Origin of the sequence: Micromonospora sp. NBC_01699 (assembly GCF_036250065.1) — a bacterium.
Classification (GTDB): Bacteria; Actinomycetota; Actinomycetes; order Mycobacteriales; family Micromonosporaceae; genus Micromonospora_G.
This window is the reverse complement of the sequence record NZ_CP109199.1, coordinates 1035753-1266438: the sequence shown is the minus strand read 5'-3', so window position 1 is coordinate 1266438 and position 230686 is coordinate 1035753. Positions and strand designations below refer to the sequence as shown.

Sequence of the window (230686 nt, the reverse complement as noted above, 5' to 3'; positions counted from 1 at the left end):
GATCAGGGCCTCGGCGGCGTCGAGGTACTTCAGTTCGACCGTGTTGGCCCGGCTGCTCAAGTCCTCGCCCGCGGTGTCGTAGAACGACAGGTAGGTGGTCCGGAGGTGGGTGCCGGCGAGCCGGCGGCGGCGGGCCTGGCGCCACTCGAAGACCAGCGCGTCCCGCCGGCCGTCGTTCTCCGCGGCCGACCTGGTGAAGTCCAACAGCGTACGTTTGTGGTAGAGCAGCTCGATCTGCTTGTCCAGCCGCTGGAGTGACGACTCCTGGTCGTCCTGGAGGTCGGCGGTGAGCCGGACGTCGGCCTGGAACCGCCGACGCAGACTGGTCCGCAGCTCGTTGGCGAGCACGGTGAGATAGACCGTCTTGCCGGTGTTCTTCGCCCCGATCATGGCGATCAGCGGGCTGCGCGAGTCCTCGAAGCCCGGTGGCAGCGGCGTGTGGCAGTTCGGGCAGACCCGGATCCCGCTGACGCCGCCGCAGTCCGGGCAGGTCCCCTGCCGGGGCGCCCTGGTGGGGCGGAACCTCGGCGGACCGTACGACGGGCGCAGCTTGGCGGTGTACTTGAACTCCCTCGCCCGCGCCTCGTCGGACGACTCGGCCCGGCAACCCTCCCGTTTGTTCGATCCTCGTCCGTTGCACTGGTACCACAGCTTCCGCAGCGGAATCCGGTGGTAGCAGTAGGGGCAGAAACTCTTTCCGCGCATCGGTCACACCCTCAAGTGGTCGACCGGCGGATCCACCAGGGTCACACCGGTTGGCGGTTCGACAAAACAACGGATCCAGTACGGGCGGGGCAGGTCCGGCGGGAGTTCGAACTCGATCTGCCGGCTCTGCCCCGCGCTGAAGTCCAGCCCGGAGGCGCGGACGATCTCCGTACCCTGGGCCGGGCGCACCGGCATGACCGGTCCGGGCCGGGCCACCACGATCAGCTCCTCGACGCTGCACTGGGCCTCCGCCGTGACCGTGACGACCCGGCGGCGGGACAGGCGGTTGCGCAGCCCGGCCGGCCGGGCGATGGTGTAGCGCAGGCGCGCGGCCCGCCCCGGCACGTCGACCACCACCGCGGGCGAGCGGGCCTCGCCGTTCGCACCCGCGGTGATGCCCACCACCGTGACCCGACCGGGCCGGGCGTCCGCGCTCAGCCGGCAGCCGTTCTCCTGGACGTACTGGTTGCGGGTCACCCGGGTCACCGACGACGAGCGGCCGTCCCGCTCCCAGCTCACCTCCGCGATGCTCACCTGCTCCGGCCAGACCCAGGAGACCGCCACCCGGTCGCCGACCCGTTCGACCCGGAGCTGGTCGACCGGGTTGGCGAGCCCCTGGGCGACGGACCGGCCGGCGAGCACGCCCTCACCGCCGACGGCGAACGGCACGTAGATGTGGAAGCCGAGCGGGACGTCCGCCTCCATCGAGGAGCGCTCGCCGACGTCGACGACCGGCCCGGTCACCTCGGTGCCGTACCCGTCGATCGCCGAGATCGACAGCCGGCTGCCCGGCTGCCAGGTCGGCCTGGTCGCCGCGCGCCGGACGCGTACCTCGATCGCGGGCTGACGGACCCAGCTGAGCCGTACCCGGGCCCGGTTTCCGTCCACCCGGACCGGCTCGACGGTGAGCGTCTCCACCGCGCTCGCCGTCGGTCGCGGCGCCGCCGAGACGGTGACCATGGTCGAGGCGACCTCGCGGGAATCCTCGTCCCGGTACACCGCGACCAGGCTGTAGAAGTACTCGACCCCCTCCCGGACGTCGTCGTCGGTCAACCCGTCCGGTGCGGCCTCGACGACGACACCGTCCGTCGCCGACGTGGGACGCCGGCCCTCGGTACGCCGCACCCGAACCGCCACCACCGCCGGATGCGTACGCCAGGCCGCGCTCACCCGCTGGCGGGTGGCCCGGATGGTCACCTCCCCCACCGGTGGCGCGACCGTGACCGTCGCCGCCACCGGGCGGGACCAGGTCCCGGTGCCGCTGGCGACGAAGACCGCGTACCCGGACGGCCGGGCCACCAACGGGTCGGTGTCGACGGCCGTGACCTCGGCGGTCTCCGCCACGAGCGTGCCGTCGCCGGGGGTGGCCGGTGGACCGCCCGCGCCCCGGACCACCCGGTACCGCAGGTCCGGCAGCCCCGTGGTCGGTCCGGTCCAGCGCAGCGCCGTCCGGGCCGCCGGCTCGATCCGCAGGTCCTCGGGCGGCGGCGGACGTAGCCGGCGCAGCCGCCCGGCCGTCTGCTCGTCGTCGGAGGCCGTCGCCGCGGCCCGGCGCAGCAACTGCTCGGCCAGTTCCTCCCGGTCGTCCGCCGCCGCCCGGTCCGCCTCGGCCAGCAGCTCGGTCAGCCGGCGCTCGGCGTCGGCGATCTCCTGCCGGATCGCCTCCCGGTCCGGATCGCCGGCCGGCACCGCCGTCAGCCGCTGCGCCGCCGTCCGCAGCTCGCCCCGGCCCAGCAGCTCCCGCACCTGGCCGGCGGCGCTGACCGGGGTGCCGCTGACCGCCGGCAGGCTCAGCACCAGCAGTTCGGCGTCCTCGGCGGCCAGGCCGAGTTCGACCGCGCCGCGCACCAGCATCCGGTCGGCCAGGCCGTTCGCCCTGCCCTGCCGCAGCTGCTCGACCACCTGGTAGAGCGCGAGCGTGGTCAGGTCCCGCCCCTGCTTCGCCGCGGTACGCAGCGCCACCAGGGCGTTCTTGCGGGCCTGGACGGTGGAGGAGAAGGCGGCGGTGTTCGACGCCGTCGTCTGCTGGTCGACGGTGGCCGCGTCCAGCCTCAGTTCGGTCCGCCCCGGCACGGCAAAGCCGTGGGCGAGGCGGAACGGCTGGCGCAGGTCAGGGTGGAGCAGTTGGACGATGGTCGGCACCCCGGCGATGGCCAGGTTCTCGCTCAGACTGCGGTACGCGGTCCGGTCGATCCCGCTCTCCTGCGGCAGTTCGACCGGATCCACCACGGCGAGCCTGGCCTGCTGCACCGCGCTGTCGATCTGTCCCTGGCGCAGCGACGCCTGGTGGTGGGTGACGATGGCGGCGAGCTGTTGACGGGTGATCCGACCGGTGCCCCCGTACGAGTCACGCAGGTCGCGGACCAGGTCGGTCACGGCGGCCTTCGCCCGTTCGCCGTGCTCCGCGGCCTGCTGCTGCCACCACGTCGGGTCGAGCATCCGGGCACCGGCGCTCCGGACGATCTCCTCGTCGGCGGCGAGCAGCCGCTGACAGACCCGGGTGGCGGCCTGGGCGGCCGGGCCGGTCGCCTTCTGGTTCCAGTACATCCGTACCTTGCGCAGCCGCTCCTCGATCGCGGACCGGTCCATGCCCGGTTCGATCGCGTAGCGGACCCGCAGGTCGCCGGGAGGCAATCGGCCGTGCCGGCCGCGGAGCGGGCCGATGACCTCCCGGTCGTAGCGGGCGGTGTCGAAGGTGGACAAGTCAGGACCTGACCGCGATCGCCGACACCATCGCCCGCAACTGCGGGATCTCCTCCTCGGTGAGGGTGCTCACCCGGACCTCGATGGTCAGGTCCCGGCCGGAGCCGGGCTCGACCGCGTGCACGGTGAGCAGGCCGTCCTCGTTCACCGTCATGGTGATCAGCAGCGGCGAGTGCCTCGGTAGCCGAGGTAGCCCGCTGATCAGCCCGGCACCCTTGTCCACCGGCTTGTTCGCGAACAGGTCCGGGCTCTCCACCGTGCCCGCCTGCTCGTACACCACCACCTCGACGGCCTGCTGGTTGTCGACCAGGGTGAGCGCGTCCAGCCGGTGCGGGCCGCTGGGCAGCGGGTCGTCCGCGTGCACCATGTGCGCGATGTAGAAGGACGCCTCCGGGTTGGACTCGTCGTAGTCCGGCTTCGAGGCGTCGACCAGCCGTACCCCGAACGCCTTCGGCAGCACGGTGGTGATCCGCTTCTCCGACACCTGGGCGATCGCCTCCGGCGCCAGGCCGGTCAGGCCGGCGAGGGTGTTGATCCGCTCGGCGCGCTCGCTGGCGCTCGGCGGCGTACTGTCCGCCCCGGCGGTGTCGTCGGAACGCCAGACCGCGCGGCTGAGCGCGTACCTCGCCGCTCCCTTGGCGACCGCGAGGTCGGGGTCGTGCAGGTGCGGGCGCCAGCCGTACGTCTCGGTCAGCCGGGCGGACACCGCCGGCATCTTGGTCGATCCGCCGACGAGCAGGACCTCGTCGATCAGGTCCTTGGGGCTGCCGCTGCCGCTCTTGTCGCCCAGTTTCCCGAGGGTGCGGTCGGTGATCGCGATGGTGTTGTCGAGCAGGTCCCGGGTGATCTCCTCGAACGTCTCGCGGGTCACCGTGACCACGGCCGAGGCGCCGGCGAACCGGAGCGGGACCGGTCGCGACGACACCTGTGACAGGGCCCGCTTGACCTGCTCGGCGGTGATGATCAGTTCCTGCATGAACTGCGCGTCCTCGGCCGGGTCCTCGGTCGGGTTCGCGGCGGCGGTGAACTCCTGCAACAGGTGCTGTACCAGCCGGTCGTCCCAGTCCGTGCCGCCGAGTTCCTGGTCGCCGTCGGTGCACAGGACCTCGATCGCCCCGGCGGTGACCCGGATGACGGTGGTGTCGAACGTACCGCCGCCGAGGTCGTAGACGAGCACGGTCTTCTCGGTGGCGTCGCCGATCATCTCGTACTGCAAAGCGGCGGCGACCGGCTCCGGGACGATGCCGATCACGTCCAGGCCGGCGATCGTCCCGGCGTTGCGGGTCGCGTCCCGCTCCAGCATGCCGAAGTACGCCGGGACGGTGATGACCACCTGCTTGACCTCGCGCTGGGTGTACTCCTGCGCGTAGTCGGCGAGCCGGCGCAGGATCAGCGCCGAGATGGACGCCGGATTCTGCGTCGTACCGAAGAACTCCCACTGGCGTTCCCGGCCCATCTGCCGCTTCACCCGCTCGACCACGTTCTCCGGGTCGATCCGGGCCATGTTGCGGGCGTTGGCGCCGATGATGACGTTGTCGGCGCTCTCGAAATAGACGACGGACGGCATCGTGTCGCTCTCGGCGATCACGTCCCGCACGACCGTCGGCCGTCCGGTCTCGTCAATGTACGAGATGGCCGAGTAGGTGGTTCCGAGGTCGATTCCAAAATAGGTGACCTGTTCCTGGGACATCAGCTCTCCTCATCCGAGCGTGATTCGGCCGGCTCGGCCGGGGGTCCGGTGAAACGGTGTACGGTGACCGACGCCGGCACGAGCGGTCGGGCCGCCGCCACGTCCAGGTATCCGTCGCTGACCAGTGCGGCGACGGTGCCGTCCCGATCCGGGTCGAGGGTGGGGACCACGCCGACCGCCCGGTGCGTACCGGGCTCGAACGGAACACCCGGCTCGGCCCGCAGCACCTGCACGCCGACCCGTTCCAGGGTCAGCTCGACGCTGAAGGCGAAGCTGGCCAGCAGGTTCGCGGCGGCCCGGGGGCTGACCGGCTCGGCCAGTCCGGCGCCCTGCCGGAGCAGGTCGTTGCGCAGGCTCTGTAGATCGGTCACGAGTGGCCGAACCAGAGCGCGGTACTCGCCCGCCCGGAGCCGCTGGTTCTCCTCGTGCAGACGGTCGATCACCCTTTCGCGGGCGACCGCGCGTTCGTTCCCCCGGACCAGTTCACCGCGGATCTCGGCGAGTACGGCAACGAGCTCGGCGAACCGGTCGGCATCGTCGCGCGTTTCGTCCGGCGTGACCGTGTCGTCCGTACGGGGGATGGGGACATGAAGGTCCTGCGACGAATTATCGATTGTGTCGTCCACTGTGTTCCGCCGATCCTGATTCAGGATGTCCATATCCAGCTCGGATGTGCCTGTGCGTGGTACACGGATCACTCCTTCATGGGCGTCCGGCGCGCCTGCTGTATCTCCCTGACGGACCACCGTCGGGCCAGCGACATGCCGACCCAGGTCAGGGCGAAGGCGACCACGACCGCGGCACCGGTCCACCACCAGTCGGCGACGCCGGGCCAGACCCGGTGGCTGGCCCAGGACAGGGCGGTCCACACCACCGCCGCCACGAGCGAGGCCAGGCCCAGCCGTTCGAGCGACACGGTCGTGCCGCCGCGACGGGCGAACGTCAGCCGGACCACGACCAGCGGGAGGGAGAAGGTGACGGCCCCGAGGGTGGCGATCACGGCGGGCTGTACGGGACCGGGCAGCGGCACCCGGTACTGGAACGCCTGGGTCGCCGTCAGCACCATCACCACCGCCCCGAGGACGGCGGTCTGCACCAGCACCAGGCGTTCCCGCCGCCGCGCCTCCCAGCGCTGCACGCTCTGGTCGAGCAGCGCGCCGACCGTGCCGGCCCGGTGCAGCGCCGCCTCCAGGTACTCGACGTCGTCGTCGAGCTGTTGCTCGAACCACACCGCCAGGTCACGATCGTCGGCGAACGGATCGAAGCCGCCGTACGCCGAACCGGGCTCCTCGGTCCGGACGGCCTGGGCCATGTTCGCCGAGGCGATCTGCACCGTACGGCGCATGCCGCGCAACTGGGCGGCGGCACCGACCAGGCCCGCCTCGTCCGCGACCAGCAGGTCCAGCCGGCGGGCGTACCCGTTCCACCGGCCGGGCGACCCGTCGGGCTCGGCGGCGAGCGCCGGCAGCAGTTCGCCGAGGGTCGCGTCGGCCCGGTGCCGCAGCTGCCGGAAGTGCTGTCCGGCGAGCCACACCCGCAGCTCGTACCGCAGGATCGCGGCGTGCATCAGGTAGCGGGCGAACGGCGCGGGTTCGGGGCGCCCGGCCGCCCAGGCCCAGGAGCCGAGCCGGTCGCCGTCACCGGGCGGCGCGGTCACGACCAGCCGGCGCCGGCTCCGGTCGTCCCCGGCCGGTGACAGCTCACGGACCGCCAGTCCATCGCCGGTGACCACGGCCGTGGCAGCCCGCCGACCCGGTCGCCGGCGCGCCGGAACCCGCCGGCCGAGCGGAACCCGGGTGGGGCCGCGCAGCCAGCGTGCCCGACCGCGTCGCTGCCCGAGCAGCAACCTCGCCTCACCCAGCGGTAGGTCGTCCGGTGCCCCGACAACCCGCGCCCAGTCCCGCTCCAACTCGCTCCAGCCCTCGTCCGGGCCCCGGGCCACGAGCATCGCCGACAGGCAGAGCAGGTCGTGTTCCCGGTAGACGAACGCCTGGCGGACCTCGGCGCCGGGCCGCTGCGCCGCGGCCACCGGACCGCTGCCGGGCGGCAGCAGGTCGGGCGTGGTCGGCAGGACGGCGGGCAGCCCGAGCGCCTCGATCGGCGTACCGATCCCCAGGATCTCCGCGCACCGGCGCCAGACCTCGGTGAGGTGGTCGTACCCCGGGCTCCGCTCCGGCCCGGTCAGCGCGACGAACAGGTGCCCGGCGAATTCGAGGCCGGTCAGGTCAGCGCTTTCCGGGGCGCTTCTTTCCGCCATCGTCCTCACCCCACTTTTGGTCGACCCGGTGGATCAGCGTGGAGATCCGCTCCCGGAGGCTGGCCGACACCGGCTCGGGAGGGCTGTCCAGTGGCCTCGCCCGACTGGGAACGACGGATTCGAGTACGGCCGTCTCGGTGGATATCGCCGACCACTCGGAGGTCGACAAAGCTGTGTTGATCACCGTGATGGAACGTTCGACCCGATCCCACGCCGACGGTGGTAGTTCGCACCGGACAAGATCGACCAGAATTTCCCGTAGATTGCGGAGCAACTGGTCGTGATTGGTGGCTTTCATCCGTGACATCGCCCCTTTCACTCGCCAATGGCCGCACCCGCCGGACAGGGTCCAGCAGACCATCGGACGAGCTTCCGGAAAAAGCCCCGACCCGCATCCCGTCCGCTTCCGGTCTGCTTCCGGTTTGCTTACGAAACCGGGCCTCCGTACGCTCGAATCGCGGTATTCGGGCCGGACGTGGGAGGGGTGCCGATGCGTTGCCGGATAACGATGTTCGGCCGCACCGTCGTCGAAATCGACGGGCACACCACGAGACTCGCGCCGATCACGACCTCGGTGCTGATCCGGCTCGTACTCGCCGAGGGACAGATGGTCACGGTGGACGAGCTGTTCCGCGACATCTGGCCGCCGTCGGTGCGGCCGGACCGGCGCAGGGAGCGGATCAGCGTACAGAAACGCATAGTGGAGCTACGGAAGCTGCTCGACCCGGAACATCCCGGCGAGAGCTCGGAGATACTGCGCACCGACCGTGGACACACCTCGGCGTACCAGCTCGTGCTGGACCCGGAACAGGTCGACGTGCTCCGTTACCGGCGGATCGTCGAGCAGGCACACGGCTCCGACCCCGCCACCGCACTGGGGCTGCTGCACACCGCGCGTGAGCTGTGGCGCGGACGTCCCCTGCTCGACGCCGAGCAGTACGCGTTCGCCGAGGGCCCGATCCGCCGACTGAGGCTGCTCCGCGCCTCCGCCGAACGGGCCCTGCTGCGGGCGTACCGCGACGTCGGTCAGTTCGACCGGGCGCTGGAGACCGGTCGCGCGCTGCTGGCCGAGGACCCGGCCGACGAGGAGATCGCCGAACTGGTCGCGGAGCTGCGCCGGCAGAAGCAGAATCGGCCGCGCAGCCTGACCCAGCGCGCGTTCCCGTCGCTGCGTACCCGGATCGTGGTGCTCGACGGTGACCTGTTCGCGCAGGAGGACGCCCACCTCGTGGTGGGCTTCAGCGACACCTTCGACACGGCGACCAACCGGGATGTGGTGATCAACAGCGCCAGCATCCAGGGCCAGCTGCTGCGCCGCCGGTACGGCGGCGACCGGCTCTGGCTCGACCGCGACCTGCGTTCGGCACTCGCCCAGGTGCCCAAGTCGGGCAGCGAGAGCCGAGCCACGAAACGACGCGGCAAGCTCACCCGCTACCCGATCGGCACCGTGGCGGTGCTCAACCAGTCCGGCAAGCGGATCTTCGGGCTCGCCTACAGCCACATGGGCAACGACCTGGTCGCCCGGTCCAGCCTCGCCGATCTGCGGGAGAGCCTGGACCGCCTCTGGGAGGCGGTCCATCGGCACGGGCAGCTCGGCGCGGTGGCGATGCCCCTGGTCGGCTCCGGACTGGCGAGGATCGGCCCGGTCGGGCGCGAGGACCTACTCAAGGAGATCGTGGACTCGTTCCTCACCCACTCCCGCAGCCGGATGTTCTGTCCCGAACTGCGGATCGTGATCCCGCCGGGCGAGATCGGGAAGATCGACGTACTGGACGTCGCCGCGCACCTGAACAGTCGTTGACCGCTACGGCTGCGGCCGCCGCCGGTAGGCGTCCAGATCGGCGAACCGACCCGGGGCCAACCAGTCCGAGCCCTCGTCGTTGACCGGACATCCGGCCTGCCGCAACCGTCCCGCGATCTTCCGTCGGCAGTCGGGGCTGTCGTTGAGCCGGATGAAGTTGAGACCGTTCAGGTCCGCGATCGGGCGCAGCTCGCCGACCTGGATCAACACCGTACGCCGGGGATAGGTGGCCAACGCCATGCCCATCTCCAGCAGCACGTTCGGTCGGGCCTGCATGCCCGGCCCGGACTCCTGCTCGGAGTCGCTCGCACTGCGCAGGCTCGGGTGCAGGCTCACCTGGTCGTCCGGGGTGAGTAGGACCACCGCCGCCTGGGCCAGGGAAACCGCCCGAGCGACCACGTCACCGAGGTAGGGGGCGGTGCTGTCCGACGCCGCCACCAGCGTCTCCCACTCCAGGGGACGCAGTTCCAGCGTACGGAGAAAGTCGAACATGCGGTCGCGTACGTTGCCGTCACGGCCGTGTACGACGAACACGCCACGGGTCCGGTCGATGTCGTGCCGCCCCTCCACCGCTCTGCCCACGGGCGCCGCCTGCTGCATCGGCACCAGCGCGCCGCTCCTCGCCTCGCCGCTCCTCGCCTCGCTGACCCTCGCCTCGCTGATCACCTCGGCGCTGATTGTGCCGATCTGCCGGGCCCGGCGGACCGTCTGCTCCAGGTAGTCCGCGTCGTCGGTCAACTGGCTCATGAACCACGCCGCGAGCGACCGGTCGTCGTCGAACGGACCCCGCCCGTCCCGGCGGCAGCCGTGGATACCGGGCACCGCGTCCATGTTCGCCGCCGCGATCTCTACCGTCCGGCGCATCTCCAGCAGGGCGGTGCCGGTCCGCACCGCCTCGATCTCCCCGCTGCGGAGCGCGCCGAGCCCCGAGGCGGCGGCCACGAGATCGGTCGAGGTGCCGACCCGTACGCCTGCCGGCTCCACATGGGAACCGGGTGTCAGCAGGGGGCGCAGGCGCTCGACCATCTGCTCCGTACCGGTGTGGTGGTCGTCCTGCGGGCGGTCGCGCTGCCACACCCGGATCTGGTACCGCACCTTGGCCGCGTGCAGCAGATACCGGGCGAGCGGGGGGATCACCAGGTCGCCCCGCGACCACAGCCACGCGCTCAGCTCGGCGTCGCGGTGCTCGTCGGCCACCACCACCATCCGGCGCAGGGTCCGGGCATCCTCGCGCGGGGACGTCTCCCAGACCGCGAACCCGTCGTCGGTGTCGCTGCCCCCGGTCCACCACCCGTCGCCGTCCGGGCCCGGTGCCAGCAGCACGCCCAGCCGGCGGCCCAGCTCGGCACCGGCGCCCGGCGCCTCCGGCTGGCCGGTCGGCCCGTGATGGCCGGTCGGCCCGTGATGGCCGGTCGGCCCGTGATGGCCGGTCGGCTCCGCTGCGGTGAGTTGCTGTCCCGTCGTGCCCGAGGGGGCCAGTAGGCCGACGTGGAGTCTGACCTCGCCGAGCGCGTCGCCGGTCAGCCGGTCGGCAGTCCTGCGCCACCGCCGCTCCAGCTCACTCCACCAGCGTGACGGTTCGACTGCCATCGCGGCATCGACGGTGACAACCGGGGCGCCGGAATCAACCCGTGGTGCGAGCGCGACGGAGAGGTTCAACACGTCGTGGTGTCGACGCAGCACCGCCTGGTATCCCGTACCGGGTCGCTCCTGGCCGGCGATCGCCGCGCCGTCGACCGGCGTGCTCGGCGACGTCAGCAGGTCGGCGATCGTATCGGGAAGATGAGCGGGCAGACCGGTGCCCGGAATGGGATCGGTCATGCCGAAAACGTGCCGGCAGCCGGCCCACAACTCATCCAGATCGCGGTACGCCCGGTCCGCCCGCGCCCCGCCGACGGGCCAGAAGACATGGATCACCAGTTGCTGGTCAACGATGTCCGGCGTGTCCATCGTCATCTTTTTCGGTCGGCGCACCGGCATCGGTTCCGGTCAGGCTGTGGATCAGACGATTGACCCGTTCGCGGACCCGTTCGGGCGGCGGCACCCGTGGCACCGACCCGATCCTGGTTATCCGCACCGACTCGGCCAGTTCCAGATCGGCTCCGGCCCGGCGAAGTGTTTCCGTGTCACGGGCGGCGACGGCGTTCTCGATCACGACGAGCAATTGATCGACTTCCTGCCACTGGTCGGCCGTGAGGGTCCACTTCCGGGTATCGCCGAGGGTCCTGACCATCTCCGTGACCAGAGCCGTGTCTCCGAAACCGGAAGGGGCATCGTCCCTTCGGCGGAAGAGTCTCATGACCGGATCCTAGTAGTACATCGTCACGTCGTACTGCCCCGCCGACGACATGGCACCTCCGGGGGAACCAACGTTTTTGACTCGTACATCGTCTTTTATGTACCCACGCCAAAAACGATGTACGCGATTGACGCTTTGTGCCCGCCGGGGGCGTCCCGATGGCATCAGTGGCCGGACGCGGCGGCAGGACCGGCGACCCAACCCGCAACAAACACCGCGAACCCACGGATGACCTCGGCCACCGGCATGGGAACGCGGCGGCGCCCGGCCCTTGCCACACATTGACCATCCGGGCGACGATGCGTGGCCAAATGCGGATCACTCCCGAAAGAAACGAGGAGACCGACCATGGTCGATACCTGGATAGCTCGGACACTGCGCCGCCGACCCACGGACCAACCCGCGCCGGCCCCACGGCCGCACTTCACCCGCTATGTCATGTACGACCGGCTGAAATCGGTCGTCACGGACACCATCGACCGCCGTGGCGGCGCCGGCCTGAACGTGCTGGCCATCAGCGGCTCGGTGCCATTCGCGGGTCATATCGGCCTGGCGGACGCCAGCATCGTCGAGGCGAACTATCCCGAGTTCGACATGCTGGCGCTGTCATTTCCGGACGACCATTTCGACGTGGTGCTCAGCGACCAGGTGCTCGAACACGTCGAGGGTGATCCGTTCGTCGCGTTCCGGGAGAGCGTACGGGTCACCCGGCCCGGCGGCTACGTCATCCACACCACCTGCTTCTTCAACGAGATCCACTGCGCGCCCCAGGACTTCTGGAGGTTCACCCCGCAGGCCCTTCGTCTGCTCTGCCGTGGCGTCGCCGACCCGGTCGAGGTCGGCGGTTGGGGCAACCTGGCGTTGCTCCCGCTGACCAGGCTCGGGCTGCGCTTCCGGCCGGTTCCGTCGGCCCGCTGGCACCCGCTGCACCGGCTCGCCGTCCGCGACAATCCGAAGTGGCCGATCACCACCTGGCTGGTCGCCCGCAAACCGGGCCGGGACCACCACGGGTAGCCGGGACTCAGCCCGCCGAGCGCACCCCCGCCACGGCACGCACCCCCGCCGGCATGCCGTCCAGCACCGTACGCACGGCCTGCCCGGTCCACCCCACGCCGTCGCCCCGTACGTGCGCGACCAACGATCCGTCGGTGTCCCTGCGGAACCTGAGCCCGAGGAAGGAGGTCTCGCCGGAGTCCCGCTCTCCGGCGGCGGCCGCCACCACGGCCGACGCCGGCCCGAACGGGATCGTGTCCGGGCGCAGCTGCGGAATCAGCTCGACGAACGGCACGAACGTCGCGAAGTTGACGGACCCGCGGGTCACCCGATCCAGGGTCCACGTCGGGTATCGGGAATACCGCACCGCCGCGCTCAACGCCAGCGCCACCGCGTGCGGGTCGGCGGTCGCGGTCAACGGCACCGCCACGTACGAGGGGGCCAGGCACGGGCCGGCCATGGTTCGCCACCGGGGCCCGTCCCGACGCTCGAACAGCGTGTTGAACAGCAGATGGTCACCCGTGCCCGCGACGACGTGCGCCGCCATCCGCTCGGTCAACACCGCGAGCAGGCCCGCGAACAGCGTGCTCCGCCGAGCGCGGGCCCACGCCTCCAACCGGGCGAGGTCGTCGCCGGACAGCACCGGCCGACGCACCGCGAACGGCGCGTCCCTGGCCGTGGCCGACGCAGTGGCGAGGGCGACATCGGCCAACGCGTCCCGCCACCACCGCCCCGCCTCGGCCTCGTACGCGCCGGCCACCGCCGCCTCGTGCGCCGCGTACTCGCCGTACTGTCCGGTCGGCGGCGGTGGCGACGGCGCCCCGCAGCGGGCGGCGTACAGGTCGCCGAGGTCCCGCAGGATGCGCCACAGCGTCACCGGGTCGCCGAACAGGTGGTGCAGGTGCGCCGCGAGCAGGTGCTCGTGGGATGACCGCCGCACCACGCGCAGCACGAGCGGCGAACTCCCGGTCGCGACGGGCACCGGATGGTGCAGCAACTCTTCGGCGGCACCCGACCATCCGTCAAGCAGTTCGACCGACGCGGGCAGCGAGTCCTCGACCACCTGCGTGCCCGTGTCGAGGTCGACCCGGGCACGCAGCAGGTCGTGCCGGGCGACCAGGTCGTCGGCGGCGGCGGCGAGGATCCGCAGGTCCAGCGCGCCCTCCACCAGCAGTACGGCGTTGACGGTGAACCACGGGTCCGTCGCCCTGCCGGGTCGCCTGCGTTCCCCGTTCACCATGAAGCGCTGCCAGACGGACAGTGGCCAGGTGGTGTTCATCGATCGTCCTCCCCTGCTCGGTGGGTCGGCTCGGCGACGGCGGTGACCATCAGCGGCTCGCCAGCAGCAGTTCGGTGAGGTCCGGTGCCCGTCGTGCCGCGCCGGACAGGGCCGTGTGCGCCCGCGCCAGCGCGTCGGCGGGGAACCCCCGGTCGCGCCAGTCTTCGAAGGTGATGCCGAATCCGAGCCGCTGCCACAGCTCGCTGTTGCGTCGTTCGTGGTCGCCGAACGGCTTGAGCAGCACCAGCGGGGTCGCCGACCACAGCGAGTCGAGCAGCGTGCCACCGCCCGGCTTGCTGACCACCGCCATCGACGTACGCGTCAGATCGAACGACGGATGGTGACCGGTCCCACGGACGAAGACGGGCGGGTTGTCGGGGCGCAACCGACCGAGTGGCGGGTAGCCGTCGTCGGCCCACGGATGCCAGTCGGGATCGACGAGGTGGTAACGCACCGCCGGGTCGTCGACCGTCGCGTCGGCCGGCTCGTGCGCGACGACGTCCAGCGAGTAGCCGGCGCCGACCAGCTCGGCAAGATGCTCGCGGTAGGTGCCCATCCCCCAACCACCACCGTGCAGCAGCAGGGTCCGGTCCCGCTCCGGCCACGGTACGGGCGGCGCGTGCGACACCGGGATCGTGGTCGGGATCGTGCCACGGTCGGCGTCCGCGAGCCAGACCCGAGTGCCCGCGTACGTCGTGGTGTCCCGAAACGACGGCGAGGCGACCGAGTCGACGTGGCACACGATCACGTCGACATCGCCGCAACCGTCGGCGTATCGGGCGACGATGGGCAGCCAGTACCCGGAGAACACCACGAACCGGCGTGGTCGCCGGGTCGACCAGTCGGCGAAGAGCTCGTCGAGCCGATCGTCCGGCACCGCGTCGAACGGGTTGGTCGCGATCCGCTGCCCGGTCAACGCGACCCGGAAATCCCGGTGGAAGGCGACCTTCATCGCCCTGGTGGTGGCCAGCTTGGCCGGTGGCAGCAACCGTTCCAGCACCGTCACCCGCGCCGGCATGCCCCGCTCCCGAAGCCGGTCGGCCAGCAGCAGGCCGGGTACGTGCACGCCGAGGGCGACCCCGGAGGTGAGCACCTCGATCACGACCCGGCCCCCGCCAGCCGGTCTACCGCCGCCCGCAGGTGCGTGGCCACCAGCCTGGCCAGCGCACGATCCGACGGGCCGGTAGCGCCGCGCGGAACCGTCTCGACGGTCATGATCAGGTACAGGTAGACGCGGTACAGCTCCAGTCGTCGCCGGGCCGCCGCCGTGAGTTCCAGGATCCCGCCCGCCGCCCGGTAGCCGACGACCAGGTCCGGGTCCTCCTCGGCCAGCCCGAACAGGCCGAGCGACGGCAGCTCGGCCAGCGGGTCGCCCCAGAACGCGCGTTCCCCGTCAACCACCCCGGTGACGGTTACCGGGTCCGGGTCGACCAGCACGTTGCCCGGCCACAGGTCGAAGTGGACCAGGGTGGGCACGGTGACCTCGGCGAGCGCGGGGCGCCCGTGCACCAGCCGTGCCCGCAGCGCCTCGGCGGGCACCGGCAGCTCGACGCCGTACCGGACGGCGTCGGCGAGAACCGCGTCGATCATGCCGGTGAACGCGGTCGGCCAGTCGGCGGCCAGCCCGAGCTGGGGGTACCCGAAGCCGGTTCCGGTGACCCGGTGCAGCCCCGCGACCGCCGTACCGAGTTGCCGGCGCAGCGACGCGCCCTGCCGGTCGTCGAGCCGGTGCCGGCCGGCGAACCAGTTGACGCCGGGCAGCTCGGTCATCAGCAGCCAGTCGGTGGGCAGCAGGTCGCGCTCGGTGTCGAGGTGCACGACCTCCGGCACGGCGAGTGCGCCCGCCGCCGCGCGGTAGAAGGCGGCCTCGGTGGCCGGCAACCCCCGCTCGTACGTCAGCCCCGCCGCCGCCGGCGGTGGAGCGATCTTGAGCACCAGCCGCCGCTCCCCCGCGACCACCCGGTACGCGCTGTTGAACGTCCCCCCGGCCAGGGGCTCGACCAGCGCGCCCGACGGGTCGGCCACCCCGGCCCGAGCCAACATCTCGGTCAGCCGCGCCCGGTCCGGCCGGACCCGCCGCCCGGTCACGTCGATCGTCATCTCGCCGGTCACCCCACCCTCCCCGCCTCGTCCCGCACGCCGTCATGCCGCACGCCGTCATGCCGCCCCGCCTCATACCGCGCGCCGTCATGCCGCTCGGCGTCGTCTCGGATCGCGGCCATCGCGGCGATCCGCTCCGCCGTGGCGGCCAGCTCGGCGGTACGCGCCGGCCCGTTGTCACCGACGAGTTCGGCGAACCGCCGCAGTTGCCGGTCGTAGTAGGCGATCGGCGGGAACGACTCGATGGCGGTGCCACCGTCGGCGTGCCGTACCGCGATGTTCAGCGGCATGGCGCCGACGGTCGGCCGGAGGAAGGCCCGCACCCGGACCCGCGCGTCGGCGAACCGGAACTCGTGCTCGGCCACCGTCCGTTGGCCGAACCGGCACGCCAGCTCGGCCCGTACGCCGCCACGTTCGAGGTGGGCGGCGAACTCGATGTCGACCCCGCTCGGCGCGACCCGGATTCGCCGGCCCCGGCCCCGCGCCCCGGACAGGCCGATGGTCGCCTGCACCGCCTGTAGCCAGTAGCTCGCCGCGTCCAGAAAGATGCCGCCGCCGAGTTCGGGACGCAGCCGGTACCCGCCGGCGGCCGGTGCGGTGAACTCGATGGTGGTCGCCATCACCCGCAGCGGACCGAAGCGGCCGTCGGCGATCATCGCCCGTACCGAGTCCTGCCACGGATGTCCGGCGGTCGGCACCGCCTCGCTGACGTGCACACCGGCGGTGCCGGCCGCGGTCACCAGCGCGGTTGCCTCGGCCACGGTCAGGCACATCGGTTTTTCCACCAGCACGTGCTTGCCCGCACGCGCGGCCGCCTCCGCCCACCGGGCGTGCGCGGAGGTGTGCAGCGAGACGTACACCGCGTTCAGCGCGGGATCAGCGATCAACGCGGCGTAGTCGCGGTGCACCCGTACCAGATCGTGTCGCCGCGCGAACGTCCGGGCCCGGTCCGGGTCGCTCGCCGCGACCGCGACCGCCGCCACCTCGGGGATCGACCCGCTCGGCGCGATCACCGCCCGCGCGGCGATCCCGGTGGCTCCGATGAGTCCCAGCTCAAGCCGCATGCGCCAGCCCCGGCTGACGCAGCCCGACCGACGCCAGCGACGCGAGCACGCGTTCCCGCAACGTCGACACCTCGCCGGGCAGACAGCGCAGGACGCAGTGCCACCGGATCACCGGCGCCGCCTGCCGTTCGGGACCGCCCTGGCCGGCAGCGGCGGGCACGCCGCCGAGTGGGACGCAGCCGGCCCGGTTTCCCGCCCCGAGCCGGTACAGCAGCCCGTCCCGGCGCAGCGCGTGCAGCAGCCGGCCGGTGGTGATCTCCGGCGGTGCGGTCAACTCGATCTGCCAGAGGTGGCAGCGCGCCGGCTCGTCGGGCTCACCGGCACAGGTACGGTCCACGTCGAGGGTCAGTCGGCCGAGCGAGACCCTGGCGTTGACCTCCAGCACCGGGACGAGGGTGCCGTCGGCGAGCACCATCGAGTCGATCGACAACGGCCCCCAGTAGCCCGCCGCGTACGCGCGTCGCGCGACCTCGTCGGCCACCGCACGCAGCGCCGGCTCCAGCGGCGCCACGTCGTCGTCCGCCGGGCCGGCGCCGGTGAAGCGAAAACCCCTATTGCGTACGGAGCAGAGCCCGAGCCAGCGCCAACCGCCGTCGTACGTCAGCTCGCCGTGTCCGGACACGTCGTGCCGCCTGACGTAGTGCGGCTGTACGAGCAGCTCCACCCGTTTGCCGTCGGCCACCTGCCGGTCGAGGGTCCGCGTGATCGCCCGCAGGACACCCGGCGACGGCACGGCCAACGCCCCGCTGCCGCTGACCCCGAACGGGTCCTTGACCACGGCCGGGAACCCCGCGTCCGCCACCGCCACGGCCAGCTCCCCGGTGGAGAACACCGACACGCCCGCGCCGGGCAGTCCGAGTTCACCCACCAGTTCGTTGGACCAGGTCTTCGAGTTGACCCGGGCCACGTCCACCACCGCCGGCAACCGGTACGGCGACCCGCCCGGCACCGCGTCGGCGAGCGCGGCGACCGGCCCGGTGACCGCGTACGGCGTGAGGCGGTGGACCCGCAGCAGGCGCGGTGCGGCGGGATCGGTGGCGAACAGCTCGACCACGCTGTCCGCCACCGGGTCCGGGGCCGCCTGTTCCGGGACGGCCTGCCGAGGGGCCGCCACCGCGTGGTTGGCGAAGCGCAGGCCGGCGTCGGCGAGCACCGAGAGCAGTTCCGCGTCCATCGGCCGCCGGGTGACCAGGGTGTCGCCGGGTGCGCACATGCCGGCGAGCACCTCGTCCATCGCCGCGACCCGCGTCCGCGCCGACGACGCCAGCTCGGTCATCTCGGGCAGCCGGGCGAGGTCCGCCGGTCGCCACGAACGCTCGGCGTCGAAGGTCCCGAGCCGGAGCGCCGCCGTCACCGCACCGTCACGCCGTCCAGCGCGACGATCCAGGCGCCGAACGTACGCACCGAGCGCAGCAGGTCGAGGCTCAGCGACTCGTAGTCCAGCTCGATGTCGAAGGCGTCCTCCACCCCGAGCAGGAAGGAGATCGCCTGCAACGAGTCCAGCCCGTACTCCTCCACCAGGTCGGCGTCGGTGGGGATGTCGGCCGCCTCGGTGCCGTTCGCGAGTACGCCCGCGAGCACGTTCTTGATCTTCGCGTACACCTCGTCCACCGGTCACACCCCGTTCAGGTATAGAAGGATGCACTTCGAGCAGACCGGCATCATGCCGCCGGCCGAAAGAATCTTGCGTACCTCGCGGAACGCCTCCCCGCCCCACAGTTCGACCACGCCGGTGTCGTGCAGGTTGCCGACCACGAACTCGGGGAAGAACTTGCACGAGCTGACGTTGCCGTCGGCATGCACCTCCAGCCGGTTGGACACCGCGAGGCACTTGCTGCGGCCCTGCGCGGGCCGTGAGGTGCCGAGGATGAAATCCTCCAACTCGTCAGGTTCCAACTGTGGTTGGTAGCGCACCCGCACCCCCCACCGGCGGGCGGCGAGCCGCGCCATCGACTCGCGCAGGTCCGGTAGCAGCTCGGGTGGTAGCCGGTAGGTGTAGGAGTGCCAGGTCGGCTTGCTGGTGCCGGTGTCGTTGTCCAGCCAGGCGAACGATTTCTCGTACAGCTCGTCCATGGCTCGGGCGACCTCGGGGCTGATGTACCAGGGAAACTGGAAGTAGACGGTGTTGACGCCCAGTTCCTCGGCCCACTCCATGAACTCGTACATCGTGCCCACCGTGACGTGGGAGACCATGCAGGACAGCGAGACCTCTCCGTCGAACTCACCGGCGCGCTTGAGTTCGAGCATGCGCCGGATGTTCTCGGTGGTCCGGGCGAAGGTGCCCCGGCCACGGATCGCGTCGTGCTCCTCGCCCAGCCCGTCGAGGCTGACCAGGAGGTTCAGGTTCGCACCGATGCGCAGCAGGTCGTCGAGCCGACGCGGGAACAGCAGGCCGTTGGTGCACATGTTCACCGTGCGCGGGTAGCGCTCCAACAGCTCGGCCACCTCGGCGAACCTGGTGTACATCAGCGGCTCGCCGCCCCACAGGAACAGCTTGGACCGGCTGGGCGCGGTGACCCGCAGCACCTCCTCCACCACCCCGATCTCCAGCTCCGTACGTTGCTTGACCGAGCTGAAGTCGCGGAAGAAGCCCTGTTCGTTCCACTGGTAGCAGTGCACGCAGCGCAGGTTGCACCGGTAGGTGAGCTGGAGGCTGATCTCCTGCGGCAGCGACGCCGCGTAGCCGGGGTCCTCCCGCGAGTGCCTTCGTGCCGCCGACCGCAGCGACACCGTGTGCTTGATGTCGGCGAACTCCTTGGCGTTCAGTGTCCTGGTGGTTTCGGGATACATGACCCCTCCCAACTGTCGAGGCGGTACGGACGGCGGCGGTCGTTGTGGTCCGGCAGCCGCGCGGGGAGCAGCAGAACCGAGCCGGCGATGCACAGCCCCCCGGCGGCGATCACCACGGCGAGCCCCGCCGACGAGCCGAGTACGCCACCGGCCAGGCTCGTGGCCATCGCGCCGGTGAGCGCGCCGAGCGGAATCGCCGAGGAGGTCAGTACGCGGGCGGTGGCGTGTACCGTCGCCTGCCGGTCGGCCGGGGTCACCCGCTGCCGCACACTGGTGACCACCACCCCCCAGGTCGGCATCCACAGCGCGGAGAACGCCCTGAGCGCGAACAGCAGGACAACCGGCGCCGACACCAGCAGGCACAGCGGCAGCGCGCACCAGGCCAGCCCCTCGGCGCAGGTCGCCACCAGCGCGCCCCGGGCGCCGAGCAGCCGGGTCAACGGCCCGGCGCAGACCACCCCGACCAGCGCGGCCCCGGCACCGACCGCGAGCAGCAGTCCGGTTGTCGCGCTGGACATGCCGAGTGCGCGGTAGGCGAACAGCAGCAGGACCGCGTCGACGGCACCGATCCCGAACGCCCGGAAGGCGGCGCTCGCGACCAGTGGCGCAAGCACGGGATGGTGGCGGGTGAAGCGCAGTCCGTCCCGCACTCTCGCCAGCACCGACGTCCGGTCGGGCCGGGGCGGTCGGGCGAGGCGGATCCGTGCCCGGCACAGCGCGGAGAGCAGGAACGGGACGGCCCCGACGAGCAACGCGGCGACGGCGCCGAGCCCACCGATGATCACCCCGCCGAGGGCGGGACCGACGAGCTTCGACGCGCTGTCCGAGCCCTGCTGCCGGGAGTTCGCGCCGACCAACCGGGTCGGCGGCACGAGTGCCGGCACCATGATCTGGCCGGACAGGTCGCTGAACACCGTGGCGACACCGGCGGCGGCCACCAGGGCGACGACGGGGCCGACGGAGGTGATCCAGCCGGCGACCACGGCCGTCGCCAGCAGCGCGAACACCCCGCAGCGGACAAGTTCGGCGTACACCGAGATCCGTAGCACGTTGGCCCGGACCAGCAGGGCACCGGCGAACAGGCCGACAATCGGGTACGCCAGCCAGCCCGCCGCCGCCACCAGCCCCACCTCGGCGTTGGACGCGTCGAGCAACAGAATGGCCATGGTCGGAACGGTGAAGCCGGTGATCCGGTCGCCGACGGCGCTGGCCGTCTGGGCCGCCCAGAACAGTCCGAAGTCCCGACTCACCACCACCGGGCGTGCCGGCCCCCCGTCGGTGGGGGCGGCCGGTGACGACTCGCCGCCGGCAGTGTCCGGATCCGCCCGGATATCGGCACCAACAACCAAGAGTCACCCCCACACCACGAACCGCAAGGCACTCAGGAAATCACATCCGTCGATCAAATAGCCAGGGTGGACGACCCTGGGAAACGGCCTCCACGCCCCGCGACGGAACCCGAGTCCCGGCCCGGAGCCTCACCAGGCCGAGCCCTGACAGGCGATGCGGTGGGATGATGTGCGTCGTGAGCGACGCGCTGTTGTTCGTCAACATGCTGTGCAGCCGTTCGAGCCAACCGTCGGTCATCCGCTTCGTCCGCCAGGAGCAGGGGTACGTCGCTGTCGGCGCATCGCGCCAGCGCCCCGGCAGCGTCATCCCCGGAGAGGATGGGACCACCCATGCCTCGTTCGGCGTCGCCGAGGGCTACACCGGATGCCCGCACTGCGGGGCGGCGAGTTTCGTACGGTGCGGCCGGTGTCGGAAACTCGGCTGCTGGGACGAGTCGTGGGAGGCGTTCCACTGTCGACGGTGCGGCAACTCGGGTCCGGTCGACGGCGTCATCGACAGTCTCCCCGGCCCCGGATCGGACTGATCCGCCCCGCAGGTATCGCCGATCGGTAGGGAGAGACCGTGAGCACACCCGCCGAGCAGTTCCGGGTGTTCCCGGTATTCCTGCTCGTTGACGTGAGTGCCTCCATGGCCGGTGGTCCGATCGAGGCCCTCAACACGGCGCTACCGGATCTGAAACTCGAAATGGAATCGAACCCGACCGTCGGGGAGATCGCCCGGATCGCACTCGTCACGTTCTCCGACGAGGTGCGGACGCAGCTGCCCCTGTGTCACCTGGCGGAGGTGGCGATCCCCGACGTACTCGTGGAGGGCGGCACCGACCTCGCCGAGGCGTTCCGCGGTCTGCGTGCCGCCATCGACCGGGACCTGGCCGAGTTGGCGAGGGGCACCCCGATCTACCGCCCGGAGGTGGTCAGCTTCGGCTTCGGCGACGCCAATCGCGAGACCCTGCGACGGATCGCCACCCGGTTCGCGTTCGAGGCGAAGCACGACGACCCGGCAGTCCAGGTACGCGAGATCATGAACACTCTCATCGGCAGCATCCGGGCCAGTTCGGCCAGCCTCGCGGACCCGTCCCAAGTGCAGGGTCTGCACATCGAGGCGCCCACCGAGCACTTCACCGCGCTGCCGGCACTGAGCACCTGAGCGGCCACCCCCGAAGCGGTGGCCGGACCGGTGGTCCCGGACGCGACGGCCGTCGTGGTCTGGTGGCCGGAGAACCGGGTCGTCAGTCCGGATCCACCACCAGGTCCGGCACGAGGTGTTCGCGCAGCATCAACCGCAGGCGACCGCCGTCGACCACCTCGATGCGACCGTCGCCGAGCGCGCGGGCCCGATCGGCCGTGCCGATGGGCCCCGCGCTGACCAGTACGCCCGCTCCGGCCGACCAGTTGTCCAGCGTGTCGACCAGGTCCTGCACCCCGGCCGCCCCGACACCGTGCCGCCACGCCTGCACCACCCGCACCCCGCCGCCGACCGGGTCGATCGCGAGCGCGTCGACGTCGGCACCCGACGACTCCCGCACGGTCCAGTCCGACCAGCCGAGCGCCTCGAAGAGGCAACGGATGACCTGCGCGTACTCAGCCGAGGGCAGGGTCCGCAGGTCCGGGCGCCCGGACAGGTCGACCGTCGGCCCGGTCTGCTCGACGAACCGGCAGTCCGACAGGTCGACATCGGCGACGGGCTCGACGGGCAGCGACGCGTACGGCTGTGGCGACACCCGCGCCCCCAGCCCGAGCCGCAGGCAGGTCACCGGGTCAGGCGCCGGGGCGTCCAGGTCGAGCCGCTCGAAGCTGTCCCGGATGGCGTCCGTACTGACCAGCAGGGTCCTGGTCGGGCCGGTGGTCCGGTAGCCGTTGAGGACTATCCGGTCCACCAGGGAGGCCGGCGTGGCGTCGAACGCGCCGGCCAGGACCCGCAGGGTGATCCGGGCCAGGAGGTACGCGTACCGGGTGCCGATCTCGGTGGCGGGACGGGGCTCGGGGCGTACCGGATCGCCGTGGTACCCGGTCGCCGCCGGGATCACGTCGGGCGGTGGGTACTCGTACTCCAGCAGCAGCCGGCCGTCCGGCGGGCAGATCCTGGCGGCGCACGCGCCGTGGCGCGTACCCGGGCTGTTCGACCCGGCGAGTTCGCGCAGCAACGCCCGGTCGAACGCCGTGGTGCCGCGCAGGCCGAGGGTGTCGGTCAGCCGGCGACGCACCCGGCGCAGGCCACGGTCCCGGTCGAGCAGCACCCGGTCGAGCAGCCGTATCCGGACCCGCACCGCCTCGCTACGCAGCACCGCCTCGCTACGCGCGCCGTCCGCCCCGGGGGATGCTTCGGTGATCGGATCGTCGGTGGTGGGCGATGACCTTCCTGACGCCATCGCGATCCTCCGTGGGCGCGATCGGTTCGGGCCGTGGACCGGCGGTGTCGCCGGGCCGGACGCCGACGAGCCCGGTCAGTCGAACGAGCGGTCCAGCTTCTCGCCCAGTTCCGCGATCTCCTCCTCGGTGATGACCAGCGGCGGCAGCAGCCGAAGCACGGCGCCGTGCCGGCCCCCGCTCTCGATCAGCAGCCCGTTGTCGAGGCAGCGGCGCTTCAGCTCGCGGGCCCGGACACCGTCCGGCGGCCGGCTGCCGAGCGCGTCGACGGGTCCGTCGGGGTCGACGATCTCCAGGCCCCACATCAGGCCGCGACCGCGTACGTCGCCGATCTCCGGACGCCGGGCGGCGATGGCACGCAGCAGTGAGCCGAGCAGTTCGCCCTTGACCGCCGCCTGCTCGACCAGGCCGTTCGACTCGATGAACGCCATGGTCGCGGCGCCGGCCACCATGCCGAGCTGGTTGCCCCGGAAGGTGCCGGCGTGCGATCCGGGCCGCCAGCCGTCGTACCGCTCGTGGTACGCCACCAGGGAGAGCGGGTACCCACCGCCGACCGCCTTGGACAGGAGCACGGCGTCCGGTTCGATGCCGGCGTGTTCGAAGGCGAACATGTGCCCCGTCCGGCCGAAGCCGGTCTGGATCTCGTCCACTATCAACGGGACGTCCAGCCGGGCGGTGATCTCGCGCAGGCCCCGCAGCCACTCGGGCGGCGCCGGGATGACCCCGCCCTCGCCCTGCACCGCCTCGATGATGATCGCCGCCGGCTTGGTGATCCCGCTCTCCGGATCGGTCAGGACGCTCTCGATGTAACGCAGCCCGGCCCGCGTCGCCTGGGCACCGCCGAGGCCGAACGGGCAGCGGTAGTCGTAGGGGTACGGCAGGAAGTGCACGTCCGGCATGAGCGACGCCACGCGTTCCTTGGCCCGCAGGTTGCCGGTCAGGCTCAGCGCGCCGGCCGTCATGCCGTGGTAGGCGCCGTGGAAGGCGAGCACTGTACGGCGTCCGGTGGCGGACTTGAACAGCTTGACCGCCGCCTCGGTCGCGTCCGCGCCGCTGGGACCGCAGAACTGCACCTTCGCGGTGGCGGCGAAACCCGCCGGCAGCAGCCGGTAGAGCGTACGCAGGAAGCGGTACTTGGCCGGTGTGGTCAGGTCCAGTGCCTGCTGCAACCCGCCCGAGTCGAGATACTCGCGCACGGCGGTGTCGACCGCCGGATGGTTGTGCCCGAGGGCGAGGGTGCCGGCCGCCGAGAGGCAGTCCAGGTAGACCCGACCGTCGGTGTCCTGCACCCGGGCCAGCCGGCCGTAGCCGAGCACCCGGTCGACGTCGTTGGCGTACGTCCGGGCGCTGGACTCACGAGCCCGGACGAAGGCGTACGCATCGTCGCCGATCACCAAGCCGTCGGTCCGGATCGGACTGTCCATCGGCACGTCATGGGTGCTCGCCACGGCACCGCCGCGAGCCGCCGCCTCATCGCTGTGAACTGCCACCTCTGCGCTCACGGCTACCGGTTTCCTGTCTGGGTACGGGCGTCCGCGACCAGCACCTGGCCGAGGGCGATCCCTCCGTCGTTGGTCGGCACCTGCCGGTGGCAGTGCACGGTCAGACCCTGCCGGGCGAGGTCGATCATACAATTGACCAGCAGGAACTCGTTCAGGTAGACACCACCGGAGAGGACTATCCGGTCGACCCCGGTGGTGTCGCGTACCGCCAGGCACTGCCTGGTCACGGCATCGACCACGGCCGTGTGGAACCGGCGGCTGATCCGGGGCAGGTCGATCCCGGCGGCCAGGTCGGCGGCGACCGCGCGGACCACCGGCCGGGGGTCGAGCTGGGTGACCCCGCCGGTGACCTCGGCGTCGAAGTGGTAGGCCCGGTCCGGTTTCAGGTCGCGCTCCAGCAGCCCTTCGAGCTCGATCGGCCCCTGTGCCTCGTACTCGGCCCGGACGCAGACGTCGAGCAGCGCGGCGATGCCGTCGAAGAGGCGACCCATGCTCGACGTCATCGGCGAGTTGATGCCACGGGCCGCCATCCGGCCGTAGACGTGCCGGTGCTGCTCGGAGAGGGTGGCGAGCACCGGGAACGCCGCCGTGACCAGGTCGGGGTCGTCGAGGGCGTCGAGGGCGAGGGCGAGCCCGGTCCGGATGGGCTCGCGCACCGCCTGGTCGCCGCCGACCAGCGCGAGTGGTCGCAAATGCGCCACCCGCCGTACGGACGCGTAGTCGCCGAGCAGGAACTCCCCGCCCCAGATCGTCCCGTCCTCGCCGTAGCCGGCCCCGTCGAAGACAACACCGAGCGTCGGGCCGGTGAGCCGGTGCTCGGCCATGCACGACGCCATGTGCGCGTGGTGGTGCTGCACGAACTCGGTCGCCGGTTCCTCGGCGTCACCGGCCGACGCCGACCTGGTGGAACGGAACTGCGGGTGCAGGTCGTACGCCCGCAGTTGTGGCCGGATCTCGTAGAGACCGGCCAGGTGTTCGGCGGCCCGGCGGTGCGACGCGTAGGTCTCGTCGTTCTTCAGGTCGCCGATATGCTGGCTCAGATAGACCCGGTTACCGCTGCTCAGCGCCACTGTCGTCTTCAACTCCGCGCCGTAGGCCACCACCGTGGCCAACGGCCGCCCGACGTCGACCGGGTACGGCGCGTAGCCCCGGGCCCGGCGCAGGAAGGTGAGCAGCGACCGCTCCAGTTCGGGGTGGGTGGAGAGCCGGACCACCGAGTCGTCCACCCGGATCTCGATGTCCCGGTCGTGGTAGAGCATCACGTCGGCGATCTCGAAGAGCTGCTCCAGCGCCTCCTCGTTCCGGTACGCGATCGGATAACCGGAGATGTTGCCGCTGGTCATTACGAGGGTGCCGAGTCCCGGCTCGTCGAGCAGCAGGTGGTGGTGCGGCGCCGAGGGCAGCATCACGCCGAGGTTGGGGTTGCGGGGCGCGACACTCTCCGGCAGGGAACCGGCCCGCTTGCGGGCGAGCAGGATCGGGCGGGCCGGCGAGCAGATCAGGTCCACCTCGGCCGGTTCGAGGTGGACCAGCCGGTGGGCGGTCGCGAGGTCCCGCGCCATCACCGCGAACGGTTTCGAGTCCCGACGCTTGCGCCGCCGCAGCCGGGCCACGGCCTCGGCGTTGCTGGCGTCGACGGCCAGGTGGAACCCGCCGACGCTCTTGATCGCCGCGATCCGCCCCTGGGCCAGCGCCTCGGCGCAGCGCCGCAGCGCGTCATCGCCGACCGCGACCTCGGGCGAGTCCGGCCCGGTCGCGTAGAGCAGCCTCGGCCCGCAGGCCGGGCAGGCGTTCGGCTGGGCGTGGTAGCGCCGGTCGAGCGGGTCGCGATACTCGGTCTCGCAGCGTACGCACATCCGGAAGGTCGCCATCGTGGTCTGCGTCCGGTCGTACGGCAGGTCCCGCACGATCGAGTAGCGCGGGCCGCAGTTCGTGCAGTTGATGAACGGGTAGCGGTACCGGTGGTCGGCGGGATCGCGCAGCTCGGCGAGGCAGTCGACGCAGACGTGGGTGTCGGCCGGCACCAGTGCCGTACGGCTGCCCGCCTGGCGGCTGGTGACGATGACGAACCGGCCGTCCGCGTCGGGGTCGGGCGGCAGGCCCCGGGTCACCCGTACGTCGTCGACCCTTGCCAGTTCGGGCGCCCCGCTGCTCAGCTCGGCCGCGAACCGGGTCAGCAGGTCGACCGGGCCGGCCGCCTCGACCAGCACCCCCTCCGGATCGTTGTAGACCCAGCCGGAGAGTGCGTACCGGTGGGCCAGCCGGTAGACGAACGGGCGGTAGCCGACGCCCTGCACGACACCGGTGACCCGGACCCGCCACACCTCCCCGGTGCCCGGTCCGACGCTCCCGCCGCCCTCGATCGCACCGCCCCCGGTCCCGCCGCCCTCGATCGCACCGCCCCCGGTCCCACCGCCCTCGATCTCGACGCTCATTTCGCCCTCAGCACAGTCGCGGGAGTTCGGCGCCCCGCAGCTCCTCGACCACGGACTCGCGGCCGTCCGCGTCCCGCATCACCACCTCGGTGCCGACCCGGTCGGTGACCACGCCCACGGTGACCGCGTGCGTCCCGTACGGATGAGCGGTCAGGGCGGCCAGCACGTCCTGCTCGGCGGCCGGGTCGACGATCAGGGCGACGCAGCCCTCGTTGGCGCAGTGGATCGGGTTGATGCCGAGCATGTCGGCGGCCATCGCGGTCTCGGGTTGGATCGGCAGTGCCGGTGCGTCGAAGGCGATGACCCGGCCGACGCGCTCGGCGTACTCGTGCAGTACGGCCGAGAGGCCGCCCCGGGTGACGTCGCGGATGGAGCGGACGACGCCCGGTGCGGTCTTGGCGAAGACCCCGTCGAGCATGTTGTTGAGCGGCGCGCAGTCGCTGCTCACCCGGGCCTCGAAGCCCAGCCCCTCGCGGATGGAGAGCAGGTGGATGGTGTGGTTGCCGAGCTGCCCGCTGAGGATGACCAGGTCGCCGGGGCGTACGTCGGACATCCGCAGGGGTTCGCGGGAGAAGACGCCGACACCCGCGGTGTTCAGGTAGATCTGGTCGGCCTCGCCGGCCCGGACCACCTTGGTGTCGCCGCCGACGATCTGCACACCGGCCTCGCGGGCGGTCTCCCGGATCGAGGTGAGAACCTGGACCAGCCGGGCGATCGGCAGCCCGGTCTCCAGGATCATCCCCAGGGTCAGGTAACGCGGGGTCGCGCCGGAGACGGCGAGGTCGTTGACCGTACCGCAGACGGCGATCTTGCCGATGTCGCCGTTGCCGAAGAAGGGCGGGTCGACGACGAACGAGTCGGTGGTCATCGCGAGCCGGGTGCTCTCGACCGTGAGGACGGCACTGTCCTCCATGACCCCGACGTAGACGTCACCCAGCGTCTCGGTGATGAGATCCAGCAGCTCGTGGCTCAGTTGCGCGCCAGTGCCGTGGTCCAGGACGATCCGGTCACCTGGGTCGGTGCTCGCGGTCACGGGGAGGTTCCTTTCGCCGGGCGGTCGACTGGGTCAGGGGGTCTTGATCGCCTTGCGGGGAAGCTCTCCCTCGCTGTCCAGCACCCGCAGCACCTCGTCGGAGGGGACGACGGTGGCGCAGTAGCCGGCCAGCCACTCCAGTGCGCGGTCGCGATCCTCGGGCCGGGCGGAGACCACGCAGTCGGACGGGACCCACACGTTGTATCCGCGGAAGAAGGCGTCGGCGGCGGTCGTCTGCACGCAGATCTGGGTCTGCATGCCGGTGACCAGTACGGTGTCCACGCCGAGGGCCTGCAACCGGTCGTGCAGGTCGGTCTCGTAGAACCCGCTGTCCTTGTTCTTCTCCACCACGGCGTCCTCCGGGGCGAGGAACTCCTCGATGACCTGGGCACCCCGGGTGCCCCGCTGCACCGGTAGGTACCCGTCGTAGCGCTCGGCGTTCGGGTCGTCCGGGTCGTTGATCAGCTGAAGGTGGAAGACGTGGTGCCCACGGCGCCGGATGCCGTCGAGGAAGGCGGCGAAGTGCGAGGTCGCGGCGGCGACCGCGGCGACCCGCTCGGGGTTCTTCTCCACGAGTTCGTACTGGAGGTCGTTGGTGAGCACGGCGATCTTCGACATGGCGGGGCCCTAACGGGAGGTGGGAGTGGACGGGGCGAGGGACGCGCGTCAGGCGGGCACGGACTCGGGCGTGTGCAGCCAGCTACCGGTCAGGCGGAAGTGCTCTTCGAGCTCGACCCGGCTGGCGTACATGAAGTGCCCGGTCACGGGTTCGCCGTTCTTGCGGGCGTAGTCGGGGAGCCGGCCGTACTCCTGGAAGCCCAGGCGGTGCCAGAGCTGCTTCGGGCCGTCGTCGCGGACTTCGAGTGTGATGACGTCGCAGCCCATCTCGGCCATCCGGCGAACGGCCTGCCCGAACCCCTCCAGCAGCAACTGCCCCCGGTGGGACGGTTTGATCACGCATCGACGCAGGTCCACCACGTGCCGCCGAGCGGGCAGCGGAGCACGGGCGAGGGTGAGCATGCCGACGATCTCACCGTCGTCGGTCCGTACGGCGAGCAGTTCGAGGGCGCCCCGGCGCAGGTCGGCGTCGAAGGCGCGCATGAGCGCGAGCCCGTCCTCGTCGTTCAGCGGCTCGGTGAAGCCCAGCGTCATCTCCTTGAGCGCCACCTCGTTCATCAGGCCGATCATCTCGCGCATGTCCTTTAGCGACAGCTCGGTTGGCCAGTCGTACTTCATAGACAACCTCCGAAAAAACGCGTACGGCAGTTGCACTGCGGGGCACGCGGGCAGGCGGCCCCGCAGCGGGCGGAGCCGCTTCGGGGTCGGTCAGATCGGCGAGGGTCGGGTGACCAGGTTGGTGCCGAGCGCCGCAGGGGGAACGGATCGCGTCGATCTCCTGGTCGGTCATGCCGACACGATGTGTCGCTCGTGCAGTTCGCGATGTGTCGCTCGTGCAGTTCGCGATCGAACCGGTGCTCTTGCTGCATTCCTTCGGCACCCTTGTCCCGGTCGCGGAAACCCCGTTTCGAATTTGAGCAGCAAATCATCGACGCGCTTGCGGAACTTTGGTCATCGGAGGGGCATAAGTGCCATAAGACCAACTACGAGGCATTTCTCCCCCAGCCAAGGTCGGCGAGGCGACGAACGCCCGTCGCACCGAGGTTGACCATCGCCGAAGAACACGCCACGTGATGCATGATCAACTTACCCCAGTCATAGACGCTAGCGGATCGCTAAGGCGAGAATATGATCGCCCGGCGGCAGCGAGACAGGCTAGGCAAACAGAGGGCGCATGTTTTTGCTGGCGGAAACATGAGGGGGAGCGACCATGACAAACCAGACTGAATCTCTACCTGCCGTACCGCAACTTGATAAAGATGCCCGTCTTGTCTACATAGATGCCCTGACTCGGCACCAAACCGACCAAATGACAGCATCGACAAGTCTGTCGATGGCGCCGGAAAAAATGGTTGCCGCCATTAACCGGCTGGTAAGAATTGGTCTCCTCCAACCGCACGAAACGGACCCCACCCACTTCAGCCCCATCTCACCCGATATAGCCCGAGCACGCGTCCTGAGCCCCCTGCAACGCCAGATCAACACCGTTCAGGATTCGGTCAGCCAGTTGCGCGGCGAACTGGACGCCCTGACCGAGGCGTACGAGCACAGCCTCCACCAGCGCCGCAGTCGGTACCAGACCCAGACGGTGCCCGACCTCACCCAGGTACGCGAGCTGATAAGCGGCTTCGCCGCCGAGGCGGAGGAGGAGGTCCTCACCTCGCAACCCGGTGGCGCCCGCCCCGAGGAGGTGCTCGCCGAGAGCCTCAGCCGAACCGACAACCTGCTCCGACGCGGCGTACGGATGCACACGCTGTACCAGCACACGGCCAGGTTCAGCCCGCCGACGGTCGCCTACGTCGAACACGTGACGGCGCTCGGCGGCGAGGTACGGACCACCGCCGACGGCTTCGCCCGCTGCCTGCTCTTCGACCGCCGGGTAGCCGTGATCGGCCTGCCGGGATCGCTGGACGGCGCCAGCGTCGTACGCGATCCCAGCTTCCTCACCTTCATGGTCGACAGCTTCCAGCGCTGTTGGAACGGGGCCACACCGCTGCCGACCCGGAACCACCGGCGGGACACGCTGGCCGCCGTGACCGGTGTCCGCAAGGCCATCGCCGCACTACTGATCAGCGGCCAGACCGACCACAAGATCGCCCAGCGGGTGGGGTTGTCGCTGCGTACCTGCCAGCGGCACATCGCCGACATCATGGGCAGCCTGGGCGCACAGAATCGCCTACAACTCGGCTACCTCCTCGCCAACGCCAGCCTGGACGAGGAACGTCCGATCGGAGAGCCGGCACGGATGCGCTGAACGCTCCTTCGACGCGGTACGAATCGTCCAGCAACTACCGGTACCCCTCACCGTCCTGTCCTCCGACGCCAACCGGGAAGGCACCCCCTCCAAGTCCAACCCGTACACCAACGCCTGGACCTCCGACCACGCCGGCGTCCTCACCGTCATTCGGCTCAACTGACCCCCGGGCGCCGTCACCATGGACAATCGATCAAGGACGGCTCGGGTCCGGCGACGAACCACCCCCGCATCTCGCCGGACCTGATGACCTCGACGGCGGGCTGGTCGTTGGCGCCGTCGTCACCCAGCTCGGCGGCGCGCTATGCGTCGGTTGCCCGGCAATCGGTATAGCTTCGCGCGCCTCCAGTCGGCAGCGCATCTTACTCACGCCCGAGACACTGCAAAGCTGCCCTTTTCGGCGCATCGGACCGCCCGAAGGAGGGATTGATCGGTCTTCTTTCGGGGCTTCGCGCTACACGATCGATCGGTAGCATCCGGTCATTGCCCTGCATCTCCGACTCATCAACAAGGCATTGCAGGCAGCACATGGCGCCTTTTACCCCATTTACAAGGAGGAGTTCGCCTGATGGAGTTCGATGAACGGGTCGCCGCGCTCGCCACGAAGGTCCGGAATCAGCGGGACGCGATTCAGACGGAAGAAGCTGCCAAGAATGCTTTCGTCATGCCGTTCATCTCGATGATCCTCGGCTACGACGTCTTCGATCCCCTGGAGGTCATCCCGGAGTTCACCGCCGACGTCGGGACCAAAAAGGGCGAGAAGGTCGACTACGCGATCATGCATGCCGGCGAGGTGCAGATCCTCATCGAATGCAAGCAGCCGCGCGACTCCCTGAAAATTGAACACGCGACTCAGCTTTATCGATACTTCTCGGTTACGAATGCACGGATCGCTGTCCTCACCAACGGACAGGTCTACCATTTCTACACCGATCTCGACGCCCCCAACAAGATGGATGCCAAGCCGTTCCTCGTGCTGGACTTGGAAGACATCGACGACACCCTGCTGCCGGAACTACGTAAGCTCACAAAGGAAGTATTCGATCTCGACTCCATCATCAACGCGGCCGAAGAGTTGAAGTATCTCGGTCAGATCAAGCGTTTGATGGCGGCGCAGTTCAAGGAGCCCGAGGATGAGTGGGTCAGGTTCTTCGCGACAAGAGTGTACGAGGGTTCGTTCACTCAGAAGAGGCGTGAACAGTTCAGGTCACTCGTTGCCAAGGCTGCCTCGCAGTTCGTCAGAGATCAAGTGAACGAACGCCTGAAGGGCGCACTTTACACAAGCCTTCCCAAGCAGGTCGCCGAGACGTCCGCCGAAGTGTTCGAGAGCGAAGAGGTCGCACTGAACGATGTCGCCCGTGACACAGAGGTGGAAACCACGCTTGAAGAACTGACCGGCTACCAGATCATCAAGGCGATCGCATGTAGCGAGGTCAAGCCCCAACGTATTGTGGGTCGTGACGCAAAGTCATACTTCGCAGTCATACTCGACGACAACAACCGTAAGCCCATCGCGCGGCTACATTTCAACGGAAAGGCCCGCAAGTACGTTGGCACGTTCGACGCCGACAAGACGGAGACTCGCCATCTGATCGACTCTATTGACGATATTTATCTTCACGCTGACGCAATCCGGTCTGCGGTGAAGGCTTTCATGGGCGAGGGCCACAAGAACCGTTAGAAACCTTGATGTGCCCTTTGGAACCTGCTTCAGCGCGCCGATCAGGGCGCAGGCGACGGTCAGCTCGTCAACGGGGATGCCTTGGTACTCCACCACCTCCCCGAGTTGGCGGTGACGCCCTGGTCGGCGCGGCTCGGGACGGTCTCGCCGTTGTTCTGGCGGGTACGACGACCCTAGCGACTGAGCGCGGCCACCGTCGCGGAAACCGCCGCGTCGAACACCGCCTCGTCCAGCGGCTCCGCGATGGCGGTCAACTGCACCACCACCAGGTTGTGACCGACCCGGACCAGGCCGAACAGAGTCGTACCGGTGATTTTGCTCGAATCACTGCCGAGCGAGAGGTCGTACCGTACCCGCCAGGACTCCTCGCCCACCCGAGGAGCCGGGTGGGCGCTCACGGTGAACCGCACCGGTGAGCCGCCGGGGACGGTGGCGGTGAATTGGGGGCACGCGGCGCGGGCTGTCTCGGCCTCGTCGAGAAGGATGTCGGGCACGGGTTGGGCGTACGAGGTGACAATCACGATGACGGTCGATTGCCTGATGCTGCCCGGCGACTTCCCGGTGGCAAAGCCGCGAATCTCGTCAACGCGTTCGTCGGACTCGATCCGGCGCAGATAGTCGTCCCGGGCCAACTCCCGACAGACCGCCGGCGCTACGACGGTATCGGGGTCCTCGGTTTCCCGCTCCTGCGGCTCCGGCTTCCAGAACGCCGGCAGTGCCGCACCGACGGCGCTGGCGGCGGCTCCGGCTTCCACGCCGGTGAGCAACCGGCCGGGATCCGAGCCGGTCCGCGCACCCGGCGAGGCGCTGGCGCTCGGCTCGACGGTGGTCGGTGACGGCACCGCCACGACCGCCGGTCCGGTGGTCGCCGGTGCCAATGTCGGCAGCAGCACCGGCCCACCGGGCAGGCCGATGACCGCCGCCGCCCCGACCAGGAGCACCGCCGTCACCGGAGCCACCACCGGCCACACCTGTGGTCGCGTGCCGGCCCGACGGGGTGGCCGCTCGGTCGGGCCGGCACGTTGTCCGAGCCGTCCGGCAAGAGCGGAGAGCCCGACCAGGACGGGCATCGTGAGCACCGCGAGGTAGAGCCACCAGATCACCGGCACACCGACATAGAGCCGGAACAGGGTCGCATCCCAGATATCACCGGAGAGCAGCTGGTGCACGAGCTGCGCGATGCCGGTCAGCGCCGCGACACCCGTCCCGGCCACGAGGGCCCTTCCCATGCCGTGGTCACCGCGCCCGATGGCGAGCACGACGAACGCCGCCCACCCGGCCAGGGCACAGATCCACCATCGCTGCTGGGCAAGGGAAAGGGCGGCGTCCAGCGTGGCCGGTGGGTGCCGTAGCGCCTGTGCCGATGCGAGGCTCCCACCGATCAGCACGGTCACCGCCACGACGACCAGGACGGCGCCGGTGGCGACCCGACGCCAACCGACCAGGGCCACGACCGCCGCCGGCAGGGCCAGGCCCAGCCACGGCCACGGCGCGTCGGGCAGCGCGTAGACCAGCCAGGCACGTACCGGCACCGGCCATTCCAAGACGCGGACCAGGGTCAGCAACGGCCAGAAGATCGCCGTGACGGTCGCGGAGGCCGCCAGATAGGTGAGCCCTCGCCGGAGTCGGGTGAACCGGTCCGAGCCCCGGCGGGCCGCCAACCCGGCCAGCATGGTGCAGGCGCTGACGGCGACCACGCCGGCCAGTGCGACCACGATCGCGGACCGCAGGCTGACACTCAGACTGGACGTGCCGGCCGGGAACGACGCACCGCCACCGGTCGTCCCGGTGGGAAAGAGGAAGCCGCCCACGCCAAGACCGGCAGCCGCCGCGACCACCGGGAGCCAACGCCGGGACGGCACCCCGGTGAGCGCCCTGCGATACAGCGCGGGGGTCAGCCCGAACCCGAGCAGCACACCGACCAGAGCGGCCGGCAGCGCGGAGAGATCCCGGTCAAACGCCAACGGGCCCACCGCCTGGGCCGCCGCCCCCACGACGATCGCCGTCACCGCCCCGGTCACCGCGGCCTGCATCGGGCCACCAGTCGACACCGGCTGCCCGCTACGGAGCGCGGCGGCCCGCCGCTGCGGCGTCGGGTGCTGGGCGAACAGCCGGCGCAGTCGCCCGGAGCGGTGCGGTCGGGTCGCGGCGGCGTCCAGCAGCCGGACCAGCGCGGTCGGGTCACCGGTCCGGTTGACCTGCTGATCCGCCTCGTGTTCGCGCAGTCGCAGCACCAGCGCCCGCAGCAGGGCGCTCAGCAACACCAGCACCAGCGCCCGACCGACCGTGACGACCGGAATCTCGGTGAGCCCCTCCCTATGGATCCAGGAAGCACTGACCACCACCACCGCCGGTACGACCAGCCACAGCAGACCACGCACGGCGGAGACCCATCGGACATCCCGGCCCTGCACGTGCGCCAGCTCGTGCTGGACGACCGGGTCGAACCGCGCCGGATCCCGGTGACCCACCGCCACCGCGGCGGGCAGCACCACGAGTGGCCGGCCGCCGGGCCGGACGGTGGTGAACGCCTGCCGCACCGACGGTCCCGCCACGAACAGCCTGGGCCGGTGCCGACCGTGCAGCCCCTGCCGGTCGCAGAGCTCGGCAAACCGCTGCTCGGCACCGGCGATGGTGCCCGGAAGTCGGTGGCGACTCAGCCGCCAGTGATCGACCGCCGGGGTCAGCGCGACGATCAGGACGAGCCCGACCATCAGCAGGACGCCGCCGGTGAGCATCACCAACCCGCGCACCCGAGCCGGGTCGGACATGCAGGTCAGGAACTGCATGGTCCGGGTGGCATCGAACTCGGCGGGAATGGTCGGGTCGACGTCATACATACGGGAACACCGGACCATCGCCTGCGCGTGGGGCTGCACCAGTGGACCGTGACTATGGAAGAACATGGTGCCCAGCGCGACGCCGACGCCACCCACCACCCCGACGACCTGGAGGTAGAGCCAGAGCAGTGGGGAGGGCGGTCCGTCCGGTCTTCGGGTCGCCGGAACAGCCGGCGGCGGCCCGTCGGTGCGGGTCACTCCGGTGCGGACGAGCGGACGTGCAGGGCGCCCACCGCCGCGTCGGCCAGCACGGCCGCCTGTTCCTCGGTGAGCCCGAGGGTGACCCCGTGGCGCCGGCACGCCTCGCGCAGAGCCTGTGCCTGCGCATCGGTCAGAGCCAGGCGGTCCCCGTCGATGACCGGCTGGGGCGCATCGCCGCCCGGTTGGAGCGTATCGCCGCCCGACTCGACCTCTGCCGGTGCCGTCGACCGACGTGGCCGGCGCCTGCTGCGCCACCAACCGGCACCGGCCGCGGTCGCGCCGGCCGCGAGAATCTCGCCCAGACCCGACGTGACGGCTTGCAGGGCGATCTCGCTGACCAGGACCGCGTCGATGCCGAACCCGATCGACCCGCCGGGTGCCGGTCGGCCCCGCAGCGACGACCCGTCCCGCCGCCACGCCTCGGCGACCGGGGCGAAGACCGCCAGTTCCTCGGGGGCGAGCCGGGCCACCCCGGCACGGGCGGCGGCCTCGATGAGGCCCGGCAACTGTGTGTACGTGTCGGCCATGCCCACCCTCCACTGAGTAGGCATCAGAATACGTATTGTTCGCCAGCCTCATCGGTCATGAAAGTGACCGACGGCGCACGCTCAGGATCATCGTGCGGCTCGGCCTGCTCGACTGGAAGGTCGAATAGGCCGAAGAGCCAAGCCGGCGGACGCGAGGCGAGACTCGACGGAGTCACGTCCAAGGTTCTTCAGGTGTGTTGAGGCGGCTATGGGGACGAATGATCGTCCTTCGGTATCCCCTGACCCCGAATGACGAAACGCGTCCCCTCTGAGGCGAGGGAACGCGCAAGTCAATCGTGGTGCGCCGCCAGGGACTCGAACCCCGAACCCGCGGATTAAGAGTCCGCTGCTCTGCCAGTTGAGCTAGCGGCGCTCTCTGACAACGGGGGAAACCCTAGCACGCACCCGCGAGCGGACTCCAATCAGATGGCCGGCGCCACCCGTACGGGCGGCGGAGGCGGCAAAGCGGCTCAAACTCCCGCGCCCTTCACCGCCGGGGCACCGAACCTTGGTGCGGATGGTGCACGATGTGCCGCAGGATGCGACCGAACGGGGTGGGGATGGGCAACGTCACGCGGGGCTGGGCGACGATCGCGGCCCTGGTCATGGTCATGCCATTGGCCTTGACGGGGTGCGGCGACGGCGGGAAACCGCAGTTCGTGGGCTCCACCGGGCAGCCCCCCACCAGCGCTGCGGCACCGGCCGAACCGGTTGCGCTCGCGATCACCCCGGCGGCCGGGGCGGCCAAGCAGCCGGTGAGCACCGAGATCGGCACCACGGTCACCGGCGGGAAGGTCACCGACGTGACGCTGACCACCGACGGGGCGAAGGTTGCCGGCAGCCTGCGTGAGGATGGCTCCTCCTGGGTGCCGGCCAGCCCGCTGAAGTACAGCAAGAAGTACGACGCCACGGTGACCGCCACCGGCACGTCGGGCGAGGTGCAGACGAAGACCACCTCCTTCACCACGATGGCCAAGCCGGGTTCGCAGATCGGTTCCGGGCTGTACCTGTTCGACGACATGATCTACGGCGTGGCGATGCCGGTGGTGGTGGAGTTCTCTCCCGGCATTCCGAAGAAGGACCGGGCGGCGGTGCAGCGGCGGATGTTCGTCGACACCGCGCCGGCGCAGCCGGGTGCCTGGCACTGGGTGGACAACGGCACCCAGGCGTACTACCGGGCGCCCGAGTATTGGCAGCCGGAGACGAAGCTGACCGTACGGATCGCGCTGGAGGGAATCCCGCTGAGCAACGGCCGGTACGGCAACGTCGACCGGAAGGCCAGCGTCAAGATCGGCAATCGGTTCGAGATGAAGGTCGACAACGCGACCAAGCAGATGACGGTCTTCGAGAACGGCAACCTGGTCCGGACGATGCCGGTCAGCCTGGGGAAGAAGAGCACCCCGTCGTCCAGCGGGACGATGGTGGTGATGGAGAAGAAGGAAACCACCGTCTTCGACACCAGTGACGACCCGAACCCGGCGAACCGCTACGTGACCGACATCGACTTCGCCCAGCGTCTCACCTGGGGTGGCGAGTACATCCACGCCGCGCCCTGGTCGGTGGCCCAGCAGGGGCGTACGAACGTGTCGCACGGCTGTGTGAATCTTTCCACCCCGAACGCGCGGTGGCTGTTCGAGAAGACGAAGACCGGCGACCCGGTGACGGTGCAGGGCACCGAGCGCAAGCTCGCCGACGGCAACGGCTGGACCGCGTGGAACATGAGCTGGGCCGAGTTCGTCAAGGGCAGCGCGCTGCCCGTACCGGATCTGCCTGCCGCCGGGGGCACGTCGGCCGGGCCGACGGCCGAGGCCACCCCCGGCGCCACGCCCGGTCCGTGACCGGCTCCCGTTAGGGTCCGCGCCCATCGGCGGCCCACCCAGGACGAACCGGGCAATATACCGACAACTCGCCCCGCTCGCCTGCGTTTCTCGCCACCTGGTGAAACCAAAATTTGCCGGTGAGCGTCTTTGGGAGAGGATGGTCGCGGGGACCAGGACTGTGAGGGAACAATGCGCGCGAGTCGAGACCAGTTGATGGGGCAGACCGCGAGGCGGCGCCGGGCAACCGTGCGCACGCTCGTGACGGTCGTGCTCACCGGGGCGCTCGCGCTCACCGCCGGCTGTAGCAGTGGCGGCGACTCGCCCTCCTGGCAGGGCGGTAACGGCGGCCAGGGCTCCGATGGCCCGAAGGCCAGTGCGACGATCACCAGCCCGGCGGCCGACGCGAAGGACGTGCCCGCGTCGACCGAGGTCGCCTTCACCAGCAAGGACGCGACCACGACGACGGTCGACCTGAAGGACGGCACCGGCAAGGCCGTCGAGGGCAAGGTGAGTGCCGACGGTACGACCTTCCTGCCCAACGGCGCGCTCGAATACGGTACGACGTACACCGCGACCGTGACGGCGACCGGCGACGACGGCAAGCCGGCGACCTCGAACAGCACGTTCACCACGATGGCGAAGCCGGCGAACCAGGTCCGGGTGACCAGCTTCCTCGGCGACGGTTCCGTGGTCGGCGTGGGTATGCCCGTGATCGTCAAGTTCTCCCGCGCGATCCCGGAGGACTTCCGGGACGACGTCCAGCGGCGGATGACCGTGACGGCCACCCCGACCCAGGAAGGCGCCTGGCGCTGGATCAGCCCGACCGAGGTGCACTACCGGCCGAAGACGTACTGGCAGGCCAACACCGAGCTGGACTACAAGATCCAGGCGGGCGGGCTGCCGATGGGCGAGGGCTGGTACGGCCGGGCCGACCTGACCATCGACGCCAAGGTCGGTTCGGCGGTGGTGATGACGGTCGACAACAAGACCAAGAAGATGACCGTCACCAAGGACGGCACGGCGATCCGGACCATCCCGATCAGCCTCGGGGCCCCGGTCACCCCCTCCTCCAGCGGCACGATGATCGTGATCGAGAAGCTGAAGAAGACGGTCTTCGACACGATGGACGACCCGGTTCCGACCAACCGCTACCGTACCGACATCGAGTTCGCCCAGCGCCTGACCTGGGGTGGCGAGTTCATCCACGCCGCACCGTGGTCGGTTGCCCAGCAGGGGCGGACGAACGTCTCGCACGGCTGCGTGAACATGTCCACGGCCAACGCCCAGTGGCTCTTCGACCAGACGAAGATCGGTGACCCGATCACGGTCAAGGGCACCGAGCGCAAGCTGGAGAACGGCAACGGCTGGACCGACTGGAACATGAGCTGGGACGAGTTCATCAAGGGCAGCGCGATCCCGTACGAGGCACCGGCCGCGCCCGCTCCCAGCGACGGGCCCGCCGCCGACCCGAGCGTCACCCCGACCACCTGATCGACTCCGCGACGCGACGCGGGTCGGACCACGGGAAGTCTCCCCGGTCCGGCCCGCGTTCCGCGTTACCGCGCCAGCCCGCACGACAGGTGCAACCAGCCCGGAAACGAAGCAAGCCCCCTCCGAAGAGGGGGCTTGACGTGGGGTGACTGACGGGAATTGAACCCGCGACCCCCGGGACCACAACCCGGTGCTCTGCCAACTGAGCTACAGCCACCACGTCCACCACCCCCGGATCTTCAACCTCCGGGCGGGGCGCCGACCAATAATAGCCACACCCACCCACCCCGCGTCGAGCGGGTTGGCACCCGGCCGGGACGAAGCCGGCCGGGGCGGGCGGATGTCCGTCAGAGCTGGGCGGCGATCGACTTCGCGGTTTCGATGTCCGGGCCGGGCAGCGGTACGAAGACGGTCCGCCGGTAGTACTCCAGCTCGCGGATGCTCTCCCGGACGTCGGCCAGCGCCCGGTGGGCCAGCCCCTTCGCCGGTTGACCGAAGTAGACCCGTGGGTACCAGCGCCGGCACAGCTCCTTGATCGACGACACGTCGATCATGCGGTAGTGCAGGTGGGCATCGAGCCGGGGCATGTCACGGGCCAGGAAACCCCGGTCGGTCGCGATCGAGTTGCCGCACAGCGGGGCGCTGCGCGGGTCCTTGACCAGGCTGGTCACGTACTCCATGACCAGGTCCTCGGCCTCGGCGAGACTGACCGCGGAGCGGCGTACCTCCTCGGTCAGGCCGGAGCGTTCATGCATTGCCCGTACTATCTCCGGCATCCCCGCCAGCGCCTGTTCGTCGGCGTGGATCACCACGTCGACACCTTCACCCAGAACGTTGAGGTCCGGATCGGTAACGAGAGCAGCGACCTCGATCAGCGCATCCTTGCCCAGATCGAGGCCGGTCATCTCACAGTCGATCCAGACAAGAAGATCAGCCACCGACACAGACTACGCGCAGCCCAGCAGCCCGCGCCTCAACGCGGCAGCCACAACCGACCGCTAGGGTTTTCCCGTGCCAGCCGATCCCGCCGCCTCATCCTCCACCGCCGCAGACGACCCGGGTGGCCGTACTGCGCGGTGGCTCGTCGCGGCCGTGGCGCTCGCTGCCGTGGTCCCGGTCATCTACCTGCTCGGCACGCCGCACAACTTCTTCGACCTCAAGATCTACATGAGCGCGATGCGCTGGTGGGCGGAGGGCAACCCGCTCTACGACTACGCCCAGGCGGACCGGGTCCAGGGCGAGCTGTACTTCACGTACCCGCCGTTCACCGCCCTGCTGATGCGGCCGTTCGCCGGCCTCACGCTGGGCGCCACGGTCACCATCTTCACGATCTTCACCGTGCTCGCGGTCATCGTGACCACCTGGTGGCTGGTCGCGCCGATCGCCGACCGGCGCGGAGTCCCGCGCTGGCTTGCCGCCGCGCTGGCCATCCCGCTCGTGTTCGCGGCGGAGAGCACCCGGGAGACGATCACCTTCGGTCAGATCAACATGCTGCTGGTGCTGCTGATCCTGGGTGACCTGCTGTTCGCCGTACCCCGGAACTCGCGCTGGGCCGGCGTCGGCGTCGGGCTGGCGACGGCGCTCAAGCTGTATCCGGGCATTTTCATCGTCTATTTTCTGACCACCCGGCGCTGGCGCGAGGCGGCCGTGGCGAGCGCGAGTGCCGCGGTGGCGACGCTGCTCGCGGCGGCGATCGCGCCCGGCGACTCGTGGCGGTTCTGGACCCACGAGCTGTGGGCGACCGACCGGGTGGGCCGCACCGACTACACCGGCAACCAGTCCCTGTTCGGCCTGCTGAGCCGGTTCACCGTGCCGGACAAGCCCGACCAGTTGCTCTGGCTGGCCCTGGTCGCCGTGGTGGCCGGCTACGGCCTCTGGCGGGCCAGCCGGGCCGCCCGGGGCGGCGACGAGCTGACCGGGCTCGCCCTGACCGGCCTGGTCGGTGCGCTGGTCAGCCCGATCAGCTGGACCCACCACGTGTACTGGTTCATCCCGGCGGTGCTGGTGCTGGCCGACGCGGGCCTGGCGCAGCCGCCCGGCTGGGAGCCGAGCGGGGTCGGTCGACGTAGGCGGCGGACCCTGCTGGTGCTGGCCGTCGTGATCTACGCCAGCGTGGTCTACGGCGTGGTCTCGTTCCACGACTGGGGGGTCAAGCCCGTACCGACCGACTCGCCGGTCGAGTTCGTGCTGCGCAACATGTACGTGCTGCTTGCCGTCCTGCTGATCGTCGTGCTGCCGACCCGGCACCTGATCCGGGAGGCGCCCACCAACAGCGTTCCCCGCAGCGGTGTCCCGGTCACGCACTGACTGTCCGGTAACGGCAAAAGTTGCGCCAATTGGACAGATCTCCCCTAGTCATGCCTGTTGGGGTTAATCTACTACCACCACCTAAAACGTTTCTTCAGTACACCGTTCCCCCGGTGAGGGTGGCCCTTCGTGTCGGCAGCACGGAGGGCCACTCGCTGTGTTCACCTTGCCGGGGCGGCCTCGGCGGCGTCCGCCGTTCCGTCGGCGCCGGCCACCGGCCCCGCCGACGTGCTGTTCGCCGTCGGCGGCTGGGCGTCGGCGTCCGGCTCCGGCTTGCACTTGCGGGACCTGGCCGTCGCGGCCTTGTCCGCCGGAACGGCCGCCCTGCTCCGGCGGGTCGAGCTGGTCGGGGCCGCCGCCGGCTTGGCCGCCGGCCCAGCCCCGACCACGGGTACGCCGGACGCCTGCGGAACCGGTACCGGGGTCGCCGCCGACGACGTGGCGGCGGCCGAAGCGCTCTGCCCAGCCGAAGTCCTCTGCCCAGCCGAAATGCTCTGCCCAGCCGAAATGCTCTGCCCAGCCGCAGCCTCGGCGGGCGGGTCCTCCCCGGCCGGCGGGACCAGCGTCGGCTCGGGTCGGCTCTGCTGCCCCCGCAGGCCCTTCCCCGGGTACGCCGGCACCTGGTTGATCCCCTGTCCCGCCCCCGCGTGCACCGGATCCAGGCCCTGCTCGGGCCGCTGGGCGTACGCCGGAGCCGACTCGGGCTGGGTGTGTGTTGACTCGGCGCGTACGACCTCGGGGTCGACCGGCGCGGCATGGCTTGACGGAACGGACTCGGCGTCGCCCGGAATGGTCCGGCTCGACGGAATCGGCTCGGGCTCGGCCGCCGGAGGCTGGACGGCTTCGAGCTGGTGCGGTTCGGTGTGAACGGGCTCGGGTGCCTCGGGCTGGACGGGCTCGGGCCGGGCCGGTCGGAACTGGGCGGTACGTAGCGGTGCGGTTCTGGCCGGGTAGGCCGGGGCCGGGTTCGCGGGCTGCTTCGACAGCGGTGCGGTCGTACCGGCGGCGCGCGGCGGCCAGTTCAGCACCAGTTTGGCGGGCGGCGGGTTGCTCGCCGGCCAGACGTGATCGAGGCTCCGCCCACTCGCCGACCCACCGTTCGCGCTCACCCCGTCCGCGGTGACCCCGTGCGTGGCCACGACCGGCTGGTCCGCAGCCGACTGCTCGGCGGCCGGCTGGTTCGCGGCCGGACCGGGCGGGTCGACCGGGCCGTTTCCCGCAGCATCGGTTCCCGGTGACGTCGCGGTGCCGGTGCGGGTGGAGCGGCCGGCGGGGTCGGGATCCTGCTCGGTGAGGACGTCCGCCAGCGTCTCCGGGCGGGACGGCGCCGAACCGGACCGGCGGGGCGGGAGCCCGTTCTCCGACCGGGGGCCGGTGGTGTCGACCGGGCGAGACGGGGCCGGCAGGTGGGAGTGGACCGGCCAGGCCGCCGGAGCGGCGGTGGCCGGAGTGGGCTGGACGGGAGTGGGCTGGGCCGGAGCGGCGGTGGCCGGAGTGGGCTGGACGGGAGTGGGCTGGGCCGGAGCGGCGGTGGCCGGAGTGGGCTGGACGGGAGTGGGCTGGACGGGAGTGGGCTGGGCCGGAGCGGCGGTGGCCGGAGCGGGCTGGGCCGGAGGGGCGGGGGCCGGCGAGCGGGCCGGACGCCGCGAGCGGGCCTTCCCGACGGTCGGTCGGCCCAGGTCGTCGAGGGCCCGTACGCCGAGCCGGGCGGTGAGCACCGGCAGTTGACCGGGTTCGACCACGAAGACCACCTCACGGGGTCGGGTCGGCCAGACCAGGATGGCGACTCCGAGCAGCGCGAACAGGGTGCCGCCGGCGAGCAGTCCCCAGGTTGTCGGTTCGAGCCAACCCACCCGCAGTTCGGCGCGGAGGTCGACGGCCACACCGGGCCCGGCGTCGGGGTACATGACCACGAGGCTGAGCCGCTGCCCGCGTAGGTCGTCCGGGGCGAGGTCGAGGGTGCGGGCTGACTGACGTACCCAGAATGCCTGTTCGCCCGGGGTCGGCGCGGCGGCGTCGGTCGGCGTCGCGACCCGCGAGACCGGGGTGAGCGCGACCGGCAGCGGACCTCGGGTGATCGCGACCCGGTCGACCAGGGTGTACGGCATCGCGGCCAGGTAGCGGCCGACCTCGGCGGTCGGGGCGAGCCCGAGGAACGCGGGTCGGGCCTCGCTTCCGGCGGTGATCCGCAGCCGGGTCTGGGCGGTACGGGTGAACGGGGCGTCCCGGCGCAGCAGCGCGTCCAGGTCGGGTACGACAACGGCGCGACCGGGCGTGGAGATCCGTTGCAGTGAGGCGGTGAACGCGTCACCGCCGTCCCGCCGGTCCGCCACAGTCCACAATGCACTGCCGACGAGCAGCACCGTCAGCCCGACCGTGAGCAGCAGCACCCCGGCGATGGTGCGTACGACGCGCATGGTCTTTCCCCCTGATCGAAGTATCTTCAAGACGATACCGACCGAAAGGGTGTTAATGCTCCTTATTGCGCAAAACGCCGCTGGCCCGCCGGATCAGCGGCGGGCCAGCGGATCAATGTCTCAGGCGCCCGACGGGGTCGACGGACGGCGGGTACGGGCGAACGCCAGCCCGCCCAGCACCAGGCCGGCCAGACCGGCCACCAGACCGGCGATGCCCAGCCCCACCCCGGCCGAGCCGTCCTCGTCGTCCTCGTCGTCGTCGGCCTGCGCGACCGCGGCCACCGACGGCGTAGCCCCGCCGGACGCCGGATCGGCCGCCTTGGCCAGCTTCAACACCGGCGCCGGGTGCTCCGGCTCCTCGGCACCGGCCGCCGCCGGCTCGTCGATCCAGCGCGAGATGTTGCCGTCCGAGTAGGTCTGGAGCACCTTGAAGACCAACTGGTCGACCTGGGGCAGCGGGCCCAGCGAGACCCCGAACTCCTGGAACTGCTCCGGCTTGACCTCCGCGCCCGCGCCCGCAGTCCAGGTGATCTTCGACACCGCCTCGGTGATCTGGCTGCCGTGCACCTCCAGCGGCGGGTCCACCTTGCGCTTCTCCAGCACCACCGTCCAGCCCGGCAGCGGGATGGTCGAGACCGACGCGACCGGCGCGTTCTCCGGCAGGTTGACCTCGATCTTCGTGGTCGACGCGGTGTCGCTCTCGTTCGGCACCCGGAAGGCCACCCGGCCGTAGCCGCCCTGGGTCGCCTCCTTCGGGTTCACCGTGACGTGCGCGGACGCCGGCAGGGCGAGGCCGAACACGCCGACGAGCGCGGCGCCGAGCACGAAAGCGGCCGCGGACGCGGTACGCCGGGGACGGATCATGGAAGTGCCTTCCTAGTTGATCGGCACGGTGGCGGTCACCGTGGCCTGGTCGATGTCGGATATTCGGACGGTGAAGCGCAGTTGCCAGTCGCCCGGTGTGGGCAGGCTGATCTCGCCGGTGGCGTGGTTGTCGGTCAGCGGCAGCAACGGGATCTCGATCGCCTCGACCCCCTTGGCCGGCAACGCGGCGGTCCCGGTCCATTCGACCACCGGCTGCGGCTTGTTGTCCGGGGTGTACGCGTACAGGTGGATGGTGTTGCTGCCGGTGCCGGCCGGGTCCACCTCCACCTCCACCGAGAGCAGGTCACTGGTGAGCCTGGTGGAGAAGAAGCCCGCTCCGGCGGCGCCGTCGTTCGCCTCGGCGGTCCGCCCCGGCGGGGTCTGCACGAGTACGGCGGAGATGGCCAGGATCAGCGCGGTGACGCCCAGCTCGGTCCAGACCGCCCGCCGCATCCGCCCCGGCCGCTCGGTGGCGATCCGGCGCTGGACCAGCCGCCGCGAGTACGCCGCGACGCCGATCACCAGCCCGAACAGGACCACCTTCGCGATGATCAGGCGGCCGTAGGTGGTGTCGATCAGGGCGCTCGGGGTGGCGACCTCGATCAGTGCCTGCACGATGCCGGCGAGCAGCAGCGCGGAGACGGCCACCGCCGCCCAGCGGGACCAGATCGGCAGGATCGCCCCGAGTTCCCGCTCGTCGGCCCGGCGCAGCAGGAACACGACCAGCATCAGCAGGCCACCGAGCCAGACCGCCATGCTGCCCACGTGCACCGCGTCGACCAGCACCGACACCGCCGGTACGGGTGACGCCGCCCCGTGCCCGGCCAGCGGCCAGGTGAACAACCCCGCCACCCCGAGTACGCCCAGCAGCAGGTGGTCGGCCCGGCCGGCACTGCCCCGCAGCAGCGGCCGGAGCAGGATCGCGGCGGCCACCAGGATGCCGAGCCGGACCAGCAGCACCGCGCCGAACGTACTGGCGAGCACGTCGCTCAGGGCGCTGCCGCTGATCGAGAACAGGGCCCCGCCGGTGGTGTAGGGGACCTGGAGCCAGATGCCGATCAGGGTCGCGGCGGTGACCAGGCCGAACCCGGTCCAGACCAGTCGGGCCGGACCGCGCCGGTCGAGCCGCTGCGGCCAGAGCAGGCTGAGCACCAGCACCGGGCCGACCAGCAGGACCAGCCCGGCGTAGCCGAGGTACTTGCCCACCGCCACGGCGGCGGTGATGGCCGGGTCGACGCTGTCGTTCTCGGTGTCGGTCGGCGGGGTGGACGGCGCCCCGACCGAGTACGTGTAGGCGCCCGCCACCGGGTGGCTGTCGGCCGAGATCACCCGGTAGCTGACCAGGTAGGTGCCCTGCGGTCCACCCGGGTCGACCGGGATGGTGACCACGGCGCCGTCGAAGACCGGGTCGCCCCGGTCCACCCGCGCGCCGTCCGGGCCGAGAATCCGGATTTTGTCCGGTACGTTCCGGACGCCCTCGCTGAACGTGAGCACCACCTCGGCGGGCGCGCTGGGCAGCACCGCGTCCGTGGCCGGGCTGCTGCTGACCAGCACCGCGTGGGCGCTGGCCGGGCTGGCCGGCCCGAGCAGCAGGGCGAATGTCGCCAGCAGGAGGCCGAGCATCGCGCCGGCCCGCGACACCCATGATCTTTGTGCGGCAGTCATGCGAGACATGCTCGCCCAGAAACCCACCACGGCGCGACCTCGGATCACCCGCGTCCCGCCACCGCCGGCGCGCGCAGCGGCGGATCGGTACGCCGGCTGACCCGCCCGAGCGCCCAGAGCAGTCCGGCCTGCACCACCGTGGCGAGGTGGCCGATCTCGTGCACCACGGCCGTGGTCGAGTTCACTATGTCGACCGCGCTGGTGCCGGCGAGGCAGACCGCGAGGACGAAGGCGACCGGCACGAACGCCTGCGCCCGTTCCGGCCGGTACGCGGCGAGCGCGAACCCGACCGCGAGGGCCACGTCGAACGAGGCCATCTCCCGGGTGGTGTGCAGGTCGACCTCGACGCCGAAGCCGGCGAGCAGGATGGGCAGCGCGATGGCGAGCTGGGCGACGGCGGCCACCGCGACCGCTACCCGCAGGATCTGGCGCCGACCGTACGCGGCCGAGGTGCGGCGGCGGGCGGCTGCCGCGATGACCGGGTCGGCGGCCACCGCCGCGAGTACGGTGGCGGTCAGGTCGGGCACCTCGACCGCCTGCGCACGTTGCATGACCCGGCCGAGTTCCTCCGCCCGGACCAGCCAGAGCTGGCAGCCGGGGCAGGTCACGGTGTGCGCGTCGAGCGCCTCCATCGGCGCCCGCGGGTCTTCCCCGTCCAGCCGCGCGGACAGCGCGACCCGTACCTCGTCGCAGGTCATGGGGAGGTAGTCGATGTCCGGCACGGAAAAGTTCCCGGCCGTGCGCAAGCACACCCAAGCGGGCCAAGGCCACCCCCGTACTCCGACGGCGCGCGTAACCTCGGATGTCGTGATCCCCGTCCCGCGCGAGTCCGCCCAGGTCAGCGCCACCGTCGAGCCACCGGCCCGGACGGAGGCGCCGGCATCGGCGACGGCGCGGGCGTTGGCACCGGAAGCGGCAGCGGCACCGGAAGCGGGACCGGGACCGGAAGCGGTGGAGCGGACGCAGGCGCTGGACGACGCGACCCACTGGGCGCTGCGCGCCCGCGACGGGGACCCGGCGGCGCAGGCGGCGTTCGTCCGGGCCACCCAGACCGAGGTGTGGCGGTTCACCGCGGCCCTGGTCGACCGGGACAGCGCGGACGACCTGCTCCAGGACACGTACCTGCGCGCGTTCCGGGCGCTGCCGGCGTTCGAGGGGCGGTCGAGTGCGCGTACGTGGTTGCTGGGCATCGCCCGGCGGGCCTGTGCCGACCATCTCCGTACGGTGGTTCGGCGGCGCCGGCTGGACGAGCGGTTGACCGGTCAGGCGTACACCGACCACCCGTACCCGGATCCGGCCGGGCAGTTCGGCGCGAACGACCTGCTCCGGCGGCTGCCCGCCGAGCGGCGTGGGGCGTTCGTCCTCACCCAGCTGCTCGGGCTGTCGTACGCCGAGGCGGCGGCGGTGGAGGGGGTGCCGGTCGGCACCATCCGGTCCCGGGTGGCGCGGGCGCGTACGGAACTGGTCGAGGCGGTCGGCGATGCGCTGGCGAGCTGAGGCGGCCGACGGGAGGCACGGCGGCTGGGAGGTTCCCGGGGTCCGCTGGGACTTGCCTGGGAAGCGGAACCCGCCGACGCGGGCCCGCGACTAAGGAGCCATGACCTTGGTGACATCGGCACGCCCACGGTGGGACCCGGTACAACCGTGGCTCGGGCTGGCCGTACGACTCGGGCTGGCCGCGGTGTGGTTCTGGGCCGGCAGCACGAAAGTCGGTGACCTGGCCGCCGCCGGCCGGGCCGTCAACGCGTACCAGATTTTTCCCTTCGACGTGGCCAGGGTGATCGGGGCGGCGCAGCCGTTCGTCGAGATCGCCCTCGGCGTACTCCTGCTCCTCGGGCTGGCCACCCGACTGGCCGCCGGCGTCTCCGCGCTGCTGCTGGTGCTGTTCATCGCCGGGATCGCCTCGGCCTGGGCCCGTGGCCTGGCGATCGACTGCGGCTGCTTCAGCGAGGGCGGGCCGCTGGCCGTCGGCCAGACCCCGAGTTACCTGCCCGAGATCCTCCGGGACATCGGGTTCCTGATCATGGCGGCGTTCCTGCTGCGCTGGCCGCGCAGCCCATTGTCGATCGACCGGTGGATGGCCGGCGGGCAGCGTCTGGAGGACGAGAATGGGTAGTCCACGGGGGCCGGGTCGCGCACGTGGCGGTCCGGGACGGAGGCCGGACAAGCCTCAACAGGGACCGCAGAAGGCACAGCCTCAGCAGGGACCACAGAAGGCGCAGAAGGGGCAGAACGCGGCGCAGAAGAAGAGTTCGGCCCGGGTTGTCCGGGAGCAACTGGCCCGCGAGCGCCGCCGCCGACGCACCCTGTGGACCTCGCTGATCGCGGTCGCGGTGCTGGTGATCGCCGGCCTGATCGGCTGGAGCGTCACCGCCAGCCAGCGCTCGACCAGCGACTTCACCGCGCCGGCCGGGGCGACCGCCGACGGCAACGCGATAGCGATCGGCACCGGCCCGGTCACCGTCGACATCTACGAGGATTTCATCTGCCCGTTCTGCGGCCAGTTCGAGAAGTCCACCGGCGCCACCCTGGACCAGTTGGTCAGCGAGAACAAGGTGACGGTGCGGTTCCACCCGGTCGCGTACCTCGACCGGGCCTCCTCGACCAACTACTCGACCCGGTCGTCCGCCGCCTCCGGCTGCGCGGCCGACGAGGGCAAATACCGGGAGTACGCCGAGGCGCTGTTCAACCGGCAGCCGGCCGAGGGCAGCGCCGGGCTCAGCGACGACGAGCTGATCAGTATCGGCACCGGCGTCGGGCTGGACGGGGCCAGGTTCGGCTCCTGCGTACGCGACGGTACGTTCAAGCCGTGGACCGCGCATGTGACCGAGGCGGCGAGTCGGGCGAACATCAACAGCACGCCGACCGTACTGGTCAACGGCAAGGGCGTGAACCCGAACACGGACGCCCTCAACGCGGCCGTGGCGGCGGCCACCAAGTGATCCGTCGACTGCTCACCGCGTGCGCCGCCGGCCTGCTCGGCGCGCTCGCGGTGGGCGCCCCGGCGCTCGCCCACGGTGCCGACGCGCCCGACGGCACCGACTACCGGACCGAGGTCACCGTGCTCACCCCGGCCCTGCCCGGCCTCACCGTACGGGCGGTCGAGGCGGGCGCCCGGCTGGAGCTGACCAACCGGACCGGCCGGACGATCGAGGTGCTCGGCTACGCCGGTGAGCCCTACCTGGAGGTACGCCCCGACGGGGTGTACGAGAACCGGAACTCCCCGGCGACGTACCTGAACGAGACACTGGACGGCGACACCGAGCCGCCGGCCGGCACCGACCCGACCCTGGCGCCGTCCTGGCAGCGGATCGGCGCCGAACCGGTGGCCCGCTGGCACGACCGGCGTACCCACTGGACCGACGAAACCCCACCGGAGCAGGTGCGGGCCGACCCGGACCGGGCGCACCGGATCCGGGACTGGACGGTGCCGCTGCGCGACGGTGTCACCCCGATCGACCTGCGCGGCACCCTGGACTGGTTGCCGCCGCCGAGCCCCGGCCCGTGGTGGCTGGCCAGCCTGGTCGGCGCGCTCGTCCTCGGCGCGCTCGGCCTGCTGCCCGCCGGTAGGCGTGCCGGGCGGGCGGTGACGGTGGCGCTGGCCGGGGGCTTCGCCCTGGCCGGGGCGGGTGCGGTCGCCTTCGCGGTGGCCCGTGAACTGGACGCCGGGGCGGACGGCTTCGGCGGGGTGGTGCAGGGCCTGCTCGCCGGGCAGATCTGGCCGCTGCTCACCGGGCTGGGCGCGCTGGCCGCCGGGGCGTACGCGTTGGCCCGACGGCCGGCGGCCGACTTCGCCCTGGCCCTGTCCGGGGCCTGCCTGGCGCTGTTCGCCGGGGTGGCGAACGCGGCCGTCTTCGGCCGGTCGGTGGCCCCGGTGCCGTGGCCGGCGACGTCGGCGCGGCTGCTGGTCGCGGCCATGATCGTGATCGGTGTCGGCGGGACGCTGGCCGGTGTGCTGCGGCTGCGCGCGGTGACGCCCGATCCTCTTCCCGCTGCCGGCGGCTCGGCGGACCTGCCCGATGACCGGCCGAGGGGTCAGCGTCGGGCGGCGGCCGCCACCGGGTCGAACCCGTAGGGCAGCTCCAGCCGGTGCCGGGCCAGCAGGTCGGCGTCGGCGAGCAGCTCGGCCGTGCCGCCGTCGGCGACGATCCGGCCACCGTCGAGGATCACCGCCCGGTCGCAGAGCTCCAACGCGTACGGCAGGTCGTGGGTGACCATCAGCAGGGTCACCGGCAGCCCGCGCAGGATCTCGGCGAGTTCCCGCCGGGCGGCCGGGTCGAGGTTCGACGACGGCTCGTCCAGCACCAGGATCTCCGGATGCATGGCGAGCACGGTGGCGACCGCTACCCGGCGGCGCTGGCCGAACGACAGGTGGTGCGGCGCCCGGTCCCGGTGCTCGCTCATCCCGACCGAGGCCAGCGCCTCGTCCACCCGGTTGGCGAGTTCGGCGCCGCGCAGCCCGAGGTTGGCCGGGCCGAACGCCACGTCCTCGGCGACGGTGGGCAGGAAGAGCTGGTCGTCGGGGTCCTGGAAGACGATGCCGACCCGGCGGCGGATCTCGGCCAGGGTGGCCCGGTCCCGGTTCACGGCGAGCCCGCCCACGGTGACCGTGCCCGCCGCCGCGGCGAGGATCCCGTTCAGGTGCAGCACCAGGGTGGTCTTGCCGGCGCCGTTCGGCCCGAGCAGCGCCACCCTGTTCCCCTTCGGCACGGTCAGGTCGACCCCGTGCAGGGCGACGTGACCGTCCGGGTAGGCGTAGCTGACGCCGCGTACGTCCAGCGAGGGGGCGGTTTCCACAGCATCGATCATGACAGCACCGGGGCGGTCGCTGCTCATCCGAGCACCAGCGCCGTGACGGCGATGCCGGCGGCGGTCAGCGGTACGGTCGCGCCGGCGACCCAGTGACCGGCGGTGGCGGCTCCGGCGGACTGCCACACCGCCGGCATCCTGCCCTCGTAGCCACGGGAGAGCATCGCCAGGTAGACCCGCTCGCCGCGCTCGAACGCGCGCAGGAACAGCGCGCCGATACCGGCGGCGAAGCCGCGCAGTTGCCAGAGGAAGCGCGGGTCGTCGCCCCGGGAGAGTCGGGCGACCCGCATCCGTCGGGCCTCACCGGCCAGCACGTCGAGGTAGCGCAGCATGAAGGTGGCGATCTGGGTGAGGATCTGTGGGCAGCGCAGCCGGTCCAGGCCGAGGATCAGGTCCCGCATGGTGGTGGTCCCGGCCAGCAGCAGCGAGGCGAGTACGCCGAGGGTGCCCTTGGCGAGGATGTTCCAGCCGCCGTACAGCCCGTCGACGGAGAGGCTCAGGCCGAGCCAGTCGACCCGTTCACCGGCGCCGAGGAACGGCAGCACGAAGGCGAACAGGACGAACGGCAGCTCGATCAGCGAACGCCTGAGCAGCCAGCCGGGGCCGATCCGGGCCAGCGCCGCCACCACGACCACGAGCAGGGCATACCCGCCGTACGCCCAGAACGTCTCCCTCGGGGTGGCGACCACGGCGATGCTGAAGGCCACCATCGCCGTGATCTTCACCTCGGGGGGCAGCCGGTGCACGGGCGAGGTGCCGGCCCGGTAGAGCACGTGCGCGTGCCCGGCGCCCATCTACTTCACCGTTTCCGCGCCGGCCGGGGCGGCGGTCACCGGCTCGTCCCGCCCGGCCGGGGCGGATCCGCCCGCGCCGGTGCCCCGGCGGCGGGCCAGCCAGAACAGGCCACCGCCGAGCGCGAACGTGATCAGCACCCCGGCCACCCCGGACAACCCGGTCGACAGGTACGCGTTCTCCACGCCCTTCACGCCGTAGTCGGCCAGCGGGCTGTCGGCCAGCTCGTGGTCCCTGGTCTCCTGCGCCGGGCAGCTCCCGCCGGTGATGTTGTCCTCGGCGTCGAAGGTGCAGCCCTTGCGCAGCGAGGAGTCCAGCCCGTCCGGGTGGGACGAGGCGAAGTTGCTCACCACCCCGGCGAGCAGCAGGGCGACCAGCAGGCCGCCGACGAGGAAGGCCCATTTCCGCTGCTTCATCGCGCACCTCCGGCGATCGGGTTGCCCAGCGCCGGTACGGGCCGCAGGCCGCGCAGGGCGTAGACGAGGTCGGGTCGTACCTTGGCGACGGTGACCACGGTGGTGGCGGTGATCAACCCTTCGCCGATGCCGATCAGCAGGTGGGCGCCGGCCATCGTGGCGGAGAGCCCACCGAGCGAGCCGCCGAGGTCGGTGGTGCCGCCGAGCCAGTACTGGAGGATGAAGCCCTGCGAGGCGACGACGACGCTGATCATGGCGGAGACGAATCCGGTCACCGCCAGCCCGGCCGGCGTACGCGGCAGGACCCGGAGCAGGAGCGCGATCAGCAGGTAGCCGGCGGCGGTGCCGAGGATCGCCATGTTGGTGATGTTCAGCCCGAGCATGGCCACCCCGCCGTCGCCGAAGACCAGCGCCTGGACCACGAGCACCACCGCCACGCAGAGCGCGCCGACCCACGGGCCGACCAGGATCGCGGCGAGCGCGCCGCCGAGCAGGTGTCCGCTCACCGCACCGGTGAAGATCGGAAAGTTGATCATCTGTACGGCGAAGATGAACGCGGCCACCAGGCCGGCCATCGGCGCCAGCCGGTCGTCCAGGTCGCGCCGGCCGCGGATCACGCAGAACGCGAGCACGACCAGCGCGAACGCCGCGAAGATCGCGGCCACGGGACCGTCGACGATCCCGTTCGCGATGTGCATGGCAACTGACTGCACTAATCCTCCCCATCTGCGATGCGGCGTTCCGCGTCAGCGAGAACTCGGCGTACTTGCCCAGGCACCCTTATTGCCATCATCTTGCAACAACCAGGGAGACCGATCAAGATCGTGCCTGCTGAGCGGGGTAATGTCACGCCCCATGACGGGTTCTCGCCTCGCGCCGGGCGATTTGGCGCCAGAATTCACGCTGCCGACCGACGACGGCAAGACGCTCGCCCTCAAGGAGCTACGCGGCCGGAAGGTCGTGCTCTACGCGTACCCGGCCGCGATGACGCCGGGCTGCACCAAGCAGGCGTGCGACTTCCGTGACTCGCTCGCCTCGCTCCAGGCCGCCGGCTACGAGGTGATCGGCATCTCCCCCGACCAGCCGGCCAAGCTGGCCAAGTTCCGCGAACGCGACGCGATCACCTTCCCGCTGGTTTCCGACGCCGACAAGGAGGTGCTGATCGCGTACGGCGCCTACGGCGAGAAGCAGCTCTACGGCAAGACGGTCACCGGCGTGATCCGCTCCACCTTCATCATCGACGCCGACGGGCGGATCGAGCGGGCCCTCTACAACGTGAAGGCAACCGGTCACGTCGCCAAGCTCCGCCGCGACCTGGGCCTGGACTGAGGCAACCGCCACCCGGACCGTCGCCACCTTCACGCGACGGTCCGAGCGGCCGATCCCGACCGCCGGACGTACGTGCGCGCGGCTGCCGTCGAGGCTCTAGACTCGTACCCGCCAGCGGGAGTGGTGTAATGGCAGCCACGCAGGATTTAGGTTCCTGTGCCTTCGGGCGTGGGGGTTCGAGTCCCCCCTCCCGCACCAGAACGTCCCGGCGCTCGGGATCCCCGAGTCGGGACGTTTTGTATTCCCCCCCAGACGGCGCCGATCTTGCACTTGTGGTGGCGAACAATCCGGATGAGGGCTCCAATCCGGGCGCCACAAGTGCAAGATCGTCGACGAGATCGGTGGTGGAGGCATCGGCGGAGGTTACGAGCTTCCCAGCCGTGGCGGCGGGGAGCTGTCCGCTCGGCACCTCCCGGGTCGCCGGGCGATGTTGTCTTCGGTGGTGGCCACAATGTTGCCGAGGTGACGGATTCACGACTCCGTAGCGCGAACGAACTCCCGTGTGGGTGCATCGAACTGTACGACAACAACCCAGTTGAACCACCCAGGAGTTAATGATGCGCGCTATGCCCTTGGTCGGAACCCTCACCTGCCTGCTGCTCGTCGCGGCGTGCTCGTCACCCGTCGAGCACCAGGCCGGCGACGCGGCACCGGCCGGATCGCCGGCGCCCACGACCGGCGCGCCCACCGCAACGACGCCCGCGTCGCCCGCACCGTCCGTGCCGTCCGCACCGTCCGCACCGGCGTCCAGCGGCGACACCACCGCACCGCTCGTCCTCGGGCCGAATGGGATCGGCTCGCTGAAGCTCGGCATGACCCGTCAGCAGGCCACCGCGACGGGGCTGCTGATCGCGGACGAAGACAACTCGAACGGCGAGGGTTGCGTGCCCTATCACCTGCGCGCCAACTCGACCGGCAACGGTGTCGTCAGCCTCTCGCGGAATCTGGGAATCGCCGCCATCGACGCGTACGGCAGCATCAAGACGCCCGAGGGAGTGCGCATTGGCATGTCGAGCGCGGACATGCTCCGGATCTACCCGGGTTGGACGGCTGCCGACGGGGACGCCACCAACGGTCGCGGCCACGCGAAGGCGCCCGGCAACGACAGTGCCGTCTACCGCATCGCGACGCAGAACGGCACCGTCATCGAGCTGACCCTTCAGTACGCGAAGCAGGACTGCTACGAGTAAGCCCGCCCGAGACGACCGGCCTGCGGTGCCAGCGAGCTGGACAACCGCAGGCCGGTCAGGATCTCGTCGGTCAGGTCGACGTCGCCGACCTGTTTGATCTGCACGTAGACACCGAAGCCGCGCTGCGGCAGGTCGAGCACCACCTCGCTGAACGAGACCGAGGCACCGCACGACGTCCACCGCCGTACCAGTGCGGGGTTGCCGCCCACGGTCACGGTCCGGTCGGGTTGTTGGACGCACGAGTTGTGGCTGGGCAACGCGGGCGCCGGGCCGCCGGCGAGCAGGGCCCTGCTCGCACCGACGAACACGCCGGGTGTCCCGCTCGCCGGATCCGGCCACAGCGTCAGGTTCGGGGCGACCACGAGACCGGGTGCGGGGCCGGCGGGAAGTCGCAGCACCGAAGGGTTCCAGGCGGCGTTCCTCAGCTGACCGGCCCACTCCGGCGGCACCGCGACCGACAGGGCGCCGGAGGCGTCGTGTACGCGTACCCAGCCGGATCGGGGCGGCAGCGTGGAGCCGGAACCCGTCGTCGCGAGTACCGCGGCGAGTGCGACCAGGGCGCCGACGAGCCGCCCCAGCCGCCGCAGGACCCGGCCGTGGTTCGTGGTCCGTTCCATCGACACGATGACCTGGTTCAGCGCCTCGATCATGGCCGTGGCGGACGCCCAGCGTTGCCGTGGGTCGGGGTGCAGCGCACGTCGCACCAAATCGTCCACCATGGACGGTACGTCGGGCCGCACCTGGGACGGCCGGGGCAACGACCGCCCGGTTCGGTCCGCGCGGCCGGATCCCGACCAGGCCCGCTCGGGCGGGTTGCCGGTCAGCATGTGGTAGAGGGTCGCGCCGATCGCGTACACGTCAGCGCGGATGTCCAGTCCGCCACCGGGGGTGGCCTGCTCGGGCGGCATGTAGCCGGGTGTGCCGGCGGCGATCGTGAAGCCGGACGCGTTCGCGAGAGCCTTGGCTAGGCCGAGGTCGGCGACGAGTACCCGATCCCGGCCCGTGGCCGGTTGGAACAGCACATTGGACGGTTTGAGGTCACGGTGCAGCACGCCGGCCTCGTGCAGCACCGCGACGGCGCCGGCGATGTCGGCCGCGACGAGCAGGGCCTCACGCACCGGCATCGGCCCCGCGACGAGCCGATCCGCGAGGGTGCCACCGGCCGCGTACGGCATCACCAGGTACGGCCGCCCGTCGGGCAGCTCACCGACGTCGAGCACCCGTACGAGCAGGCTGGAATCGGTCCGCCGCATGATCCGCGCTTCCTGCTCGAACCGCTCCCGCAGATCGGAGTGGTACGACCAGTTGTCCGCCAGCACCTTGATCGCCACGGACGCGTCCAGAGCATCGTCGGCGCCGAGCCACACCGTCGCGAAAGCTCCGGAACCGATCCGCTCCATGACGCGGTATCGGCCGATCTTGTCCGGTACTGACACGCCCGTAGTATGGCGTACAAAATACGGGGGAACGGGGCGCGAGCATGCCGGTCGATCTTGACGTCGAGGAACTTGCCGGTCGCGCCGCAACGGGCGACGCCGCTGCCCTCGACGCGTTGCTCGTCCGGATCGGCCCCCAGGTTCTGCGGCAGTGCCTGCGCTTCCTCCCGTGCCGGCAGGATGCCGAAGAGGCGTGCCAGGATGCCCTCCTACAGGTCGCACGCAACATCGGCGGCTTCGGTGGACGGTCGCGGTTCTCCACCTGGTTGTACGTCGTCACGGCCAACTGCGCCCGGCAGACGTACCGGAGCCTCAAGCGCCGGGCCGACGAGCAGCCCGTACCGCTGCTCCCGATCGATGCCGCCGACCCGCGCACCACGAGCGTGATCGCGGGTTCCCGGCTCGACCTGCTGGATGCGCTGGAGCAGCTGGAGGCCCACCGGCCCGAGCTGGTCGCCCCGTTGGTACTGCGTGACCTGTGCCAGTTGACCTACGACGAGATCGCCGTACACCTCGCCGTTCCGGTCGGCACCCTGAAGTCGCGCATCCACGACGCGCGACGGCATGTACGCGCCTCACTACAGGCCACCTGACCCGCCGGGAGCGGCATCGGCTCTCTCAGGCCCGCGTACGCAGCCCGTCGAGAAGCAGGTCGCAGACGGCTTCCAGCGCCTCGGCGATCCCCGGCTCGCCCCACTCGGCCGCGTGCGCGGGATGGTGCCAGCGGGCGGTCGCCGCAAGCACCGCCCGCGCCGTACGGTCCACGTCGGCGACGGTGAAGTCGCCGTCGGCCACCCCGTCACCGATGATCACGGCGAGTTGCCGGACCAGGTCCTCCACGTGCGCGGCCACCACCGTCGAAGCCTCGCCGACCAGCACCATGTAGGTGGCGAACAGCTCCGGATCGTCCAGCGCCTTGCCCCGCTTCTCGGCGGCGAGGGTGGTGAGCCAGGCGCGCAGCCGTTGCGGGGCGGGCAGGTCGGCGGTGGTCAGCGCCGGCAGCGGCGCGTGTGCCCGGTCCAGCCACCGTTCGGCGACCGCCTCGCGCAGCGCCGCCTTGCTGGCGAAATGCCGGTAGACGCTGCCGTGACTGACGCCGAGGACGCGAGCGACGTCGACCACTGTCGTCTTGGCGGGGCCGAAGCGGCGGAGGACGTCCTCCGCCGCTTCGAGGATCTGCCCGGAGGTCAGAGAGGTGTCGGCCATGGGCACCATCTCACCGTTCGCTGTCGAGGTGCACCATGTCGGGGGCGGCATAGCGGGTTCCGGCCGCCGAGTCGGCCGGCACCGCCCGCTCGATGGCGGCCAGGTCGTCCGGGGTCAGCTCCAGTTCCAGCGCGCCGAGCGACTCGGTCAGCCGGTCCCGCTGGCGGGCGCCGACCAGCGGCACGATGTCCTGCCCCTGGGCGAGCACCCAGGCGATGGCGACCTGGGCGACGGTCGCGCCACGGGCGTCGGCGATCTCCCGCAGCGACTCGACCAGGCGCAGGTTGGCGGCCAGGTTGTCGCCGGTGAATCGGGGTACGTAGCTGCGGAAGTCGTCGGGCGCGAGTTGCCGGTCGGCGGTCCAGCGCCCGCTGAGCAGGCCACGGGAGAGCACACCGTACGCGGTGATGCCGATGCCGAGTTCGCGTACGGTCGGCAGGATCTGCGCCTCGATGCCCCGTGAGATCAGCGAGTATTCGATCTGGAGGTCGCTGATCGGGTGCACCGCGTGGGCCCGGCGGATGGTGTCGGCGCCGGCCTCGGAGAGGCCGATGTGGCGTACGTGGCCCTTCTTCACCTGCTCGGCGATCTCGCCGATGGTCTCCTCGATCGGCACGTTCGGGTCGACCCGGGCCAGCCGGTAGGTGTCGATGTGGTCGGTGCCCAGCCGCCGCAGCGAGTACGCGAGGAAGTTGCGCACCGCCTCGGGGCGCCCGTCGATGCCGCGCCAGCCGAGGTCGGGGTCGCGCAGCCCGCCGAACTTGACGCTGATGTTGACCTCGTCGCGGTTCCGGTCGCGCAGTGCCCGGCCGATCAGCATCTCGTTGTGGCCCATGCCGTAGAAGTCGCCGGTGTCGAGCAGCGAGATGCCGGCGTCGAGGGCGGCGTGGATGGTGGCGATGCCCTCGGTCTCGTCGGCCGGGCCGTAGAGGTCGGACATGCCCATGGTGCCGAGGCCGAGTGCGGAGACCTGCGGGCCGTTCTTGCCGAGGGTGCGGATTTCCATGATCGGTTTTCTCCTCCGGAGGGATCGGCTCGGTTCGAACTCAAGTATGGGACGACAACTGACAGATTTCAAATTCTGTCAGCCCACCGCGACTGTTACCGTCGTCACCATGGTCGAACGCCGGCCGGTGACCCGGCACCGAACCGGCGAAGATGGCCGGCGTGACCCACCGCTTCGTGCTCGATCCCGAGCTGACCGCAGCGCTCCGGCAACAGCTCGTCACGCTCTGGACGGAGGTGACGAACGCCGGAGGCGCGGTCGGTTTTGTCGCCCCGGTCAGCGAGGATCAGGTCCGGCCGGTGGCCGACGCCGCCTTCGCCGGCATCGAGCACGGTCCGGACCGGCTGCTGGTCGGCTACGCCGAGGACGGTGCACCGGCGGCCTTCCTGATCTTCGCGGACAACCGGTTCGCGCTCAAGGACCACTGGTGCGTACTCAAGCGGGTGATGGTGCACCCCGACCGGCAGGGCGGCGGGCACGGCGCGGCACTGCTGGCCGAGGCCGAGCGGATCGGTCGCAAGCTGGGCCTGGAGGCACTCCAGGTGACCGTCCGGGGTGGACTGCACCTGGAACGGTTCTACCAGCGCTGCGGCTACCGCGAGGTCGGCCGGCTGCCCGGCGCGCTGCGCCTCGCCCCCGGCGACGACCGGGACGAGATCCTGATGTGGCTACCGCTGCTCTGACCGGGGTTGGCGGGCCGGTTCAGTGCGTACGGCACCCGCTCGGAGCACCGCCGCGACCCGGTGGAACGCGACGTCCGATCACCGCCAGCGCCGACCGGCGCCGCGTCGCAGAGTGGAACCCGGTCCGCGTACGGCAATCGCGGGTCGGCTCGTTCCGCTCCCGCGAAAGGCAGAGGATGCACGTCGTACCCGGGCTCAAGGTGTTGTATTTCGGCACTCCGGTGGTGCTGATCAGTTCCCGCAACCCCGACGGCACCGCCAACCTCGCACCGATGTCGTCGGCCTGGTGGCTGAACCAGTCGTGCCTGCTCGGGCTCGGCAACAGTGGCCAGACCACGGCCAACCTGCTCCGCGAACGGGAGTGCGTGCTCAACCTGCCGTCGGCGTCGATGGTGGACGCGGTTGACCGGATAGCGCTCACCACCGGTCGGCCGGACGTGCCGGAGCACAAGATCACAAAGGGCTACCGGTACGAGCCGGACAAGTTCGCCCTCGGCGGACTGACCGAACAAGCGGCCGACCTGGTCCGGGCGCCCCGGGTCGCGCAGTGCCCGATCCAGCTCGAATGCCGGGTCGTCGCGGCCCACCCGTTCGGCGGTCCCGATGGTGACTGCACCGCGTTCGAGGTCGAGGTGCTGCGCACCCACGTGGAGGAAAGCCTGCTCATCCCCGGTACGCCGTACGTGGACCCGATCGGCTGGGATCCGCTGGTCATGAAGTTCTGCGAGTTCTTCGGCGGTGGGGAGAACGTGCACCCGTCCCGGCTCGCCGACGGCTGGAACATGCCGCACCGGCTCGCCCCCACCGGCGGCTGACCCACGAAGGGGACCGCAGAAGAGGACCGTCGAAGAGGACCACCGAACGGGCCGCCGAACGGGACAGTCGATGCTAGTCGCGGCAAAGAGTTGCAAAGTGGTACTACCGTCGTCCCCGATCGTCAATCCGGGGAGGAAACATGCGGAAAGCACCACCGAAACTGTCCATGATCTCGGCCGGAGTGCTGGCGGTGGCCGTACTGGTCGCGGGTGGCGCCGGGCCGGCGACGGCCCGGCCGGCGGCCGACGGTCGGGGCGGGTCCGGCGGCCTGCCGACCGAGGCACTCGACGCGGCGCTGAGCGGGATCACCACGGCCGGCATGATCGGCGCCTTCGCCGAGGTACGCGACGGCCGGGCCACCTGGCGCGGCGCCACCGGCCTGGCCGACATCACCACCGGCCGGGAGGTACGGCCGGGCTACCAGCACCGGGTCGGCAGCATCAGCAAGAGTTTCACCGCGACCACCGTGCTCCAGCTGGTCGGTGAGGGCCGGATCTCGCTCGACGCACCGGTCCGGCGCTACCTGCCCGGCCTCGCCCCCGACGGGGTGACGGTACGGATGCTGCTCAACCACCGCAGCGGCATCGGCAGCTACGACCGGGTCATCTTCGCCACGCCCGAACTTGTCGAACAGCACCGCACCACCACGTTCACCCCGCGCGAACTGGCCCGGATCGGGCTGGACATGCCGGCGACGAACCCGCCCGGCGCCGCGTTCGCGTACTCCAACACCAATTACATCCTGGCCGGGATGATCGTGGAACGGGTCACCGGACGCCCCGCCGCCGAGGAGATCCGGCGCCGGATCCTGCGCCCGCTCGACCTGGACAACACCTACCTCCCCGGCACCGCGCCCCGGATCACCGGGCCGCACAGCCTGGGCTACGTCCCCTGGTACGCGGGCGAACTGCGGGACTTCAGCGTCTACAACATGTCCTGGGGTTGGACGGCGGGCGAGCTGGTCTCCACCACCACGGACCTGGACCGGTTCTTCCGGGCACTGTTCAGCGGGCGGCTGCTGCGCCCGGCCGAGCAGGCGCAACTGCTCGGGTTCCTGCCGACCGACCCGACCGACCCGGACGGGGTGCGGTACGGGTTGGGTGTGCTGGCCCTGCCGCTGTCCTGCGGGCAGGCGTGGGGGCACGACGGGGTGGTGTTCGGGTACAGCACGATCTCGCTGCACTCGCCGGACGGCCGCCGGCAGGTGACCGTCGCGCTGAACGCCTCCCACTACCAGACGCCCGGCGCACCGGACCCGATCGGTGCGGCGACGGCTCAGTTCATCAGCACCGCGCTCTGCGGGCCGGAGAGCGCCGATTCGGCCACGGCGCGTACCTCGGTGGATCGTGAACTGCGGCTCACCCCGGCGCCGGGGCTGGCCGCGTACGCGCCGGGCGGGCTGGGGTAACCACTGGCCGGGTACGTCCGCACCGCGCCGCGTCCGGAAAGGTTCAACAGCCGGGCGCGGCGCCGGGCGGCTCAACCAGTGCTTCGACCGTGCTCGCCGGCTCGTTCGGCTCGCTGACCGCAGCGGTCGGGGCCGCGCTCGGGGTGGGGCGGGTCGACGGTGAGCGGGCGGGAGTCGGCGTACGGGCACCGGCGGCCGGGGCAGCCGCCCCGGACATCGTCACCGTGCTGCGCTGGACCTGTTCGGGGGCCAGCCGGATGTTGGTGGCGGTCGCCTGGCGCCCGTACACGTCGGTCACCCTGATGCTGTACGGCCCGGCGCCGAGTCCCCCGTCGACGATCCAGTAGTTGTAGTTCTGCCGGCCGGCGGTCCGGAAGCCACCGCCGGTCCCCTTCGCCTCGACCGAGCGCAACGGGTTGCCGTGGTTGCCCACCTGTACGGCGAACCACCACTGCGAGGTGCCGTCCTTCATCCGGAAGGTGAGCGGGCCGGATGACGGCGGGTTGACCACCGCCCGGTAGCTCACCGGCACCACGCCCTGAACCGGGTCGGCGATCCTCGCGAACGCCTCCCTGGACAGGTCGATGTGGCCGGGCGCGCATTCGGGGCACTGGTCCATGATCACCACCCGTACCCTGCCCTTCGGCCCGGTGACGTCGAGATATCCGCCGCAGGCGGCTGCCGACGCGTATTCGGACGGGCCGAGCGCGACGTAGAGCCGGTCGGCCGGGGCGCTCGGAAACGAGCAGTTGCCGCCGGCTCCGGCCGAGTCGTAGAAGGTGGCTTTTCCACTGTGGACCGTGTTGCCGGTCGGCGGCGCGGCAAGCGCGGCGGCACAGGCCGGTTCGGCTCCGGAACGTACGGCCAGCACGATGCCGAGTACGGCGGCCACGCCGGTGATCCCGGCCGCCGTCAGCCAGCGGATCGGCGCACGGGTGGCCCGCCGATGACCACCCCGACGTCCGGTGCCGTCGTCGCCGAGCGGGTTGCCGTGGTCGGGAGCCGCATCCGGGTCAGTCACGCCGACCGATGCTGCCGCAGCGCCGGCCAACACGCAACAGCCGGCCGAATTCAACCGAGCAACTCCACCTCGTCACCGATGGTGAGCGTGCCGCAGTCGACCGCCCGGCCGACGGGGTCGGCGTCCGGGGGCAGTTCGACGGCGAGTTGCAGGCCGAAAAGCAGGCGGCGGCCGATGTTGCGCCGGACGGCGAGCGTACGCAGTGGTTCCTGTCCGCGTACGCCGGTGTCCTGGTCGGTCGCGGAGACCACGCACCGGCCACACTGGGTCAGGCCACGAAACACCGTCGCGCCGATCCGGACCCGTCGGTCGACCCACTCCCCCTCGGCCCACGGCGACCCGCCGGCGATCACCAGGTTGGCGCGGAAGCGACTCATCGGCAGCGGCCCCTCCGGGCTGCCCGACTCCAGCAGCCAGGCGTTGAACTCGTCCAGCGAGGCGGTGCTGGTCAGCAGCAGCGGCGTACCGTCGGCGAAGTTCACCGAGGTGCCGGCACCGTCGGGGACCGGCTGCATGACCGGATTGGCGGCCGGGTCACCGAGCCAGGCCAGCCGGACCGGCTGCCCGAGCAGTCGGCTGAGCCAGTCGTCGGCGGTCGGCCCGGCGGCCAACGCCGGGGTGGTCGGCCGACTCTCGAACACCCGTACCTCGATCGGCTCGCCGCCGTGCGGTTCGGCCAGGTCGAGCGCGGGCCGGCCGGGCGCGGCCAGTTCCAGCCCACCGGGCCGGGGCACCGCCCGCAGGGTGACCAGTTCCGGATGTTGGCGCTGGGTGACACCGACCCCGCCGTCGTCCACGATCAGCCAGCGCCGGTCGCCGGCCAGGCCCCACGGTTCGACCCGGGCCGCGTCGTGGTCCAGCCGGCGACACCCCTTGATCGGGTACGTGTGGATGGCGGCCAGTCGCATTCCGTCAGGATCGCACGCGGCTACCGGGGCCGAAATCCCCGAACGACGGGGACCCGCGGTGCCCGAAATCCCGAACGACGGGGCCTACCAGGCCACTCCGATGCCGTCGCCGGGGAACCAGTGTCGGGCCGGGGTCTCCCGGTAGACAAGGAACCGGCGGCCGGTGTGTTCGGCGTACTCGGCGAGCACGTTGGTCACCGTGGCGTTGTCGGTGAGCAGGCGGGCGCCGGGCGCCAGCTTCGGCTCGACCGCCTCGAACTCGTTGCGCTCGTGGGCGGCGCTGTGGTCGCTGTCGTGCAGGAACAGGTCGACCGGCCGATCGAGGTCCCGGATCGAGGCGATCGAGTCGCCGATCACCAGGTCGACCACCCCGGACCAGGGCTCGGCTCGGGCCAGGTAGCCGGCTTCGGGGTTGATGTCCAGGGAGGTGACCCGGCCGGGGTGTCCCTCGGCGGCGTTACGCAACAGCGCCGAGGCGAGTACGCAGGTGCCGAGCCCCTTGTCAACGCCGGTCTCGACGATGTGTGCCGGTCGGGTCGCGCGGACGATCGCGTACCAGCCGATCCGGCGGGCGTAGCGCACGTGCCGGTCGGCCAGTCCACGGCGGGCGGAGGCGGCGGTGGTCCGCTCGATGTGCCGGCGCAGGTCCTGGTCCGACTCGATCTCCGCCAGGTAGTCCCGGACCTGCTTGACCGGGGTGTCGCAGAGGACGCTGACGAACCAGGCGAGGTGTTCACGGCTGAGCCGGGTCAGGTCGTACGTGTAGTTGTGGTGCTCGCGGGAGGTGAACAGCCAACGGGCGGAGACTCGGACCACACGGGCGTCGTACCGGGCCACCTGGAGCAACCGTTTCGGAAAGGCCGCGACGGGTGCGAGCGGGGTACGGGCGATCCTGCGCCGGAACCTGGTTCCATCCACGATGTTGGTTGTATCACGTCTCCCGCGACCATGCCGGCGCTCCGCGGAAGGTTCAGTCGAGTCGGCGGGCGATCAGAAATGCCGCCTGCCGCCTCGGCTCCTGACGGACCGGCTCGTGCACGGTTGTCACCAGGACGTGGAAACCGGCCTCGGTCAGCATCGCCGCGACCGCCTCCGGACGGCGGTAATACAGGACCAGGTCGACCTCGTGGCCCCACGCCTCGGCGAAGTGCTTCGGGGCCTCGCCGACCTGGAAGACCAGCATCAGCGGGGCCCCCAGGGTCAGCACCCGGTGGAACTCGGCCAGCACGCCCGGCAGCTCCCGATCGGGGATGTGGATGGTCGAGAACCAGGCGTTGAGGCCCGACAGGCTCCCGTCGGGATGGTCGAGGCCGGTCATCGTGCCGACCTCGAACTCCAGCTCCGGAAAGTTGGCTCGGGCCTGTTCGACCATCCCCGGTGACAGGTCGATCCCGAACACGTCGACCCCCCGGGCGCGCAGGAACGCCGTTATCTGCCCCGGACCGCACCCCACGTCGGCGGTCCGCCCGATTGCCAGCTCGGCGAAGAGCGTCAGCATGCTCCGCAGTACCGGCTGTCGGGGCAGTTCGTCGATGAAGAGGTCGGAGTAGCCGGCGGCCACGGAGTCGTACGAGGAACGGGTCGAGTCGAGGAGTCGAGGTCGGTCATGACCGGAAAACCTATCGGTCACCGGGAACCCGACCGGCGGCGCGTCCGGCGTACGTCATTGCTTCCTGAATGATTCTATGCATAGAGTGCTCCCGTGAATGACGATTCACTTGTCCGAGATGTGGTAATGGTCGCCACGCCCCCGACGGACCAGGTCCTCGACCTGTTCCACGGCATCCGGCTGACCCCGACCCAACGCCGGATCGCGCACAGCCTGGTCCAGCACGCGGCCTCGGCGGCGTACCTGTCGGCGGCCGAGATCGCCGAACTCGCCCAGGTCAGCCAGCCCTCGGTGACCCGGTTCGCGATAGCGCTCGGCTACGACGGCTACCCCGCGCTGCGCCGCCGGCTGCGCGAGATCACCGCCGGCGAACGGGGCCGCCCGGCGTCGGACGTACCGGCCGGGAACGAACTGCAACGGGCGGTCAGCGCCGAGGTGGAGAACCTGCACCGGCTCGCCGAACAGCTCGGCGACCCGGACAGGGTCACCACCGCCGGGGCGCTGCTCGCCAACAGCCGTCCGCTGCCGGTGCTCGGGCTGCGTGCCGCCGCCCCGCTGGCCTCGTACTTCGCCTACTTCGCGGCCAAGGTGCACCCGGACGTACGGGTGCTCGACACCGGTGGCAGCCTGCTCGCCGACCGCCTCGACCAGTCCCGTACGGCCGGCGCGACCGCGCTGCTCGCCATCGTGCTGCCGCGCTACCCGCGCGAGTCCCTCGACGCGCTCCGCGAGGCGCGGCACGCCGGACTGTCCATCGTCGTGATCACCGACTCGGCGGTCAGCCCGGCCGCCGAGTACGCCGACATCGTGCTGCCCGCCGCGGTCGGCGCCCAGCTCGTGTTCGACCTGCACACCGCCCCGATGACCCTGGCCATGGTGCTGCTCCAGGCGATCTGCGACGCCGCACCCAGCCACACCCAGCGCCGGTTGGAGGAGTTCGAACAGTCCGCCGCCCGCCGCCAGGTGTTCCTCAGCTGAATCCGTCACCCACCGTTGCGCCAGGAGACCCCGATGTACCAGCCCGTTCGCGCCGCACGCGGCAGCACCCGTACCGCAGTCGGTTGGGCCCAGGAGGCGGCCATGCGGATGCTGATGAACAACCTCGACCCGGAGGTGGCCGAGCGCCCCGAGGACCTGGTCGTGTACGGCGGCACCGGCCGGGCCGCCCGCGACTGGCCGTCGTACCACGCGCTGATCCGGACGCTGACCGAACTGCGTGACGACGAGACGATGCTGGTGCAGTCCGGCCGCCCGGTCGGGGTGCTGCGTACGCACGAGTGGGCGCCGAGGGTGCTGCTGGCCAACTCCAACCTGGTCGGCGACTGGGCCAACTGGCCCGAGTTCCGCCGCCTGGAACAGCTCGGTCTGACCATGTATGGCCAGATGACGGCTGGCTCGTGGATCTATATCGGTACACAAGGTATTTTGCAGGGCACCTACGAGACGTTCGCCGCCGTCGCCGCGAAGCGGTTCGGCGACACCCTCGCCGGCACCCTCACGCTCACCGCCGGCTGCGGCGGCATGGGTGGCGCCCAGCCGCTCGCGGTGACCATGAACGGCGGCGCCTGCCTGATCGTCGACGTCGACCCGGAGCGGCTCGCCCGCCGGGTGCGGGACCGCTACCTGGACCGGGTAGCGGACACCCTGGACGAGGCGGTCGAGGCGGTGCTGGCCGCGAAGCGGGAGCGTCGGGCGCTGTCGGTCGGCGTGGTCGGCAACGCGGCCGTGGTCTTCCCCGAGCTGCTGGTACGCGGCGTCGAGATCGACATCGTGACCGACCAGACCAGCGCGCACGACCCACTGTCGTACCTGCCGGTGGGGGTCGAACTCGCCGACGCCGCCGAGTACGCCGCCGCCAAGCCGGCCGAGTTCACCGACCGCGCCCGCGCCTCGATGGCCCGACACGTGGCGGCGATGGTCGGCTTCCTCGACGCCGGTGCCGAGGTCTTCGACTACGGCAACTCGATCCGGGGCGAGGCCCAACTCGCCGGGTACGAGCGCGCCTTCGACTTCCCCGGCTTCGTGCCGGCGTACATCCGGCCGCTGTTCACCGAGGGCCGGGGACCGTTCCGCTGGGCGGCGCTCTCCGGCGACCCGGCCGACATCGCCGCCACCGACCGGGCCGTACTGGAACTGTTCCCGGAGAACGAGTCGCTGGCCCGGTGGATCCGGCTGGCCGGTGAGCGGGTCGCCTTCCAGGGCCTGCCGGCCCGGATCTGCTGGCTCGGGTACGGCGAACGGGACCGGGCCGGGGTCCGGTTCAACGACATGGTCGCCTCCGGCGAGCTGTCCGCCCCGGTGGTGATCGGGCGCGACCACCTGGACGCCGGGTCGGTCGCCTCGCCGTACCGGGAGACCGAGGCGATGGCCGACGGGTCCGACGCGATCGCCGACTGGCCGCTACTGAACGCCCTGGTCAACACGGCCAGCGGAGCGTCCTGGGTGTCCATCCACCACGGCGGCGGGGTGGGCATCGGTCGCTCGATCCACGCCGGGCAGGTCTGCGTCGCCGACGGCACGGCGCTCGCCGGCCAGAAGATCGAACGGGTGCTCACCAACGACCCGGCGATGGGCGTGCTCCGCCACGTCGACGCCGGCTACCCGAGCGCCGCCGAGGTGGCCGGACGCACCGGCCTGCCGATCCCGATGGACCGGGCATGACAGGGAACAGCCGGTCGGCAGACGCGGGGGTGGCCGCGTTCCGGGCGTTGTGGGACGAGATCGCGCCGATCGGGCGTGATCCGGTCAGCGGCGGCTACCTGCGGTACGCCTTCGGTGAGCCGGAGCTGCGGCTGCGGGACTGGTTCCGGCGGCAGGCCGCCGACCGGGACATGCCGGTCGAGCAGGACGGCAACGGCAACCTCTTCGCCTGGTGCGGCGACCCGGCACAGGGTGACGCGGTCCTGGTCGGCAGCCACTTCGACTCGGTGCCGCACGGCGGCGGCTACGACGGGCCGCTCGGCATCGTCAGCGCCTTCCTGGCCGTGGACCGGCTGCGCGCGGGCGGGCGGGTGCCGTACCGGCCGGTCGGGGTGGTCGCGTTCGCCGAGGAGGAGGGGGCCAGGTTCGGCGTACCGTGCCTGGGGTCCCGGCTGCTCACCGGCGAACTGCCGGTGGAGCGGGCGGCGGCGCTCACCGACTCCGACGGCACCACCCTGGTCGAGGCGCTCGGCGCCCGGCCGGTCGGTGCCCGCCCCGACCTGCTCGGTCGGATCGGCACCTTCGTCGAGTTGCACATCGAACAGGGCCGGGCCCTGGTCGACCTGGCCGCACCCGTCGGCGTGGCCAGCGGCATCTGGCCGCACGGGCGCTGGCGGATGGACTTCACCGGCGAGGCCAACCACGCCGGCACCACCAGGATGAGCGACCGGCGCGACCCGATGCTGACGTACGCCTTCACCGTGCTCGCCGCGAACAAGGAGGCCCGACGGTACGGGGCGCAGGCCACCGTCGGCCGGGTCGAGGTGGAACCGAACGCTACCAACGCGGTGCCGTCGCGGGTCCGAGGCTGGCTCGACGCCCGCGCCGCCGAGGTCGCCACCCTGGACTCGCTGGTCGAGGCCGTCGGGCAGAAGGCGGCCGAGCGGGCGGTCCGGGACGGGACCGGCGTACGGCTGACCCGTGAGTCGGTGACCCCGCTGGTCGAGTTCGACGGCGGTCTGATCGAGCTGTTCCGGAAGGTGCTGGACGACGGCGTACCGGTGCTGCCGACGGCTGCCGGGCATGACGCCGGGGTGCTCGCCGCGTACCTGCCCACCGCGATGCTGTTCGTCCGCAACCCGACCGGGGTGTCGCACTCGCCGGCCGAGTACGCCGGTGACGACGACTGCGCCGCCGGGGTGAGCCGGCTCGCCGACGTACTGACCGCCCTGGCCTGCGGACCGGTTCCGGAGACAACCGGCGATCCGGCGGAGGAAGCATGAGCAACGACCGGTTCCACGCCGAGTACGCCTGGCTGCCCGGCCACGAGGAGCCGCTGCCGGACGTGCTGATCGAGGTCGTCGACGGGCGGTTCGGCGAGGTCACCGCCGGGGTGGAGGCGCCGCCAGGCGTGACCCGACTGCCGGGGGTCACCCTGCCGGGGCTGGCGAACGCCCACTCGCACGCGTTCCACCGGGCGCTGCGCGGGCACACCCACACCGGCGGCGGCACGTTCTGGACCTGGCGGGACCGGATGTACGAGGTCGCCGCCCGACTCGACCCGGACACCTACCTCGCGCTGGCCCGCGCCACGTACGCCGAGATGGCCCTGTCCGGCATCACCTGCGTGGGCGAGTTCCACTACCTGCACCACGAGGCCGACGGCAGCCCGTACGCCGACCCGAACGCGATGGGTACGGCGCTGGTTGAGGCCGCCGCCGAGGCCGGGATCCGGCTCACCCTGCTGGACACGCTCTACCTCACCTCCACCGTGGACGGTCAGCCGTTGGCGGGGGTGCAGCGCCGGTTCGGCGACCGGGACCTCGACGCCTGGTCGGACCGGCACGACCGGCTGCCGACCACACCGCACCTGCGGATCGGGGCGGCCCTGCACTCGGTCCGGGCGGTGCCGCCGGGCGCACTGTCCGCCTTCGCCTACCGCAACAGCGGTGGCCCGCTGCACTTCCACCTCTCCGAGCAGCGGGCCGAGAACGACGCCTGCCTGGCCACCCACGGCTGCACGCCGGTCCAGCTCCTCGCCGACATGGGCGTACTCGGCTCGAACGCGACCGCGGTGCACGCCACCCACCTGACCGGGAACGGCGTGGCCCTGCTCGGCGAGGCCGGCACCGGCGCCTGCCTCTGCCCGACCACCGAACGGGACCTCGCCGACGGGATCGGACCGGCCCGTGCCCTGGTCGACGCCGGTAGCCCGCTCAGCCTCGGCTCGGACAGCCATGCCGTGATCGACCTGTTCGAGGAGGCGCGCGCGGTGGAACTCGACGAACGGCTGCGTACCGAGCGGCGCGGGCACTTCACGCCGGCCGAACTCACCCACGCCGCCACCGCCGCCGGGCACGCCGCGCTGGGCTGGTCCGACGCCGGCACGATCGCCGCAGGCTTCCGCGCCGACCTGGTCACCGTCGCGCTGGACAGCGTACGGACGGCGGCGGTGCCGCCCGCCGGGGTGTTCTTCGCCGCCACCGCCGCCGACGTCACCGATGTGCTGGTCGACGGGCGGGTGGTGGTCCGGGACGGCCGACACGTCCGCCTCGACGTGGCGGCCGAGCTGGGCCGGTCGATCGGGCAGGTGTGGCGGTGAACGCCCACTCCGGACCGAGCCTGCTGGTCGACAACATCGGTGAGCTGGTCACCAACGAGCCCTACGGCGACGGCGGCCCGCTCGGCATCCGGCGCCGGGCGGCGCTGCTGGTCGAGAACGGCCGGATCGTCTGGCTCGGGCCGGCGAAGTACGCCCCGGCCGCCGACGGGCGGATCGACGCCGACGGCGCGGCGGTGCTGCCCGGTTTCGTGGACAGCCACTCCCACCTGGTCTTCGCCGGTGACCGGGCGACCGAGTTCGCCGCCCGGATGGCCGGGCAGCCGTACACCGGTGGCGGGATCCGGACCACGGTCGGCGCCACCCGCGCCGCGAGCGACGACACGCTGCGCGCGAACGTGTCCCGGCTGCGGATCGAGGCGCTGCGCCAGGGCACCACCACTATCGAGATCAAGAGCGGGTACGGACTCAGCGTCGCCGACGAGGCCCGTGCGCTGCGGATCGCCGGTGAGTTCACCACCGAAACCACCTTCCTCGGCGCCCACGTCGTCCCACCCGAGTACGCCGACCGCCCGGACGACTACGTCGGGCTGGTCTGCGGGCCGATGCTGCGCGCCGCCCTGCCGTACGCCCGCTGGATCGACGTCTTCTGCGAGCGCGGCGCGTTCGACGCCGACCACGCACGCGCGATCCTGACCGTCGGTCAGGCCGCCGGTCTGGGCGTACGGCTGCACGCCAACCAGCTCGGACCCGGCCCCGGCGTTCAACTCGCGGTGGAACTCGGCGCCGCCAGCGCGGACCACTGCACCCACCTGTCCGACGCCGACATCGACGCGCTCGCCTCCAGCAGCGGCGTGTGGCTCTCCGAGCCGGTGCCGAACACCGTCGCCACCCTGCTGCCCGGTGCCGAGTTCTCCACCCGGTCGCCGTACCCGGACGCCCGGCGGCTGCTCGACGCCGGAGCCGTGGTCGCGCTCGCCACCGACTGCAACCCCGGCTCGTCGTACACCTCCTCGATGCCGTTCTGCATAGCGCTCGCCGTACGCGAAATGGGGATGACCCCGGCGGAGGCGGTCTGGGCCGCGACCGCCGGTGGGGCGCGGGCGCTGCGCCGCGACGACGTCGGCGTGCTGCGCAGGGGCGCGCGGGCCGACCTGACCATCCTCGACGCGCCCTCGTATCTGCACCTGGCCTACCGGCCAGGGGTACCGCTGGTCCGCCAGGTCCTGCACAACGGAGTACCGCAATGTCAGTAGTCACCGTCACCCCCGCCGGCGTCACCCCCGCCGACGTGCTCGCCGTCGCCCGCGGCTCGGCCACGGTCGTGCTCGACCCGGCCACCATCGAGGCGATGAAGACCAGCCGGGCGATCGTGGACCGGATCGAACAGGACGGCCGCCCGGTATACGGCGTCTCGACCGGCTTCGGCGCGCTCGCCAACACGTTCATCGCACCCGAACGCCGGGCGGAACTGCAACACGCCCTGATCCGCTCGCACGCCGCCGGGATCGGCGCCCCGATGCCACGCGAGGTCGTCCGGGCGATGATGCTGCTGCGCGTACGCTCGCTCGCCCTCGGCCGGTCCGGGGTCCGCCCGCTGGTCGCGCAGTCCCTGGTCGACCTGCTCAACCACGACGTCACCCCGTGGGTGCCGGAGCACGGGTCGCTCGGCGCCTCCGGTGACCTGGCCCCGCTGGCGCACTGCGCGCTGGCCCTGCTCGGCGAGGGCTGGACCCTCGGCAAGGGCGGTGCCCGCGAGGACGCCTCGGTGGCGCTGCACCGGGCCGGGCTGACCCCGATCGAGCTGGCCGCCAAGGAGGGCCTGGCCCTGATCAACGGCACCGACGGCATGCTCGGCATGCTGCTGCTGGCGATCGACGACGCGGAACACCTGTTCGCGATGGCGGACGTCACCGCCGCCCTGGCGATCGAGGCGATGCTCGGCACCGACCGGCCGTTCCAGCCCGAGTTGCACAGCATCCGCCCGCATCCGGGGCAGGCGGTCTCGGCGGCGAACATCCACCGGCTGCTCCAGGGCTCCGACATCATGGACTCGCACCGCGACGACCTGGTGCACGCGGTCCAGGACGCCTACTCGATGCGCTGCGCCCCGCAGGTCGCCGGCGCCGCCCGGGACACCCTCGGTTTTGTCAGCTCGGTCGCCGGCCGGGAACTCGTCTCGGTGGTCGACAACCCGGTGGTGCTGCCGGACGGCCGGGTCGAGTCGACCGGCAACTTCCACGGCGCCCCGCTCGGCTTCGCCGCCGACTTCCTCGCCATCGCCGCCGCCGAGGTCGGCGCGATCTCCGAGCGCCGGGTGGACCGGCTGCTCGACGTCACCCGCAACCGGGACCTGCCGGCGTTCCTCACCCCGGACGCCGGGGTCAACTCCGGGCTGATGATCGCTCAGTACACGGCGGCCGGCATCGTGGCGGAGAATCGCCGGCTGGCCGCACCGGCGTCGGTCGACTCGCTACCCACCAGCGGCATGCAGGAGGACCATGTCTCGATGGGCTGGGCCGCCACCCGCAAACTCCGTACGGTGCTGGACAACCTGACCAGCCTGCTCGCGGTGGAACTGCTGGCCGCCGTACGCGGCCTGCAACTGCGCGCCCCCCTCGCCCCGTCCCCCGCCGGCCGAGCGGCGGTCACCGCGGTGGCCCGCTTCGCCGGCGAACCCGGCCCCGACATCTTCCTGGCCCCCGTCCTGGAGTCCGCCCGCACCACCATCATCACCCGCCCCCTACGCACCACCATCGAATCCCACATCGGCCCCCTAACCTAACCCGCCCCCACCCCGCCCTCCCCGCCCTCCCCTCCCCCCTCCCCCGCCCCCGCTTCCTCCGGCGATCTTGCAGTTGTGGCCGTATACATACCAGGCGAAACGGGCAATCCCTGGCACCACAAGTGCAAGATCGGCGGGAGAGGCGGGGGGACGGGGACGCGGGGGGGTGGGGGGTGGGGGGTCAGGTTGGGAGTAGGGACTTGGCTATGACTTTGGATAGGGCGCGGAGGGCTTTGCCTCGGTGGCTTATTGCGTCTTTTTCGGTGGGGGTGAGTTCGGCGTTGGTGCGGTCCTGGCCGTCGCCGAGGAAGATCGGGTCGTAGCCGAAGCCGCCCTCGCCGCGCGGAGCGCGCAGCAGCCGACCGGGCTGCCGGCCGTCGACCAGGTGCTCCTTGCCGCCGGGCAGCACCAGCGCCACCGCGCAGACGAAGGCCGCGCCCCGGTGCTGGTCCGGTACGTCGCCGATCTGGCCCAGAACCAGTTCGAGGTTGGCCCGGTCGTCGCCGTGCCGGCCCGACCAGCGGGCGCTGAACACCCCCGGCATGCCGCCCAGCGCGTCCACGGCCAGGCCGGAGTCGTCGGCCACCGTCGGCAGACCGGTGTGCTTCACACCCTCGCGCGCCTTCAGCAGGGCGTTCTCGCCGAAGGTGAGCCCGGTCTCCGGCACCTCCTGGTACGCGGGCAGATCGGCCAGCCCGACCAGTTCGATCCGCTGTGGACCGAGCGCACCGTCCAGGATGCGCTGCAACTCAACCAGCTTCTTGGCGTTGCGGGTCGCCAGCAGCACCCGGATCATCGACTCTCCTCGTCCCACTGTCAGCCGGCCAGGGCCTTGCGTTGGGCGTCGGCCAGCTCCGCGCAGCCGAGCACCCCGAGGTCGAGCAGGGCGTCGAGCTGGTCCCGGCCGAACACGTTCGCCTCACCGGTCCCCTGCACCTCGACAAAGTCGCTCGTGCCGGTGCAGACGATGTTCATGTCCACCTCGGCGGCCACGTCCTCCAGGTAGTTCAGGTCGAGCCGGGGCTCACCGTCGACAATGCCGACACTGACCGCCGCCACCGACCGGTGCATCACCGAGGCCGGCTTACCGGCCAACGCCTTGCGGGCGGCCAGCCAGCCGACCGCGTCGTGCAGGGCCACGTACGCGCCGGTGACCGAGGCCGTACGCGTCCCACCGTCGGCCTGCAACACGTCACAGTCGAGCACGATCGAGTTCTCGCCCAGCGCCTTCAGGTCGATGCAGGCCCGCAGGCTGCGCCCGATCAGCCGGGAGATCTCCTGGGTACGGCCGCCGACCCGGCCCTTGACGCTCTCCCGGTCCGACCGGGTGGTGGTCGCCCGCGGCAGCATCGAGTATTCGGCGGTGACCCAGCCGAGCCCGGAGCCCTTGCGCCAGCGGGGCACCCCCTCGGTGACGCTCGCCGTGCAGAGCACTCGGGTCTGGCCGAACTCGACGAGCACGGACCCTTCCGGGTGCACGCTCCACTGCCGGGTCAGTGTCACCGGCCGGAGTTCATCGGGCTGCCGCCCGTCAGGTCGCGCCATGGGGGCAGCCTATGTGTTACACCGCAGCCCGCCGCCCCAGGGGCACCCCCGTACGCCGCGCCACCGGCCCGAGGGGCACCGGCGGCCGCGCCACCGAAGCCGAGCAGCGGCGGGCTGACGCGGTGCCGGCGGTGCCGTTCAGGCGGAGACGGGAACACCCACCGGGACGTCGTGCGCGCGGAGGAACCCCTCGACCGAGGCGGCCCAGCCGAACCGCTCCGCACGGGCGCGGGCCGCCGCCCGGCGTTCCGCCTCCGGCCTGGCCAGCAGGGTGGCGATCGCCTCGGCGAAGCCCTCGCCGGTGCCGTCGGCGCCCAGACCGGCCGAACCGACCACCTCCGGCAACGCGCTGGCGGCGTTCACGACGACCGGCGTACCGCAGGCGAGCGCCTCCAGCCCGGCGAGCCCGAACGTCTCCACCGGCCCCGGCGCGACCACCACGTCGGCGCTGGCCAGCAGCGCCGCGACCCGGTCCCGGTCGGGCAGGAAGCCGAGGAAGTGCACCGGCAGCCCGGCGGCCCGCTGGCCGAGCGCGGCCCGGCGGGGTCCGTCGCCGACCACCACCAGCGTCGCCGGCACGCCCGCCGCCCGCAGCGCCACCAACGCGTCGATCGCCAGGTCGGGCCGCTTCTCCGGCGACAGCCGGCTGCAATGCACCAGCAGCACCTCGTCGGCGGCCGCGTACTCGGCGCGTACGGCCGGGTTGTGCGCGTCGGGGTGGAACGAGTCCAGGTCGACGCCGAGCGGCACCTGGGTCAGGTTCGGCGCGCCGATCCGGCGGAACTCGGCCGCGGCCCAGTCGGTGGTGCAGACCACCCGGTCGTACGTCGCCACCGTCCGCCCGTTGACCACGTCGGCCAGCCGTTGCCCGACCCGCGCCGGCGCACCCCAGACGCCGAGTAGCCCGGTCAGGCTCTCGTGCGACACCATCAGCGACGGCACCCCGTGTGCCTTCGCCCAGGCGCCGGTCCAGCGCAGGGTCGACCGGTCGGACACCTCCAGCCGGTCCGGCTCCAGTTCCTCCAGGAGTTTGCGCAGCCGTCGGCGGCCGGTCAGCACCCGGTAGCCGCCGGTGCCGGGCAGCGCCGGTCCGGGCAGGGTGATCACCCGGTCCGGGCCGACCAGTTCGTCCCCGGCGCGCTCGCCGGGAATCACCAGTACGGGTTCGTGTCCGGCCGCCCGGTAGCCGGCGCCGAGGCAGCGCAGCGCGGTGCGCAGCCCACCGGAGCGCGGGGTGACGAAGTTCGCCAGCCGGACGATGCGCAGCCCCGTCACGCCGCGATCCGCCGCCCGGCCGGGACTCCGGCACCGGCCAGCACCGCACGGTAGTGCCCGATCAGCTCGTCGCCGACCGCCGCCCAGGTACGGTTGGCCACCCAGGTCCGGGCCGCGAGGCCGTATGCGCGGCGGCGCTGCGCGTCACCGGCCAGCTCGGCGACGGCGTCGGCGAGTGCGGCACCGTCCTCGGGCGGCACCAGGGTTCCGGTCACTCCGGGCTCGACCAGGTCGAGCGGGCCACCGGCGGCCGGTGCCACCACGGGCAGGCCGCTGGCCAGCGCCTCCTGGACGGTCTGGCCGAAGGTCTCGTACGGGCCGCTGTGCACGAAGATGTCCAGGCTGGCGTAGAGCCGGGCGAGTTCGTCGCCCTGCCGGGCGCCGAGGAAGGTGGCCTCGGGCAGGGCTCGTTCCAGGTCTCGCCGGGCCGGCCCGTCGCCGATGATCACCAGCCGTACGCCGGGCAGCCGGGAGGTGGCGGCCAGCAGTTCGACCCGCTTCTCCACCGCCAGCCGACCGACGTAGCCGACCAGCAGTTCCCCGCTCGGGGCGAGGGTGGCCCGCGTCTCGGCACTACGCAGCGCCGGGTCGAACCGAACGCTGTCGACCCCCCGCCGCCACAGCCAGACCCGCTGCACCCCGTGGGTGACCAGGTCGGCGGCGGACCGGGTGGACGGCGCGAGGGTACGGTCGGCGGCGTTGTGGATGTTGCGCAGCCAGCGCCAGGCGGCGGCCTCGCCCCAGCCGAGCCGGTAGTGGCGCGCGTACGCGGCCAGGTCGGTCTGGTAGACCGCCAGGGTCGGCAGGTCGAGTTGGCCGGCGACGGCCATGCCCCGGGCACCGAGCACGAACGGGCTCGCCAGGTGGACCACGTCCGGGGCGTGCTCGTTCAGTGCGTCGGCGAGCCGGGCGGACGGCAGCCCGAGCCGGAAGCTGCGGTAGCGCGGCACGGCCACGCTCGGCACCCGGATCACCGGGTACGGGTGGTCACCGGGGAAGCCACGGGTGGCTGACGACGGCGCCGGAGCGATCACGATCGGGGTGTGCCCCCGGTGGACCAGGTGCTCGGCGACGCGGACGACGGAGTGCGCCACACCGTTGACATCCGGCGGGAAGGACTCCGTGACGATCGCGATGCGCATGCGCTCACCGTGGAACCCGTGCTGGTGCGGCGGGCGACGGCTAGCTGACCGGTTGGCAAACAGTGCCGCACAAGATGTCGCCGTCGATGTCCGAACCGCGTCAGATGTCGTACCGGGCGCCGGGTCGGGCGATTTCCACCGGGCCGGCGAAGGCCGACGCGGCTGCCTCGTAGGTCAGTGCCTCGCTGCCCCAGGCGCTGACCAGGTGGGTCAGCACCAGCCGGCCGACCTCCGACTTGGTGGCGATCTCCCCGGCCTCGCGGCCGGTCAGGTGCAGGTCCGGGGGGTTGTCCACGCCGTCGAGGTAGCTCGCCTCGCAGAGGAAGACGTCGGCACCGTGAGCGAGTCGCAGCAGCGCCTCGCAGGGTGCGGTGTCCGAGGAGTACGCGAGCGACCGCCCGTTGTGCTCCAGCCGTACGCCGTAGGTTTCGACGGGGTGGTTGACCCGGTCGACGGTGACGGTGAACGGGCCGATCGGGAAGCTGCCCGGTTGGAGGCCGTAGAAGGTGTAGACATCGTCGACGCTCGTCTCGTCCTGGCTGTACGCACCGGCGAGCCGGTCCGGGGCGCCGGCCGGGGCGTACACCGGCAACGGCGGGTATGGCCCGTCGGGGGCGTACCGGCGCACCACGACGTAGGTGACGGCGTCGAGGATATGGTCACAGTGCAGGTGGGTGAGCAGAATCGCGTCGACCGCGTGCAGCCCGGCGTAGCGTTGCAGGGCGGTGAGTGAACCGGAGCCGAAGTCGACCAGCAGCCGGAATCCGTCAGCCTCGACCAGGTAGGCGGAACAGGCCGCCTCGGGACCGGGGAAGCTCCCGGCACAGCCCAGAACTGTCAGTCGCATCCGGTCGTCCTGAAGTTACCGATGGTCACGGACAGCCCGCCGACCAATGTATAGACGATCTCTGCCGGCGCCTCTGTCACGGTGCGCAGCCTACGCTTCGACACCGGGGGGCAAGAAAAAACTGCCGCTTGTTGTCGCCAAGGTGACACCGGCCCAACCACCGCCTCCCACTTGGGCCGAACGACTTCACCGGCCCCGCCGTTACGCCCTGTCACACCTGAGCGTTGCATCAGGTGACAAGGCCCGCCGGTGCCGGCGGGCGATGATCCGGACCAGGACGGTGCACCGTGCCCACCGAGGCTGATATGACGACCGGCGCCCCGCAGCGGGACACGGCCACGCCGACGGTCGTTCTCGGCACCGTACCGCTGGTGACGACCGGCGCGATCCGGCCGGCGACGCCCACCGGTCATCCGGTGGCCGCCGGCCCGCCGTGGACCGCGTACGCCACGGCGATCGCGACGGTGCGGCCCGCGTACGTCACGCCGGGCGACGGTTTCACCCCGTCACCACCGCCGGTGCCCTGGGCGGCGCCCACCGCGGACCACCCGATCTGCACCCGGCGCGCGGGTCCGCGTGGCACCAGCCGGCAGTTCCTCGGTGTGTGCGGCTGGGCGACCGCGCTGGGCCTGATCGGGCTCGCTACCGGGCTGCGGGGACTGGTGGCGATCGTCGCCGGGGTCGCTCCGGACTGGTACGAACCGATGATCGCCGGCGTCGGCCTGGGCGGCGTCGCGCTGACCATGGTCGCGTTCCTCTCCATCCGGCACCCTCGACTGCCCTGGATCATGCTGAGCCTGGCCACGCTACCGCTCGCCGTCAACCTGGCGGTGACCCTCGCCGCGCTGTAGGCGGCGCCGGTCGTCAGGCCCAGAGTTGCCCCTCCAGGGCCTCCTCCGCGTCGCCCAGGGTGCCGCCGTAGGCACCGGTCGAGAGGTACTTCCAGCCGCCGTCGGCGACCACGAACGCGACGTCGGCCCGGCGGCCGGCGCGTACCGCCTCGTGGGCGACGGCGAGCGCGGCGTGCAGGATGGCACCGGTGGAGAACCCGGCGAAGATGCCCTCGACCTCGACCAGTTGCCGGGTACGCAGCACCGCGTCCCGGGTCCCGACGGAGAACCGCCGGTTCAGTACGGTCGCGTCGTACAGCTCGGGCACGTAGCCCTCGTCGATGTTGCGCAGCCCGTAGACAAGCTCGCCGTACCTCGGCTCGGCGGCGACGATCTCGATGTCGTCGACCTTCTCCCGCAGGTAGCGGCCGGTGCCCATCAGGGTGCCGGTGGTGCCCAGCCCGGCGACGAAGTGGGTGATCGTCGGCAGGTCGTGCAGCAGTTCCGGCCCGGTGGTCTCGTAGTGCGCCCGCGCGTTGGCCTCGTTGCCGTACTGGAACAGCATCACCCAGTCCGGGTGCTCGGCCGCTATCTGCTTCGCGGTCGCCACCGCCTGGTTGGAGCCGCCCGCCGCCGGCGAGAAGATGATCTCGGCGCCGTACATCCGGAGCAGTTGGACCCGTTCGGCGGAGACGTTCTCCGGCATCACGCAGACCAGCCGGTAGCCGTGCAGCTTCGCCACCATGGCCAGCGCGATGCCGGTGTTTCCGCTGGTCGGTTCGAGGATGGTGTCACCGGGCCGAAGCCGACCGGCCGCCTCCGCCGCCCGGACCATGTACAGCGCCGGCCGGTCCTTGATGCTGCCGGTCGGGTTGCGGTCCTCAAGCTTGGCCCAGAGCCGCACCGGCGGTGCCCCTTCGGGCACCGTCGGCGAAAGACGCGGCAGACCCACCAGCGGCGTGCCGCCGGTGGCGTCGAGCAGGTTGTCGTACCGCGTCACGGCTGGTCGCCTCAGCGAGCGGTGACCGGTGCGCGGCGACCCGCTGCCGCGCTGTGCGGGCCGGTCGCCGCGGTGGCGGCGCCGTGCGACAGGATCGCCGCCGCCGCGGCGAAACCGAACGCGCCGCCGGCAACGGCCGGCAGGATGGTCACGGTGTCACCGTCGGCGACCTTCGCGTCCAGCGCGCCGAGGAAACGTACGTCCTCGTCGTTGACGTAGACGTTGACGAACCGGTGCAGCGCGCCCTCGTCGGTGACCAGCCGGCCGCGCAGGCCGGCGTGGTTGGAGTCCAGGTTGGACAGCAGCTCGGCCAGGGTGTCCCCGGCGCCTTCGACGATCTTCGCGCCGCCGGTGTAGCTGCGCAGGATGGTGGGGATGCGAACCTCGATGGCCATGGTGTTACTCCTAGAGATGCGACGGTTTCGGGGAAAGGAGGGACTACGGACAGGGCGCCACCCGCGAACGGGTCAGCGGCCGGAACACTCGTAGTCGACCGTCGTCGGGCTCTGCCCGAACATGTAGGACTGCACGGCGTGCGGGTCCACCCCGGCCTCGACGACCTGGACCGGCTCCTCGGTGACCACGCCGTCCACGATGCGGAACGAACGGATCTCCTCGGCGTCCGGGTCACGGGTGGAGACCAGCAGGTAGTGGGCACCCGGCTCACCGGCGAAGGAGACGTCGGTCCGGGACGGGTACGCCTCGGTCGCGGTGTGCGAGTGGTAGATCACCACCGGCTCCTCGTCCCGGTCGTCCATCTCCCGCCACACCCGCAGGTGCTCCATCGAGTCGAACTCGTAGAAGGTCATCGAGCGGGCGGCGTTGTCCATCGGGATGTGTCGGGTCGGCCGGTCGCTGCCGGCCGGGCCGGCGACCACACCGCAGGCCTCGTCGGGATGGTCCCGACGAGCATGCGCGACGATCGCGTCGCGGATCGCCCGGTCGATGCTCAGCACGGCACCAGCCTACCGCCTGTTTCCGCGCCCTCGCGGGGCCACCTCACCCGGTGGACCCCCCAACCGGGTTAACCCGGTCACTTGGAGGGAAGCTGTTGGTCGAGATGTGATCCAAGGAGGGCTCCGCACATGAAGAACCGCCGTATCGGTGCCGTCGAGGTGAGCGCGATCGGGCTCGGTGCCATGCCGATGTCGATCGAGGGCCGCCCGGAGGACGAGAGCCGGTCGATCCGGACCATCCACGCCGCGCTCGACGCCGGTGTCACCCTGATCGACACCGCGAACGCCTACCACCAGTACGCCGACGAGGTCGGCCACAACGAGTCGCTGATCGCCCGCGCGCTGTGCAGCTACGGTGGCGACACCTCGGACGTCCTCGTCGCCACGAAGGGCGGGATGTACCGGCCGGGCGACGGCAACTGGCTGACCAACGGCCGACCGGAGCACCTCCGGGCGGCCTGCGAGGCGTCGCTCAAGCGCCTCGGGGTCGACTCGATCGGCCTCTACCAGCACCACCGCCCCGACCCCTCGGTCCCGTACGCCGACTCGGTCGGTGCCGTACGCGACCTGCTGGACGAGGGCAAGATCCAGATGGCCGGCATCTCCAACGCCAACCCGGACCAGATCCGGCAGGCGCAGGAGATCCTCGGCGGCCGGCTGGTCTCGGTGCAGAACCAGTTCTCGCCCGCATTCCGCAGCTCCGAGCCGGAGCTGCTGCTCTGCGACGAGTTGGGCATCGCGTTCCTGCCCTGGTCGCCGCTGGGCGGAATCGCCCAGGCGGCCGAGCTGGGCAGCCGGTTCCAGCCGTTCGCCGACGTCGCCGCCTCGCGGGGCGTCAGCCCGCAGCAGATCTGCCTGGCCTGGCACCTGGCCCAGTCGCCGGTGGTCATCCCGATCCCCGGCGCGAGCCGGCCGGAGTCGATCCTCGACTCGGTGGCCGCCTCGGCGCTGACCCTGGACGACGACGAGCTGGCCGCTCTCACCTTCGGCTGAGCACGGTCACGCCGAAGGGCCCCGGGTTCCCGCCCGGAGCCCTTCGGCACGTGTCCCGCCTAGTCGACCAGGGCGTTGAGCAGGGACTCCTGGAGGTAGCCCAGGTAGGCGTAGACGGAGAGCTGGAACACCCGGCTCGATGTCGGGTCCTGGAGGATGGCCTGGTCGAGTTCGTCACCCAGGTCGGTGCCGTCCTTGATCTCCAGCCGTACGCCCATCGCCAGCCGGGCGTCGTTGAGGGCGCGCAGCCACGCCTCGGCCGCCTCGGCGTCCAGACGTACCTCACCGCCGGACTCCGGCGGCAGCCCGGCCAGGATTGCCCCGGCCTGGTCGATCTTGCCGGTCTTCAGGTCGCCCTCGGTGTAGCGGCGGAACTCGGCCGAGTTGGTCGGATCCTCGGGGTAGATGTCCGGGAAAAGCCGGCCGACCACCGGGTCGTCATGGTCGAAGCCGTCGGTGAGCAGGCCCACCACCTCGGCGGCGACCTTGCGCAGCACCCGTACCTCGTCTGCGGCGAACGTGGCCACGCAGTGTTCGCCGTACCGACGGAACATGCTCACTCCGATTCCCCGCTGCCCTCGTGCGCCCGGCCGACCCGATCCGCTCGTGCCCACTATTCACGATTGGTCGACCGTCGCCCACAGTCCGTACGCGTGCAACTGTGACGCGTCGTGCTCCATCCGCTCACGGGCGCCGCTGGACACCACCGCCCGGCCCTTGTGGTGTACGTCGAGCATGAGCTGCTCGGCCTTCTCGTGGCTGTAGCCGAAGAGTTTCTGCAACACCCAGGTGACGTACGACATCAGGTTCACCGGATCGTCCCAGACGATGGTGACCCAGGCCCGGTCGGCAACCGGCACCTCCTCGGTGGCCGGCGTCTCGACTGGTGCGATCTGGGGAGCCGCCATGCCCTCCATCGTGCCACTGCCCCACGGGAACTGTTGAACCGGAACGCCGCCGGTGTCCGGAAGTTGGCGCTCGGCCGGTCACGGGCCGACGACGGGACGCCGCTAGGCGAGCAGGATGCCGTGTTCGACGGCGTCGCCCAGCACCGTACCCAGGGACACCTGGACCGCCTCGAACCGCCGGGTCAGCTCGCGGGCCAGCTCCAGCTCGACCTCCCGCAGCGCCCGCTGGAGCCAGGACCGGGCCTTGGGCGTGTCGGCGTTCGCCGGGCCGCGCCAGTGCTGGTAGCAGCCGCCGGACAGGCCGGCGCCGATCGGCGGCAGGACCAGCCCACCGAGCTCACCGGGGTACACCGCCAGCGCCGACACCGCCTGTGCGCCGGTGACCGCGGCGACCCCGCCGGTGCTCGTGACGAGCAACACCCGGGCCAGTTCGCGCCCGCCGCGCTCCTCGGCGATACCCCACCGTACGGCGACCGCGACCCGCCGACGTACGGCCTCGTCCGGCTCCTCGCCGAAGACGCGGGTGAGGGTCTCGGTCAGGATCCGCTCCACGCCCCGGTCGGACTCGGCGACCGCGCGCAGCGACAGCGCGTGCAGTTCCCGGTCCAGCGCCGCCGGCAGGGCCCGGCAGCCGCCACCGAAGACGAGTTCCTGCACACACCGCAGGTGGATGTGGGCGAGTTCGAGCGCGAGGTGCTGGCGGAGCCGGTGGGCGCGGGTGTGCACCTCCCGGTCGAGCCAGTCGGCCCAGTCCGAGTCCGGCTCGGTCGGCGCGACCCGCACCGTACGGCCCGCGTTCGGGGGCACCGGCGGATTCGCCGCGATCCGTCGCATCGCCTCCCGCTCCGCCCAGACGGTCAGCGCGTCACGCAACTGTCCGGTGTACCCGCCCCGCGGGTCCAGGGCGAACCAGCCGGCGTCGGCCAGCACCGGCACGGCGGCCAGCAGGGCCGCCCGGTGGGCGTCGAGGATGATGCTCGTGGGGCTGGGACCGGCCGGGTCGAGCAGATAGCCGATCTCCGGCCCGAGGTCGTCGTCCGGGTGCGACGGGCCCGACCCGGCACCGCCGCCGACCTCCGGCCAGCCGTCCGCGCCGGGCGTCACCGCGAAGAAGACCCTCGCCTCGCCCTGTGCTACCTGGGTGAGCAGGTCCAGGTCGGCGACGCCCAGACACTGGTCGGCGGCGATCACGAAGAGCAGCGCACCGGCTCGTTCGACCACGTCGAGCAGGACCCGGTTGCCGGCCAGCCCGAGATCGCCGGTGTCCGGCACGTTGACCAGGTCGAAGCGGCGCAACAGTGGTTCGGGACGGGTCATTTCCACCCGGCGGGGCGGGCGAGCCAGGGCCGGACCGCCGTCGGTGGCGTAGCCGTGCGGGTCCCGGTAGCCGGGGACGTAGGCCGCGCCGGTGACCCGTCGGCCGTGGCGGACCACCAGGTAGCTGCCCTCCGGCACGCGCAGGTCGGTCTCGTCCGCGCCGAGCAGGGCGGCGATGACGGCGGCGCGACCGGCTCCGGCGGGACCGACGGCCACCACCGCCAGCGGTTCGTCGGGTGCGGCGTCGACCAGCGCCTCGTCGACCCGTGGCCGTCCGGGGCGGGTCGGCGCGGTGCCGGGCTCCGGGCGTACCGCTGCCGGGCCCGGCGTGTCCCGCGGCCGGTCCGGGCCGGTCGCGGAGCCGTCGAAGGTACGGACCGGGCGGCCGGAACCGGTGCTGCTGTACCGCGGGCCGGACTCCATGCGGCGGCCTCCCTGACCAATGGCGGGTCCGGCGGATCACGTCGGACAGGTACGAGTCCGGCATTCACACCGGCGGAGAGAACGCTACGTGTCGATACCCGCACGCTGCGAGGAACTTTGTTACTCATCGGTCAGCGTGGCCCTACTCAACTCCGGCGCGTCGCGGATCGCACCTGGAACGAGTCAGATCGATATGCTGCGTGGATGGCGATGCCTCTGTGGAACTTCGTCGGCCGCTCGGCTGAACTCGACCGCCTGACCGCCGCCGCCACCAATTCACGCGGTCGAGGGGTCATTCTCAGGGGCGACGCCGGGATCGGCAAGAGCAGACTCCTCCGGGAGGCCGTCAAACTCCTGCCGCAGGACCGGTACGCGGTCTGGCGGACCTCCGGCAACATCGCCACCAGCGGCCTGCCGTTCGGTGGGCTGGCCCAGGTGCTGCCCGCCGACCAACCGGCCGGACTCACCGGCGCGGGCGTACTGCGCTGGGCGCTCGACGCGCTGCACCAGCAGGCCGCCGGGCGGACCATTGTGCTCGCCATCGACGACGCCCACCTGCTCGACCAGTCCTCGGCCGCGCTGGTCTACCTGATCGCGCACGCGGAGAACGCCAAGGTGCTCTGCACGGTCCGCAGCGGCGAGGAGATCCCGTCGTCGATCCGGGCACTGTGGAGGGACGACCTGGTCGAGCACATCGACCTGCCCCCGATGGGGCTGCCCGAGGCGCACCGGCTGCTCAACGAGATGCTCGGCGGCCAACTCGACCGCATCTCCGCCGACCGGCTCTACCGGTACGCCCAGGGCAACGCGCTGATGCTGCGCGAACTGGTGCTCGCCGCGATGACCGGCAACGAGCTGGTGGAGAGCGAGTTCGGCACCTGGACCTGGACCCGGACCGCTCCGGTGGCGATGGCCCCGAGCCTGGAGCAGCTGATCGACACCCGGATCGGCGCGCTCAGTCCGGGCGTGGGCCGGGTCCTCGAACTGGTCGCCTTCGGCGAACCGATCGGGCTGAAGCTGCTCCAGAAGGCCACCGACGAGGCCGACGTGGACACGGCCATGGAGCGGGGCCTGATCCGCGAACGGCGCGACGACCGCCGCACCGACGTACGGCTGGCCCACCCGCTCTACGGCGACCTGGTCCGTAAGAAGTGCCCGGCGACGCGAGCCCGGCGACTCAAGGAAGAACTCGCCGACCTGTTCGAACAGGCCGGCAAGAAACGCCGCGACGACCTGCTGCGGCTGACCGTCTGGCGGCTCGACTCCGACACCCCGCAGGACGCCGTCCTGCTGATCCACGCGGCCGGGCAGGCGTTCGGCCGGTTCGACGTACCGCTCGCCTCCCGGCTGGCCCAGGCCGCGCTGGACAACGGCGGCGGGTTCGATGCCGCCGAACTGCTCGCCACCATCCTGATGTTCAACGACCAGCCGGACAAGGCGATCTCGATCCTCGACGTCGCCGCCGAGGAGATCGACTCCGACCAACGACGCGGCCGGTGGCTGACCGTACGCGGGATGGTGACCTACTGGGGGCTGAGCCAGCAGTCGACGGTGAAGGAGATATCGGCCGCCGCCGAGCAGCTCACCGACCCGCCGGCCCGCGCCCGGGTACGCGCATTCGAGGCGATCATGCGCCTGCACCAGCTCGACTTCGCCGAGGCGCTGCGGTTGAGCCGGGCCGTGCTGGACCGGCCGGCGGCCACCCTGGCCGCCCGTGGGCTGGCCCGGTGCACGATCGCGCACCTTCAGGCGGCCCGGGGTGAACTGCTGCACAGCGGTCGGGCGGTCGCCGGGGTGGAGGCGGAGGCCGCGCTGTGGCGTAACGACATGCCGTACCTGCAACTCGCGCTGGAACTGGCTCGGGGCACCCGGCTCGCGCTCGCCGGTGACCTGCACGGCATCGACGCGATAGTGGCCGCCGAGTTCGCCGACCTGGCGGTGGCCGGGGACTTCCGGCTCGGCTCCGGCTATCTGTCCATCCTGCGCGCCCAGGCGGCCCGACTGCGCGGCCGGACCGCGGAGGCGTTCCGGAGCAGCACGGACGCCTGCGCGGTGCTCGCCACCAGCCCGGTCTTCGCCGGTCTGGCGCACGCCGAACGGGCCCACGCGGCGGCCCTGTGCGGCGACACCGCCACGGCCATCGACGCGATGGGCGCGTCCGACCGGGCGCACACGCCCGGTATGGCGATCCTCTACCCGTGGCGGGAGCAGGCGCGGGCCGCGGTGCTGGCGGCGACCGGTGACCTCGACGGCGCCGCCGCCAACCTCGGCAAGCTGGTCGAGCAGCTGCGCGAGCACCGGCTCGGCGGGCACGAGGTGCTGGCCCTGCACGACCTGGTCCGGCTGGACCGGGCCGACCGGGAGATCGGTCGGGCCACCCGGGAGGGTCGACGGCAGACCGTGGCGAACCGGCTCACCGAGCTGACCGAGACTGTCGAGGGCGCGCTGCCGCCGCTGCTGGCCCGGCACGGCCGGGCGGTGGTGGCCCGCTCCGGCGACGACCTGCTCACGGTCGCGGCCAGCTTCGAGGAACTGGAGCTGACGCTGTTCGCCGCCGAGGCGACGGCGATGGCGGTGGCCCGGCTCCGCGAGGCCAAGTCGCCGCGCGCGCACGAGGCCACCGTACGGCTGAGCGCGCTGCTGGAGCGCTGCGAGGACGTACGCACTCCGGCGCTGACCGCCGAGCAGCCGGCGCTGACCGATCGGGAGCGGCAGATCGCCCGGCTGGCCGCCGGTGGCATACCGAGCCGCAACATCGCGGAGCAGCTCTACATCTCCACCCGCACGGTGGAGAACCATCTTCAGCGGGTCTACACCAAGCTCGGCGTCACCGGGCGCGGGGAACTGTGGCCGGCGTTGCGGGCCCTTCCGGACCACGACGGCAAGACCACTGGATGAACGCCTGTGGTCATGCCATCCCGCCCGAAACGGCACACCCTTAGTCTGGACCGGTGAGCAATCCCCATTCCTCGTTGCTGACCGACCACTACGAGCTGACCATGGTCAGTGCCGCTCTCAAGGACGGCACCGCCGACCGCCAGTGCGTCTTCGAGGTGTTCACCCGCCGGCTGCCCACCGGCCGTCGGTACGGCGTGGTCGCCGGCACGGCCCGCCTGGTGGAGCTGATCAGGGAGTTCCGCTTCGATGCCGCCGAGGTGGACTGGCTGCGTACGGCCGGGGTGGTGGACGAGCAGACCGCCGCCTGGCTGTCCCGGTTCCGCTTCACCGGCGACATCGAGGGGTACGCCGAGGGTGAGCTGTTCTTTCCCGGTTCGCCGATCCTGACCGTCTCGGGCACCTTCGCCGAGTGCGTGGTGCTGGAGACGCTGGCCCTGTCGGTGCTCAACCACGACTGTGCGATCGCCGCCGCGGCGGCCCGGATGGTGACCGCCGCCCGTGGCCGTACGGTGATCGAGATGGGTTCCCGGCGGGCGCACGAGGAGGCCGCGGTCGCCGCCGCCCGGTCGGCGTACCTGGCCGGTTTCGGCTTCACCTCCAACCTGGCCGCCGGCCGCCGTTACGGCATCCCGACGGCGGGCACCGCCGCGCACGCGTTCACACTGCTGCACGACGACGAGGCGGCGGCGTTCGCCTCCCAGGTGGCGGCCCAGGGCAAGGGCACGACGCTGCTGGTCGACACGTACGACATCGCGCAGGGCATCCGGAACGCGATAGCGGTCGCCGGGCCGGACCTGCGGGCGATCCGGATCGACTCGGGTGACCTGTCGGTGCTGGCGCACCACTCGCGGGAACTGCTCGACTCGCTCGGCGCCACCGAAACGAAGATCATCGTTTCCGGTGACCTGGACGAGTACGCCATCGCCGCGCTCGCCGCCGAACCGGTTGACATGTACGGCGCCGGGACCGCGGTGGTCACCGGCTCCGGCGCGCCCACCGCCGGGCTGGTCTACAAGCTGGTCGAGGTCGACGGTCGGCCGGTGGTGAAACGGTCGGAGAACAAGGCGACCGTCGGCGGCCGCAAGGTCGCTATCCGCCGGCACAAGCCGACCGGTACGGCGACCGAGGAGATAGTGGTCTCCCAGGGGGTGCCCGACCACCGGTCCAACGACCGGTTGCTTCAGCGCAGTTACGTGATCGCGGGCGATCCGGTGGACCTGCCCGGCCTGGTCGAGTCCCGCGAGCACCTGCGGCAGTGCCTCATCTCGATCCCCTGGGAGGGACTCAAGCTCTCCGCCGGCGACCCGACCATCCCGGTCACCGTGGTCCCCACGACCTGACCCGGAACCGACGCACAAGACCTGACCCGGAACCGACGCACAAGACGTGACCCGGAACCGACGCGAAGAGCGTGACCCGGAACCGACGCGAAGAGCGTGACCCGAAACCGACGCGAAAGGCGTAATCCAGACATGAGCAGAGCACTGATCGTCGTCGACGTGCAGAACGACTTCTGCGAGGGCGGGTCGCTCGCCGTCGGCGGCGGTGCCGGGGTGGCGGCGGGAATCTCCGATCTCCTCGCCGCCGAACCGGACCGGTGGCAGCACGTCGTGGCGACCAAGGACTACCACGTCGATCCCGGCGCCCACTTCGGCGATCCGGCGGACTACGTGGACTCCTGGCCGGAGCACTGCGTGGCCGGCACACCCGGTGCGGACTTCCACCCGAACCTGCGTACGGACCCGATCGAGGAGGTCTTCCGCAAGGGGGAACGGTCGGCGGCGTACTCCGGGTTCGAGGGGATGTCCGACGGCGGTGAGGGCCTGGCCGCCTGGTTGCGCGGGCGCGGGGTCGACGCGGTCGACGTGGTCGGCATCGCCACCGACCACTGCGTACGGGCGACCGCGCTGGACGCCGCCCGGGAGGGCTTCGACACCACGGTCCTGCTCGACCTGACCGCCGGGGTGGCCCCGCACACCACCCGGGAGACCGTCGCCGAGCTGGGCGAGGCGGGGATCACACTTCGGGGCGAACCGGTGCTCCGGGGCCGCTGAGCGGGGCCGCTCCGGCGAAACCCGGTGGCGCCGCGGTCCCACCCCTGGGCCAAGATGGTCCGGGAGGTACGGACCGTGTTGGATTTGAAGCCTTACCGCACTGTGCTCGCGCTGCCCGGACTCAGGCCGTTGCTGCTGGTGTCGATCCTGGCCAGGGTGCCGATCGCGGCCTCCGCCGTGGTGCTGACCCTGCACGTGGTCGGCCTGGGTTACGGCTATGCCGCCGCCGGGGCCGCCGGGGGTGTGATGACGATCGGCTCGGCCGTCGGCGCGCCCCTGCTGGGGCGGTTGGTCGACCGGCGCGGCCTGCGCCCGGTGCTGCTGCTGACCACCGTCGCGTCGGCGGTCTTCTGGGTCGCCGCACCGAGCCTGTCGTACCCGGTCCTGCTCGGCTCGGTGCTGTTCGGCGGCCTGCTCACGCTGCCGGTCTTCTCCGTGGTGAGGCAGTCGATCGCCGCGCTGGTCCCGCCGCCGCAGCGCCGGCAGGCGTACGCGCTGGACTCGATGTCGGTCGAGGTGTCCTTCATGACCGGGCCGGCGCTGGCCGTGCTGCTGGCCACCGCCGTCTCGCCGGAGATCACCATGTACGCCATCGGTGCCGGCATGGTCCTGTCCGGGGTGCTGCTGTTCCTGCTCGACCCGCCGACCCGGACCGAGGCGGAGGCGACCGCGCCACCCGTACGGATCGCCCGGCGGGAATGGCTCACCCCGCGCCTGATCGGGCTGCTGGCGCTCAGCGCGGCCGGCACACTGGTGCTCGGCGGTACGGATGTTTCCGTGGTGGCGATCCTGCGCGACTCCGACCAGGTCGGCTGGACCGGGGCGGTGCTCTCGGTGTGGGCCGCCTACTCACTGGTCGGCGGCTTCGCGTACGGTGCGCTGTCCCGCTCGGTGTCGCCGCTGCTGCTGACCGTTCTGCTCGGCCTGGCCACCATTCCGGTCGGCCTCGGCGGCAGCCACTGGTGGCTGCTCAGCCTCGTCCTGCTGCCGGCCGGTGCACTCTGCGCACCGACCCTGGCCGCCACCGCCGACGCGGTGAGCCGCCTCGCCCCGGCCGCCGTACGCGGCGAGGCGATGGGCCTGCACGGCTCGGCGATCACCGTCGGCGTAGCCCTCGGCGCCCCCCTGGCCGGTGCCGTGATCGACGCCTCCTCCCCCCTCTGGGGCTTCGCCGCCACCGGCCTCCTAGGCACCCTAACCGCCCTCCTGGTCCTCCCCCTCCACCGTTCCCCCCGCTCCCCCTCCCCCAAAGACGCGTTGATCATGAAGTTAGCGCGCTCTGAGCGCGAAAAATCGTCGCTAACTTCATGATCAACGCGAGAGGCGCCGGGGTGGGGGGATACGCGAAAGGCGCCGGTCCCGGTGGGGGCGGCGCCTTTCGGTGGGGTTGGGGTGTTAGGGGCGGTCTAGGTTGGTGGCGGTGTCTTCCTGGTAGCTGGCGCCGCCGTCGGACTCGCTGGTGAGGGGCTTGGCGCCGCCTTCGGGGGGGCCGGCCAGGGAGTGGCCGGCGGCCAGTTCCGGGAACTTGAGGTCGAATGCCGGGCGCTCGGAGCGGATCCGGGGCATCCGGTCGAAGTTACGCAGCGGCGGCGGCGAGCTGGTCGCCCACTCCAGCGAGTTGCCGTGACCCCACGGGTCGTCGACCTCGACCACCGGACCGGTCTTGTACGACTTCCAGACGTTGTAGATGAACGGCAACGTCGAGATACCGGTGATGAACGCGCCGATGGTGGAGATCGTGTTCAGCGTGGTGAAGCCGTCTCCGGGCAGGTAGTCGGCGTACCGCCGGGGCATGCCCTCGGCGCCGAGCCAGTGCTGCACCAGGAAGGTGGTGTGGAAGCCGACCATGGTGAGCCAGAAGTGCACCTTGCCCAGGCGCTCGTCCAGCATCCGGCCGAACATCTTCGGGAACCAGAAGTAGATGCCGGCGAAGACGGCGAACACGATGGTGCCGAACAGTACGTAGTGGAAGTGCGCCACCACGAAGTACGTGTCGGAGACGTGGAAGTCGACCGGCGGGCTGGCCAGCAGTACGCCGGAGAGGCCGCCGAAGAGGAACGTGACCAGGAAGCCGACCGCCCAGAGCATGGGCGCCTCGAAGCTGATCTGGCCCCGCCACATGGTGCCGATCCAGTTGAAGAACTTCATGCCGGTCGGTACGGCGATGAGGAAGCTCAGGAACGAGAAGAACGGCAGCAGCACCTGGCCGGTGGCGAACATGTGGTGCGCCCAGACGCTCATCGACAGCGCGGCGATAGCGATCATCGCGCCGACCATGCCCTTGTAGCCGAACATCGGCTTGCGGGAGAAGACCGGGATGACCTCGCTGATGATGCCGAAGAACGGTAGCGCGACGATGTAGACCTCGGGATGGCCGAAGAACCAGAAGAGGTGCTGCCAGAGCATCGGTCCGCCGGTGGCCGCGTCGAAGACGTGCGCGCCGAGGATGCGGTCCGCGGCGAGCGCGAACAGGGCCGCCGCGAGCAGCGGGAAGACCATGATCACCAGAAGGCTGGTGACCAGGATCGACCAACTGAAGATCGACATCCGGAACATCGTCATGCCGGGCGCACGCAGCGTGAGGATCGTAGTGATCATGTTCACGCCGCCGAGGATGGTGCCCAGACCGGAGATGGCCAGGCCGACGATCCACATGTTGGCGCCGACACCCGGCGAGTTCTCCACACTGCTCAGCGGCGCGTACGCGAACCAGCCGAAGTCGGCCGCGCCACCCGGGCTCGCGAAGCCGCCGAGCGCCATCGTCCCGCCGAACAGGTAGAGCCAGTAGGCGAAGCTGTTCAACCGGGGGAACGACACGTCCGGCGCGCCGATCTGCAACGGCACCACGTAGTTCGCGAACGCGAACACGATCGGCGTCGCGAAGAACAGCAGCATGATCGTGCCGTGCATGGTGAACAGCTGGTTGTACTGCTCGGCCGACAGGAACTGTAGGCCCGGTCGGGCCAGCTCGGCGCGCATGAGCAGCGCCATCAGGCCGCCGATCATGAAGAACGCGAAAGCCGTGATCATGTACATGATCCCGATCTGCTTCGCGTCCGTCGTACGCAGCAGCCGCGCGATGGCCGAACCCTTTACCGGCTGGCGGACCGGCCAGGGCCGGGTCACGATCGGCTTCGGTGCGACGGTGGTCACGAGTGGCCTCCGGTTCTCGTTAGTCCCACTGCGCCCACAGATCTGATCCGCACGCGCTGTTGATTCTCTGTTGGCCGTATCTCGGAGGCGAGAATAGTCCCCAGCAGCGGCGGCTCCGGCGCCGGGTGGCCGGACGCGCCGTCGGGGCGGTCCACCGGCCTGCACCGTTCGGCTGACGTCGCGGTGCGCGATTACGCGGGGTCGAGTAGTAACCGGTAGTGCTCGGCGAAGATCCGGGCGCCACGTCCGCGCAACAACGGATCGCGCAGCGGTGGCGGCACGTCCCTGGTCCGGTCCCGGTCGCGGGTCCGGTCCAGCACCCATTTCGTACGCGGGCGCCGACGACTCTCGTAGCGGTCCAGCGCCTCACCGACGGTGTCCGCCGCCACGAGTGCCCGAGCCAGCACCAGGGCGTCCTCCAGTGCCATCGCGGCCCCCTGGGCCAGGGTCGGCGCGGTGGCGTGAGCGGCGTCACCGACCAGCACGACCCGCCCGCGCGACCAGCGTCCCAACTCGACCTCGTCGCTCAACCCGACCCGAACCGAACGGATCGCGTCGAGTACCGCCGGCACCGGGCCGCCGTACTCGGCGAAGCGTTCCCGCAGCCGGGCGATCGGGTCGTCCGGCAGGTCGGCACAGGTCTCGTCGGCGTAGCAGTGCAGCCGACCGGCGCCCATCGGAACGACGACGAAGGCGCAGTGGTGGCCGAGCAGCACCGTCCAGTCGGTGACCCTGGGCCCACCGGTCACCACGCTGCGGTAGACAACCTGGCCGACCGGCCGGGCCGGACCGCCGAGGGCGGCCAGCGTCCGTACCGTCGAGTGCCGGCCGTCGGCCCCGATCACCAGGTCGTACTCGCACTGGCGGCCGTCGTCGAAGGTGACCGTGACGGCGTCGCGGATCAGCTCCAACGTGTTGATCGCGGTGCCGTACCGGACCTCGCCCCCGGCGGCGGTCAGCAGCACCTGGTGCAGTTCGGCCCGGGGCAGCGCCCGGCACTCCCCCACCCCGCCCCAGAGCAGCCCGAGGTCCACCTCACAGAGCCGCCGCCCGCGTACGTCAAGGAAGCGCTGCCGTGCGATCACCTGGCCCAGTGGTCGGACCGGGCTGTCCAGACCCAGCTCACGCAGGGCGCGGGCGGCATTACCCGGTAGGTAGATGCCGCCCGCGATGGCCATCGGCGTGGACTGCCACTCGGTCACCTCGGGCCGGAAACCGGCGAGCCGGAGGGCACGGGCGGTCGCCAGACCGGCAATGCCTCCGCCGACGATGAGGATGCGCAGGGTGGAACCGAGCATGTTGGTGACGCCTCCGGGAGGGGTCTCGGCACGCGTTGAAGCCAAGACGCTACTCCGCGCGATCGCTCACCGATAGCACCTCGTGCGGGTGGCGCCCCGCGTCCTACCGGTGGCGATCGTCAACGCTGTACGCGGGCCCCGGCACCCCGCATCAACGCCTCGACCTCCTTGCGACTGGCCATCGAGGTGTCGCCGGGGGTGGTCATGGCCAGAGCACCGTGGGCGGCACCGTACTCGACCGCGAGCGCGAGGTCACCGTGTTCCATCAGCCCGTACACCAGGCCGGAGGCGAAGCTGTCGCCGCCGCCGACCCGGTCCAGGATCTCCAGCCCCGCCCGGTGTGTCGCCTCGACGAATCCCGAGTCGGCGGACCAGGCCACCGCACCCCAGTCGTTGACCGTCGCGCTGCGTACGGTGCGCAGCGTGGTGGCGACCACCCGGAAGTTGTCGTACTCCTTGGTCACCGCCTCGATCATGCGGCGGAAGTTGGCCGCGTCCAGGTCGGCCAGGGACTCGTCGGTGCCGGGCACCTCGAAGCCGAGCGACGCGGTGAAGTCCTCCTCGTTGCCGATCATCACGTCGACGTACCGGGCCAGCCGGCGGTTGACCTCCTGCGCCCGCGCCTGCCCGCCGACCGCCTGCCAGAGGCTGGGCCGGTAGTTGAGGTCGTACGAGATGATCGTGCCGTGCCGGCGGGCGGCGGACATCGCCGCCTCGATGGTCTCCGGGGTGGTCTCGGACAGGGCGGCGTAGATGCCGCCGGTGTGCAGCCAACGCACGCCCAACGTGCCGAAGAGGTGGTCCCAGTCGACGTCGTCGGCGCGGAGCTGACTGGCGGCGGTGTGCCCCCGGTCCGAGGTGCCGATCGCGCCCCGTACGCCGAACCCCCGCTCGGTGAAGTTGAGTCCGTTGCGGACGGTGCGCCCGATCCCGTCGTACGGCATCCACTTGATCAACGCGGTGTCCACGCCGCCGGTCAGGACCAGGTCCTCCAGCAGCCGGCCGACCTCGTTGTCCGCGAACGCGGTGACCACCCCGGTACGCAGTCCGAAGCAGCGGCGCAGCCCACGGGCGACGTTGTACTCCCCGCCGCCCTCCCAGGCACGGAACCCCCGCGCGGTACGCACCCGGCCCTCACCCGGGTCGAGCCGCAGCATGATCTCGCCGAGCGACACCAGGTCGTAGCGGCACTGGTCGGCGGGACGAAGCTCGATCACGGTCACACCTGACTCCCGGTGGCGGCGTCGCCAGCAGCGGCGTTTGCGCTGGCAGCGGCTTGCGCGGCGGATACGGCGGCGGCGGTGAGCCGGGTGACCTCGTCCCACCGGCCGGCGGTGAGCAGGGCCGGGGCGACCATCCAGGTACCGCCGACCGCGAGCACCGCGGGATGAGCGAGGTAGTCGGACAGGTTGGCGGTGTTGACCCCGCCGGTCGGGATGAACCGGACCGAACGGAACGGCGCGGCTAGCGCCTTGATCATGTTGAGTCCACCGAGTTGCTCGGCCGGGAAGAACTTCACCGTGTCCAGCCCCGCGTCGAGGGCGAACTGGATCTCGGTCGCGGTGGCGGCACCGGGAAAGACCGGTACGCCCAGTTCCTGGCAGTGCCTGACCACGGCTGGCCCGAAGCCGGGGCTGACCACGAACCGGGCGCCCGCCTCCACCGCCCGGTCGACCTGCGCCGGAGTGAGTACGGTGCCGGCGCCGACCAGCAGGTCCGGCCGCTCGGACATGAGTGCGATGGCCTCGGCGGCGGCGGCGGTCCGGAAAGTCACCTCGACGGTGTGCAGTCCGCCGGCGGTCAGCGCGGCGGCGAGCGGAACGGCCGCCGCCGCGTCTTCGAGCACCACCACCGGCAGGATCCGCCCGGCCGCGATGGCCGACGGGACCGAGTGCCGCCCGTCAACGCCGGCCGTGGCCGTGGCTGTCGTCATGGCCGTGGCTCTCGTCGTGGCCGTGGCTCTCGTCGTGGCCGTGGCTCTCGTCGTGGCCGTGGCTCTCGTCGCCGTCAGATCCGATGATTGTTCAGAATGATGAACGCTAGTCACATACGTGACCCTACTGCGGCGGTCCGAGCTGTCAAGCGGGCTAGAGTGACCGCCATGACGAGCACCGCCGACGCAACCAGAAGCGAGGCGACCAGAAGCGACGTAACCAGAAGCGACGTAACCAGAAGCGACGTAACCAGGAGCGACGTAAGCAGGAGCGACGTAACCAGGAGCGACGCAACCGGGAGCAGCGCAATCGGGAGCAGCGCAATCGGGAGCGAGACGGCCAGGGACGACGCGGCAAAAACCAGGATGGCCAGGGACGACGTGGCAGAAACCGGGGTGGCCAGGGGCGAGGCGTTCCAGCCCGTGAAGTCCGCCGGGCGGACGCTGGACGTGCTGGAGGCGCTGGCCGACGGCGCCGGCCCCCGCTCCCTCGGCGAACTGGCCCGCGCGCTGTCCATCCCGAAGAGCAGCCTGCACGGCATCCTGCGCACCATGATCGGGCGCGGCTGGGTCGAGGCGGATCTCACCGGGACCCGCTTCGGGCTGGGCGTACGGTCCCTCCAGGTGGGTGCCGCGTACCTGGAGACGGACACCGTGACCGGGCTGCTCAGCGGGGTGCTCGACCAGCTTGCCGGCGAGTTCGGCGAGACGGTCCACCTCGGCCGGCTCGACGGTCCGTACGTCGTCTACCTGGCCAAACGCGAGTCGGTGCACCCGCTGCGGCTCTACAGCGCCATCGGTCGGCACCTACCGGCACACGCCACCGCACTGGGCAAGGTGCTGCTCGCCGAACGTACCGACGAGGCGGTCGACCGGCTGCTGCACTGGCCGCTCGCCGCCCTCACCCGGCAGACCATCACCGATCCGGGTGCCCTGCACGACGAGCTGGCCACCATCCGGTCCCGTGGATACGCCGTGGACCGGGAGGAGAACACCGACGGCATCGTCTGCTTCGCGATGGCCGTACCGCTTCAGGCCCCCGCCACCGACGCGATCAGCCTCTCCATCCCGGCCACCCGCCTGGACACCACCACCGAACCCCGAATCGTCACCGCCCTGACCACCGCCCTAACCCAAATCCGAGCCGCCCGCCCCCTCCTCCCCACCCTCTAACCCCCACCCCACCCCACCCCACCCACCCACCCCACCCCACCCCACCCCTCCCCCCGCGCCCCCTCTCTCCTCGTGGATCTAGGGCATATGGTGGCTTGTTGATCTCCAATCACCCCCATTTGCCCTAGATCGACGGGGAGAGGGGTGGCGCGGGGCGCGGGGCAGGGCAGGGGGAGGGAGAGGGGGAGGGAGAGGGGGAGGGAGGGGCGGGGAGGGGGTGGGGCTTTGACGGGGGTGAATGGGTTGGGGGATGATGGGAGCGCTCCCGGCGGAGTTGGCGGGGAGTGCGTTGGCAGTTGGGACACACTGCACGGCCACCCACCGTCCAAGGAGCATCCATGAGAACCGTCCGCGCCATCGCGGCGGCCGGCCTGCTCGTCGCGGGTTCGCTCGTCGCCATCGTGGCCGCCGGCCCCGCCCAGGCCGACACCCAGATCTGCGAGCAGTACGGCTCGACCACCATCCAGGGCCGCTACGTGGTCCAGAACAACCGCTGGGGCACCACCGCCCAGCAGTGCATCAACGTCACCTCGACCGGCTTCTCGGTGCTCAGCCAGCAGGGCTCGGCGCCGACCAACGGCGCTCCGGTGTCGTACCCGTCGGTGTATCTGGGGTGCCACTACGGCAACTGCTCGCCGGGCAGCAACCTGCCACTCCAGGTCAGCCGGATCAGCAGCGCCACCAGCAGCATCAACTACACGTACGTCGGCGGCGCGACGTACAACGCGTCCTATGACATCTGGTTGGATCCGGCGCCGAAGACCACCGGCGTGAACCAGATGGAGATCATGATCTGGTTCAACCGGCAGGGCTCGATCCAGCCGATCGGGTCGCGTACCGGCAGTGCGACCGTCGGCGGGCGCGGCTGGGAGGTGTGGACCGGCAACAACGGCGGCAACAACGTGATCTCCTACCTCGCGCCGTCGCCGATCACCGCCTGGAACTTCAGCGTGCTCGACTTCATCAACGACGTGCGCAACCGGGGCGCGATCACCAACTCCTGGTATCTGACCAGCATCCAGGCCGGTTTCGAGCCGTGGCAGGGCGGGGCCGGGCTCGGCGTCACCTCGTTCGCCGCGGCGGTCAACAGCGGCACGCCGCCGACGAACCCGCCGACCACGCCGCCGACCGCCGGGCCGCCGACCACACCGCCACCAAATCCGGGTACGGGCAGTTGCCGGGTCGGTTACACCTCGAACTCCTGGCAGAACGGGTTCACCGCCGACGTCAGCGTCACCAACACCGGCTCCGGACCGGTCAACGGCTGGACCCTGACCTACGACCTGCCCGCAGGGCAGCAGGTGACCAGCGCCTGGAACGCCACCGTGACGCAGAGCGGATCAGCGGTGACCGCCCGGAACATCGGTTGGAACGGCACCATCGCCCCCGGCGCCACGGTCACCTTCGGACACCAGGGCACCCACGGCGGTGGCTACACGACGCCGACCGCGTTCACCCTGAACGGCACCGCCTGCGCCCGGGGCTGACGAACGGCCACGGTTGACCGACGATCGACCCCTGGTCGCCCGGGACGCGTTCGCGGAACCCGGACGACCAGGGGCTCAGTAGTCGCGGCGGACCGGTGCGGCGCCGCCGTCGGGCGAGCCGAAGCCGGACCAGCCCTGCGGTGCCATCGCCTGCACCGGCTGCTGTAGCCGGGCGGGCGGCGGTGCGGTGATGTCCTTCGGCGGCAGGCCGGCACCGAGGTCCAGCGACCCGTACGGGTATCCGGCGTCGGCGAAGACGACCCGGCTCAGATCCTGGCCGGGCAGGTCGGCCGGCAGGTCGCGGGGTTGACCGGGCGGCAGCACCGGGGCCAGTGCCTGGAACACGGCCCGGACCCGGTCACCCCGGTAGTCGGCCGGCGAGTACGTGGCCCGCAGCAGCGCTCCGCCGTACGACAGCGGCACGACCTCGGCGAACGCGCCGGTGTCCCGCAGCGCGGCGACGCCACCCAGGCGGGCCAGCAGTTCCTCCGGGCAGAGCGTCACCCACTCGTAGCCGCGCAGGTAACCGCGGCTGGCCTGGGCCGACTCCTCCACCGGTCGGGCGAGCACCGAGTCGAGCAGGGTCGCCGGCGCGATGGTTCCGGCGTTGACGACGATCTCGCCGTACGAGGGGTTCGCCACGTCGCCGACCCGCCGGGTCAGTTCGAGCAGCGCCGGAACCACCTGTGCCAGCCGTCCGGGCCGTCCTTCGAAGCCCACCGACACCTGCAACTTCAGGTGCCGTCGGGGCGCGAACCGGAATACGTACAGTTCGAGTTCGGAGGCGACCGCCGCCGGGTCGACGTCGGCCCAGTGCGCCGAGAGCTGGTAAAGCCCCTCGGTCAGGCCGTCCACCCAGCGTTGCGGGCGGCGCCGCCGGGCCCGCCCGTCCGCGTGCTGTTCGTACGCGCTGAGCGACAGCCACGGTTCGGGTGCCCCCTCCGGCTGCACGAACGGCAGCAGCAGCCGGCATGCCTCGTCGTACCAGTGTTCGAGCAGTGCGAGGCTGCGGGACGGGTCGTCGCCGCAGTCCAGATAGAGCAGGCAGGTGGCGAAATCGGGCTCCGATTCGCTGTAGTGCCCCCACAGCGGCGGTACGGTGCCGCCGCGGTCCACGTCATTGTTCATCTGTGCGCCTCCCCATGGCTCCACCCCAGGTCCCTGTTCCCACCCTCCCGTTTCGCCCGGCCCGCTGTGCCACCGGTCAGGGCGCGGGTCGAGTGGTTCGGTCTGTGGGTGACGCCACTTTGCCCTAGAACGGCGAGAAAATCCACGGGCAACGCGGCGCGGCGTTACACATACTGGCTGTTAGTCACGGAATTGACAGTTCGGCCGTCCAGATTGGTAATACACCAGGTCAGGGCCGGGAGACAACATCGCTCAATGGGCCCGGTTACAACACTCTGCGTAGTCGAAGCGCCTCGTGGGCGACGATGGCGGGGCGGTACGGAGGCAGCGGCGGCGGTTGGTCCGGGATGTGCCCCGTGGTGGTCGGTTCCGGGGCGGTCGAGCCACTGTCCATTTCGGACTGGTCGGCGTACGGAATCGGTCCGGTCGGCGCGCGGACCGGTCAGGCCCGCTCCACCACGACGGTGGTCGACTTGATCACCGCGACCGCCGTCGACCCCACGTCGAGCCCGAGTTCGTCGACGGCCTCCCGGCTCATCAGCGACACCACCCGGAACGGCCCGGCCTGGATGTCGACCTGTGCCATCACCGAGTCCCGGCTCACCGCGGTCACGATCCCGCGCAGCCGGTTGCGCGCCGACGAGCGCCCGGTGCCGCCGTCGGGCGCCTCGGCCAGCGACTGGGCGAAAACGGCCAGGTCGGCACCGGCGATCGTCCGGTGGCCGTGCCCGTCCCGGGTAGCGGCGAGTCGGCCCGCGTCCACCCAGCGCCGGACCGTGTCCACGCTGACCCCGAGCAAGTCGGCCGCCTCACCAATCCGGTACGTCGCCACCCGCCCAGCCTAGAGCCGGGTGCCGGTCCAGGCCCCGGCACCGCCGGACGGGACCACCGGACGGAACCGGGCCCCGGAGGCGATTGCCCCGGGGCCCGGACCGGCCAGTCGTGGATCAGGTGGTGCGGTGGTGGATCAGGCGGTGAAGGAGAACCTCGCCCGGCGGCGGATCAGCGTCAGTGCGATCGCACCGGCCCCGATCAGTGCCACCGCGATGGCGAACAGGGTGCCCACCGGGGCACCGGTGATCGGCAGGCCGCCGTGGACGTACCGGAAGGTGATGCCGTTGGACGTACCGGCCGGGGTGGTCACGGTGACCGTGGTGTCACCCTTGCGGCAGGACGGGGTGACGAAGGTCAGCGACAGCCCGTTCGGCGCGACGGTGACCGCGCTGGCCTGGACCGTCCGGCCGCAGATCGTGACCGTGGTCTGGCCCGGCACGAAGCCGCTGCCGGTGACCGTCACCGTGGTACCGCCGGAGGTCGGCCCCTGGTTCGGGTTGATTCCGTTGACGGTCGGCGCGGCGATGACGTACGAGAAGCCGTTCGGCGCGGTGGCGTCCGGGCCGGGCAGCAGCACGACCACGTCGACCGGTCCGACCGGTCCGGGCGGGGTGGTGACGGTCAGCGAGGTGCCGTCCGGACTCACCACCACGTTGGTGCCGGGGATGCCGCCGAAGGTGACCCCGGTGGCGCCGCTGAAGCCGGTGCCGGTGATCGTCACGTTGGTGCCGCCCGAGGTCGGGCCCTGGTTCGGGTTGATGTTGGTGATCGTCGGCGCGAGGTAGGTGAAGTTCGGTGCCGTCGCGGTGCCGCCCGGGAAGACCAGGTTGACCGGGACCGCCCCGGCGGCGTGCTGCGGGGTCATCACGGTGATCGTGGTGCCCGCCGGGTTGACCGTGAAGCCGGTGCCCGGGGTGCCGTCGAAGGTCACCCCGGTGGCGCCCTGGAATCCGGTGCCGGTGATGGTGACCTGGGTGCCGCCGGCGGTCGGACCGGAGGTCGGGGTCAGGCTGGTGACGTTCGCGTCGCTGCCGTCGGCGAGATAGGTGTACGCCAGCGGTGCCGCCGATCCGCTCGGGGTGGTGACCACGACCGAGGCGGGTCCGACCGCACCGGCCGGGGTGGTCGCGACCAGCGTGTTGCCATCGGTCGCCACCACCACGGTGGTGGCCGGTACGCCGTCGAAGGTGACCGTGGTGTTGCCGGGGACGAAGTTCGTGCCGATGATGGTGATCTGCTGGCCGCCGGACTGCGGCCCGGAGTTCGGGTTGATCGACGCGGCGGTCGGTGCCGGCGGGGCCGCCGCCCGTTCGCAACTGGCCTCGGCGAGGATCACGCTACCGACGTTGACGTTGATCGGCAGGCCGAGCACCTGGCCGGTGATGGTCACGGCGGCGAGCAGGGCGGTCGCGGTGGCGCTGCCGGCGGCGACCGTCTCGACCCCGGTCAGGGTGACGTTGAGCGCGGCGCCGACCACGCCGGGGATGCCGACCGCGAGGCTGGCGTTGACTCCGGGGGTGTTGGGGACCACCACGACCGGCGTGCCGAACAGGTTCAGGCCGGCGATCGTGGTGTCGGCGGTCTGCGCACCGACGGCCGGGCAGGTCACCGCCGCGGTGATCGCGCTGGCGGTGACGACGCTGGCGCCGAGGATGCCCAGCGACAGGTTCTCGATCTCCGAGGTGGCGGACGAGATGCCCGGATCCCGGCTGGCGCTGACGTTCACGGTGCCGCTGGCGGTCACACCGAGCGCACCGGGCAGGCTGATCGCCAGTGCGGTGTCCGAGTCGGTGCCGCCGCCGGGCGGGGCGCTGACGTCGCCGATGGTGGCGTTCGCCGTGATGATCGGGATGCCGGCGACGGAGGCGTCGAGGTCGACCACCACCCCTCGGGCCCGCGCGTCGCCGGGCGCCGCGAGGGCGGGCGTGGCGGGACCCATGACCGCCGCTCCGGCGACCGCGAGGGTCAGTACCGCTGTGGACGTGTTTCGCCAGAAAGGACGCACCGTTGCCTCGTCTCAGATCACGCCAGAGTCTTCTCGCGGAACGAGAAGGAGCTACTCAAACCTGATCTCAGTAACGACGGCATTTAGTGGCAGTTACTACCAAAAGGGGCCTATCCCCCTCAAGGCGTACAAGCCTGGCAAAGTACACAAAAGGTCGAAGGCGATGGGCTAGCCGGCGAGGGCGTCGATGCGGCGCAGTTCGTCCTCGTCGAGCGAGAAGCCGAACACGTCGAAGTTGGCCCGGATCCGGTCCGCCGTCACCGACTTGGGGATCACCACCACGCCGTGGTCGACGTGCCAGCGGAGCACCACCTGGCTGGTGGTGACGTCGTGCGCGCGGGCGATGTCGACCAGCACCGGGTGGTTCAGGTCGGTGGTCTTGAACGGGCTGTACCCCTCCAGCGCCACCCCGCGCTGCCGGTTCTCGGCCAGCCGGTCCGGGTCGTACAGGGTCGGGCCCCAGCGGATCTGGTTCACCGCCGGCGGCTCCTCGGTGGCCTGGATCAGCACGTCGAGCTGGGTGGTGCCGTAGTTGCTCACGCCGACCGCACGGGCCAGCCCCTCGGTGCGTACGGCCAGGAACTCCCGCCAGACGTCGAGTCCGCCACCCCGCTGCGGCGGCCAGTGGATCAGCCACAGGTCGACGTAGTCGGTGCCGAGGGCGGCCAGGCTGGCGGCCAACGTACGCCGTTCGTGGCCGGCGTGTTCGGGCGGCAGTTTGGTGGTGAGGAAGACCTCCTCGCGCGGCACCCCGCTGTCCCGCAGGGCCCGCCCCACCTCGTCCTCGTTGCCGTACGCGGTGGCGGTGTCGATGTGCCGGTAGCCGGCCTCCAGTGCGGCCCGTACCGCCTCGTAACCGGCCCGACCGGTGGCCTGCCAGGTGCCGAACCCGACCAGTGGCATCGCCACCTCGCCGGGGAGGGCGACCGTCGGTTGGTCCACAGATGAGGTCATGGCGTCTCCTACCCGCAGTGGCCGGGACCATGCACGGGGTCGCCGGGTCGGGGGGACAATACGCGTGCCGGTGACGGCTCCGGACGTCTGCGCGGGATCGCCCAGCCGACCGGCGTACAGTTTCTGATCTTCGGACGGTGCCCCGGCGCGCGGACGCCCGCTCCGAGTCGTTCCGCCGCACGGACCCGAGGAGAACGGTGTACCTGACCCACCTGGAGTGCCCGCGCTGCGGCGAGACCGCCGAAGCCGACCGGCCGCAGAACCTCTGCTCCTGCGGCTCTCCCCTGCTGGCCCGGTACGACCTGGACGCGGTGGCCGCCGCGGTCAAGCCGACCGAGATCGCCGGCCGCCCGGCCGACCTGTGGCGCTACCGGGAGTTGCTGCCGGTGGCCGACGACGCGAACGTGACCACGCTGGGCGAGGGTTGGACGCCGATGGTGAAGGCGCCCCGCTACGGCGCCGGGATCGGCCTGCCCGGCCTGTTGATCAAGGATGAGGGGCTGATCCCCACCGGTTCGTTCAAGGCGCGCGGCGCGGCCGTCGGGGTCAGCCGGGCCAGGGAACTCGGGATCCGCCGGGTGGCGATGCCGACCAACGGCAACGCGGGCGCCGCCTGGGCCACCTACGCCGCCCGTGCCGGCATGGGCGCGACCATCGCGATGCCGGTCGCGGCGCCGACCATCACCCGGCGCGAGGTCATCGCCGCCGGTGGCGACCTGCACCTGATCGACGGCCTGATCAACGACGCCGGCCGCTACATCGCCGGTCTGATCGCCGCGTCGGCGGACTCGCCCGAGGGCCCGATCTTCGACGCGAGCACGCTCAAGGAGCCATACCGGCTCGAAGGCAAGAAGACCATGGGGTACGAGATCGTCGAGCAGCTCGGCTGGCAGGTGCCGGACGTCATCCTCTACCCGACCGGCGGCGGGGTCGGGCTGATCGGCATCCACAAGGCGCTGCACGAGATGCGCCAGCTCGGCTGGATCGGTGACCGCTTCCCCCGGCTGGTGGCGGTCCAGTCCACCGGCTGCGCGCCGATCGTGCGCGCCTTCGGCTCCGGCGCCCGACGGGCGCAGCCGTGGGCGGACGCGCAGACGGTGGCGTTCGGCATCACCGTGCCGGCGCCGCTGGGCGACGAGCTGATCCTGGACGCGCTGCGGGACACCGGCGGCACCGCGATCGCCGTACGGGACGAGGACATCCTGGCCGACCTGCGCGAGTTCGGGGCCCGTGAGGGGCTGCTGCTCTGCCCCGAGGGCGCGGCCTGCCTGACCGCCGCGAAGCAGTTGCGGGCCGGTGGCTGGATCCGGGGCGACGAGCGGGTGGTGGTGCTCAACACCGGTGCCGGCCTGAAGTACCCGGAGACGGTCGACGCCGACAACCTGCCGGTGCTGCCCCGACCGTAACAACGCCGAACCGCCCCGACCTCCACACCACTGAACTGCCCCGAAACCGCCCGAGCCGCGCCTGGTCAGCGCAGAATCGCGGTAAGCACGCAGTCTGGACCGATTCCGGACAGACTGCGCGTACCGCCTGCCTCGGGAGGATCCGCGATGACCACGCGACCGCACTCCGAACCCACCGCCAAGTCTCGGCAGCTGGCCGCCGCGCAGGTCGATCCGCTGACCGGGTACCTGACCACCGACCAGGGCATCCGGGTGTCGGACACGGACAACTCGCTGCGGGCCGGCGCCCGTGGGCCGAGCCTGCTCGAAGACTTCCACCTGCGCGAGAAGATCATGCGCTTCGACCACGAGCGGATCCCGGAGCGGGTGGTCCACGCACGCGGGTCGGGCGCGCACGGTTACTTCCAGGTGTACGAGTCGCTGGCCGACCGTACCGCCGCCAGCTTCCTGCACGACCCGTCGGCGCGTACGCCGGTGTTCGTCCGGTTCTCCACCGTGCAGGGATCCCGTGGCTCGGCGGACACCCCGCGCGACGTACGCGGTTTCGCCACGAAGTTCTACACCGAGCAGGGCAACTTCGACCTGGTCGGCAACAACATGCCGGTCTTCTTCATCCAGGACGGGATCAAGTTCCCGGACCTGGTGCACGCGCTCAAGCCGGAGCCGCAGCACGAGATGCCGCAGGCCGCCTCCGCGCACGACACGTTCTGGGACTTCGTGTCGCTGCAACCGGAGACGATGCACCACGTCATCTGGCTGATGTCCGACCGGGCGATCCCGCGCAGCTTCCGCACCATGCAGGGCTTCGGCGTACACACGTTCCGGCTGGTGAACGCGGCCGGTCGGGCGACGTTCGTGAAGTTCCACTGGACGCCGGTGCTCGGCACCCACTCGCTGGTCTGGGACGAGGCGCAGAAGATCGCCGGCAAGGACCCGGACTTCAACCGCCGGGACCTGTGGGAGGCGATCGACGCCGGCCACTTCCCGGAGTACGAACTCGGCATGCAGTTCATCCCGGAGGACCAGGAGTACGCCTTCGACGACATCGACCTGCTCGACCCGACGAAGATCATCCCGGAGGAGGTGGTGCCGGTGACGCCGGTCGGGCGGATGGTGCTCGACCGCAACCCGGAGAACTTCTTCGCCGAGACCGAACAGGTGGCGTTCTGCATCGGCAACGTGGTGCCGGGCATCGACTTCACCGACGACCCGCTGTTGCAGGCCCGGCTCTTCTCCTACCTCGACACCCAGCTCACCCGCCTCGGCGGCCCGAACTTCGCCCAGCTCCCGATCAACCAGCCGGTCGCACCGGTGGCCAACCACCAGCAGGACGGCTTCCACCAGCAGACGATCCGACGCGGACCGGCCAACTACCACCCGCACTCGATCGGCGACGACGGTCCGCTGATCGCCGGGCCGGACGCGCAGCCGTACGTCCACTACCCGGAACGGGTGGACGGGCCGAAGGAACGCCGCCGCAGCGCCACCTTCGCCGACCACTACGGCCAGGCCACCCTGTTCTGGAACAGCATGTCCGACTGGGAGCGGGAACACATAGTGGCCGCGTACCGGTTCGAGCTGGGCAAGGTCACCCGGCCCCGGATCCGCGCGCTGATGGTGTCGCACCTCAACCGGATCGACCACCGGCTGGCCACCGCCGTCGCGGCCGGGATCGGGGTGCCCGCACCGGAACCGGAGGGTGAGAACCACGGCCGCCGCTCCCCCGCGCTGAGCCAGGCCGACACGGCCCGGGAGACGATCCTCGGCCGGAAGATCGCGGTCCTGGTCACCGACGGGGTGGACCGGCAGAGCGTCACCGTGCTGGAGCAGGCGCTGACCCGGCTGGGCGCCACCGTCGAGTTGCTCGCCCCGGTCGACGGAAACGTGACCACCGCCGACGGCGGCGCCCTGCCGGTCACCAGGGCGATGACCACCGTCGCCTCGGTCCTCTACGACGCGGTGCTGCTGCCGGCCGGCGAGGACGCCGCGGTGGCGCTGGCCGGTGACGGGTACGCGGTCCACTTCGTCGCCGAGGCGTACAAGCACGCCAAGCCGATCGGCATCCTCGGCCACGGGCTGACGGTGTTCAACCAGGCCGGGCTGACCACCCCGGCACCGGACCGCAGCGGCGTGGGCCGGGCCGCCGGAGTGGTCGTCCAGTCAGCGGCCGGGGCGGCGGGTGACGACTTCGTCGCCAGCTTCGTCGAGGCAGTGGCCCGGCACCGACACTTCGACCGGGCACTGGACGTGGTCCCGGCCTGACCTTCGGGCAGGTCGGGCGGACTCAGCCCCGGAAGACCGGGTTTGGCTGGGTGAGTTGCCAGGCGGCGTTGATCAGGCCGACGTGGGAGAGTGCCTGCGGCGTGTTGCCGAGATGCTGGCCGCTGGCCGGGTCGATCTGCTCGGCGAAGAGTCCCAGGTCGTTGCTGCGGGCCAGGGTACGTTCGAACAGCGCCTCGGCGCGTTCCCGCTTACCGATCATGTCCAGGCACTCGACCAGCCAGAACGTGCAGAGTACGAACGCCGCCGGGTCACCCGACCAGCGCCGGATCAGCCCGTCGCTGCCCAGCCGGCTCTCGATCACCTCGATCGTCGACCGCATCCTCGGCTCGGCCGCCGGCAGGAACCCCGTCAGCGGCATGATCAGTGCCGAGGCGTCCAGTTCGTCGGTGCCGATCACCCCGACGTACGCGCCGAGGCGCTCGTTCCAGCCCTCCGCCAGCACCATCGCCCGGACCTCGTCCCGCGCCGAGGACCAGCGGCTCACCCGCGCCTGTCCGTGCGTACCGAGCTTGGGTGCCAACTGCACCGCGCGGTCCAGCGCCAACCAGGCCATCACCTTCGACGACAGGAACTGCCGCTCGGTGCCCCGCTCCTCCCACATGCCGCAGTCCGGCTCCCGCCAGCTGCCCGCCACCCCGTCGGCGAGGTCGATCAGCATCGCCCGCAACTCGTCGTCGAAGGCGCCGAGCTGGTCGCTGAGCCGCTTCGTGGCGGCGAAGATCTCGCCCGGTACGTCGAGCTGGCGCTGCCCCCAGGCGTCGTTGCCGACCCGGACCGGGCGGCTGTTCGCGTAGCCGCGCAGGTGCGCCAACGAGTGCTCGGTCAGGTCCCGTTCACCCTCCACGCCGTACATGATCTGGATCGGGTCGGAGCCGATCCGACCGGCCGAACGGGCCGCCCAGGCGAACAGGCGGGACGTCTCGTCCGGGCAGGCGGCCACCCAGAGCGCCTGCATGGTGAACGCGAAGTCGCGCAGCCAGGCGTACCGGTAGTCGTAGTTCCGGCTGCCGCCGGGGTCCTCCGGCAGCGAGGTCGTGGCGGCGGCCACCAGGGTCCCGCTCGGCACGTACGTCAGCCCCTGCAACACCAGTGCGCTGCGCCGCACCTGGGCGGCGTACCGCCCCCGGTAACTGTGCACCGACCCGAGCGAGCGCCACGCCTGCGCGGTGTCGGCGACACTCGCCCGCCGGGCGGGATCGTCGCCCGGCACCGCCGGGCCGTACGCCGGCGCGTACGCGAGCTCGAACTCGACCACCTGTCCGGCGGCGACGTCGAACTCGGCGGTGGCGTCGCCCCGCTCGCAGTGCAGCGACACCGGTGCGCTCAGGGTCAGCGTCGCCGGCCCGGCCGCCGCCACCACCCGGCCCCGCTCGTGGTGCACGTACGGCGCCAGCAGGCCGTACTCGGGGCGGGGTACGAACTCGGTCCGCATCCGTACGCTGCCCGTCAGCCCCTCGACGACGCGCAGCAGCACCGCCGGCGAACGCCGGCCCAGGTCGTGCCCGCGCGCCCCCGGTTCGATGGCGAGCGCGTCGGTGACCGCCACGCTCCCGCTGTCGGTGTGGTGCACGGTACGCAGCACCAGTGTGCCCGGCAGGTAGTCCCGTTCGGTCCGGTAACCGTGGTGCCCCTGCGCGGTCGGGGCCAGGCGCCAGTGCCCGGCGTCCGGGTCGAGCAGCCGGCCGAAGACCGACGGGCTGTCGAACCGGGCCGGGCACCACCAGTCGACCGAGCCGCCCCGGCCGACCAGCGCCGCCGATCGGCAGTCGGAGAGAAAGCCGTAGTCGGAGATCGGGGCGTCGGTGTTCACCGGTACGGACACCGCCCCCGGATACCCCGATCCCCACCGCTCAGCCTCGGGAGGTCGGCGCGATCGTCGGGCTCAGGAGGTCGGCGGCTCGTCCTGGCCGGCTTCCTCGGCGGCGTCGGCCTCGTCCTTGGTCTTGTGCACCGCCTGGTCGGCGTGCTCCGGCGGGCCGTAGACGGTGTAGAGCACCAGCGGGTTGGGGCCGGTGTTCACGAAGTTGTGCTTCGTCCCCGCCGGCACCACCACCAGGTCACCCTGGGCCACCGCCTTGGTCTTGCCGGCCACCCGGGCCTCGCCGGTGCCGCTGACGAAGGTGAGGATCTGGTCGGTGTCCTCGTGGACCTCCTCGCCGATCTCACCGTCGGCCGGAATGGTCATGATGACGAGTTGGGTGTGCTCGCCGGTCCAGAGCACCCGACGGAAATCCGGACTCTTCTCGGCGACGGTCGCGATAGTGAAATGCTCCATGTCCGCCTACTTACCCGGACGGCGACCGGATGACGCGCGACCGGGCGGATCAGGTGTCGGGTCCGGGCATCGACAATCGATGCGGCGGTGAAGGTTTGCCACCCACCGGGGCGGGAACGTCATTGACTGATCGGCGCTACGGGCACCCCGGGGCCGGTCGAGCCAGGTCCTCGCTGGCGTACTGCCGAAGGGCTGCGACGGTGGGAGACGGCCAGAGCGCGGCGACGCCCGGCACACGTCGGGCGGCGCCGCGCGCTCGTGTACCCACCGGGCACACTCCCCACCCGTTGCTGCGAGACGTGGCAGGTGACCCGTGACCCGTGACACCAGTGGTCCCCGGAACCTGAGCCGGTTCCGGGGACCGCTGGTCGGGGTGTCAGGAAAGCACAGCGAGGTGGAACGAACGGTCGGCGAGTACGCCGGTGGAGCTGAAGGTCTGGACGAAGACGCCGTTGACGACGCCGGTCCGGCCGACCACGGCGATCTCACCCGGGGGCGACTGGCCGTCGCTGCCGGTCAGCCCGATCGTGCCCAGGTAGGCCGAGCCGGTGAGGTCGTGGTTGAAGATCACCTGGTACATGCCGACGCTCAGGCGGGCGGCGGAGAGCACGCCGTATCCGCGTACGACCGCGCCGTTGCCGCCGTTGACGACGGCGAAGAGGGTCTGGGCGGTGGGCGGCAGCCCGGCGGTGGTGGACGGGACGAACTCGGCGTGGGCTCCGGCCGCTTCGGCGGTGGCGGACGGCTGGGCGGTTGGCTTGCTCTTGCTGGTGGCGGCTTCGGCCATGGCGGTGCTCCTTGGTGGGGCGGGCTGACGGCAGCCCGCGAGAATGGAGGAAACGGCATGGATAGTCTGATCAGGGAACAAAGGTGGAATTACGCCTGATCAATGCCAATTACCCCTCTAAGGCTAGGCGCGACTACCGCCAGTGACCAGCTCGTACACCTGTACAATCAACGACAGCCCCCCATATACGCGAGCAAGGTTCGCAAATCGCCGGGCGGCACCTCTCCACTGTGGACGACGGTTGAACCTCCAGGCTGCTCCGCACGGATGGAAGGCCACCCGGCTGGACCATCAGCCGACGGCCACCGGACGCAGCAGACGCCGAACCTCGCGTACGGCCGCTCGCCCGGCCCGGTTCGCGCCGATGGTGCTCGCCGACGGACCGTAACCAACCAGCTGGATCCGCGGATCGGCGACCACCCGGGTGCCGTCCATGACGATCCCGCCGCCCGGTGCCCGCAGCCGCAGCGGAGCGAGGTGGTCCAGGGCGGCCCGGAACCCGGTGCACCAGAGGATCACGTCGGCGCGGACCACACTGCCGTCGGCCCAGGCGACCCCGTCCGGGGTGATCCGGTCGAACATCGGCAACCGCCGCAGCACACCGCGTTCCCGCAGCTCGCGCACCCTGGGCGTGTCGACCAGCCCGGTCACGCCGACCACGCTGCCCGGTGGGCGACCGGCCCGTACCGCCTGGTCGACCAGGGCGACGGCGGCCCGGCCGTGCTCCTCACGGGTGAACTCACCCTGCCGGAACACCGGCGGCCGGCGGGTGACCCAGGTGGTCCGGGCCACCTCGGAGATCTCGCCGAGCAGTTGTACCGCCGAGGTGCCGCCACCGACCACGACCACGTGCCGCCCGGCAAAGTCGGCCGGATCCCGGTAGTCGGCGGTGTGCAACTGCCGGCCCCGGAACAGCTCCTGGCCGGGATAGTGCGGCCAGAACGGCCTGGTCCAGGTACCGGTCGCGTTGACCAACGCGCGGGCGGTCCAGGTGACGGTGGCGGCCTCCGAACCGGCACCGACCCGCGCACCGAACCGGCCGTCCCGCTGGTCATGGACCGCGTCGACCCGCGTGGCGACCACGTCGAGCCGGCCGTCGGGCCGATCGTGGACCGCGTCGACCCGGATCGGGCGGTGCACCGGCAACCCGAACTCGCGCTCGTACGCCCCGAAGTACTCGGCCACCACGTCGGCCGCGCGGCGGGTCGGGTCGGCCGGCCCGAGCGCCAGTCCGGGCAGATCATGGATCCCGTGTACGCCGTCCAGCCGCAGCGTCCGCCACCGGTGCCGCCACGCGCCGCCCGGCCCGTCGTCGCCGTCGAGCAGCACGAAACCGGTCTCGGGTGTGAACCCGGCCCGGTGCAGGAAGTATCCGACGGAGAGCCCGGCCTGACCGGCTCCGATCACCACCACGTCGACATCACGGCCGCCCACGGCTCGTACAACCGGTTCGGCGGCGGAATCCGTACCGCGAGCGGGCGTCGGTCGGCTCACATCGTCGGCACTGTCCGAGCACTCCGGTCCAGACCATGCGGGCCTATTCAGCATGAAATGTCGCCGTAATGGGCGAAAAGTTCCTATCCTGGCGACATGGACAACACCAAACGCTACGGCGCGGAGTTTCTCGGCACCCTGCTGCTGGTCTTCTTCGGCGTCGGCAGCGTCATCGCCGCCCGGGTCGAGGGCGGCGTGGTCGTGGTGGCCCTGACCTTCGGCTTCATCCTGCTCGTGCTGACCTACATGCTCCTGCCGCTCTCCGGCTGCCACGTCAACCCGGCCGTGACGCTCGGCGCCCTGCTCACCGGCCGGATCACCCTGGCCGGGGCGATCGGCTACTGGATCTCCCAACTGGTCGGCTCGGTGATCGGCGCACTCCTGCTCTGGATCCTGGTCAAGGGCGGCGACGTGGTCGACCAGAGCGGCGCGCTGGGCACCAACGGGTACGGCGCCAACATCAACCTCGGCGGTACGTTCCTGCTGGAGATCGTGCTCACCTTCCTGCTGGTCCTGGTCATCCTCACGGTGACCAGCAGGTACGAGCAGCGCGCGATCGCCGCGATCGCCATCGGCCTCGCCATCGCCGCCTGTCACCTGGTCGGCGTGGCGCTGGACGGTACCTCGGTCAACCCGGCGCGGTCGTTCGGCCCGGCCCTGTTCGAGGGCGGCGCGGCCCTGTCCCAACTCTGGGTCTTCATCGTGGCGCCGCTCATCGGCGGCATCCTCGCCGCGCTGGCCCTGCCACTCACCCTGGGGCCCGACTGGCGCAGCCCGGCCCAGGCGCCCAGCCCCGGCCCCGGCGGCCCCGTCCCCGCACCCGAATAACCGGCACCCCCGAGCCCACCTCGCCACAGGTGGAACACGGAGATCATCCTCGATACACTGACACCCGGTCGATGGCGCCCGGATCGCCATCACGGTCCACGACAGGGCGGTCGGGATGGCGTACGGACACCTGCGACGCGCACTCCCCCTCCTGTTGCTCGGCGCGCTGCTCGGGTTGACCGGCTGCACCGGGGTCGGTGTCGGTGACGCACCGGACTCCGGTTCCGCGACCTACCACGTCTGGGGGCTGAACGAGGCGTCCAGCGAACTCGCCGGGGCGAACCGGAGCGTGGTGCTCAACGGCGATCTCGACAATGACAGCAAGGCGTTCTTCGCCGTCGAGGGTAGCTGGGACGCGGACCGGTTCACCCTCGACGATGCCAGCAGCGGCAAGGTTCGCGAGCTGGCCGGCAGCGTGCCCGAACGTACCGGCGACCCGAACTGCGTACGGCTGGTCCTGGTCGACGGCGGACTGGTCACCGACCGCGCGGTCGCCGCCATCGCGGTCGCCGACCTGCCCGAAACCGGCCCGGTAACCGCCACCGCGCTCGACTGAGCAGGGAAATCCGTCCGCGTCGGCAGGGGTTAGAGTCGGGGCCGCGACCGTTGATCGACTCCGGGCGTACGGTCCGGAGCGCTGGGAGGAGTGCCGGATGAGTCTGCCCGACGGCGTCGAGATCAACGGCCCGCTGCACGACCGCTACGACGAGATCCTCACCCCGGAGGCGCTCGGCCTCCTGGCCGAACTGCACCGCACCTTCGAGCCCCGGCGCCGGGACCTGCTGGCCCGCCGGGCCACGCGGGAGGCGGCGCTGGCGCGGGGCGAGCTGTTCGACTTCCTGCCCGACACGGCGCACATCCGCGAGGGCGACTGGCGGGTCGCCGAGCCCGCACCCGGACTGGTCGACCGCCGGGTCGAGATCACCGGGCCGACCGACGCGAAGATGACCATCAACGCGCTGAACTCCGGGGCGAGGGTCTGGCTCGCCGACCTGGAGGACGCGAACACGCCGGCCTGGGAAAACGTCATCGGCGGTCAACTCAACCTGCGGGACGCGATCGACCGTACGCTCGAACTCACCGCACCCACCGGCAAGCGTTACACGCTGCACGACGGCGACCTGGCCACCATCGTCGTACGGCCACGCGGCTGGCACCTGACCGAGAAGCACCTGCTGGTCGACGGCGAACGGCTGGCCGGGGCACTGGTCGACTTCGGTCTCTACTTCTTCCACTGTGCCCGCCGGCAACTCGACCGCGGCGCCGGGCCGTACTTCTACCTGCCCAAACTGGAGAGTCACCACGAGGCGCGGCTGTGGAACGACGTCTTCGTCCTCGCCCAGCAGCGGCTCGGCATCCCGCACGGCACGATCCGGGCGACCGTCCTGATCGAGACCTTCCCGGCCGCGTTCGAGATGGAGGAGATCCTGCACGAGTTGCGCGATCACTGCGCCGGGCTCAACGCCGGCCGCTGGGACTACATGTTCAGCGTGGTCAAGAAGTTCCGGAGCCGGGGCGCGGACTTCCTGCTGCCCGACCGGAACACGGTGACGATGACCGCGCCGTTCATCCGGGCGTACACCGAACTGCTCGTCCGGACCTGCCACAAGCGCGGCGCCCACGCCATCGGCGGCATGGCCGCGTTCATCCCGAGCCGGCGCGACCCGCAGGTCAACGAAACCGCGCTGGCCAAGGTACGCGAGGACAAGACCCGCGAGGCGGGCGACGGCTTCGACGGCTCGTGGGTGGCACACCCGGATCTGGTGCAACTCTGCCGGGAAATCTTCGACGCCCAACTCGGCGACCGGCCGCACCAGGTGGACCGGGTCCGCGCCGACGTCACCGTCACCGCCGCGCAACTGCTGGACGTACGGCACACGCCCGGCTCGCGTACGGAGGCGGGGCTGCGCAACAACATCAGCGTCGGCATCCAGTACCTGGCGAGTTGGCTGGCCGGCACCGGTGCGGTGGCGATCAACAACCTGATGGAGGACGCCGCCACCGCCGAGATCTCCCGTTCGCAGGTGTGGCAGTGGCTGCACACCGGAGTGACCCTGGACGCCGGCAGCGACACCGCCGGCCCCGGCCCGTTGGTCACCCGGGAACTGGTCGAACGGATCGCCGACGAGGAGATCGCGAAACTGGGCGGCGATCCCGGCGACTACGACGCGGCCCGTTCACTCTTCCTCGACGTGGCCGTCTCGGACGAGTTCGTCGACTTCCTCACCGTGCCGGCGTACGAGCGGATGCCCTGACCGGGCCGGTGTTGCCGGTATGCCCTGACCGGGGACTGCTGCCGGTCAGGGCGCTGTGGTGGCGTCGCGCTCGGCGTACGCGGCCAGGCCCTCGGCGGTCTGCCGGATGAACCGACCGAGGAACCAGCGGTAGAACCAGCCGGTGCCGGGCAGCTTTGCGTGGAAGGTCGAGCGCCAGCGGATGATGGTGCCCTCGGGCGTCGGGGTCAGGTCGACGTCGGCCCGGTAGTCGCGCAACGGCAACCCGGACAGCAATATGTAACTGAGTCGCCGGTCCGGCACCAGATCCACGATCTGTTCCCGGCTGGTCATCGGCCCGGTACGGAACACCCGGATCGCCCCCACCCCCTCGTCCGCCCCCGCCCCGCTGTCCCCAGTGGCTACGGGTACGGCCCGCTCCAACTCGAACGAACCCAGCCCCGACCAGGTCGGCCAGGTAACGCCCGCCCGCAACAACTCGTACACCGCCCCCACCTGCGCCCCCGACCGAACCGTCACATCAATATCCCGCCGCCCCATCCCACTCCCCCGTCCCACCATCGCCCCGCCGCCCCGCCCCGCCCGCCCCGCGCCGCGCCGCCCGCCCGCCCCAGTCTCGTCGATCTAGGGTAAATGGTGGCTAGTTGATCTCCAATCACCACCATTTGCCCTAGATCGACGGGGGGGAGAGTGGGCGGGAGGGAGGAGGGGGGAGTTAGGAGCGGGTGGTGGGGAAGATGCGGCGGTTGTTGTGGGGGCGGTGTCGGGGTGCATTTCTCCTTTGGGGCCGGCGGACCAGGTGTCGGTGAGCCAGCGGGAGATGGTGCTGTCGTTGTTGTCCTCGGACGAGGGTGAGCTGACGCCGAGGCGGTAGACGCGGGACTCACCGGCGGCGAGGAAACCCTTGTCGCACTTTGAACCGGCCGGGTAGCCGTCCTGACGGGACCGGAGTGTGTCGCAGCCGGACCAGTCGCCGCCGTCGGCGGACACGCTCGCCGGCAGTTCGACGGTGAACATCAGCCGGGAAACTGGGAACCGTCCGTTGTTCCGGATGGTCAGCACCAGTTCGCCGTGGCGTACCCCGTTGACCGGGCGGCCGAGGGTGAGCCCGTCAGTCAGCGCTTCCAGGTCGGTGAGGTCCCGCGCCGGGTCGAACCCGGCCGGCGGTCGTGCGCCGGTGGCGGCCGGGCGGCTCGGGGCACGGGTCGCAGGCTTGGATGGCGAGACAGGCGAGACAGGCGAGACAGGCGGGATCGGCGGGACGAGCGGGCCGGTCGGGGCGGACGAAGCGAGCGCGCCGGAGGGGGCGGGCGGGGCGGCCACGGTGGTCGGCGCGCTTCCGTTGGCGTCGGTGCCGGCGGTTGTCGGTTCGGGCAGGCGCTCGCAGGCGGCTACGGCCAGCAGCAGTCCACCGCCCAGTACGGCCACCGCCATCGCGGCCCGTCCTCGGCCGCCAGTCCTCCGCGCTCCACACATCGCTACTCCTCGTCAGGGGCTGAAACCCGACTCGTCGGGGGCTGAAACCCAACCGCACCCCGTACGCCCGCGACCCCTTCCTTAGCCCAGTTAGTTACCACTATTAGCGCATTTAGTCGGATATTCGACTGCGGTCGGCGAGTACGGGGCGCACGGTGGAGGTGCACCGGTTGTCTCGGATATCGGCCCTGAGCTGGGCAAACGGGCTTCCGGAGCCGATCATCGGAGATGTTGCCATGCCGCTCGTGCGATTCGACACCGATCCGGTCCAGCGCCCCTCCGGGCTCGTCCCCCCGATCCCCGACCTCACCGGGGTCACCGAACTACGGCTGCACGGCGTCGGCGGAACCACCCCGCAGGACCTGCTCGGCGACGACGCCCCGTTGCAGGTCTCCGGTGACCGGATCGCCGGCTTCTACCGGACCGCCGACGTCGCCGGGCGGCACGTGGAGGCGTATTCGTGGGGTGGGATCACGTCGCGGGCCGGGTCACGGGTGCTGTGGCTGCTGCTGTTCCCGTTCGCGCTGGCGAACGTGGCCGGCTGGATGTGCTCGCCGCGCACCCTGGCGTCCCGGTGGCGGTTCCGGCTGCATCGGACGGCGGCCCGCTGGGCGGCGCTCTGTCTCACCGTCAACCTGCTGCTCATCGCCGTGATCACGGCGCTGGAACTGCTCGCGTACCAGTGTGGTGGGCAGGCCCGGTGTGCCGACGAGAGCTGGCTGCTGCGTCCGCTGCGCGACCCGCTGCTGGCCGGTTTTCCGGGTCGACGGCTGCTGCTCGGCGCGCTGGTGCCGCTCGCCCTGGTGGCCCTGCTCGCGGTGCTGACCCTGCGCTCGATCAGCAGGTACGAGGCGGTCAGCCCGCCGCTGCGGGTCAGCGCCCCGGAGTCGACGCGCAGCGCCGCCCAGCCCGGCGTGGGGCTGTCCGACCCGAGCTTCTGGGCGGGCCGGCGCAGCACTCTCGACCTGGGTTTCGTGCATCTCGGGGCGGGACTCGGGTTCGTCGCGCTCAGCCTCGCGCACACCGTGCACGCAACCGCGTCGGCGGTCGGGGCGCCGGTGAGCGCCGGTTGGCTGTACCTGGTTGTCGTGCTGGTCGGCGGCGCGCTGATGGTGGCCGTACTGGTCCTCACCGCGCTCGACGCGTGTCCGCCCGGCAGTGCGCGGGCGGCGCTCGCGGTGGGCGGGGTCGCGCTGGTCGGCGCCGGCTGGTTCGCCGCGATCCAACCCGGGTACGCCCAACCGTTCGGTTACCTGCCGGGCATCCCCCGGGTGGCCGACCTGACCCTCGGCAGTGTTTTCGTCAGCCTGCTGCTGGTGCTGGTGGCGGCCCTGGTCGGCGGCTGGCGGCGGGGGACGTTCGTCATCTTCGGTCCGTTCGTCGCGCTGGTGCTGGGTGTCTTCGCGCTCAACGTCGTCCTGCTCGGGGCGATGTCCCGGTTCGCCGACCTGGTGGCCGAGGTGTCGTCCCGGACCACGCTGCCACCGGCGCCGATCACCGGCTCCGAGGTGTACGTCTACCCGATCATCGGCAAGCTGGTGCACTACCTGACCCTGGTGCCGCTGGCATTGATCCTGCTCTTCGCCCTGTACGAGCTGGTCGCCTACTGGCGGGCGGGAACGGACCGGTTGACGGTGGCCCGGATCGTCGAGTGGTACCGGGGCAACGCGCCCGAGCCGACCGACGAGCGCCGCTGGCAGTACAACGCGGCCGGCAGCAATTCGTCCACGTCGGACGTACCGGGGTCGGTGGCGGGCTCGTGGGCCTGGGGCGCGCGGGTGGCGCGGGCCCGGCGGGTCGCCCGGATGGCGCACGACCTGGACAAGCTCATGACGACGATGGCGGTGGTCGGCACGGTGGTGCTGGTCGCGATCCAGGTACGTTTCTGGGTCTTCGGCAAGCTGCCCTGGGGCACCCAGTGGGCCTTCACGCTGGGCAGTTACCTGGCGGCCGGCATCCCGCTGGCGCTGATCCTGCTGCTGCGCCGGGGCTGGCGCAACCTGGAGAGTCGACGCCGGATCGGCGTGGTGTGGGACGTGATGACGTTCTGGCCGCGCGCGTACCATCCGCTGGCGCCGCCGTCGTACGCGGAACGGGCGGTGCCGGAGGTGCAGCGACGGCTGTGGCGGATCCACGACCGGGGCGGCCGGGTGGTCCTGACCGCGCACAGCCAGGGCACCATCATCGCGGCGGCGGCGCTGTTGCAGCCGGACAGCCGGCCGGACGACGACGTGGTGGCGTTCGTGACCTTCGGGTCGCCGTTGCGCACCCTCTACGGCTGGGCGTTCCCGGCCTACTTCGACGACGCGGTGCTGCATCGACTCGACCCGTCGGACGGCACGTCAACGGCGGCCGTACGCGAATGGCGCAACTTCTACTACCTGACCGACTACATAGGCGGCCCGGTCCTGGCCCCGACTCCCACCATCGGCACCGGCACCACCACCGGCAGCGCGCGGCCGGTGGACGTGGAGCTGCCGGACCCGCAGACGAGTTGGTACATCTACGGCCAGCCGGAGCCGGTCGCCGGGCGGCACTCCGGTTACTGGGCCGACCCGACGGTGTGGCTGACCGTGGACCGGCTGGCCGGCGAGGTGGCGACCGCGACCGCCGTACCCCGGCCCCGGATCGGCCCGGGTGACCCGCTCGGCGCCGACGGTCCGGGCGGCGGGACGGTCAGCGGCTCCGGGCGGCGGAGTTGACCAGTAGCCGGTCCCACTGCTGGTCGAGGCTGGCCAGGAAGGTGGGCAGGGCCCGGTAGCGGTGTACGGCGTCCGGGTCGGGACGGGTTCGCTGGTAGCGCAGGTAGCGGTGGAAGGCGACGCAGAGCCCGGCGTAGTGGGCGGCGGGGCGGAGGTGGGCGTACTCGCCGTCGGTCAGTTCCCTGGTCCGCCGGTAGCCGCCGAGTACGGCCGCCGCGCGGTCGGCGTCGAACCGGCCGTCGATGGCGCAGAGCCGGACCAGCGCCATACCGAGGTCGAGCAGCAGCAGGTCGTGGCTTGCCGTCTCCCAGTCCAGTACGGCCAGCCGCCCGTCCTCGCCGATCACCAGGTTCCGGGCCACGTACTCGCCGTGCACCAGCCCGTACGGGCCGGCCAGGGTCTCCACCCCGGCGGCGTCGACCCACCGTTCGCGCAGCCAGTCGGCGAACCGACGGTCGGCGAACGTGTCCACCTGGGCCAGCCAGCCGGTGGGCAGTCGGCGTACCCGGCGGGGTAGCCAGTTCGGTACCGGCACGGTGTGCACCCGGCCGAGCAGCGCCCCGGCGGCGGCGCAGGCGTGCCGGGGCAGCGGTGCCCGGCAGTCGCCGCGCAGGTACTGCTTGACCAGCACGGGCCGGCCCCGGAAGGTGGTCAGTTCGGCTCCGTCGCGGCCGCGCAGCGGGCGGCTGGTCGGCACCCCGTGCCGGATCAGGTGGTCGAGCAGGGCGGTGAGCCGGCGGGCGGAGGTCTCGTCGTGGTCCTCCAGCACCGTCAGCACGTACGAGGCGGTCCGGCCCCGGATCAGGTAGCTGCTGTTCGTTGTCCCGTCGGGCGACGGTACGACGTCGGGTGCGGCTATGTCGTACCGGGCGAGGAGGGTGGCCAACTGGGGTTGGTCGAGCCTGCTGTCCGGCATGTCGATCCGCCTTCCAACCCTCGGTGACTACCTATCGTCACCAACCAGATACTCGACGTTCATTTTGGGGACAATATCGACCTACGTCAGCATCCGTACGGAGAAGTGCGGTCATCTGGAAAAGACACGGAACGGACAAAAGCCGCCTCCGGTCGCCCCAATCGGCTCAGACCAGTTCCGCGTCGTGCACCAACAGAGCCACCTGCACCCGGTTGTTCAGATCGAGCTTCGCCAGCAACCGGGACACGTACGCCTTGACGGTGGCCACGCTCATGTAGAGCTCGGCCGAGATCTCCGCGTTCGAGCAGCCCCGGCCGAGCGCCAGCGCCACCTCGCGTTCCCGCTCGCTGAGTCCGGCGAGCTGCCGCAGCGCCCGGTCCCGCCGACCGTCCGCCCCGGACCGCCCACCACCGGCGGTACGGGCACCCTCGGCGACCGGGCCGGGTCCGGTCGCGTACGCGATCAGCCGGCGGGTGACGGCCGGCGACAGGGTGGCCTCGCCGGCCGCCACCCGGCGTACCGCCCGGACGATCTCGGCCGGCGGAGTGTCCTTGAGCAGGAAGCCGCTGGCACCGGCGCGCAACGCCCGGAGCACGTGCTCGTCGGCGTCGAAGGTGGTCAGCACCAGCACCTCGGGCGGCGCCGGTGCCTGCCGCAGCGCCTCGGTCGCGGCCAGCCCGTCGACCCGGGGCATCCGGATGTCCATCAGCACCACGTCCGGCGCGTACGCGGCCACCGCGGCGGCGACCTCAGCACCGTCGGCCACCTCACCGACCACCCGCAGGTCGTCGGCCCCGCCGAGGATCATCGACAACCCGGCCCGGACCAGCGCGTCGTCGTCGACCAGCAGCACCCGGATCGGCCCGCCCCCACCCGCACCGCTCTCTCCGGTCGCCCCGGCCGGAGCATCGTTCACGCCGACCACGGTAGCCAGGCCGCCAGGCGGAAGTCGCCGGTGTCGGTCCGGCCGTGCTCCAGCCGCCCGCCGGCCAGGCTGGTCCGCTCGGCGAGCCCGACCAGCCCGGTGCCGGTACCGGGGATCCGCTGCGCGGGCGGTTGCCCGACCGGCCACCGGTTGGAAACCTCGACGCTGAGCCCGGTGCCGGGGCCGCCGGCCACGGTGACCGTCACCGCCGCGCCGACGGCGTGCTTGCGGGCGTTGGTCAGCCCCTCCTGCACAATTCGGTACGCGCTGCGCCCGACCCCGGTCGGCACCGCCTCCGCGTGGTCGACCCGTTCCCGGACGCTGACCCGCATCCCGGCCCGGCGGGACTCCTCGGCCAGCACGGCCAGGTCCGCCAGGGTCGGCTGGGGCCGCTCGGGCCCCTCGCCGGCGCCCTCCTCGCGCAGCACCCCGATCACCTCGCGCAGGTCCTGTAGGGCCAGGTGGGCGTTGTCCCGGATCACCCCGGCGGCGCGGGCCACCTCGCCCGGGGCCGCGTCGGGGCGGAACTCCAGCGCCCCGGCGTGCAGGCTGAGCAGCGAGATCCGGTGGGCGAGCACATCGTGCATCTCCCGGGCGATCCGGGTCCGTTCCAGGTGCCGGGCCTGGGCGATGCGCAACTGCTGCTCCGCCTCGGCCCGGTGCGCCCGGTCCCGCAGCGACACGACGAGCTGCCGCCGGGCCCGTACGACCATCGCCCAGAGCACGATCGAGATCATGATCGCGACGGTCAGGACCATCGCCACCAGCATGCTCATGGACGGGTCGGGGCGCAGCCAGCAGAAGACGAGCGCGGCGAGGAGGTGCAGGCCGATCACCGGACCGGCGACCCGGAGCGGCCGGTGCAGCACCACCGTGAAGAGCAGGATCAGCACCACCATGCCGGACGGGGTGGAGATCAGGCTCAGTGGCAGTGCGGCCAGCGCGAGTTGGACCGGCCAGCGGCGGCGTACCCAGAGCACGCCGCAGAGCGCGACGCTGATCCAGCCGTCGAGGGTGAGCACCCACTCCGGGATGGTGCCCAGCGGACTCGGCTGGTCCCGCTGGTGCAGATCCCAGGAGACCAGGATCACGAAGCCGAACGCGATCAGGAAGCAGAGCGAGTCGACTATCCAGTCGCGGGTGGTCCGGCGCGGCTGGCGTCCGGCCCGGCCCGGCTCGGCGGTCAGGGCGGACGGCAGCAGCCAGGCGTTCTCCGAAGCCACGGTACCGGTCACGCACCCATGTTACGTACCGTCACCGCCCACCGACAGCGACCAAAGTCGAGGTCCAGCCGTAGACCAAGGTTGCGCGAACGCGACCGACGGCCGCAGCGGCGGGTGGCAACCGACCGTCACGCTGGTCACATGATTGCGGTCAACCATCTGAGCAAACGGTACGGGGCACACCCGGCCGTCGACGACGTGACGTTCCACTGCGAACCGGGCACCGTCACCGGGTTCCTCGGCCCGAACGGTGCCGGCAAGTCCACCACCATGCGGATGATCTGCGGGCTGACCCCGCCCTCGGCCGGCACCGCCACCATCAACGGGGTCCGTTACCGGGACCTGCCGAACCCGGGGCGGGAGATCGGCATCCTGCTGGACGCCTCCGCCCAGCACGCCGGGCGTACCGGCCGGGAGGCACTGGCCCTGGCCGCGATGACCATGGGCGTCGACCGGCGGCGGGTCGGCGAGACCCTGGAGCGGGTCGGGCTGAACGCGGTGGCGGCGAAGCGCCGGGTCGGGAAGTACTCGCTCGGCATGCGGCAGCGGCTCGGCCTGGCGCAGGCGCTGCTGGGCGAGCCACGGGTGCTGATCCTGGACGAGCCGGCCAACGGGCTGGACCCGGAGGGCATCTTCTGGATGCGCGGCCTGCTGCGCGACTTCGCCGACCGCGGCGGGACGGTGCTGCTCTCCTCGCACCTGCTGCGGGAGGTGGAGGCGGTGGCGGACCGGCTGGTGGTGATCGGGGGTGGCCGGGTCGTCGCCCAGGGCAGCAAGGACGAGTTGCTCGCCGGGACCGGCACCCTGGTCCGGGCGGTCGACCCGCAGACGCTGCGTACGGCGCTGCAACGGGCCGGACTGAGCGCCACCACCGGCACCGACGGTGGACTGCTGGTCCAGGCCGAGCCGGTGGCGGTGGGACGGGTCGCGGCCGACGTCGGCGCCGTACTGATCGAACTGCGGTCGGCCGAGAGCAACGGCCTGGAACAGATCTTCCTCACCCTGACCGCCGGCGACTCCGTACGGGAGGCAGTCAAATGACCACGACGACCATCAGCCCGACCACCTCGCCGGCCGGTCCGGCGGCCCATCCCACGCTGCGCCGCCCCGGCCTGGCCCGGCTCACCGGTGTCGAGTTGCGCAAGCTCACCGACACCCGCGCCGGCTACTGGCTGCTGATCGTGATCGCGCTGGCCGCGGCGGCGATCGTCACCGTCCAGCTCTTCGTCATGCCGGACGCGGACCAGACCTTCGAGAACTTCTTCGTCCCGTCGCTGCTGCCGGTCGGCATCCTGCTGCCGGTGCTCGGCATCCTGCTGGTGACCGGCGAGTGGTCGCAGCGCACCGCGATGACCACCTTCGCGCTGGTGCCGCAGCGATCGCGGGTGCTGGTGGCGAAGCTGCTCGCGGCGGCCATCGCCGCGCTCGCCTCGGTGCTGGCCAGCCTGGCGGTGGCCGCGATCGGCACCGCACTGGCCGGGGCGCTCGGCGGGGCCGGCACCTGGTCGGTCGAACCCCAGATCTTCGGGTACGCGGCCGTGTTCCAGGTGATCAACGTGGTGATGGGCGTGGCGTTCGGCATGCTGTTCCTGAACACGCCGCTGGCGATCGTGCTCTACCTGGTGCTGCCGACCGTCTGGTCGATCCTGAGCGAAATGATCAGCGGGCTGCGCCGGGCGGCCGAGTGGCTCGACCTCAGCGTCACCACCATGCCGCTGACCACGTCCGACGTGACCGCCGGACAGTGGGGCCGGATCGCTGTCTCGGTGGCGCTCTGGGTGCTGTTGCCGCTGGTAGCCGGCCTGGTACGGATCGTCCGCCGCGAGGTGTCGTAGATGCCCCCGGCCGAGCCCGAGCCGTCGCCCGAGCCCACACCCGCACCCGCGCCTGATCCCGCGCCCGCGCCGCCACCCGCAGTGTCACCGGACGAGCGGGTGGTGGCCGAGCCCGGCTGGGTGCGGCTGCTGATCTGGGTCCTCTTCCCGCTGCTGGGCGCGGGCGCGATCGGCGGGCTGTACGCGCTCACCGACTGGATGTTGAAGGTGCCGTGGGCGCCGGTGAAGCTCGCGGCCAAGTTCGTCGACGACCTGCCCGACCCGGCGGCCACCATCGGCGCCCTCGCGATCGGCGCGGTCGCCGGGCTGACGATCGCGTTCATCGCGGTGTACGAGCAGCTCGCGGTGACCGTCGCCGCCGACCGGGTCATCCTCGCCCGACGTGACGGCACGGTACGTCGACTCGACGGGCCGGCGGTGGCCGTGGTCTTCCTCGACGGCAAGCACCTGGTGCTGCTCGACGCGTACGGCGCCGAACTGGCCCGGGAAAAGTCGGACCTGCACGCCGACCACCTACGCGAGGCATTCGAAGCACACAACTACAACTGGCTACCCGAGGACCCGCACCAATCCACCTACCGCCTCTGGGTAGCCCCAACCCCCGACCTCCCCGACAACATCAACGTCCTACTAACCGCCCGCCAAAAAGCCCTGAAAGACGGCAAGTCCACCTACGCCGCCCGAATCCGCACAGAACTCACCACCCTAAACGTCATCCTCCGCGACGACAAAACCCACCAACACTGGCGCCGCCCCACCCCCCCACCCCCCACCCACCCCACCCACGCGCGTTGATCATGAAGTTAACGACACGATCCGAGCCGATCCAGGTAGTTAACTTCATGATCAACACGGGCCGGTCCAGGTGGACCGGGTGGCGGGGATGGGGTGGGGGGTGGGGGTGGGGGTGGGGGTGGGGGTTATGTGCCATGGGAGGGGGGTGCCGGAGAGGCGGGTGGCGGTGAGGGTGGAGGCTGTGCGGGTGACGGTGAAGCGGGCGGCTTCGGTGCCGTCGGGGGCGGGGATGCTCACGCTCACCTCCGCGCCGTCGGGGAGCTGGTAGACGGCCAGGGTCACACCATCGGCGTACGGGTAGTCGGGGCGATCCCGCACGGCGCCGAGCGGCAGTACCGTACCCGGGCGGACCAGGACCGGCACGCGGTCGAAGCCGACCGACTCCCGGACCCAGCGCGGACCGACGATCTCCGCCCCGGTGATCAGATCGGTCCAGGTGCCGGCCGGCACGTAATAGTCCACCGTGCCGTCCGGTGAGAACACCGGGGCGATCAGCAGACTGTCGCCGAGCAGGTACTGCCGGTCCAGGTACGCGACCGCCGGATCCTCCGGGAACTCCGCCACCATCGGCCGCAGCACCGGCATCCCCTCCCGGTGCGCCACCACGGCCTGCCCGAACAGGTACGGCATCAGCCGCGCCTTGAGCCGGGTGAAGATCCGCAGTACGTCAACCGCCTCCTCGTCGAACTCCCACGGCACCCGGTAGCTCTGGCTGCCGTGCAGCCGACTGTGCGTGGAGAGCAGTCCGAACGGCACCCAGCGCTTGAACAGGGCCGGATCGGGCTTTCCCTCGAAGCCGCCGATGTCATGGCTCCAGTAACCGAAACCGGACATGGCCAGCGACAACCCGCCGCGCAGCGTCTCCGCCATGGATTCGAACGTGGACTCGCTGTCGCCGCCCCAGTGCACCGGGAACTGCTGCCCACCGGCGGTGGCCGAACGGGCGAACAGGACCGCCTCCCCCTCGCCCCGGTGATCGCGCAGCAGGTCGAAGACCACCCGGTTGTAGAGCTGGGTGTAGTAGTTGTGCATCCGCTCCGGGTCGGAGCCGTCGTGCCAGACCACGTCGGTCGGGATCCGCTCGCCGAAGTCGGTCTTGAACGCGTCCACCCCCATGTCCAGCAGGACACGCAGCTTGTCGGCGTACCAGCGGCGGGCGTCGGGGTTGGTGAAGTCGACCAGGGCCATGCCGGCCTGCCACTGGTCCCACTGCCACACGTCCCCGTCGGCGGTCTTTACCAGATAGCCGTGTTCCATTCCCTCGGCGAACAGCGCCGAACGCTGGGCGATGTACGGATTCAGCCAGACGCAGATCCGCAGGTTGCGTTCACGCAGCCGCTTCAGCATGCCGACCGGATCCGGGAAGACCCGCGGATCCCACTCGAAGTCGGACCAGTGGAACTCGCGCATCCAGAAGCAGTCGAAGTGGAAGACCGACAGCGGCAGGTCCCGGTCGGCCATTGCGCTGACGAACCCGTTCACCGTCTCCTCGTCGTACGAGGTGGTGAAGGAGGTGCTCAGCCAGAGGCCGAAGGACCACGCCGGCGGCAGGGCCGGGCGGCCGGTGAGCGCGGTGTACCTGCGCAGGATGTCGCGCGGGGTGGGACCGTAGATGACCAGGTACTCCATCGACTGGCCGGCGACACTGAACGACACCTTCGAGACGACCTCGGCGGCCACCTCGAACGAGACCCGGCCGGGGTGGTTGACGAAGATGCCGTAGCCGCCGGTGGTCAGGTAGAACGGCACGTTCTTGTACGCGTGCTCGCTGCTGGTGCCGCCGTCCTCCTGCCAGATGTCGACCGTCTGGCCGTTCTTCACCAGTGGACCGAAGCGCTCGCCGAGGCCGTACACCGTTTCACCGACGCCGAGCAGGAGCTGTTCGCGGACGTACGAGCCGTCGGGGGTGTCGATCGCGGCCATGCTCTTGTAACCACTGCTGGTGAGCACGTGACCGGCAGCGACGAAGTCGAGGCGCCAGTCGTCGCCCCGGTGGAAGCGGGCGGTCAGCGCACCGGAGGTGATGGTGGCGAGGTCGGCACCGTCGTGCGTCCGTACCTCGGTCGACGGGTCGGTGGCGAGGTGGAACTCGGGGCGCACGGGACGTCCGCCGAGCAGATGCCCGACCCTCACCGCGATGACGTCGGGCGCCGGCGAGGTGCACCGTACGGTGATCAGCGGCTGGTTGAGCGTGTCGCCCCGGTTCAGGATCTTCTTTGTCGGGGCGTACACGGTGAGCGCGTCGGGTTCCACCGTGACGTCGCGCACCTGCATGGGGTAGAGCGGTTGTACGCCGTCGCGCATCCGCCAGTAGCCGTTGCTGAACTTCATCCCAGTCCTATCGGTCGATGCGTCGCCTGACCGCGCCGGCCACCACCGCCGGTTGTCGTCGTCGGAGATCGGGAAGAGCCGCCAGTCGAAGCGATTCGACTGACGGCCTCGACTGGAAGCTATGAGCGCGTAGGGGCCGTGTCAATGGCGTGACCGGGGTGAGATCGAAGCGCTCGAAACACGACGCGTGGGTCCGGTGGGGTGTCAGGCCCTACTCATCCGGGTTCCAGGCCAGGAGCAGGTCGAAGAGACGCCGGCCGCCGTCGACCTTCAGGGAGTCCACCGGAATACGGCCGTAGAGGACCAGAACCAGCTCACCGGCGGTGCCCCGAGCGAGGCGTCGGCCGGGTCCGGGTCTTCGCCGGCAGCGCTGGCGGGCGTGGGAAGGCGGGTGCTGCGTACGCCGTCGGCTGCGAGCCAAGAGGCGCCAGGATCGGCCCTCGGTGGCCTGGTAGTCGACGGCAGCGGGCTCGTGCGGCCAGGCGTACGCCCCCGCGCAGCAGGTGGACAGGAACTCCTCGACACCGTCGAGTGCCACCTCGTCCGGCAGATGTCCGTCGGGGTGTTGCGAGGGGTCGGTTGCCGGGTAAGGGGCCGCTCGGTCGGTGCCGGACCCCGGGCGTTGCTAGGGTCGGTGTAGTTGATCAGGACAGGCCGTGGTGACGCGGCCGCTTCGGACGCTGGAGGAGTCCAGGCGTGTTCACCCTCGTACCGGCCACGGTGCTCGACGAATGGAAACGTCTCGCGGCACAGGTACGTGACGTGCTGTCCGAGGCGGGCCTGTCGGTCGCCGCCGAGGGCGACGACGACTACTTCGCCGGGGTGACGGTGGACGTGGATCCGGGCGACGACGAGGCGGGCGGCGTCTTCGTGCTCTGGCGACCGCACCGGCGCCTGGGCAACGCGGTGGTGGCGTGCGTGGCCGAGCAACGAATGGACGACCCGGTGCTGCGGCATTTCGGTGCGGTCGCCGAGGCGATGCGCCAGGCGATCTGGTCCATTCTCGACTCGGCCGGCTTCACCGTGACCGACCCGCACACCGACTACCGGCCGCTGCAACTACAGGTGGTCAGCGGCCCGGCCGACCAGACCGCCGCAACCGACTCGCCACGGTAGCCCTCCGACCTGCCGGCGGGACCGGTCACGCGAGCAGGCGCAGGGACGCCTCCCAGAGCCGGTCGGCGTTGGCGAGGTCGAGCACGTACGGCGCCACGCCGCTCAGGTCCGGGCTGCGCCGGGTCAGCACCGGCGCCTCGTTGCAGTTCTCGAAGTAGCGGCCACCGATGCCGTCGAGCAGCGGCGAGGTGGCCAGCAGCACCGAGGTCGCGGCGCCCTGCTCGGGCGTCTTGATCAGGTTGGCCGGGGTGCTCATCCGGCCACCGACGTGGCGCTGGAGGTTGGTCTCGATCGCGCCGGGGTTCAGGGCGTTCGCGCTGATACCGGCCCCACCCCAGCGCCCGGTGACACCGACCGCGAACAGGACGTTCGCCGACTTGGACTGCCCGTACGCCAGCCAGGGGTCGTACGTGCGGAAGGCGAACTGGAGGTCGTCGAAGATCACCGGTGAGAGCATGTGCGCGCTGGACGACACCGAGACGATCCGCGCGCCACCGGCCGACGCCAACGCGTCGTGGAGCCCGGCGGCGAGGGCGAAGTGGCCCAGGTGGTTGGTGGCGAACTGGATCTCCCACCCCTCGGACGTGCGCTGCTCCGGGGAAGCCATCAGGCCGGCGTTGTTGACCAGCACGTGCAGCGGCCCGGTCCAGCCGTCGACGAAGGCGGCGATCGAGGCGCGGTCGGCCAGGTCGAGCACGGCCACCCGTACGGCCTTGTTGCCGGTCGTGCCGGTGATGTCGGCCGCGGTCCGCGCCCCCGCGTCGGTGTTGCGTACGGCCAGGGTGACCTCGGCGCCGATGCCGGCCAGTGCCCGCGCGGTCTCCACCCCGATGCCGGACGCACCGCCGGTGACGACCACCCTGCGGCCGGACAGGTCGATCCCCTCCGCCACCTCCGCGGCGGTGGACGAAAAGCCGAAGGGCGTCTCGACACGGGTCATCTCCGTATGCTGCCCCAGCCGCTCCGGGGCTGCGGCGGAACGGACGGATCAGTCGTCGGCGAGCCGGGGTGGGAAACCACCGGTGGCGAGCGGGCCCCAGCCCTCGACGGTCACCCGGATCAACGACTTGCCCTGCGTACGCATCGCCTGGCGGTACTCGTCCCAGTCCGGGTGCTCCCCGGAGATGCACCGGAAGTAGTCGACCAGCGGCTCCAGCGCCTCTGGCAGGTCGAGCACCTCGGCGGTGCCGTCGACCTGCACCCAGGGCCCGTTCCAGTCGTCGGAGAGGACGCAGACCGACACCCGGGGGTCACGACGGATGTTCGTCACCTTGGCCCGCTCGGGATAGGTGGAGACGACGATCCGGCCGGACGTGTCGACGCCGCAGGTCACCGGCGACGACTGCGGGCGGCCGTCGGCCCGGGTGGTGAGCAGGATGGCCCGGTGGCGGTCGGCGAGGAACTCGGTCAGGCGTTCGCGGTCGACCCGGGTGTTGGTCGCGATGCTGCGGGGCATGGCACCCACCATAGGTCGCCACCGGCGGCGGACCGCCGGCTGGCCCCCGTACCGGATCGGTGCGGGCCGGGACCGCCCGCCGTGGGATCACCGGCCCGGGAGGACGGCACCGGTGATCCACGGCGGGCTCGGCCAGGTACCCGGCTCTGCCGTGCCCCCCGTACGCGGGCATCGCCGGGCCTGACCGTCGCCGCCTGGAGAGCTGCCCCCCGTTGTGCAGCTCTCCCGGCTGGCGACACGTTGACAATGCGTCAGCCCGAGTCGGTCGAGCAAGAACGCCCCACCAATCCCTTGCATGATCGCGCAATGCCAGCCGGACCCACTTCCCGTCGCGTTGACGCGATGGTGTGCTGTGTACGGGGCGAGCGGGGGGCCGCTCCATGACGGTCAACGGGAGGATCGGGTGCCCGAAGCCACCGAGACGATTCCGCGCCTCACCCGATGGGGGGTGTCACCGGACGCGGATCTCATCTTTCGCGCGCTGACCATGATGGGGGGTCGCAAGGACACCGAGCTGAGCCGGGAACTCGGCCTACCCCGGTCACGCGTGGTCGCCGCGCTGGACGAACTGGCCGCTATGCGGGCGGCCCAACCGACCCGGTCACCCGAAATCCGATCCGGAACCCAGGTCGCCCGACGCTGGGACCCGTGCCCGGTGTCCCAGGTGCTGCGGCAGCTGCGCCGGCCGGTCGTGCCCGGCAGTCAGCGGGACCGCTGGCGAGAACACTTCGGCACGCTCGACGGGCTGGACCTGCCGGCCCTCGACGATTCCCGGATCCGGCACTGGGGCAGCCGCCCGCTCGCCCGCCGCCGGATCGCCCACCTCGCCGCCGCCGAACGGTACGAGCACCTGGCCATCAACACCGAGGAGGTCATCACCGCGGACGCGACCGCCGCCGCGCTCCCGGCCGACCGGGCCCTGGTCGACCGGGGCATCCAGATCCGCATCCTCGGCCGACCACCCGGTGACGGCGACCGCTCCACCGCGCACCTGGCCCAGCTGGGTAGCGGCGGCGGGATCTACCGGGAACTGCCCGATCTGCCCATCAAACTTCTCGTCTTCGACCGACGCGTCGCGCTCTTTCCGGCCGACCCGCTGAACTTCGAAACCGGCGTCGTGGAGATCGACGACGCACCGGTGGTACAGGCGCTCTGCGGACTCTTCGACCGGCTGTGGACGCAGGGGCGCGATCCACACCGACAGGGGGTTCCGCCCATCACACTCACGCCCCGGGAGCAGGCGCTCGTCGCACTCCTATCCGCCGGACACACCGACGTGTCCGCCGCGAAAGAGCTGAAACTGAGCGTACGGACGGTGGCGTACACCATGCGAGAGCTGATGGACCGGCTCGGTGTGGAGAACCGGTTCCAACTTGCCCTCCTGCTCGGCGCCGCCGGTGCCGCTCCCCTTCCGACGTACCGTACCGCCGAACCCGCCGAACCCTCAGATCGGAAAGAAGAATGATTCGTACGCCAGTCCGCCTCGTACCGACCCTGATCGCGCTCGTGGCCGGTGTCACACTCGCCGTCGCCGGTGCCGTGACCGCACCCGGTCCGGACCTCGACCTGGCCGGAACACCGATCGGTGCCTGCGCCACCTGTTTCACCGACCCCAACGAGCGTCCCCCGGTCCCGGGACCGGACCGGCCCGTAGCGCCCTGATCACATTCCCTTTCCGGGGAGACGCGGCCGGCGCAACACGCCGGTATCGGCGAACCGACTCCGGTCCCGGCCCGGCCACGTGTCGGGCCGGGATCAGCCGGCGCTCACCGGGCGCCACCGGGTGGCCGGTCGGACCGGGCGGGACACATCGCGGACCGAGGTGCCGGGAGTGCTGCCCGGTCCGCCGCCCGGCGGCAACAGGTGCGACGCCGCTCGGGCCCGCTCGGCCGCCGCGAACGCCTCGTCCCGCAGGCTCCGGGCGGCCACCGCGGCGGCCTCGGCCGTACGCCAGGTCGCCCGCTCGCGTTCCGCCGCTCTCCGTTGGGCGGCGAGCCGGCCGTCGCGTACGGCCCGGCGCAGGATGACCTCCTGCTCGACCGGGTGCCGTCGGGGGTCCCAACCGTTGCGGTGCGCCAGAGCGTCGCCCAGCTCCAGAACGGACAGTTCCCGTCGGCCGCAGGCGCTCAACGCGGCCCGGTGCAGGTAACGCTCCCGGTCGGCGTACTCGGCCGGGGTGCGCGGCGTACGCGGAACCGGCAGGTAGGTCGTCGCGGCCACCCGGCGGGCGTCGGCATCGGCCGACTCGTACGCCTGCCAGGCCGTTTCGGCGTCGTCCTGCGCGGCCAACCACTCCTCGCGGCGACGGCGGGCCGTCTCGGCCGCCCGGCCAGCGGCGACGGCCACCTCGTCGGCGTACCGGGCCAACTCCTCCGCCTCGGCGGTGAGCCGGGCCCGACCGGCGACCGCCGCCCGGATCGGACCGCCTTTCCGACCGGATTCCGGGACGGCGCCGTCGGTCAACTCGGGGCCGGGCCGGCGGGCGATCAGGACGGCCATGGCGACCAGTGCCACCACGATCAGGGCCGACCAGATCACCGCGGCCCGGGGAACGTCGAGCAGGAAAAAGTACATGAGATTATCCATAACCAGCACACCTCGCCGATAAACGATCGCGTTGGGGGTTCCGATCAGGGCCCACGCGATTCCGTCCGTCGTCGTTCCCGCATCGTCCCGCCGAGGACCTGGGAATACGCGTCGCGGATCGCGGGGACACGCTCGCCGGCCAGAGCGGCCGGCCGGGGTGTCACCGCAGCGGCGGAGCCCTCGGTCCGGCGGGAAGCCCGTATCCGGTGGCGACCGGCAGGCTCGATCGCGCCGGGGTGCGCGACACCGACCGCTGGTCCGGCCGACCCGGGCCGGCCGTAAGCGGGGCGGCGGCCGGGGCGCGGTCCGTGGCGTCGTCGGAGTCCGCCCGCTCGCCGGCATTGACGACCGACGTGCCGGTGGTCGCTGCCCGCATGGCGTCGGTCGTCGTCGGTGTGGCGGCCGGCGGGATCTCGATGAACGGCGGGTCCTGGTCCGGCGCGCCGGTGACCGCCTGCGTCGCGGCGGCGGCCGGTGCGGGCGGCGGTGCCGGGGCGGCCTCGGCGATGCCGGCGCTCAGGCCGAGCACGAGCGCCATCAGGATCAGACCGGTCAGCAACCGCAGTGACCGTCGGGCCACCCACCACAGGGGGCGGGAAAGCGTCACGGCGGTCACGGGGGCGAGCTTACCGTCCCCGCGTCCGGTTTGGGTTGATCATGAGCGCCATCACGCCGGTACGGTCAGGCCCGGTCGCGGTCGGGAATCAGCGGCTCGGCCGCCCCACGGGTCGGGGTCAGCGGCTCGGCCCCGTACAGCTCGTCGGTCAGCTCCGTCTCCCGGATGACCGGGTCGTCGGCCGGACCGGCGGCGGCCGTCCGTGGGGCGAACAGCGAGGCCGCCGCGCCGACCAGCGCCATCGCGATGGCGAGCCAGAACACGATCCCGAGTCCATGGTGGAACGGTCCGGCGATCAGGTGTGGAAAGAACTCCCGACCGGTCAACGTGTCCGCGTTCACGGTCGGCAGGGCACCCAGCACGTCCGGGCCGAGCAGCTGCTGGATCGGGTTGTAGCCGAGGAACGCGGCGAAGAGCGTACCGACCGGCGGTAGCTCGGCGACGGTGTGCGCGGCGGCGGCCGGTACGCCCTGCGCGGTCAGTCCGGAGTCGAGCGTCTGCGGCAGCGAGCCGGCCAGCCCGGCCACCATCAGCGAGAAGAAGACGCCGATGGAGAGCCGTTGAAGATCGCGGGCAGCGAGATCAGCACGACCGACGAGTTGATCGTGGCGAGCAGCATGCCCAGGGTGGTGTTGGACAGGGCGATCCACCGGTAGCGCGGGTGGTCGGCGCCGCCGCCGTTCGGGCCGCGCCGTCCGGTGCCCCCGTTCGATCCCGTCACGTCAGTCGTTCCCTGCTCGTAGTGGGGTTGTCCGGGCGGCGAGTCGGTCGAGCACCCGGAGGGAGGTGACCACCGCCGCGCGTTCGTCGGCCGAGAGGTCGGCGAGCAGTTCGGCGAGCTTCCCGGCCCGGGTCGCCCGGCGGCGCAGCACCAGTTCCCGTCCGGCCGGGGTGATGTCGACGACCACCACCCGGCGGTCGGCGGGGTCGCTGCGGCGCTCGGCCAGCCCGTCGCGTTGCAGCCGGGAGACGAGCTGGGTCATACCGGGCTGGGTGACCCCCTCGGCGATCGCCAGGTCGGAGAGGCGGTGGGCGCCGAACTCGTCCAGCCGGTAGAGCGTGGAGGCGGCGGTCAGGCTGAGCCCGTCCGGCGTGGTGAGCCGCCGGAGCAGCCGCACCACCCGGTCGAAGCTGTGCACCGTACGGAGCAGGTCGGGGTCGCCGTCGGCGGGTCCGTTCACCACGGCACACCCCATAAACCCGGGCTAGCCGGCGAGCACCCGGGAGCCCTCCAGCACGGACATCATCGACTGGTTGGCCTCCCAGCCGTCCGGGAACTTCACCGGCACGTTGAGATGCACCGGTTCGGTCGACGGGTGGGCGTCGAGCAGGTCGGCGATGCCGGCACGGGCCACCACCACGCAGGCGTGCCGGTGCCGGGAGGTGAGCACGCAGAGCCGCCCCGACTCCAGGTGGAACGCGGTGGCGTCGCGCCGACCGGACAGCGGGTGCAGCACCACGGTCAGGTCGTACTCGCGGCCCTGAAGGCGGTTGGCGGTGTCGACCGTGATGTCCGCGCCGGCCGGGCCGAGCATCGACCGGATCACCGCCACCTGGTCCCGGTGGGCGGCGCCGATCGCGATCCGGGACGCGTCGACCGGGGCACCCGACCCGGACCGCTCGGAGATCGCCACCGCACCCCGTTCCAGCACCCGGCGGGCCAGCCCGGCGCAGGCCGCCGCCGCCTCGGTGTCCGTACGCGGGGTGTGCCGGGCGGGTAGCTGGTAGAGCGCCCAGCCGGTGGCGGCGGCCAGGTCCACCGCCGCGTCGACCGGGTCACCGGGCCCCGGCCGGGTCAGCGACAGCGAGCGGTCCGGCGCGACGGTGCCGGCCCGGAACCCGGTGAACGGGTAGAACGCCGCCGCCACCACCGGCGCGGCGGAGGCCGGCAGCCGCCAGGAGACCGGCAGCCGGTGCACCGGCAACTCCGGGTTGTGCCGCAGCAGCACCGCCACCGCACTCTGCATCGGATCCCAGGTCAAGCCGGTCCAGCGGACGGTGTCCACGGTGGAGAAGGGATCGAGCTGACCGGGGTCGCCGACGAACAGCGCCCGCTCGAACCGGGCGGCGACGCGCAGCAGGGCGTCCGAGCGCATCTGGTACGCCTCGTCCACGATCGCCCACGGCCAGGAACCCTCGCCGATCATCGCCCACTTGGCGGCCGTACCGATGATGACGGCCGGACCACCGAGGTCGGCGACCTTGGCCGCGACCCGGACCCCGTCATGCCTGGCGACCCGCTCGGACGGCACGTAGTCGGCGGCCGAGAGGCGGCCGATCGACATCGCGGGTGCGGCCACCGCCAGCCGATCGGTCAGGTCGTCCACCTGCTCGTTCGTCTGGGCGATCACGATCAGTGGCTCCCCGGCGGCGGCCAGCTCGACCGCGGCCCGGACCACCAGCGTCGACTTGCCGGCACCGGGGGGCGAGTCGACCACCACCCCCCGGTGTCCGCCGGTACGCAGGTCGGCCAGGACCGCGTCGACCACCCGTCCCGCCTCGACCGACGGCGGCAACACCAACCCCGTGACCATGCGCCGCCCCACTCTCCACCCGAGGAGTGTCCGACACATTACCGGCCCGACGCGGTCGCGCCCCAGCCGCCGGGCCGACCCCGGACAGGGCATTGACGATCCCCGAGGACCCGACCAACGTCGGCTGACACGGCGCCGCCCATGCCGTCCGTCCGGCCGGTACCTTCGGAGGTTCCCTACGCCGGTCTTCGTCCATAGTGTGGCGTCCCGTGCTTCGACAGCAGAAAAGGTGACGTCAGGTGTACGCCGTCATTGACGTGGAAACCACCGGTTTCAACCCGGCCATGCACGATCGGATCTGCGAGATCGCGGTGGTGCACGTGGACGGTCGGGGACGGATCACCGATCGGTGGGCCAGCCTGGTCAACCCGGAGCGTGACCTCGGTCCGCAGCACATCCACGGCATCCGCGCGGCCGACGTACGACGCGCACCGACGTTCCGGCAACTCGCCGGTGAGATCGCGCACCGCCTGCGGCATCGTCTCGTCGTGGCGCACAACCTCACGTTCGACGCCCGGTTCGTGGCCGCGGAATACGCCCGGATCGGGGCGACCGTTCCCGTGCACCACGCGGACGGCCTGTGCACCATGCGCCTGGCACCGCGCTTCCTCCCGCTGGCCAGCCGCAGCCTCGCCGACTGCTGTCTCGCCGCCGCCATCCCCCAGCAGCAGGCCCACTCGGCGCTGGACGACGCGCTGGCGGCCGCCCGTCTGCTGCGCCACTACCTCGACGCGGCGGGGCAGCCGCCACCGTGGCAGGACTCGATCCGGCTCGCGGGCAAGCAGGTGTGGCCGGAGCTGACCACCGGTGGCGGGGTCGGGGCGCTGACCCGGAGCGCCGCCGCCGCGGCGAAACCGCAACACTTCCTGGCCCGACTGATCGACCGGTTGCCGCGCGTACCCGATCCGCCGCAGGCCGACGCGTACCTGGCCCTGCTCGACCGGGCCCTGCTCGACCGGTACCTGTCGGCGACCGAGACGGATTCGCTGGTGGAAACCGCTACCGCGCTCAACCTCAGCCGCCGCCACGTGGTCAGCCTGCACCGGCAGTACCTGCGCTCGCTGGCGACCGAGGCCGCCGACGACGGGATCGTCACGGCGGAGGAACTGCGGGACCTGCGGGCCGTGGCGGTACTGCTGGACCTGCCGGCGAGCGAGGTGCAGGACGCGATCGGCGCGGCGATGTCCGGCGCCCGGAGCACGCCGGTGGCACCGCTCGTCGCGCAGCGGTTCGCCCTGTCGGCCGGCGACATAGTGGTCTTCACCGGGCAGATGGACGAACCCCGCGACGTGTGGGAGGCCAGGGCGGTCGGCGCCGGCTACGGGGTGGGCCGGGCCGTGACGAAGAAAACGTCGCTGCTGGTGGCCGCCGATCCGGACAGCCTCTCCGGCAAGGCACGGCAGGCCCGGAAGTACGGCATACCCGTCGTACGGCCGGCGGCCTTCCTCACCATCGTGAACCGTGACTAGCCGGCGGTGGCGTACATCACTTTCTTGCGCAAACTAAAAGATTGCATGGACTGCAAGTTCGTTCGTACCGTTGCCGGGTGACCATCACCGAGGACGCCAGACCGGGGCGCCGGGACCGCAAGAAGCGGCAGACCCGGGACGCCCTGGTCGACGCGGCGTTGCGCCTGGTCGCCGAACGCGGACTCGACCACGTCACCGTCGAGGAGATCAGCGAGGCCGCCGACGTCTCCACGCGTACGTTCTTCAACTACTTCTCGTCCAAGGACGAGGCACTCGTCGCCGACCAGGCCGGCGACAGCGCACGGGTGCTGGCGGTGCTGGCGACCGTGCCGCCGGAGGTGCCCGCGCTGGAGGCCGTCCGGCGGGCACTCACCTCCCTGCTCGACGAGATGCAGGCCGACGCCGCGCTCTGGTTCCTCCGGATGCGGGTCGTGGCCCAGAATCCGGTACTGCTGCCCCGGCTGGTCGCCAGCGGCGCCGAAACCGAGCGGGCGATCACCGAGGCGCTCGCCGCGCGTACCGGGGTCGAACCGGACCACGGATATCCGGCCCTGGTCACGGCCGTGACCGGGGCGGCCTTCCGGGTTGCCATGGTCCGCTGGGCAGGCAGCGCCGGTAGCCTGCCGCTGGCCGACCTGGTGGACGAGGCGTTCGCCGGGGTCGCCGCCGGCCTGCCCGACCCCCGCTCCGCCGCCTGACCCGATAACCACCGACTCCCCTTGCCCCGGCCCATCGGCGCCGGGGCTACCACCCCTGCTCGCCAGAAGGAAGCCTCGATGACCACAACCGCCGCGCCACCCGAACCCACCGAGGTCGGCTCGGGGCGCATGTCCCGCCGGGAAGTCCTCCAGGCACTCTCCGGCCTGATGGTCGGTATGTTCGTGTCGATCCTGGCCTCCACGGTGGTGGCGAACGCGCTGCCACGCATCATCGCCGACCTGGATGGCAGCCAGACCGTCTACACCTGGATCGTCACCAGCGAACTGCTGGCCATGACCGCCACCGTCCCGCTCTGGGGCAAGATGGCCGACCTCTACAGCAAGAAACTGCTGATCCAGCTCTCCCTCGGGCTGTTCGTGGTCGGCTCGCTGATCGCCGGCTTCACCCCGAACGTCGAGGTGCTGCTGGTCAGCCGGGTCGTGCAGGGCATCGGCGCGGGCGGCATGAGCGCGCTCGCCCTGATCGTCATGGCGGCGATGATCCCGCCGCGCGAACTGGGCCGCTACGCCGGCATCTTCGGCGCGGTGTTCGGCGTCGGCACCATCGCCGGCCCGCTGATCGGCGGTGTCCTGGTCGACACCTCCTGGCTCGGCTGGCGCTGGTGCTTCCTGATCGGCGTACCGTTCACCCTGCTGTCGATCTTCCTGCTCCAGCGCACCCTGCACCTGCCGGTCGTACGCCGGAAGGTCAACATCGACTGGGTCGGCGCCGCGCTCATCACCGCGGGCGTCTCCACCCTGCTGGTCTGGTCCTCGCTCGCCGGGCACAGGTTCGCCTGGGGTTCCGGCTGGACCGCGCTGATGGTCGGCGGCGGCCTGGTGCTGCTGGCACTGGCGATCTGGGTCGAGTCGCGGGTAGCGGAACCGATCATCCCGCTCGGCATCTTCCGCAACCGCACCGTCTCACTGGCCACGGTGGCGAGCGTGCTGGTCGGCGTCGCCATGTTCGGCGGCACCGTGTTCCTGTCGCAGTACTTCCAGATCGCGTTGGGCAAGTCGCCGACCGTGGCCGGCCTGATGAGCCTGCCGATGATCTTCGGTCTGCTGGTGTCGTCCACCGTCGCCGGCCAGCTCATCACGAAGTACGGCCGGTGGAAAATCTACCTGGTCGCCGGCGGCGCCATCATGACCGCCGGGATGGTGCTGCTCGGCACCATCGACGCCCAAACCAGCGTGCCGGTGCTCTCGATCTACATGGCGGTGCTCGGCGTCGGCGTCGGCATGCTGATGCAGAACCTTGTCCTCGCCGCGCAGAACGACGTACCCGCGCACGAACTCGGCGCCACCACCTCGGTGCTCACCTTCTTCCGCAGTATGGGCGGTGCCATCGGCGTCAGCGCCCTCGGCGCGGTGCTGGCCAACCGGGTCACCTCGCTGCTGACCGAGAACCTCGGGGCGGCGGCCGGCGGCGGCAGCGGCACCGCGGCCGTACCCGACCTCGCCACCCTGCCCGCACCGGTGCTGCGGATCGTGCAGGACGCGTACGGCACCGCCACCGCCGACCTGTTCCTGGTCGGCGCACCGATCGCGCTGCTCGCGTTCATCGCGGTGATCTTCATCAGGGAGAAGCCGCTGAGCACCCTCAGCGGCACCGAGCGGCTCGAACAGGAAGAACAGGCGGCGGCCGGCGGCACGCCCGTACCGCCGATGCACTGAGCCATCCAACCGCGAGCCCGTACCCCGATCCCGGGGTGCGGGCTCGCGGCGCTCACGGCGTTGGTTTTCTCGCGGGCGGGAGGCTCAGCGGCTGAGGGTGCCGATCAGGTCGGCGGCGTCGAGCAGGTCGACCGTGCCGGCATCGAGCCCGGACCGGTACAGGGCGTACGCGCCCGCGCCGTCGGCCAGCGGCACATCGCCACGGACCAGCGCCGCGAAGTTGGCCGGCGGCACGTCGTCCCCGGTCACGTCCCGGTCGGGCGGGCCGAGGGCGGCCAGGCGGGCGGCGTACGTCGGGACCGGTTCGCCGTCGTCCCGCCGGTAGCCGACAACCGTGCCGTCGCGGTGCCGTACCAGCACGGTGGCCGCGCGGGCCGCCGCGTGCCAGCAGGCCACCTCCCAGAGGCTGACCCGCCGGCCGGCGGCGAAGTGGCGGTCCGCCGCCACGGTGAGCCGGCCGAGCGTGGACGAGTAACGGGCCACCGAATGCTCACCGCCGGTGCCACCCATCGCGGCGTCGACCCAGCGCAGCCGGTGCTCCTCCAGGTCGACCAGGAGCGGGGTGGCGACCTTGACCGAACCGGTCAGGTCGAACCGCTGCTCGACCGCCTTCGACTGGAACGGCGAACCGCCCTGGCCGGGGTCGCCCATGAACCCGGCGAACGCGTCCGTCATCGCGTCGAACGGCACGTCGTTGTAGCTGAACACCACCATCGTCAGGTAACGGATCCCCTGCCGGCGCAACGCGGCGACGTTCAGGTCGACGAACTCGCTCGCGCCGAGCGGCGCCGGTGCCGAGGTCAGGTCGCCGGAGTGCAGGGCCAGGCGGTCGCCGTACCGCAGCCGGGTGTAGTCGCACCAGCCGACAAAACCACCGTCACCGTTGTACATGGCCACCGACAGGTCCAGATCGACCCGGGTGCCGGCCGGCTCGGTCCAGTGCAGGAACAGCCGTACGACCCGCCCGTCCGGCAGCGGCTGGCTGCTGCCGCGCGGCAGGCGTACCAGGGCTGCCGACGCGGTCCGCTCGGTGAACGGCGCGACCAGGTCGGCCAGGCCGGCGTCCAGCAGGGCGACCTCGACCGGCGGCAGCCCGGCGGCGCGGTCCAGCAGTTCCCCGCTGAGTATCGCGTCGAGCGCGGCACCGAGGTTCGCGTCGAGTCGCGGCCGGTGATCCGGTTGCGCCCACAGCCGGGCGCTGCCGCCGCGCGGGAAGAACAGCCGGGTGCCGGCCGGCCAGGTGGCCGCCCGGACCGCGCCCAGCGCGGCGAGCAGCACCCCGGGCGACACCGTACGCAGCGCGGTGCCGGCCGTCGCGACCAGCGCCTCCGGCTCGTCCGTACGCGAGGCGAGCTCCACCAGCCGCCGGGCCAGTACGCCCGGACGCCGGGCGAGCAGGTCGAGCGCGGTGCCGATGTCCCAGGCTTCGAGGGCCTGCTCGACCCGCGCCGCCCAGCCCGAGGTGCGCAGCCGACCCCGGTCGTGTTCCAGAATCGTCGGGTGTGCGGCGGCCACCCCGGCGAGCAGCCGGCCGAACCCGGTGGCGAGGTCGACCGGGGTGCCGCGCAGCACGGCGAACGCCGCCGCGGCGTTGGGGTGGTGGTCGGCCCGCTCGAACGGGTGCAGGTTCTCCGCCATCCGCTGCCAGGCCGGACCGTGCCGGTGCAGGTCCTCGACCAGCGCGGCGAGCGGCAGCGCGGCCAGCCGGGCGAGCAGCAGCCGGCGCAGCCGGCGGGGCAGCGAGCGGCGCCGCGTCGGCGCGGTGACCAGTCCGGCGTCGCCGCCGTGCAGCACGTAGAGCAGGCGCAACGCGTCGGTGGCCGTACCGATGTGGGTGGTGAACAGGTCGGGGAGCCGGTCGGCGAGCGCCGGATCGGCGACCAGCCGGGCCAGCACCAGCGCGCGGGTCTCCCGGATCGGGATCTCGTCCGGCAGCCAGCCCAGGTCGCCGGGTCCGACCCGGTCGAGCAGCGCGCCGAGGTCGCCCTTGTCCTGCGGGGTGAGCGGCGTACGCCGGGCCAGCATCACCTCCACCGTCCGGTACACCGAGCGGTTCAGGTCGTCGACGAGTTCGAGCGCCGCGACCCGCCGGGGCAGCGGGAGCTGACCGGTGGGACCCGCCGCACGGGTCGGGTGCAGGAACGGTCCGGCCGGATCGATCCGCTGGTGGCAGATCGGGCAGCCGGCGTAGTCGCCCATGTCCCAGCAGCCGGTGCAGACCAGGTGCGCGCACGGCGCCACCGCAGACACCGTCTCGACCTGTCCACACAGCACGCACGGCTGGTACGGATCCTGGAGCAGCAGCGTGAACACCCGCCGCACCCACAGCGCGTACGTGTCGTCGGGCACGCTGCGCGGGAAGTTGCGGAACAGGGGCACGTGCGGCTTGTTGGCGCCGACGATCGACTCCAGCGCGCCGATGAGGCCGAGGCCGATCGCGGCGAGCCGCTCGGTCTCCTGCTCCGCGAGGTGGGCGCGCAGCCGTGGTCCGATCAGGTAGCCCAGCGCCAGCACGTCGGCTTCCAGTGCGAGCAGACCGGGTCCGACCGGCACCGATTGGCGCCCCGGCCGCTTGACCTTCCGGCCGCCGGCGAGCAGTCCCGGCACGACCAGCCCGGACCGGCGCAGCAGCACGATCGCGACCGGGTCCGGGGTGGCCCGCTTCGTGCCCGTACCGAGTGCGATCGCCACGGCCGACACCGCCCTCTCCACAGTGGATGGACGGCGAGGGCGGAGATCGGGCGCGCTAGTGCCTTTTTCAGAAGAAGATAGAAGGAAGCACGCCCAGGAGCCGCCCTCGCCGCAGACCGGAACGTTACCGCCGCCGACGCGCCGACCGCACGCGGGTTTGCGCCGCCCGGTCCGGTGGGCGTGGAGATGATCGCGCTGCCCTACGAGTCGGCGCCGGAGAGATGGGCGAGCGGGCTTCGGGGTGGACGCCATTCGAGGAACATCGCCGTCGCGTCGTCCTGGAGTTCGTCGTCCTGGTGCGCGACGACGGCGCGTACCAGGCGGCGCATCGTCTCGGGCGTCGGCAATTGGTCGTTGAGTGCCCGGTTGACGAAGTCGACGAGCCGGTCAACCCCGAACCGCTCGCCGTCGAGACTGCGCGCGTCGGTAACACCGTCGGTGTACGCGAGCACCCGGTCACCCGGATGCAGGTCCTCCTCGTGCACCTGCGGCCGTCGTGCGGACATGTGGCCGAGGCCGAGTGGCAGCGCGGTCGGGCCGGGCAGTTCCCTGATGGCCTTGCCGTCGCGCAGCAGCAGTGCACCGGGATGCCCGGCGTTGATCATGCGTAGCCGACCGGTGTCGCGTTGGAGTTCGGCGAGCAGCGCGGTGGAGAAGAGGTTCGGGTGCTCGGAGCGGATCCACTTGTCGATACTGAGCGCGGTGTCTACAAGATCCAGGCCGCAGCGGCGCGCGTTGCGGTAGACGTTGACCACGAGCGAGGCCAGCGTGCTCGCCTTGATGCCGTGCCCGCACGTGTCGAACAGTCCGACGCTGAGTACGTTGTCGTTGAGCGCGTAGTCGAAGACGTCACCACCGACGTCGTAACACGGTTCGAGGATGGCGGTGACCATCATGTCGTCGGTGGCGAACGTCAGCGGCGGCAGCAGCCCCCAGACGATCTCGGCGGCGACCTGCATCGGGAAGCGTCGCCGCATCCGCTCGACCACGTCGCCGTACGGCCGACGGTTGACCAGGACCTGGGCGACGCTGACGGCGAGTTCCCGCGCGGCGCCCTCCATGCCCGGGTCCCCGGCGGCCGGCGTGACAACCTCCAGTACGCCCATCCGCTCGCACCCGACCAGTAGCGGCACCCACATCCGGTCTCCGCCGTCGACCGTCACCTGCACGTCGAGCCCGCTGAACGCGCGCCCGGCGAGCGTCGCCTCGATCGACAGGACCTCCCGGTCCTTCAGGCCGTTGGCGAGCAGCGGAACGAGCTGGGTCTGGCCGTAGTCGGCCAGGTAGACGACGATCTCACTGGCACCGATCGTCTGCGCCGCCCGTGCGATCAGACCAGACAGGTCGTCCGGCCCGCCACGGGGAGCGTTCAGTTGCAACCAGCGCACGGCCTCGCCCGCGTCGACCACGCGCATCCTCCAAGTGTCGCCCCCACCGTAGGAGCCCGCCGCCGATCCCGCCACCTGGGGGTGACCCGACCACGGGTAGCCGGCGGGGCGGTGGCGTGCCGCCGCCAACGGCACGCCACCGCTCTCGATCAGGACCGGGTCGCTCCCCTCGATCGGGATCGGCTCGGGATCAGCCGAGTTCCTTGAGTGCGGCGGCGACGGCGTCGGCGAGCGACGTGGTCGGCCGGCCGAGCAGGCGCGACAGGTCACCGCTGTCGGTGAACAGCTCACCCCGGAGTACGCCGACCCGCGTGTCCGCCAACACCTCCGCCATCGGGCGCGGCACACCGACACCGGCCAGGAACTCGGTGTACTCGGCCGGGGTGAGATCGTTGTAGACCACCGTACGGCCGGTCTGGCGACTCAGTTCGGCGGCCAGGGCGGGCACCGTGAAGGCCCAGTCGCTACCCAGCTCGTACGCCTTGTTCTCGTGTCCCTCGGTGGTGAGCACGGCGGCAGCCGCGGCGGCAAAATCGGCCCGGGTGGCGACGGACATCTTGCCGTCGCCGGAGGCGTCGACGATCGCGCCGTGTTCGAGATTCTGGGCGAAGCCCTCGGTGTAGAGGTCGAGGTAGAAGCCGTTGCGCAGGAGCACGAACGGCACACCCGACTCGCGGATGATCGCCTCGGTCGCCTGGTGGTCGGCGGCGAGCACGAGCTTGGTCGTGTCGGCGTTCAGAATGCTGGTGTAGGCGAGCAGCTTGACACCGGCCGCGCGGGCGGCCTCGACCGCGTTGCGGTGCTGGGGAACCCGCTGCCCGACATCGGTGCCGGAGACGAGCAGCACCCTGTCTGCACCGGCGAACGCGCTGGCCAGGCTCTCCGGGTCGTCGTAGTCGGCCCGGCGCACCCGCACGCCGCGCTCGGCGAGCCCGGCCGCCTTCTCCGGGGTGCGTACGGCGGCAACGATCTCCTCGGCGGGCACACCGCGCGCCAGCAGTTCCTCGATGACAATGGGGCCGAGATGCCCGGTGGCCCCGGTGACGACGATCATGTCCAGCTCCTTCGGCGGCTCAACTGACGGCTTGCCTCCCAGAAGGATGTACTAACTTTTCGAAAGCGCCGAGGAAAAGTGAGCACCTTCACTAACCTCAGTGCCCAGCTCACGGCTACCGTAGGGACCATGGTTGACTCCACCCCCGCCGCAGACGGGTACGACGGCGACGACGCGATGGTCGCCGACGTCTTCGCCCGCGACTGCGGCTCCCGGCGGATAGTGGAGAACCTGGCCGGCAAGTGGGGCCTGCTCGCCCTCGCCGCGTTACACGAGGGGTCGTACCGCTTCAACGCACTGCGCCGCCGGGTCGACGGGGTCAGCGAGAAGATGCTCGCCCAGACCCTTCAGGGACTCGAACGCGACGGCCTGGTGCTGCGCGACGTACAGGCCACCATCCCGCCACACGTCGAATACAGCCTCACCCCGTTCGGCGTACGCGTCGCCGCCAAGATCGTGGACCTGGTGGAACTGGTCCAGACCGAGGTGAACGGCACCAACGCGAGCCGCTAGGTTCCGGGGGGGGCATCGCGCCCCGGTTCAGTCGTCGATCGAACCGGAGAGCTGTAGTTAGGTTCCCGTCACGCCGGTCGTCGCACCCGCGCGATGACAACACCCGGTGGAAAGCTGTCGGAGGAACCACGATGAGCGCCGAAGCGGCCCTACCAGCGGCAACGGATGACACCACCCACCAGGACGACTCCCCCCGCCAGCACTGACCGGCAGGACATGTCCTGGCGGGAGGTCAAGCAGCAACGTTGGGAAGATCGCTGGCCGGAGTACAGCGCCGGCTACGGCATCGAGGCCGGCGAGCTCGGCCCCGACGCCGACGGTTACCTCTCCTTCACGGCCATGTCCCACTGGGACACCGATGACGAGCGGTCGACCAGCATCCTGATCGATCTGCACCAGTCCGACGCGACCCGGACGGACCCGGCTGGGGCCAGGTCATGCTTCCCCTACAGCAGGCCCACCTGCTGCATCAGCGCCTGGGGCGACTGCTCTACCAGGCTACGTACGGCGGGGAGCTCGAATGACGCGGACGGCGAGCATGCTTTGCCGAGCCGCCGTCGGCGGTGTAAATGGGTTCCGGTTGTCGAAGCGAGGGTGGTAGACACCCCTCGTGGCAAAGACCCTGGAGTTCCCCGCGCTGCTGCGGCTGATCGACGAACGCGCGACCGCCTTCCGCGCCGCGATTCTGTCCGCACCCAGCCTGGATCTACCGGTGCCGACCTGCCCCGACTGGACGCTGCTGGATCTGGTGGAACACCTGGGCAAGGGCCAGCGCAAATGGACCGCCGTTGTCCACGCCGGTCCGGCCGCCACTCCCCCGGCGGAGTTCGCGCCGGACGGCCTCGATCCCGCGCCTCGGGAGCGCGAAGCCCTGCTGACCTGGTGGGACGACTCCACCGCGCGGCTACTGAACGCGCTGCGCGAGGCCGGTCCGGATCGCGGCTGCTGGACGTGGTGGGGCGGGTCGGAGTCGCCGCAGACCGCCGGTGCCGTCGCCCGGCACCGGGTCCAGGAGGTCGCGGTCCACACCTACGACGCCCAGATCACCCAGGACGCCCCGCACCCGCTGCCGGAAGACGTGGCGCTCGACGGTGTGGACGAGTTCCTGACCACCTGCTGCGCGACCACGATCGCCTGGCCGCACAAGCCCGCCGACCTCGACTTCCACGCCATCGAGGGCCACTCCTGGCGACTCTCGCTCGACGCAGAGGGTGCACGGACCACCCGCCTCCCCAGCGCCACCGCCGCCGGCGAGGGCCCGGACGCGCCCACCGCCTCCGCTCGGGCCACGGCCAGTGACGTGGTCCTCTGGCTCTACAACCGCATCCCGCTCGACTCCCTGAGGCTGCACGGCGACGGACGCGTCTTCGACCTGCTCCGCGACTGGAACCCGGACGAGTAGGACGCCCGTTCAGCGCGACAGGCGGCGGGCGCAGGGGCCGTCGTGGTCGGCGCGGAGCAGGCAGCGCCGGCCCGCACCCAGCAACCGGTCACAGAAAACCCGATGATGTACGCGCTGCTCGTCCTCGTACGACACGGTGATCTCGCCCGGGTCGACGTACGGCAGGATCCGCATCGTCCGGCCCATGACCCGGGCGAGGCGCTGGGCGCCAGCAAGGTCACGGGCAAGCACCGGTAGGCGTACGACAAAACGCTCCCGGTCGGCCATCAGTAGCGCTCCGAGACGTTCGCCGTACGGGATTGGCGCGACTGCCACTGACGCAGCGCCGCCTTGACCCGGATTGTCTCGTCCCGACTCTTTGCCAGCTCGTCGTAGAGGCTGGTCAGGTCGGTGGCGACCCGGTCCAGGAACTCCTGCACCTCGTCCGGGTCGAGCCCGCGCCGCCCGAACCAGCCGACCCTGCGGAACCGCCGCCCGCGCACCTGCCACGGCCGCAACGGCGCGTACGCCCTGGACCGGTAGTGGGCTCCCCTGCTCTCCCGTTCGCCCCTGCGGAACCGTGCCAAGAAGTTGCGCATCCTGTGCCTGCCTTCCGGTTCGGATCGGGTCTGGAAGGGGTGGCCCACCCGTCCGCCGCGAACGGGCGGACCACCCCGCCCCACCACCGCAGCCTCGGTCCAGCAGTACGGCAGCGGGGCTGCTCAGTGGCCATGCCAATCGAGCCCGAGCGCAGGGGCAGTAATCCGAATTCGCCCATGAGCGGGGTTCGATCCTGCGACTATACGGACAGGGGCTCAGGGGCACAACCAGCCCGGCCCACGGGGGAACAAGACTTGTGCGGTATGAGCATCGATCCGCGCTCGCACACGCCGGTCTATGTGCAGCTCGCTGACCTGATCCGCGAGCGCATCGAGTCCGGCGAACTGGCGCCCGGCACAACGCTGGCGAGCGAGGCGCGACTGACCCAGGAGTACGGCATCGGCCGCGAAGCCGTACGGATGGCCGTCTCCCTGCTCCGCTCCGAGGGCCTGGTCAGCACCATCCGAGGCCACGGCACCCGCGTACGCGAGTCTCCGGAGCGTACGAAGGCGGAGTTGCCAGCCGGCGGGTCGGTAATCGCGCGGATGCCAACCGGTAGCGAGCGACGGGACATGCAACTCGACGAGGGTGTGCCAGTGCTCGAGATCCGCCACCCGAAGGGCGAGGTGGAGGTCCAGCCAGGTGATCAGGTCGAACTAACCCGCCCGAAGCCGGTTTGAACCAAACCGCCAGCTCCCTATCGCCCTAACACAATACGGCGACAGCAACCACGTCGCATGGATCGGGCCGCAATTGCAGCACCGGGCCCACCCGCCCACGCGCCGCCAAGGCCGGCTCCGTTCAGACGCTACCGGCGGGCCATCTAGCGTGGTACTACGGGTGATGCCACTCGCTGCCCACGCGTATCTCAACGTGGTTGCCGAAACGTTCGTGGCCCTGGATCTCCGCCGAGAGGCCGTCCAGCCCCGGCCAACACCCTCTAGATCGACAGACACAATGCGCCTACCGCCACAGACGGACGCAGAAGGACTTAGCTGCGAACCGTCGATGAGGGACAAGCGGAGTGCCGGACGAACCGGCTCGTTGGGGTCGCACTATGACCGAGCGTCACAGGCTCACGTCAGAGCGCGCAACGGCAACACCTGCATGGAGTGTTGCCACCAACCGCCGGGACGTAGTGGCCATAGGTGGCAGCAAGGATGCATGCAATCCCCTTGCATCCACAGGAACCGCTGGACCAGCAATAACCGCTCCATCGAGATCAATAACACAGGCCGGACATTTCCGACCCAAGAGATGCTGCGCCGCACATCGTAGGCCGGAGAGTCCGGTACAAGCCCAACGTCGGGTCGCGACAGAGGCATCGGGCTGGTAAAGTCGCCCTCTCTCCAGTTCGAGGTGCTCACCTGGCGACGACCGATCGCCCGACTCTGAGGAATGAGGACTAGCCCAATGGGGCAGACCCCCGCAGAGTGGCTTGAAAGCCAAGCCGACAGGACCTTTGCACGACAACGAGCCCAAGTTGACACCGCAAAACTCTTGGCGACATTCGCCTCGGCGACCGCAGCCACGCTTGTCGCATCCGCATTACAGGTAGGAAAAGTAAACACCCTGGAGCTGCTTGCCACGATCTTCCTGGGTGTCTCATTTATTGCAGTAATATTAATCATTCTCCTCGACCGGATTACAGAAGCAGATCAGGCGAGGGTTCTCGAACTATCCCACCTACACGGGTGGGACGAACACAAACTCCTTACTGAACTACGTGCAGCGACGCTCAAGGCAGCGAACGCCAATGTGGCCGTGGTACGCGCAGTACAATGGATGCTGGGTATACAGATCGCGTTCGCTGCCACCACAGGCGCGGTAGCCGCCGTTTCGTTGCTAAGTCCAGGAGCACCTAACTAGATGTAGGGTGGACAGATGGGCGATGAAGCACCGATTCGCGTCGTTGGATGGGGTTTTATACCTGTTCCGGGCGAGCAACGCCGCTGGAGGCGTGCCGAGAATGCCGCACGGCAACTCCTGGAATTCGCAGATGCCGCCACAAAGAAGAAAAGGCCACCAAATCGCCAGGATCAAAATGAACCGGACAGCCTTGATGAGCCGGCGCCGGCGGATATACCAGACCCGCCAGTCACCCTCTCCACACCTCAGGTGCATCTAAACCAGAACATTTCTGAGCGCCAGGAAGATAGAGCACGAGAACAGGACCATGAAGGTCAAGAGCTAGTTCTGGCAATTTCGGCCAAAGAAGTACAGCGACTCAAATTCATCTACAATTTACCTGCTATGGAGCAAGGCGCACGGAAACCCGAACCGACGGCCAATGTTATATCGCCAGAATCTATACCGAAGGCAGAGGTTGGCACAGGAACAGTTGGTTCGGAAATTGACGTCGGGGATTCCATCGATCAGACAATAGCCAGAGACAGCAATGAAGAAAGCGCGCGTCGTTTAGTGCACGAAGCACAAAGTGAGGCCCAAAAAGGCGCTCCGACCCGCGCGCTTCAACTCTTCGAAGAAGCCATCGCGACCAATCCTTCAAGCAGTCACGCACTGAGCAGCTACGCCGAATTCCTCCAGAATGAGATGAAAGACTCCGATCGCGCTCGCGAGATCTACGAGAGAGCCATCGAGCTCAATCCGCTTGACCCGGATTTGCTTGGCAGCTTCGCAATCTTCGCCGAAACCAAGCTTCACGATACCGCGTTCGCTAACCGCCTATACACCCGCGCGCTCGCAATCGAGCCGCAGCACACAATAAATCTTGCAAACTTCGCTGATATGCTCGCGCAGGAGCAGGACTATGCTAAAGCTCAAGAACTTTTTGAGAGGGCAATCCAAACAGACGAACGCAACAGCTGGGCCCTTGAGGGATACGCTCGCTTCCTCGCCGAACATTTGAGAGAATTCGCACACGCTCGCGAATTGTACGAACGAGCAGTTGAGGTTGACCCGGTCGATCCCGATCTAGTCGGCAGCTTCGCCAATTTTGCAGCTACCAGACTCCGGGACGCCAGTCTTACCGAAAGACTTTACGCCCAAGCATTCGACATTGACCCTAGCCATGCCATTAATCTTGCGGGTTTCGCCGAATACCTGGCGAGCAAAGGGGATCAGGATCGCGCACGCGAATTGTTCGAACGCGCCATCCTGGCGAATCCTTTCAGCGGTTGGGTACTTGAAAGCTACGCACGTTTCCTCAGTGGCAAAGCGCGAGATTTCGTTCGAGCCAAAGAGGTGTACGAGAAGGCGATTGAAGTCGACCCGGACGACGAAGGACTAATAGGCAACTTCGCCATCTTCGCTGAGACCATCCTTCGTGATGCCGATCTAGCCAGGTCACTATACACGCGAGCACTTGAGATAGATCCAGGACACGCTAATAACCTCGTCAATTTCGCGCGATTCAACGCGCGTATAGGCCAGCTCGAACGGGCTACCGAACTGTTTGAGCGCGCACTCATGGAGCATCCTCACAGCAGCCTAGTACTGGCACGGTATGCTGAAATACTAGGCTCATATACAACGCAATTCACCCGAGCACGCGAAATGTACGAGAAAGCAGTTCGTGTCGACACCACTAACCCTGATCTTCTTGGCGATTTTGCAGCCTTCACCGAAGCATATTTTCGTGACACCGACTTGACAGGCGATCTCTACCAACGCGCCCTGATGATAGACGGCGCACATTTGCGGAACCTGCTCAACTTCGCGGATTTCCTTTCACGTGAGGGCCGCGTACAGGATGCGCGGTTGATTTTCGACCAAGCAATGACAGCTGATCCGGGCAACATCCTTATGCTGTCAAGGTACGCCCGGTTCTTAGCTGATCAACAAGGAGAGGAAGGCCGTGCTCGCGAAATTTTCGAGAGCGCGATTGCAACTAACCCCAACGACGTCAGCCTCATCAGTAACTTTGCCATTTTCGCCGAACTAACACTCCGCGACTTCGATCTCGCTGAGCGACTCTTCACACAGGCACTCGAGATCAATCCAGAAAACTTCGAATTGCTCTCTGCGTTCGCCGGCTTCCAATCGGATCGTGGACGACGAGGCGAAGCGCGCGAACTGCTTGATCGTGCAATGTCGCTCTCGCCCACCAATAGCTGGGTGTTAGAGCGTTACGCACGGTTCATGTCCAGCGAAGTTGGTGGGATCAATCGTGCACGGGAGCTATTCGAGCAGGCTCTTCAGGTCGATCCCACGGGTCATGCTCTAATCGCGAACTTTGCGATCTTCGCCGAGACAAAACTTCGCGATCTCGACCTTGCCAAGCGCCTCTATCTGCGCGCATTGGAGCTCGTTCCTGCAAATACTGTTACGCTGACAAGACTCGCTAACCTAGAGGCACAGCTCGGCAATCTTGACGGCGCGCAGGAACTATTTAGACGAGCAACCGAGAGCGGGCCCACGGACGGCTCAGTTCTTGTTAGCTACGCTCGATTCACGGCCGACCAAAAGAGAGACCTGAATCAGGCCCACGAGCTATTCGAAAAGGCTATTGAAGTCGATCCTCGTAATCCAAACACAATCGGCAGTTTCGCAGTGTTTGCGGAGACAAAACTTCAAAATGATGACCTTGCCAGGACGCTCTACACACGAGCATTAAAAGTAGACCCAAACCATGCAAGTAACCTGGCCGACTTCGCAGACTTCCTTGGCAAACACGGTGCCCATGACGAAGCACGGGCATTCTTCAACAGGGCCGTGGCGTCAGATCCTTTCAACAGTTGGGCAGCCGCCAGCTATGCCCGCTACCTCAGCAGCATTCCGGGTGAGATAGATTCCGCCCTCGAGCTTTACGAAAATGCGGTCGAGGCCAATCCAAGCGACGCCAACCTAATCGGTAATTTCGCCATCTTCGCCGAAACAACAATAGGTGACCCCGGACTTGCAGAGAGGCTATACACCCGCGCCCTAGAAATCGATCCAGGGCATGTCAACAACCTCGCGAACTTTGCCGAACTGCTCGCTGTGCGAGGAGAAATGGACCGGGCGCATGCTCTTTTCGGGCGGGCGTTGGCGGAACGTGCAGCTAGTCCAGATATCCTTGGTCGGTTTGGTCTTTTCTTACATCACCACGAAGGGCAACTGGAGGCCGCTCTCGAAGTTCTTGAGCAGGCGTGCAGCTTTTCTCCCGCAGATCCCAACAATATTGTCAATCTCGCGCAAATACTATTTGTAATGGAAAAGGACCTTGAGGCAACTGCCCTAGTGGCGGACCTGTTGACACAAGATATCGACGCAAACATACGTCTGGAAAGTGAGTTCTACTGGTTTGCACACGTCGAGCGAGGCCCCGGTCGCGCCTTGAAGGTTGTCAAACGACTACTCTCGCAAGGAGTACTTTCCGAGGGCTGGCCACTCAAACGCAACGTAGAGGTCGCCATAGCAACCGGCCATCGGTCTCCACACCTATTGCAGAAGATAGCAAGCGTGATTGCTGGTAGCGAACCAATAGTTATCCTTGAGGAATTTAGCGAATGGACCGACATAGCTATCGATTCGGATCACGAGACTGTATGAGCGCTACGTTCATATGAACATCGACGCTTCACTGCCAGCTGCGGCAGCTCGCCCCGTGGTTTGTTCTTTACCTCGCCGGACTGCGAGTATAGGTTTACTCTAGTGACTGAGTTGGGGCGGGGGATTTACGAGCACCTGATCACGTACGGGCTGGATGCTCGGCTGGGTGTGATCGGGTCTGAGCTGGTGGAACGTGCGGATCTGGATCCGGTGGACGCGCATGAGGTGTTGGGGCGGCATATTGCCGCGTTGACCACGCGGGCGTTGCGTGCGGTCGGTGGCTCGGACAGGGAAGGTCTGGCTCGGCAGGTGGCGATGGCGAACCAGATCGCCGAGACGATCGCGGCGATCGAGCCACGGGCCGTTGACGGCGCCGACCAGGTGGCCGACGTACACAAGCTGTTGACCGCCATCGCGGATCCGCCCACACCGCCGGAGGAGCCAAGGTTCCCCGTACGGCCGAGCACTCCACTGTCGAGTGGGGCGCTGCTGGTCAACGGGCGGAATCAGCCGCGCATCGGGCACGAGGTGGCTACCGAGATGGCGTCGGCCGACGAGGTCGACCTGCTCTGTGCGTTCATCAAGTGGTACGGGCTGCGTCTGGTCGAGCGCCCCATCCGGGAGCTGATCGAACGCGGTGGCCGGGTCAGGGTCATCACCACCACCTACCTCGGTGCGACGGACCAACGGGCGCTGGACCGGCTGGTCGAGTTGGGTGCCGAGGTCAAGGTCTCCTACGAGACCAGAACCACCCGCCTGCACGCCAAGGCCTGGCTGTTCCGCCGCCACAACGGGGCCAGCACCGCGTACGTCGGGTCTTCGAATCTTTCGAAGGCGGCGCTGGTTGACGGCCTGGAGTGGAACATCCGGGTCTCCAACCTCGAACAGCCGTCGGTCATCAACACGTTCGAGGCCACCTTTACCGACTACTGGAGCGACCCGGCGTTCGAGCCATACGACCCGGCCGAGGATGGCGAGCGGCTGCGCCGGGCACTGCGGTACGAACACACCGGCAACGGCACGGTCAGCGATCCCGATGTCGAGATCACCAACATCGACGTCCGGCCGTACGGATACCAGCGGGAGATCCTGGCCGACCTCGCCGCCGAGCGGATTGTGCACGGGCGATACCGCAATCTGGTGGTGATGGCAACCGGCACCGGCAAGACCGTCGTCGCCGCGCTCGACTACCGCGAACTACGTCGGACCAAAACCGTCGAGTCGCTGCTGTTCGTCGCGCACCGGGAGGAGATTCTGCGGCAGAGCCGGTCGGTTTTCCGGCACGTGCTGCGCGACGGCAGTTTCGGGGAAATCCTGGTCGGCGGCGAGCGGCCGACCGAGTGGCGGCACGTTTTCGCCTCGATCCAGTCGCTGCAACACCCGGACTTCGACCCGAGCCGGTACGACATGGTGATCGTGGACGAGTTCCACCATGCCGCCGCGCCGACGTACACGAAGCTGCTGGAGCACGTGCTGCCGCGCGTACTCCTGGGGCTGACCGCGACCCCGGACCGGGCTGACGGCGAAGACGTGCGGCTGTGGTTCGGCGGACATGCGGCCGTTGAGCTGCACCTGTGGGAGGCGCTGGAGCGGCAACTGCTCGCGCCGTTCCAGTATTTCGGGCTGCACGACGATGTTGACCTGTCGACGCTGACATGGAAACGCGGGCAGGGTTACGAGATTACCGACCTCAATCGGCTCTACACCGGGAACGATGCCCGCGCCCGTTTCATCCTGCAAGCCGTGCGGGACAAGGTCGATGTCGGCAGCATGCGGGCGCTCGGGTTCTGCGTCAGCATCGGGCACGCCGAGTTCATGGCGGAGGCGTTCACCAGGGCCGGTGTGCCGGCACGGGCGGTGACCTCGAAGGACACCACCGGCCGCCGCGCGCTGATCGACGCTTTCAAAACCCGAGAGGTACGGGTGCTGTTCACCGTTGACCTGTTCAACGAGGGTGTCGACCTGCCGATGGTCGACACGATCCTGATGCTGCGGCCGACCGAGAGCGCCACCATTTTCCTTCAGCAGCTCGGCCGTGGGCTGCGCCTGGACGACAACAAAGCGTGCCTGACGGTTCTCGACTTCATCGGTGGGCAGCACGCCAATTTTCGCTTCGACCTGCGTTGGCGAGCACTGACCGGGGTCAGCCGGCGGGCGATCGAGACCGCCGTACGCGAAGATTTTCCCACCCTGCCCAGTGGCTGCCACGTGGAGCTGGACCGGGTTGCCAAGGAGATCGTGCTGGCGAACCTGAAAAGCGCGCTGCCCAGCTCGACCAAGAACCTCACCGCCGAGCTGCGCCAGCTCGGTGACGTCAGCCTGGCCGAGTACCTGCGTGAGACCGGGCTGGAGGTCGAGGATCTCTACCGGCGCAAGAGCATCGGTGGCTGGGCGGGGCTGCGTCGACTCGCCGGGTTGGACACCAAACCGGCCGGTCCGGACGATCGGAACCTCGGGCCGGCGATCGGGCGGATGCTGCACCTGGACGATCCGGACCGGCTCGGCCTGCTGCGGCAGATCGCCTCCGGTGAGGCGCCGGCTCCCGGGCGGCTGGTCGACCTGATGTACCTCAACCTGTGGGGGCCGAAGGTCGCGGCCGACGAACGGGAGCAGCGGCTGATCCGGCTCTGGTCGGAACACCCTGACCGGCGGGCCGAGTTGGGGCAGCTCTACGAGGTGCTGCGGGAACGGATGCATCGGGTGGTCGGACCGCCAGCGTCGCCGACTGTGCCGCTGCGGGTGCACGCGCGGTACAGCCGGAACGAGGTGTTGGCGGGGTTCGGCGTACCGGATCCGGCGTCGATGCGGGAGGGGGTGAAGTGGGTGGAGGCGGAGCAGGCCGACATCTTCTTCGTCACCCTGGTCAAATCAGAGCGGCACTACTCCCCCACCACCATGTACGCCGACCGTTCGGTCACCCCCGAGCTGTTCCAGTGGGAGTCACAGAGCACCACCTCGTCAGCTTCACCGACCGGCCAGCGGTACATCAACCACCGGCAGCGTGGGTCGAGCGTGCACCTGTTCGTCCGCGAGACCAAGGAACGCGACGGTGACCTGGGTGTGCCGCCCTACCTCTACGCAGGCCCGATGACGTACGAGTCGCACACCGGTGACCGCCCGATGCGGATCCTCTGGCGGCTCCACCACGAACTCCCGGCCACCGTCTTCCACGCCGCCCGCATCACCGCCGCCTAACCCCTCCCCCCTCCCCCTCCCCCCCGCTCCCTCTCTTCGCCGATCTAGGGCAAATGGTGGTGATCGGAGATCAACTAGCACGTATTTGCCCTAGATCGGCGAGAAAAGAGAAGGGGGAGGGGGTTAGGACCAGGCGCCGGTTGTGGCTGCCCGAGCGGCGTACGTGTTGAAGGTGGTCGGGGGGCGGCGGAGCAGGCGGCGTACGGTGTCGGTCGGGTTGGCTAGGTGTCCGGCGCGCATTCCGGCGAACATGACGTTCAGGGCGGCGGCGGTCTCCTCCGGGTAGCCCTGGGCGAGCAGTTCGGTCCGGTACTGGTCGGGCGTCAGCTGGTCGTACCGGATGGAGCGTCCGGCGGCCTCGGCTATTGTCGCCACCACCGTGGCGAAGGTGAGCGCTTCGGGGCCGGTCAGGTCGTACACCTGCCCGTGATGACTGTCGGAAGGTGTGGTCAACAGGAGCGCGGCGACGTCGGCGACGTCCTGGGCGTCGACGAACGGTTCCGGTGTGACGCCGATCGGCAGACCCAGTCGGCCGTCGCGCAGCGGCTGCCGCCACAGGTCCTCGTCGAAGTTCTGGTTGAAGTTGTTCGGCCGGATGATTGTCCATTCGACGCCGGAGTCGCGTACGGCCTGCTCGGCGGCGAGCATGCCCGGCGAGAAGTCGCCCTCGATCTGGTCGATTCCGCGTCCGGACAGCGCCACGAACCGACTGACGCCGGATTCTGTCGCGAGCGTGACGAAGTCGTCGGCATCCTTCGGGTCCTCCGGGGCCATCAGGTAGACCGCCGAGATGCCCTCCACCGCCGGTAACCAGGTGCTCGGTTCCGACCAGTCGAAGCGTCTCTCACCGGAGCGGGAGGCCGCGCGGACCGGTCGGCCCGAGGCCCGGAGCGTACGGACCAGCCGGCGGCCGATCTTGCCGGTGCCGCCGATGACGAGGATGTCCTTCACGTCTGTTGTCATGCAGACCAGTCAATCGGCGGGGCGGCGGGCCGGACATGGTCTGCCGTACGACAAGCATGTGCGATCGTCCGCGACCTATGGTGAGTTGATGGACCCGTTCGACGATTTACTGCGCGGCGTACGCGCGGACGGTGCGGCCTTCGGCCGTTCGGTGTTGACGCCACCGGCGGCGCTGCGCTTTGTCGACGGCGCACCGCTGACGCTGTGCGTACCACTGCGCGGTGAGGGTTGGATCACCCGGGCGGGAGGCGAGAAGCCGCTTCAGGTACGGGTCGGCGAGGCCGTTGTCGTACGTGGACCGGAGCCGTTTGTCTTCTCCACCGAGCCCCGGTCGGAGTTCCGGCCGGGTGAACTTCGTGACGTGCACTGTGGGCAGTCGCGGGTGACCGAGCCCGCTCCGGACGCGGATCCGGCCGAGCGGACGGTGCTGCTGGCCGGGGCGTACCACGTGCAGGGGCGGGCGCCGCAGCGGCTGTTGGGGGTGTTACCGCCCGTGCTGGTGGCGACGGACGACCATGACTGCGCGTCGCTGCGTGACTATCTTGATTCGCAGCTCGGCAGCTGTCGTCCCGGTCGGCAGATAGTGCTGGACCGGATGCTGGACTGGTTGCTGGTCTGCACGCTGCGGGACTGGTTCGACCAGCCGGGCGCCGAGCCGCCGGACTGGTATCGCGCGCTGGGTGACGACACGGTGGGGCCGGTGCTGCGGGCCATGCACGACGCACCGAACCAACCGTGGACGATCGCCTCGCTGGCCGCCAGGGCCGGGGTGTCGCGTACGACGCTGGCAAAGCGGTTCACCGAACTGGTGGGTGAGCCGCCGTTGACGTACCTGACCGACTGGCGGATGACGCTGGCGGCGGATCTGCTGACCGGGTCGACCGCGACGGTGGCGGCCGTCGCGCGTCAGCTCGGCTACGCGGACGGGTTCGGTTTCAGCGCGGCCTTCAAACGGGTGCACGGGGTGAGCCCGAGTGAGCACCGTCGGTTGGCGCATTCGGTGCCCGAACACCGTGGCGCCACCCCGGTCACGTCGGTCACGTGACGGGGTGGCGTCCGGTCGGGCCGCTGGTCAGGCGTTGGCGCGGCGGGTCTTGATCGCGCTGTCGACGATGTCCCAAAAGACGACGATGGCGGTGATGACGACGCTGAGGGTGGCGACGTTGCTCAGGTTGTCGTCGTTGCCGAGCCAGTCGAAGCGGTCCACCAGGGCCGGGTTGAGCAGCCGGTCGGTGTGCAGCAGCCAGATCACCGGGAGGGTGAACGCCAGGTCGAGCAGGACCTTGACCCCGAACAGCGGCCAGGTCCGGCGCCCGACCCGATACTTCACGATCTCGAAGGCCACGCTGGCGACCAGGACGGCGATCAGGGCCGGGAGCCAGGACGTCCACAGCGCCGGGTCGATGATCGGGATGTTGGTGCCGTCGGCGGCCTGCACCCAGGAGCGGAAGTGCTGCCAGGGCAGGTAGGCGAGAAGCAGGGTGATCGTGACGACGGCCGCGACGGTGTCGGTGCGGCTCACCTGACGGTCGACCGGGGCGTCGGGAAGCTGGTCGACGGTCCAGTCGGGCAGGTCGAGTTTGGTCTTGCTGCGTTCGGCGATGGCGAAGGCGAGGGTGACCCAGAAGGCGATCTGGACCGCGACCTCGATGGCGGCGCCGATCCCGGAGCCGATCACGTCGCCGACCGATCCGCCGTCGGCGGCGTCGATCACGGCGACGACGGTGCCGACGATGGCCGGTACGAAGCTGAGCAGTAGCCGCATCAGCCGGGCCCAGACCAGGTAGTAGGTGGGGCCGATGAGTTGCAGTCGCCGGTCGGCGTAGCGGGCGGCGAGGCGTTCCGGGTTGCCGAGTTCGGTGAGCACGTCCCGTTCGGCGGTGGCGGGGTCCTGGCCGTTGCCGGCCCGGTCCTCGATCATGTCCTCGATCGAGCCGCGGAGTTCGGCGGCGATCTCGTCGCGCCGCTGCGCGGGTACGGAGGTCAGGGTCGCGGCGAGGTAGCGGTCGGTCAGGGTGTTCATCGGTCGGCTCCTTCGATCAGCCCGGTCATCGAGGTCTGGATGGCGGCGAGGTCGGCAAGGAGTCGACCCAGGATGGTCTCCCCGTCCGCGCTGGTGCGGTAGAACTTGCGCGGCCGGCTCTCGTCGGTGTTCCACTCACTGGTCAGCAGGCCCTGTTCCTCAAGGCGGCGCAGCAGCGGGTAGAGGGTGTTCGCGTCGACCGGGAAGCCGTGGTCGGTCAGGCGTTGGAGCAGGGCGTAGCCGTAGCCGGGTTGGCGGAGCGCCACCAGGCTCGCCGCGACCACCGTGCCCCGTCGGAGTTCCTGGAGGTGCGTCCGGAGGATGTCATCACTCGGCATGCGTCAAACTATAGTGTGTGCCACACACTGTTGTCTAGGACGACAACATTGGCCGGCGACGGGATATTGGGTCAGCCCCGGACCACGGCCCCCACCTGCGGCAACTCGCGCTGGCGGGTGCGGGTCAGGCCGACGCCGACGAGCACGACCGCCATACCGACGAGGATCCGCGGGCTGAGCTGTTCGTCGAGGACGAGCGCGCCCAGGGCCACCGAGACGACCGGCAGCAGGTAGCCGACGGTGGCGGCGGTGACCGGGCCCTCGGTGGCGATGAGCCGGGCGTTGAGGTGGAAGGTGACCCCCGTACCCAGGGTGCCGAGCACGACGACCGCGACGATCGCGGTCGGGGTGGGCGCCCACGGCCCGGCCGATCCGACCGGCAGCGCCAACGTGGTCAGGCCGGTCGCGGTGATCAGCTGGGCGGCGGACAGGGCGAGCGGGCCGGTCGGCCGCCCGCTCAGGTGACGGGCCATGTAGGCGAAGGCGACCGCGTAGCTGGCCGCCGCGGCGAGCAGCAGCAGGGCACCCCAACTGGTCAGGCCCGTCTCCTGCCAGGGCGCGAAGATGAGCAGGGTGCCGGCGAAGCCGAGCGCGAGGCCGGTCAGCCGGAGCGGGTGCGGGTGGCGCTCGGCACGCAGGGCGAGGGCGATCAGCAGGGACCACAGCGGGGTGGTGGCGTTCAGGACCCCGGCCACGCCGGAGTCGACCGTCTGTTCGCCGACGCTGAACAGGAAGAACGGCAGGGCGTTGCAGAAAAACGCGGCCACGACGAGATGCAGCCAGGTCCGCCGGTCGCGCGGGAGGCGCTGGCGCGCGGCGTACGCGAGTGCAAGCAGGACGGCCGCGCCGAGGGCACAGCGGATGACGGTGATCTGGAGCGGGGTCAGACCGCCACCGAGGGCGACCTTGATCCAGAGGAAGCCCGATCCCCAGAGCAGGGCGAGGACCGCCATGCGTACGAGGGTTCCGCGCGAGCCGCTGAGCACCGTTGCCTCCTGAGGGTGGACTGACGTTCACCGTGTCCCGGAAGCAGGTGTAAGACAAGCGAAAAGATCTGCATGGAGCGTTAAGGTGAGCTACATGCTTGACGTACGGCGAATGCAGTTGCTCCGGGCGGTCGTGACCAGCGGTTCGGTCACCGCGGCCGCCCGCGACCTCGGCTACACCCCCTCGGCGGTCAGCCAACAGATCACCGTGCTGGAAAGGGAGGCCGGGCTCGCGCTGCTGGAGCGGACCGGGCGCGGCGTACGGCCGACCGACGCCGGCCGGCTGCTCAACGACTACGCCGCCGCCATCGGTGAACAGGTCGCCGAGGCGGAGACCGCACTGGCCGACCTGCGGGCCGGGCGGACCGGACGGCTGGCGGTGCGCTACTTCGCCACCGCCGGGGCGAGCCTGGTGGCACCGGCGGTGGCCCGGTTCCGCCGCGCCCACCCCGACGTCCGGGTCGAGCTGCGGTTGGGTGAACCCGAGCAGTCGCTGCCGGAACTGAAGCAGGGCGGGGCGGACCTGGCCATAGTGGTCCGGTCCCCCGACCGGTTGACCGGCGACGGGATCCGGTTCACCCACCTGCTCGACGACCGGTACGCCGCCGTACTGCCCCGGGGGCACCGGCTCGCCGCGAAACGGGTGCTCGAACTGGCCGACCTGGCCGATGAAGCATGGGTCGGCAGCGAATGGCCCGGACCCTGCCTCGACGCGGTTCTCGACGCCTGCGCGTCGGCCGGCTTCCGACCGGAGTTCGGAGTGCAGAGCGAGGACTACGCCACCGCGCAGGGCTTTGTCGCCGCCGGACTCGGCGTGAGCCTGGTGCCGGAGATGGGACTGGGCAACCGCCACCCGGCCGTTGTCGTACGCCGGGTCCGCAACCCCGTTCCGGTGCGCGTCATCTACGCCGCCGTGCGGGAGTCGTCACCGGCCCAGCCGGCGCTGCACGGCCTGCTCGGAGCGCTGCGGGAGACGGCGGACAGCCAGCCCTCCGGGCGTTGACCAGGGCCGGGCCGCCAGCCGCCGGTACGCCACCGGCAACCGTTTTTCGGGAACAATTCGCGGAATTGCGAGTGCGCGGCGGATGTCGAGACTCGGCGTACACCCGCGTTTTTCGACCGTAGGGCAAATTGCCCGATCGGTGTTCTTCCAGCTTGCCGGATCTGCCATTCCGGAAATCGCGCGGGCGGGTCATCGTGCGCGAATGGAGACTCCGCATGCACAGAGAAGACAGCGTGGGTCGGCCGAGGCGAAGCTTGATCGGACTGCATCGATGGAGCGGTCGGCGTGCTCATCGCCCGAGCCGGACCGCGCGGGTGACCGGGCGGGCCGGTGCCGCGGCGGGCCCGGTCCGTCCCCCGGCGAACCGGACACCAGCCGACCGAGTGAGAGGAGACACGCGTGACAACACCGGAGAACGTGATCCCCGCCTTGATCGCCGACGGGAACGACATCGACGGTCTGGTGGCGAACATCGACGAGAGCCAGTGGAGTCTGCCCACCCCGGCGGATGGCTGGACGGTCGCCCACCAGGTCGCCCACCTCGCCGCGACCTTCCGGATGGCGACCCTGGCCGCCGCCCGCCCGGACGAGTTCACGGCGATGACGAGCCGGCTCAGCAATGACTTCAACGCCAACGTCGCCGGGGCGATGGCACCGTTCCTGGCCGCGCCGCCGAAGGTGCTGCTGGGCCTCTGGCGTACCGAGCGGGCGAACGCCGAGCAGGCGCTGGCGTCGGTCCCGGCCGGCAAGCTCGTACCGTGGCTGGTCCGCCCGCTGCCCGCGCCGGTGCTCGCCGCCGCCGGGATGATGGAGTTGTTCGGGCACGGCCAGGACATCGCCGACGCGCTCGGCGTACGGCGGGAATTCACCGACCGGATCGCGCACCTGGTCGGATTCGCGGTCCGGACCTGGGACTTCGGTTACCTGGCCCGGGATCTGACCCCGCCGGAGGTGGAGTTCCGGTTCGAACTGACCCTGCCGTCGGGGGCACCGTTCGTCAGCGGCCCGGAGGACGCCGAGCAGCGGATCACCGGCCCGGCCGCCGACTTCTGCCTGCTCGTCACCAGGCGGCGGCACCGCGACGACCTGGCCCTGGTCGCCACCGGGCCGGACGCCGAGCAGTGGCTCAACATCGCCCAGGCCTACCGTGGCCCGGCCGGGCCGGGCCGCAAGCCGGGGCAGTTCGCCGCCGCGCAGCGTTCCTGACCCTCGACACACCGAACGCCGGCCGGTGCGAACCGGCCGGCGTTCGGCGTTCCCCCAGGAGTGACGACTATCGGTGCCCGGCGGTCACCCCGTCCGGCCGGTGCGCCGGCACCCGGTCCGACCGGACCCGCCGGCTCATCAAAATGGCGAGCAGACTGCCGAACAGCAGCGCGCCGGCGACCACGGCCAGCGTCGGACGGGCCGCGGCGAGCAGCGCGTCGCCGAACGCGTCGGCCGCCGAACGCTCGACCCGTTCGGCCACGTCCGCCGGAAGCTGGTCCGGGACGGTGAAACCGCCCTGCTGACCGCTGCCCAGCCGCAACCCGTCCTCGGTGGCGTCGGCGATGCCGGCCAGGAAACCCGGCCGTTCCGCCGGTGGCAGCCCGGCCGCCTGCTGGCGCGCGGTCTGCTCCAGGGCGGACACCAGCCGGTTCTGTAGCACCGCGCCGATCACCGCGGCACCGAGCACCGCGCCCAGTTGGCGGGCCGTGTTGAGCACCCCGGAGGCGGCCCCGGCCTGCGCCGGGGCGACACTGCGCATCGCCTCGGTGGTCGTCGGTGCGATCGCCGCACCCATCCCGATGCCGATCAGGACCAGGGGCGCGACGAAGACCCACACGGACGAGTCCCGGGTCGGCAGGAACGCCATGCCCAGCACCCCGGCCGCGAACGCCGCCAGCCCGATCACGAGCAGGATCCGGCCACCGACCCGATCGGCGAGCCGGCCCGCCACCGGGGCAACCGCGCTGAGCGTGATCGTCCACGGCAGCGCGACGAGGCCGGACTCCAGCGGCGTCATGCCGTACAGGGTCTGGGTTTCGATGACGAACAGGAGCAGGAAACCGTAGAGGGCGAACGAGGTGATCAGGGTGATGACGGTGGCGATCGTGTAGTCCCGGTTGCGCAGCAGCCCGAGCGGGATCAACGGTTCGGGCTGGCGGCGTTCCCAGAGCACGAACAGCCCGAGCAGCAGGCCGGCGGCGAGCAGGATCATCGGGATCGTCACCGGGCCGGCGACACTGCCCCAGTGGTGCCGCTCCCCCTCGACCAGCGCGTACACCAGGCCGCTGAGGCCGAGGGTGGCCAGCACCAGACCCACCGGGTCGAAGCTCTTCGGTCGCGGCTGGCGCAGGTCCGGGACCAGCCGCAGCGCCAGCGCGATGCCGGCGAGGCAGAGCGGCACGTTGACGTAGAAGATCCACTGCCAGCCGAGGTGGGTGACGATCAGGCCGCCGACGGTCGGGCCACTGACCGCCGCGATGCCGGCGACGGCGGTGAAAATGCCGAACGCCGCACCCCGGCGAGCCGGCGGGAAGATGGCCGAGACCAGCACCAGCGCCTGCGGCAGCAGTGCCGCGGCGCCGATGCCCTGGAGCACCCGGGCGGCGATGAGCTGGCCGGGGCTCTGCGCCGCGCCGCAGAACGCCGAGGCGAGCGCGAACACGGCGAGCCCGCCGACGAACACCGCGCGCGGACCGACCAGGTCACCGAGCCGACCGAAGACGATCAGCAGGGTGGACAGGGCCAGCAGGTACCCGTTGAGCACCCACAGCACGGTGCCGATGCCGGTGTCGAGCGAGCTCATCATCACCGGCGCGGCGGTGTTGACGATGCTGGTGTCGAGCAGGATCAGGAAGTTGCCCAGGCAGAGCACGGCAAGGGCGGCCCACGGGTTGACCGGCCTGGTCGTGGTCATGCTTCTAGGTGCGGCAGGGCCGGGGGCACGGGCGTACCGGCACCGGTCAGGGTCGCGGCGATCTGTCGGGCCGCGGCCAGGCTGGCCCACGCGGTGAAGGCGATCAGCGTGTCGTCGCCGGGGTGGGCCCGCCGGAAGTCGTCGACCAGGTCCGTGCCGACCTGGGCGGACGCGAACGCGGTCACCAGACCGAGCCGAGCGGCCGGGCGTTGCTCCGCCGGCAGGTCCGCGACGGCCGCGTCGGCCCAGGCGCGGGCGCTGAGCCCCGGCGGTTGCGCGGTCGGGTCGGCCAGACGTTCCCGGATCAGCGTACGGACCGCCGCCGGCACCGTCGGGGCACCGGCGTCGATGGCCGCGTACGCACGGGCGAAGGCATCGGCGACGACCGGGTTACCGGCGGCCCAGTGCAGGTCCGCCGGGGGCGGGGCCGCCGGCAGCAACGGCAACGAGTCCCCCGGTTCGACCGTACGGCGGGCCAGCGAGCCCATCAGCCAGGCGGCCATCCGGCGTACGCCGGACCGGGCCGGACCGGGAATGCCGGCCGGCAACGGCGAGTCGGCGAGGAAGATGTTGACCATGCGGTTCACGTAGTGGAACGTCACCGCGACCCCGATCAGCTCGGGCGCCTCCGCCGCGCTGAACGGCACCGGGGCGGAGGCCGGGGCGGACCCGGCGGCGCCCGGTCCGGATCCGCCGGCCCACTGCGCGATGGCCCGCAGCTTCGGATCGGTCACCTCGTCCCAGCGCTGCTCGGCCACGGCCAACGCCGACTCGCCGCGCAGCAGTCCGCGCAGCGTGGCGCCGTGCACCTCGACGCAGTACGGGCACCGGTTCGCGACCGACACGGCGGCGGCGACGGCCTCCTTGGCCTCGCGGGTCGCCGCCCCCTTGGCGACGAGCGCCTCGCGCAGCATCAGCCAGGACGCGGCGAGTGCCGCCGGTGCCGGCGAGTGCAGGCTGACCGGGGGTGCGAGCATGCCGAAGTCCCGTTCGACCTGCTGGTACACCTGGGCAACCAACCCGGTCGCGGCCGGCGGCGGGACCGCCTGGACGTGTCGTACGTGTGCGGTGGCCGGGCGGCGCGTCGCCCGTTCGAGCAACCCACTCATGCGGGTTCCCTTCCGATCAGGAGCGGGTGGGGGGATCGGCCGCCCGGCCGGTTCCCGGTGTCGCCCGGAAACCGGCCGCGACGGCGGCCGCACAGCATGCCGGCACCGTCCCCGCCTGCGGGGGACGGTGCCGACGGGATCAGACGAGATCCAGGCTCGGGGTACGGGTCGCCTGACCGGCGTCCGCGCCCGGCAGCGAACCGACGTACGTGACCGCCACCCCGCGTTCCCGGGCGGCCCGGACGATGCCCGGCATGGCCCGCTCGGCCAGGGCGGCGATGGTCAGCGCCGGATTCACCGTCAGCGCACCCGGCACCGCCGAGCCGTCGGTGACGAAGATGCCGGGGTGGTTGCGCAGCTCGTGCCGCTCGTCCAGGGCCGAGGTCTCCGGGTCGTCACCGATCCGGCAGGACGACAGCGGGTGCACCGTGTACGCACCGACCACGTCGTTCGTCCACGGCATGACCCGGGACAGACCGTCCTTCTCCAGGATCTCCCTGACCTCGGCGTCGGAGAGGTCCCAGCCGCGTCGGGTGTTCTTCGTCGGCCGGTACGTCAACGCGCCCTGGCCCAGCATCTGCTGCGAGATCCGGTTGGCGTTGCCGGTCGGCGGCGGCGGCCCGAAGACGCCCTCGTTGTCGTCCTCGGACATGGTGAAGATGGTCAGCCAGGACGGCCACTGCCGCATCAGCTCCTTCTTCTCCACCCCGAACCAGCTCGGGCCCTCGGCGTCGGGGACCTGGGCGAGGATCGTGCCGAGACCCGGCGGGAAGTAGAGCTGCTCCAGCGAGAAGCGCTCGTACTCGGGCAGGTTCGCGTCCAGGTGGTCCCAGGTGGCCACGACCGGGCCGCGGCCGATCTGGTTCGCGGCGTACGCGAGACCGTTCTCCCGGCTCAGGCCGAGCACGTCGCGTACCCGGTCCTCGTTCATCACGGCGGTGTTGAGGCGTTCGCCGTTGCCGGAGAAGTAGCGGCCGACGGCGTGCGGCATCGCACCGAGGGTCTCCTCGGAACGTTGCAGGATGACCGGGGTCGCACCGGCGCCGGCGGCCAGGATGACGATCTTCGCGTCGATCGTGCCGCTGGTGTGGTGCACCCGGTAGTCGACCTCGTCAACGGTCGAGTAGTGCACCCGGTAGCCGCCGTCGTCGTTGCGCGACAGGTACTGCACCTCGTGCAGCGGGCGGATCTCGGCGCCGTGCGAGATGGCCCCCGGCAGGTAGTTGAGCAGCAGGGACCGCTTCGCGTCGAACTTGCAGCCGGCCATCATCCAGTTGCAGTTGGTGCACATGGAGACGTCGACCGCCGAGGGCACCGGGTTCGCCGTACGGCCGGCGTGGTTGCACGCGGCGGCCCACAGCCCACCGGCGTATGGGACCTCGTCCCAGCTCGTCATCGTCACCGGCAGCGCCTCGCTGACCCGGTCGTACCAGGGGTCGAGGCTTTCCCGGGTGACCGACGCCGGCCACATCCGGCGGCCGATGCTGCCCTGGCGTTCGAAGACGAACTTCGGCGCCCTCGGCATGGTGGCGAAGTAGACGACACTGCCGCCGCCGACGCAGTTGCCGCTGAGCAGGCTCATGCCCTCACCGAGGGTGAAGTCGAAGATCCGGGTGAACGACTTCCCGATCTCGAAGTCCTGGTCGAACTCGTCCGCCGTCAGCCACGGTCCACGTTCGAGGACGACCACCTTCGCACCACCGGCGGCCAGGTGGTATGCGGCGATGGCGCCGCCGAAGCCGCTGCCGATCACCAGGACGTCGGTCTGTTCCGTACTCGTCATGCGGGACTCCCGGTGGCGGTGGTGTGTGGGTGGAGCTGGGACAGGGCGCGGCCGTACGAGAAGCGCGGGAACCGCCAGACGCCGTCCGGCTCGGGCTTGAGGTAGCCGATCGTGAGCAGTCCGGGGTGGCCGGCGGCGAGGGCGTCGAGGGTGGGCATGTGGGCGGCGCTGTCGAAGGCCATGTTGCTGAACATCGCCAGGCCGATCCAGACGCCCTTCTCCGGGTGGTCCTGCGCGGTCAGCCGCACCACCAGGGCGGTACGGTCGGGGAACGGCAGCGCGACGAAGGCGGGAACCGACTCGTCGAGGGTGAGCGACTGCTCGGCGGCGTACTCCTCGGCGTGGCCGTTGAGCATCGCCATGAAGCCTTCGAGCATCTCACCGAGACCGCTGCCCGGCAGTTCGAGCAGCTCCACCGCGCCGGAGGCGACCGCGCCGCCGCCCACCGACACCCCGGCGATGGCCCGGTCGTCCGGCGTTCGCCGCTCGCCCGGAACGATCGTGTCGGCGTACGCCTCCAGCGTCATCTTCCATTGGTTCGTTTCTGTGGTACCGGGTTGCACGGGTCGCCTCCTGCGCTGAATAGTCACCCCACATCGAAACCGGGACCGGGTGGATAATTGCGCCCCGGCCCGATGGGCGAATGCGGAAGGATTAGCTGGAATGGTGCCTCGGGTATCGTGCGGTGAATCGATATCGATCCGCCACGTCTCATGGTCCGATTGGCACCGATGGCAGCGCATCTCCTGACGTGCGGCAGGTGCCGACGTACACCCTGCCGCGCACGTCGGGCCGGCGGACGGCCTTCTCGCAGCGTGCTCATTGTGGTCGGAGGCCGTTGCGGCGCCGGTCGGGGCGCCAATACTGACATCGATGAGCGCGACCGCGTCCCGGTCCTCCCGGCGACCTCGTCGCGCATCACGGCAGGGGAGGCCAACATGGTCGTCAAGCGGATAGCGGCGTCAGTGGTTCAACGTCAGGTCAAGTACGTCACTCCGGTTCCGGTGGCAGCCGCCAGGGGAACCCTCGGCGAGGTGTACGCGCAGGTGTCGGAGGAGATGGGGCTCGTCGTCCCACCGGTGCAGTTGCACTCGCCGGTGCCGGACCTGGCCGCCGCGTACTGGATGCTCATGCGCGAGACGCTGCTACCGGTCGGAGCGGTGGATCGGCAGACCAAGGAGGCGGTGGCGACCGCGGTGTCGGTGGCCAACATCTGCCCGTACTGCGTGGACATGCACAGCCTCGGCATGTACGAGCTGGGCACCGAGCACGACGCGGAGGCGCTGGTCGCCGACAAGGTCGAGGAGCTCGACGACGAGCACACCCGGTTGGTGGCGACGTGGGCCCGGGTGGCGCACCAACCCGAGGCGGCCCTGGCCGGCGTGTTGCCGTTCGGGCCGGCGGAGCGGGCCGAGCTGGTCGGCGTGGTGGTGGCGATGCACTACCTGAGCCGGATGGTGAACGTGTTCCTGTCCAGCTTCCTCATTCCGCCCCGGCTCAACGCCGCCGGCCGCCGCCGGTTCAAGCGCGGCGCCAGCATCATGCTGCGCTCGACCCTGCGCGCCGAACGTCTGCCCGGACGGTCGGTGGAGCTGCTGCCGTCGGCCCCGCTGCCGTCCGGGGCGGAGTGGGCGGCCGGGGATCCGGCGATCGCGTCGGCGGTCGGTCGCGCCGACGCCACGTTCGAGGCGGCCGGCGTCCGGTCGCTCACCCCGACCGTACGGGACCTGGTCCGGCGTCGGCTGGGGCAGTGGCGCGGCGAGGAGACCGGGTTGAGCCGTCGCTGGTGTGAGCGGCTGGTCGAGGAGATGCCGCCGGCGGAACAGGTCGCCGCCCGGCTGGCCCTGCTGACCGCGTTCGCGTCCTACCAGGTCGACGAGCACGTGGTGCGGGAGTTCCGTACCTGGCACCCGGACGACACGGCGCTACTCGACGTCACGGCGTGGGCGAGCTACGTCGCCGCCCGCCAGGTGGGCACCTGGTACGCCCCGGCGACCCTGGCCGCGGGCCCGGTGGAGCCGTCGCCGGGCCGGTGAGAACGCGGCTCGGCCCCTCGCAAGACAGCAATTACGAATAACTCGGCGCGCGGACAACCTGACAACCTGTAACGGTCGGCGATCCCTGTCGTCGTGCAGGCAAACAGCGACCCCCGCACCATCCCCGCTGGAGGAGAAATGACGGCCTACACCGCCCCGGCTGGCGGTTCCGCAGCCGGCCTGATCGATCGGTTGAACGGCGCCCGTCATCGGGCGGCACTGAACGTGTTCATGCTCATCGTGCTCGCCCACTGGGCCGAGCACCTGACCCAGGCGTTCCAGATCTGGGTCCTCGACCGGCCGGTGAAGCAGTCCCGTGGCGTACTCGGCCAGTGGTTCCCGTGGCTGGTCAGCTCCGAGTGGCTGCACTACGGGTACGCCCTGGTGATGCTCACCGGACTGTGGCTGCTGCGCAAGGGTTTCGTCGGGCGCGCCCGTACCTGGTGGATGGTGGCGTTCGCCATCCAGTTCTGGCACCACATCGAGCACCTGCTGCTGTTCATCCAGGCACAGGCCGGCGTGCTCTTCTTCGGCAAGGCGGTGCCGACCAGCGTGGCCCAACTGGTGTTCCCCCGGGTGGAGCTGCACCTGCTCTACAACACCATCGTGTTCCTGCCCATGGTCGTCGCGATGTACTACCACCTGCGGCCGAGCCCGGCGGAGCGGGCGCAGGCGGACTGCAACTGCGCCCCGGACCGGGAACTCGTTTCGTCGGGCCACCGGTAGTCGTGCTCGACGCGGTATCAGCGGCCGGCGAGACGGAACCCGCCTCGCCGGCCCGGCCACGTCGGTGGCGGACCCGACTCGGCACGGTGCTGGTGGTTTTCGCGGCACTGGCGATCGGCGTACCGGCGGTCGTGGGTGGACCGGAGGTCGAGCTGACCGGGATCAGCCCGGCCGACGGCGCGACGGTGCCCGGACCGCCGGTCGAGGTGGCGCTGGACTTCACCGGGCCGGTCGTCTCCGACGACTTCCACGTCACGGTCGCGAACCTGCGCGGCGCGGTGGTGAGCAGTGGCGCGGCGCGACTGGATGGTCAACGGGTAGTGGTGCCGGTCGGTCTGCTGCCGGCCGGCGGCTACCGGGTGGCGTACCACGTGGCGCTCGCCGACGGGCGGGAGCTGGACGGGGTGACCGACTTCACCGTCGCGGGCGGCTCGGAACGCTGGGTCGCACCGGCGCCGGAGGCCGCTCCGACCGGCGCCCACGGCCACGGCGGCGCCGACCCGCTGAGCATCGTGTTGACCTGCGTCGCCCTCCTGCTCATCGGCGCGCTCCTGAACCTTCTGCTCCGCCGCCCCCGCCCGCGTTGAGCGGTGGCGAAAAGGGGCCTCGGTACGCCGGGGCCCCTTTGCCGTAGCCGGGTGTCGCCGCCGCTGGGAGGTGCGGTGAACAGGGCACGAGAGGAGACGTGGCGCCTCGGTCGAGCACCCACGATGGAGTTGTCGCCGTCGATGGCCACGCCACAACCCCGGCGCAGGAGGAAATCATGGCCGCCCACTCCGACCACCTACCCGAATACGAAGTCTGGCGCACGAAAATACGGGAGTCGGTCAGTTCGCCCTCGGAGCCGCACTGAGCGGTCCCGTCGGGAACCGGGTCGACCATTTTCGTGTACAGTTCCCCGACGGATGCCACCCGTGGGCAGGGAAGCATCCGGAGGAACTCAGGCGTGCGTCCACCGCCGACCCTTCCGAACACCGGCGCCGCCTGACCCAGCCGACGGGTCGAGGCAATACGCCCACTTACTTCCATTAAGCGTTATTTGTAATGACTCACATCAATTAAAACGTTCGAACTCCCGGTTGACCGTCCGGGATCGACGGGCCACCGGCCGACAAGCGGTGCGCCGGATCACTTCGACGACAAGGAATGCCTGGTCAGGTGGTCCGATGGCGGTCGGTAGGGAGGCTTGCGGCGCTCGATCAGGTATGGCAGCATTCATGAGCGAACCCCACAAAACCCTGGAGTTCGATGAAAATTTCGACACTGAGCAGGCAGAGTGGGGTCTCGGTTGCGACGATCAAGTTCTATCTCAGAGAACAACTACTACCGCCGGGTACACCCACTGCACGAAATCAAGCCGAATATAACCAAGACCATCTTACGCGATTAAAACTGATCCGCGTGTTCACCGGCATAGGAATGATGAGCCTTGCCTGTGTCCGCGAGGTACTGACGGCGATCGACGACAAAGGTCTCACAGCGCAGGGCCTGGCGAGGGTTATCACCAGGGCGCTGCTCGCGGACCACACGCCGGAGGAGTCCGAACCCGACCCCAGGGATTCGTCGCAGTCCCGCATCGACGAGTTCGTCGACAATGTCGGCTGGCAGGTCGAGCCCGACGCGCCGGCCCGGAGCACCCTGGCGCAGGTCTTCACCGCGTTGCAGTACCTCGGCTGGGACGGCGAGGCAGAGGTCTTCGAGCTGTACGCCTCCACCGCCGAATCCCTGGCCAGGCGGGAGGTGGTGGCCGCTCCGCCGCAGGAGAGCGCGGCCGCCCTGGTCGCGCGCACCGTGCTCTACGAGGTTGCCTTCGCCGCCATGCGCCGGATGGCGTACGAGCACCATCTCGCGCTTCGCGCCGGGAACGGCCCCGCACCCGACCCGGACGAGCCGGCCGACTGAGCGATCACCAACGGTAGTCATGGTCAGCGGGACGCGACGTGGTCCTCGTACTCGTCGTGGAGTCGCCACCACTGGTAGGGCGGCGACTGCGGCCATCCGGCGGGCGAGTCCTCCCAGTCCTCCTGCCGGCCGAGCGGGGTCATGTCCAGCAGGTTGAAGTCGATCCGGAGCCGGTCGGCTCCCCGGCGGGTGGTGAAGTAGCTGCGGAACACGCTGTCGCCGTCGCGGAGGAAGACACTCAGCCCGAACCCCCCGTCGATGCCACAGTCGGCGTTGAAGTCGCTGCCGTACGACGAGTACCAGGGCACCGTCCAACCCATCCGCGACTGGTACGGCCCGATCTCGGACTGGGGCGCGGGGGCCACCAGCACCAGGTTGGTGTCCCGGGCCCGCAGATGGGCCAGGTGCCCGATGTTGTCGGTGAAACTGGCGCAGCCGGGACAGCGGTGGTCGGAGCCCGCGGCCAGCATGAAGTGGTAGACGATGAGCTGGCGACGCCCGTCGAAGAGATCGAGCAGGCTCGCCTTGCCGCCTTCGGGGGTCTCGAACACGTACTCCTTCGGGAACGCGACCATCGGCAGCCTGCGCCGCTCGGCGGCCAGCGCGTCCTGGGCGCGGGTGGCTTCCTTCTCCTTGACGAGCAACGCGTCTCGGGCAGCCTGCCACTCGTCCGGTGACACGATCCGCGGGAGGTTCATGGCATCTCCTGGTCAGGGATTGTCGGGTGGTGGGCTTTCGCGCCGCCCTCGGGCGCGATTCCGGAGTCCGCCGTCCGGACTCGGGCTCATGCCACACATCGTCGTACGTCATTCTCACCGTAGCACTTACTCCTGAAAATGAAGTAGCTGTCTTCTTGATCGGAAGTAGTGGCATACATTGGTGGACGTGGTGGGCAAACGCAGATACGACGACGGATGCGGGGTCGCGCACGCGTTGGACCTGGTGGGCGAGCGCTGGGCCCTGTTGATCGTCCGCGACCTGCTGCTCGGCCCGAAGCGGTTCACCGACCTACAGGCCGGTCTGCCGGGGGCCGGGCCGAACGTGTTGTCGCAACGTCTGCGCGACCTACAGCACATCGGCGTGGTCCGCCGGCGCACCCTGCCGCCGCCCGCCGGTTCGCAGGTCTACGAGCTGACCGACTGGGGTGCCGAGCTCGAACCGATCGTCACCGCGATGGGGTTCTGGGGCGCCCGCTCACCCGTCGTACCCCGGACCGGGGAGGTCCGCGCCGACTCGACCATGCTCCTGTTGCGCAGCCACTTCCGTCCGCAACCGGCGCGCACCTGGACCGCGAGCTACGAGTTCCGGCTGGGCCGCGACATCTTCGCCGTACGGGTGGTCGACGGTCGGCTCGCCGAGCTGAGCCGGGGACAGGCGTACGACCGGCCGGACGCGGTCGTCGAGACCGACTCCATGACCCTGGGCGCGCTGCTGGGCGGGCAACAGCGGGTGGCAGCGGCGGTCACCACCGGGAAACTGAGGCTCACCGGGGACCCGGCGTCGGTCCGGCGGCTCTTCGACGCCTGCACCGCGGCGGTCCGCCCGGCCGCCACGACGGCTCCGGGCACCGGCACCGGCTGAACCGGTCGGCCCGACTTACGTCGAGGCGGAATGGATCTGTTTATCGGATCGGCACCCGCGTCCCGACTGCCGCTCGGAATCCCCCGACGACCCCGCCGGGACACCGGAATTCGGGGGTCCGGAGTTCGGCAACCAGGAAGATGCGATCTGTCCCGGTGGTGGCCAGGATTGTGGTGTTAGTGGTGACGGCGGTGGGACCGGGCAACCGGCCCGGAACCTGCCGACAGTCCCATTGGTGCCGTACGAATGGAGTCCCTGTCATGTCCACAAGCACCGTCAGCAAGGAAGACCAACTCAGCGCCTATTACGGCCCGTTCACCAGCGCGCAGGAAAAAGAGGTGCTCAGTGTGCCGCTGCGGCTGGTCGGGGCGTGGGCGCATAACGACGCCGACGGCGTGGCCGACGTGTTCACCGATGACGGCATCCTGATCCTGCCGGGTGACGTGTACAAGAAGGGCCGGGAAGAGGTCCGGGTCTTCATGGCGGCCGCGTACGCGGGTCCGTTCAAGGGCACCGGCGTGACCGGCAACCCGGTCGACGTGCGCTTCGTCTCCGACGACGTCGCGCTGCTGCGCACCCACGGCGGAATCCTGGCCCCGGGGGCGACCGACATCGACCCCCAGCTCGCCGTGCGTTCCACCTGGGTGTGTGTGAAGAAGGACGGCCAGTGGCAGCTCGCTGGCTACCAGAACAGCCCGCGGGGCGAAGGCGCCACCCTCCGCTGGTGACCACCTGACCGACGACAACACCGAGAGGGCATCATGACCAACGAGGCCGCCGCGCTTGTCGCGGGCGCCAAGCAATGGGCCAGTTACTACGGTGACTTCCCCAACGGGGAGGAAGGCGCGGTCCTGACCGCTCCACTGCGCATCCGGGCCGCCTGGGCGGCCAACGACGCGGACGCGTTCGCCGACATGTTCGTCGAGAACGGCAGCATGCTCGTCGGCGACCGGCAACTGATGAACCGCGAGGAGATCCGGTCGTACATGGCCGAGGCGTTCGCCGGAGGTTACGGCGGGTCGCGGCTGACCGAGGAACCGCGCGAGATCCGTCTGCTGACCGACTCGGTCGCCGTCGCCATCACCGAGGGCGGCGTCATTCGGAACGGGGACGAGAACCTCGCTCCCACCGACGAGGTCCGGACCATGTGGGTGCTCGTCAAGCACGACGGCTACTGGCGCGTTGCCTCGCACCAGACCAGCCCGATCAAGGGCTGAGTCGCGCATCTCGGAGCGTAACGGCGGGCGGGGGCGCAGGCCCCCGCCGGTCGCGCCCACCCACTACGACAAGGGAGATCAGCATGACTGCGCCGAAATCGTGGGGGGACGCGTCGGCGATTCTCGCTGCGGCAGGCGTCAAGGAGGACCCCTCCTACTACCGCGAGTTCACCGGGGATGACGAGAAGGCCGTACTCACGGTGGCCAAGCGGATTCAGGCGGCCTGGAAGACCAATGACGCGGACACGTTCGCCGATGTGTTCACCGAAAATGGCAGCCTGTTGATGCGGGACAACCAGTTGAAGAGCCGCGAGGAAATTCGGTCGTACATGGCCGAGGGTTTCAACGGCCCGCTCAAGGGTGCCTACGTGAAGGGTTGGCCGATCGAGATCAAGTTCTTCACCGACGACGTCGCCATGGTCATCACCGAGGGCGGGATCCTGTTCCCCGGCGATGCCGAGATCGCGGCCGAGAACTTCATCCGGGCCACCTGGATTATCGCCAAGCAGCCCGATGGTCAACTGAACCTCGTTTCTCACCAGAGCAGCCCCGTCAAGGGCTGACACGATAGGCCGTTCGGCGCGGGTTCGACCAGCGATGACCGGCGCGATAGCGGCTGGGGTGACGGTACGGATAACGACGTCACCTCAGCCTTGTCGCGCCCGGCGTGCGGCACGTACCCGATGCCCGTCCCACAAAACGCGCGCGGAACAAGCCGTGCCGCCGTTCACAGACCCGTGACCGCGACCGCTGGAGGGAAGATGAGCAGCACGACAAAGGCACCGCCGAGGGAAGAGCTGGTTCGGCGTGCCACGGAACTGGTGCCACTACTACGGAAGCACGCCGAGTGGACCGAGGAGAACCGGCGGCTGCACGACGAGACCATCGAGGGCCTCGCCGCCGCCGGTATCTTCCGGATGCGGACCCCGGCCCGGTACGGCGGTTACGAGTCGGACAGCCAGACCCTGAACGACGTCATGGTGCAGCTCGGCCGGGGCGACGGTGCGGTGGGCTGGACGGCGTCGGTGTGGGCCATTCCGGGGTGGATGGTCGGCATGTTCCCGGACGCGGTGCAGGACGAGGTGTACTCGACCCCGGACGTCCGGGTCTGCGGAACGCTCAGTCCGTCCGGCATGGCCACGCCGAAGGACGGCGGCATGGTGATCAACGGGCGGTGGAGCTTCATCAGTGGCGCCCTGCACAGCCACTGGCAGGAGATCATCGCCATGGCGCCGGCACCGGACGGGGTCAACATGTGGCCGGTCATGGCGCTGGTCCCGATGTCGGATCTCCAGGTCATCGACGACTGGTACGCCTCGGGCCTGAAGGGTTCCGGGAGCGTCACCACGGTCGCCAACGATCTCTTCGTCCCGCAGGAGCGCATCCTGCCGATGCCCGTGGTGCTCCAGGGGCAGACCGTCTCGGCGCTCAACGCCGGGATCCCGATGTACCGCAACCCGCTGATCGGCGTCGCCAACGCCAGTTCGGTCGGTACGGCGATCGGTCTGGCCGAGGCCGCCCGGGAGCTGTTCTTCGAGCGCCTCGGTGACCGCAAGATCACGTACACCAGCTACGACCACCAGGCCGAGGCGCCGATCACCCACTACAAGGTGACCGACGCGACGATGAAGATCGACCAGGCCAAGTTCCACGCCGACCGGATCACCCGACTGGTGGACACCAAGGGCGCCAGCGGCGATCAGTGGACGCTGGAGGAGCGGGCGCGTACGCGCGCCGACGTCGGCATGGTCTCCGCGCTGACCAAGGCGGCGGTGGACGTGTTGAGCCTGGCCAGCGGGGGATCGTCGGTCTACAGCAAGGTACCCATGCAGCGGATCACCCGGGACATCCACGCGTTCAACCTGCACGCGCTCCTCGCGCCGGAGCCGAACTTCGAGATCTACGGGCGGGTGCTCTGCGGGCTCGAACCCAACACGCTCTACATCTGAGAACGCGCCCGGCGACACCATCCGGTCCGGACCGGCGGCACGGCTCGTTACCGGCCGGACCGGATGGCGTCGCCGGCGGCACGTCGATCATCACTAGACTCGCAGGAGAGATCATGACTGTCGCGGTGGAGCGCACCGGTGTGACCACCTTCCGGGGTAGGCCCATCACGCTTCTCGGTACGGAGATCACGGTAGGCAGCAGGGCACCGGACTTCACGATTCTGGCCAACGACTTCTCACCGCTGACCCTGGCCTCGTCCGCCGGGTCCGTACGGATCTTCTCCGTGGTGCCGTCACTGGACACGGACGTCTGCGACCAGCAGACCCGCCGGTTCAACCAGGAAGCCGCGGCGATCGGTGGGGTTCGCGTCCTGACCGTCTCCGTCGACCTTCCGTTCGCACAGGGCCGGTGGTGCGGCGCGGCCGGCATCGACGGGGTCGAGACGGGATCCGATCACCGCGACCTCTCCTTCGGGCTGGCGTACGGTGTCGCCATCTCGGAGTTCCGGTTGCTCGCCCGAGCCGTCTTCGTGGTGGACGCCGACGACCAGGTGGTGCACGTCGAGTACGTGCCCGAGGTCGGCCAGCACCCGGACTACGCCGCGGCACTCGAAGCGGCGGGTAAAGCCGCGAGCTGAAGACGGTCACGGTGGACCGGCCCGCAGTCCGGGGCCGGTCCACCGTCGTGTGTGGAGCACAGCGTCGGGCATCGTGCTCATCCGTGTCGGCGCACCGCCGATCTGGGCACTGCCGACAATGCCGACGCACCGGCCAGGATTGCTCTGACCGGGTCAGACGGGCAACAACGCACACCAAGAGACGTAGGCGCGGCCCGGCCGGTTCACGATGGAGTTGCCGCCGTCGGTGGCCACGCCACACCCCAGCACAGGAGGAAATCATGGCCACCGCCCTGGGTTCGCTCCGCAATCTCCTCATGACACCGACACTCGCCGAAGTCAGCTTCCACGGGCGAGGCTTCCCCACCACCCCGAGCGACGTCACCCGCAAACTCGAAACAATCCCACAAACAGTGGTCTGCGGCTTCGAATGGGGCATTGACGCCCGCAACCTCTGGGAGATCGAACGTCGGGTCAACCTCGTCGAACCCGAACTGCACGGCTTCGCGTACGAGGGCGTCACCATGGCCTACACCATTCGCGACGCCATGAGTGGCCGACGCAACAAACTCACCGAAAAACTGCTCCGCGGCCCCGCCCAGCCCCACATCTTCCTCACCTATATCGGCATTGGCTTCGCCATGGCCAAACTCCCCCGCCCCCTCTGGAAAAACATCCTGCCCGACCTCACCGGCGTCCCCTACCACCCCACCATGAGCTGGCTCGCGATCGACGGCCTCGGCTTCGACCGCGCCTACTTCGACACCACGACCTGGATCACCGAACAGAAACAACCCACCCCCTACCCCTGGGACGGCTGGCCCGACTACTTTCCCCGCGCCTTCGACCAGGGCATCGGCCGTGCTCTCTGGTTCATCCACGGCGCCAACGTCACCGACGTCACCACCGCCGTCAACAACTTCCCCACCAGCCGACAAGCCGACCTGTGGAGCGGCGTCGGACTCGCCGCCACCTTCGCCGGTGGTTGCACCGCCCACGACCTCGGCACCCTCCGCCACAACGCCGGCGCACACGCCCCACACCTCGCCCAGGGGGCAATCTTCGCCGCCAAGGCGCGGACGTTCTCCGGCTACCAACCGCCACAGACCGAAACCGCCATCACGGCCCTGACCGATCTCACCGTCAGCACCGCCTCCACCCTCGCCGACGACGTCGCCGTCGGCGGACTCCACTCCGACGTGGTACCGGAATACGAGGTATGGCGCACGAAAATACGGGAGTCGGTCGGCACCCTCGAACGACACTGAACCGCTGACCACAGCGCACCCGGCTCGCCGCCCAGTTGCTCAGGTGGCGAGCCCCTGTCATTTTTTCTCTCGATTTGATCGGCATTCGCTCCGGTGGTGGTCTGGGCAATTCTGAAGAAGAAATGCCAGCCAACTACTGCGAGGATTGATTAGCGTCGAAGAATAGATGTTTGGGGAGCGTTCATGAAATCGTACCGGGCGCTGAGGCGCCGAATCCTGACACCGGACATCTCCGAGACCAAGCTCGAAGTCCGCGGTTTCCACGTCAAGGACAACGAGTCGAAAGAGATGCTGGAGACCGTCGGCCGGTCATTCCTGACCGGTTACGCGTACGCGGCCGAGGCGGCCACCGTCGCGGAAGCGGAGGAGCGGCTCGAAGGAGTGCCGACCCGCTTCCGCGGATTCGCTTACGAGGGTGCCGCGATGGGCTTCGCCGTACGCGAGGGACTGCCGATCGGTGGCCGGGGAATGGTCAGCGAGTTCCTCGCCGGCCGGGGCGACGACCACGTCTACATGGCGTACGTCGGTGTGGGTTGGGCGATGGCCCGGCTGCCGAGGTTCCGCTGGTCGTCCCTGACCGCCCCGGACCCGTTGCTGCGTTGGCTGGTGCTCGACGGCTACGGCTTCCACCAGGCGTACTTCAAGACCGAGCAGTACGTCTACCAGACGTACCAGGAGGAGAACTTCCCCTGGCCGGCCGGACCCACCCGCTGGTACGCGAACCGCGCCATCGACCAGGGCATCGGTCGGGCGCTGTGGTTCGTCGGCGGGACCGAGGCGGAGGTGGTCGCCGGACTGATCGACCGGTTCCCCGAACACCGCCGCTCGGACCTGTACAGCGGGGCGGGACTCGCGGCCACGTACGCCGGTGGCGGTGACGACACCGAGCTGCGCTGGTTCGCCAAGCACGCCGGGCCGTACCAGCGGCAGGTGGCGCAGGGTTCCGCGTTCGCCGCCGGTGCCCGGGTACGGGCCGGACTCGTGGTGCCGCACAACCGGATCGCCACCGAGATCTTCTGTGGCATGTCTCCGGAAGAGGCCCAGCAGGTGACCGACAACGCCCTGGTCGACCTGCCGGCCGACGGGGACGTCCCGGCCTGGGAGGTGTGGCGGCATCGGATCGCCGCCCACTTCGACTCCCTCGACACCGCCCCCTAGTCGTTTCCCGCACACCGCCGGTCGCGGACTGCGCGCAACAGCTGGCGTCCGCAGGAGAAGAGGTCGTGTCCATGTCCAAAATAGCCATCGTGGGAATGGCGTGCCGGTATCCGGACGCCACCTCACCGAGAGAACTGTGGGAGAACGCGGTCGCCGGTCGGCGCGCGTTCCGCCGGTTGCCCGACGTACGGATGCGGCTCGACGACTACTGGGACCCGGATCCCAAGGCGCCGGACCGCTTCTACGCCCGCAACGCCGCGGTCATCGAGGGGTACGAGTTCGACCGGATCGCGTACAAGGTCGCCGGCAGCACGTACCGCTCGACGGACCTCACCCACTGGTTGGCGCTCGACACCGCCGCCCTGGCGCTCGCCGACGCGGGCTTCCCGATGGCCGAGGGCGTGCCGCACGAGCGGACCGGTGTGGTGGTCGGGAACACCCTGACCGGCGAGTTCTCCCGCGCCAACCAGCTCCGCCTGCGCTGGCCGTACGTGCGGCGGATGGTCGCGGCGGCGCTGAAGGAGCAGGACTGGGACGACGACCAGCTCGGCTCGTTCCTGGAGGACTTCGAGGCCACGTTCAAGAGCCCGTTCCCGGAGATCGACGAGGACACCCTGGCCGGTGGCCTGTCGAACACCATCTCGGGGCGGATCTGCAACCACTTCGACCTCAAGGGCGGCGGGTACACCGTCGACGGTGCCTGCTCGTCGTCGCTGCTGTCGGTGGCCACGGCATGCAAGGCCCTGCTCGACGGCGACCTCGACGTGATGGTCGCCGGCGGGGTGGACCTCTCGATCGACCCGTTCGAGATCATCGGTTTCGCCAAGACCGGCGCGCTCGCCACCGGTGAGATGCGCGTCTACGACCGCCACTCGAACGGCTTCTGGCCGGGCGAGGGCTGCGGCATGGTCGTGCTGATGCGCGAGGACGAGGCCCGCCGGGCCGGTCACCGCATCTACGCCTCGATCGCCGGCTGGGGCATCTCCTCCGACGGCAAGGGCAGCATCACCCGACCGGAGGTCAGCGGCTACCGGCTGGCGTTGCGTCGGGCGTACGAGCGGGCCGGTTTCGGGATCGAGACGGTCAGCATGTTCGAGGGCCACGGCACCGGCACCAAGGTCGGCGACACCAACGAGCTGACCGCCCTGACCCAGGCCCGGCGGGAGGCCGACCCGAACGCGCGGCCGGCGGCGCTCAGCTCGGTCAAGGGCATGATCGGGCACACCAAGGCCGCGGCCGGGGTGGCCGGTCTGATCAAGGCCGCGATGGCGGTGCACCACGAGGTGATCCCGCCGACGATCGGCTGTGTCGACCCGCACGAGCTGCTCGACGGCAAGGGCGCCGCGCTGCGGGCGCTGCGCAAGGCGGAGCCGTGGGCGGGCGACGCCCCGGTCCGGGCCGGCATCACCGCGATGGGCTTCGGTGGCATCAACACCCACATCGTGCTGGAGAACGACCAGCCGCGCCGGCGGGTGCGGTTCGACACCCGTACGAAGGCTCTGGCCTCCTCGTCGCAGGACGCCGAGTTGCTGCTGATCGACGCGGGTTCGCCGACCGAGCTGCGGGAGCGGGTGCAGCGGCTGATCGACTTCGTGCCGGAGGTGGCGTACGCCCAGCTCGGTGACCTGGCCGCGACCCTGCACCGGGAGCTGCGCGAGCTGCCGTACCGGGCGGCGATCGTGGTCTCCTCCCCGGAGGAGGCCGAGGCGCGGCTGCGCCGGGTGGCCGACGCGCTGGACGCGGGCGAGACCCAGCTCTTCGCCGCCGACGGCGGCATCCTGCTCGGGCACGTACGCGGGCCCGGCCGGATCGGTTACCTCTTCCCCGGTCAGGGTTCGGGTCGGGGCACCAGCGGTGGCGCGCTGCGCCGCCGGTTCGCCGAGGCCGCCGAGGTGTACGACCAGGCCGCGTTGCCGACCTCGGGTGACATGGTGGCGACGTCGGTGGCCCAGCCCCGGATCGTGACCGGCTCGATGGCCGGCGTCCGGGTGCTGTCGACCCTCGGTCTGGAAGCGGTCGTCGGGGTCGGGCACAGCCTGGGCGAGATCTCCGCGTTGCAGTGGGCCGGTGCCATGGACGAGGAGACGCTGCTGCGGGTCGCCGCACTGCGCGGTCAGACCATGGCCGAGAACAGCGCCACCGGTACGATGGCCGGCCTCGCCGCGTCGCCGGCCGTGACCGCCGACCTGACCGCCGGTCTGCCGGTGGTCATCGCGGGTTACAACGGCCCGCAGCAGACCGTCATCGCCGGTCCGGTGGACGCCGTCGAGGAGACCTGCGCACGGGCGCGGGCGGCGGGACTCACCGCCACCCGACTGTCGGTGTCGCACGCGTTCCACTCGCCGCTGGTGGCGCCGGCGGCGGCGGCGTTCGCCGCGACGCTGGCCGACCAGAACTTCGGCCGGGTCGAGCGGCGGGTGATCTCGACCGTGACCGGCGAGACGCTGGCCGCGCAGACCGACCTGCCGGCGCTGCTGCACCGGCAGATCACCGACCCGGTGCTGTTCAGCCAGGCGATCGCCGTCGCGGCCAAGGAGGTCGACCTGTTCGTCGAGGTCGGGCCCGGCCGGGTGCTCAGCGGCCTGGTCGGTACGGCGGAGGTGCCCGCGGTCGCGCTGGACACCGACGACGAGTCGATCTCCGGCCTGCTCCGGGTGGTCGGCGCGGCGTACGTGGTCGGTGCGAGCCCGGTCGACTCGGCCCTGTTCCACGGTCGGCTGATCCGGCCGTTGCAGGTCGGCACCGAGTTCAGGTTCTTCGCCAGCCCCTGCGAGGCGGCCCCGCCGCTGGACATCGCCACCCGGCGACGGGTGCCCACCGCGCCGGCCGCGCCGGCCGGCGCCACCGAGCCGGTGGCCGGGCAGGCCGGCGAGTCGACCGCCCACCTGATCCGTCGGCTGGCGGCCGAACGCGCCGAACTGCCGCTGGAACTGGTCCACGACTCCAGCCGGCTCCTCGACGACCTGCATCTGAGTTCGATCACCGTGGGACAGGTCGTCAGCCAGGTCGCCACCCAGCTGGGCATGCCGGCCGCGCAGGCGCCGACCAACCTGGCCACCGCGACCGTACGCGAGCTCGCCGACGCGTTGGAGGCGCTGGCCGCGACCGCGCACAGCGGTGACCTGGCCCAGACGCAGTTGGTGGCCGGTGCCGCCGCCTGGGCTCGGCCGTGGACGCTGGACCTGGACGAGATGCCGTTGCCGGCCCGACCGACCGGTGGTGCCACGCCGGGCGGCGAGTGGCAGCTGTTCACCAACCCCGACAACCCGCTCGCCGAACCGCTGCGGTACGCGTTGCAGCGGGCGAACCTCGGCTCCGGGGTGCTGGTCTGCCTGCCCGAGGGCTGCACCGAGGAGCAGCTCGAATTCGCGCTGCGGGGTGCCCAGACGGTGCTCGCCGGCACGGCCGGTGACCGGTTCGTGCTGGTCCAGCACGACCGGGGCGCGGCCGGGCTGGCCAAGACGCTGCACCTGGAGTCGCCGAAGGTGCGTACGACGATCGTCCACCTGCCGGTGACGGCGGCGGCGGTCGACCAGGTGGTGGCCGAGGTCGCCGCGACCGCGGACTACGCCGAGGCGTACTACGACGAGGCCGGCGTACGGCGGGTGCCGACGCTGCGGGTGATGCCGGTCGAACCGACGCACACGGTGGCACCGCTGGACAGCACCGACGTGCTGCTGGTCACCGGTGGCGGCAAGGGCATCACGGCCGAGTGCGCGCTGGCCATGGTGCAGGACAGCGGGGCGAGCCTCGCCGTCCTGGGCCGCTCCGACCCGGCCGCCGACGAGGAACTGGCGGCCAACCTGAAGCGGATGGCCGACCTCGGGGTGAACGTACGTTACGCGCGGGCCGACGTGACGAACCCGGAGCAGGTGGCCACGGCGGTCGCGGAACTGGCCGGACAACTGGGTCCGATCACCGCGCTGCTGCACGGCGCGGGGCGCAACGAGCCGGCCGGGCTGACCAGTCTCGACATGGCGGCGTTCCGGCAGACGTTCGCACCGAAGCTGGACGGGCTCCGGGTGGTGCTCGACGCGGTCGGGCCGGAGCGGCTGCGCCTGCTGGTGACGCTGGGCAGCATCATCGGCCGGGCCGGTCTGCGCGGCGAGGCGCACTACGCCACCGCCAACGAGTGGCTGGCCGACCTGACCCGCGAGGTCGGGCGGTCGTACCCGGACTGCCGCAGCATCTGCCTGGAGTGGTCGGTCTGGTCCGGCGTGGGCATGGGCGAGCGGCTGTCGGTGGTGGAGTCGCTGACCCGCGACGGCATCACCCCGGTCACCCCCGACCAGGGCATCGCGATCCTGCGGCGGCTGCTGGCCGACCCGGAGACGCCCGAGGTCGTGGTGATCAGCGGGCGTACCGAGGGTATCGGGACCGTCCGCTACGACCTGCCGACGCTGCCGCTGCTGCGCTTCGTCGACCGGCCGCTGGTCCGCTACCACGGGGTCGAGCTGGTCACCGAGGTCGACCTCAACGGCGGCACCGACCTGTACCTGCCCGATCACCTGCTCGACGGCAACCTGCTGATGCCGGCGGTGTTCGGGATGGAGGCGATGGCCCAGGTGACGTCCGCGGTGACCGGCTGGACCGAGGTGCCGGTGATCGAGAACGCGCAGTTCCTGCGGCCGATAGTGGTGCCCCCGGAGGGCAGCACCCGGATCCGGATCGCCGCGGTGGTCACCGGTACCGACACGGTGGACGTGGTGATCCAGAGCGCGGAGACGGCGTTCGCCGCCGAGCACTTCCGGGCCCGGCTGCGCCGGGGCGACGGGGCGATCCCGGACGGGCCGCCGGAGCAGGTCCCGGCGGGGCTGCCGGTGGTGGCACTGGAGCCGGACCGGGACCTGTACGGCGACGTCCTGTTCCAGGGCCCCCGGTTCCAGCGGGTACGCCGCTACCACCGCTCCGCCGCCCGCGACGTCGACGCTGACCTGGCCGCCGACGCGTCGGTGGACTGGTTCGCCGGCTACCTGCCGGGTGAGCTGCTGCTCGGTGACCCCGGCGTACGGGACGCGCTGATGCACGGCAACCAGGTGTGCGTACCCGACGCGACCCTGCTGCCGGCCGGCATCGAGCGGGTCTACCCGGCGGGGGCACGGATGTCGGGCACCGAGGAGTTGCGGTACTGCGCCACCGAGCGCAGCCGCGACGGCGACACCTACGTGTACGACATCGTGCTGCGGGACCGGACCGGCGAGGTTGTCGAGCGCTGGGAGGGTCTGTCGCTGCGGGCCGTACGCAAGAACGACGCGCGTGGTCCGTGGGCGGCGCCGCTGCTCGGGTCGTACCTGGAACGGGCCATCGGTGATCTGCTCGGCGCCCAGGTGGCGGTGGCGGTCGAGCCGGACCCGGCCGGCGCCCCGCAGGGCGACGGTGACCTGGTCGCGACCCGGCGGGCGCACACCGCGCTCGGCGCCGGTCGGGCCTTCGGGCGGCCGGTGGAGATCCGCTACCGCCCCGACGGCCGTCCGGAGGTCGACGGCGACCGGGCCCTGTCCAGCGCCCACGGCGCCGGGCTCACCCTCTGCGTCGCCGGCACCGGTCCGATCGGTTGCGACGTGGAGGAGGCCACGGCCCGACCGGCGTCGGTCTGGCAGAGCCTGCTCGGCCCGCACCACGAACTGGCCGTCCTCATCGGGGAGATGACCGGGGAGAGCGCGGACATCGCGGCGACCCGGGTCTGGGCGGCGATCGAGTGCCTACAGAAGGCGGGGCGCACGATCCACGCTCCGCTGTCGCTGCTGCCGTCGGAGCGGGCCGGCTGGACCGTGCTTGTCTCCGGTGAGCTGCGGGTCGCGGTGTTCGTCACCAATGTCCGGGACGTCGCCGGCCCCGTGGCATTCGCCATCCTGACCGAAGGGCGTTGAGCGTGATGGAGATGCACTACGAGTACCGGCACACGGTGGGTTTCGAGGAAACCAACATCGTCGGGAACGTGTACTACGTCAACTACCTGCGGTGGCAGGGGCGGTGCCGGGAGATGTTCCTGAAGGAGCGGGCCCCGGAGGTGCTGGACGACCTGCGCGACGACCTGAAGCTGTTCACGCTGAAGGTGGACTGCGAGTTCTTCGCCGAGATCACCGCGTTCGACGAGCTGTCGATCCGGATGCGGCTGGTCGAGCTGGCCCAGACCCAGGTCCAGTTCGGGTTCGACTATGTCCGGCTGGATCCGGGCGGGGGCGAGACCCTGATCGCCCGGGGCAACCAACGGGTGGCGTGCATGCGTGGCCCGAACACCCGTACTCTCCCGGCCCGAGTGCCGGAATCCCTGGTCCGAGCGCTGGAGCCGTACGTGCTCGCGGCGTCTCGGGCCTGACCGGACGGCACTGGAGGACGACTGTGGATGTTCAGGCAAAACCGTCCTCGACGGCCGAGACCCAACTGCTCCGCAGTTGCTTCAGCGCGTACGCCACCGGCGTCACGGTGGTGACCGTCGGTGGCGACGCGCCGCACGGCATGACCGCCAACTCGTTCACGACGGTGTCGCTGGACCCGCCGCTGGTGCTCGTGTGCGTGGGTCGGCAGGCCATCATGCACGGGCTGCTCGCCGAGACCGGCACGTTCGCGATCTCGGTCCTTGCCGCGGAGCAGGAGGGGGTGGCGCGGTTCTTCGCCGACAAGCGCCGCCCCCTGGGCGCGGAGCAGTTCGAGGCGGTGGACTGGGTACCCGGCCAGATCACCGGCGCGCCGCTGATCCGCGGCGCGCTGGCGCACTTCGAGTGCAAGCTGCGGGCAGGTTACGACGGTGGCGACCACACCATCTTCGTCGGCGAACTGCTGTCGCTGGACCGGCATCTGGACGACAAGGCCCTGCTGTTCCACCTGGGCAGGTTCCATCAGTTCGACTCCGAGTGAGGTGACGTGGCGACATGACAACCCTGGATCGAGCACGGCGGGTTCCGCCCGGGCCACCGCGCAGTTCCGCGATGCGGATGCTCGCGGTGATGAACCGGGACCGGCTGGGCATGATGACCGACGCGGCCGCGGCCTACGGCGACGCGGTCCGCATACCGGTCGGACCGAAGTCCCTCTACTTCTTCAACCACCCCGAGTACGCCAAACACGTGCTCGCCGACAACAGTGCTAACTACCACAAGGGCATCGGTCTGGTGCACGCCCGGCGGGCGCTCGGCGACGGGCTGCTGACCAGCGAGGGTGCGCTCTGGCGCAAGCAGCGTTCGGTGATCCAGCCGGCGTTCCAGAGCAAGCGGATCGCCGCCCAGGCCGGGGCGATCGGGCTGGAGGCCGCGGCCCTCGTCGAACGCCTGCGGGCGTACGAGGGCCGCGGGCCGGTCGACGTGGTCAAGGAGATGACCGGACTGACCCTGGGGGTGCTCGGGCGTACGTTGCTCGACGCCGACCTGGGTGCGTTCAGCGAAATCGGCGCCTCGTTCGGCACGGTCCAGGACCAGGCCATGTTCGAGCTGGCGACGCTGAGCGCGGTGCCGACCTGGATCCCGCTGCCGACCCAGCTCCGGTTCCGTAAGGCGCGGCGGGAGCTGCAACGGATCGTCGACCAGTTGGTCGACGAACGCCGGGCGAGCACCGAGGACCGCGACGACGTCCTGTCCCGGCTGATCATCTCGGCCGGGCAGGAGGTCGACCCCCGGGTCGGTCGGGAGCGGCTGCGCGACGAGCTGGTTACCCTGCTGCTCGCCGGGCACGAGACGACGGCGAGCACGTTGACCTGGAGTCTCTACCTGATCGACAAGCATCCGCAGGTGTGGGAGCGGATGCACGCCGAGGCGGTCGCGGTGCTCGGCGACCGGCCGCCGACCTACGAGGACCTGCGGGGGCTGACGTACACGGCGATGGTGGTGGAGGAGGTCATGCGCCTCTACCCGCCGGTCTGGCTGCTGCCGCGCAAGGCGTTGCAGGACGACGAGGTCGGCGGGTTCCATGTGCCGGCCGGGGCGGATGTGCTGGTGTGTACGTACACGCTGCACCGCCACCCCGAGTTCTGGGAGTCGCCGGAGAAGTTCGACCCGGAGCGGTTCGACCCGGCCCGGTCCGGGGACCGACCGCGGTACGCGTACATCCCGTTCGGCGCCGGGCCCCGGTTCTGCGTCGGCAACCACCTGGGCATGATGGAGGCGGCCTTCGTACTCGCCATGCTGGCCCGGGACCTGCGACTGGTGAAGGCTCCGGAGCACGAGGTGGTGGCCGAGCCGATGCTGTCGCTGCGGATGCGCGACGGACTGCCGATGACGGTACGTAGCGTGCGCTGAGTCAGCTCGACACCGTACGGAATGTAGTTACTGCCCGCCGGCGTTCGCGCCGGCGGGCAGTTCCGGCGAGCGCGGCCGGTTCAACGGCTCGCGCTCGCCGGTTCACACTGTCAGGCCGCGGCAAACGGCCCGTAGGAGTTGCTGGTACGGGCACCGGCCCGGATCAGCGCGTCCTTGCGTACGTCGAACAGCGCCAGCAGCACCGGCGGATCCATCGTCCGCATCGGCTTGAGCTGTAGGTCGACGGACTCGATGGTGCTGTCCCGGCGCATCTCGATCGGCCCCACGATGCCCACCGACAGGTCGTCGTAGTTCAGGCCGGCGCCGTCGGGTGAGTCCTCCGTGCCGGCCGGAACCGCGTGCGCCAGCAGGTACCAAGCCCCCTTGGGTACCCGCTCCAGTGCGTACTGGCCGGCGCGGTCCAGGATGGCGCAGCTCACCGGCCGGCCTTCCGGGATCCGGTCGGGGAACAGGCCGACGAAGGTGACCTGACGCACCGTTGTGGGATGGGCGTGGATGACGCCCCTGACCGTGCCGTACGCGGCCTCGGTGCCGCTGTCCGGACGGATCTGCGGGGTGTACCCACCGAGCCTTCGGTAGGTGGTCGGTGACAGCCCGACGCTTCGCGAGAAGCGGGAGCTGAACGTGCCGACGCTGGTGTAGCCCACCCGCATGCTGATGTCCGCGACGTTCAGCGACGTCGAGACCAACAGTTGCTTGGCTCGTTGCAGCCGCAGAGCGGACAGGAAACGTCCCGGCGACAGGCCAGTTGCGCGCTGGAACATCCGTGAGAAGTGGAACTTGCTGAACATGGCCACCCGGGCCATGTCGTCGATCGTGAGAGGCTCGCTCAGATTGTCGAGCATCGTGGCGATTACCCGTTCGACAGCTTGTTCGGCGGTATCGTGCATCGCGATTCTCCCCCGGATCTTAACCGTTACCCGACAGGTTGCACACAGGGACAAAGGCGCATCCTCATTGACGTCGCACGATCGGAATGGGAGCGGCCCCTCGCTCGCCATTCGTTTCGGCCCACTGACAACGCATCCCCGAAGTCGCTATCGCTTGAAAGCGTGCGGTTCGCGGAATTGCCCACTCCGGTGGCCGTACGCATCACAAGCGATAGTTGTCGATGCTAGACCATTCCGTAACGATCAGCAATGCCCGCCTCAACGGAGCGTGTTTACGCAGGTGACATACCCTTTACGATCCCCACCTACGGGCCCCTGGCCTGGGAAGACACGTTCTGTACGGTCTGGACCGGTTCGAACTGAGCAACAATTTGGAAAGAAGATGGTGGTGATTCCCGATATCCATCGACAGGAGTCACGGACGGGTGATGCGTCCGCTTTCGCCACTGATCGAGGTGATTCAATAGCTGATCTTGCGGAATACCACCTTTGCTCGCACCTCGTACCGATCCCGCAGGACGGCCCCGACGCCCCCCGGACCCCCGTCCCGCCCCGTTCAGCTCGTCACAAAACCCCTGGTCAGAGCCGCTTTTGCCGGCCCTCGCCAAGGCTTGCGGTACTCGATCATGTGTGGCAACATGCATTGAGCGGACCCCACAAACCTCTGGAGTTCGATGAAAATTTCGGTACTCAGCCGGCAGAGCGGGGTCCCGGTTGCGACGATCAAGTTCTACCTGAGAGAGCAGCTGCTGCCACCAGGTACACCTACCGCCCGGAACCAGGCCGAGTACGACGAAGAGCATCTTATACGGCTAAAACTAATTCGGGTCCTGACCGGCATAGGAATGATGAGCATCGCCTCGGTCCGCGAGGTACTGGCAGCGATCGACGACAATTTCCTCTCACCTCGGGCGGTGGCCAAGGTGGTCACCAAGGCACTGCTCACGGAGTACCCCTCGGACGACTCGGAGCCCGGCGCCCTGGAGGCGGCACGGTCGCGTATTGACGAATTTGTCCGCGATGTCGGTTGGCGGGTTGATCCTGACGCACCGGCCAGGGCCACCCTGGCGCAGGTCTTCGTGGCGCTGCGGTACCTCGGCTGGAACGGCGACATCGACGCCTTCGCGCTGTACGCCTCCGCCGCCGACGCCCTGGCCAGGCGCGAGCTGGACGAGTCGCCGCAGGAGAACACCGCCTCGGCGGTAGCCCGCACCGTGCTGTACGAGGTGGCGTTCGCCGCCATGCGCCGGATGGCGTACGAGCACTATCTCGCCCTGCGTGCGGCCGGCGCCGGGGCCCCCGAACAGGCCCCGCCGGTCGACTGAGCGGGCGTCCGTCGCCCCCGCCCAGCGGGGGCGAATCCACTTTCGCCACTGCCGTGACTATTCCCGGACGAGGCCGCTGCTCTTCTCCCAAATTGCGCAGGTCAGGCGGAACGCGACCTTAGAGCACTTCTTGAGAAGACACCGGGTGAAGGCGACGCGAGGATATCGATGGTCGGAAGGTAATTGGTCCGGGCGTGACGGAATAATCAAAGGAAGGAAGGACGCTCGCTCGTCGCGCAGTGAGCGCCCAGGCGCAGTCCATAACTCGCCGGGCGCCGGCCGTACATCCACCCGGCTCCACGGGCCACAGCCCCGCCCAGCAAGCACTCACACCACAACCGTGCATCGCCGGACGCGATCCCCGGTTGTCGAGCGCTGCCCTGTGCCGTCTATTTCGAGGGGAAAACGATGCCATCGAAACCCGGCGTCCTTCGCCGGTTAACCCCGGCCCTGTTCGTGCTCGTCCTGACGGGCACCCTGTTCGTGGCCGCTCAACTACCGGAGGCGTCGGCCGAAGATCGTGCGTCGATGGCCTCGCGGTTCCGGTTCGTCGAGTTGCCCATCGCACTGCCCGAAGGGCTGCCGCAGCGCCATGTCCGCGAGGTGAACCCCGAATACGAGCACATCAAGTCCTGGATCTCCTCGGTCGGCGCGGCCATCTCGGTCAACGACCTCGACGGGGGCGGGGTCGCCAACGACCTGTGCCTGGTAGACACGCGCAGTGACGCGGTGATCGTCACTCCGGCGCCGGAGAGCGGCGGCACCTACCCGCCGTTCGTGCTCGACCCGGCCCCGTTGCCGATGAACGCGACGATGGCGCCGATGGGCTGTGCCCCCGGTGACTTCAACCAGGACGGCTGGACCGACCTGCTGGTCTACTTCTGGGGTCGGACGCCCGTGCTGTACATGCAGCGCGGCACGTCCGCGCCGCTGAGCCTGGCCACCTACCGCCCGATGGAGCTGATCCAGTACGGCACCGCGCCGGACGGGCTTTACCACGGGCCGCAGTGGAACACCAATGCGGTGAACATCGCCGACTTCGACGGCGACGGGCACCCCGACATCGGGGTGTTCAACTACTTCCCGGACACGGCCGTGCTGGACCCGCAGGGGCTCAAGGGCGTGACGATGAACCACTCCATGTCGCGGGCCCAGAACGCCGGCGGCGCGCACATGATGCGCTGGAAGTCCGCCACGGTCGGCGCCGAGCCGTCGGTGACGTACGAGGAGCAGCGGTCCATCGACCCGGACCTGGCCACCGGCTGGACCCTCGGTGCCGGCTCGGCCGACCTGGACGGCGATCTGCTGCCCGAGCTGTACATCGCCAACGACTTCGGCAACGACCGGTTCTTCCACAATGTCTCCACCCCGGGCAACATCAAGTTCACCGTCGCCGAGGGCCGTCGGGGCGCTTTCACCCCGAAGTCGCTGGTTGTCGGGCACGACTCCTTCAAGGGCATGTCGATCGAGTTCGGCGACCTGAACTCGACCGGCCGGTTCGACATGTTCGTCAGCAACATCACCGCGAGCTGGGGCATCGAGGAGAGCAACTTCCTCTGGAAGAACACCGCGGACAACGTCGAAGAGGCGCGGGACAAGCTCAGCCGCGGCATCGCCCCGTTCGACAACAAGGCCGCCGAGGCGAACATCGCCTGGGTCGGCTGGGGCTGGGACTCCAAGATGGCCGACTTCGACAACAGCGGCCAGCTCACCGTCGTCCAGACCACCGGCTTCGTGAAGGGCCACATCAACCGTTGGAACTGGCTCCAGGAACTCGCCATGGCCAACGACCTCATGCTGGCCGAACCGCACATGTGGCCGAACGCGGAACCCGGTGACGACATCGCCGGCTCGTCCCCGTTCGCCTTCTGGGTGCGAGAGGACAACGGTCGGTACGTCGACCTCGCCCCGGACCTCGGGATGACCGACACCACGCCGTCGCGCGGGGTCGCCGTCGCCGACGTCAACGCCGACGGCAGCCAGGACTTCGCCGTCGCCCGACAGTGGGGACCGCCGGCGTACTTCCGCAACACCAAGCCCGCCGACGGCAACTTCCTCGGCCTTCGGCTGCACCGGCCGGTGGCCGGCGCCACACCGGGCGCGACCGGTCCGATCGGCACCCCGGCGTACGGGGCGCTGGTGAAGATCGTGACCAAGTCCGGGCGTACGCAGGTGGCCCAGCTCGACGGCGGCGGTGGCCACTCCGGCAAGCGCAGCTTCGACATCTTCTTCGGGCTCGGCGACGAGGCGAACCAGCCGGTCTCCGCCGAGATCTGCTGGCGTGACCTCAACGGCACGATGCACAAGCAGACGCTCGACCTGAGCCCCGGTTGGCACGACTTCATGCTTACCAGCCAGGCCCAGGAGGTGGCGGGCTCATGACCCACGTCGAACGCATCAGCACCACCGGTGTCGGCGTCCGTCCCCCGGCCGCCACCGCGCCGGCCCGGACCGACCAGGCGGTCACCGCCTCGACCGGGGCACCCGCCCGGACGAACCGGATCGACCCGACCGACCCGCGCTACCTGGCGCTGCGGAACTTCGCCATCTCGATGAGCATCTTCAACATCCTCGGCTACTCGGTCTTCGGATTCGAGCAGCCGTGGACGTGGCCGCTGTTCGCCCTCGCGATCGGCTACACCACCGAGTTCGTCTGCGAGACGATCGCGGCCTGGGCCGGAAAGCGGCCCGCGGAGTACGCCGGCAACGGGGCCTGGGGGCTCTACACCTTCCTGCTGCCCGCCCACATCACCTCGCTCGCGGCGAACATGCTGCTCTACGCGAACAACATCTTCTGGCCGATCGCCTTCGCCGTCGTGGTCTCGGTGGGTCAGAAGTACGTCCTGCGGGCGCCGATCAAGGGCCGGTTCCGGCACTTCATGAACCCGTCCAACTTCGGCATCACGATCACCCTGCTGGCGTTCTCCTGGGTGAACATCGCGCCGCCGTACCACTTCACGGAAAACGTGCCGGACGTGATCCGGATCGTGATCCCGGTGGTCATCCTCGCGGCCGGTACGGTGCTCAACGCCGCCCTGACCAAGAAGGTCGGCCTGATCATGGGCTGGGGCGGTGGTTTCGTGCTCCAGGCCCTGGTCCGGCACTGGATCTGGGACGTGTCGCTATGGGGTGCGCTGGTGCCGATGACCGGGGTGGCCTTCATCCTGTTCACCAACTACATGGTCACCGACCCCGGCACCACCCCGAGCCGGTTCCGGGACCAGTTCATGTTCGGTGCCAGCGTGGCCACGGTCTACGGCATTCTGATGGCATTCAACATCGTCTATACTCTGTTCTTCGCGGTCACCCTCGTCTGCCTGGCCCGCGGAACGTGGTGGTGGATGCGGTGGCTCGGTGAGCGTCGGCGCGAACGTGCGGCCGCTCCGGTAACGGTGGTGGCACAACCGGCAACCGCCTGACCACAGGGCTGGTACGGGTCCCGGCGAGCCGGGGCCCGTACCGGTCCGTGTGCACCTGACGTCCTCCGACATCGCCGTCGGAGGTCGTTCTCGTACCCGTGCAGTCGTCGGAGCCCGTTCTCGTCCCGTGCAGTCGTCGGAGCCCGTACTCGTTCCCGCGAAGAGGAGTTCCCGTGAGCGTCTCACCCCAACTCGTCACGGCGCCGCCCACCGCGACCCGACCGCGAACCGGTCGGATCGTCGTCCTCAGCGCGTTGGCCGGCGTACTGCTGGCCCTGGTCTGGTCCTACCACTTCGTCGACGCGGTGATCGGCGACAACGTCGCCAACGCCCTGCTCGGCCACGACGCCAAGGCCACCGCCATCGCGGGGACCGCGGCCGGACTGCTGTTCGCCTTCGTCTCCGGGCTCGCCGGCACGTTCACCGCCTGCAACATCGCGATGGCCGCGGCGATCGGACCGATGAGCCAGGCCGGCGCGACCGACGGCACCAGCGGCACCCTGCGTACGATGCTGCGGCCGGTGGGCTGGCTGACGCTCGGCATGGTCTCCGTGTCGGCGGTCTACGGGTTCGTCGGCGTCCTGCTCGGCGACCGCCTGCCGCAACTGTCCACCGAATCCATCGGCGACATGCCGGTACGGCTCCTCCAGTCGTCGGTGGTCTTCGGAGTGATCGGACTGGCGCTGACCTACCTCGGGCTCGCCGCGCTCGGCGTACTGCCCGACCCGTTCGCGACCCGCCCCGTGGCCCGCGTCGTCGTGCTCGGCGCACTGGTCGGCGGTTTCCTCATCGGACGCCCGTACCCGCTGTTCAACAAGCTGTTCCACTGGGCGGTCGACTCCGGCAACCCGTTGTACGGCGCCGCCGCGTTCGTACTCCAGTCACTGGGCAACATCGTCATCGTCACGATCCTGTTCGCCCTCGTCATCGCCGCCACCCGGGGTCGTTTCCTGGCCTGGATGGCCCGCAACCCGGTCCGGATGGCCATCATCACCGGAAGCCTCCTCATCGCCCTGGGCGTCTTCACCGTCGTCTACTGGGACGTCCGGCTGCCCGCGATGTTCGGCTTCGGCTGGTTCCCCACCCTCCCCTACAACAACTAACCCCCCACACCCCCTCCCCCCTCCCTCCCCCCTCCCTCCTCCCCCCGCACCCCAAACCCCTCGCCGATCTAGGGCAAATACGTGTGATTGGAGATCAACTAGCACGTATTTGCCCTAGATCAACGCGAATCCTCGCCCCGCGCTCGTCCGGTGAGACGGGGAAGGGGTTTTTCTGTGGATTAGTGCGGGGGCTGGGGGGTGGGGCGGTACGGGTGGAAGGAGGTCCGGAGGTCGGCGACGAGGAGGTCGGGGACTTCCATGGCGGCGAAGTGGCCGCCGCGGTCGTACTCGGTCCAGCGGACGATCCTGTGGTTGGTCTCGGCGAGGCGGCGTACCGGGGCGCCGATGTCGCGGGGCAGCACGGCGACCGCCGTGGGTACGCTCGACGGTGGCTCCGGCTCACCCCAGTTGGAGGTCTCCTCCTTGTAGTACCGGGCCGACGAGCCGGCGGTGGCGTTCAGCCAGTAGATCATCACGTTGGTCAGCATCGCGTCCCGGTCGACCGCGTCCTCGGGTACATCGGTGGAGTCGGTCCAGTCCTTGAACCGCTCCACGATCCAGGCGAGCTGCCCCACCGGCGAGTCGGTCAGCCCGTACGCGAGACTCTGCGGGCGGGTGGCCTGGAGCAGCGCGTACGCGCCGATCTCGTAGTCGAAGCGGGCCGCGTTCCCGACCGCCTGCTGCTCGGCCGGATCGGACGGGTCGGCGTTCTCGGCGGTCAGCGACGCCGACGGGATCAGGGTCAGGTGCACCGCCGCCAGATGATCCGGGTCGATCAGCCCGAGTTGCCGGGAGATCAGCGCCCCGGTGTCGCCGCCGTGCGCGACGTACCGGGAGTAGCCGAGCCGGCGCATCAGCTCGGCCCAGGCGGGCGCGGCCCGCTGTACCGACCAGCCGGCGGCCTGGCCGGAGAGGCCGAACCCCGGCACGGTCGGGATGATCACGTGGAACGCGTCGGCCGGGTCGCTGCCGTACCCGGCCGGGTCGGTCAGCGGACCGATCACGTCGAGGAACTCGACCACCGAACCGGGCCAGCCGTGAGTGAGCAGCAGCGGCAGCGCGTCGGCCCGCGCCGAGCGCACGTGCAGGAAATGTACGTCGTGCCCGTCGATCTCCGTACGGAACTGCGGGTACGAGTTCAGCCGCGCCTCCCAGGCCCGCCAGTCGTACGTCGTGCGCCAGTATTCGGCCAGCTCTCGGGTGTAGCCGAGCGGTATGCCGTAGGTCCAGCCGACGCCGGGCGCCTCGTCCGGCCACCGGGTCTGCTCCAGCCGGCGGGTGAGATCGTCAAGCTGCGCCTGCAATACTTCGATGCGAAAAGGCCGGATCTCTTCGTTGTTCATGTGATTGACGCTATCGACGGTGCCGGCCGGATCCTGTCCGCCTTTCCTGCCACGATCAACGAATGTTGGCGAACGCGTCCCGGCTGCTGCGACTGCTCACCCTGCTCCAGAGCCGGCGGGACTGGTCCGGTGCCGAACTCGCCGACCGGCTCGGCATCAGCGCCCGTACGCTCCGCCGCGACGTCGACAAGCTGCGCGAACTCGACTATCCGGTGTGGGCCGGCATCGGGCCCGGTGCCCGTTATCGGCTCGGCTCGGGCGCCGCGCTGCCACCGCTGGTGCTCGACGACGACGAGGCGATAGCGGTCGCGGTGGCGTTGCGTACGGTCGCCGGTGGCGGCGTGACCGACATCGGCGAAACCGCCCTGCGGGCGCTGATGAAACTCGAACAGGTGCTGCCCTCGCGGCTGCGGCACCGGGTCGGGGCGATGCAGATCGACACCGTGCCGGTGGCGGCGGACGGGCCGGCGGTGGACACCGACCTGCTCACCCTGGTCGCGACCGCCTGCCGGGACCGGCAACTGCTGCGTTTCGACTACCGCTCCTACGACGACACGGAATCCGTACGCCGGACCGAGCCGTACCGGCTGGTGTCGTGGGGACGGCGGTGGTACCTGGTCGCCTGGGACCTCGACCGGGAGGGCTGGCGCAGTTTCCGGCTCGACCGGCTGCGGCCGTACACCCCGGTCGGGCCCCGGTTCGCCGGCACCCGGCAGCCGCCCGACAACGGCGACGCGGCGGCGTTCCTGTCGCGGTCGGTCGCGGAGGTCTGGCCGATCCAGGCGTCGGTCCTGCTCCATGCGCCGGCCGAGACGATCCGGGACCGGATCTGGCCGCTGCACGGGCGACTGGAGGCGGTCGACGGGCACACCTGCCGGCTGCACCTCGGCGCGGACACACCACGGATGCTGGCCTATCTGCTCAGCGTGCTCGACGTCGACTTCACCGTCGAGTCACCGCCGGAGATGGTGGCCCACCTGCACGCGGTCTCGGCCCGCTTCGACCGCGCCGCCATCTCCTCCTCGGCCTACTCCGATCTGAGCTTTGACTCCGGCCACCGGCAGACCCAACCAATCATCCATTGAGCCTAATCACGGTCGACCCGACGGTCACGCACCTGGGACAGTAGGCGACGCAGGGTCACGAGACGACCAATTTCTGGCTATGGTATCGATCTCGAATCCCTCGAATCACTTAGGACGACAGGTGGGCGCTCCCAAGGAGATGCAGCACGCGCATGTGCGCCAGGTTCGCGCACGACTGTACGGCGAGGCCCAGGTTGCGCAGGCAGCGGCCGAGAACCCAGACGATCAGCCTTTGAGCCGGTGACCGACCCGATCCGTCCACCGAGGCGGGCACTGATCATGCATTTCACACACATCAGCAATCTTCCGTCGATTCTTTCCGCTGGAAGGCTTGTCGCCGACAACGCGGTCAGCTCACGATTGATCACGGACGTCGGTGCGGCCGATATCAAGACAAGCCGTCGCAGGCGAGTGGTCCCCTGCGCGCCCGGTGGAGTCGTGGCTGACTACGTGCCGTTCTACTTCGCCCCCCGCTCGCCGATGATGTACAGGATTGCGTGTGAGCACCGCGACGGAAAGCCGGACTGTTACCCAGGCGGAGACGATCCTTTGATCTACCTGGTCAGCTCGGTCGACAGGGTAGCCGGGTCCGGGGTGCCCTGGGTTGCCAGCGACGGCAACTGCGCCGCCCATCTCACCCGATTCTCGCCCTTGATCCATGATCTGGAAGATTTGGTCGATTGGCCCCTTATGCGAGAACGAATCTGGCGAGATGTGCCAGAGGATCAAGATCGCGTCAGGCGCAGGATGGCAGAGTTCCTGGTCCATCGTGAGATCCCGCTCAGCCTGATCACGGGCTACGCCGTTCGGACGACGGCCCGGAAGGCCGAGCTTGAGCAGGTCCTACGCTCGGCTGACATCATCGACCGGTACGTTGCTGTCAGACCGGACTGGTACTACGGATATCCGCGAGGGGAGGTGCGAGAGTGATCGTCATCAGCCATGGCAACCTCCTGACAGCGGATGCCGAAGCCCTGGTCAACACCGTCAACACGGTTGGTGTGATGGGCAAGGGTATCGCGTTGCAGTTCAAGCGCGCCTATCCGCCGAACTACGCGGCCTATCGGATGGCGTGCGCAGCAGGGCAAGTCAAACTAGGCGAAATGTTTGTTTTCGACTCCGGACGACTCGGCCTCCGCCGCTATGTGATCAACTTCCCCACCAAGGGGCACTGGCGCGCCCGGTCCAAGCTGGTCGACATCCGCAGAGGTCTCGCGGACCTCGTCCGGGTGGTTCACGAACACAAGATCAGCTCCGTAGCGGTGCCCGCCCTCGGCTGCGGGAATGGCGGCCTCGACTGGGAGGAGATCCGCCCCGAGATCACACGGGCCTTCGCCGAACTGCCGGACGTACAGGTGCTGCTCTTCCCACCGGAAGGAGCCCCCGACCCTGGCGACATGCCAGTCGCCACCAAGAAGCCACCCCTGACCCCCGGACGAGCCGCCCTGCTCCGTGCGGTCGACCACTATCTGGAGCGCTCGAAGGCGTTGGAACCCAGGGACGGGGTAACCACGCTCGAAATCCAGAAGATCGCCTACTTCCTACAGACCTTGGGCGAACCGCTGCGCCTCGACTTCGACCGAGGCCGGTACGGGCCGTACGCCGAGCGCTTGAACCAGGTTCTCGACCGTCTGGAAGGGCACTACCTTCTCGGCTACGGGGATCGATCGGCACGGGTCGAGGAACTGCGTCCGATCAATCTGACGCCTGGGACGGCCGAGGCCGTGTCGGCCTGGTTCGAATCCAACGGCAACGCCGCCGAAGCATCCCTCACCCGACTGGCCCATCTCGTTGACGGCTTCGAGACTCCATACAGTCTCGAATTGCTCGCCACCGTGCACTACGCCGCCGATCTGGATCCACCCACGAACGATCTCGGTCAGTTGATCGAGCGGGTTCAGACTTGGAGCGGCCGCAAGGCCCGGCTCTTCACGCCCGCTCACGTAACGATGGCGTACGACCGGCTGCGATCCGCCGGCCTGCTGCCGCTGGTGACCGCTTAGCGTCAGTGCTGGCTGCCGGCCTCATCCGTGGGTGGGCCGCCGTGGGTCCAGGGGGTGTCCTCGCGGGACGGGAAGGCGCCGGGCGGGACGTAGCCGTCGGTCAGGGTGGTGTAGCAGAGCCGCTCCCCCACCTCCGGGACGGTGCCCGGTGGCGCGGTCAGGCCCCGCCCCATCCCGCCGGACAGTTCCAACACCACCTCGGTCTTCGACCCGTCGCCGGTCCGGGTGACGAAGACGACCCGGGCCTTCTGCGCCGGCCGGGTCGGCGAGCAGAGCGTGGCGCCGGGTTGGACCAGCACGGGGTCGGTGGTGACGACCATGATCCGGGGACGCAGCACCGGCCGTTTGCCGGTGTCGTCGACCCGCGCCGGGTCGGCCAGGGTCACCTCACCGACGAACGCCTCCCCGGTCAGCCGGTGGTCGGCCATCACCAGCGGGTCGTCGTAGGCGCGCTGGACCGCGTACGAGCTGAGCGCGCGTTCGAGCCGGTGCAGGCGCTGTGCGGCGGCGACCGCCCCGTCGCGGCGGGGCTGCGGCTGGCCGCCCTCGTCGGTGTAGCCGGCGTAGTCGGTGAACACGTCCCGGTCGGCGTCCCAGCGTCCCGCCACCCGTGCCCCGGCCGGCAACGTGCGCAGCCGCGCCAGGCCCCGCCACATCAGCCGCCAGGTCGGCTCCAACTGGCCGTGCAACGCCTCCGCCATGGTCGCGTACGCCCGCCGCCTGGCCGGCTCGTCGTCGGCCGCGACCGCCGCCTGGTGCGCCGCCATCGCCGGGGCGAGTACGTCGTTGTCGAACCCGGGGTCGGTGGCCGGTCCGGCCGGCGGCCAGATCGACGGGTCCTCCGCCTCGGCGGCGGCCACCGGGCCGGGCACGCCCGGTGGCGGGTCGATCCAGCCGAGCTGTGCGGCCAGGTTCAGGTCCTCCACCGAGCTCTGCCCGGTCGCCCAGTGCAGACCGAGCGCGTCGGTCAGCGCCACCAGCAGCGACGAGCCGGGGTGCTCGGCCCGCTCGGCGAGGAAGGTCAGCCACCGCCCCACCAGCGGCACCGACGCGTCGACCGGATAGTCCCCGTCGGTACGCCGGAACCGGGTGTTGCGGCCGAGTAGGCGCAGGAAGGTGATCCCGCCGGAGTTGGGTACGAGCAGTTGCGGCGCCTCGACGTACCGGTAGCGCACGTCCCGTCCCCGGTCGATCGGCACCGACTCCGACACGCCCCGGTGGCTGCCCAGGTACGGCAGCAGCACGGTGCCGAGCGCGGTGACGAAGTCGAGCCGCTGATCCCGGTTGCGCGGCTGCGGCACCACCAGCAGCCGGGGCCGCTCCGGTGCCGTGCCGACCAGCATCGCCAGCGGGGCGTTCGCCTCGCCGGCCATGGTCAGCGGCACCAGGACCAGTGGCCGCTCGGCGAGGTGCAGGTGTCGCACGGTGGCGGTCGGTTGGGCCACCCCGGCGGCGAGCGCCTGCGCGCGGGCGAGGGCGGTGAGCGTACTCATGACAGGGCCTCGGCCCGCAGCCGTGCGGCGGCCTGGAGCATCGCGGCGGCCTCGGCCTGCCCGTCGGCCGGGGCCAGTTCACCGCTGGCGAGGGCGAGCACGGTCGGCACCCGTTCGACGCCGCCGAGTTCCTCGCGGACCGATTTGCCGAGGCTGCCGGTCTGGCCGCGCGCCTCGTGCCGGCAGAAGAAGGCGAGTTCGCAGCTTGCCATGCACTCCGGCGCGTAGCGCGCCTCGACCACGCTCAGCGCGGTGGTCAGGGCTTCCGGCGGCCGGGTCGGTCGGCCGGCGCGGTCGGGGGCTAGGTCGAAACTCAGATCCGCGGGCAACGCGGCCACCAGCTCTTCGACCCGCGCCATCCGGGCCAGTTGCCGACGCAGGGTCGACAACTGCTTGCGTACGTCGATCAGCGCGGCCACCGGTTCGTTGGTGAAGTCGCGCGGGCAGACCAGCAGCACGTCATGCGACACGATCGCCGGGTCGTGCCCGCCCTCGGTCAACAGTTGCCGCATCGCGAGTACGTAGACCGCCGCCTGGACCGCCGCGGCGGATACCTTGCTCGGGTCGGCCTGCCCGTCGATCACCGGAAACGACTTGATCTCCACGACGTGGAACCGGCCGTCGACCCGGAACGCGATCAGGTCCGGTTCCAGGTAGACGCGCTGGCCGGCGACCTCCAGCCGGAGCAGCGGATGGTCGAAGATCAGGGCGTCGCCGGACGCGGGTGCGCCGGCCGCCGCGCCGATCAGTTGCCGGGACCGCTCGTACCGTTCCTCATTGCTCTCGACCGGTCGCATCGGTTCGACATCGATGTCGGTGTCGGTGTCCCTGTCGGCGTCCCTGTCGGCGTCTTTCTCGGCGTCTTTGTCGGTGTCGGTCGGGTCGGCGGTCGGGTCCGGGGTGCCGCCGTCGAGGTCGGTGTATTCCGCGTCCGGGATCGGCAGGCCGAGCCGCTCACGCAGCAGCCGGAGCAACTCGACCCCGCCGTCCGCCTTGACCTGCCGTTCGAACGAGTTGCCACGGGTGATGGCGAAGCGGGACTGGCCGTAGCGGGCCGGGAAGCCGACGTGCTCGGCCAGCCGGGGCTTGTCGACCCCGGCCGCGTCCAGCACCGCCCGCCGGTGACAGCCCGGATTGCCGGTCAAGGCGGCGATCGTACGGGCGTTGTGCCGGCGGGGTGCGACCGCGCCACGCAGCCGCTCCAACCAGCGCTCGGTGGAATCCCGTATCAAGCTGGAATCCGGCATCGACGCAGCGTACAAGCTCACGGTCGGATCGCCGCCGATCGCCACCCACGTTCACCGCTCGCACCCGGTCGGCCGATCGTCCTGGTCCTGCCTGTCGGACCCGGCGACCAACGCCATCGGGATATCCCAGGCGGACGCATAACACGTTTTTCTCGTACACCATCTTTGATGTACGCACGCAAAAGATGGTGTACGAACTAAAAGCATGAGTTTCCCTGGCGGCGCCCTCCCGCCGCCCGGCCACAGTTGGTAGTGCTTTATCGCCCGATTTGCGGTCAGATCGCCCGTAGTCGGCGGCGTACCGGTGGGTCGTGGACCCAGCCGACGAACCGAGCTTCGGCCTGTTTGGGGGTCAGGTCGGGCAGGGTTGCCGTTGCCTTGTCGCGGAAGCCGCCCATCACTTCGGCGAGTCGGGGCCGGTTTCCCTGGTAAAGGGACCACATGCGGCGGCGGAACACCTGGCAGGGCCACTCCTCGGCGTCGTCCTTGCACCGCCAGTCGTCGCCCGGCCGGTGCGGGGCGCCCATCGGGACGCCAGCGTCCGGGTCGTTTTCCACGCTTCCTCCTTTCAGAGCAGGTGAACCCGCTCGGTGCCGCCATCGGGGTTCCGCACCGTGAGGCTTCCCCCGCCCCGTTCCGTCAGATCAAGAACCAGGTCGAAGACCACCAGCGCCCGGTTGATCGTGTCGGTCTTCGTGTCCCGTGACCGGGCGCACGCCGAGCCGAGCGCGTCGACCGCGCGCGGCATCAGGTTGACTGTGATCTTCGTGAGCGTCGACCGGTCCGGGTCAGCCACGACGACGCTTACCGATCTCGATCATCGGTATCGTCGGGGCCGGCGGCCGGGTCTTACGCGACCAGCACGGGCAGGAGCACGGCGCCCACGGCAGCCACGACTTCGACCACGGCTTGACCCACCCCCGGCACCGGTCGCACTTGGCGCTGTCGCTGCCGCAGTTCATGCAGAGCGGCCCGTCCGCCGCCGGGGCATGCGGCCCGTCCGTCACGGGGGTAAGCGGCTCATCCGTCACCGGGCCACCGATGCCACCGATGCCACTGTTTGGCGTTCGCGTTGCGCCCAGGCCAACTGCGCGCACCCATCCGCCCGACACTGCGGACACCGCCGCCCATTGACATGACCCTGAAGCGTCATCCCGGCGGCCCACCAGATCCCGGCCCTCGTCAACGGCTCATCCTGCCTACTCATAATTCACCTTTCCCTGCACGGTCCTGCGTACCGGTGCTCACGTCACGCGCGAGAGCCTGGAGAAACTCGATCGCACGATCCATATACGGGCACCCGTACTGGGTGCAATGGAGGCAGACCGGCCGCCAGAGGCGCGAATTACGGTGCCGCATGACCTCACTCCGAGCGATCCACTTCAACGTCTCAATACTCAATTCCCCACCCATCAGTCACACGACGGGATTCCGCCGGACGCGCCCGGCCCCTCACCGGAGATCTCCGGAGCGGCGGTCGGGTTCGTCTCGTCATCGCTCACAGATGCGCCTCCATCTCGAACAGCCGGGTGAACATCGCGCAACAGGCGCGGTAGTACGCAGGGACCGGCACATCGTCGCCTCATGACCACCGACTCGGGTCGCTCGCGGTCGGACACCGCACACACCCGAACGGACACGGAGGCCGGCGGTAACCCGGAAGCGCAGTGGTCCGCACGACACCAACCCAACCCGCCACCCGCTCACCGTCCGGGCCCAACTCCACCCCCACCAGGGCAACCCAATCCGTACGACCCAACTCCACGTCCACCGGGTAATGCGTCACCCGCAGACGCAGGTCCTGCCAACCCTCCGGCCACTCAAACGGCCCATGACCGAGCAGGTACGACGTCGGATCGATCGTGAACACGTCACCAACCTTGACCAACGGCTCATCGGGCATGCCGGCCCCCGTTCCGACGACCCACCCGATAGCCCATCCGCTGCCCGAACATGAGCAGCGGCCCCAGGTTCGCCGTCGGCTCGTCCGTCCACGCCGGCCAGGCCGGCGGTGGGGGCGCCGGGGACGGGGGCGGGGGCGGGGCGAGCAATCGAAGAACGGAATCCCACCAGACCTGAACGACGAACATCGCACACCCCCTCGGTAGCGCAACTCCCGCTCGTCCTTGCAAATTGCGGTTCCCGATTGGATTCGAGCGAAAGTGCTGTGCCTCCACCCTGGACTGCCGACATGGGATGGCGGAAGATACTCGCAGAGCATTTACGGCGGATAGCCCTGGCTGCGTTGCCGTACGAGCGGGCGTGGACTTTATAAGAGGGGATAAGTGTGAATAACCTTCCGGCGCAACTCAAACAGCTTCGCGCGAAGCGTGCAGTTACCCAGGACCAGGTAGCCGACGCGATCCAGGTGAGTGGTTCCTTGATCGCAGCCTTCGAGACGAATCGGTTGATCCCCAAGCCCGACACCGCCAAGGCCCTCGACGGATACTTCGAGACCGGGGAGGAGGTACAGAAGGCGGCGTCCGAGGCCCGGAAGAACCGGCGCCCGGCGCCGAGCTGGTTCCTCCCCTGGGAAAAGGTGGAGGAGACGGCCTCGACCCTGCGCTACTTCCAAGGAACCCTGATCCCCGGCCTGCTACAGACGGAGGCTTACGCGAGAGAGGTGTTCGCCCGCACGGGTCTGCACACGGATGAGAAGGTGGCGAGTGAGGTCGCCCTCAGGATGGAGCGGCAAGCCGCGATCCTCGACCGAGAGGATCGACCCACATTCATCTTCATCCTGGATGCCGCCACCCTCCACTGCGGCCCTCCCGAGATCGCCAAGGAGCAACTGTTACACCTGGCCGACGTGGGCGCCCGGCCGAATATCTTCATACACGTCGTCCCCGCCTACGCCGCGTTGCACGGGGGCCGCAGCGGTTCCATCTCTCTGGCAAACATCGAGGGCGGGAGCATGGTTGGCCTGCTGGAGGACTTCTTTGAAGACAGGGTAGAGGTGGAGCCGGCCCGCGTATCCAGCATGGATCGTTTGTGGCACGCTATAGCGGCGGTCGCGCTCCCTTGCGACCAGTCAAGAGACCTTATCCTGAGGTTGGTGGATGATCATGACGACTCAGCGGCCGACCTGGCGTAAGTCCAGCCGTAGCGGCCAGAGCGGCGGGAACTGTGTCGAGGTTGCCGACAACCTGCCCGGTCGCGTCCTCGTTCGCGACAGCAAGGATCAGTCCGGCCCGGCGTTGACCTTCGGCCCGACGGCGTGGCAGGCGTTCGTCGGGCTCGCCAAGCAGCACTGACAACAGCCCCGACGCTCCCCGCGCCCAGAGACACGCGCGGGGAGCACTGTCGTATCCAGCGCCGAACGCCCCCCCGACCGCGACCAGCCTCAACCGGATGCAACAGGCCATGAGCCTCCTCCTCCCCCGCCGCACACACCGAACGGCGCGACGATCTTGCACTTGTGGTGGCGAACAAATCCGGACAAGGGTCCTAATCCGGGCGCCACAAGTGCAAGATCGTCGACGAAGTTGGTACGCATTGCGGGGAGTCGATGGATTGCGTCGCGATGTCGGGGTGATCTCGGTTGCGATCCGAGGGTTCTGCCGAGCAGTGCCGGCCTTTTACCGGGGCGATGACCTGGACGAGTTGTGGCGACACGCCAACCTCAGCCCCGGATCCTGGGAGCGCCTCCAATGATCAAGTATCGCCGGTTCACCGCCGGCCTACGCCCCACTCAAATCCACTCGACGCCGTCTGGGCCGCGACCGCCACAAGAGCCGGTCACCAGGGGGGCGATGGTCATCATGGCCCGTGCCAGCGGCAACACCGTTCGGTGATCGCCCGCCTGGTCCAAGACGACGAAGACGGCTGCGCTGGGCATGAAAAAGTTACGCCTTTACCACTCCGTTACCACGTGCCCACTCAGCAGAAACATTGATCTTAATAACATTGATGCATGCGCATGTTTGCAAACATGCAACGTGCTCTCGGGGTCACGCTCAGCGCGGCATTCGCGCTGGTGCTGATCCTCACCCTGGCCAGCCCGGCCCAAGCGATCGAGGCCAACCGGTGGGGGTGGCTACGCCACCAACCGACCTGGAACAACCTCATCTACGCCGACTACAGAGGACCACACGCCGCCCGCACCGCCACTACCGCCAACGACGAGTCCGAGCATCGGTTCATCCCCAAGGAGGGCGGTGCCTTCGAGATCGTCCAGTCCACGGCGACCTGGACCTGCCTGGACAGCAACCACGCGCGCAACGCCTACGGACTCCGCTGCAACGGCGGCGACTACCAGCGCTGGTGGGTGAACGCCGTCGGCACCGGGACCTGGGGATTCACCGTTTACGAGATCCGGAACAAGGCGACCGGCCTCTGCCTAGACGGCAATAACGCCGGCGCTGTCTACACCCACCCCTGCAACCGCGGCGTCTTCCAGCAGTGGGCCTACCAACCTTTCTAGTGCTGTCACCGTGAAGGTTGACCGGGTTGGGTCAGGCTGCCCAAGTGGTGGCCTGGCCCCATCGGCCGGTCTCGTCGTCGCCCTTCGGTTGCAGCCCGCAGCGCCACACGGATCGAACGACATCGCTCGCCACTGTTCACCTACTCACGGAGGCAGAAGCATGGAAATCCGGTTCGTCCATCTCACCCGGCTTGGAGCAGCGACACTGACAGCAACGCTGATGCTGTCGGTACTACAAGCGCCCCCGGCTCATGCCAGCAACCATGCCACACCGGTGGCCGAAACAACGATCGTCACCGACGGTGAGACGTGGTCCATCCAGCTACCCGACTCCTCGGACGAGGATCCCACCGTGGCGTATCCCGTCTCTTACTGTAGCGGCACCTTCACCGGTCCACGGAGGATCAACAGCACTTTGGAATGGGGTGGGCAGCAAACCTGCGAAGATCCCCAAAACCGCCCGCACTGGATCTTCGTACGACTGGAAAGTACCTGCGACGGCATCCTGTGCGTCATCTTCACCCAACACGACAGGCTGCGCAGCCCTTTCTCCCAAGACCTCACACGGGTAGCGACCGTTCAAGCCGGTGAGGGTTGCGACAACACCAACCGCCGCAAGTTCCGCTTGGTCGCTGAGATCTATGCCCGGGGAGCACATCAGGGCAACGTGTTCTCGGACGAGATCACCATCGCTTGCAGTGTGTGAACCTCCACCGATGACGTACCCAGACCGGTAGGTTCGGGCCGTGACCAGTGAGTTTCCGCGACCGCGCCTGGTGAGCGCCCCCGAGGTCCTGCACGACAGCGACGGCTGGGTGCTGTGGCACTCGGGTGTTACCGACGGGCCCCACGGGTTGCAGACCGTTGTCGAGGTTATCGACACCAGTGGGCGCGACCGAGTTACGGGACCGGCGTGGAACGTCGGGGAGAGGGATCGGTGGCCTATCGAGGTGACCGCCACCGAGGGCGCCACAGACCCGGTGACACCGAAGGCGTTCTCAGAGGAAAGCACCCCTCGCTCGTACCGGCTGTTCGTATCGTTCGGACGCTACGGCAAACGCCTCGGCCCGCGACCCGACACGGACGAACCCGTCCTGCTGACCTTCACTGTGCCGCCCCTTGATGTACGGGTCGAACGCGCGCTGACGTGAATCGCCCGAGCCCTGTCGTCCGGTCAGGTGGTGCCGGTGAGTTTGCCGATCGTGTCGCGGTTGACCAGGGCACGGTTCGGGGTGGCCAGGCGGGCCTGCTCCGGGTCCAGGAAGTCGATCAGGGCGATCAGCTCGTGCTGCATTTTCACCAGGCGCTCGTTCCCGTCGTAGTCGGCGGTGGCGATCACGTCCACGTCGGCCCGGATCCGGGTGAACCAGGACGCGAACCGGGGATCGATGTCGAGCCGTTCGCAAAATTCGGCGTAGCCCATCGACTCGTACCGGGTGCCGGTGCTGTCTTCGACGCGTACGAGCAGTAGTTCGCCGATCGCGCGCTGTTGGCCCCGGAAGAGGCGCAGTGGTGGTGGGGTGTCCAGCGCGGCGACGATCTGCGTCATCCGGTCGAGAAAGCCGAAGAACGCTTTGTTCCGCTCGACGTCGCCGAGGTCGAGGAACTGCTGGTCCCGTCGGATGATTTCCACCCAGCAGAGATACTCGGCCAGCACGTACACGGTGTAGTCGCGGGTGTACCGCTCGTCGTCCGGGTCGCCGCAGTGCAGGTAGGTGGAGAGAAAACCCGGCCGTACGGCGTTGAACATCCGGCCCTGCAAAGCGTGCGCGGACCAGAGCAGCGGTTCCCGGTAACGGCTGAGCAACTGCTCGGCCAGTTCCGCCTTGCTCTGCCGTTGCCGCTGCTCCTCCAACCGGTACTGCAACACCGTCACCCGGCGCGCGGAGAGGGTGGTGAACAGGACACTGAGGAGGGAGACGACCGCCGATCCGATCGCGATGAAGACCTCGGGTTGCACGGCCGACAGCCTGCCCGATCGGGGCCCGTTGTGTCGACCCGCCTACTCTCCGACAGTGCCGTGAACTTTCCCACCACACGATGTCGGCCGGCGCGGTTTTGCCGGCAACGAATCGAAGTCGGTCTAGTCTGTGCGATTCACGGCTTGCTCGCAGGCGCGCTCGGCGTACCCGATATTGCGGCTCTGACCTGGGCAAACGTCGCGGGTTCCGGGCGGCGGGATCGAACCGGAACGGTTCGGTCGGTGGTGGTGGAGAGGCGCAGGCCGAACGGAGTGGATCTTGGCCCGAAAGATGGGGCTCGACACGATCCGGAAAACGGGTAATCCTGGCCCGATGTCGCTTTGGTTGCACGAGCTGTCGGAGGCGGAGCACCGCATCCTCAACCCGTTCACCCACGAGAAGTTGATGCTGCTCGGGGCGGCCAGTCGGGTCGGCCCGCAGACCAAGGTCCTCGACCTCGCCTGCGGCAAGGGCGAACTGCTCTGCCGCTGGGCCCAGGGCTATGGCATCCGTGGGCACGGTGTGGACATCAGTGAGGTGTTCCTGACCGCCGCCAGCAAACGCGCGGCCGAACTGGGGGTCAGTGACAAAATCAGCTTCCAGTACGGCGACGCCGCCGACTACCGGGCCGAGCCCAGCGGCTACGACGTCGTCTCCTGTCTCGGCGCGACCTGGATCGGCGGCGGGCTGGCCGGCACCATCGAGCTGATGCGGCGCGCGGTACGCCCGAACGGGCTGCTGCTGGTCGGCGAGCCGTACTGGATCGACCCGCCGCCGCCGGGAGCATATTCGGCGTACGGGTTCGGGCTGGACGACTTCACCTCGCTCGGCGGCACCCTGGACCGGTTCGAGGCGGCCGGCACCGACCTGGTCGAGGTGGTGCTCGCCGACGCCGACAGCTGGGACCGGTACGTGGCCCAGCAGTGGTGGACGCTGACCGAGTGGCTGCGGGCGTACCCGCACGACCCGCGCGCCCAACAGGTACGCGAGTTCCGCGACCTGTCCCGCCGCTGGCACCTGGAGTACGGCCGCCGCTACTTCGGCTGGGGCGTCTTCGTGCTCCGCCCGACCCTCGCCCCCGGCCGGTGAACCCCGACCCAGGGTGACGCGTCACTCTTCGTGTTTGGACGGGTAGGACGGCAGACATCCCGGCAACGCACATCCGACGTGCCGCGCGTGATCTTTACCGCTCGGGCTGACCTTCAGCCAACGCCGACGGCGGATAGTTGACCCGGCGAGTGCAATTTGCGCCGCAGTGCACGCCTGGTCGGCGACGCCTGCCGCGATTCTGCCTCCGATGACCTGCTGCACGTCGGCACCACGTCGCAGCACGGGCGGTGGCCGGCACCGGGCAACCGGTACCGGCCACCGCAGCCCGAATCCCGACCCCGTCCTCCTGCCGTACGGCCACCGCGCCGGCTCAGCCGAGCATGAGATAGCGGGTGACCACGTTCGCGGCGGCGGTGACCGCCTCGCGTACGGTCGCGGCCGCGTCGACTATGCCGGCGTCCCGGGCCACCACGTACCGCCCGCCGACCACGTCGAAGGTGACACCCGGCCCCCGGCACCACAGGTCCTCGGGCACCCCGCCCGGGTCCCGGCCGGCGAGACGCTGCAACTCCTCGAACGGCGCCGGCAAGGCGCCCACGACCAGCGCGTACCCGAGCGCCTCGTCGTCCCCCCGCTGCCTCGGCACCGGCCCGGTACGCCGACCGGCCAGCCGGGCGTGCACCCCGAGCAGCGCCGCGCCGCCGCCGGCCACGAGTCCCCACTCGACCGCCGCCCTGGCGTTGCGTACCGCGTTGTCGATCTGGCGTCGCCGGACCCGCTGCTGCTCCGGGGTCGACTCGCCCACCTTGATCACCGCTGTTCCACCGCCCACCCCGGCCAGCACCACCGACAGTTCGAGGCCGAACAGGTTGCTCGCCTCGACCCGGATCACGCCGTCGCGGCCGATCCGGTCCACCGCCTCGGCCACCAGGTCACCGACCAGTTCGTCGCCGGAGGCGATCGTCGCCAGCGCGCGCAGGTCCGCCCTGGTGCGTACCGGCACCGCGAGGCCGGCGAGTTCGACGGCGACGTCCCGTACGGCGGTCGCGACGCCGCGCCGCAGCGCCACCGGGTTCGCCCCCGCCCGCAGCGCGACCGAGGCGCCGTCCAGCATCGACTGGGCCAGCACGACTCCGGTGGTGGCGCCGTCACCGACCCGGTGCCGGATCCCCTCGACCAGTTCCCGCAGGTAGCCGGTGCCGAGCCCGGCGCGGGTGTCGCCAGCGGCCAGCAGCGTCACGATGCCGGCCGCGTCGGCCACCTCGTGGTACCCACCATGGTCGTCCTCCACCAGCATCCGCCGACCGAACGGCCCGTAGGTGCGCCGGACCAGGTCCGCACCGGTACGGAACCCGCGCGCCACGATCGCCTGGTGCTGGTTGTAGGTGGCCGCCGGACGGTCGATCGCCCCACCCGACCCGATGCCGGCGGTTGCGGCGGTCTGCGGCACGGTGGCCAGGTAGATGTGCGGCTCGGCGTTGTACGCGCTGTACTTCGGCTGCTGCCCCGACCGGCGGCGGACCACCCCGTCGTGCACGTAGCGGAACAGCTCGTCGACGCTGACCCGGCCGTCACCGTCGAGGTCGGCCGCGCCGCCGACCAACCCCTCGATCAGTACGTCGGTGAAGACCGAACCACGCGGCGCGGCGGTCACCAGTTCGTCGGACTCGAACGCGTACTCGTAGCTGTCGCAGGCGCTCAGCACGACGTACCCCCGACCCACCTGGCAGTCCAGCGCGCCCTGCGGCGCACCCTTGAAGCCCTCGGCGAACGCACCGGCGAAGCAGCAGTCCAGGATCAGCACCCTGGCCGCCGCCCGGCACGCCTCGAACTGCTCGTTGACGAACGAACGGGAGATGGCCGTGCTCGCCGGCCGGGTCCGGACGGTGTCACCGGCCGCGAAATAGAGCCGGTGGTACGGGTCGACTATGCCGTGACACGAGAAGTAGAGCAGCACGAGATCGCTGTCGACCCTGTCGGTGAGCAGGTCCTCGATCGCGGCGCGGATCTCCCGCTCCGGGGCGTTCCGCAGCGTACGCACGTGGAAGTTGCCGACCGCCGGATCCGCGAGTACGTCAGCCAGCCGGGCGACGTCCTGCTCCGGGGCGCGCAGCCGGTGCAGCGAGGGGTCGGCGTACTCGCCGGTCGCGATCAGCAGCGCGTACCGGCCGACCGGTGGTCTAGTCGACACCGGAGCCGACCCCCCGCCGCGCCTGCGGCACCGGGACCGTGTCGGGCAGGTGGGCCGTCGGGTTCGGGCCGGGCGGCTCGGTGGCGCCGAGCCAGCGCGCCACCGCCCGCTCGGTACGTTCCGACGGGTCGACGATGGTCAGGGTCCGGTCGCCGTCGCGCAGCACTATCCGCCGGGCGGCGCCCCGCCGAACGAAGGCGACGACGATCCGGGTGAGTGCGGCGAGCGTGGTGGCCGAGAAGGCGCCGGTGATGGCGAGTTCGGCCAGCGACACGACTTCTCCCGCCTTGCGGCCCGCCGGCCCGCCCGTGCTTTCAACGAGCCGGTCGACCCCGAGACCCGCCCCCGTACTCAGTTCCCGGAGCAGGGCGGTGGTGGCCGCCGCGTCGGCCCGTTGGTTGTCCGCCATCGGGCCGCTGACCTGTAGGAACAGCTTCCGATCCCCCGACATGTTCCACATACAGTAACTATCTCGTAACTATCCGTGATCCGATAGGGGGCAAATCCGAGCCGTGGCCGACCGGCGACCGCCGGCCTACGCTGGAACACGTGCCGAAAGCCTTGTGGAACAACCAGGTCATCGCAGAGAGCACCGACACCGTGGTCGTCGAGGGCAACCACTACTTCCCGCGCAGCGCGTTGCGCGACGACGTGATCCGCGAATCCGACACCCACACCATCTGTCCCTGGAAGGGACAGGCCAGCTACTACTCCCTGGCACTGGACGGCGACGAGAGCCAGGACGCGGTCTGGTACTACCCCGATCCGCTCCCGGCCGCCGAACAGGTCCGCGACCGGGTCGCCTTCTGGAAAGACGTCAAGGTCGTCGACTGAACGACGAAGGGTCGACTGGCCGACGAAGGTGGGCGCCGCGCCTCACTCCGTACCGGAAATGCGGGGTGAGGTGCGGCGGGCCGATGGTCGCGGACCCGTCGACTGGGTCACTATCGCTAGATGGCCACCTCCGATCCGCAACGCCGACCGCCGGGCGGCACCGTCTACGGCTCGCCCACCCCGGTCCGCCCCGGCCGTGACCGACTGATGACGGCGGCGGTCGCGACCGGCGGCATCGGCGTACTGATCGGGGCGATCTTCGCCACCGGCATCTTCGCCGGTGGCGGCGACCCGGCGGGCGTGCCCGCCCCGGTGGCCGCCTCCGTACCGCCCGCGCCCAGCGGCGCGGCGGCGGGCAGCACCGACCCCGCTCCTCCCCCGCCCAGCCCGACCCCGGCGCAGATCCCGGCCCGGAGCTTCCGCTCCGTCGCCTCCTCGTTCTGCCTCGCCTTCGGCCAGGACGGCGCCGAGGTGCAGCAACGGGTCTGCTCCGGCGACCCGAGCCAGCAGTGGCGACCCACCCCCGTGGTCGGCGACCAGTTCACCCTGGTCAATGCCGCGACCGGCGGCTGCCTGGAGGTGGCCGACGGCAGCAAGGACGACGGGGCCAGACTGCACCCGGCCGTCTGTGACGGCAGCCCCGAACAGCGGTGGCGGCTGGCCGGCGTCGGCGACGGGCAACTGTCGCTGGTCAACCTCAACAGCGGCCGCTGCGCCGACGTGCCCAGCAACACCCTCTCCAGCCCCGACACCGGCCTCCAGCAGTGGGGCTGCCACGGCGGCACCAACCAACAGTGGTCAGCCGGGTAAGTGCGCCCGCCGACCCGCTACCCGTCGGTCGGACGCAGGCGCCAGGCGCGCGACCCGCCCACCGCCGACTCCGGCACCGGCTCGACTACCGGCTCCGGCACCGGCTCCCGTCGGCGCAGCAGCAACGAGAGCACCGCCGCCCCGAGCGCCAGCAGACCGGCCACGTACCAGGCCATGGTGTACTCGCCGAGCCGGTCCCGGACCAGGCCCGCACCGGTGGCCGCGATCGCCGCGCCGATCTGGTGCGAGGCGAACACCCAGCCGAACACCACCGGGCCCCGGTCACCGAAGTGCTCCCGGCACAGGGCCACCGTCGGCGGCACCGTGGCCACCCAGTCGAGCCCGTAGAAGACGATGAACACCAGCATGGTCGGCCCGGTGGTGTCGGCGAAGAGGCTCGGCAGCACCAGCAGGGAGAGCCCGCGCAGCGCGTAGTAGCCGGCCAGCAGCAGTCGGCTGTCCACCCGGTCGGTCAGCCAACCGGACGCGATCGTGCCGACGATGTCGAAGAGACCGACCAGGGCGAGCAGGCTCGCGGCGGTCGTCTCGGCCACCCCGTGATCGTGCGCGGCCGGGATGAAGTGGGTGCCGACCAGACCGTTGGTGGTCGCCCCGCAGATCGCGAACCCACCCGCGAGCAGCCAGAACGCGCGGGTCCGGGCGGCCGTGCGCAACCCGGTCAGCGCCCGCGCCGCCGCACCCCCGGCACCGCCCGGCAGCGGCCGTGGCCGGACCACGTCGGTGCCGCCGTACAACGGCAGCCCCAGGTCCGCCGGGTGCTCGCGCAGAAAGAAAACCACCAACGGTACGACCAGCAGCGCCGCCGCCGACACCACCAGTGCCGCCATTTTCCAGTCGTACGCCGACACCAGGTTGGCCAGCACCGGCAGGAAGACGAGCTGCCCGGCCGCCCCACCGGCGGTGAGCACCCCGGTCACCAGTCCCCGGCGCTTGACGAACCAGCGCCCGGTCACCGTGGCCACGAAGGCGAGCGCCATCGACCCGGTCCCCAACCCCACCAGTACGCCCCAGCAGGCGATGAGCTGCCAGCTCGCGTTCATGAACACGGTCAGGCCGCTGCCGGTGGCCACCAGCAGCAGGGCCGCCACCACCACCCGGCGAATGCCGAAGCGTTCCATCAGCGCGGCGGCGAACGGCGCGGTGAGGCCGTACAGGATCAGGTTGACCGAGACGGCGGCGGAGATGGTGGCCAACGGCCAGCCGAACTCCTCGTGCAACGGGTGCAGCAGGACCGACGGGGTGGCCCGGAAACCGGCCGCGCCGACCAGCGCCACGAAGGCGACGGCGGCGACGGCCCAGGCCGGGTGGAACAGGCGCGCAGTCTTCACGACCGAAAGTGTCGGCCACGCTCACCCGGCGGACGAGTGGCCGGAGAGCCATCATGCGCAACAATCGGGCCATGACGCCACGCCCGCACCGGATCGCCGTACTCGCCCTGGACCAGGTGGTCGGCCTCGATCTTGGCACCCCGTCACAGATCTTCAGCACCGCCCGCAACGCCGACAACGAGCACTTCTACACCGTCGAGGTCTGCACCCCCGGCGCCCGACCGACCCGCAGTAGCGCCGGCTTCCGGATCGTGCCCGATCACGGGCTGGAGCTGCTCGACCGCGCCGACACCGTGATCGTGCCCGGCATCCACGGGGCGTCGCTGGACCGGGAACTGCTCGAACCGGCGGTGCACGCGGCGCTGACCTCGGCGTACGAGCGGGGTGCGCGGATCATGTCCATCTGCACCGGCGCCTTCGTGCTCGCCGCCGCCGGTCTGCTCGACGGCCGCCCGGCAACGACCCACTGGGCGTACGCGGACCGGTTCCGGCGGCGTTACCCGGACGTCCGACTCGATCCCGGAGTGCTCTTCGTCGACGACGGTAACGTGCTCACCTCGGCCGGGGTGGCCGCCGGCATCGACCTGTGCCTGCACGTTATCCGTACCGACCACGGCAGCGCGGTGGCGAACCGGTCGGCCCGCCGGTGCGTGGTCCCGCCGTGGCGCGACGGCGGTCAGGCGCAGTACATCGAGCGCCCCGTCCCCCGCCCCACCGACGCCAGCACCGCGGCGACCCGACAGTGGGCCCAGCACCGCCTGCACGAGCCGCTGACCCTGCGGCAGCTCGCCGGCCACGCCAGCATGAGCGTACGGACGTTCACGAGACGGTTCCGCGCCGAGACCGGCGTCAGCCCGGCCCGCTGGCTGCTGCAACACCGTACCGACCACGCCCGCCAACTCCTGGAAACCACCGATCTGCCGGTGGACCAGGTCGCCCAACGTTCCGGCTTCGGCACCCCCGCCGCCCTACGCCAACAACTCCACCAAAGCATCGGCGTCTCCCCCACCGCCTACCGCCGCACCTTCCGCCACCCCTCCACCCCCTCCCCGGTCGACCGCGCTGATACGGAGAAAGAGTGGCTATCCGAGGCGGAATAACCACTCTTTCTCCGTATTAGTGATTCGGGGTGAGGCAGGGAGGTCAGGCGCAGGGGGTGTTGTTGAGGGTGAAGGTGGTGGGGGCTGGGTTGGGGCCGGTGGTGCTGCCGAGGAAGCCGAAGGTCAGTGAGGTGCCGGGTGGGATCGTGGGGTTCCAGGCGGCGTTGCGGGCGGTTACGGTGGCGCCCTGCTGGGTGCCGACGGAGTTCCAGAAGGTGCCGGCGCGCTGGGTGCCGGGGAAGGTCCAGCCGACCGTCCAGCCGTTGATCGGCTCGGTGCCGGTGTTGGTCAGGGTCAGGGTGGCGGTGAAGCCGGTCCCCCACTGGGAGTCCACCCGGTAGCCGACCGTGCAGCCGGCCGGCGGCGGAAGGGCCGCGAAGGCCACCCGGTGCAGTTGGCCGGGCAGGTCGTTGGCAAGGTAGATCTCGCCGGCGGCGTCCACCCCGAGGGTGGTCGGCTGGATGGTCAGCTCACCGAGCGCCCGGGTGGCGTACGTGCCGCCGCTCGGCCGGATCGCGAAGCCGGTGCCGGAGCAGTAGTCGGTGGCGAGGTAGGTCCCGGCCGCGATGTCAGCGTACTGCCGGCCCCGGTAGACGTGCCCGCCGATGATGGCGCAACCGTCGACCGAGGTGCGGTAGGTGAAGACCGGTTCGACGAAGGTCGCCCCTGCCGGGCAGCGCGCCTGGTTGAACACCTGGGTGCCCTCCCGGCAGGACCAGCCGAGGTTCGCCCCGGCCCGGCCGGCGGGCAGGTGGTCGACCTCCTCGAAGGTGCCCTGGCCGACGTCGGCGATCCAGAGCGAGCCGTCGGCCGGGTCGAACGAGAACCGCCACGGGTTGCGCAGCCCGTACGCCCAGATTTCCGGCCGGGCGTTCGCGACGCCGACGAACGGGTTGCCCGCTGGTACGCAGTACGCCAGCGGCGCGCAGGCGCGGCCGACGTCCAGCCGGAGGATCTTGCCGAGCAGGGTGGTCAAATTCTGACCGCTGTTGAGTACGTCGTCCGCGCCGCCGCCGTCGCCGAGGCTCCAGTAGAGGTAGCCGTCCGGGCCGAAGGCGAGTTGCCCGCCGTTGTGGTTGCCGAACTCGGCGTGCGGCTGGGTCAGCAGGATCTGCTCGCGGTTGGCCGGGATCGGCTGCTGGTTGGCCTGGTCGAGGGGGAACCGGGACAGTGTCAGGGTGCCCGACGGGAGGCTGGTGTAGGCGACGTACAACGCGCGGCTGGTGGCGAAGTTGGCCGAGGTGACGATGCCGAGCAGGCCGCGTTCGTTGCCGGCGGTGGAAACCCGGTCGGTGATGTCGAGCAGCGGGGCCTCGGCGAGTCCGGTGGTGGGGTGGTAGACCCGGACGATGCCGGCCTTCTCGGTGATCAGCAGCCGGCCGCTACCGTCGTCCGGGGCGAAGATCGCGGTCGGCCGTTGCAGCCCGGACGCGACCTGGGTGGTGCTGACGGTGAGCCGGTCCAGCGGTACGGCGGCCGCCTGGATGGTGGCCGGCGCGACTGTCGCGGACGATCCGGTCCGGGCCTGGTGGTCGGCGGTGGCGGGCGCCCCGGTGAGGGCCAGCGGCACGAGTACGGCGATGGTCGCGGCCGCGCCGAACCGGCCAAGTGATTGACGTCGCAACATATTTACTCCCATCGGTTAACAGGAACGTAATGCCACGGCGGCAGCCCGAGCCGAACGTCCCAGAACATGGGAACGCTCCCATGATGTTGGCGGGATGCCCGATCATGTCCGGTTGGCGGCGAACTGTCCGATCGGCGCGGACAGGTGCGACATGCCGCCTCGGCCGAGGTGACGCCATCGGCGTACGACAATGAATAGCCCGGAGCGCCACCAGTTTCCCGACTAATTTTCGTCGTTGTCACGACACTTTGTTGTATTGATAACAATAATTTGATCGCTAAGCTCTCGGCAAAGGTCGTCGCAGCGGGAAGGTGAACGATGAGCGACACACCATTTGGACTCTCCCGCCGGGGACTGCTGGTCACCGCGGCAACCGCCTCGGCGGTCACCGTCGCCGGCCCGACCGCCGCACTCGCCGCCCGACCCGAAACGGCCGCGACCGGCCCGACGGACGCGGCGGCCACGGTCAGCCGGGACCGCATCGCCACCGCCGTCATCAGGTCGCCGGGCGGTGCCCTGACCGCCCAACCGTTCCAGCTGGACCTGCACGACCGGCTGGGTTCGTGGCTGGCGTTCTGGTCGGCGAACTCACCGTCGAGCTGGCAGGAGCCGGTCCAGGTGACCGGCCACACCGATCCCGCCGGTGCCGTGTTCACCCTGGCCGGGCTGCGGTACCGCCGCGACGACCGGGTGCACGACGGGTTCGTCGCCGGGCGTACCGATCGGGCCCACTGGGCCACGCTGGCCAGCCTGCACCACCACTTCGCGCTCGTCGAGCCGACCGCCGACGGCGTCCTCGTCACCGGCGGGCCCGCGGGCTTCACCGGGTCACCCGAGCAGGTCGCGTTCGCCGTGTCGGCGTGCCGCGAACTGTGGGGGTACCGCACCGCCTCCGCCGCCGACTGGCGGGCCGCCGCGAACCGGGCACTGCGCCGGGCCGGGCAGCCGGCCGACGTCGGCTCCCGGGCGGGTTGGGCGGCATTCACCAGGACAAGCCTGCGGCTCGGGTTGGACACCGAGTCGTACTAGCCGAAGGAGGCAGGAATGGCACGCAGCGAATTCCGGTTCGTCGTCGACGGGGTCGAACTGGACGAGACACAGAAGGCGCGCATCGCCGGCGAGATACAGAAAGCCGGACTGAACGCGCTGCACACCGTATCGGCGAAACTGTCCAATCCGCTCACCGTCGGTCACGGAAACATCAAACTGCGTCCCGAGTGGTACGGCCTCTGGGTGGTGGACGGCCCGCTGGCCGACGACCTCGGCACGAAGATCAACGATATCGGTTTCTGGATCCAACGGTGACCGAGGTTCCCGTACGGCCGGACTCGTCGGAGCGGATGTGCCCGAGCACGCCGAAGGCCAACGCCACGGTGTTCCTGGGCATGATCACTCCGGCGGGGCGGGTCGCCTACGTCACCCCGGCGATGCCGGCCGAGGTGGCCCTGTCCGGGCTGCCGGACCCGGCCGCACCGGCGGAGTCGCAATATCGGCTGGCCGGGCCGTGCGTCACCTCGTCCTGCGGGTTCTGGACCGGGGAGCACTGCGGCCTCGGTGCCCGCCTGGTCGAGTCGTACCGGGAGACGGCCGTACCGGACGAGGCGTCGCTGCCCCGCTGCGCGATCCGGCGCACCTGCCGCTGGTACGCCGAGCAGGGACCGGCCGCCTGCCCCGCCTGCTCGCACGTGGTCACCGACTCCCGCTGACCCGAGCGACGCAGTCAGCTCGGCGACGGCGGATCGTGCAGGGCTCGCAGGTCGTCGGTGTGGGCGGGCAGGTGGACCCGGCGGTGGATGTCCAGGGCCCGGCCCCACGGCAGGGCCTCGTCGATGTCGATCCGGACACCCTCCCGGATCCGGGTCTGCACCAGCGCGTCGGTCTTGTCCAGCAGTTGCCCGGTCAGCCCGCAGAGCTGCCCGCTGGTGGTCCGCAACCGGCTCGCCAGGCCGTCGAGGCCGCCGTACCGGTCGATCAGGTCGTCGAGTTGCGGGCGATGGATGGTGTCCAGCTCGTAGTACGCGTACGGCGAGCCGGCGAGCACCGCCTCGGTGGCCGCGATCAGCAGCTCGTCGTTGGCCACCAGGTGGGCGAGCACCTGTTCGGCGCTCAGCTCGTCGCCGACCGGTGCCCGGAACGGCCCACCGTCGACCTCGGCGAACAGCGCCGCGTACGCGCCCCGCAACCCGTCCACCTCCATCCCCCGACCCTAAGCCCGCCCCGCCGCGCCGATCCCGAAGTTGGCGCAGCCGGGCCGTGGCCACCGACGCGGACGGCCACGGCCCGGCTACGTCCGGGTCAGCCGCGGGCGGGTTCGTCCCCGTGCTGCCGGTGCGGGTGGGGCAGGTGGAGTTCGACGGGCTCGGGCGGCAGGTCGTCGATGCCGGCGGCGACGGCCTGCTGGCGGCGGTGGCGGGCCGAGGGCAGGGCGAGCGCGGCGAACACGGCGAGTACGGCCACGCCCGCGCAGGCCCAGAAGCCGGCGGTGAACGCGGCGTCGGTGGGCAGGCCCTGGGGCGTGCTGTGCGAGCTGATGACGGCCGCGACGACGGCGGTGCCGATGCTGCTGCCGATGGTCCGGGCGATGGTGTTGACACCGCTGGCCTCACCGGTCTGAGCCGCCGGAACGCTCTCGATGATGGCGTTGGACATCGCCGCGAAGGCCAGACCGATACCGGCTCCGGTGAGGATTCCGGAGACCAGCACCTGCCAGACCGCACCGTGGGCGAGCGCGGGCAGCACGAACGCGACGACAACCGAGACCGCGCCGAGGAACATCGGCACCTTCGGGCCGTAGCGGCGGTTGAGCAGACCGGCGAGCGGGCCGAAGACGATCATCGTCAGGACGGTGGGCAGCAGGAACAGACCCGCCTGCGACACCGACTTGCCGAAGCCGTACCCGGTGGCGGCGGGCAGTTGCAGCAGCGTCGGGACGAGCACGAACGTACCGAACATCGCGAAGCCGAGGATCAGGGCGACCAGGTCGGTGGCCCACACGCCGCGTACGGCCATCAGCCGCAGATCGATCAGGGGCTCCCGGACCCGCAGTTCGACCAGGACGAACACGGCCAGCGCGAGCGCGCCGAGCAGGAGCAGGCCGAGGGTCTTCGGGTCGCCCCAGCCCCACGCCTGTCCCTTGCTGATCGCCAGCAACAGCGACACCAGTGACACCGACAGGATCGTCGCGCCGAGCGTGTCGAGGCGTCCCGGCGTACGCACCGCCGACTCCCGCATCCCGAAGATCGCGCCGAACAGTGCGACGACGATGAGCACCAGCGGCAGCCAGAACAGCCAGTGCCAGGAGAGGTGTTCCACGATCGGACCGGCGGCCACGATCCCGACCCCGGCGCCGACACCGAAGATCGCCGACAGCAGGCCGACGGTGACGCCGACCCGCTCCCGGGGCAGTTCGTCGCGGACGATGCCGATCGACAGCGGCAGGATCGCCCCGGCGGCGCCCTGGAGCACCCGGGCGACGATCAGCACGGTCAGGTTCGGGGCGAGGGCGGCCAGCAGGGCCCCCACGCCCAGTACGGCCAGCACGCCGATGAGCACCCGGCGCTTGCCGACCATGTCACCGAGGCGGCCGAGAATGGGCGTCAGGACCGACGCGGCCAGCAGGTACGCCGTGAGAATCCAGCTGATGTCCCCGGTCGAGACGTTCAGGTCCTGCCCGATGGTCGACATCGCCGGCGCCACCAGCGACTGGAGTACGGCGAACGCCAGTCCGCCCAACGACAGGTACACCACCAGGAGGGCGTTGTTCGCGGGTCGACCGGCACGCCGGCCCACGCCCGTGGCGGGGTCGAGCTGGCTCGGCCCCTCGATGGTCTGCGTCATGAGTTCCCCGAAGCTAGATGTAAACAGTTGCTGACTTGCCCAGTATGCCCTCCGAGCAGCCAGAGTCAACAATTGTTTACATCACATGTCGAGACGATTACCCTGGTAACAGACCGAGAGGAAGCCATGACAGCGCACGCTCCCCACCCCGCGCGGCGCCGTGACGCGGCCGGCACCCGACACCTTCTGCTCGACGCCGCCCGACAGCGCTTCGCCAGGGACGGATACGCCGCCACCACCGTGCGCGACATCGCCGACGACGCCGGCGTCAACGTCGCGCTGATCAACCGCTACTTCACGTCCAAGGAAGGACTCTTCAAAGCCTGCCTGGTCGGCGCGGTCGACGAACTCGGCCGTACCGTCTCCGTGGACGTGACGCTTGAAGAGGTGCCGCGGGCCATCGCCAGGCACCTCACCGACACGCCCAACGGCAAACACCCCAACCGGCTGCTGATCCTGCTGCGCAAATCCGGCGACGAACGGGCCGAGCAGATCCGGCTCGACATCCTGCGCTCGTTCGCCGAACGCCTGGCGGCGGCCGCCGGTCGGCAACCCGACCACCCCGACACCGATCGGCTCCTGCTCCGCGCCCAGGTCACCCTCGCCGCCGCCTTCGGGATCGCCCTGCTGCGCGCCTCGACGGCGCTGGAGCCGCTCGGCTCAGCAACCGAACAGGACCTCGTCGGGCCACTGCACGACCTGCTCGGCGCGCTGCTGACACCGCCACCGAGCCGGCCGGACGAGCCACACCCGACGGCCTGACCCGGCGGTCGACGGGTGCACCACCGCCGGCCAGCGGGACCGATCCGTACCCGTCAGCGGCGGCGGCCCCGGCGGGCGCGCAGGTAGTCGGCGACGACGTACCGGCCCAGGTCGTCGGCGGACGGGGTGAAGACCCGGCCACCGGAGCGCTTGGCCACCGCGTCGACGAACCGGCGCAGACCCGGATCCTCGCCCAGCATGAACAGGTTCATCGTGGCGCCGTACCGGGTCAGCGCGTCGACCTCGACCACGGTGGCCTCGATCGTCTCCCGCAGCGGCGGCCAGTTGAACACCCCCACACCGTCCACCGGGTCCAGGTGCGCGGTCGGCTCGCCGTCGGTCACCACCAGCACCACCGGCTCACTGCCGGCGTGCCGCCGCAGGTGCCGACCGGCCAACCGCAGCGCGTGCTGAAGGTTGGTGCCCTGCACCATCTCCGGCTCGACCGCCGCCAACTCCTCCCGGGACAGCGCGGCGGCCTCCCGGCCGAAGCCGATGATCTGCAACGCGTCCTGCGGGAACCTGGTCGCGACCAGATGCGACAGGGCCAGCGCGGTCTGCTTCATCGGACCCCACCGCCCCTCGGAGACCATCGAGAAGGACAGGTCCACGCAGAGCGCCACCGCCGCCGAGGCACGCCGCTCGGTCTCCACCACCTCGAAGTCCTCGACCGCCAGCGCCACCGGCACCCCGCCACCGCCCCGGCGTACCGCGCGGGCGACCGTGCGCACCACGTCGAGCGGCTGCTCGTCGCCGTACTCCCAGGGTCTGGACGCCCCGGTGACCTCGCCGGCCGCGCCGGCCGCGCGCAGGTCGTGCTCCCCGCGCCGGCCGGACCCCAGATCCGCGAAGACCCGGCGCAACGCGGTCCCGCCGAGCCGGCGCAGCGCCTTCGGACTCAACGTCAGGCCGTCGCCACCCCGGGTCACCCAACCCTGCCGGCGCAGCTCCCGCTCCAGGTCACGCAACCGGCGTACGTCGTCAGCGGCGTCCCGGCCCAGATTGCGCCGGACCGCCTCCACGTCCACCTCGTCCAGGGTCGCCCCCGGATGCTCCTGGCCGAGCTGGTCGAGCAGGTCGTCCAGCTCGGCGATCTCGGACAACGCACCGGTCGCCTGGCCGTAGTCCAGCGGCTGCTCGCCCCGGACCCGCTCGCGCCGATCCCAGGCCAGGTCCGGGCGCAGCCCGCGCAGGTTGCCGTCGAGAGCGGCCATCTCCGCCGCCAGCTCGGGGCCGAGCGCCGACTCCATCAACTGGGACAGCTCCGCCCGCTGCCGGTCCGACAGCGACCGCATCAGCCGCTCCCCGGCGGCGGCCCGCCGGGCGAGCACGTCCACCAGCTCGTCGGTCGAACCGGGCTGCTCCGGGAAGAACTCCCCGTGCCGGCGCATGAACTCGGCGAACGCGTCCGTGGTGTCCTCACCCCGGCCGTGCCGGGCGAGCAGGTCGTTCAGATCGTGCATCATCGCGGCCAGCCGCTGCCGGGCGGCCGGGTCGGCGGCCGACGAGCGCAGCGCGTCGCGCAGCCCGGAGAACCGCTGCTCCAACACGTCGCGGCGGAGCCCGTCCAGAATCTGCTGGTACGCCTGCCGGGCCTCGTCGCTGGTCCACTCGTACCCGCCCAGCTCCTCGACCGCGCGGGCGGTGGAGTTCGGCAGGTTGTCCAACACCGTCTCGGCGAACCGGGCCCCGTCGTCGTCCCGCCCGCGCAGCTCGTCCCGCTCGGCGGCGAGCGCCTGGTCCAGCAGTGCCTGGGCGCGGGTGACCGCACCGTCGAGGTTGCCCCGGCGCATCGCCTCCCGGCGCATCCGCCGGGCCCGCGCGAGCAGGTCGTCCAGGCCGGCGCCACCGGCCGGGCCCTGCCGCAGCAACGCCCGCAGCGCGTCCCGGAGACTGCCCCCGGCCAGCACCTCGGCACCGACCGAGTCGACCGCGGCACGCACGTCGTACGGCGGGGCGAGCGGGTCCGGGCCACCGCGCCAGGAGCCGTACCGGAACCGGTTTCCGCCGGGTACGTCCGTCGGGCTCATTGGTTAGCCCCGCCCACCGGCCGAGCGGCCGCCCTCCGGGTTGTGCCCGCCGTAGCGGGTCCGACCGTCCTCGGTCACGTCCTTGGCCAGCCGGCGGGTCAGGTGCAGCCCCTCCAGCACGAACTCGATCCCGGCGGCGGCCTCGCCCGGCGTGGGCGCGTCGCCGAGCCCGAGCCGGTCCAACGCCTTGGCCAGCCCCGGTACGGTGCCCACCTGGCGCAGCAGGTCGGCCGCGCCGACCAGTTCGCCGGTCTCGATCACCGAACCCTCGGCGACCAGGTTGATGAACCCGGAGAGGTCCAGCCCGGCGAGCCGGTCCCGGAACGTCTCGGCGGTGGCGGCCCGCAGCAGGTGGCCGAGGATCTCCACCTCCCGGCCCTCCTCGCCGCTCTCGAACTCGACCTTGCCGCGCAGGGTGCTGGTCACCGAGACGGCGTCACCGACCCGGGCGACCGGTACGCCGGGCCCGTCGGCCTGCTCGCCGAGCAGACTGCCCCGACGCAGCGCGGCGGCGGCCACGGTCTCCGCGGCGGCGATAGCGAACCGGGCCGAGACACCCGAGCGCGGGTCGACCGACGGCGACTCCCGTACGGCGCGGGCGAACCGGGCGAGCACCTCCAGCACGTGTTCCGGCACGACGGCGACCAGGTCCGCCTCCTGCCGGATCAGCTCCAGCTCCAGCTCCAGTTCGAGCGGGTAGTGGGTACGGACCTCGGCACCGAACCGGTCCTTGAGCGGGGTGATGATCCGGCCCCGGTTGGTGTAGTCCTCCGGGTTGGCGCTGGCCACCAGGAGCAGGTCCAGCGGCAGCCGCAGCTGGTAGCCGCGAACCTGGATGTCCCGCTCCTCCAGCACGTTGAGCAGCGAGACCTGGATCCGTTCGGCCAGGTCGGGCAGTTCGTTGACGGCGAAGATGCCCAGGTTCGTCCGTGGCACCAACCCGAAGTGGATCGTCTCCGGGTCACCGAGGGTGCGGCCTTCGGCGATCCGGATCGGGTCCACGTCGCCGATCAGGTCGCCGACGCTGGTGTCCGGGGTGGCGAGCTTCTCGCCGTACCGCAGGGAGCGGTGCAGCCAGGCGACCGGCAGGTCGTCGCCGGCCTCGGCGGCGAGCCGGCGGGCGGCCGGGGTCAGCGGGTGCATCGGGTGCTCGTTGAGGGCGGAGCCGGGTAGCACCGGGGTCCACTCGTCGAGGAGCTGGACGAGTCCCCGGATCAGCCGGGTCTTGCCCTGCCCGCGCTCGCCGAGCAGCACCAGGTCATGGCCGGCGAGCAGGGCCCGCTCGACCTCGGGTAGCACGGTGTCCTGGTAGCCGACGATGCCGGGGAAGCGGTCCTCGCCGGCCCGCATCCGGGCCAGCAGGTTCTCCCGCAGCTCCTGCTTCACGGTGCGGTAGCGGTGGCCCGCCGCGCGCAGCTCTCCGAGCGTGCGCGGCAGGTCGGCCGGCGGGTTTGGCGGCAACTGGGATATCTCCGTCACCTGGAACACGCTAGCTCGCTGCGACGCCAGCCGTCAGGGCCACGGTTGCTGACCTCGTGAGCGGTGCCGGCTCTGGTGGGCGGTGCCGGCTCTGGTGGGCGGTGCCGGCTCTGGTGGGCGGTGCCGGCTCTGGTGGGCGGTGCCGGCTCTGGTGGGCGGTGCCGGCCGAACCGGCCGGCGATGTGGTCAGCGGTGCGCCTGGATGTACTGCTTGGGGTCCTTGTCGCGGAACATGAGGCCCTTGCCGCCGGGGTGCTCGCCGTAGAAGGTGAGCCAGCGGGCGCCGAGCTGGGCCCGCAGTTCGGTGTCGGCGTGCCGCCGGAAGTCGGCCAGCGCCCCGTCCTCCTCCTCGGCCAGGTGCTCGCTGTTCTCCCGGCGCGCCCGCCAGACCGCCGCCCACCACTCGTCGGTGCCGAGCACGTACCGCTTGGCCTCGGCGATCGCGTCCCGGATCTTGTTGTGGTCGTCGATCGCGTCGTCGGTCTCGTCCGCGCCGTCGTCACCGTGCCGGACCAGGTACGGGTAGAGGATCGACTCCTCCGCCTCGGCGTGGATGTCCAGGTGCAGGGCGAGCGCCTCCCAGACGGCCCGGATCTCCGTCTCGTCGCGGGCGTCGTCGAGCCGGGCGAAGCCACGTCGGAAGGCGGCGTGGTCGTCCAGGATGAGGGCGGTGATGTCGTCCATGACGGTCGTCCTTCACGGGGTTACTGGTCGGCGGCCGGTGGCCGGTCGGCCGCCCCGACTCGTGGCCGGGCGCGGCGCGCGCGCAATCACGCTAACCCGGTCCGGCGCCGCCCGCTCGGTTACGCCCGACGCCGGCCCGCTCGGGTTACGCCCGTACCCGCAGGTCGGCTATTGCGCCGCCGACCAGGCCGACCTGGCGGTCCACCCAGCCGGCGACCAGGGCGTCGATGTCGGTGAGCTGGGTTTCCAGGGCGGCGAGCGGTTCGGCGGGCAGGGTGGCGCCGAGTTCGGCCAGCAGGTCGGTCAGGCTGTTGGTCACCGCGCGCAGGTGGGCGTCCGAGGCCGCGATGGTCACCGGTACGGCCACCACACCGGCCAGCCCCCGGTGGCCGAACTGGTCCAGGAAGATCTTCAGCAGTCCGGTGTAGCTGCCCTTGTAGGTGGGGGTGGCGACGATCACCAGCCGGGCCGACCGGACCACCTCGAACGGGTCGGCGACCTCGGCGGAGCCGCGCGCCGGCTCGGCGTCGAAGCTGACCCCGACGAGGGTGGCCAGTTCCAGCACCCGTACGCCGTGCAGTCCGGTCGCGGACCGGGCCAGGCCGGCGACCAGCGACTCGGTCGCCGCCTCGGCCAGCGCGCGGCTGCGGGAACCCGGACGCGGGTTGCCGACCAGCACCACGACCTCGGCTGCGGCATCGGCTTCGGTGGGCGGCGTGGTGGCGGCCGGGTCGGGTTGCGCCGGGATGGCGGGGGTGGCGGTCATCGGCGTACTCCTCGTATTACCTCTAATTCCGATCGGGTTGGTAGCTTAACCCGGACCGCGCCGGTTCAGAGGATCGGCGGTACGTCGGCGGTGATCGGCACCGCCAGTACGGTCGGACCGCTCGCGCCGAGCGCCGCCCGGAACGCGTCGACGAAGTCGTCCAACCCGGTCAGCCGGGGCGCGTGGCAGCCGAAGCCGGTCGCCACCGTGGGGATGTCGAGACCGGGCAGGTCCAGACCGGGCACCCCGGCGGTCTCCTTGAACTCGGCGAACGCCTTGAGGATGCCGTACTGCCGGTTCACCGGGACCACGAACACGACCGGCAGCCGCTGCTGGGCGGCGGTCCAGAGCGCCTGCACCGAATACTGGAACGAGCCGTCGCCGATCACCGCGACCACCGGCCGCAGCTGGCCGTTGGCCCGCTGGGCGAGCGCCACCCCGACCGCCGCCGGCAGCCCGAAGCCGAGCCCGCCGCTGGCCGTCGTGAAGTACGAGCCGGGACGGGTGATCGGCAGGTGGCGGCGCAGGATGGTCAGGTTCGACGGTGTCTCGGTGACCAGGATCCCGTCCGGCGGCCAGTGCCGGGCCAGTACGGCGAACAGCGCCGCCGGGGCGAGCGGGTTGCCTACCTCGGGCTCCGGTGGCGCCGGTCGGGGTGCCGGCGGCGGCCGGTCCGCCACCGGTATCAGCGCCGCCAGTGCCGCACAGGCCAGGCCGGGGTCACCGAGCAGGCTCTCCCCCACCGGGGCGCGGGCCGCCTCGCCCGGATCGTCGGTGATGTGCAGCAACCGCGTACCGGCGGGCAGGTAGTCGCCGGGCACGTGCGGGTAGTAGCGGAAGATCGGGGCGCCGATCACCAGGACGGTGTCGTGGCCGCGCAGCCGCTCGCCGAGCGGGCCGATGGCGAACGGCAGGACGCCCTGGAACTGCGGATGGTCCTCCGGGAAGCCGACCCGCTCCGGTGCGGGCGCGGACCAGACCGGAGCGCGGGTCCGCTCGGCCAACGCCACCGCCGCCGGCCAGCCGCCGCTGCGGTCGACCCCGCCGCCGAACACCAGGACCGGATTGGCACTCTCGGCCAGCAGGTCGGCGAAGTGGGCCAGCCGCTGCGGGTCGGCGGCGAACCGGCGGCTGACCTCCCGCAGCTGCGGTGCCGGGTCGGCCGGCTGGTGCCAGTCGTCGAGCGGCAGGGAGAGGTAGACCGGCCCGGCCGGCGGCTGCACCGCCGTGCTGTACGCCCGCATCAGCGCCGCCGGGATGTCCTGGGCCCGGACCGGCTCGTAGCTCCACTTCACGTACGGCTGCGCCAGTTCGACCGCGCGTACGTTGGTCAGCCGGGGCTCGATCAGCAGCATCTCGCGGGCCTGCTGACCGGCGGTGACGATCAGCGGGGTCTTGTTGTACCAGGCGGTGATCAAATTGCCCATGGCGTTGCCGGTGCCGGGGGCGGTGTGCAGGTTGACGTGTGCCGGTTGGCCGGTCGACTGGGCGTACCCGTCGGCCATCGCCACCGCGGACGCCTCCTGGAGCGCGAGCACGTAGCTGAAGTCGGCCGGAAAATGGCCGAGGAAGGGCTCCTCGGTCGAACCGGGGTTGCCGAAGACGGTGGTCAGCCCGAGTTGGCGCAGCAGGTCGTACGTCACGTCCCGGACCGTCGCCATGGACAAACTCCCCCCGTCTGACCGGGTCTACCCACGAGCACGCCGTTTATCCGGCCGGCCGCCCCCGGCCGGAATCGCGCCTACCCGTCGGAGGCCGGGCTCAGGACCCGGGCGAGCCAGTCGCCGCGCGTGCGGCGCGCCGCGGCCGAGACCCGGGTACGGGGGAACAGCGCGTCGAATCCGTGGAAGCCGCCCGCCCAGATGTGCAACTCGGCCTGGCCACCGGCCGCCCAGATCCGGCTGGCGTACTCGACGTCCTCGTCGCGGAACACCTCGGCGGTGCCGGCGTCGATGTAGGTGGTCGGCAGGCCGGAGAGGTCTTCGGCGACCGCGGGTGAGACGTACCCGGACACCTGGTCGTCCGTGAGGTCGCCGAGAACCGCTCGCCAGCCGAACTCGTTCATCTCGCGGGTCCAGACGCCCTGCCCGCCGGAGTACTGCCGGCTTGAGGTGGTGATGTTGCGGTGATCGAGCATCGGGTAGATCAACATCTGGGCGGCGATCGCCGGGGTGCCGAGGTCACGGGCCATCAGGGTGACCCCGGCGGCCAGACCGCCGCCGGCACTGGTGCCCGCGACGACGATGCGGGCCGGATCGATGCCCAGTTCGTCGGCGTGCGCCGCGACCCAGAGCAGACCGGCGTAACAGTCGTCGACCAGGGTCGTACCGGTGGACTCCGGCGCCAGCCGGTAGTCGACGGAGATCACCACGGCACCGAACCGGTCGAGCCACTCCAGCGGGATGTCGATCTGCGAGAACCGGTCACCCATGATCATCCCGCCGCCGTGAACCCAGTAGACACAGGGCGCCGCCGTGGAGCGGTCGGCCGGGCTGAAGATCGACAGCGGGATCCGCGTGCCGTCCGGGCCGGGAACGGCGACCTCGCGGTGCTCGGCCGTGCGACCGTCGAGCAGGGTGTCGACCGGGGTCGACGGGAGTCGGCGCAGTTTCGCCAGCAGTTCGAGGCTGAGCGGGGGCATGGGCTGAATCTCGGCGAGGAGCGCGCTCAGTTCGGGGTCGGTGTCGGGGCGGGTCAGGCTCACGTCGGGTTCCTTCGTCAGGGGTTCGGTGGAGGGGATTCGGGTAGGGAGGGTCGGTCAGCGGTTCGGTCAGCGGTTCGGGAAGGCGGCCTTGCCGCCGACCGGCACCGCGTCGGCGTACTGGGACTCGCCGTCGAGCAGCGGCTGGAGCCGGGCGACCAGTGCCTGTGCCGGCTCGGTCGCGAAGAACGCGGCGTGCGCCTCCGGGCTGGTCCAGCCCTCGATGACGTGGACGACGTCCCGGTTGCCGGCCGAGCGACTGACCAGGAAGACGACGCAATTCTCGTTCGGCAGGGACGGCGCGTCGAGCAGCAGCTCGACCAGCTCGTCACCCTTGCCGGGCCGGGCGGTCATGGTGGCGTGGAAACCGTGGTTGACGCTCATCCGGGAAGCACCTCTTCGATCGTGGAGCCGTTGTGAACTCCTGGGATATCGACCAACCCATCAAAGCATCGTGAGCAGGAGAAACGTTAGAACGATGCTCCTTACCTCTTGCCTGATCCTACCGTTGCAGCGAGTATCGATTCATGCTTCAATCGGCCCATGGACCTCGATGAGCTGCGTACGCTGCTGGCCCGCCATGCCCGGCCCGACATGACCACCGCCATCGACGGCGTCCTGATCTCCAAGGTCGAGCAGCCGCATCCGCCGTCGCCGGCGATGTCCGGCACGGTGCTGGCACTGATCGTGCAGGGCGCGAAACGCATAGCGCTGGGCGACCGCGTCTACGAGTACCGGGCCGGGCAGTACCTCGTCGCGTCGGTCGACCTGCCGATCACCGGCCATTTCACCGAGGCCAGCCCCGAGCGGCCGGCACTGGGCTTCGGCCTGACCCTGCACCCGGCCAGCGTTGCCGAGTTGCTGCTACAGGCGGGCCCCGGAGACCTTCCCCCCGCTGGCGCCGGCGCGCCGTCCGGCATGGCGGTCAGCGACGCACCCGACGACTTCGTCGACGCGGTGGTCAGGCTGCTGCGCCTGCTCGACCAGCCACGCCACCTGACGGTGCTCGCACCGCTGATCAAGCGGGAGATCCTCTGGCGGCTGATCATCGGCGAGCAGGGCGCCGTCGTACGCCAGCTCGGCCTCGCCGACAGCAGCCTCACCCACATCGCCCGCGCCGTCCGCTGGATCCGTGACCACTACACGCAGTCCTTCCGGGTCGAGGACGTGGCGCAGCTCGCCGGGATGAGCGCGTCCGCCTTCTACCGCAACTTCCAGTCGGTCACCGCGATGAGCCCGATCCAGTTCCAGAAACAGATCCGGCTCCAGGAGGCCCGGCTCCTGCTCGCCACCCACCCCGGCGACGTCACCGGCGTCGGCAGTCGGGTCGGTTACGACAGCCCGTCACAGTTCAGCCGCGAGTACCGCCGCCAGTTCGGCGCACCGCCCAGCGAGGACGCCGCCCGACTGCGCGGCCTACCGCGCGACACCGCACCCGCCCTGGTGTAATCGCCACCCCCGGGTCGAGTGTGGACGAAACAGACAGGCACCACGCGTCGTCGTCGCTGAGCGATAATTCAGGCACAAGCAACCAACCGAGGGATGTGTGGTGCCTGTGTCATGTA

Annotated in this window: 208 protein-coding genes and 3 tRNA genes (2 of these 211 only partly in view); 96 read left to right on the top strand and 115 right to left on the bottom strand. The window is 70.4% G+C overall.

What is annotated here, in order from left to right; genetic code table 11:
- The 6 genes from OG792_RS05750 to OG792_RS05725 form a co-directional block, all read right to left on the bottom strand.
- A protein-coding gene (locus tag OG792_RS05750) for a hypothetical protein (RefSeq protein ID WP_329108029.1) crosses the window boundary here: on the bottom strand, positions 1-705 show its 5' portion. Its footprint begins 507 nt before the window's first position; only the first 705 of its 1212 coding nucleotides appear in the window; its start codon is at positions 703-705; its stop codon lies off the left edge, out of view.
- Between the two features lie 3 nt (positions 706-708).
- Positions 709-3408 carry a hypothetical protein gene (locus OG792_RS05745; protein ID WP_329108027.1) on the bottom strand — a complete coding sequence of 900 codons (2700 nt, stop codon included), beginning with the start codon at positions 3406-3408 and terminating at the stop codon, positions 709-711.
- A gap of 1 nt (position 3409) precedes the next feature.
- The gene (locus OG792_RS05740; RefSeq protein WP_329108025.1) at positions 3410-5098 is read right to left on the bottom strand and encodes an Hsp70 family protein; all 1689 of its coding nucleotides are present in this window, start codon (positions 5096-5098) and stop codon (positions 3410-3412) included.
- Complete coding sequence (gene grpE, locus OG792_RS05735; RefSeq protein ID WP_329108023.1) at positions 5098-5724, bottom strand: nucleotide exchange factor GrpE; 627 nt, start codon at positions 5722-5724, stop codon at positions 5098-5100. Before grpE ends, OG792_RS05740 begins: the two co-directional genes overlap by 1 nt.
- A 68-nt stretch (positions 5725-5792) precedes the next feature.
- Positions 5793-7355 carry a CATRA conflict system CASPASE/TPR repeat-associated protein gene (locus tag OG792_RS05730; RefSeq protein ID WP_329108021.1) on the bottom strand — a complete coding sequence of 521 codons (1563 nt, stop codon included), beginning with the start codon at positions 7353-7355 and terminating at the stop codon, positions 5793-5795.
- Positions 7324-7716 (bottom strand): CATRA system-associated protein, encoded by a 393-nt coding sequence (locus tag OG792_RS05725; protein WP_329108019.1) that lies wholly within the window; start codon positions 7714-7716, stop codon positions 7324-7326. Before OG792_RS05725 ends, OG792_RS05730 begins: the two co-directional genes overlap by 32 nt.
- A gap of 147 nt (positions 7717-7863) precedes the next feature.
- Here OG792_RS05725 and OG792_RS05720 point away from each other — a divergent pair, with 147 nt between their 5' ends.
- Positions 7864-9156 (top strand): macro domain-containing protein, encoded by a 1293-nt coding sequence (locus OG792_RS05720; protein WP_329108017.1) that lies wholly within the window; start codon positions 7864-7866, stop codon positions 9154-9156.
- 3 nt (positions 9157-9159) lie between these two features.
- On the opposite strand, the gene OG792_RS05715 is transcribed toward OG792_RS05720, so the two are convergent.
- Positions 9160-11106 carry a CATRA conflict system CASPASE/TPR repeat-associated protein gene (locus tag OG792_RS05715; RefSeq protein WP_329108015.1) on the bottom strand — a complete coding sequence of 649 codons (1947 nt, stop codon included), beginning with the start codon at positions 11104-11106 and terminating at the stop codon, positions 9160-9162.
- On the bottom strand, positions 11084-11455 hold the full coding sequence (locus OG792_RS05710) for a CATRA system-associated protein (RefSeq protein ID WP_329108014.1): 372 nt from the start codon (positions 11453-11455) through the stop codon (positions 11084-11086). Before OG792_RS05710 ends, OG792_RS05715 begins: the two co-directional genes overlap by 23 nt.
- 348 nt (positions 11456-11803) lie before the next feature.
- Here OG792_RS05710 and OG792_RS05705 point away from each other — a divergent pair, with 348 nt between their 5' ends.
- Positions 11804-12469: a class I SAM-dependent methyltransferase gene (locus tag OG792_RS05705; RefSeq protein ID WP_329108012.1), complete on the top strand. Its 666-nt coding sequence runs from the start codon at positions 11804-11806 to the stop codon at positions 12467-12469.
- A gap of 7 nt (positions 12470-12476) precedes the next feature.
- On the opposite strand, the gene OG792_RS05700 is transcribed toward OG792_RS05705, so the two are convergent.
- Genes OG792_RS05700 through OG792_RS05665 form a run of 8 tightly spaced genes read right to left on the bottom strand, consistent with a single transcriptional unit; the run spans position 12477 to position 20931 of the window.
- The gene (locus OG792_RS05700) at positions 12477-13727 is read right to left on the bottom strand and encodes a condensation domain-containing protein (protein ID WP_329108010.1); all 1251 of its coding nucleotides are present in this window, start codon (positions 13725-13727) and stop codon (positions 12477-12479) included.
- Positions 13728-13776: 49 nt separating this feature from the next.
- Positions 13777-14829, bottom strand: a complete 1053-nt coding sequence (locus tag OG792_RS05695) for a hypothetical protein (protein ID WP_329108008.1) — start codon at positions 14827-14829, stop codon at positions 13777-13779.
- Complete coding sequence (locus OG792_RS05690; protein ID WP_329108006.1) at positions 14826-15839, bottom strand: phosphotransferase family protein; 1014 nt, start codon at positions 15837-15839, stop codon at positions 14826-14828. The genes OG792_RS05695 and OG792_RS05690 overlap by 4 nt, the downstream gene beginning before the upstream one ends.
- Positions 15836-16891 carry a Gfo/Idh/MocA family protein gene (locus OG792_RS05685; protein ID WP_329108004.1) on the bottom strand — a complete coding sequence of 352 codons (1056 nt, stop codon included), beginning with the start codon at positions 16889-16891 and terminating at the stop codon, positions 15836-15838. The genes OG792_RS05690 and OG792_RS05685 overlap by 4 nt, the downstream gene beginning before the upstream one ends.
- Positions 16881-18245, bottom strand: a complete 1365-nt coding sequence (locus OG792_RS05680) for a hypothetical protein (RefSeq protein WP_329108002.1) — start codon at positions 18243-18245, stop codon at positions 16881-16883. Before OG792_RS05680 ends, OG792_RS05685 begins: the two co-directional genes overlap by 11 nt.
- The gene (locus OG792_RS05675) at positions 18242-18502 is read right to left on the bottom strand and encodes an acyl carrier protein (protein ID WP_329108000.1); all 261 of its coding nucleotides are present in this window, start codon (positions 18500-18502) and stop codon (positions 18242-18244) included. The genes OG792_RS05680 and OG792_RS05675 overlap by 4 nt, the downstream gene beginning before the upstream one ends.
- A 3-nt stretch (positions 18503-18505) precedes the next feature.
- Positions 18506-19681: a radical SAM protein gene (locus OG792_RS05670; RefSeq protein ID WP_329107998.1), complete on the bottom strand. Its 1176-nt coding sequence runs from the start codon at positions 19679-19681 to the stop codon at positions 18506-18508.
- Entirely contained in the window at positions 19654-20931 is a 1278-nt protein-coding gene (locus OG792_RS05665) for an MFS transporter (RefSeq protein ID WP_329107996.1), read from the bottom strand. Before OG792_RS05665 ends, OG792_RS05670 begins: the two co-directional genes overlap by 28 nt.
- A gap of 275 nt (positions 20932-21206) precedes the next feature.
- Between OG792_RS05665 and OG792_RS05660 the strand changes: the two genes are divergently transcribed.
- Entirely contained in the window at positions 21207-21554 is a 348-nt protein-coding gene (locus OG792_RS05660) for a hypothetical protein (RefSeq protein ID WP_329107995.1), read from the top strand.
- 38 nt (positions 21555-21592) lie between these two features.
- Positions 21593-22177: a vWA domain-containing protein gene (locus tag OG792_RS05655; protein ID WP_329107993.1), complete on the top strand. Its 585-nt coding sequence runs from the start codon at positions 21593-21595 to the stop codon at positions 22175-22177.
- Between the two features lie 82 nt (positions 22178-22259).
- Here the strand turns inward: OG792_RS05655 and OG792_RS05650 are convergent, their stop codons facing one another.
- From OG792_RS05650 to OG792_RS05625, 6 genes are all read right to left on the bottom strand, one after another.
- Positions 22260-23399, bottom strand: coding sequence for a restriction endonuclease (locus OG792_RS05650; RefSeq protein ID WP_329107991.1), 1140 nt, complete (start codon positions 23397-23399; stop codon positions 22260-22262).
- Positions 23400-23474: 75 nt separating this feature from the next.
- Entirely contained in the window at positions 23475-24821 is a 1347-nt protein-coding gene (locus OG792_RS05645) for a diaminobutyrate--2-oxoglutarate transaminase family protein (RefSeq protein WP_329107989.1), read from the bottom strand.
- 80 nt (positions 24822-24901) lie between these two features.
- A complete protein-coding gene (hypF, locus tag OG792_RS05640; protein ID WP_329107987.1) occupies positions 24902-27334 on the bottom strand; it encodes a carbamoyltransferase HypF in 2433 nt (810 codons plus the stop codon).
- Between the two features lie 7 nt (positions 27335-27341).
- Positions 27342-28367 carry a hydrogenase expression/formation protein HypE gene (hypE, locus tag OG792_RS05635; RefSeq protein ID WP_329107985.1) on the bottom strand — a complete coding sequence of 342 codons (1026 nt, stop codon included), beginning with the start codon at positions 28365-28367 and terminating at the stop codon, positions 27342-27344.
- Positions 28368-28400: 33 nt separating this feature from the next.
- Positions 28401-28985, bottom strand: coding sequence for a cysteine hydrolase family protein (locus OG792_RS05630; RefSeq protein WP_329107984.1), 585 nt, complete (start codon positions 28983-28985; stop codon positions 28401-28403).
- Between the two features lie 48 nt (positions 28986-29033).
- Positions 29034-29603 carry a GNAT family N-acetyltransferase gene (locus OG792_RS05625; RefSeq protein ID WP_329107982.1) on the bottom strand — a complete coding sequence of 190 codons (570 nt, stop codon included), beginning with the start codon at positions 29601-29603 and terminating at the stop codon, positions 29034-29036.
- A gap of 889 nt (positions 29604-30492) precedes the next feature.
- Between OG792_RS05625 and OG792_RS05620 the strand changes: the two genes are divergently transcribed.
- Together OG792_RS05620 and OG792_RS05615 are read left to right on the top strand one after the other, a co-directional pair.
- Positions 30493-31239 (top strand): hypothetical protein, encoded by a 747-nt coding sequence (locus OG792_RS05620; RefSeq protein WP_329107980.1) that lies wholly within the window; start codon positions 30493-30495, stop codon positions 31237-31239.
- A 568-nt stretch (positions 31240-31807) separates the two neighbouring features.
- Positions 31808-32920, top strand: a complete 1113-nt coding sequence (locus tag OG792_RS05615; protein WP_329107978.1) for a type I restriction endonuclease — start codon at positions 31808-31810, stop codon at positions 32918-32920.
- 173 nt (positions 32921-33093) lie between these two features.
- Here OG792_RS05615 and OG792_RS05610 read toward each other — a convergent pair whose 3' ends face one another.
- The 4 genes from OG792_RS05610 to OG792_RS05595 all read right to left on the bottom strand — a co-directional run bounded on the left by OG792_RS05610 (position 33094) and on the right by OG792_RS05595 (position 37272).
- Complete coding sequence (locus tag OG792_RS05610; RefSeq protein ID WP_329107976.1) at positions 33094-35958, bottom strand: M48 family metalloprotease; 2865 nt, start codon at positions 35956-35958, stop codon at positions 33094-33096.
- Complete coding sequence (locus OG792_RS05605) at positions 35955-36488, bottom strand: hypothetical protein (RefSeq protein WP_329107975.1); 534 nt, start codon at positions 36486-36488, stop codon at positions 35955-35957. Before OG792_RS05605 ends, OG792_RS05610 begins: the two co-directional genes overlap by 4 nt.
- A gap of 297 nt (positions 36489-36785) precedes the next feature.
- Positions 36786-36861: transfer RNA gene (locus tag OG792_RS05600), tRNA-Lys, on the bottom strand.
- A gap of 114 nt (positions 36862-36975) precedes the next feature.
- Complete coding sequence (locus tag OG792_RS05595; RefSeq protein WP_329107973.1) at positions 36976-37272, bottom strand: hypothetical protein; 297 nt, start codon at positions 37270-37272, stop codon at positions 36976-36978.
- Here OG792_RS05595 and OG792_RS05590 point away from each other — a divergent pair.
- Both OG792_RS05590 and OG792_RS05585 read left to right on the top strand, forming a co-directional pair.
- Entirely contained in the window at positions 37244-38326 is a 1083-nt protein-coding gene (locus OG792_RS05590; RefSeq protein ID WP_329107971.1) for a L,D-transpeptidase, read from the top strand. The genes OG792_RS05595 and OG792_RS05590 overlap by 29 nt on opposite strands.
- 171 nt (positions 38327-38497) lie before the next feature.
- Positions 38498-39799, top strand: coding sequence for a L,D-transpeptidase (locus OG792_RS05585; protein ID WP_329107969.1), 1302 nt, complete (start codon positions 38498-38500; stop codon positions 39797-39799).
- 141 nt (positions 39800-39940) lie between these two features.
- Here the strand turns inward: OG792_RS05585 and OG792_RS05580 are convergent.
- Positions 39941-40016 (bottom strand) — tRNA-His (locus OG792_RS05580).
- A 130-nt stretch (positions 40017-40146) separates the two neighbouring features.
- The gene (gene orn, locus OG792_RS05575; RefSeq protein ID WP_329107967.1) at positions 40147-40743 is read right to left on the bottom strand and encodes an oligoribonuclease; all 597 of its coding nucleotides are present in this window, start codon (positions 40741-40743) and stop codon (positions 40147-40149) included.
- A gap of 67 nt (positions 40744-40810) precedes the next feature.
- Here orn and OG792_RS05570 point away from each other — a divergent pair, with 67 nt between their 5' ends.
- Entirely contained in the window at positions 40811-42106 is a 1296-nt protein-coding gene (locus OG792_RS05570; RefSeq protein ID WP_329107965.1) for a glycosyltransferase 87 family protein, read from the top strand.
- Positions 42107-42267: 161 nt separating this feature from the next.
- Here OG792_RS05570 and OG792_RS05565 read toward each other — a convergent pair whose 3' ends face one another.
- From OG792_RS05565 to OG792_RS05550, 4 genes are all read right to left on the bottom strand, one after another.
- Positions 42268-44523, bottom strand: coding sequence for a hypothetical protein (locus OG792_RS05565; protein WP_329107963.1), 2256 nt, complete (start codon positions 44521-44523; stop codon positions 42268-42270).
- A 120-nt stretch (positions 44524-44643) separates the two neighbouring features.
- The gene (locus OG792_RS05560) at positions 44644-45387 is read right to left on the bottom strand and encodes a YcnI family copper-binding membrane protein (RefSeq protein WP_329107960.1); all 744 of its coding nucleotides are present in this window, start codon (positions 45385-45387) and stop codon (positions 44644-44646) included.
- A gap of 12 nt (positions 45388-45399) precedes the next feature.
- Positions 45400-47061 (bottom strand): copper resistance CopC/CopD family protein, encoded by a 1662-nt coding sequence (locus tag OG792_RS05555; protein WP_329107958.1) that lies wholly within the window; start codon positions 47059-47061, stop codon positions 45400-45402.
- Positions 47062-47096: 35 nt separating this feature from the next.
- Positions 47097-47774: a zf-HC2 domain-containing protein gene (locus OG792_RS05550; protein WP_329107956.1), complete on the bottom strand. Its 678-nt coding sequence runs from the start codon at positions 47772-47774 to the stop codon at positions 47097-47099.
- Between the two features lie 229 nt (positions 47775-48003).
- Here OG792_RS05550 and OG792_RS05545 point away from each other — a divergent pair, with 229 nt between their 5' ends.
- The 4 genes from OG792_RS05545 (at position 48004) to OG792_RS05530 (ending at position 51127) form a co-directional block, all read left to right on the top strand.
- Entirely contained in the window at positions 48004-48549 is a 546-nt protein-coding gene (locus OG792_RS05545; protein ID WP_329111129.1) for a sigma-70 family RNA polymerase sigma factor, read from the top strand.
- Between the two features lie 100 nt (positions 48550-48649).
- Complete coding sequence (locus OG792_RS05540) at positions 48650-49168, top strand: MauE/DoxX family redox-associated membrane protein (protein WP_329107954.1); 519 nt, start codon at positions 48650-48652, stop codon at positions 49166-49168.
- A complete protein-coding gene (locus OG792_RS05535) occupies positions 49161-49994 on the top strand; it encodes a DsbA family protein (protein WP_329107952.1) in 834 nt (277 codons plus the stop codon). The genes OG792_RS05540 and OG792_RS05535 overlap by 8 nt, the downstream gene beginning before the upstream one ends.
- Positions 49991-51127: a hypothetical protein gene (locus tag OG792_RS05530; protein WP_329107950.1), complete on the top strand. Its 1137-nt coding sequence runs from the start codon at positions 49991-49993 to the stop codon at positions 51125-51127. Before OG792_RS05535 ends, OG792_RS05530 begins: the two co-directional genes overlap by 4 nt.
- Here OG792_RS05530 and OG792_RS05525 read toward each other — a convergent pair.
- From OG792_RS05525 to OG792_RS05510, 4 genes are read right to left on the bottom strand one after another with little or no spacing between them, the layout of a single operon-like run.
- Entirely contained in the window at positions 51088-51861 is a 774-nt protein-coding gene (locus OG792_RS05525; protein WP_329107948.1) for an energy-coupling factor ABC transporter ATP-binding protein, read from the bottom strand. The two genes, OG792_RS05530 and OG792_RS05525, sit on opposite strands and share 40 nt — an antisense overlap.
- Before the next feature lie 23 nt (positions 51862-51884).
- Complete coding sequence (cbiQ, locus tag OG792_RS05520) at positions 51885-52655, bottom strand: cobalt ECF transporter T component CbiQ (RefSeq protein WP_329107947.1); 771 nt, start codon at positions 52653-52655, stop codon at positions 51885-51887.
- Positions 52656-53069, bottom strand: coding sequence for a PDGLE domain-containing protein (locus tag OG792_RS05515; protein WP_329107945.1), 414 nt, complete (start codon positions 53067-53069; stop codon positions 52656-52658).
- On the bottom strand, positions 53066-53782 hold the full coding sequence (locus tag OG792_RS05510) for an energy-coupling factor ABC transporter permease (protein WP_329107943.1): 717 nt from the start codon (positions 53780-53782) through the stop codon (positions 53066-53068). Before OG792_RS05510 ends, OG792_RS05515 begins: the two co-directional genes overlap by 4 nt.
- Before the next feature lie 142 nt (positions 53783-53924).
- Here OG792_RS05510 and bcp point away from each other — a divergent pair, with 142 nt between their 5' ends.
- The 3 genes from bcp to OG792_RS05495 all read left to right on the top strand — a co-directional run bounded on the left by bcp (position 53925) and on the right by OG792_RS05495 (position 55588).
- Positions 53925-54398 (top strand): thioredoxin-dependent thiol peroxidase, encoded by a 474-nt coding sequence (gene bcp, locus OG792_RS05505; protein WP_329107941.1) that lies wholly within the window; start codon positions 53925-53927, stop codon positions 54396-54398.
- A gap of 114 nt (positions 54399-54512) precedes the next feature.
- Positions 54513-54596, top strand: a tRNA-Leu gene (locus tag OG792_RS05500).
- Positions 54597-54964: 368 nt separating this feature from the next.
- Complete coding sequence (locus OG792_RS05495) at positions 54965-55588, top strand: hypothetical protein (RefSeq protein WP_329107939.1); 624 nt, start codon at positions 54965-54967, stop codon at positions 55586-55588.
- Here the strand turns inward: OG792_RS05495 and OG792_RS05490 are convergent.
- Positions 55579-57024, bottom strand: a complete 1446-nt coding sequence (locus tag OG792_RS05490) for a serine/threonine-protein kinase (protein WP_329107937.1) — start codon at positions 57022-57024, stop codon at positions 55579-55581. The genes OG792_RS05495 and OG792_RS05490 overlap by 10 nt on opposite strands.
- A 44-nt stretch (positions 57025-57068) precedes the next feature.
- Between OG792_RS05490 and OG792_RS05485 the strand changes: the two genes are divergently transcribed.
- The gene (locus OG792_RS05485) at positions 57069-57617 is read left to right on the top strand and encodes an RNA polymerase sigma factor (protein WP_329107935.1); all 549 of its coding nucleotides are present in this window, start codon (positions 57069-57071) and stop codon (positions 57615-57617) included.
- Between the two features lie 25 nt (positions 57618-57642).
- On the opposite strand, the gene OG792_RS05480 is transcribed toward OG792_RS05485, so the two are convergent.
- The gene (locus OG792_RS05480; protein ID WP_329107933.1) at positions 57643-58230 is read right to left on the bottom strand and encodes a TetR family transcriptional regulator; all 588 of its coding nucleotides are present in this window, start codon (positions 58228-58230) and stop codon (positions 57643-57645) included.
- A 10-nt stretch (positions 58231-58240) separates the two neighbouring features.
- Positions 58241-59236 (bottom strand): aldo/keto reductase, encoded by a 996-nt coding sequence (locus tag OG792_RS05475; protein ID WP_329107931.1) that lies wholly within the window; start codon positions 59234-59236, stop codon positions 58241-58243.
- Positions 59237-59397: 161 nt separating this feature from the next.
- Between OG792_RS05475 and OG792_RS05470 the strand changes: the two genes are divergently transcribed.
- From OG792_RS05470 to OG792_RS05460, 3 genes are all read left to right on the top strand, one after another.
- Positions 59398-59919, top strand: coding sequence for a GNAT family N-acetyltransferase (locus OG792_RS05470; protein ID WP_329107929.1), 522 nt, complete (start codon positions 59398-59400; stop codon positions 59917-59919).
- Between the two features lie 176 nt (positions 59920-60095).
- On the top strand, positions 60096-60734 hold the full coding sequence (locus OG792_RS05465; RefSeq protein ID WP_329107928.1) for a flavin reductase family protein: 639 nt from the start codon (positions 60096-60098) through the stop codon (positions 60732-60734).
- Positions 60735-60874: 140 nt separating this feature from the next.
- A complete protein-coding gene (locus OG792_RS05460; protein WP_329107926.1) occupies positions 60875-62143 on the top strand; it encodes a serine hydrolase domain-containing protein in 1269 nt (422 codons plus the stop codon).
- 43 nt (positions 62144-62186) lie between these two features.
- On the opposite strand, the gene OG792_RS05455 is transcribed toward OG792_RS05460, so the two are convergent.
- From OG792_RS05455 to OG792_RS05440, 4 genes are all read right to left on the bottom strand, one after another.
- The gene (locus tag OG792_RS05455; protein WP_329107924.1) at positions 62187-63164 is read right to left on the bottom strand and encodes an expansin EXLX1 family cellulose-binding protein; all 978 of its coding nucleotides are present in this window, start codon (positions 63162-63164) and stop codon (positions 62187-62189) included.
- A gap of 50 nt (positions 63165-63214) precedes the next feature.
- Entirely contained in the window at positions 63215-64072 is an 858-nt protein-coding gene (locus tag OG792_RS05450) for an MOSC domain-containing protein (RefSeq protein ID WP_329107922.1), read from the bottom strand.
- Between the two features lie 84 nt (positions 64073-64156).
- Positions 64157-64990 (bottom strand): class I SAM-dependent methyltransferase, encoded by an 834-nt coding sequence (locus tag OG792_RS05445; RefSeq protein ID WP_329107920.1) that lies wholly within the window; start codon positions 64988-64990, stop codon positions 64157-64159.
- Positions 64991-65042: 52 nt separating this feature from the next.
- Entirely contained in the window at positions 65043-65702 is a 660-nt protein-coding gene (locus OG792_RS05440; RefSeq protein WP_329107918.1) for a class I SAM-dependent DNA methyltransferase, read from the bottom strand.
- 105 nt (positions 65703-65807) lie between these two features.
- Between OG792_RS05440 and OG792_RS05435 the strand changes: the two genes are divergently transcribed.
- From OG792_RS05435 to hutH, 6 genes are read left to right on the top strand one after another with little or no spacing between them, the layout of a single operon-like run.
- Positions 65808-66659, top strand: a complete 852-nt coding sequence (locus tag OG792_RS05435) for a MurR/RpiR family transcriptional regulator (protein WP_329107916.1) — start codon at positions 65808-65810, stop codon at positions 66657-66659.
- Positions 66660-66692: 33 nt separating this feature from the next.
- Positions 66693-68342 (top strand): urocanate hydratase, encoded by a 1650-nt coding sequence (hutU, locus tag OG792_RS05430; protein ID WP_329107915.1) that lies wholly within the window; start codon positions 66693-66695, stop codon positions 68340-68342.
- Entirely contained in the window at positions 68339-69604 is a 1266-nt protein-coding gene (locus tag OG792_RS05425) for an allantoate amidohydrolase (protein WP_329107913.1), read from the top strand. Before hutU ends, OG792_RS05425 begins: the two co-directional genes overlap by 4 nt.
- Positions 69601-70923: a formimidoylglutamate deiminase gene (locus OG792_RS05420; RefSeq protein ID WP_329107912.1), complete on the top strand. Its 1323-nt coding sequence runs from the start codon at positions 69601-69603 to the stop codon at positions 70921-70923. The genes OG792_RS05425 and OG792_RS05420 overlap by 4 nt, the downstream gene beginning before the upstream one ends.
- The gene (gene hutI, locus OG792_RS05415; RefSeq protein ID WP_329107910.1) at positions 70920-72137 is read left to right on the top strand and encodes an imidazolonepropionase; all 1218 of its coding nucleotides are present in this window, start codon (positions 70920-70922) and stop codon (positions 72135-72137) included. Before OG792_RS05420 ends, hutI begins: the two co-directional genes overlap by 4 nt.
- On the top strand, positions 72128-73666 hold the full coding sequence (hutH, locus tag OG792_RS05410) for a histidine ammonia-lyase (protein ID WP_329107908.1): 1539 nt from the start codon (positions 72128-72130) through the stop codon (positions 73664-73666). The genes hutI and hutH overlap by 10 nt, the downstream gene beginning before the upstream one ends.
- Positions 73667-73847: 181 nt before the next feature.
- Here hutH and rdgB read toward each other — a convergent pair whose 3' ends face one another.
- From rdgB to OG792_RS05385, 5 genes are all read right to left on the bottom strand, one after another.
- Positions 73848-74462, bottom strand: coding sequence for an RdgB/HAM1 family non-canonical purine NTP pyrophosphatase (gene rdgB, locus OG792_RS05405; RefSeq protein WP_329107906.1), 615 nt, complete (start codon positions 74460-74462; stop codon positions 73848-73850).
- A 20-nt stretch (positions 74463-74482) separates the two neighbouring features.
- Positions 74483-75211, bottom strand: a complete 729-nt coding sequence (gene rph / locus OG792_RS05400) for a ribonuclease PH (RefSeq protein WP_329107905.1) — start codon at positions 75209-75211, stop codon at positions 74483-74485.
- A 138-nt stretch (positions 75212-75349) separates the two neighbouring features.
- A complete protein-coding gene (locus OG792_RS05395; protein ID WP_329111128.1) occupies positions 75350-76477 on the bottom strand; it encodes a glycosyltransferase in 1128 nt (375 codons plus the stop codon).
- A 5-nt stretch (positions 76478-76482) separates the two neighbouring features.
- Complete coding sequence (locus tag OG792_RS05390; RefSeq protein WP_329107903.1) at positions 76483-77628, bottom strand: glycosyltransferase family 4 protein; 1146 nt, start codon at positions 77626-77628, stop codon at positions 76483-76485.
- 100 nt (positions 77629-77728) lie between these two features.
- Complete coding sequence (locus OG792_RS05385) at positions 77729-78475, bottom strand: MBL fold metallo-hydrolase (RefSeq protein WP_329107901.1); 747 nt, start codon at positions 78473-78475, stop codon at positions 77729-77731.
- Between the two features lie 287 nt (positions 78476-78762).
- Between OG792_RS05385 and OG792_RS05380 the strand changes: the two genes are divergently transcribed.
- Positions 78763-79326 (top strand): hypothetical protein, encoded by a 564-nt coding sequence (locus tag OG792_RS05380; RefSeq protein ID WP_329107899.1) that lies wholly within the window; start codon positions 78763-78765, stop codon positions 79324-79326.
- Between the two features lie 13 nt (positions 79327-79339).
- On the opposite strand, the gene OG792_RS05375 is transcribed toward OG792_RS05380, so the two are convergent.
- From OG792_RS05375 to OG792_RS05365, 3 genes are all read right to left on the bottom strand, one after another.
- Positions 79340-80305 carry a PLP-dependent cysteine synthase family protein gene (locus OG792_RS05375; protein ID WP_329107897.1) on the bottom strand — a complete coding sequence of 322 codons (966 nt, stop codon included), beginning with the start codon at positions 80303-80305 and terminating at the stop codon, positions 79340-79342.
- Positions 80306-80316: 11 nt separating this feature from the next.
- On the bottom strand, positions 80317-80700 hold the full coding sequence (locus OG792_RS05370) for a MoaD/ThiS family protein (protein WP_329107894.1): 384 nt from the start codon (positions 80698-80700) through the stop codon (positions 80317-80319).
- A gap of 72 nt (positions 80701-80772) precedes the next feature.
- Entirely contained in the window at positions 80773-81261 is a 489-nt protein-coding gene (locus OG792_RS05365; protein ID WP_329107893.1) for a M67 family metallopeptidase, read from the bottom strand.
- Positions 81262-81390: 129 nt separating this feature from the next.
- On the opposite strand from OG792_RS05365, the gene OG792_RS05360 reads away from it, so the two are divergent.
- The gene (locus tag OG792_RS05360; protein ID WP_329107891.1) at positions 81391-82254 is read left to right on the top strand and encodes an aldo/keto reductase; all 864 of its coding nucleotides are present in this window, start codon (positions 81391-81393) and stop codon (positions 82252-82254) included.
- Positions 82255-82313: 59 nt separating this feature from the next.
- Here the strand turns inward: OG792_RS05360 and OG792_RS05355 are convergent, their stop codons facing one another.
- From OG792_RS05355 to OG792_RS05345, 3 genes are all read right to left on the bottom strand, one after another.
- Entirely contained in the window at positions 82314-82808 is a 495-nt protein-coding gene (locus tag OG792_RS05355) for a DUF2017 domain-containing protein (RefSeq protein WP_329111126.1), read from the bottom strand.
- A 63-nt stretch (positions 82809-82871) separates the two neighbouring features.
- Positions 82872-83162 carry an ATP-dependent Clp protease adapter ClpS gene (clpS, locus tag OG792_RS05350; RefSeq protein ID WP_329107889.1) on the bottom strand — a complete coding sequence of 97 codons (291 nt, stop codon included), beginning with the start codon at positions 83160-83162 and terminating at the stop codon, positions 82872-82874.
- Between the two features lie 102 nt (positions 83163-83264).
- Positions 83265-84902, bottom strand: coding sequence for a hypothetical protein (locus OG792_RS05345; protein WP_329107887.1), 1638 nt, complete (start codon positions 84900-84902; stop codon positions 83265-83267).
- Positions 84903-85106: 204 nt separating this feature from the next.
- On the opposite strand from OG792_RS05345, the gene OG792_RS05340 reads away from it, so the two are divergent.
- The 4 genes from OG792_RS05340 (at position 85107) to OG792_RS05325 (ending at position 91165) form a co-directional block, all read left to right on the top strand.
- Positions 85107-87800 (top strand): helix-turn-helix transcriptional regulator, encoded by a 2694-nt coding sequence (locus OG792_RS05340; protein WP_329107885.1) that lies wholly within the window; start codon positions 85107-85109, stop codon positions 87798-87800.
- A gap of 53 nt (positions 87801-87853) precedes the next feature.
- Positions 87854-89140: a nicotinate phosphoribosyltransferase gene (locus OG792_RS05335; protein ID WP_329107883.1), complete on the top strand. Its 1287-nt coding sequence runs from the start codon at positions 87854-87856 to the stop codon at positions 89138-89140.
- 132 nt (positions 89141-89272) lie between these two features.
- Positions 89273-89854 carry an isochorismatase family protein gene (locus OG792_RS05330; protein WP_329107881.1) on the top strand — a complete coding sequence of 194 codons (582 nt, stop codon included), beginning with the start codon at positions 89273-89275 and terminating at the stop codon, positions 89852-89854.
- A 54-nt stretch (positions 89855-89908) separates the two neighbouring features.
- Entirely contained in the window at positions 89909-91165 is a 1257-nt protein-coding gene (locus OG792_RS05325) for an MFS transporter (protein ID WP_329111125.1), read from the top strand.
- An 84-nt stretch (positions 91166-91249) separates the two neighbouring features.
- Here the strand turns inward: OG792_RS05325 and ctaD are convergent, their stop codons facing one another.
- The 4 genes from ctaD to eda form a co-directional block, all read right to left on the bottom strand.
- Complete coding sequence (gene ctaD, locus OG792_RS05320) at positions 91250-93007, bottom strand: aa3-type cytochrome oxidase subunit I (RefSeq protein ID WP_329107879.1); 1758 nt, start codon at positions 93005-93007, stop codon at positions 91250-91252.
- Positions 93008-93198: 191 nt separating this feature from the next.
- The gene (locus tag OG792_RS05315; RefSeq protein ID WP_329111124.1) at positions 93199-94305 is read right to left on the bottom strand and encodes an FAD-dependent monooxygenase; all 1107 of its coding nucleotides are present in this window, start codon (positions 94303-94305) and stop codon (positions 93199-93201) included.
- A 119-nt stretch (positions 94306-94424) separates the two neighbouring features.
- Positions 94425-95522, bottom strand: a complete 1098-nt coding sequence (locus OG792_RS05310) for a sugar kinase (RefSeq protein WP_329107877.1) — start codon at positions 95520-95522, stop codon at positions 94425-94427.
- Between the two features lie 2 nt (positions 95523-95524).
- Positions 95525-96238 (bottom strand): bifunctional 4-hydroxy-2-oxoglutarate aldolase/2-dehydro-3-deoxy-phosphogluconate aldolase, encoded by a 714-nt coding sequence (eda, locus tag OG792_RS05305; RefSeq protein WP_329107875.1) that lies wholly within the window; start codon positions 96236-96238, stop codon positions 95525-95527.
- A gap of 381 nt (positions 96239-96619) precedes the next feature.
- Here eda and OG792_RS05300 point away from each other — a divergent pair, with 381 nt between their 5' ends.
- Together OG792_RS05300 and OG792_RS05295 are read left to right on the top strand one after the other, a co-directional pair.
- Positions 96620-97411, top strand: a complete 792-nt coding sequence (locus OG792_RS05300) for an IclR family transcriptional regulator (RefSeq protein WP_329107873.1) — start codon at positions 96620-96622, stop codon at positions 97409-97411.
- A gap of 338 nt (positions 97412-97749) precedes the next feature.
- A complete protein-coding gene (locus OG792_RS05295) occupies positions 97750-98898 on the top strand; it encodes a GH12 family glycosyl hydrolase domain-containing protein (protein WP_329107871.1) in 1149 nt (382 codons plus the stop codon).
- Positions 98899-98973: 75 nt separating this feature from the next.
- On the opposite strand, the gene OG792_RS05290 is transcribed toward OG792_RS05295, so the two are convergent.
- The 4 genes from OG792_RS05290 to OG792_RS05275 all read right to left on the bottom strand — a co-directional run bounded on the left by OG792_RS05290 (position 98974) and on the right by OG792_RS05275 (position 103819).
- A complete protein-coding gene (locus OG792_RS05290) occupies positions 98974-100026 on the bottom strand; it encodes a hypothetical protein (RefSeq protein WP_329107869.1) in 1053 nt (350 codons plus the stop codon).
- Positions 100027-100468: 442 nt separating this feature from the next.
- Positions 100469-100858 carry a TOBE domain-containing protein gene (locus OG792_RS05285; RefSeq protein WP_329107867.1) on the bottom strand — a complete coding sequence of 130 codons (390 nt, stop codon included), beginning with the start codon at positions 100856-100858 and terminating at the stop codon, positions 100469-100471.
- Between the two features lie 135 nt (positions 100859-100993).
- Positions 100994-102799: an IPT/TIG domain-containing protein gene (locus OG792_RS05280; RefSeq protein ID WP_329107865.1), complete on the bottom strand. Its 1806-nt coding sequence runs from the start codon at positions 102797-102799 to the stop codon at positions 100994-100996.
- 234 nt (positions 102800-103033) lie between these two features.
- Positions 103034-103819: an aldo/keto reductase gene (locus tag OG792_RS05275; protein WP_329107863.1), complete on the bottom strand. Its 786-nt coding sequence runs from the start codon at positions 103817-103819 to the stop codon at positions 103034-103036.
- Between the two features lie 197 nt (positions 103820-104016).
- On the opposite strand from OG792_RS05275, the gene OG792_RS05270 reads away from it, so the two are divergent.
- Together OG792_RS05270 and OG792_RS05265 are read left to right on the top strand one after the other, a co-directional pair.
- Positions 104017-105225, top strand: a complete 1209-nt coding sequence (locus OG792_RS05270) for a threonine synthase (RefSeq protein ID WP_329107861.1) — start codon at positions 104017-104019, stop codon at positions 105223-105225.
- A 30-nt stretch (positions 105226-105255) separates the two neighbouring features.
- Positions 105256-107487, top strand: a complete 2232-nt coding sequence (locus OG792_RS05265) for a catalase (RefSeq protein ID WP_442932442.1) — start codon at positions 105256-105258, stop codon at positions 107485-107487.
- A 22-nt stretch (positions 107488-107509) separates the two neighbouring features.
- On the opposite strand, the gene OG792_RS05260 is transcribed toward OG792_RS05265, so the two are convergent.
- The 4 genes from OG792_RS05260 to OG792_RS05245 form a co-directional block, all read right to left on the bottom strand.
- Positions 107510-109330: a glycoside hydrolase family 15 protein gene (locus OG792_RS05260; RefSeq protein WP_329107857.1), complete on the bottom strand. Its 1821-nt coding sequence runs from the start codon at positions 109328-109330 to the stop codon at positions 107510-107512.
- Positions 109331-109390: 60 nt separating this feature from the next.
- Positions 109391-109783, bottom strand: a complete 393-nt coding sequence (locus OG792_RS05255; protein WP_329107855.1) for a cupin domain-containing protein — start codon at positions 109781-109783, stop codon at positions 109391-109393.
- 376 nt (positions 109784-110159) lie between these two features.
- Positions 110160-110570: a hypothetical protein gene (locus OG792_RS05250; RefSeq protein ID WP_329107853.1), complete on the bottom strand. Its 411-nt coding sequence runs from the start codon at positions 110568-110570 to the stop codon at positions 110160-110162.
- Between the two features lie 291 nt (positions 110571-110861).
- Positions 110862-112004: an NAD(P)-binding domain-containing protein gene (locus tag OG792_RS05245; protein WP_329107851.1), complete on the bottom strand. Its 1143-nt coding sequence runs from the start codon at positions 112002-112004 to the stop codon at positions 110862-110864.
- Positions 112005-112160: 156 nt separating this feature from the next.
- Between OG792_RS05245 and OG792_RS05240 the strand changes: the two genes are divergently transcribed.
- The 3 genes from OG792_RS05240 (at position 112161) to aceB (ending at position 115147) form a co-directional block, all read left to right on the top strand.
- A complete protein-coding gene (locus tag OG792_RS05240; RefSeq protein WP_329107849.1) occupies positions 112161-112892 on the top strand; it encodes an MIP/aquaporin family protein in 732 nt (243 codons plus the stop codon).
- 115 nt (positions 112893-113007) lie between these two features.
- Complete coding sequence (locus OG792_RS05235) at positions 113008-113448, top strand: hypothetical protein (RefSeq protein WP_329107847.1); 441 nt, start codon at positions 113008-113010, stop codon at positions 113446-113448.
- A 97-nt stretch (positions 113449-113545) separates the two neighbouring features.
- Positions 113546-115147 carry a malate synthase A gene (gene aceB / locus OG792_RS05230; RefSeq protein WP_329107845.1) on the top strand — a complete coding sequence of 534 codons (1602 nt, stop codon included), beginning with the start codon at positions 113546-113548 and terminating at the stop codon, positions 115145-115147.
- Between the two features lie 45 nt (positions 115148-115192).
- Here aceB and OG792_RS05225 read toward each other — a convergent pair whose 3' ends face one another.
- Positions 115193-115645, bottom strand: a complete 453-nt coding sequence (locus tag OG792_RS05225; protein WP_329107843.1) for an SRPBCC family protein — start codon at positions 115643-115645, stop codon at positions 115193-115195.
- A gap of 105 nt (positions 115646-115750) precedes the next feature.
- Entirely contained in the window at positions 115751-116560 is an 810-nt protein-coding gene (locus tag OG792_RS05220; protein WP_329107842.1) for a hypothetical protein, read from the bottom strand.
- Positions 116561-116838: 278 nt separating this feature from the next.
- Here OG792_RS05220 and OG792_RS05215 point away from each other — a divergent pair, with 278 nt between their 5' ends.
- Entirely contained in the window at positions 116839-119304 is a 2466-nt protein-coding gene (locus OG792_RS05215) for a hypothetical protein (protein WP_329107840.1), read from the top strand.
- On the opposite strand, the gene OG792_RS05210 is transcribed toward OG792_RS05215, so the two are convergent.
- From OG792_RS05210 to OG792_RS05200, 3 genes are all read right to left on the bottom strand, one after another.
- Positions 119279-120220 (bottom strand): phosphotransferase, encoded by a 942-nt coding sequence (locus OG792_RS05210; RefSeq protein WP_329107838.1) that lies wholly within the window; start codon positions 120218-120220, stop codon positions 119279-119281. The genes OG792_RS05215 and OG792_RS05210 overlap by 26 nt on opposite strands.
- Positions 120221-120386: 166 nt before the next feature.
- Positions 120387-121136 carry a response regulator transcription factor gene (locus OG792_RS05205; RefSeq protein WP_329107836.1) on the bottom strand — a complete coding sequence of 250 codons (750 nt, stop codon included), beginning with the start codon at positions 121134-121136 and terminating at the stop codon, positions 120387-120389.
- Positions 121133-122380, bottom strand: a complete 1248-nt coding sequence (locus OG792_RS05200) for a sensor histidine kinase (RefSeq protein WP_329107834.1) — start codon at positions 122378-122380, stop codon at positions 121133-121135. The genes OG792_RS05205 and OG792_RS05200 overlap by 4 nt, the downstream gene beginning before the upstream one ends.
- Before the next feature lie 129 nt (positions 122381-122509).
- On the opposite strand from OG792_RS05200, the gene OG792_RS05195 reads away from it, so the two are divergent.
- From OG792_RS05195 to OG792_RS05185, 3 genes are read left to right on the top strand one after another with little or no spacing between them, the layout of a single operon-like run.
- The gene (locus OG792_RS05195; protein ID WP_329107833.1) at positions 122510-123409 is read left to right on the top strand and encodes an ABC transporter ATP-binding protein; all 900 of its coding nucleotides are present in this window, start codon (positions 122510-122512) and stop codon (positions 123407-123409) included.
- Positions 123406-124203, top strand: a complete 798-nt coding sequence (locus tag OG792_RS05190) for an ABC transporter permease (protein ID WP_329107831.1) — start codon at positions 123406-123408, stop codon at positions 124201-124203. The genes OG792_RS05195 and OG792_RS05190 overlap by 4 nt, the downstream gene beginning before the upstream one ends.
- Positions 124204-124998 (top strand): YqeB family protein, encoded by a 795-nt coding sequence (locus OG792_RS05185; RefSeq protein WP_329107830.1) that lies wholly within the window; start codon positions 124204-124206, stop codon positions 124996-124998.
- Positions 124999-125049: 51 nt separating this feature from the next.
- Here the strand turns inward: OG792_RS05185 and yicI are convergent, their stop codons facing one another.
- Both yicI and OG792_RS05175 read right to left on the bottom strand, forming a co-directional pair.
- Positions 125050-127329 (bottom strand): alpha-xylosidase, encoded by a 2280-nt coding sequence (yicI, locus tag OG792_RS05180; RefSeq protein ID WP_329107828.1) that lies wholly within the window; start codon positions 127327-127329, stop codon positions 125050-125052.
- Between the two features lie 211 nt (positions 127330-127540).
- Positions 127541-127867 carry a hypothetical protein gene (locus tag OG792_RS05175; RefSeq protein WP_329107826.1) on the bottom strand — a complete coding sequence of 109 codons (327 nt, stop codon included), beginning with the start codon at positions 127865-127867 and terminating at the stop codon, positions 127541-127543.
- Positions 127868-128025: 158 nt separating this feature from the next.
- On the opposite strand from OG792_RS05175, the gene OG792_RS05170 reads away from it, so the two are divergent.
- Positions 128026-128445, top strand: a complete 420-nt coding sequence (locus OG792_RS05170; RefSeq protein ID WP_329107823.1) for a hypothetical protein — start codon at positions 128026-128028, stop codon at positions 128443-128445.
- Positions 128446-128470: 25 nt separating this feature from the next.
- On the opposite strand, the gene OG792_RS05165 is transcribed toward OG792_RS05170, so the two are convergent.
- Both OG792_RS05165 and OG792_RS05160 read right to left on the bottom strand, forming a co-directional pair.
- Positions 128471-129385, bottom strand: coding sequence for an SDR family NAD(P)-dependent oxidoreductase (locus OG792_RS05165; protein WP_329107821.1), 915 nt, complete (start codon positions 129383-129385; stop codon positions 128471-128473).
- Between the two features lie 48 nt (positions 129386-129433).
- Positions 129434-129901: a PPOX class F420-dependent oxidoreductase gene (locus tag OG792_RS05160; protein ID WP_329107819.1), complete on the bottom strand. Its 468-nt coding sequence runs from the start codon at positions 129899-129901 to the stop codon at positions 129434-129436.
- Positions 129902-130304: 403 nt separating this feature from the next.
- Between OG792_RS05160 and OG792_RS05155 the strand changes: the two genes are divergently transcribed.
- On the top strand, positions 130305-131366 hold the full coding sequence (locus OG792_RS05155) for a helix-turn-helix transcriptional regulator (protein WP_329107818.1): 1062 nt from the start codon (positions 130305-130307) through the stop codon (positions 131364-131366).
- Positions 131363-131563 (top strand): hypothetical protein, encoded by a 201-nt coding sequence (locus tag OG792_RS05150; protein WP_329107816.1) that lies wholly within the window; start codon positions 131363-131365, stop codon positions 131561-131563. The genes OG792_RS05155 and OG792_RS05150 overlap by 4 nt, the downstream gene beginning before the upstream one ends.
- A 93-nt stretch (positions 131564-131656) precedes the next feature.
- Here OG792_RS05150 and OG792_RS05145 read toward each other — a convergent pair whose 3' ends face one another.
- The 6 genes from OG792_RS05145 to OG792_RS05120 form a co-directional block, all read right to left on the bottom strand.
- Entirely contained in the window at positions 131657-132487 is an 831-nt protein-coding gene (locus OG792_RS05145) for a hypothetical protein (protein WP_329107814.1), read from the bottom strand.
- Between the two features lie 160 nt (positions 132488-132647).
- Positions 132648-133103 (bottom strand): hypothetical protein, encoded by a 456-nt coding sequence (locus OG792_RS05140; protein WP_329107812.1) that lies wholly within the window; start codon positions 133101-133103, stop codon positions 132648-132650.
- 65 nt (positions 133104-133168) lie between these two features.
- The gene (locus OG792_RS05135) at positions 133169-133633 is read right to left on the bottom strand and encodes a hypothetical protein (protein ID WP_329107811.1); all 465 of its coding nucleotides are present in this window, start codon (positions 133631-133633) and stop codon (positions 133169-133171) included.
- Positions 133633-133824, bottom strand: a complete 192-nt coding sequence (locus tag OG792_RS05130; RefSeq protein WP_329107809.1) for a hypothetical protein — start codon at positions 133822-133824, stop codon at positions 133633-133635. Before OG792_RS05130 ends, OG792_RS05135 begins: the two co-directional genes overlap by 1 nt.
- A gap of 1 nt (position 133825) precedes the next feature.
- Entirely contained in the window at positions 133826-134284 is a 459-nt protein-coding gene (locus OG792_RS05125) for a MarR family winged helix-turn-helix transcriptional regulator (RefSeq protein ID WP_329107807.1), read from the bottom strand.
- A gap of 24 nt (positions 134285-134308) precedes the next feature.
- Positions 134309-135637, bottom strand: a complete 1329-nt coding sequence (locus OG792_RS05120; protein WP_329107804.1) for an AAA family ATPase — start codon at positions 135635-135637, stop codon at positions 134309-134311.
- Between the two features lie 239 nt (positions 135638-135876).
- Here OG792_RS05120 and OG792_RS05115 point away from each other — a divergent pair, with 239 nt between their 5' ends.
- From OG792_RS05115 to OG792_RS05105, 3 genes are all read left to right on the top strand, one after another.
- Positions 135877-137106 carry an exonuclease domain-containing protein gene (locus OG792_RS05115; RefSeq protein WP_329107802.1) on the top strand — a complete coding sequence of 410 codons (1230 nt, stop codon included), beginning with the start codon at positions 135877-135879 and terminating at the stop codon, positions 137104-137106.
- A gap of 77 nt (positions 137107-137183) precedes the next feature.
- A complete protein-coding gene (locus OG792_RS05110) occupies positions 137184-137804 on the top strand; it encodes a TetR/AcrR family transcriptional regulator (RefSeq protein WP_329107800.1) in 621 nt (206 codons plus the stop codon).
- A gap of 78 nt (positions 137805-137882) precedes the next feature.
- Positions 137883-139481, top strand: a complete 1599-nt coding sequence (locus OG792_RS05105; RefSeq protein WP_329107798.1) for an MDR family MFS transporter — start codon at positions 137883-137885, stop codon at positions 139479-139481.
- Between the two features lie 84 nt (positions 139482-139565).
- On the opposite strand, the gene OG792_RS05100 is transcribed toward OG792_RS05105, so the two are convergent.
- The 3 genes from OG792_RS05100 to OG792_RS05090 all read right to left on the bottom strand — a co-directional run bounded on the left by OG792_RS05100 (position 139566) and on the right by OG792_RS05090 (position 144614).
- Entirely contained in the window at positions 139566-142172 is a 2607-nt protein-coding gene (locus OG792_RS05100; RefSeq protein WP_329107797.1) for an MXAN_6230/SCO0854 family RING domain-containing protein, read from the bottom strand.
- Positions 142173-142372: 200 nt separating this feature from the next.
- Positions 142373-143587, bottom strand: coding sequence for a PP2C family protein-serine/threonine phosphatase (locus tag OG792_RS05095; protein WP_329107795.1), 1215 nt, complete (start codon positions 143585-143587; stop codon positions 142373-142375).
- A gap of 163 nt (positions 143588-143750) precedes the next feature.
- Positions 143751-144614 (bottom strand): SDR family oxidoreductase, encoded by an 864-nt coding sequence (locus tag OG792_RS05090; protein ID WP_329107793.1) that lies wholly within the window; start codon positions 144612-144614, stop codon positions 143751-143753.
- A gap of 129 nt (positions 144615-144743) precedes the next feature.
- Here OG792_RS05090 and OG792_RS05085 point away from each other — a divergent pair, with 129 nt between their 5' ends.
- Positions 144744-145127, top strand: a complete 384-nt coding sequence (locus OG792_RS05085; RefSeq protein ID WP_329107791.1) for a winged helix-turn-helix transcriptional regulator — start codon at positions 144744-144746, stop codon at positions 145125-145127.
- Positions 145128-145737: 610 nt separating this feature from the next.
- Positions 145738-146529: a maleylpyruvate isomerase family mycothiol-dependent enzyme gene (locus tag OG792_RS05080; protein WP_329107789.1), complete on the top strand. Its 792-nt coding sequence runs from the start codon at positions 145738-145740 to the stop codon at positions 146527-146529.
- A gap of 9 nt (positions 146530-146538) precedes the next feature.
- On the opposite strand, the gene OG792_RS05075 is transcribed toward OG792_RS05080, so the two are convergent.
- Together OG792_RS05075 and OG792_RS05070 are read right to left on the bottom strand one after the other, a co-directional pair.
- Positions 146539-146796: a hypothetical protein gene (locus OG792_RS05075; RefSeq protein WP_329107787.1), complete on the bottom strand. Its 258-nt coding sequence runs from the start codon at positions 146794-146796 to the stop codon at positions 146539-146541.
- Positions 146796-147107: a DivIVA domain-containing protein gene (locus tag OG792_RS05070; protein ID WP_329107786.1), complete on the bottom strand. Its 312-nt coding sequence runs from the start codon at positions 147105-147107 to the stop codon at positions 146796-146798. Before OG792_RS05070 ends, OG792_RS05075 begins: the two co-directional genes overlap by 1 nt.
- Before the next feature lie 264 nt (positions 147108-147371).
- Between OG792_RS05070 and OG792_RS05065 the strand changes: the two genes are divergently transcribed.
- The 4 genes from OG792_RS05065 (at position 147372) to OG792_RS05050 (ending at position 155796) form a co-directional block, all read left to right on the top strand.
- Positions 147372-147788 (top strand): winged helix-turn-helix domain-containing protein, encoded by a 417-nt coding sequence (locus OG792_RS05065; protein ID WP_329107784.1) that lies wholly within the window; start codon positions 147372-147374, stop codon positions 147786-147788.
- A gap of 733 nt (positions 147789-148521) precedes the next feature.
- Positions 148522-148977 (top strand): hypothetical protein, encoded by a 456-nt coding sequence (locus OG792_RS05060; RefSeq protein WP_329107782.1) that lies wholly within the window; start codon positions 148522-148524, stop codon positions 148975-148977.
- A gap of 15 nt (positions 148978-148992) precedes the next feature.
- Positions 148993-152601 carry a tetratricopeptide repeat protein gene (locus OG792_RS05055; RefSeq protein WP_329107780.1) on the top strand — a complete coding sequence of 1203 codons (3609 nt, stop codon included), beginning with the start codon at positions 148993-148995 and terminating at the stop codon, positions 152599-152601.
- A 102-nt stretch (positions 152602-152703) separates the two neighbouring features.
- The gene (locus OG792_RS05050) at positions 152704-155796 is read left to right on the top strand and encodes a DUF3427 domain-containing protein (protein ID WP_329107779.1); all 3093 of its coding nucleotides are present in this window, start codon (positions 152704-152706) and stop codon (positions 155794-155796) included.
- Positions 155797-155919: 123 nt separating this feature from the next.
- On the opposite strand, the gene OG792_RS05045 is transcribed toward OG792_RS05050, so the two are convergent.
- The gene (locus tag OG792_RS05045; RefSeq protein ID WP_329107778.1) at positions 155920-156759 is read right to left on the bottom strand and encodes an NmrA family NAD(P)-binding protein; all 840 of its coding nucleotides are present in this window, start codon (positions 156757-156759) and stop codon (positions 155920-155922) included.
- Between the two features lie 88 nt (positions 156760-156847).
- Here OG792_RS05045 and OG792_RS05040 point away from each other — a divergent pair, with 88 nt between their 5' ends.
- On the top strand, positions 156848-157804 hold the full coding sequence (locus tag OG792_RS05040) for an AraC family transcriptional regulator (RefSeq protein WP_329107776.1): 957 nt from the start codon (positions 156848-156850) through the stop codon (positions 157802-157804).
- 27 nt (positions 157805-157831) lie between these two features.
- Here OG792_RS05040 and OG792_RS05035 read toward each other — a convergent pair whose 3' ends face one another.
- From OG792_RS05035 to OG792_RS05025, 3 genes are all read right to left on the bottom strand, one after another.
- Entirely contained in the window at positions 157832-158782 is a 951-nt protein-coding gene (locus OG792_RS05035; protein WP_329107774.1) for a permease prefix domain 1-containing protein, read from the bottom strand.
- Positions 158779-159120 carry a PadR family transcriptional regulator gene (locus OG792_RS05030; RefSeq protein WP_329107772.1) on the bottom strand — a complete coding sequence of 114 codons (342 nt, stop codon included), beginning with the start codon at positions 159118-159120 and terminating at the stop codon, positions 158779-158781. Before OG792_RS05030 ends, OG792_RS05035 begins: the two co-directional genes overlap by 4 nt.
- A gap of 71 nt (positions 159121-159191) precedes the next feature.
- Positions 159192-160106: a DMT family transporter gene (locus tag OG792_RS05025; RefSeq protein WP_329107771.1), complete on the bottom strand. Its 915-nt coding sequence runs from the start codon at positions 160104-160106 to the stop codon at positions 159192-159194.
- Between the two features lie 94 nt (positions 160107-160200).
- Here OG792_RS05025 and OG792_RS05020 point away from each other — a divergent pair, with 94 nt between their 5' ends.
- Together OG792_RS05020 and OG792_RS05015 are read left to right on the top strand one after the other, a co-directional pair.
- Positions 160201-161109, top strand: coding sequence for a LysR family transcriptional regulator (locus tag OG792_RS05020; protein WP_329111123.1), 909 nt, complete (start codon positions 160201-160203; stop codon positions 161107-161109).
- A 399-nt stretch (positions 161110-161508) separates the two neighbouring features.
- Positions 161509-162315: a TIGR03084 family metal-binding protein gene (locus tag OG792_RS05015; RefSeq protein WP_329107770.1), complete on the top strand. Its 807-nt coding sequence runs from the start codon at positions 161509-161511 to the stop codon at positions 162313-162315.
- 67 nt (positions 162316-162382) lie between these two features.
- Here OG792_RS05015 and OG792_RS05010 read toward each other — a convergent pair whose 3' ends face one another.
- The 4 genes from OG792_RS05010 to OG792_RS04995 form a co-directional block, all read right to left on the bottom strand.
- Complete coding sequence (locus OG792_RS05010) at positions 162383-164011, bottom strand: MFS transporter (RefSeq protein ID WP_329107768.1); 1629 nt, start codon at positions 164009-164011, stop codon at positions 162383-162385.
- Entirely contained in the window at positions 164008-165120 is a 1113-nt protein-coding gene (locus tag OG792_RS05005; protein WP_329107766.1) for a carboxymuconolactone decarboxylase family protein, read from the bottom strand. The genes OG792_RS05010 and OG792_RS05005 overlap by 4 nt, the downstream gene beginning before the upstream one ends.
- A gap of 139 nt (positions 165121-165259) precedes the next feature.
- The gene (locus tag OG792_RS05000) at positions 165260-166903 is read right to left on the bottom strand and encodes a GMC family oxidoreductase (protein WP_329107764.1); all 1644 of its coding nucleotides are present in this window, start codon (positions 166901-166903) and stop codon (positions 165260-165262) included.
- On the bottom strand, positions 166900-167430 hold the full coding sequence (locus OG792_RS04995; protein WP_329107762.1) for a DUF5987 family protein: 531 nt from the start codon (positions 167428-167430) through the stop codon (positions 166900-166902). Before OG792_RS04995 ends, OG792_RS05000 begins: the two co-directional genes overlap by 4 nt.
- A 411-nt stretch (positions 167431-167841) precedes the next feature.
- Here OG792_RS04995 and OG792_RS04990 point away from each other — a divergent pair, with 411 nt between their 5' ends.
- From OG792_RS04990 to OG792_RS04975, 4 genes are all read left to right on the top strand, one after another.
- Complete coding sequence (locus OG792_RS04990) at positions 167842-168939, top strand: carboxymuconolactone decarboxylase family protein (RefSeq protein WP_329107760.1); 1098 nt, start codon at positions 167842-167844, stop codon at positions 168937-168939.
- Positions 168940-169077: 138 nt separating this feature from the next.
- A complete protein-coding gene (locus tag OG792_RS04985) occupies positions 169078-169665 on the top strand; it encodes a hypothetical protein (protein ID WP_329107758.1) in 588 nt (195 codons plus the stop codon).
- 86 nt (positions 169666-169751) lie between these two features.
- Complete coding sequence (locus tag OG792_RS04980; protein WP_329107756.1) at positions 169752-170252, top strand: copper resistance CopC family protein; 501 nt, start codon at positions 169752-169754, stop codon at positions 170250-170252.
- Between the two features lie 661 nt (positions 170253-170913).
- Positions 170914-171567, top strand: coding sequence for a MerR family transcriptional regulator (locus OG792_RS04975; RefSeq protein ID WP_329107754.1), 654 nt, complete (start codon positions 170914-170916; stop codon positions 171565-171567).
- A 23-nt stretch (positions 171568-171590) separates the two neighbouring features.
- Here the strand turns inward: OG792_RS04975 and OG792_RS04970 are convergent, their stop codons facing one another.
- On the bottom strand, positions 171591-172265 hold the full coding sequence (locus OG792_RS04970) for a DUF899 domain-containing protein (protein ID WP_329107752.1): 675 nt from the start codon (positions 172263-172265) through the stop codon (positions 171591-171593).
- Between the two features lie 190 nt (positions 172266-172455).
- Between OG792_RS04970 and OG792_RS04965 the strand changes: the two genes are divergently transcribed.
- The 12 genes from OG792_RS04965 to OG792_RS04910 all read left to right on the top strand — a co-directional run bounded on the left by OG792_RS04965 (position 172456) and on the right by OG792_RS04910 (position 187588).
- Complete coding sequence (locus OG792_RS04965) at positions 172456-173148, top strand: winged helix-turn-helix transcriptional regulator (protein ID WP_329107750.1); 693 nt, start codon at positions 172456-172458, stop codon at positions 173146-173148.
- Positions 173149-173408: 260 nt separating this feature from the next.
- Positions 173409-173876, top strand: coding sequence for an SgcJ/EcaC family oxidoreductase (locus tag OG792_RS04960; RefSeq protein ID WP_329107749.1), 468 nt, complete (start codon positions 173409-173411; stop codon positions 173874-173876).
- Positions 173877-173909: 33 nt separating this feature from the next.
- A complete protein-coding gene (locus OG792_RS04955; protein WP_329107747.1) occupies positions 173910-174365 on the top strand; it encodes an SgcJ/EcaC family oxidoreductase in 456 nt (151 codons plus the stop codon).
- 83 nt (positions 174366-174448) lie between these two features.
- Positions 174449-174928 carry an SgcJ/EcaC family oxidoreductase gene (locus tag OG792_RS04950; RefSeq protein ID WP_329107745.1) on the top strand — a complete coding sequence of 160 codons (480 nt, stop codon included), beginning with the start codon at positions 174449-174451 and terminating at the stop codon, positions 174926-174928.
- Between the two features lie 198 nt (positions 174929-175126).
- Positions 175127-176314: an acyl-CoA dehydrogenase family protein gene (locus OG792_RS04945; RefSeq protein ID WP_329107743.1), complete on the top strand. Its 1188-nt coding sequence runs from the start codon at positions 175127-175129 to the stop codon at positions 176312-176314.
- 113 nt (positions 176315-176427) lie between these two features.
- Positions 176428-176952, top strand: coding sequence for a thiol peroxidase (tpx, locus tag OG792_RS04940; protein ID WP_329107741.1), 525 nt, complete (start codon positions 176428-176430; stop codon positions 176950-176952).
- Between the two features lie 260 nt (positions 176953-177212).
- On the top strand, positions 177213-178199 hold the full coding sequence (locus OG792_RS04935) for a DUF1702 family protein (protein ID WP_329107739.1): 987 nt from the start codon (positions 177213-177215) through the stop codon (positions 178197-178199).
- A gap of 183 nt (positions 178200-178382) precedes the next feature.
- The gene (locus tag OG792_RS04930) at positions 178383-179357 is read left to right on the top strand and encodes a DUF1702 family protein (protein ID WP_329107737.1); all 975 of its coding nucleotides are present in this window, start codon (positions 178383-178385) and stop codon (positions 179355-179357) included.
- 71 nt (positions 179358-179428) lie between these two features.
- Entirely contained in the window at positions 179429-185227 is a 5799-nt protein-coding gene (locus OG792_RS04925) for a type I polyketide synthase (RefSeq protein ID WP_329107735.1), read from the top strand.
- Between the two features lie 5 nt (positions 185228-185232).
- On the top strand, positions 185233-185676 hold the full coding sequence (locus OG792_RS04920; protein WP_329111121.1) for an acyl-CoA thioesterase: 444 nt from the start codon (positions 185233-185235) through the stop codon (positions 185674-185676).
- Positions 185677-185699: 23 nt separating this feature from the next.
- Positions 185700-186215, top strand: a complete 516-nt coding sequence (locus tag OG792_RS04915) for a flavin reductase family protein (RefSeq protein ID WP_329107733.1) — start codon at positions 185700-185702, stop codon at positions 186213-186215.
- Between the two features lie 14 nt (positions 186216-186229).
- The gene (locus OG792_RS04910) at positions 186230-187588 is read left to right on the top strand and encodes a cytochrome P450 (protein ID WP_329107731.1); all 1359 of its coding nucleotides are present in this window, start codon (positions 186230-186232) and stop codon (positions 187586-187588) included.
- 110 nt (positions 187589-187698) lie between these two features.
- Here OG792_RS04910 and OG792_RS04905 read toward each other — a convergent pair whose 3' ends face one another.
- On the bottom strand, positions 187699-188499 hold the full coding sequence (locus tag OG792_RS04905) for an AraC family transcriptional regulator (RefSeq protein WP_329107729.1): 801 nt from the start codon (positions 188497-188499) through the stop codon (positions 187699-187701).
- 674 nt (positions 188500-189173) lie between these two features.
- Between OG792_RS04905 and OG792_RS04900 the strand changes: the two genes are divergently transcribed.
- From OG792_RS04900 to OG792_RS04885, 4 genes are all read left to right on the top strand, one after another.
- Positions 189174-189824, top strand: coding sequence for a MerR family transcriptional regulator (locus OG792_RS04900; RefSeq protein WP_329107728.1), 651 nt, complete (start codon positions 189174-189176; stop codon positions 189822-189824).
- A gap of 408 nt (positions 189825-190232) precedes the next feature.
- On the top strand, positions 190233-192206 hold the full coding sequence (locus tag OG792_RS04895; protein WP_329107727.1) for a CRTAC1 family protein: 1974 nt from the start codon (positions 190233-190235) through the stop codon (positions 192204-192206).
- Positions 192203-193243 (top strand): enediyne biosynthesis protein, encoded by a 1041-nt coding sequence (locus OG792_RS04890; protein ID WP_329107725.1) that lies wholly within the window; start codon positions 192203-192205, stop codon positions 193241-193243. The genes OG792_RS04895 and OG792_RS04890 overlap by 4 nt, the downstream gene beginning before the upstream one ends.
- A 173-nt stretch (positions 193244-193416) precedes the next feature.
- A complete protein-coding gene (locus OG792_RS04885) occupies positions 193417-194346 on the top strand; it encodes a hypothetical protein (RefSeq protein WP_329107724.1) in 930 nt (309 codons plus the stop codon).
- Positions 194347-194525: 179 nt separating this feature from the next.
- On the opposite strand, the gene OG792_RS04880 is transcribed toward OG792_RS04885, so the two are convergent.
- Positions 194526-195674, bottom strand: a complete 1149-nt coding sequence (locus tag OG792_RS04880; RefSeq protein WP_329111119.1) for an epoxide hydrolase family protein — start codon at positions 195672-195674, stop codon at positions 194526-194528.
- Positions 195675-195751: 77 nt separating this feature from the next.
- On the opposite strand from OG792_RS04880, the gene OG792_RS04875 reads away from it, so the two are divergent.
- From OG792_RS04875 to darG, 3 genes are all read left to right on the top strand, one after another.
- Positions 195752-196774: a helix-turn-helix transcriptional regulator gene (locus OG792_RS04875; RefSeq protein WP_329107722.1), complete on the top strand. Its 1023-nt coding sequence runs from the start codon at positions 195752-195754 to the stop codon at positions 196772-196774.
- 240 nt (positions 196775-197014) lie between these two features.
- Positions 197015-197704 (top strand): type II toxin-antitoxin system toxin DNA ADP-ribosyl transferase DarT, encoded by a 690-nt coding sequence (darT, locus tag OG792_RS04870; RefSeq protein WP_329107719.1) that lies wholly within the window; start codon positions 197015-197017, stop codon positions 197702-197704.
- A complete protein-coding gene (darG, locus tag OG792_RS04865) occupies positions 197701-198777 on the top strand; it encodes a type II toxin-antitoxin system antitoxin DNA ADP-ribosyl glycohydrolase DarG (protein WP_329107718.1) in 1077 nt (358 codons plus the stop codon). Before darT ends, darG begins: the two co-directional genes overlap by 4 nt.
- 2 nt (positions 198778-198779) lie before the next feature.
- On the opposite strand, the gene OG792_RS04860 is transcribed toward darG, so the two are convergent.
- The 4 genes from OG792_RS04860 to OG792_RS04845 form a co-directional block, all read right to left on the bottom strand.
- On the bottom strand, positions 198780-200270 hold the full coding sequence (locus OG792_RS04860) for a hypothetical protein (protein ID WP_329107716.1): 1491 nt from the start codon (positions 200268-200270) through the stop codon (positions 198780-198782).
- Positions 200267-201517 (bottom strand): hypothetical protein, encoded by a 1251-nt coding sequence (locus OG792_RS04855; protein WP_329107714.1) that lies wholly within the window; start codon positions 201515-201517, stop codon positions 200267-200269. Before OG792_RS04855 ends, OG792_RS04860 begins: the two co-directional genes overlap by 4 nt.
- Before the next feature lie 275 nt (positions 201518-201792).
- Positions 201793-202074 carry a hypothetical protein gene (locus OG792_RS04850; protein WP_329107712.1) on the bottom strand — a complete coding sequence of 94 codons (282 nt, stop codon included), beginning with the start codon at positions 202072-202074 and terminating at the stop codon, positions 201793-201795.
- An 11-nt stretch (positions 202075-202085) separates the two neighbouring features.
- Positions 202086-202265, bottom strand: a complete 180-nt coding sequence (locus tag OG792_RS04845) for a hypothetical protein (RefSeq protein WP_329107710.1) — start codon at positions 202263-202265, stop codon at positions 202086-202088.
- Between the two features lie 1539 nt (positions 202266-203804).
- On the opposite strand from OG792_RS04845, the gene OG792_RS04840 reads away from it, so the two are divergent.
- The 5 genes from OG792_RS04840 (at position 203805) to OG792_RS04820 (ending at position 207091) form a co-directional block, all read left to right on the top strand.
- A complete protein-coding gene (locus OG792_RS04840; RefSeq protein WP_329107708.1) occupies positions 203805-204611 on the top strand; it encodes a helix-turn-helix domain-containing protein in 807 nt (268 codons plus the stop codon).
- The gene (locus OG792_RS04835) at positions 204583-204771 is read left to right on the top strand and encodes a DUF397 domain-containing protein (RefSeq protein ID WP_329107707.1); all 189 of its coding nucleotides are present in this window, start codon (positions 204583-204585) and stop codon (positions 204769-204771) included. Before OG792_RS04840 ends, OG792_RS04835 begins: the two co-directional genes overlap by 29 nt.
- 659 nt (positions 204772-205430) lie before the next feature.
- On the top strand, positions 205431-205940 hold the full coding sequence (locus tag OG792_RS04830) for an RICIN domain-containing protein (RefSeq protein WP_329107705.1): 510 nt from the start codon (positions 205431-205433) through the stop codon (positions 205938-205940).
- 160 nt (positions 205941-206100) lie between these two features.
- The gene (locus OG792_RS04825; RefSeq protein WP_329107703.1) at positions 206101-206646 is read left to right on the top strand and encodes a hypothetical protein; all 546 of its coding nucleotides are present in this window, start codon (positions 206101-206103) and stop codon (positions 206644-206646) included.
- 40 nt (positions 206647-206686) lie between these two features.
- The gene (locus tag OG792_RS04820) at positions 206687-207091 is read left to right on the top strand and encodes a hypothetical protein (protein ID WP_329107701.1); all 405 of its coding nucleotides are present in this window, start codon (positions 206687-206689) and stop codon (positions 207089-207091) included.
- A gap of 23 nt (positions 207092-207114) precedes the next feature.
- Here OG792_RS04820 and OG792_RS04815 read toward each other — a convergent pair whose 3' ends face one another.
- The gene (locus OG792_RS04815; protein ID WP_329107699.1) at positions 207115-207900 is read right to left on the bottom strand and encodes a hypothetical protein; all 786 of its coding nucleotides are present in this window, start codon (positions 207898-207900) and stop codon (positions 207115-207117) included.
- Between the two features lie 334 nt (positions 207901-208234).
- On the opposite strand from OG792_RS04815, the gene OG792_RS04810 reads away from it, so the two are divergent.
- A complete protein-coding gene (locus OG792_RS04810; RefSeq protein WP_329107697.1) occupies positions 208235-208990 on the top strand; it encodes an SAM-dependent methyltransferase in 756 nt (251 codons plus the stop codon).
- A gap of 331 nt (positions 208991-209321) precedes the next feature.
- On the opposite strand, the gene OG792_RS04805 is transcribed toward OG792_RS04810, so the two are convergent.
- A complete protein-coding gene (locus OG792_RS04805; protein WP_329107695.1) occupies positions 209322-211142 on the bottom strand; it encodes a caspase, EACC1-associated type in 1821 nt (606 codons plus the stop codon).
- Complete coding sequence (locus OG792_RS04800) at positions 211132-211593, bottom strand: hypothetical protein (RefSeq protein WP_329107693.1); 462 nt, start codon at positions 211591-211593, stop codon at positions 211132-211134. Before OG792_RS04800 ends, OG792_RS04805 begins: the two co-directional genes overlap by 11 nt.
- Positions 211594-211691: 98 nt before the next feature.
- Between OG792_RS04800 and OG792_RS04795 the strand changes: the two genes are divergently transcribed.
- Together OG792_RS04795 and OG792_RS04790 are read left to right on the top strand one after the other, a co-directional pair.
- Positions 211692-211976 carry a DUF427 domain-containing protein gene (locus OG792_RS04795; RefSeq protein WP_329107691.1) on the top strand — a complete coding sequence of 95 codons (285 nt, stop codon included), beginning with the start codon at positions 211692-211694 and terminating at the stop codon, positions 211974-211976.
- 120 nt (positions 211977-212096) lie between these two features.
- Positions 212097-212786: an RICIN domain-containing protein gene (locus OG792_RS04790; RefSeq protein WP_329107690.1), complete on the top strand. Its 690-nt coding sequence runs from the start codon at positions 212097-212099 to the stop codon at positions 212784-212786.
- A gap of 17 nt (positions 212787-212803) precedes the next feature.
- Here OG792_RS04790 and OG792_RS04785 read toward each other — a convergent pair whose 3' ends face one another.
- Positions 212804-214135: an MFS transporter gene (locus tag OG792_RS04785; protein ID WP_329107688.1), complete on the bottom strand. Its 1332-nt coding sequence runs from the start codon at positions 214133-214135 to the stop codon at positions 212804-212806.
- A 53-nt stretch (positions 214136-214188) separates the two neighbouring features.
- On the opposite strand from OG792_RS04785, the gene OG792_RS04780 reads away from it, so the two are divergent.
- A complete protein-coding gene (locus OG792_RS04780; protein WP_442932377.1) occupies positions 214189-215235 on the top strand; it encodes a GlxA family transcriptional regulator in 1047 nt (348 codons plus the stop codon).
- A gap of 43 nt (positions 215236-215278) precedes the next feature.
- Here the strand turns inward: OG792_RS04780 and OG792_RS04775 are convergent, their stop codons facing one another.
- Positions 215279-216862, bottom strand: coding sequence for a PQQ-dependent sugar dehydrogenase (locus tag OG792_RS04775; RefSeq protein WP_329107684.1), 1584 nt, complete (start codon positions 216860-216862; stop codon positions 215279-215281).
- Positions 216863-217180: 318 nt separating this feature from the next.
- On the opposite strand from OG792_RS04775, the gene OG792_RS04770 reads away from it, so the two are divergent.
- The 3 genes from OG792_RS04770 to OG792_RS04760 are packed head-to-tail and all read left to right on the top strand — an operon-like array spanning position 217181 to position 218568.
- Positions 217181-217891, top strand: a complete 711-nt coding sequence (locus tag OG792_RS04770) for a hypothetical protein (RefSeq protein ID WP_329107683.1) — start codon at positions 217181-217183, stop codon at positions 217889-217891.
- A 15-nt stretch (positions 217892-217906) separates the two neighbouring features.
- On the top strand, positions 217907-218167 hold the full coding sequence (locus OG792_RS04765) for a hypothetical protein (RefSeq protein WP_329107681.1): 261 nt from the start codon (positions 217907-217909) through the stop codon (positions 218165-218167).
- Complete coding sequence (locus OG792_RS04760; protein ID WP_329107680.1) at positions 218164-218568, top strand: hypothetical protein; 405 nt, start codon at positions 218164-218166, stop codon at positions 218566-218568. The genes OG792_RS04765 and OG792_RS04760 overlap by 4 nt, the downstream gene beginning before the upstream one ends.
- A 14-nt stretch (positions 218569-218582) precedes the next feature.
- Here the strand turns inward: OG792_RS04760 and OG792_RS04755 are convergent, their stop codons facing one another.
- Together OG792_RS04755 and OG792_RS04750 are read right to left on the bottom strand one after the other, a co-directional pair.
- Positions 218583-219059, bottom strand: coding sequence for a hypothetical protein (locus tag OG792_RS04755; RefSeq protein WP_329107679.1), 477 nt, complete (start codon positions 219057-219059; stop codon positions 218583-218585).
- 98 nt (positions 219060-219157) lie between these two features.
- The gene (locus tag OG792_RS04750; protein WP_329107678.1) at positions 219158-220699 is read right to left on the bottom strand and encodes an MFS transporter; all 1542 of its coding nucleotides are present in this window, start codon (positions 220697-220699) and stop codon (positions 219158-219160) included.
- A gap of 126 nt (positions 220700-220825) precedes the next feature.
- On the opposite strand from OG792_RS04750, the gene OG792_RS04745 reads away from it, so the two are divergent.
- Positions 220826-221461, top strand: a complete 636-nt coding sequence (locus OG792_RS04745) for a TetR/AcrR family transcriptional regulator (protein ID WP_329107677.1) — start codon at positions 220826-220828, stop codon at positions 221459-221461.
- A gap of 53 nt (positions 221462-221514) precedes the next feature.
- Here OG792_RS04745 and OG792_RS04740 read toward each other — a convergent pair whose 3' ends face one another.
- From OG792_RS04740 to OG792_RS04710, 7 genes are all read right to left on the bottom strand, one after another.
- Positions 221515-223491, bottom strand: coding sequence for a vWA domain-containing protein (locus OG792_RS04740; protein WP_329107676.1), 1977 nt, complete (start codon positions 223489-223491; stop codon positions 221515-221517).
- Between the two features lie 3 nt (positions 223492-223494).
- A complete protein-coding gene (locus OG792_RS04735) occupies positions 223495-224970 on the bottom strand; it encodes a magnesium chelatase (protein WP_442932376.1) in 1476 nt (491 codons plus the stop codon).
- Positions 224971-225156: 186 nt separating this feature from the next.
- Complete coding sequence (locus OG792_RS04730; RefSeq protein ID WP_329107673.1) at positions 225157-225654, bottom strand: hemerythrin domain-containing protein; 498 nt, start codon at positions 225652-225654, stop codon at positions 225157-225159.
- 145 nt (positions 225655-225799) lie between these two features.
- Complete coding sequence (locus OG792_RS04725; protein WP_329107671.1) at positions 225800-226420, bottom strand: NAD(P)H-dependent oxidoreductase; 621 nt, start codon at positions 226418-226420, stop codon at positions 225800-225802.
- A 65-nt stretch (positions 226421-226485) separates the two neighbouring features.
- Positions 226486-228081 carry a benzoylformate decarboxylase gene (mdlC, locus tag OG792_RS04720; protein ID WP_329107670.1) on the bottom strand — a complete coding sequence of 532 codons (1596 nt, stop codon included), beginning with the start codon at positions 228079-228081 and terminating at the stop codon, positions 226486-226488.
- Positions 228082-228161: 80 nt separating this feature from the next.
- Positions 228162-229124, bottom strand: a complete 963-nt coding sequence (locus OG792_RS04715) for an alpha/beta hydrolase (RefSeq protein WP_329107668.1) — start codon at positions 229122-229124, stop codon at positions 228162-228164.
- 66 nt (positions 229125-229190) lie between these two features.
- Entirely contained in the window at positions 229191-229505 is a 315-nt protein-coding gene (locus OG792_RS04710) for a putative quinol monooxygenase (RefSeq protein ID WP_329107666.1), read from the bottom strand.
- Positions 229506-229664: 159 nt separating this feature from the next.
- Here OG792_RS04710 and OG792_RS04705 point away from each other — a divergent pair, with 159 nt between their 5' ends.
- Both OG792_RS04705 and OG792_RS04700 read left to right on the top strand, forming a co-directional pair.
- Entirely contained in the window at positions 229665-230570 is a 906-nt protein-coding gene (locus OG792_RS04705) for an AraC family transcriptional regulator (protein WP_329107664.1), read from the top strand.
- A 106-nt stretch (positions 230571-230676) separates the two neighbouring features.
- Positions 230677-230686: the 5' end (the start) of a S1 family peptidase gene (locus OG792_RS04700; protein WP_329107662.1), read on the top strand. It continues 776 nt past the right edge of the window; only the first 10 of its 786 coding nucleotides appear in the window; the start codon lies at positions 230677-230679; its stop codon lies off the right edge, out of view.

Excerpts from the sequence above, each read along its gene's own strand:
- OG792_RS04935 (WP_329107739.1), top strand. The coding sequence starts at position 177,213 with ATGGCCACCGCCCTGGGTTCGCTCCGCAATCTCCTCATGACACCGACA.
- OG792_RS05705 (WP_329108012.1), top strand. The coding sequence starts at position 11,804 with ATGGTCGATACCTGGATAGCTCGGACACTGCGCCGCCGACCCACGGAC.
- OG792_RS05095 (WP_329107795.1), bottom strand. The coding sequence starts at position 143,587 with ATGCGCGTGGTCGACGCGGGCGAGGCCGTGCGCTGGTTGCAACTGAAC.
- OG792_RS05480 (WP_329107933.1), bottom strand. The coding sequence starts at position 58,230 with ATGGCCGACACCTCTCTGACCTCCGGGCAGATCCTCGAAGCGGCGGAG.
- OG792_RS05645 (WP_329107989.1), bottom strand. The coding sequence starts at position 24,821 with ATGGACAGTCCGATCCGGACCGACGGCTTGGTGATCGGCGACGATGCG.
- OG792_RS04780 (WP_442932377.1), top strand. The coding sequence starts at position 214,189 with ATGCGCAACAATCGGGCCATGACGCCACGCCCGCACCGGATCGCCGTA.
- OG792_RS05485 (WP_329107935.1), top strand. The coding sequence starts at position 57,069 with ATGCCGGTCGATCTTGACGTCGAGGAACTTGCCGGTCGCGCCGCAACG.
- OG792_RS05030 (WP_329107772.1), bottom strand. The coding sequence starts at position 159,120 with ATGCCGAGTGATGACATCCTCCGGACGCACCTCCAGGAACTCCGACGG.
- OG792_RS05605 (WP_329107975.1), bottom strand. The coding sequence starts at position 36,488 with ATGGCCGACACGTACACACAGTTGCCGGGCCTCATCGAGGCCGCCGCC.
- OG792_RS05185 (WP_329107830.1), top strand. The coding sequence starts at position 124,204 with ATGCCCCCGGCCGAGCCCGAGCCGTCGCCCGAGCCCACACCCGCACCC.
- OG792_RS05425 (WP_329107913.1), top strand. The coding sequence starts at position 68,339 with ATGACAGGGAACAGCCGGTCGGCAGACGCGGGGGTGGCCGCGTTCCGG.
- rph (WP_329107905.1), bottom strand. The coding sequence starts at position 75,211 with ATGGCGCGACCTGACGGGCGGCAGCCCGATGAACTCCGGCCGGTGACA.
- OG792_RS05495 (WP_329107939.1), top strand. The coding sequence starts at position 54,965 with ATGCCCTTGGTCGGAACCCTCACCTGCCTGCTGCTCGTCGCGGCGTGC.
- OG792_RS05160 (WP_329107819.1), bottom strand. The coding sequence starts at position 129,901 with ATGCCCCGCAGCATCGCGACCAACACCCGGGTCGACCGCGAACGCCTG.
- OG792_RS04770 (WP_329107683.1), top strand. The coding sequence starts at position 217,181 with ATGAGCGACACACCATTTGGACTCTCCCGCCGGGGACTGCTGGTCACC.
- OG792_RS04725 (WP_329107671.1), bottom strand. The coding sequence starts at position 226,420 with ATGACCGCCACCCCCGCCATCCCGGCGCAACCCGACCCGGCCGCCACC.
- OG792_RS05720 (WP_329108017.1), top strand. The coding sequence starts at position 7,864 with ATGTTCGGCCGCACCGTCGTCGAAATCGACGGGCACACCACGAGACTC.
- OG792_RS05135 (WP_329107811.1), bottom strand. The coding sequence starts at position 133,633 with ATGGTGGCCGGGCTGGCCGGCTCGCTGCCGCAGACGCTCGACTCCGGA.
- OG792_RS05725 (WP_329108019.1), bottom strand. The coding sequence starts at position 7,716 with ATGGTCTGCTGGACCCTGTCCGGCGGGTGCGGCCATTGGCGAGTGAAA.
- OG792_RS05330 (WP_329107881.1), top strand. The coding sequence starts at position 89,273 with ATGAGCAGAGCACTGATCGTCGTCGACGTGCAGAACGACTTCTGCGAG.
- OG792_RS05670 (WP_329107998.1), bottom strand. The coding sequence starts at position 19,681 with ATGTATCCCGAAACCACCAGGACACTGAACGCCAAGGAGTTCGCCGAC.
- OG792_RS05630 (WP_329107984.1), bottom strand. The coding sequence starts at position 28,985 with ATGTCGAAGATCGCCGTGCTCACCAACGACCTCCAGTACGAACTCGTG.
- OG792_RS05290 (WP_329107869.1), bottom strand. The coding sequence starts at position 100,026 with ATGAACAATGACGTGGACCGCGGCGGCACCGTACCGCCGCTGTGGGGG.
- OG792_RS04775 (WP_329107684.1), bottom strand. The coding sequence starts at position 216,862 with ATGTTGCGACGTCAATCACTTGGCCGGTTCGGCGCGGCCGCGACCATC.
- OG792_RS05210 (WP_329107838.1), bottom strand. The coding sequence starts at position 120,220 with ATGCCGGACAGCAGGCTCGACCAACCCCAGTTGGCCACCCTCCTCGCC.
- OG792_RS05240 (WP_329107849.1), top strand. The coding sequence starts at position 112,161 with ATGGACAACACCAAACGCTACGGCGCGGAGTTTCTCGGCACCCTGCTG.
- OG792_RS04830 (WP_329107705.1), top strand. The coding sequence starts at position 205,431 with ATGCGCATGTTTGCAAACATGCAACGTGCTCTCGGGGTCACGCTCAGC.
- OG792_RS04920 (WP_329111121.1), top strand. The coding sequence starts at position 185,233 with ATGGAGATGCACTACGAGTACCGGCACACGGTGGGTTTCGAGGAAACC.
- OG792_RS05035 (WP_329107774.1), bottom strand. The coding sequence starts at position 158,782 with ATGAACACCCTGACCGACCGCTACCTCGCCGCGACCCTGACCTCCGTA.
- OG792_RS05190 (WP_329107831.1), top strand. The coding sequence starts at position 123,406 with ATGACCACGACGACCATCAGCCCGACCACCTCGCCGGCCGGTCCGGCG.
- OG792_RS05070 (WP_329107786.1), bottom strand. The coding sequence starts at position 147,107 with ATGCGCAACTTCTTGGCACGGTTCCGCAGGGGCGAACGGGAGAGCAGG.
- OG792_RS05435 (WP_329107916.1), top strand. The coding sequence starts at position 65,808 with ATGGTCGCCACGCCCCCGACGGACCAGGTCCTCGACCTGTTCCACGGC.
- OG792_RS05000 (WP_329107764.1), bottom strand. The coding sequence starts at position 166,903 with ATGACGAGTACGGAACAGACCGACGTCCTGGTGATCGGCAGCGGCTTC.
- OG792_RS05715 (WP_329108015.1), bottom strand. The coding sequence starts at position 11,106 with ATGGACACGCCGGACATCGTTGACCAGCAACTGGTGATCCATGTCTTC.
- OG792_RS05005 (WP_329107766.1), bottom strand. The coding sequence starts at position 165,120 with ATGAGTGGGTTGCTCGAACGGGCGACGCGCCGCCCGGCCACCGCACAC.
- OG792_RS05475 (WP_329107931.1), bottom strand. The coding sequence starts at position 59,236 with ATGGAAATCCGCACCCTCGGCAAGAACGGCCCGCAGGTCTCCGCACTC.
- OG792_RS04960 (WP_329107749.1), top strand. The coding sequence starts at position 173,409 with ATGTCCACAAGCACCGTCAGCAAGGAAGACCAACTCAGCGCCTATTAC.
- OG792_RS04995 (WP_329107762.1), bottom strand. The coding sequence starts at position 167,430 with ATGACGCTGGAGGCGTACGCCGACACGATCGTTCCGGGCGAGCGGCGA.
- OG792_RS05040 (WP_329107776.1), top strand. The coding sequence starts at position 156,848 with ATGGACCCGTTCGACGATTTACTGCGCGGCGTACGCGCGGACGGTGCG.
- OG792_RS04945 (WP_329107743.1), top strand. The coding sequence starts at position 175,127 with ATGAGCAGCACGACAAAGGCACCGCCGAGGGAAGAGCTGGTTCGGCGT.
- OG792_RS04910 (WP_329107731.1), top strand. The coding sequence starts at position 186,230 with ATGACAACCCTGGATCGAGCACGGCGGGTTCCGCCCGGGCCACCGCGC.
- eda (WP_329107875.1), bottom strand. The coding sequence starts at position 96,238 with ATGACGACAGCCACGGCCACGGCCGGCGTTGACGGGCGGCACTCGGTC.
- OG792_RS04900 (WP_329107728.1), top strand. The coding sequence starts at position 189,174 with ATGAAAATTTCGGTACTCAGCCGGCAGAGCGGGGTCCCGGTTGCGACG.
- OG792_RS05325 (WP_329111125.1), top strand. The coding sequence starts at position 89,909 with ATGGTCCGGGAGGTACGGACCGTGTTGGATTTGAAGCCTTACCGCACT.
- OG792_RS05150 (WP_329107816.1), top strand. The coding sequence starts at position 131,363 with ATGATTCGTACGCCAGTCCGCCTCGTACCGACCCTGATCGCGCTCGTG.
- hypF (WP_329107987.1), bottom strand. The coding sequence starts at position 27,334 with ATGAGCGTCGAGATCGAGGGCGGTGGGACCGGGGGCGGTGCGATCGAG.
- OG792_RS04855 (WP_329107714.1), bottom strand. The coding sequence starts at position 201,517 with ATGCCGGATTCCAGCTTGATACGGGATTCCACCGAGCGCTGGTTGGAG.
- OG792_RS05740 (WP_329108025.1), bottom strand. The coding sequence starts at position 5,098 with ATGTCCCAGGAACAGGTCACCTATTTTGGAATCGACCTCGGAACCACC.
- OG792_RS05460 (WP_329107926.1), top strand. The coding sequence starts at position 60,875 with ATGCGGAAAGCACCACCGAAACTGTCCATGATCTCGGCCGGAGTGCTG.
- OG792_RS05085 (WP_329107791.1), top strand. The coding sequence starts at position 144,744 with ATGGTTGACTCCACCCCCGCCGCAGACGGGTACGACGGCGACGACGCG.
- OG792_RS04825 (WP_329107703.1), top strand. The coding sequence starts at position 206,101 with ATGGAAATCCGGTTCGTCCATCTCACCCGGCTTGGAGCAGCGACACTG.
- OG792_RS05515 (WP_329107945.1), bottom strand. The coding sequence starts at position 53,069 with ATGAAGCAGCGGAAATGGGCCTTCCTCGTCGGCGGCCTGCTGGTCGCC.
- OG792_RS04750 (WP_329107678.1), bottom strand. The coding sequence starts at position 220,699 with ATGACGCAGACCATCGAGGGGCCGAGCCAGCTCGACCCCGCCACGGGC.
- OG792_RS05355 (WP_329111126.1), bottom strand. The coding sequence starts at position 82,808 with ATGTTCCGTCGGTACGGCGAACACTGCGTGGCCACGTTCGCCGCAGAC.
- OG792_RS04705 (WP_329107664.1), top strand. The coding sequence starts at position 229,665 with ATGGACCTCGATGAGCTGCGTACGCTGCTGGCCCGCCATGCCCGGCCC.
- OG792_RS05315 (WP_329111124.1), bottom strand. The coding sequence starts at position 94,305 with ATGCTCGGTTCCACCCTGCGCATCCTCATCGTCGGCGGAGGCATTGCC.
- OG792_RS05625 (WP_329107982.1), bottom strand. The coding sequence starts at position 29,603 with ATGAAGTACGACTGGCCAACCGAGCTGTCGCTAAAGGACATGCGCGAG.
- OG792_RS04710 (WP_329107666.1), bottom strand. The coding sequence starts at position 229,505 with ATGAGCGTCAACCACGGTTTCCACGCCACCATGACCGCCCGGCCCGGC.
- OG792_RS05700 (WP_329108010.1), bottom strand. The coding sequence starts at position 13,727 with ATGAACACCACCTGGCCACTGTCCGTCTGGCAGCGCTTCATGGTGAAC.
- tpx (WP_329107741.1), top strand. The coding sequence starts at position 176,428 with ATGACTGTCGCGGTGGAGCGCACCGGTGTGACCACCTTCCGGGGTAGG.
- OG792_RS05045 (WP_329107778.1), bottom strand. The coding sequence starts at position 156,759 with ATGACAACAGACGTGAAGGACATCCTCGTCATCGGCGGCACCGGCAAG.
- OG792_RS05420 (WP_329107912.1), top strand. The coding sequence starts at position 69,601 with ATGAGCAACGACCGGTTCCACGCCGAGTACGCCTGGCTGCCCGGCCAC.
- OG792_RS05370 (WP_329107894.1), bottom strand. The coding sequence starts at position 80,700 with ATGGCCATCGAGGTTCGCATCCCCACCATCCTGCGCAGCTACACCGGC.
- yicI (WP_329107828.1), bottom strand. The coding sequence starts at position 127,329 with ATGAAGTTCAGCAACGGCTACTGGCGGATGCGCGACGGCGTACAACCG.
- OG792_RS04955 (WP_329107747.1), top strand. The coding sequence starts at position 173,910 with ATGACCAACGAGGCCGCCGCGCTTGTCGCGGGCGCCAAGCAATGGGCC.
- OG792_RS05560 (WP_329107960.1), bottom strand. The coding sequence starts at position 45,387 with ATGATCCGTCCCCGGCGTACCGCGTCCGCGGCCGCTTTCGTGCTCGGC.
- OG792_RS05235 (WP_329107847.1), top strand. The coding sequence starts at position 113,008 with ATGGCGTACGGACACCTGCGACGCGCACTCCCCCTCCTGTTGCTCGGC.
- rdgB (WP_329107906.1), bottom strand. The coding sequence starts at position 74,462 with ATGATCCGGGTGCTGCTGGCGACCCGCAACGCCAAGAAGCTGGTTGAG.
- OG792_RS04990 (WP_329107760.1), top strand. The coding sequence starts at position 167,842 with ATGGTCGTCAAGCGGATAGCGGCGTCAGTGGTTCAACGTCAGGTCAAG.
- OG792_RS05010 (WP_329107768.1), bottom strand. The coding sequence starts at position 164,011 with ATGACCACGACCAGGCCGGTCAACCCGTGGGCCGCCCTTGCCGTGCTC.
- bcp (WP_329107941.1), top strand. The coding sequence starts at position 53,925 with ATGACGGGTTCTCGCCTCGCGCCGGGCGATTTGGCGCCAGAATTCACG.
- OG792_RS05555 (WP_329107958.1), bottom strand. The coding sequence starts at position 47,061 with ATGTCTCGCATGACTGCCGCACAAAGATCATGGGTGTCGCGGGCCGGC.
- OG792_RS05650 (WP_329107991.1), bottom strand. The coding sequence starts at position 23,399 with ATGGCGTCAGGAAGGTCATCGCCCACCACCGACGATCCGATCACCGAA.
- OG792_RS04740 (WP_329107676.1), bottom strand. The coding sequence starts at position 223,491 with ATGAGCCCGACGGACGTACCCGGCGGAAACCGGTTCCGGTACGGCTCC.
- OG792_RS05090 (WP_329107793.1), bottom strand. The coding sequence starts at position 144,614 with ATGATCGTCGTCACCGGGGCCACCGGGCATCTCGGCCCCATTGTCATC.
- OG792_RS05145 (WP_329107814.1), bottom strand. The coding sequence starts at position 132,487 with ATGGATAATCTCATGTACTTTTTCCTGCTCGACGTTCCCCGGGCCGCG.
- OG792_RS04765 (WP_329107681.1), top strand. The coding sequence starts at position 217,907 with ATGGCACGCAGCGAATTCCGGTTCGTCGTCGACGGGGTCGAACTGGAC.
- OG792_RS04810 (WP_329107697.1), top strand. The coding sequence starts at position 208,235 with ATGTCGCTTTGGTTGCACGAGCTGTCGGAGGCGGAGCACCGCATCCTC.
- OG792_RS05390 (WP_329107903.1), bottom strand. The coding sequence starts at position 77,628 with ATGCGCATCGCGATCGTCACGGAGTCCTTCCCGCCGGATGTCAACGGT.
- OG792_RS04860 (WP_329107716.1), bottom strand. The coding sequence starts at position 200,270 with ATGAGTACGCTCACCGCCCTCGCCCGCGCGCAGGCGCTCGCCGCCGGG.
- OG792_RS05280 (WP_329107865.1), bottom strand. The coding sequence starts at position 102,799 with ATGGGTCCCGCCACGCCCGCCCTCGCGGCGCCCGGCGACGCGCGGGCC.
- OG792_RS05345 (WP_329107887.1), bottom strand. The coding sequence starts at position 84,902 with ATGGAGTCCGGCCCGCGGTACAGCAGCACCGGTTCCGGCCGCCCGGTC.
- hutH (WP_329107908.1), top strand. The coding sequence starts at position 72,128 with ATGTCAGTAGTCACCGTCACCCCCGCCGGCGTCACCCCCGCCGACGTG.
- OG792_RS05105 (WP_329107798.1), top strand. The coding sequence starts at position 137,883 with ATGACCACAACCGCCGCGCCACCCGAACCCACCGAGGTCGGCTCGGGG.
- OG792_RS05120 (WP_329107804.1), bottom strand. The coding sequence starts at position 135,637 with ATGGTCACGGGGTTGGTGTTGCCGCCGTCGGTCGAGGCGGGACGGGTG.
- OG792_RS05165 (WP_329107821.1), bottom strand. The coding sequence starts at position 129,385 with ATGACCCGTGTCGAGACGCCCTTCGGCTTTTCGTCCACCGCCGCGGAG.
- OG792_RS04790 (WP_329107690.1), top strand. The coding sequence starts at position 212,097 with ATGGCCACCTCCGATCCGCAACGCCGACCGCCGGGCGGCACCGTCTAC.
- OG792_RS05250 (WP_329107853.1), bottom strand. The coding sequence starts at position 110,570 with ATGGCCGAAGCCGCCACCAGCAAGAGCAAGCCAACCGCCCAGCCGTCC.
- OG792_RS05255 (WP_329107855.1), bottom strand. The coding sequence starts at position 109,783 with ATGGAGCATTTCACTATCGCGACCGTCGCCGAGAAGAGTCCGGATTTC.
- cbiQ (WP_329107947.1), bottom strand. The coding sequence starts at position 52,655 with ATGGGCGCCGGGCACGCGCACGTGCTCTACCGGGCCGGCACCTCGCCC.
- OG792_RS05195 (WP_329107833.1), top strand. The coding sequence starts at position 122,510 with ATGATTGCGGTCAACCATCTGAGCAAACGGTACGGGGCACACCCGGCC.
- OG792_RS05685 (WP_329108004.1), bottom strand. The coding sequence starts at position 16,891 with ATGCGGCTTGAGCTGGGACTCATCGGAGCCACCGGGATCGCCGCGCGG.
- OG792_RS04970 (WP_329107752.1), bottom strand. The coding sequence starts at position 172,265 with ATGAACCTCCCGCGGATCGTGTCACCGGACGAGTGGCAGGCTGCCCGA.
- OG792_RS05075 (WP_329107787.1), bottom strand. The coding sequence starts at position 146,796 with ATGGCCGACCGGGAGCGTTTTGTCGTACGCCTACCGGTGCTTGCCCGT.
- OG792_RS05730 (WP_329108021.1), bottom strand. The coding sequence starts at position 7,355 with ATGGCGGAAAGAAGCGCCCCGGAAAGCGCTGACCTGACCGGCCTCGAA.
- OG792_RS04950 (WP_329107745.1), top strand. The coding sequence starts at position 174,449 with ATGACTGCGCCGAAATCGTGGGGGGACGCGTCGGCGATTCTCGCTGCG.
- OG792_RS05385 (WP_329107901.1), bottom strand. The coding sequence starts at position 78,475 with ATGCGACTGACAGTTCTGGGCTGTGCCGGGAGCTTCCCCGGTCCCGAG.
- OG792_RS05060 (WP_329107782.1), top strand. The coding sequence starts at position 148,522 with ATGGGGCAGACCCCCGCAGAGTGGCTTGAAAGCCAAGCCGACAGGACC.
- aceB (WP_329107845.1), top strand. The coding sequence starts at position 113,546 with ATGAGTCTGCCCGACGGCGTCGAGATCAACGGCCCGCTGCACGACCGC.
- OG792_RS05020 (WP_329111123.1), top strand. The coding sequence starts at position 160,201 with ATGCTTGACGTACGGCGAATGCAGTTGCTCCGGGCGGTCGTGACCAGC.
- OG792_RS04875 (WP_329107722.1), top strand. The coding sequence starts at position 195,752 with ATGTTGGCGAACGCGTCCCGGCTGCTGCGACTGCTCACCCTGCTCCAG.
- OG792_RS05340 (WP_329107885.1), top strand. The coding sequence starts at position 85,107 with ATGGCGATGCCTCTGTGGAACTTCGTCGGCCGCTCGGCTGAACTCGAC.
- OG792_RS04800 (WP_329107693.1), bottom strand. The coding sequence starts at position 211,593 with ATGTCGGGGGATCGGAAGCTGTTCCTACAGGTCAGCGGCCCGATGGCG.
- OG792_RS04890 (WP_329107725.1), top strand. The coding sequence starts at position 192,203 with ATGACCCACGTCGAACGCATCAGCACCACCGGTGTCGGCGTCCGTCCC.
- OG792_RS05565 (WP_329107963.1), bottom strand. The coding sequence starts at position 44,523 with ATGCGCGTCGTACGCACCATCGCCGGGGTGCTGCTGCTCACGGTCGGG.
- OG792_RS04975 (WP_329107754.1), top strand. The coding sequence starts at position 170,914 with ATGAAAATTTCGACACTGAGCAGGCAGAGTGGGGTCTCGGTTGCGACG.
- OG792_RS04745 (WP_329107677.1), top strand. The coding sequence starts at position 220,826 with ATGACAGCGCACGCTCCCCACCCCGCGCGGCGCCGTGACGCGGCCGGC.
- OG792_RS05275 (WP_329107863.1), bottom strand. The coding sequence starts at position 103,819 with ATGACCTCATCTGTGGACCAACCGACGGTCGCCCTCCCCGGCGAGGTG.
- OG792_RS05295 (WP_329107871.1), top strand. The coding sequence starts at position 97,750 with ATGAGAACCGTCCGCGCCATCGCGGCGGCCGGCCTGCTCGTCGCGGGT.
- clpS (WP_329107889.1), bottom strand. The coding sequence starts at position 83,162 with ATGGCGGCTCCCCAGATCGCACCAGTCGAGACGCCGGCCACCGAGGAG.
- OG792_RS04730 (WP_329107673.1), bottom strand. The coding sequence starts at position 225,654 with ATGGACGACATCACCGCCCTCATCCTGGACGACCACGCCGCCTTCCGA.
- OG792_RS05465 (WP_329107928.1), top strand. The coding sequence starts at position 60,096 with ATGCACGTCGTACCCGGGCTCAAGGTGTTGTATTTCGGCACTCCGGTG.
- OG792_RS05215 (WP_329107840.1), top strand. The coding sequence starts at position 116,839 with ATGCCGCTCGTGCGATTCGACACCGATCCGGTCCAGCGCCCCTCCGGG.
- OG792_RS04930 (WP_329107737.1), top strand. The coding sequence starts at position 178,383 with ATGAAATCGTACCGGGCGCTGAGGCGCCGAATCCTGACACCGGACATC.
- OG792_RS05525 (WP_329107948.1), bottom strand. The coding sequence starts at position 51,861 with ATGATCGATGCTGTGGAAACCGCCCCCTCGCTGGACGTACGCGGCGTC.
- OG792_RS04925 (WP_329107735.1), top strand. The coding sequence starts at position 179,429 with ATGTCCAAAATAGCCATCGTGGGAATGGCGTGCCGGTATCCGGACGCC.
- OG792_RS05615 (WP_329107978.1), top strand. The coding sequence starts at position 31,808 with ATGGAGTTCGATGAACGGGTCGCCGCGCTCGCCACGAAGGTCCGGAAT.
- mdlC (WP_329107670.1), bottom strand. The coding sequence starts at position 228,081 with ATGGCGACGGTCCGGGACGTGACGTACGACCTGCTGCGCCAACTCGGG.
- OG792_RS05585 (WP_329107969.1), top strand. The coding sequence starts at position 38,498 with ATGCGCGCGAGTCGAGACCAGTTGATGGGGCAGACCGCGAGGCGGCGC.
- OG792_RS05360 (WP_329107891.1), top strand. The coding sequence starts at position 81,391 with ATGAAGAACCGCCGTATCGGTGCCGTCGAGGTGAGCGCGATCGGGCTC.
- OG792_RS05710 (WP_329108014.1), bottom strand. The coding sequence starts at position 11,455 with ATGAGACTCTTCCGCCGAAGGGACGATGCCCCTTCCGGTTTCGGAGAC.
- OG792_RS05540 (WP_329107954.1), top strand. The coding sequence starts at position 48,650 with ATGACCTTGGTGACATCGGCACGCCCACGGTGGGACCCGGTACAACCG.
- OG792_RS04835 (WP_329107707.1), top strand. The coding sequence starts at position 204,583 with ATGACGACTCAGCGGCCGACCTGGCGTAAGTCCAGCCGTAGCGGCCAG.
- OG792_RS04845 (WP_329107710.1), bottom strand. The coding sequence starts at position 202,265 with ATGCCGCGCGCGGTCGACGCGCTCGGCTCGGCGTGCGCCCGGTCACGG.
- OG792_RS04755 (WP_329107679.1), bottom strand. The coding sequence starts at position 219,059 with ATGGAGGTGGACGGGTTGCGGGGCGCGTACGCGGCGCTGTTCGCCGAG.
- OG792_RS04895 (WP_329107727.1), top strand. The coding sequence starts at position 190,233 with ATGCCATCGAAACCCGGCGTCCTTCGCCGGTTAACCCCGGCCCTGTTC.
- OG792_RS04905 (WP_329107729.1), bottom strand. The coding sequence starts at position 188,499 with ATGCACGATACCGCCGAACAAGCTGTCGAACGGGTAATCGCCACGATG.
- OG792_RS05535 (WP_329107952.1), top strand. The coding sequence starts at position 49,161 with ATGGGTAGTCCACGGGGGCCGGGTCGCGCACGTGGCGGTCCGGGACGG.
- hutU (WP_329107915.1), top strand. The coding sequence starts at position 66,693 with ATGTACCAGCCCGTTCGCGCCGCACGCGGCAGCACCCGTACCGCAGTC.
- OG792_RS04985 (WP_329107758.1), top strand. The coding sequence starts at position 169,078 with ATGACGGCCTACACCGCCCCGGCTGGCGGTTCCGCAGCCGGCCTGATC.
- OG792_RS05065 (WP_329107784.1), top strand. The coding sequence starts at position 147,372 with ATGAGCATCGATCCGCGCTCGCACACGCCGGTCTATGTGCAGCTCGCT.
- OG792_RS05450 (WP_329107922.1), bottom strand. The coding sequence starts at position 64,072 with ATGCGACTGGCCGCCATCCACACGTACCCGATCAAGGGGTGTCGCCGG.
- OG792_RS05220 (WP_329107842.1), bottom strand. The coding sequence starts at position 116,560 with ATGGCGGTGGCCGTACTGGGCGGTGGACTGCTGCTGGCCGTAGCCGCC.
- OG792_RS05055 (WP_329107780.1), top strand. The coding sequence starts at position 148,993 with ATGGGCGATGAAGCACCGATTCGCGTCGTTGGATGGGGTTTTATACCT.